Source organism: Plantactinospora sp. CA-294935 (assembly GCF_050936445.1).
In the GTDB taxonomy this organism is placed as follows: domain Bacteria; phylum Actinomycetota; class Actinomycetes; order Mycobacteriales; family Micromonosporaceae; genus Plantactinospora.
The window spans coordinates 4,173,050-4,399,643 of record NZ_JBNJMU010000001.1; the positions used below are offsets into that span (position 1 = coordinate 4,173,050).

Annotated in this window: 204 protein-coding genes, 1 tRNA gene, 1 other RNA gene and 2 pseudogenes (2 of these 208 cut by a window edge); 114 read left to right on the forward strand and 94 right to left on the reverse strand. The window is 73.1% G+C overall.

Going from position 1 to position 226,594, the window contains the following annotated elements:
- Positions 1-419: the 3' portion of a hypothetical protein gene (locus ACQEVC_RS18660; protein WP_432879074.1), read on the forward strand. Its footprint begins 121 nt before the window's first position; the window shows 419 of its 540 coding nt (coding positions 122-540); its start codon lies off the left edge, out of view; it ends in the stop codon at positions 417-419.
- Between the two features lie 230 nt (positions 420-649).
- Positions 650-1,312, forward strand: a complete 663-nt coding sequence (locus tag ACQEVC_RS18665; RefSeq protein ID WP_432879077.1) for a hypothetical protein — start codon at positions 650-652, stop codon at positions 1,310-1,312.
- Between the two features lie 83 nt (positions 1,313-1,395).
- On the opposite strand, the gene ACQEVC_RS18670 is transcribed toward ACQEVC_RS18665, so the two are convergent.
- A complete protein-coding gene (locus tag ACQEVC_RS18670; protein WP_432879079.1) occupies positions 1,396-2,052 on the reverse strand; it encodes a hypothetical protein in 657 nt (218 codons plus the stop codon).
- Positions 2,053-2,288: 236 nt separating this feature from the next.
- On the opposite strand from ACQEVC_RS18670, the gene ACQEVC_RS18675 reads away from it, so the two are divergent.
- A complete protein-coding gene (locus ACQEVC_RS18675) occupies positions 2,289-2,900 on the forward strand; it encodes a copper resistance CopC family protein (protein WP_432879082.1) in 612 nt (203 codons plus the stop codon).
- Between the two features lie 197 nt (positions 2,901-3,097).
- On the opposite strand, the gene gltX is transcribed toward ACQEVC_RS18675, so the two are convergent.
- The gene (gltX, locus tag ACQEVC_RS18680) at positions 3,098-4,507 is read right to left on the reverse strand and encodes a glutamate--tRNA ligase (RefSeq protein WP_432879085.1); all 1,410 of its coding nucleotides are present in this window, start codon (positions 4,505-4,507) and stop codon (positions 3,098-3,100) included.
- Between the two features lie 229 nt (positions 4,508-4,736).
- On the opposite strand from gltX, the gene ACQEVC_RS18685 reads away from it, so the two are divergent.
- Positions 4,737-5,174, forward strand: a complete 438-nt coding sequence (locus ACQEVC_RS18685; protein ID WP_101367363.1) for an SRPBCC family protein — start codon at positions 4,737-4,739, stop codon at positions 5,172-5,174.
- 60 nt (positions 5,175-5,234) lie between these two features.
- Here the strand turns inward: ACQEVC_RS18685 and aceE are convergent, their stop codons facing one another.
- Positions 5,235-7,991: a pyruvate dehydrogenase (acetyl-transferring), homodimeric type gene (aceE, locus tag ACQEVC_RS18690; RefSeq protein WP_432879088.1), complete on the reverse strand. Its 2,757-nt coding sequence runs from the start codon at positions 7,989-7,991 to the stop codon at positions 5,235-5,237.
- A 188-nt stretch (positions 7,992-8,179) separates the two neighbouring features.
- Between aceE and ACQEVC_RS18695 the strand changes: the two genes are divergently transcribed.
- On the forward strand, positions 8,180-8,584 hold the full coding sequence (locus ACQEVC_RS18695) for a YjbQ family protein (RefSeq protein WP_432879090.1): 405 nt from the start codon (positions 8,180-8,182) through the stop codon (positions 8,582-8,584).
- A 116-nt stretch (positions 8,585-8,700) separates the two neighbouring features.
- Positions 8,701-10,353 carry a mucoidy inhibitor MuiA family protein gene (locus tag ACQEVC_RS18700; RefSeq protein ID WP_432879093.1) on the forward strand — a complete coding sequence of 551 codons (1,653 nt, stop codon included), beginning with the start codon at positions 8,701-8,703 and terminating at the stop codon, positions 10,351-10,353.
- 186 nt (positions 10,354-10,539) lie between these two features.
- Here the strand turns inward: ACQEVC_RS18700 and ACQEVC_RS18705 are convergent, their stop codons facing one another.
- A complete protein-coding gene (locus tag ACQEVC_RS18705; protein WP_432879095.1) occupies positions 10,540-12,192 on the reverse strand; it encodes an alkaline phosphatase D family protein in 1,653 nt (550 codons plus the stop codon).
- A 357-nt stretch (positions 12,193-12,549) separates the two neighbouring features.
- Between ACQEVC_RS18705 and ACQEVC_RS18710 the strand changes: the two genes are divergently transcribed.
- The 5 genes from ACQEVC_RS18710 (at position 12,550) to ACQEVC_RS18730 (ending at position 17,416) form a co-directional block, all read left to right on the forward strand.
- On the forward strand, positions 12,550-14,967 hold the full coding sequence (locus tag ACQEVC_RS18710) for a transketolase C-terminal domain-containing protein (RefSeq protein ID WP_432891526.1): 2,418 nt from the start codon (positions 12,550-12,552) through the stop codon (positions 14,965-14,967).
- A gap of 111 nt (positions 14,968-15,078) precedes the next feature.
- A complete protein-coding gene (locus ACQEVC_RS18715) occupies positions 15,079-15,516 on the forward strand; it encodes a DUF3052 domain-containing protein (protein ID WP_432879097.1) in 438 nt (145 codons plus the stop codon).
- Positions 15,517-15,667: 151 nt separating this feature from the next.
- On the forward strand, positions 15,668-16,132 hold the full coding sequence (locus ACQEVC_RS18720) for a peroxiredoxin (RefSeq protein ID WP_432879099.1): 465 nt from the start codon (positions 15,668-15,670) through the stop codon (positions 16,130-16,132).
- A gap of 122 nt (positions 16,133-16,254) precedes the next feature.
- Positions 16,255-16,329 (forward strand) — tRNA-Val (locus ACQEVC_RS18725).
- 388 nt (positions 16,330-16,717) lie between these two features.
- Positions 16,718-17,416 carry a DUF4142 domain-containing protein gene (locus tag ACQEVC_RS18730; protein ID WP_318394229.1) on the forward strand — a complete coding sequence of 233 codons (699 nt, stop codon included), beginning with the start codon at positions 16,718-16,720 and terminating at the stop codon, positions 17,414-17,416.
- Positions 17,417-17,470: 54 nt separating this feature from the next.
- Here the strand turns inward: ACQEVC_RS18730 and ACQEVC_RS18735 are convergent, their stop codons facing one another.
- Both ACQEVC_RS18735 and ACQEVC_RS18740 read right to left on the reverse strand, forming a co-directional pair.
- Positions 17,471-17,680, reverse strand: coding sequence for a hypothetical protein (locus ACQEVC_RS18735; protein WP_346261138.1), 210 nt, complete (start codon positions 17,678-17,680; stop codon positions 17,471-17,473).
- 56 nt (positions 17,681-17,736) lie between these two features.
- Positions 17,737-18,060, reverse strand: a complete 324-nt coding sequence (locus tag ACQEVC_RS18740) for a zinc ribbon domain-containing protein (protein ID WP_432879104.1) — start codon at positions 18,058-18,060, stop codon at positions 17,737-17,739.
- 184 nt (positions 18,061-18,244) lie between these two features.
- Between ACQEVC_RS18740 and ACQEVC_RS18745 the strand changes: the two genes are divergently transcribed.
- From ACQEVC_RS18745 to ACQEVC_RS18755, 3 genes are all read left to right on the forward strand, one after another.
- On the forward strand, positions 18,245-18,763 hold the full coding sequence (locus ACQEVC_RS18745) for a GAF domain-containing protein (RefSeq protein ID WP_432879106.1): 519 nt from the start codon (positions 18,245-18,247) through the stop codon (positions 18,761-18,763).
- A gap of 136 nt (positions 18,764-18,899) precedes the next feature.
- Positions 18,900-22,424, forward strand: a complete 3,525-nt coding sequence (locus ACQEVC_RS18750; protein ID WP_432891529.1) for an SNF2-related protein — start codon at positions 18,900-18,902, stop codon at positions 22,422-22,424.
- 67 nt (positions 22,425-22,491) lie between these two features.
- A complete protein-coding gene (locus ACQEVC_RS18755) occupies positions 22,492-23,460 on the forward strand; it encodes an SWIM zinc finger family protein (RefSeq protein WP_432879109.1) in 969 nt (322 codons plus the stop codon).
- Positions 23,461-23,578: 118 nt separating this feature from the next.
- Here the strand turns inward: ACQEVC_RS18755 and ACQEVC_RS18760 are convergent, their stop codons facing one another.
- Together ACQEVC_RS18760 and ACQEVC_RS18765 are read right to left on the reverse strand one after the other, a co-directional pair.
- On the reverse strand, positions 23,579-23,833 hold the full coding sequence (locus ACQEVC_RS18760; RefSeq protein WP_346261133.1) for a DUF3040 domain-containing protein: 255 nt from the start codon (positions 23,831-23,833) through the stop codon (positions 23,579-23,581).
- A 318-nt stretch (positions 23,834-24,151) separates the two neighbouring features.
- Positions 24,152-24,832, reverse strand: coding sequence for a bifunctional DNA primase/polymerase (locus ACQEVC_RS18765; RefSeq protein WP_432879114.1), 681 nt, complete (start codon positions 24,830-24,832; stop codon positions 24,152-24,154).
- Positions 24,833-25,070: 238 nt separating this feature from the next.
- Between ACQEVC_RS18765 and ACQEVC_RS18770 the strand changes: the two genes are divergently transcribed.
- The 5 genes from ACQEVC_RS18770 to ACQEVC_RS18790 all read left to right on the forward strand — a co-directional run bounded on the left by ACQEVC_RS18770 (position 25,071) and on the right by ACQEVC_RS18790 (position 29,866).
- Positions 25,071-26,303, forward strand: coding sequence for a helix-turn-helix domain-containing protein (locus tag ACQEVC_RS18770; RefSeq protein ID WP_318394237.1), 1,233 nt, complete (start codon positions 25,071-25,073; stop codon positions 26,301-26,303).
- 22 nt (positions 26,304-26,325) lie between these two features.
- Positions 26,326-26,895, forward strand: coding sequence for a flavoprotein (locus ACQEVC_RS18775; protein WP_432879116.1), 570 nt, complete (start codon positions 26,326-26,328; stop codon positions 26,893-26,895).
- Between the two features lie 128 nt (positions 26,896-27,023).
- On the forward strand, positions 27,024-27,917 hold the full coding sequence (locus tag ACQEVC_RS18780) for a Nif3-like dinuclear metal center hexameric protein (protein ID WP_432879118.1): 894 nt from the start codon (positions 27,024-27,026) through the stop codon (positions 27,915-27,917).
- Positions 27,914-28,654, forward strand: a complete 741-nt coding sequence (locus ACQEVC_RS18785; RefSeq protein ID WP_432879121.1) for a zinc ribbon domain-containing protein — start codon at positions 27,914-27,916, stop codon at positions 28,652-28,654. Before ACQEVC_RS18780 ends, ACQEVC_RS18785 begins: the two co-directional genes overlap by 4 nt.
- A 54-nt stretch (positions 28,655-28,708) precedes the next feature.
- The gene (locus ACQEVC_RS18790; protein WP_432891531.1) at positions 28,709-29,866 is read left to right on the forward strand and encodes a bifunctional RNase H/acid phosphatase; all 1,158 of its coding nucleotides are present in this window, start codon (positions 28,709-28,711) and stop codon (positions 29,864-29,866) included.
- A 76-nt stretch (positions 29,867-29,942) separates the two neighbouring features.
- Here the strand turns inward: ACQEVC_RS18790 and ACQEVC_RS18795 are convergent, their stop codons facing one another.
- Complete coding sequence (locus ACQEVC_RS18795; protein ID WP_318394242.1) at positions 29,943-30,827, reverse strand: alpha/beta fold hydrolase; 885 nt, start codon at positions 30,825-30,827, stop codon at positions 29,943-29,945.
- A 386-nt stretch (positions 30,828-31,213) separates the two neighbouring features.
- Between ACQEVC_RS18795 and ACQEVC_RS18800 the strand changes: the two genes are divergently transcribed.
- Both ACQEVC_RS18800 and mctP read left to right on the forward strand, forming a co-directional pair.
- A complete protein-coding gene (locus ACQEVC_RS18800; protein WP_432891534.1) occupies positions 31,214-31,447 on the forward strand; it encodes a DUF3311 domain-containing protein in 234 nt (77 codons plus the stop codon).
- A gap of 6 nt (positions 31,448-31,453) precedes the next feature.
- The gene (mctP, locus tag ACQEVC_RS18805) at positions 31,454-33,127 is read left to right on the forward strand and encodes a monocarboxylate uptake permease MctP (RefSeq protein ID WP_432879124.1); all 1,674 of its coding nucleotides are present in this window, start codon (positions 31,454-31,456) and stop codon (positions 33,125-33,127) included.
- A gap of 379 nt (positions 33,128-33,506) precedes the next feature.
- On the opposite strand, the gene ACQEVC_RS18810 is transcribed toward mctP, so the two are convergent.
- Both ACQEVC_RS18810 and ACQEVC_RS18815 read right to left on the reverse strand, forming a co-directional pair.
- Positions 33,507-34,319: a sulfite exporter TauE/SafE family protein gene (locus tag ACQEVC_RS18810; RefSeq protein WP_432879127.1), complete on the reverse strand. Its 813-nt coding sequence runs from the start codon at positions 34,317-34,319 to the stop codon at positions 33,507-33,509.
- Positions 34,320-34,474: 155 nt separating this feature from the next.
- The gene (locus tag ACQEVC_RS18815; protein WP_432879130.1) at positions 34,475-35,230 is read right to left on the reverse strand and encodes an SDR family NAD(P)-dependent oxidoreductase; all 756 of its coding nucleotides are present in this window, start codon (positions 35,228-35,230) and stop codon (positions 34,475-34,477) included.
- Between the two features lie 98 nt (positions 35,231-35,328).
- Here ACQEVC_RS18815 and ACQEVC_RS18820 point away from each other — a divergent pair, with 98 nt between their 5' ends.
- The 4 genes from ACQEVC_RS18820 to ACQEVC_RS18835 all read left to right on the forward strand — a co-directional run bounded on the left by ACQEVC_RS18820 (position 35,329) and on the right by ACQEVC_RS18835 (position 37,750).
- On the forward strand, positions 35,329-35,946 hold the full coding sequence (locus tag ACQEVC_RS18820; RefSeq protein WP_432879133.1) for a TetR/AcrR family transcriptional regulator: 618 nt from the start codon (positions 35,329-35,331) through the stop codon (positions 35,944-35,946).
- A 59-nt stretch (positions 35,947-36,005) separates the two neighbouring features.
- Positions 36,006-36,446: RNase P RNA component class A (gene rnpB / locus ACQEVC_RS18825), an RNA gene on the forward strand.
- Positions 36,447-36,777: 331 nt separating this feature from the next.
- Positions 36,778-37,521, forward strand: coding sequence for a hypothetical protein (locus tag ACQEVC_RS18830; protein WP_432879136.1), 744 nt, complete (start codon positions 36,778-36,780; stop codon positions 37,519-37,521).
- 58 nt (positions 37,522-37,579) lie between these two features.
- On the forward strand, positions 37,580-37,750 hold the full coding sequence (locus ACQEVC_RS18835) for a hypothetical protein (protein WP_432879139.1): 171 nt from the start codon (positions 37,580-37,582) through the stop codon (positions 37,748-37,750).
- An 89-nt stretch (positions 37,751-37,839) separates the two neighbouring features.
- Here ACQEVC_RS18835 and ACQEVC_RS18840 read toward each other — a convergent pair whose 3' ends face one another.
- Entirely contained in the window at positions 37,840-39,204 is a 1,365-nt protein-coding gene (locus ACQEVC_RS18840; RefSeq protein WP_432879141.1) for an acyltransferase family protein, read from the reverse strand.
- Positions 39,205-39,434: 230 nt separating this feature from the next.
- Between ACQEVC_RS18840 and ACQEVC_RS18845 the strand changes: the two genes are divergently transcribed.
- Positions 39,435-39,977: a GNAT family N-acetyltransferase gene (locus ACQEVC_RS18845; RefSeq protein WP_432879143.1), complete on the forward strand. Its 543-nt coding sequence runs from the start codon at positions 39,435-39,437 to the stop codon at positions 39,975-39,977.
- A 57-nt stretch (positions 39,978-40,034) separates the two neighbouring features.
- On the opposite strand, the gene ACQEVC_RS18850 is transcribed toward ACQEVC_RS18845, so the two are convergent.
- On the reverse strand, positions 40,035-40,838 hold the full coding sequence (locus ACQEVC_RS18850) for an aminoglycoside phosphotransferase family protein (protein ID WP_432879146.1): 804 nt from the start codon (positions 40,836-40,838) through the stop codon (positions 40,035-40,037).
- Between the two features lie 393 nt (positions 40,839-41,231).
- On the opposite strand from ACQEVC_RS18850, the gene ACQEVC_RS18855 reads away from it, so the two are divergent.
- Both ACQEVC_RS18855 and ACQEVC_RS18860 read left to right on the forward strand, forming a co-directional pair.
- Positions 41,232-41,495 (forward strand): hypothetical protein, encoded by a 264-nt coding sequence (locus ACQEVC_RS18855; protein ID WP_432879148.1) that lies wholly within the window; start codon positions 41,232-41,234, stop codon positions 41,493-41,495.
- Positions 41,492-42,244, forward strand: a complete 753-nt coding sequence (locus ACQEVC_RS18860; protein ID WP_432879149.1) for an alpha/beta fold hydrolase — start codon at positions 41,492-41,494, stop codon at positions 42,242-42,244. The genes ACQEVC_RS18855 and ACQEVC_RS18860 overlap by 4 nt, the downstream gene beginning before the upstream one ends.
- 202 nt (positions 42,245-42,446) lie before the next feature.
- Here ACQEVC_RS18860 and ACQEVC_RS18865 read toward each other — a convergent pair whose 3' ends face one another.
- Both ACQEVC_RS18865 and ACQEVC_RS18870 read right to left on the reverse strand, forming a co-directional pair.
- Positions 42,447-42,950, reverse strand: a complete 504-nt coding sequence (locus ACQEVC_RS18865) for an NUDIX hydrolase (protein WP_432879151.1) — start codon at positions 42,948-42,950, stop codon at positions 42,447-42,449.
- A gap of 109 nt (positions 42,951-43,059) precedes the next feature.
- Entirely contained in the window at positions 43,060-43,578 is a 519-nt protein-coding gene (locus ACQEVC_RS18870) for a hypothetical protein (protein ID WP_432879154.1), read from the reverse strand.
- Between the two features lie 354 nt (positions 43,579-43,932).
- Here ACQEVC_RS18870 and ACQEVC_RS18875 point away from each other — a divergent pair, with 354 nt between their 5' ends.
- From ACQEVC_RS18875 to npdG, 3 genes are all read left to right on the forward strand, one after another.
- A complete protein-coding gene (locus ACQEVC_RS18875; RefSeq protein ID WP_432879156.1) occupies positions 43,933-44,136 on the forward strand; it encodes a hypothetical protein in 204 nt (67 codons plus the stop codon).
- An 86-nt stretch (positions 44,137-44,222) separates the two neighbouring features.
- Positions 44,223-44,888: a hypothetical protein gene (locus ACQEVC_RS18880; protein ID WP_432879158.1), complete on the forward strand. Its 666-nt coding sequence runs from the start codon at positions 44,223-44,225 to the stop codon at positions 44,886-44,888.
- 112 nt (positions 44,889-45,000) lie between these two features.
- On the forward strand, positions 45,001-45,699 hold the full coding sequence (gene npdG, locus ACQEVC_RS18885; protein ID WP_432879161.1) for an NADPH-dependent F420 reductase: 699 nt from the start codon (positions 45,001-45,003) through the stop codon (positions 45,697-45,699).
- 176 nt (positions 45,700-45,875) lie between these two features.
- On the opposite strand, the gene panB is transcribed toward npdG, so the two are convergent.
- Together panB and ACQEVC_RS18895 are read right to left on the reverse strand one after the other, a co-directional pair.
- Entirely contained in the window at positions 45,876-46,733 is an 858-nt protein-coding gene (gene panB / locus ACQEVC_RS18890) for a 3-methyl-2-oxobutanoate hydroxymethyltransferase (RefSeq protein WP_432879163.1), read from the reverse strand.
- Positions 46,734-46,950: 217 nt separating this feature from the next.
- Positions 46,951-48,981, reverse strand: coding sequence for an NAD+ synthase (locus ACQEVC_RS18895; protein ID WP_432879166.1), 2,031 nt, complete (start codon positions 48,979-48,981; stop codon positions 46,951-46,953).
- A gap of 109 nt (positions 48,982-49,090) precedes the next feature.
- Between ACQEVC_RS18895 and glnA (ACQEVC_RS18900) the strand changes: the two genes are divergently transcribed.
- Both glnA (ACQEVC_RS18900) and ACQEVC_RS18905 read left to right on the forward strand, forming a co-directional pair.
- Positions 49,091-50,443, forward strand: coding sequence for a type I glutamate--ammonia ligase (glnA, locus tag ACQEVC_RS18900; RefSeq protein ID WP_432879169.1), 1,353 nt, complete (start codon positions 49,091-49,093; stop codon positions 50,441-50,443).
- Between the two features lie 110 nt (positions 50,444-50,553).
- Complete coding sequence (locus tag ACQEVC_RS18905; protein ID WP_432879172.1) at positions 50,554-50,979, forward strand: DUF350 domain-containing protein; 426 nt, start codon at positions 50,554-50,556, stop codon at positions 50,977-50,979.
- Between the two features lie 356 nt (positions 50,980-51,335).
- Here ACQEVC_RS18905 and ACQEVC_RS18910 read toward each other — a convergent pair whose 3' ends face one another.
- Positions 51,336-51,884 carry a hypothetical protein gene (locus ACQEVC_RS18910; protein WP_432879174.1) on the reverse strand — a complete coding sequence of 183 codons (549 nt, stop codon included), beginning with the start codon at positions 51,882-51,884 and terminating at the stop codon, positions 51,336-51,338.
- A gap of 270 nt (positions 51,885-52,154) precedes the next feature.
- Here ACQEVC_RS18910 and ACQEVC_RS18915 point away from each other — a divergent pair, with 270 nt between their 5' ends.
- Positions 52,155-55,460: an NACHT domain-containing protein gene (locus ACQEVC_RS18915; protein WP_432879177.1), complete on the forward strand. Its 3,306-nt coding sequence runs from the start codon at positions 52,155-52,157 to the stop codon at positions 55,458-55,460.
- Between the two features lie 81 nt (positions 55,461-55,541).
- On the opposite strand, the gene ACQEVC_RS18920 is transcribed toward ACQEVC_RS18915, so the two are convergent.
- Positions 55,542-56,471: a S66 peptidase family protein gene (locus tag ACQEVC_RS18920; protein WP_432879179.1), complete on the reverse strand. Its 930-nt coding sequence runs from the start codon at positions 56,469-56,471 to the stop codon at positions 55,542-55,544.
- Positions 56,472-56,542: 71 nt separating this feature from the next.
- On the opposite strand from ACQEVC_RS18920, the gene ACQEVC_RS18925 reads away from it, so the two are divergent.
- The 3 genes from ACQEVC_RS18925 (at position 56,543) to ACQEVC_RS18935 (ending at position 62,645) form a co-directional block, all read left to right on the forward strand.
- Positions 56,543-57,358, forward strand: coding sequence for a type 1 glutamine amidotransferase (locus ACQEVC_RS18925; protein ID WP_432879181.1), 816 nt, complete (start codon positions 56,543-56,545; stop codon positions 57,356-57,358).
- Between the two features lie 90 nt (positions 57,359-57,448).
- Positions 57,449-60,712 carry a bifunctional [glutamine synthetase] adenylyltransferase/[glutamine synthetase]-adenylyl-L-tyrosine phosphorylase gene (locus ACQEVC_RS18930; protein ID WP_432879183.1) on the forward strand — a complete coding sequence of 1,088 codons (3,264 nt, stop codon included), beginning with the start codon at positions 57,449-57,451 and terminating at the stop codon, positions 60,710-60,712.
- Positions 60,705-62,645, forward strand: a complete 1,941-nt coding sequence (locus tag ACQEVC_RS18935; protein WP_432879186.1) for a hypothetical protein — start codon at positions 60,705-60,707, stop codon at positions 62,643-62,645. The genes ACQEVC_RS18930 and ACQEVC_RS18935 overlap by 8 nt, the downstream gene beginning before the upstream one ends.
- A gap of 15 nt (positions 62,646-62,660) precedes the next feature.
- Here ACQEVC_RS18935 and ACQEVC_RS18940 read toward each other — a convergent pair whose 3' ends face one another.
- On the reverse strand, positions 62,661-62,795 hold the full coding sequence (locus tag ACQEVC_RS18940; protein ID WP_432879189.1) for a hypothetical protein: 135 nt from the start codon (positions 62,793-62,795) through the stop codon (positions 62,661-62,663).
- A 154-nt stretch (positions 62,796-62,949) separates the two neighbouring features.
- On the opposite strand from ACQEVC_RS18940, the gene ACQEVC_RS18945 reads away from it, so the two are divergent.
- On the forward strand, positions 62,950-64,431 hold the full coding sequence (locus ACQEVC_RS18945) for a pyridoxal phosphate-dependent decarboxylase family protein (RefSeq protein ID WP_432879191.1): 1,482 nt from the start codon (positions 62,950-62,952) through the stop codon (positions 64,429-64,431).
- A gap of 74 nt (positions 64,432-64,505) precedes the next feature.
- Here ACQEVC_RS18945 and ACQEVC_RS18950 read toward each other — a convergent pair whose 3' ends face one another.
- From ACQEVC_RS18950 to glnA (ACQEVC_RS18960), 3 genes are all read right to left on the reverse strand, one after another.
- Positions 64,506-65,645, reverse strand: coding sequence for a GlsB/YeaQ/YmgE family stress response membrane protein (locus ACQEVC_RS18950; protein ID WP_432879193.1), 1,140 nt, complete (start codon positions 65,643-65,645; stop codon positions 64,506-64,508).
- Entirely contained in the window at positions 65,642-66,046 is a 405-nt protein-coding gene (locus ACQEVC_RS18955) for a PadR family transcriptional regulator (RefSeq protein ID WP_432879196.1), read from the reverse strand. The genes ACQEVC_RS18950 and ACQEVC_RS18955 overlap by 4 nt, the downstream gene beginning before the upstream one ends.
- Positions 66,047-66,317: 271 nt before the next feature.
- Complete coding sequence (gene glnA / locus ACQEVC_RS18960) at positions 66,318-67,742, reverse strand: type I glutamate--ammonia ligase (protein ID WP_432879198.1); 1,425 nt, start codon at positions 67,740-67,742, stop codon at positions 66,318-66,320.
- A 346-nt stretch (positions 67,743-68,088) separates the two neighbouring features.
- Here glnA (ACQEVC_RS18960) and ACQEVC_RS18965 point away from each other — a divergent pair, with 346 nt between their 5' ends.
- From ACQEVC_RS18965 to ACQEVC_RS18975, 3 genes are all read left to right on the forward strand, one after another.
- Complete coding sequence (locus ACQEVC_RS18965; protein ID WP_432879201.1) at positions 68,089-68,529, forward strand: RDD family protein; 441 nt, start codon at positions 68,089-68,091, stop codon at positions 68,527-68,529.
- Positions 68,530-68,930: 401 nt separating this feature from the next.
- The gene (locus tag ACQEVC_RS18970; protein ID WP_432879203.1) at positions 68,931-69,998 is read left to right on the forward strand and encodes a LacI family DNA-binding transcriptional regulator; all 1,068 of its coding nucleotides are present in this window, start codon (positions 68,931-68,933) and stop codon (positions 69,996-69,998) included.
- A 2-nt stretch (positions 69,999-70,000) separates the two neighbouring features.
- Positions 70,001-70,222 carry a hypothetical protein gene (locus tag ACQEVC_RS18975; RefSeq protein ID WP_432879206.1) on the forward strand — a complete coding sequence of 74 codons (222 nt, stop codon included), beginning with the start codon at positions 70,001-70,003 and terminating at the stop codon, positions 70,220-70,222.
- Positions 70,223-70,228: 6 nt separating this feature from the next.
- Here ACQEVC_RS18975 and ACQEVC_RS18980 read toward each other — a convergent pair whose 3' ends face one another.
- Positions 70,229-70,921 (reverse strand): DUF4191 domain-containing protein, encoded by a 693-nt coding sequence (locus ACQEVC_RS18980; RefSeq protein ID WP_318394291.1) that lies wholly within the window; start codon positions 70,919-70,921, stop codon positions 70,229-70,231.
- A gap of 262 nt (positions 70,922-71,183) precedes the next feature.
- Between ACQEVC_RS18980 and ACQEVC_RS18985 the strand changes: the two genes are divergently transcribed.
- Positions 71,184-71,369, forward strand: coding sequence for a hypothetical protein (locus ACQEVC_RS18985; RefSeq protein ID WP_432879209.1), 186 nt, complete (start codon positions 71,184-71,186; stop codon positions 71,367-71,369).
- A gap of 155 nt (positions 71,370-71,524) precedes the next feature.
- On the forward strand, positions 71,525-74,455 hold the full coding sequence (locus ACQEVC_RS18990) for a helix-turn-helix transcriptional regulator (protein ID WP_432879212.1): 2,931 nt from the start codon (positions 71,525-71,527) through the stop codon (positions 74,453-74,455).
- Positions 74,456-74,480: 25 nt separating this feature from the next.
- Here the strand turns inward: ACQEVC_RS18990 and ACQEVC_RS18995 are convergent, their stop codons facing one another.
- Entirely contained in the window at positions 74,481-75,956 is a 1,476-nt protein-coding gene (locus tag ACQEVC_RS18995; protein WP_432879214.1) for an NAD(P)/FAD-dependent oxidoreductase, read from the reverse strand.
- Positions 75,957-76,130: 174 nt separating this feature from the next.
- Positions 76,131-77,159 carry a lipoyl synthase gene (gene lipA / locus ACQEVC_RS19000; RefSeq protein ID WP_432891536.1) on the reverse strand — a complete coding sequence of 343 codons (1,029 nt, stop codon included), beginning with the start codon at positions 77,157-77,159 and terminating at the stop codon, positions 76,131-76,133.
- Positions 77,160-77,717: 558 nt separating this feature from the next.
- Between lipA and aspS the strand changes: the two genes are divergently transcribed.
- The gene (gene aspS / locus ACQEVC_RS19005; protein ID WP_432879217.1) at positions 77,718-79,010 is read left to right on the forward strand and encodes an aspartate--tRNA(Asn) ligase; all 1,293 of its coding nucleotides are present in this window, start codon (positions 77,718-77,720) and stop codon (positions 79,008-79,010) included.
- A gap of 25 nt (positions 79,011-79,035) precedes the next feature.
- Here the strand turns inward: aspS and lipB are convergent, their stop codons facing one another.
- A complete protein-coding gene (gene lipB, locus ACQEVC_RS19010; protein ID WP_318394296.1) occupies positions 79,036-79,692 on the reverse strand; it encodes a lipoyl(octanoyl) transferase LipB in 657 nt (218 codons plus the stop codon).
- Between the two features lie 138 nt (positions 79,693-79,830).
- On the opposite strand from lipB, the gene ACQEVC_RS19015 reads away from it, so the two are divergent.
- Positions 79,831-80,298 carry a hypothetical protein gene (locus ACQEVC_RS19015; RefSeq protein ID WP_432879219.1) on the forward strand — a complete coding sequence of 156 codons (468 nt, stop codon included), beginning with the start codon at positions 79,831-79,833 and terminating at the stop codon, positions 80,296-80,298.
- Between the two features lie 79 nt (positions 80,299-80,377).
- Here ACQEVC_RS19015 and ACQEVC_RS19020 read toward each other — a convergent pair whose 3' ends face one another.
- On the reverse strand, positions 80,378-82,207 hold the full coding sequence (locus ACQEVC_RS19020; protein ID WP_432879222.1) for a DUF2079 domain-containing protein: 1,830 nt from the start codon (positions 82,205-82,207) through the stop codon (positions 80,378-80,380).
- A gap of 374 nt (positions 82,208-82,581) precedes the next feature.
- On the opposite strand from ACQEVC_RS19020, the gene ACQEVC_RS19025 reads away from it, so the two are divergent.
- The gene (locus tag ACQEVC_RS19025; RefSeq protein WP_432891538.1) at positions 82,582-82,974 is read left to right on the forward strand and encodes an SCO5389 family protein; all 393 of its coding nucleotides are present in this window, start codon (positions 82,582-82,584) and stop codon (positions 82,972-82,974) included.
- Between the two features lie 25 nt (positions 82,975-82,999).
- Here the strand turns inward: ACQEVC_RS19025 and ACQEVC_RS19030 are convergent, their stop codons facing one another.
- The 4 genes from ACQEVC_RS19030 to lpdA all read right to left on the reverse strand — a co-directional run bounded on the left by ACQEVC_RS19030 (position 83,000) and on the right by lpdA (position 87,900).
- A complete protein-coding gene (locus ACQEVC_RS19030) occupies positions 83,000-83,410 on the reverse strand; it encodes a hypothetical protein (RefSeq protein WP_432879225.1) in 411 nt (136 codons plus the stop codon).
- A 164-nt stretch (positions 83,411-83,574) separates the two neighbouring features.
- Entirely contained in the window at positions 83,575-84,477 is a 903-nt protein-coding gene (locus ACQEVC_RS19035; RefSeq protein ID WP_432879228.1) for a TIGR01777 family oxidoreductase, read from the reverse strand.
- A gap of 148 nt (positions 84,478-84,625) precedes the next feature.
- Positions 84,626-86,440, reverse strand: a complete 1,815-nt coding sequence (gene sucB / locus ACQEVC_RS19040; protein ID WP_432879231.1) for a 2-oxoglutarate dehydrogenase, E2 component, dihydrolipoamide succinyltransferase — start codon at positions 86,438-86,440, stop codon at positions 84,626-84,628.
- Positions 86,441-86,511: 71 nt separating this feature from the next.
- Complete coding sequence (gene lpdA, locus ACQEVC_RS19045; RefSeq protein ID WP_432879233.1) at positions 86,512-87,900, reverse strand: dihydrolipoyl dehydrogenase; 1,389 nt, start codon at positions 87,898-87,900, stop codon at positions 86,512-86,514.
- Between the two features lie 267 nt (positions 87,901-88,167).
- Between lpdA and ACQEVC_RS19050 the strand changes: the two genes are divergently transcribed.
- The gene (locus tag ACQEVC_RS19050; RefSeq protein WP_432879236.1) at positions 88,168-88,491 is read left to right on the forward strand and encodes a hypothetical protein; all 324 of its coding nucleotides are present in this window, start codon (positions 88,168-88,170) and stop codon (positions 88,489-88,491) included.
- A 129-nt stretch (positions 88,492-88,620) separates the two neighbouring features.
- Here ACQEVC_RS19050 and ACQEVC_RS19055 read toward each other — a convergent pair whose 3' ends face one another.
- Positions 88,621-90,195: a leucyl aminopeptidase gene (locus ACQEVC_RS19055; protein ID WP_432879239.1), complete on the reverse strand. Its 1,575-nt coding sequence runs from the start codon at positions 90,193-90,195 to the stop codon at positions 88,621-88,623.
- Between the two features lie 162 nt (positions 90,196-90,357).
- Between ACQEVC_RS19055 and gcvT the strand changes: the two genes are divergently transcribed.
- On the forward strand, positions 90,358-91,545 hold the full coding sequence (gene gcvT / locus ACQEVC_RS19060; RefSeq protein WP_432879242.1) for a glycine cleavage system aminomethyltransferase GcvT: 1,188 nt from the start codon (positions 90,358-90,360) through the stop codon (positions 91,543-91,545).
- A 205-nt stretch (positions 91,546-91,750) separates the two neighbouring features.
- Here the strand turns inward: gcvT and ACQEVC_RS19065 are convergent, their stop codons facing one another.
- From ACQEVC_RS19065 to ACQEVC_RS19075, 3 genes are all read right to left on the reverse strand, one after another.
- Positions 91,751-93,043 (reverse strand): DUF2314 domain-containing protein, encoded by a 1,293-nt coding sequence (locus ACQEVC_RS19065; protein WP_432879244.1) that lies wholly within the window; start codon positions 93,041-93,043, stop codon positions 91,751-91,753.
- A gap of 83 nt (positions 93,044-93,126) precedes the next feature.
- Entirely contained in the window at positions 93,127-93,897 is a 771-nt protein-coding gene (locus ACQEVC_RS19070) for an adenosylcobinamide-GDP ribazoletransferase (RefSeq protein WP_432879247.1), read from the reverse strand.
- Positions 93,890-96,181 (reverse strand): bifunctional adenosylcobinamide kinase/adenosylcobinamide-phosphate guanylyltransferase, encoded by a 2,292-nt coding sequence (locus ACQEVC_RS19075; protein ID WP_432879249.1) that lies wholly within the window; start codon positions 96,179-96,181, stop codon positions 93,890-93,892. Before ACQEVC_RS19075 ends, ACQEVC_RS19070 begins: the two co-directional genes overlap by 8 nt.
- Before the next feature lie 150 nt (positions 96,182-96,331).
- On the opposite strand from ACQEVC_RS19075, the gene ACQEVC_RS19080 reads away from it, so the two are divergent.
- Positions 96,332-96,532: a hypothetical protein gene (locus tag ACQEVC_RS19080; protein WP_318394310.1), complete on the forward strand. Its 201-nt coding sequence runs from the start codon at positions 96,332-96,334 to the stop codon at positions 96,530-96,532.
- 5 nt (positions 96,533-96,537) lie between these two features.
- Positions 96,538-97,335: a site-2 protease family protein gene (locus tag ACQEVC_RS19085; protein ID WP_432879253.1), complete on the forward strand. Its 798-nt coding sequence runs from the start codon at positions 96,538-96,540 to the stop codon at positions 97,333-97,335.
- Positions 97,336-97,437: 102 nt separating this feature from the next.
- On the opposite strand, the gene ACQEVC_RS19090 is transcribed toward ACQEVC_RS19085, so the two are convergent.
- Together ACQEVC_RS19090 and ACQEVC_RS19095 are read right to left on the reverse strand one after the other, a co-directional pair.
- Complete coding sequence (locus tag ACQEVC_RS19090) at positions 97,438-98,436, reverse strand: aldo/keto reductase family protein (RefSeq protein ID WP_432879255.1); 999 nt, start codon at positions 98,434-98,436, stop codon at positions 97,438-97,440.
- Between the two features lie 64 nt (positions 98,437-98,500).
- Positions 98,501-102,979 (reverse strand): WG repeat-containing protein, encoded by a 4,479-nt coding sequence (locus ACQEVC_RS19095; protein WP_432879258.1) that lies wholly within the window; start codon positions 102,977-102,979, stop codon positions 98,501-98,503.
- 214 nt (positions 102,980-103,193) lie between these two features.
- Between ACQEVC_RS19095 and ACQEVC_RS19100 the strand changes: the two genes are divergently transcribed.
- The 3 genes from ACQEVC_RS19100 to ACQEVC_RS19110 are packed head-to-tail and all read left to right on the forward strand — an operon-like array spanning position 103,194 to position 105,860.
- Positions 103,194-104,048 carry an ABC transporter permease gene (locus tag ACQEVC_RS19100; RefSeq protein WP_432879260.1) on the forward strand — a complete coding sequence of 285 codons (855 nt, stop codon included), beginning with the start codon at positions 103,194-103,196 and terminating at the stop codon, positions 104,046-104,048.
- Positions 104,041-104,862: an ABC transporter permease gene (locus ACQEVC_RS19105; protein WP_432879263.1), complete on the forward strand. Its 822-nt coding sequence runs from the start codon at positions 104,041-104,043 to the stop codon at positions 104,860-104,862. Before ACQEVC_RS19100 ends, ACQEVC_RS19105 begins: the two co-directional genes overlap by 8 nt.
- Entirely contained in the window at positions 104,859-105,860 is a 1,002-nt protein-coding gene (locus tag ACQEVC_RS19110) for an ABC transporter ATP-binding protein (RefSeq protein WP_432879266.1), read from the forward strand. The genes ACQEVC_RS19105 and ACQEVC_RS19110 overlap by 4 nt, the downstream gene beginning before the upstream one ends.
- Positions 105,861-105,893: 33 nt before the next feature.
- On the opposite strand, the gene ACQEVC_RS19115 is transcribed toward ACQEVC_RS19110, so the two are convergent.
- Entirely contained in the window at positions 105,894-106,466 is a 573-nt protein-coding gene (locus tag ACQEVC_RS19115; RefSeq protein WP_432879268.1) for a helix-turn-helix domain-containing protein, read from the reverse strand.
- Positions 106,467-106,520: 54 nt separating this feature from the next.
- On the opposite strand from ACQEVC_RS19115, the gene ACQEVC_RS19120 reads away from it, so the two are divergent.
- Both ACQEVC_RS19120 and ACQEVC_RS19125 read left to right on the forward strand, forming a co-directional pair.
- Positions 106,521-107,225: an AzlC family ABC transporter permease gene (locus ACQEVC_RS19120; RefSeq protein WP_432879271.1), complete on the forward strand. Its 705-nt coding sequence runs from the start codon at positions 106,521-106,523 to the stop codon at positions 107,223-107,225.
- 94 nt (positions 107,226-107,319) lie between these two features.
- Positions 107,320-107,628, forward strand: a complete 309-nt coding sequence (locus ACQEVC_RS19125; protein WP_432879274.1) for an AzlD domain-containing protein — start codon at positions 107,320-107,322, stop codon at positions 107,626-107,628.
- Between the two features lie 242 nt (positions 107,629-107,870).
- Here ACQEVC_RS19125 and ACQEVC_RS19130 read toward each other — a convergent pair whose 3' ends face one another.
- The 3 genes from ACQEVC_RS19130 to nadA all read right to left on the reverse strand — a co-directional run bounded on the left by ACQEVC_RS19130 (position 107,871) and on the right by nadA (position 111,444).
- Entirely contained in the window at positions 107,871-108,479 is a 609-nt protein-coding gene (locus ACQEVC_RS19130; protein ID WP_318394320.1) for a DUF3043 domain-containing protein, read from the reverse strand.
- Positions 108,480-108,659: 180 nt separating this feature from the next.
- Complete coding sequence (murA, locus tag ACQEVC_RS19135; protein WP_432879278.1) at positions 108,660-110,015, reverse strand: UDP-N-acetylglucosamine 1-carboxyvinyltransferase; 1,356 nt, start codon at positions 110,013-110,015, stop codon at positions 108,660-108,662.
- Between the two features lie 259 nt (positions 110,016-110,274).
- Positions 110,275-111,444, reverse strand: coding sequence for a quinolinate synthase NadA (gene nadA / locus ACQEVC_RS19140; protein WP_432879281.1), 1,170 nt, complete (start codon positions 111,442-111,444; stop codon positions 110,275-110,277).
- A 69-nt stretch (positions 111,445-111,513) separates the two neighbouring features.
- Between nadA and ACQEVC_RS19145 the strand changes: the two genes are divergently transcribed.
- The 3 genes from ACQEVC_RS19145 to ACQEVC_RS19155 all read left to right on the forward strand — a co-directional run bounded on the left by ACQEVC_RS19145 (position 111,514) and on the right by ACQEVC_RS19155 (position 114,713).
- Positions 111,514-112,653 carry a glycerate kinase family protein gene (locus tag ACQEVC_RS19145; RefSeq protein ID WP_432879284.1) on the forward strand — a complete coding sequence of 380 codons (1,140 nt, stop codon included), beginning with the start codon at positions 111,514-111,516 and terminating at the stop codon, positions 112,651-112,653.
- Positions 112,654-112,924: 271 nt separating this feature from the next.
- Complete coding sequence (gene erpA / locus ACQEVC_RS19150; RefSeq protein ID WP_318394324.1) at positions 112,925-113,293, forward strand: iron-sulfur cluster insertion protein ErpA; 369 nt, start codon at positions 112,925-112,927, stop codon at positions 113,291-113,293.
- A 445-nt stretch (positions 113,294-113,738) separates the two neighbouring features.
- Entirely contained in the window at positions 113,739-114,713 is a 975-nt protein-coding gene (locus tag ACQEVC_RS19155; RefSeq protein WP_432879288.1) for a carbohydrate kinase family protein, read from the forward strand.
- 65 nt (positions 114,714-114,778) lie between these two features.
- On the opposite strand, the gene ACQEVC_RS19160 is transcribed toward ACQEVC_RS19155, so the two are convergent.
- Both ACQEVC_RS19160 and ACQEVC_RS19165 read right to left on the reverse strand, forming a co-directional pair.
- The gene (locus ACQEVC_RS19160) at positions 114,779-115,012 is read right to left on the reverse strand and encodes a sulfurtransferase TusA family protein (RefSeq protein ID WP_432879291.1); all 234 of its coding nucleotides are present in this window, start codon (positions 115,010-115,012) and stop codon (positions 114,779-114,781) included.
- 170 nt (positions 115,013-115,182) lie between these two features.
- Entirely contained in the window at positions 115,183-116,334 is a 1,152-nt protein-coding gene (locus ACQEVC_RS19165) for a cysteine desulfurase family protein (RefSeq protein ID WP_432879293.1), read from the reverse strand.
- A gap of 172 nt (positions 116,335-116,506) precedes the next feature.
- On the opposite strand from ACQEVC_RS19165, the gene ctaC reads away from it, so the two are divergent.
- Both ctaC and ACQEVC_RS19175 read left to right on the forward strand, forming a co-directional pair.
- Positions 116,507-117,469: an aa3-type cytochrome oxidase subunit II gene (gene ctaC / locus ACQEVC_RS19170; protein WP_432879296.1), complete on the forward strand. Its 963-nt coding sequence runs from the start codon at positions 116,507-116,509 to the stop codon at positions 117,467-117,469.
- 10 nt (positions 117,470-117,479) lie between these two features.
- Positions 117,480-117,905: a cytochrome c oxidase subunit 4 gene (locus ACQEVC_RS19175; protein WP_432879298.1), complete on the forward strand. Its 426-nt coding sequence runs from the start codon at positions 117,480-117,482 to the stop codon at positions 117,903-117,905.
- 649 nt (positions 117,906-118,554) lie between these two features.
- Here the strand turns inward: ACQEVC_RS19175 and qcrB are convergent.
- The 4 genes from qcrB to ctaE all read right to left on the reverse strand — a co-directional run bounded on the left by qcrB (position 118,555) and on the right by ctaE (position 122,954).
- Complete coding sequence (gene qcrB, locus ACQEVC_RS19180; protein ID WP_432879301.1) at positions 118,555-120,189, reverse strand: cytochrome bc1 complex cytochrome b subunit; 1,635 nt, start codon at positions 120,187-120,189, stop codon at positions 118,555-118,557.
- A complete protein-coding gene (gene qcrA / locus ACQEVC_RS19185; protein ID WP_432879304.1) occupies positions 120,186-121,274 on the reverse strand; it encodes a cytochrome bc1 complex Rieske iron-sulfur subunit in 1,089 nt (362 codons plus the stop codon). The genes qcrB and qcrA overlap by 4 nt, the downstream gene beginning before the upstream one ends.
- A gap of 156 nt (positions 121,275-121,430) precedes the next feature.
- On the reverse strand, positions 121,431-122,279 hold the full coding sequence (gene qcrC / locus ACQEVC_RS19190; RefSeq protein WP_432879306.1) for a cytochrome bc1 complex diheme cytochrome c subunit: 849 nt from the start codon (positions 122,277-122,279) through the stop codon (positions 121,431-121,433).
- 75 nt (positions 122,280-122,354) lie between these two features.
- Entirely contained in the window at positions 122,355-122,954 is a 600-nt protein-coding gene (gene ctaE / locus ACQEVC_RS19195) for an aa3-type cytochrome oxidase subunit III (RefSeq protein ID WP_432879309.1), read from the reverse strand.
- A 109-nt stretch (positions 122,955-123,063) separates the two neighbouring features.
- On the opposite strand from ctaE, the gene ACQEVC_RS19200 reads away from it, so the two are divergent.
- The 4 genes from ACQEVC_RS19200 to ACQEVC_RS19215 all read left to right on the forward strand — a co-directional run bounded on the left by ACQEVC_RS19200 (position 123,064) and on the right by ACQEVC_RS19215 (position 126,594).
- Positions 123,064-124,017 carry a cytochrome c oxidase assembly protein gene (locus tag ACQEVC_RS19200; RefSeq protein ID WP_432879312.1) on the forward strand — a complete coding sequence of 318 codons (954 nt, stop codon included), beginning with the start codon at positions 123,064-123,066 and terminating at the stop codon, positions 124,015-124,017.
- 144 nt (positions 124,018-124,161) lie between these two features.
- Complete coding sequence (locus ACQEVC_RS19205) at positions 124,162-124,572, forward strand: hypothetical protein (protein ID WP_432879315.1); 411 nt, start codon at positions 124,162-124,164, stop codon at positions 124,570-124,572.
- A gap of 60 nt (positions 124,573-124,632) precedes the next feature.
- Complete coding sequence (gene trpD / locus ACQEVC_RS19210; protein WP_432879318.1) at positions 124,633-125,694, forward strand: anthranilate phosphoribosyltransferase; 1,062 nt, start codon at positions 124,633-124,635, stop codon at positions 125,692-125,694.
- Between the two features lie 240 nt (positions 125,695-125,934).
- Positions 125,935-126,594 (forward strand): DUF4142 domain-containing protein, encoded by a 660-nt coding sequence (locus ACQEVC_RS19215; RefSeq protein ID WP_432879321.1) that lies wholly within the window; start codon positions 125,935-125,937, stop codon positions 126,592-126,594.
- A gap of 152 nt (positions 126,595-126,746) precedes the next feature.
- Here ACQEVC_RS19215 and ACQEVC_RS19220 read toward each other — a convergent pair whose 3' ends face one another.
- The 6 genes from ACQEVC_RS19220 to ACQEVC_RS19245 form a co-directional block, all read right to left on the reverse strand.
- Positions 126,747-127,628 (reverse strand): alpha/beta hydrolase family protein, encoded by an 882-nt coding sequence (locus tag ACQEVC_RS19220; RefSeq protein ID WP_432879324.1) that lies wholly within the window; start codon positions 127,626-127,628, stop codon positions 126,747-126,749.
- A gap of 194 nt (positions 127,629-127,822) precedes the next feature.
- Positions 127,823-128,110, reverse strand: a complete 288-nt coding sequence (locus ACQEVC_RS19225; protein ID WP_318394338.1) for an Lrp/AsnC family transcriptional regulator — start codon at positions 128,108-128,110, stop codon at positions 127,823-127,825.
- 111 nt (positions 128,111-128,221) lie between these two features.
- A complete protein-coding gene (locus tag ACQEVC_RS19230; protein WP_432891541.1) occupies positions 128,222-129,064 on the reverse strand; it encodes a nucleotidyltransferase family protein in 843 nt (280 codons plus the stop codon).
- Positions 129,065-129,147: 83 nt separating this feature from the next.
- Entirely contained in the window at positions 129,148-129,681 is a 534-nt protein-coding gene (locus ACQEVC_RS19235; RefSeq protein ID WP_432891543.1) for an NUDIX hydrolase, read from the reverse strand.
- A 56-nt stretch (positions 129,682-129,737) separates the two neighbouring features.
- A complete protein-coding gene (locus ACQEVC_RS19240) occupies positions 129,738-131,519 on the reverse strand; it encodes a RelA/SpoT family protein (RefSeq protein WP_432879328.1) in 1,782 nt (593 codons plus the stop codon).
- A gap of 142 nt (positions 131,520-131,661) precedes the next feature.
- Positions 131,662-133,428 (reverse strand): DEDD exonuclease domain-containing protein, encoded by a 1,767-nt coding sequence (locus tag ACQEVC_RS19245; RefSeq protein ID WP_432879331.1) that lies wholly within the window; start codon positions 133,426-133,428, stop codon positions 131,662-131,664.
- 589 nt (positions 133,429-134,017) lie between these two features.
- Here ACQEVC_RS19245 and ACQEVC_RS19250 point away from each other — a divergent pair.
- The 6 genes from ACQEVC_RS19250 (at position 134,018) to ACQEVC_RS19275 (ending at position 140,159) form a co-directional block, all read left to right on the forward strand.
- Complete coding sequence (locus ACQEVC_RS19250; RefSeq protein ID WP_432891546.1) at positions 134,018-135,508, forward strand: NYN domain-containing protein; 1,491 nt, start codon at positions 134,018-134,020, stop codon at positions 135,506-135,508.
- Positions 135,509-135,687: 179 nt separating this feature from the next.
- A complete protein-coding gene (locus ACQEVC_RS19255) occupies positions 135,688-135,912 on the forward strand; it encodes a hypothetical protein (protein ID WP_318394341.1) in 225 nt (74 codons plus the stop codon).
- A gap of 354 nt (positions 135,913-136,266) precedes the next feature.
- A complete protein-coding gene (locus tag ACQEVC_RS19260; RefSeq protein ID WP_432879334.1) occupies positions 136,267-137,526 on the forward strand; it encodes a M48 family metallopeptidase in 1,260 nt (419 codons plus the stop codon).
- The gene (locus ACQEVC_RS19265) at positions 137,523-138,683 is read left to right on the forward strand and encodes a glycosyltransferase family 4 protein (RefSeq protein ID WP_432879337.1); all 1,161 of its coding nucleotides are present in this window, start codon (positions 137,523-137,525) and stop codon (positions 138,681-138,683) included. The genes ACQEVC_RS19260 and ACQEVC_RS19265 overlap by 4 nt, the downstream gene beginning before the upstream one ends.
- A 263-nt stretch (positions 138,684-138,946) precedes the next feature.
- Entirely contained in the window at positions 138,947-139,534 is a 588-nt protein-coding gene (locus tag ACQEVC_RS19270; protein WP_432879340.1) for a TlpA family protein disulfide reductase, read from the forward strand.
- A gap of 184 nt (positions 139,535-139,718) precedes the next feature.
- On the forward strand, positions 139,719-140,159 hold the full coding sequence (locus ACQEVC_RS19275) for a DUF4395 domain-containing protein (RefSeq protein WP_432879343.1): 441 nt from the start codon (positions 139,719-139,721) through the stop codon (positions 140,157-140,159).
- Positions 140,160-140,400: 241 nt separating this feature from the next.
- Here the strand turns inward: ACQEVC_RS19275 and ACQEVC_RS19280 are convergent, their stop codons facing one another.
- The 3 genes from ACQEVC_RS19280 to ACQEVC_RS19290 are packed head-to-tail and all read right to left on the reverse strand — an operon-like array spanning position 140,401 to position 144,600.
- Positions 140,401-141,069 carry a response regulator transcription factor gene (locus tag ACQEVC_RS19280; protein WP_130460771.1) on the reverse strand — a complete coding sequence of 223 codons (669 nt, stop codon included), beginning with the start codon at positions 141,067-141,069 and terminating at the stop codon, positions 140,401-140,403.
- Positions 141,070-141,076: 7 nt separating this feature from the next.
- On the reverse strand, positions 141,077-142,771 hold the full coding sequence (locus tag ACQEVC_RS19285) for a GAF domain-containing sensor histidine kinase (RefSeq protein WP_432879347.1): 1,695 nt from the start codon (positions 142,769-142,771) through the stop codon (positions 141,077-141,079).
- 14 nt (positions 142,772-142,785) lie between these two features.
- Positions 142,786-144,600, reverse strand: coding sequence for an AMP-dependent synthetase/ligase (locus tag ACQEVC_RS19290; protein WP_432879350.1), 1,815 nt, complete (start codon positions 144,598-144,600; stop codon positions 142,786-142,788).
- A gap of 163 nt (positions 144,601-144,763) precedes the next feature.
- On the opposite strand from ACQEVC_RS19290, the gene ACQEVC_RS19295 reads away from it, so the two are divergent.
- From ACQEVC_RS19295 to ACQEVC_RS19310, 4 genes are all read left to right on the forward strand, one after another.
- Positions 144,764-145,207, forward strand: coding sequence for an SRPBCC family protein (locus ACQEVC_RS19295; protein WP_432879353.1), 444 nt, complete (start codon positions 144,764-144,766; stop codon positions 145,205-145,207).
- A 106-nt stretch (positions 145,208-145,313) separates the two neighbouring features.
- Positions 145,314-146,594: a hypothetical protein gene (locus ACQEVC_RS19300; protein ID WP_432879356.1), complete on the forward strand. Its 1,281-nt coding sequence runs from the start codon at positions 145,314-145,316 to the stop codon at positions 146,592-146,594.
- A gap of 103 nt (positions 146,595-146,697) precedes the next feature.
- Entirely contained in the window at positions 146,698-147,648 is a 951-nt protein-coding gene (locus ACQEVC_RS19305) for an ROK family glucokinase (RefSeq protein ID WP_432879359.1), read from the forward strand.
- 10 nt (positions 147,649-147,658) lie between these two features.
- The gene (locus ACQEVC_RS19310; RefSeq protein WP_432879361.1) at positions 147,659-148,420 is read left to right on the forward strand and encodes an endonuclease/exonuclease/phosphatase family protein; all 762 of its coding nucleotides are present in this window, start codon (positions 147,659-147,661) and stop codon (positions 148,418-148,420) included.
- A gap of 66 nt (positions 148,421-148,486) precedes the next feature.
- Here the strand turns inward: ACQEVC_RS19310 and ACQEVC_RS19315 are convergent.
- Positions 148,487-148,696, reverse strand: a pseudogene (locus tag ACQEVC_RS19315) (hypothetical protein); the annotation flags it as partial.
- On the reverse strand, positions 148,651-150,534 hold the full coding sequence (locus ACQEVC_RS19320) for a PDR/VanB family oxidoreductase (RefSeq protein WP_432879364.1): 1,884 nt from the start codon (positions 150,532-150,534) through the stop codon (positions 148,651-148,653). The gene ACQEVC_RS19320 and the pseudogene ACQEVC_RS19315, both read right to left, overlap by 46 nt.
- Before the next feature lie 210 nt (positions 150,535-150,744).
- Between ACQEVC_RS19320 and ACQEVC_RS19325 the strand changes: the two genes are divergently transcribed.
- From ACQEVC_RS19325 to ACQEVC_RS19340, 4 genes are all read left to right on the forward strand, one after another.
- The gene (locus tag ACQEVC_RS19325; RefSeq protein WP_432879366.1) at positions 150,745-152,055 is read left to right on the forward strand and encodes a sensor histidine kinase; all 1,311 of its coding nucleotides are present in this window, start codon (positions 150,745-150,747) and stop codon (positions 152,053-152,055) included.
- The gene (locus ACQEVC_RS19330; protein WP_432879369.1) at positions 152,043-152,711 is read left to right on the forward strand and encodes a response regulator; all 669 of its coding nucleotides are present in this window, start codon (positions 152,043-152,045) and stop codon (positions 152,709-152,711) included. The genes ACQEVC_RS19325 and ACQEVC_RS19330 overlap by 13 nt, the downstream gene beginning before the upstream one ends.
- 214 nt (positions 152,712-152,925) lie before the next feature.
- The gene (locus ACQEVC_RS19335) at positions 152,926-154,326 is read left to right on the forward strand and encodes a flavin-containing monooxygenase (RefSeq protein WP_432879371.1); all 1,401 of its coding nucleotides are present in this window, start codon (positions 152,926-152,928) and stop codon (positions 154,324-154,326) included.
- The gene (locus ACQEVC_RS19340; RefSeq protein WP_432879373.1) at positions 154,323-155,129 is read left to right on the forward strand and encodes an alpha/beta hydrolase; all 807 of its coding nucleotides are present in this window, start codon (positions 154,323-154,325) and stop codon (positions 155,127-155,129) included. Before ACQEVC_RS19335 ends, ACQEVC_RS19340 begins: the two co-directional genes overlap by 4 nt.
- 89 nt (positions 155,130-155,218) lie before the next feature.
- On the opposite strand, the gene ACQEVC_RS19345 is transcribed toward ACQEVC_RS19340, so the two are convergent.
- A complete protein-coding gene (locus ACQEVC_RS19345; protein WP_432879376.1) occupies positions 155,219-156,634 on the reverse strand; it encodes an alpha,alpha-trehalose-phosphate synthase (UDP-forming) in 1,416 nt (471 codons plus the stop codon).
- A 163-nt stretch (positions 156,635-156,797) separates the two neighbouring features.
- On the reverse strand, positions 156,798-157,649 hold the full coding sequence (locus ACQEVC_RS19350; RefSeq protein ID WP_432879379.1) for a DUF308 domain-containing protein: 852 nt from the start codon (positions 157,647-157,649) through the stop codon (positions 156,798-156,800).
- A 257-nt stretch (positions 157,650-157,906) separates the two neighbouring features.
- On the opposite strand from ACQEVC_RS19350, the gene ACQEVC_RS19355 reads away from it, so the two are divergent.
- Positions 157,907-158,638: a lysophospholipid acyltransferase family protein gene (locus ACQEVC_RS19355; RefSeq protein WP_432879381.1), complete on the forward strand. Its 732-nt coding sequence runs from the start codon at positions 157,907-157,909 to the stop codon at positions 158,636-158,638.
- A gap of 30 nt (positions 158,639-158,668) precedes the next feature.
- Here the strand turns inward: ACQEVC_RS19355 and ACQEVC_RS19360 are convergent, their stop codons facing one another.
- On the reverse strand, positions 158,669-162,223 hold the full coding sequence (locus ACQEVC_RS19360) for an adenylate/guanylate cyclase domain-containing protein (RefSeq protein ID WP_432891549.1): 3,555 nt from the start codon (positions 162,221-162,223) through the stop codon (positions 158,669-158,671).
- A 246-nt stretch (positions 162,224-162,469) separates the two neighbouring features.
- On the opposite strand from ACQEVC_RS19360, the gene ACQEVC_RS19365 reads away from it, so the two are divergent.
- Entirely contained in the window at positions 162,470-162,667 is a 198-nt protein-coding gene (locus ACQEVC_RS19365) for a hypothetical protein (protein ID WP_318394356.1), read from the forward strand.
- Positions 162,668-163,057: 390 nt separating this feature from the next.
- Here the strand turns inward: ACQEVC_RS19365 and ACQEVC_RS19370 are convergent, their stop codons facing one another.
- Positions 163,058-163,750 carry a Crp/Fnr family transcriptional regulator gene (locus ACQEVC_RS19370; RefSeq protein WP_101367233.1) on the reverse strand — a complete coding sequence of 231 codons (693 nt, stop codon included), beginning with the start codon at positions 163,748-163,750 and terminating at the stop codon, positions 163,058-163,060.
- A 490-nt stretch (positions 163,751-164,240) separates the two neighbouring features.
- Between ACQEVC_RS19370 and ACQEVC_RS19375 the strand changes: the two genes are divergently transcribed.
- The 4 genes from ACQEVC_RS19375 to ACQEVC_RS19390 all read left to right on the forward strand — a co-directional run bounded on the left by ACQEVC_RS19375 (position 164,241) and on the right by ACQEVC_RS19390 (position 167,575).
- Positions 164,241-164,759, forward strand: a complete 519-nt coding sequence (locus tag ACQEVC_RS19375) for a polyadenylate-specific 3'-exoribonuclease AS (RefSeq protein WP_432891552.1) — start codon at positions 164,241-164,243, stop codon at positions 164,757-164,759.
- Between the two features lie 387 nt (positions 164,760-165,146).
- Positions 165,147-166,175, forward strand: coding sequence for a 6-phosphofructokinase (locus tag ACQEVC_RS19380; protein WP_318394357.1), 1,029 nt, complete (start codon positions 165,147-165,149; stop codon positions 166,173-166,175).
- 182 nt (positions 166,176-166,357) lie between these two features.
- Positions 166,358-167,176: a pyrroline-5-carboxylate reductase gene (gene proC / locus ACQEVC_RS19385; protein WP_432879385.1), complete on the forward strand. Its 819-nt coding sequence runs from the start codon at positions 166,358-166,360 to the stop codon at positions 167,174-167,176.
- A gap of 48 nt (positions 167,177-167,224) precedes the next feature.
- The gene (locus tag ACQEVC_RS19390; protein ID WP_432879388.1) at positions 167,225-167,575 is read left to right on the forward strand and encodes a DUF2203 domain-containing protein; all 351 of its coding nucleotides are present in this window, start codon (positions 167,225-167,227) and stop codon (positions 167,573-167,575) included.
- A 108-nt stretch (positions 167,576-167,683) separates the two neighbouring features.
- Here the strand turns inward: ACQEVC_RS19390 and ACQEVC_RS19395 are convergent, their stop codons facing one another.
- The 4 genes from ACQEVC_RS19395 to ACQEVC_RS19410 all read right to left on the reverse strand — a co-directional run bounded on the left by ACQEVC_RS19395 (position 167,684) and on the right by ACQEVC_RS19410 (position 174,254).
- Positions 167,684-168,382: a class F sortase gene (locus ACQEVC_RS19395; protein ID WP_432879390.1), complete on the reverse strand. Its 699-nt coding sequence runs from the start codon at positions 168,380-168,382 to the stop codon at positions 167,684-167,686.
- Between the two features lie 14 nt (positions 168,383-168,396).
- Complete coding sequence (locus ACQEVC_RS19400) at positions 168,397-169,272, reverse strand: DUF4397 domain-containing protein (RefSeq protein WP_432879392.1); 876 nt, start codon at positions 169,270-169,272, stop codon at positions 168,397-168,399.
- A 220-nt stretch (positions 169,273-169,492) separates the two neighbouring features.
- A complete protein-coding gene (locus tag ACQEVC_RS19405; RefSeq protein ID WP_432879395.1) occupies positions 169,493-170,386 on the reverse strand; it encodes a hypothetical protein in 894 nt (297 codons plus the stop codon).
- A gap of 25 nt (positions 170,387-170,411) precedes the next feature.
- On the reverse strand, positions 170,412-174,254 hold the full coding sequence (locus ACQEVC_RS19410; RefSeq protein ID WP_432879398.1) for a S8 family serine peptidase: 3,843 nt from the start codon (positions 174,252-174,254) through the stop codon (positions 170,412-170,414).
- A gap of 120 nt (positions 174,255-174,374) precedes the next feature.
- Here ACQEVC_RS19410 and ACQEVC_RS19415 point away from each other — a divergent pair, with 120 nt between their 5' ends.
- Entirely contained in the window at positions 174,375-175,343 is a 969-nt protein-coding gene (locus ACQEVC_RS19415) for a TrmB family transcriptional regulator (RefSeq protein WP_432879400.1), read from the forward strand.
- 172 nt (positions 175,344-175,515) lie between these two features.
- Here the strand turns inward: ACQEVC_RS19415 and ACQEVC_RS19420 are convergent, their stop codons facing one another.
- Positions 175,516-176,007 (reverse strand): glutathione peroxidase, encoded by a 492-nt coding sequence (locus tag ACQEVC_RS19420; RefSeq protein WP_318394365.1) that lies wholly within the window; start codon positions 176,005-176,007, stop codon positions 175,516-175,518.
- Between the two features lie 419 nt (positions 176,008-176,426).
- Here ACQEVC_RS19420 and ACQEVC_RS19425 point away from each other — a divergent pair, with 419 nt between their 5' ends.
- The 3 genes from ACQEVC_RS19425 to ACQEVC_RS19435 all read left to right on the forward strand — a co-directional run bounded on the left by ACQEVC_RS19425 (position 176,427) and on the right by ACQEVC_RS19435 (position 179,386).
- The gene (locus tag ACQEVC_RS19425; protein WP_432879403.1) at positions 176,427-178,046 is read left to right on the forward strand and encodes a glycosyl hydrolase family 18 protein; all 1,620 of its coding nucleotides are present in this window, start codon (positions 176,427-176,429) and stop codon (positions 178,044-178,046) included.
- 342 nt (positions 178,047-178,388) lie between these two features.
- Positions 178,389-178,832 carry a hypothetical protein gene (locus tag ACQEVC_RS19430; protein ID WP_432879406.1) on the forward strand — a complete coding sequence of 148 codons (444 nt, stop codon included), beginning with the start codon at positions 178,389-178,391 and terminating at the stop codon, positions 178,830-178,832.
- 38 nt (positions 178,833-178,870) lie between these two features.
- Positions 178,871-179,386, forward strand: a complete 516-nt coding sequence (locus tag ACQEVC_RS19435) for a 2'-5' RNA ligase family protein (protein WP_318394368.1) — start codon at positions 178,871-178,873, stop codon at positions 179,384-179,386.
- 20 nt (positions 179,387-179,406) lie between these two features.
- Here the strand turns inward: ACQEVC_RS19435 and ACQEVC_RS19440 are convergent, their stop codons facing one another.
- Positions 179,407-180,225: a response regulator gene (locus ACQEVC_RS19440; protein ID WP_432879410.1), complete on the reverse strand. Its 819-nt coding sequence runs from the start codon at positions 180,223-180,225 to the stop codon at positions 179,407-179,409.
- Positions 180,222-181,148 carry a sensor histidine kinase gene (locus ACQEVC_RS19445; protein WP_432891555.1) on the reverse strand — a complete coding sequence of 309 codons (927 nt, stop codon included), beginning with the start codon at positions 181,146-181,148 and terminating at the stop codon, positions 180,222-180,224. Before ACQEVC_RS19445 ends, ACQEVC_RS19440 begins: the two co-directional genes overlap by 4 nt.
- Positions 181,149-181,309: 161 nt before the next feature.
- Here ACQEVC_RS19445 and ACQEVC_RS19450 point away from each other — a divergent pair, with 161 nt between their 5' ends.
- The 3 genes from ACQEVC_RS19450 to ACQEVC_RS19460 all read left to right on the forward strand — a co-directional run bounded on the left by ACQEVC_RS19450 (position 181,310) and on the right by ACQEVC_RS19460 (position 185,661).
- Positions 181,310-182,017, forward strand: a complete 708-nt coding sequence (locus ACQEVC_RS19450) for an ABC transporter ATP-binding protein (RefSeq protein ID WP_432879412.1) — start codon at positions 181,310-181,312, stop codon at positions 182,015-182,017.
- Positions 182,014-184,410, forward strand: a complete 2,397-nt coding sequence (locus ACQEVC_RS19455; protein WP_432879415.1) for an FtsX-like permease family protein — start codon at positions 182,014-182,016, stop codon at positions 184,408-184,410. The genes ACQEVC_RS19450 and ACQEVC_RS19455 overlap by 4 nt, the downstream gene beginning before the upstream one ends.
- A gap of 192 nt (positions 184,411-184,602) precedes the next feature.
- Positions 184,603-185,661, forward strand: a complete 1,059-nt coding sequence (locus tag ACQEVC_RS19460) for a hypothetical protein (protein ID WP_432879417.1) — start codon at positions 184,603-184,605, stop codon at positions 185,659-185,661.
- A gap of 181 nt (positions 185,662-185,842) precedes the next feature.
- Here the strand turns inward: ACQEVC_RS19460 and ACQEVC_RS19465 are convergent, their stop codons facing one another.
- From ACQEVC_RS19465 to ACQEVC_RS19480, 4 genes are all read right to left on the reverse strand, one after another.
- Complete coding sequence (locus ACQEVC_RS19465; RefSeq protein ID WP_432879419.1) at positions 185,843-186,577, reverse strand: RICIN domain-containing protein; 735 nt, start codon at positions 186,575-186,577, stop codon at positions 185,843-185,845.
- Positions 186,578-186,758: 181 nt separating this feature from the next.
- Positions 186,759-187,166, reverse strand: a complete 408-nt coding sequence (locus tag ACQEVC_RS19470) for a DoxX family protein (protein ID WP_432879420.1) — start codon at positions 187,164-187,166, stop codon at positions 186,759-186,761.
- A gap of 400 nt (positions 187,167-187,566) precedes the next feature.
- Positions 187,567-187,761 (reverse strand): DUF397 domain-containing protein, encoded by a 195-nt coding sequence (locus ACQEVC_RS19475; RefSeq protein WP_432879423.1) that lies wholly within the window; start codon positions 187,759-187,761, stop codon positions 187,567-187,569.
- Entirely contained in the window at positions 187,758-188,555 is a 798-nt protein-coding gene (locus ACQEVC_RS19480; RefSeq protein WP_432879425.1) for a helix-turn-helix domain-containing protein, read from the reverse strand. Before ACQEVC_RS19480 ends, ACQEVC_RS19475 begins: the two co-directional genes overlap by 4 nt.
- A 238-nt stretch (positions 188,556-188,793) precedes the next feature.
- Here ACQEVC_RS19480 and ACQEVC_RS19485 point away from each other — a divergent pair, with 238 nt between their 5' ends.
- The 4 genes from ACQEVC_RS19485 to ACQEVC_RS19500 all read left to right on the forward strand — a co-directional run bounded on the left by ACQEVC_RS19485 (position 188,794) and on the right by ACQEVC_RS19500 (position 190,668).
- Positions 188,794-189,162: a hypothetical protein gene (locus ACQEVC_RS19485; protein ID WP_432879427.1), complete on the forward strand. Its 369-nt coding sequence runs from the start codon at positions 188,794-188,796 to the stop codon at positions 189,160-189,162.
- A complete protein-coding gene (locus ACQEVC_RS19490) occupies positions 189,159-189,431 on the forward strand; it encodes a hypothetical protein (RefSeq protein WP_432879429.1) in 273 nt (90 codons plus the stop codon). The genes ACQEVC_RS19485 and ACQEVC_RS19490 overlap by 4 nt, the downstream gene beginning before the upstream one ends.
- A gap of 111 nt (positions 189,432-189,542) precedes the next feature.
- A complete protein-coding gene (locus ACQEVC_RS19495) occupies positions 189,543-190,187 on the forward strand; it encodes a hypothetical protein (RefSeq protein WP_432879431.1) in 645 nt (214 codons plus the stop codon).
- 28 nt (positions 190,188-190,215) lie between these two features.
- Positions 190,216-190,668, forward strand: coding sequence for an HIT family protein (locus tag ACQEVC_RS19500; protein ID WP_432879434.1), 453 nt, complete (start codon positions 190,216-190,218; stop codon positions 190,666-190,668).
- A gap of 18 nt (positions 190,669-190,686) precedes the next feature.
- On the opposite strand, the gene ACQEVC_RS19505 is transcribed toward ACQEVC_RS19500, so the two are convergent.
- The gene (locus tag ACQEVC_RS19505) at positions 190,687-191,229 is read right to left on the reverse strand and encodes an adenylate kinase (RefSeq protein WP_432879437.1); all 543 of its coding nucleotides are present in this window, start codon (positions 191,227-191,229) and stop codon (positions 190,687-190,689) included.
- Positions 191,230-191,425: 196 nt separating this feature from the next.
- On the opposite strand from ACQEVC_RS19505, the gene ACQEVC_RS19510 reads away from it, so the two are divergent.
- The 4 genes from ACQEVC_RS19510 (at position 191,426) to ACQEVC_RS19525 (ending at position 193,666) form a co-directional block, all read left to right on the forward strand.
- Entirely contained in the window at positions 191,426-191,971 is a 546-nt protein-coding gene (locus ACQEVC_RS19510) for a hypothetical protein (RefSeq protein WP_432879440.1), read from the forward strand.
- A gap of 177 nt (positions 191,972-192,148) precedes the next feature.
- Complete coding sequence (locus ACQEVC_RS19515; protein ID WP_432879442.1) at positions 192,149-192,997, forward strand: glucose 1-dehydrogenase; 849 nt, start codon at positions 192,149-192,151, stop codon at positions 192,995-192,997.
- Between the two features lie 28 nt (positions 192,998-193,025).
- Positions 193,026-193,349: a plasmid stabilization protein gene (locus tag ACQEVC_RS19520; protein WP_432879444.1), complete on the forward strand. Its 324-nt coding sequence runs from the start codon at positions 193,026-193,028 to the stop codon at positions 193,347-193,349.
- A 152-nt stretch (positions 193,350-193,501) separates the two neighbouring features.
- A complete protein-coding gene (locus ACQEVC_RS19525) occupies positions 193,502-193,666 on the forward strand; it encodes a hypothetical protein (protein ID WP_432879447.1) in 165 nt (54 codons plus the stop codon).
- Between the two features lie 32 nt (positions 193,667-193,698).
- Here ACQEVC_RS19525 and ACQEVC_RS19530 read toward each other — a convergent pair whose 3' ends face one another.
- Entirely contained in the window at positions 193,699-195,012 is a 1,314-nt protein-coding gene (locus tag ACQEVC_RS19530) for an MFS transporter (protein ID WP_432879450.1), read from the reverse strand.
- A 171-nt stretch (positions 195,013-195,183) separates the two neighbouring features.
- Between ACQEVC_RS19530 and ACQEVC_RS19535 the strand changes: the two genes are divergently transcribed.
- Positions 195,184-195,378 carry a hypothetical protein gene (locus ACQEVC_RS19535; protein WP_432879452.1) on the forward strand — a complete coding sequence of 65 codons (195 nt, stop codon included), beginning with the start codon at positions 195,184-195,186 and terminating at the stop codon, positions 195,376-195,378.
- A gap of 167 nt (positions 195,379-195,545) precedes the next feature.
- Entirely contained in the window at positions 195,546-196,733 is a 1,188-nt protein-coding gene (tuf, locus tag ACQEVC_RS19540; RefSeq protein ID WP_346257866.1) for an elongation factor Tu, read from the forward strand.
- A gap of 34 nt (positions 196,734-196,767) precedes the next feature.
- On the opposite strand, the gene ACQEVC_RS19545 is transcribed toward tuf, so the two are convergent.
- Complete coding sequence (locus tag ACQEVC_RS19545; protein ID WP_432879455.1) at positions 196,768-197,772, reverse strand: ArsR/SmtB family transcription factor; 1,005 nt, start codon at positions 197,770-197,772, stop codon at positions 196,768-196,770.
- Positions 197,773-197,842: 70 nt separating this feature from the next.
- On the opposite strand from ACQEVC_RS19545, the gene ACQEVC_RS19550 reads away from it, so the two are divergent.
- From ACQEVC_RS19550 to ACQEVC_RS19565, 4 genes are all read left to right on the forward strand, one after another.
- Positions 197,843-199,033 carry an MFS transporter gene (locus ACQEVC_RS19550; protein ID WP_432879458.1) on the forward strand — a complete coding sequence of 397 codons (1,191 nt, stop codon included), beginning with the start codon at positions 197,843-197,845 and terminating at the stop codon, positions 199,031-199,033.
- A gap of 283 nt (positions 199,034-199,316) precedes the next feature.
- Entirely contained in the window at positions 199,317-199,811 is a 495-nt protein-coding gene (locus tag ACQEVC_RS19555; RefSeq protein ID WP_318394386.1) for an Rv0361 family membrane protein, read from the forward strand.
- A gap of 216 nt (positions 199,812-200,027) precedes the next feature.
- The gene (locus ACQEVC_RS19560; RefSeq protein ID WP_432879461.1) at positions 200,028-201,434 is read left to right on the forward strand and encodes a class II 3-deoxy-7-phosphoheptulonate synthase; all 1,407 of its coding nucleotides are present in this window, start codon (positions 200,028-200,030) and stop codon (positions 201,432-201,434) included.
- A 22-nt stretch (positions 201,435-201,456) separates the two neighbouring features.
- Entirely contained in the window at positions 201,457-202,476 is a 1,020-nt protein-coding gene (locus ACQEVC_RS19565; protein WP_432891557.1) for a threonine aldolase family protein, read from the forward strand.
- Between the two features lie 215 nt (positions 202,477-202,691).
- Here the strand turns inward: ACQEVC_RS19565 and ACQEVC_RS19570 are convergent, their stop codons facing one another.
- The 3 genes from ACQEVC_RS19570 to pknB form a co-directional block, all read right to left on the reverse strand.
- Positions 202,692-203,441, reverse strand: coding sequence for a M15 family metallopeptidase (locus ACQEVC_RS19570; RefSeq protein ID WP_432879463.1), 750 nt, complete (start codon positions 203,439-203,441; stop codon positions 202,692-202,694).
- 193 nt (positions 203,442-203,634) lie between these two features.
- Positions 203,635-204,537 carry a deoxyribonuclease IV gene (locus tag ACQEVC_RS19575; protein WP_432879466.1) on the reverse strand — a complete coding sequence of 301 codons (903 nt, stop codon included), beginning with the start codon at positions 204,535-204,537 and terminating at the stop codon, positions 203,635-203,637.
- 52 nt (positions 204,538-204,589) lie between these two features.
- Positions 204,590-206,587: a Stk1 family PASTA domain-containing Ser/Thr kinase gene (gene pknB / locus ACQEVC_RS19580; RefSeq protein WP_432879469.1), complete on the reverse strand. Its 1,998-nt coding sequence runs from the start codon at positions 206,585-206,587 to the stop codon at positions 204,590-204,592.
- A gap of 349 nt (positions 206,588-206,936) precedes the next feature.
- Between pknB and ACQEVC_RS19585 the strand changes: the two genes are divergently transcribed.
- From ACQEVC_RS19585 to ACQEVC_RS19595, 3 genes are read left to right on the forward strand one after another with little or no spacing between them, the layout of a single operon-like run.
- Positions 206,937-207,302, forward strand: a complete 366-nt coding sequence (locus ACQEVC_RS19585; RefSeq protein WP_432879471.1) for an Rv2175c family DNA-binding protein — start codon at positions 206,937-206,939, stop codon at positions 207,300-207,302.
- Positions 207,303-207,317: 15 nt separating this feature from the next.
- Complete coding sequence (locus ACQEVC_RS19590; protein ID WP_432879473.1) at positions 207,318-207,650, forward strand: lycopene cyclase domain-containing protein; 333 nt, start codon at positions 207,318-207,320, stop codon at positions 207,648-207,650.
- Entirely contained in the window at positions 207,647-208,042 is a 396-nt protein-coding gene (locus ACQEVC_RS19595; protein ID WP_432879475.1) for a lycopene cyclase domain-containing protein, read from the forward strand. Before ACQEVC_RS19590 ends, ACQEVC_RS19595 begins: the two co-directional genes overlap by 4 nt.
- A 234-nt stretch (positions 208,043-208,276) precedes the next feature.
- On the opposite strand, the gene mptB is transcribed toward ACQEVC_RS19595, so the two are convergent.
- The 4 genes from mptB to ACQEVC_RS19615 form a co-directional block, all read right to left on the reverse strand.
- Positions 208,277-209,857, reverse strand: coding sequence for a polyprenol phosphomannose-dependent alpha 1,6 mannosyltransferase MptB (gene mptB / locus ACQEVC_RS19600; RefSeq protein WP_432879477.1), 1,581 nt, complete (start codon positions 209,855-209,857; stop codon positions 208,277-208,279).
- A 139-nt stretch (positions 209,858-209,996) separates the two neighbouring features.
- Entirely contained in the window at positions 209,997-211,079 is a 1,083-nt protein-coding gene (locus ACQEVC_RS19605; protein ID WP_432879480.1) for a polyprenyl synthetase family protein, read from the reverse strand.
- 359 nt (positions 211,080-211,438) lie between these two features.
- Complete coding sequence (locus ACQEVC_RS19610; protein ID WP_432879482.1) at positions 211,439-212,827, reverse strand: helix-turn-helix domain-containing protein; 1,389 nt, start codon at positions 212,825-212,827, stop codon at positions 211,439-211,441.
- A 256-nt stretch (positions 212,828-213,083) separates the two neighbouring features.
- Positions 213,084-213,275 (reverse strand): hypothetical protein, encoded by a 192-nt coding sequence (locus tag ACQEVC_RS19615; protein ID WP_318394396.1) that lies wholly within the window; start codon positions 213,273-213,275, stop codon positions 213,084-213,086.
- A gap of 184 nt (positions 213,276-213,459) precedes the next feature.
- Between ACQEVC_RS19615 and ACQEVC_RS19620 the strand changes: the two genes are divergently transcribed.
- The 5 genes and pseudogenes from ACQEVC_RS19620 to ACQEVC_RS19640 form a co-directional block, all read left to right on the forward strand.
- A complete protein-coding gene (locus ACQEVC_RS19620) occupies positions 213,460-213,654 on the forward strand; it encodes a hypothetical protein (protein ID WP_318394624.1) in 195 nt (64 codons plus the stop codon).
- A gap of 165 nt (positions 213,655-213,819) precedes the next feature.
- The gene (locus tag ACQEVC_RS19625; RefSeq protein WP_432879484.1) at positions 213,820-214,269 is read left to right on the forward strand and encodes a hypothetical protein; all 450 of its coding nucleotides are present in this window, start codon (positions 213,820-213,822) and stop codon (positions 214,267-214,269) included.
- A 214-nt stretch (positions 214,270-214,483) separates the two neighbouring features.
- Positions 214,484-214,744, forward strand: a complete 261-nt coding sequence (locus ACQEVC_RS19630) for a hypothetical protein (protein WP_432879487.1) — start codon at positions 214,484-214,486, stop codon at positions 214,742-214,744.
- Positions 214,745-214,832: 88 nt separating this feature from the next.
- Positions 214,833-215,750 (forward strand): methylenetetrahydrofolate reductase [NAD(P)H], encoded by a 918-nt coding sequence (metF, locus tag ACQEVC_RS19635; protein ID WP_432879489.1) that lies wholly within the window; start codon positions 214,833-214,835, stop codon positions 215,748-215,750.
- Between the two features lie 124 nt (positions 215,751-215,874).
- A pseudogene (locus ACQEVC_RS19640) lies at positions 215,875-216,555 on the forward strand (CDP-alcohol phosphatidyltransferase family protein); the annotation flags it as partial.
- 251 nt (positions 216,556-216,806) lie between these two features.
- On the opposite strand, the gene ACQEVC_RS19645 reads toward ACQEVC_RS19640, so the two are convergent.
- From ACQEVC_RS19645 to ACQEVC_RS19670, 6 genes are all read right to left on the reverse strand, one after another.
- Complete coding sequence (locus ACQEVC_RS19645; protein WP_432879492.1) at positions 216,807-218,354, reverse strand: phytoene desaturase family protein; 1,548 nt, start codon at positions 218,352-218,354, stop codon at positions 216,807-216,809.
- A 107-nt stretch (positions 218,355-218,461) separates the two neighbouring features.
- A complete protein-coding gene (locus ACQEVC_RS19650; protein WP_432879495.1) occupies positions 218,462-219,598 on the reverse strand; it encodes a glycosyltransferase family 2 protein in 1,137 nt (378 codons plus the stop codon).
- A gap of 49 nt (positions 219,599-219,647) precedes the next feature.
- The gene (locus ACQEVC_RS19655) at positions 219,648-220,466 is read right to left on the reverse strand and encodes a carotenoid biosynthesis protein (RefSeq protein ID WP_432879497.1); all 819 of its coding nucleotides are present in this window, start codon (positions 220,464-220,466) and stop codon (positions 219,648-219,650) included.
- Positions 220,463-221,014 (reverse strand): GNAT family N-acetyltransferase, encoded by a 552-nt coding sequence (locus ACQEVC_RS19660; RefSeq protein ID WP_318394403.1) that lies wholly within the window; start codon positions 221,012-221,014, stop codon positions 220,463-220,465. Before ACQEVC_RS19660 ends, ACQEVC_RS19655 begins: the two co-directional genes overlap by 4 nt.
- Positions 221,011-221,910, reverse strand: a complete 900-nt coding sequence (locus ACQEVC_RS19665) for a monooxygenase (RefSeq protein ID WP_432879501.1) — start codon at positions 221,908-221,910, stop codon at positions 221,011-221,013. The genes ACQEVC_RS19660 and ACQEVC_RS19665 overlap by 4 nt, the downstream gene beginning before the upstream one ends.
- Positions 221,907-222,395 (reverse strand): YbaK/EbsC family protein, encoded by a 489-nt coding sequence (locus tag ACQEVC_RS19670; RefSeq protein ID WP_432879504.1) that lies wholly within the window; start codon positions 222,393-222,395, stop codon positions 221,907-221,909. The genes ACQEVC_RS19665 and ACQEVC_RS19670 overlap by 4 nt, the downstream gene beginning before the upstream one ends.
- A 215-nt stretch (positions 222,396-222,610) precedes the next feature.
- Between ACQEVC_RS19670 and ACQEVC_RS19675 the strand changes: the two genes are divergently transcribed.
- The gene (locus tag ACQEVC_RS19675; RefSeq protein WP_432879506.1) at positions 222,611-223,264 is read left to right on the forward strand and encodes a phosphatase PAP2 family protein; all 654 of its coding nucleotides are present in this window, start codon (positions 222,611-222,613) and stop codon (positions 223,262-223,264) included.
- A gap of 39 nt (positions 223,265-223,303) precedes the next feature.
- On the opposite strand, the gene ACQEVC_RS19680 is transcribed toward ACQEVC_RS19675, so the two are convergent.
- The 4 genes from ACQEVC_RS19680 to ACQEVC_RS19695 form a co-directional block, all read right to left on the reverse strand.
- Positions 223,304-224,287, reverse strand: coding sequence for an ABC transporter permease (locus ACQEVC_RS19680; protein ID WP_432879509.1), 984 nt, complete (start codon positions 224,285-224,287; stop codon positions 223,304-223,306).
- Positions 224,284-225,174 (reverse strand): ABC transporter ATP-binding protein, encoded by an 891-nt coding sequence (locus ACQEVC_RS19685; protein WP_432879512.1) that lies wholly within the window; start codon positions 225,172-225,174, stop codon positions 224,284-224,286. The genes ACQEVC_RS19680 and ACQEVC_RS19685 overlap by 4 nt, the downstream gene beginning before the upstream one ends.
- A gap of 21 nt (positions 225,175-225,195) precedes the next feature.
- Entirely contained in the window at positions 225,196-225,603 is a 408-nt protein-coding gene (locus ACQEVC_RS19690) for a GntR family transcriptional regulator (protein WP_432879515.1), read from the reverse strand.
- 127 nt (positions 225,604-225,730) lie between these two features.
- Positions 225,731-226,594, reverse strand: the 3' portion of a protein-coding gene (locus tag ACQEVC_RS19695) for an EamA family transporter (RefSeq protein WP_432879518.1). 108 nt of this gene lie beyond the right edge of the window; 864 of the gene's 972 nt are visible here — the last part of the coding sequence; its start codon lies beyond the right edge, outside the window — the gene reads right to left on this strand; the stop codon is at positions 225,731-225,733.

Below are 226,594 nucleotides of genomic sequence, written 5' to 3' on the forward strand. Positions count from 1 at the left end.
TGATCGATCTTGTGATCCTGGTCGCCACCGTACTCGACCTGCGTCGGGGTGCCACCGCCGACTTCACGCACGGGCTGGCAGCGGCGTACCTCGGCTTCTCGGTCGCCTTCGGGCACAGCATGATCCGCTGGGCCGACCAGCGGTTCGCGTACCGGTTCGCGGGCGGGCCGCCACCCACCAGACCGCCCAGCGGCGGCTGGGCCCGGGCCCGGTACGAGTGGCGGGAGTGGGCAAAGGGGCTGCTGGGCTGGTTCGTCGCCTGCGGGCTGCTCGGCCTCGGCGTCCTCATGGTCGGCGACCCGGACCGCACCGCCGAACTGCTGGCCTGGATCGTGCGGTTGACCGTGGCGATCGTAATCTGGCTCGTCGCCTTCCCGCTCTGGGCGACCGTCTTTCCGAAGCCCGCCGGGCAGGAGTGACCACCGGCCGTGTCCCGCCGGCCGGAGGTTGACCAGTTCGTGACCTGGATCTTCCGCACTGCGGAATGCTGCAGTTTCTCGCCACGGCGGCGTCGAACTCGTCGTCGGAGACCAGTACGGTGACATGGTCCCGGTGATGCGCTTTCCCGCACTGGCTCACCGTCAACCGTGTGGGTGCCACCGCACGCCGGGGCGACCGCCCACCCGGCGGCGAGTGTGAGGAGGCCTGGATGGCGCATGACGCCGAGCGTGGCTGTTCGGAGGACGAGCCGGACTCGTTGCTTGGCGATCGTGGGCCGCTGCCCCCGCTCGGCCCGGTCGGACGGTTCCGCTGGGTCTGCGGCGCCAGTGCGGGGCTTCCGGCAGGTCCGCTCGACGGCCCGGCGCCCGGCCGCCCCGGCGCCGAACCGGTGGTCGCCGGGCTCCCGGACGGCCTCGACGATCCGCGATCGGCCGCGGATCCGGTCGACCCGTCCGGTGTGTCCCGCCCGGCGGCGAGGACAGCGGCCCGGCCAGCCGGGCCGGCGGCAGCGGACGACCAGGCCGGGATGTGCCGGCCCACGGATCCGGGGGAGGGCGCCGTGCTGGCGTCCGACCCGGGCGGTGCGGAGCACTCCCTGACCGACCCGGGGCGGGTGGGCGACCGGTCGAGGCTGGTTCCTCGGCCCCGCCCGGGCGAGCCGGACGGCGAGGTCCAGGACCGGCCCGCCCACGCCAGCACCTCGACGGGCAGCCCGGACGGGTCGGCGGAGACGCCGATCGAGCCGGTCGGCCGGCGTACCCCGGGTTGCCAGACCGATCTGCCGGGCTGGGCCGGGGCGCACCGGCACGGCGCGGTACGCCCGTCGCGGCGTTCCGTCCGGCGCGACCGCCCGCCGCGCCGCTGGTGCTGACCGCTGCCCGTCGGGCCCTGCCCCGTGGTCGGGGCCGGCCGGTCCGGACCGGATGCTTCCCGGGCGCTGGCTGGCCGGTCGGGTCAGCGGGTGCGGCGCCGGACCAGCAGTGCGATGCCGGCGAGCCCCAGGGTGATGGCGAGCAGCACGGCACCGTTGAGCAGCATCAACTGCCGCAGATCGCCGAGCAGCCGGTCGACGTCCTTGCCGGTGCCGATCGCGTCGTCCGGGATCACCCGTTCGCCACCGCCGACCCCGCCGCCGTGCAGGCTGCTGACGTTCTGCTCGGGCAGCGGCACGCCGGCCGCCATCAGGGTTTCGGCCATGGTCAGCCGGCCGAAGAACCAAGCCGCGCCGGGCCGGCTCTTGTCCGGCTGCCGGGCCGGTCGATAGACCCGCGGCCCGCCCTTGGCCAGCGGGTACAGGTCGTACGACTGCTGGGCGGCGTTGCCGACGTGCACCACGACGGTGTATTTCGGACCCAGGTCGGCGGCCTTCAACCCACGGGTGTTGCCGCCGCCGGTCTTCAGGAAGCCCACCTGGTCGACGAGCGCGGCGAAGAGTTCCGGCTTGTCCTGGGCCTGGACGGTCAGCGGGGCCGACAGGTCCTTGCCGCTGATCACGACCGACGTCGGCTTGGCCGGCTTCGCCTGGGCGGCGCCCGCGATCCCGAGCCAACTCGCCGCAGCGATCAACAGCGTCGCCACGCCGACAAGTCGACGACTCACCTCTCCGGCCATCGCCGACCTCCTCGCCCCGTCTCAATGGTGGCCATGATGCAGGTCACGCGCTGGTTGGTCGGTGGAGCGCACGGCACTGTCCGGGATGGACCTGCCGTACTCACTACAAAGACTCCGCAGAACGCCGCTCGGTTGCACCTGGACGAGCAGTTATTGGAACTATCTGCGATCTAGGGTCGACTAAGGTGGCGAGCCATTGATCAGTTGGGCGAAATCGTAGCGGGACGGAGGCGATCATGGGGGCCCGGGTCACCCGTGTCGGAACACTGGTGCTGAGCGTCGTGCTGGTGGCGCTGAGCGTACTGCTGCCGGCCGGTCCCGCCGCCGCGCACAACTCGCTGACCAGCAGCGATCCCCGTAACGGCGCCCGGCTCGGCAAGGCGCCGGCCAGCGTACGGCTGACCTTCCTGAACAAGCTCGACCCGCGTACCACGCGGGTCACGGTAACCGGCCCGGACAACGTCGACGCGGCGGCGGGTAAGCCCGCCTTCGCCGGCTCCCGGGTGACCGTGCCGGTCCGGCCGGGCGCCGCCGGGCTCTACATCGTCCAGTACCAGGTCGCGTCCGGCGACGGGCACCCGGTGAAGGGGGAGGTCCGGTTCACCCTCACCGTGGGGACCATCCCGACCGCCTCGCCGTCGGCCGCCGCGCCGACCCCGGTCGCCCCGGCCAGCTCGGCGCCGGCCACCGCGCCGCCGGCCGCGGCCGGACCACTGACCCCGGCCGCCGACCCGGGTGGACCGGCGTGGTGGCCGTGGGTCCTCGGTGCCGTACTGGTGCTGGCCGCGCTGGCCGGCGGACTGCTGCTCCGGCGCCGCAGTTCGAGCCGATCCGGTTCCGCGAACTGACCGTTGCGCCACTGCACCGGGCCGGTGGTCCGGACGGCGTCGACAGGGCGGCGGGCGGACCCGATGCCGAACGGCCGACGGAACCGTCCGCTCGGCCGGGACCGCCGCGCCGAAGGCCGGACCGACGGCCGGCCAGGTGCGGCCGGACCGACGGCCGGCCAGGTGCGGCCGGACAGGTGCGGCCGGACAGGTGCCGGTCAGACCAGTCGGAGCCGGGCCGCGCGGAGTCGGGTGAGGGTACGCTCCCGGCCGAGTACGGCCAGCGACTCGAAGAGCGGCAGCCCGACGCTGCGCCCCGTCACGGCCACCCGGACCGGCGCCTGTGCCTTGCCGAGCTTCAGCCCCCGGCGGGCACCGACCTCCTCCAGGGTCGCCTTCAGCGGCTCCGCCGCCCACTCCGGCAGGGCCTCGAAGGCGGCGATCGTCTCGTCCAGCAGGTCGGCGGAGCCCTCCTTCATGCTCTTCGCCCAGGCCGCCTCGTCGACCAGCGGCGAGTCCAGGAAGAGGAAGTCGACGTTCGGCACGATCTCGCTGAGTACCGCGATCCGGGTCTGGGCCAGCGGCGCCACCGCGGCGAACGCGGCCGGGTCGAACTCGGCCGGCTGCCAGGGCGGCGGGGCGATGGTCTCGGTACCGGTCAGCCAGGGCTGGCAGGCCGCGACGAACTCGTCGACCGGCAGCGCCCGGATGTACTCGCCGTTGAACGCCCGCAGCTTCTTCTCGTCGAAGAACGCCGGTGACGGGTTCACCTCGGCCAGCCGGAACTCGGACTCGATCACCGACCACGGCACGATCTCCCGGTCGCCGGAGGGCGCCCAGCCGAGCAGCATCAGGTAGTTGCGCATCGCGTCGGCGAGGTAGCCCTCGTCCCGGTACGCCTCCAGGGCCACCTTGTCGCGCCGCTTGGAGAGCTTCTGCCGCTTCTCGTTGACCACCACCGGCACGTGGGCCCAGATCGGCGGCTTGACCCCGAGCGCGTCCCAGAGGAGCTGCTGCTTGGGCGTGTTCGGCAGGTGCTCCTCGGCCCGGATCACGTGCGTGATGCCCATCGTGAGGTCGTCCACGACGTTGGCCAGCAGGAAGACCGCCGAGCCGTCGCCCCGGGCGATCACGAAATCCTCGATCAGCTTGTTCTCGAAGGTGGGCTCGCCGCGGACCAGGTCGACCACCACGGTCTCGCCCTCGTCCGGGGTACGGAACCGCAGCGCCCGCCCCGGCCCCGGCTCCAGGCCGCGGTCCCGGCAGAAGCCGTCGTAGCCCTGGTACTGCGAGCCGGTGCGGGCCTGGATCGCCTCCCGGGTGCAGTCGCAGTAGTACGCCCGGCCGGCGGTGTGGAGCCGGGTCGCGGCGTTGCGGTGCTCGCCCGCGTTCGCGGACTGGAAGTGCGGTCCCTCGTAGCTGCCCCGGGCGATCCCGATCCAGTCCAGTGCGGAGAGGATCCCCTCGGTCCATTCCGGCCGGTTGCGGGCCGCGTCGGTGTCCTCGATCCGCAGCACGAAAACGCCGCCCTGCTGCTTCGCGAAGATCCAGTTCTGTAGGGCCGAGCGGGCGCCGCCGACGTGGAACATTCCAGTCGGGGAAGGGGCGAAGCGTACGCGTACCGTCACGGTCTCCAGCCTACGCACGCCCCCGGGGCGCTCCGCCACCAGGTTTCCCGGCTGTCCGTTCCGGTGCGGCGATCGCGGCGAGTCGCCCCTACGGGCCGGGCGCCCCGGGTCGGCGAATTCCACCGGGGTAGTTTCTTCCGGCGTGTCGATAGCCAATCGTCCGGTTTCGTCCTTAATCGTGAATAAGCTGCCAATGGTCACGGGTTGTCCGCAATGGAGGCGACTGAGGATGATGCTCATCGAACGCAGCACGCGGGTCTCCGCACCGATCGAGGCGGTGTGGGACCTGGTCCAGCGGGCTGAACACCTGCCGGGCTGGCTGGCCGGGGTACGCCAGGCGGAGGTGCTCTCCGGGGAGGGGATCGGCCGCCGTCAGCGGGTACACGCGGCGGGCCGGGCGCTGGACGCCGAGGTGATCGCGTATCAGGAGCCGACCCTGATCGCGTGGCGCGAGCGGGCCGAGGGCTCGGGCGCGCGGGCCGAGGCACGCACCGAGGTCTACGTCGAACTCGCACCGGAGGAGGACGGCACCTCGGTACGCCTGATCATGGTCCGCTGGCCCGCCGGCCCGGTCAGCGGGGCGCTGCTGCGCTGGGGGATGCGTCGGGTGGGTGCCGACCTCGAGGGCTCGCTCGCCCGGCTCACCGGGTTGGCCACGGTCGGCTGAGGGGCGGGTCGTCGCGGTGGCGACGTCCCGCCCCTCAGGTCGCGGATCAGCGGTGGACGGTCAGGAGTCCCCGCCGGTCTCGCCCACCGGGGCCGCCGCGATGTCGTCGATCGAGTACTTCTTCGCGGCCTCGGCCGGCACCGACGGCGGCACCACGCCGCGCCGCGCCAACTGGCGCAGCGCCGCGACGGTCACCGACTCGGCGTCGACGTGGAAGTGCCGGCGCAGCGCGTGCCGGGTGTCCGAGAGCCCGAAACCGTCGGTGCCGAGCGAGGTGTAGTCGCCGGGGATCCACCGCGAGATCAGGTCGGGTACCGCGCGCATCCAGTCGCTGACCGCCACCACCGGTCCGTCGGCGTCGGCCAGCTTGCGCTGGATGTACGGCACCCGCGGCTCGTCGCCCGGGTGCAGGAGGTTGTACTCCTCGCACTCCACCGCGTCCCGGCGCAGCTCGGTCCAGGAGGTGACCGACCAGACGTCCGCCGCCACGCCCCAGTCCTGGGCCAGCAGGTGCTGGGCCTTCAGCGCCCACTGCATGCCGGTGCCGGAGGCGAGGATGTTGGCCCGGGGCGCGTCGCCGCCGTCCGCGCCGCTGACCGGGGGAGCCGGCGAGTACCGGTAGATCCCCTTGAGCAGCCCCTCCACGTCGACGTTCTCCGGCTCGGCCGGCTGGAGGATCGGCTCGTTGTAGACGGTCAGGTAGTAGAAGACGTTCTCCGGCCGCTCGCCGTACATCCGGTGCAGGCCGTTCTCGAAGATGTACGCGATCTCGAACGCGAACGCCGGGTCGTACGCCACCACGGCCGGGTTGGTCGCGGCGATCAGGTGCGAGTGGCCGTCCTCGTGTTGCAGGCCCTCACCGTTCAGCGTGGTCCGGCCGGCGGTGGCGCCGAGCACGAAGCCCCGGGCCATCTGGTCGGCGGCCGCCCAGAACGCGTCGCCGGTGCGCTGGAAGCCGAACATCGAGTAGAAGATGTACAGCGGGATCATCGGCTCGCCGTGCGTGGCGTACGCCGAACCGGCGGCGGTGAACGAGGCCACCGAACCCGCCTCGTTGATCCCCTCGTGCAGGATCTGCCCGGTGATCGCCTCCTTGTACGACAGGAACAGCTCCCGGTCCACCGAGGTGTACTTCTGGCCGTGCGGCGAGTAGATCTTCTGGGTCGGGAAGAGCGAGTCCATCCCGAAGGTCCGCGCCTCGTCCGGGATGATCGGCACGAACCGCTTGCCGAACTCCCGGTCCTTCATCACGTCCTTGAGCAGCCGGACGAACGCCATGGTGGTGGCGATCTTCTGCTTGCCGGAGCCCTTCTTGACGTCGGCGAACCGCTCCTTGCCCGGCACGGGCAGCGGTGCCCACTCGGTACGCCGGCTCGGCAGGTAGCCGCCGAGCTGCTGCCGGCGCTCGCGAAGGTACTCCATCTCCTCGGACTTCTCGCCCGGGTGGTAGTACGGCGGCAGGTAGGGGTTGCTCTCCAGCGCCTCGTCCGGGATGTCCAGGTAGAGGCGGTCCCGGAAGCTCTTCAGGTCGTCCAGGGTGAGCTTCTTCATCTGGTGCGTGGCGTTGCGGGCCTCGAAGCTCGACCCCAGCGTCCAACCCTTGATCGTCTTGGCCAGGATCACCGTCGGCTGGCCGGTGTGCTCGACCGCCGCCTTGTACGCCGCGTAGAGCTTGCGGTAGTCGTGCCCGCCCCGCTTGAGGTTCCAGATCTCGTCGTCGGAGAGCCCCTCGACCATCTTGCGGGTACGCGGGTCACGGCCGAAGAAGTGCTCCCGGACGTACGCCCCGGACTCCGCCTTGTAGGTCTGGTAGTCGCCGTCCGGCGTGGTGTTCATCAGGTTGACCAGCGCACCGTCGGTGTCCGCGGCGAGCAGCGGGTCCCACTCCCGGCCCCAGACCACCTTGATCACGTTCCAGCCGGCGCCCCGGAAGAACGCCTCCAGCTCCTGGATCACCTTGCCGTTGCCCCGCACCGGCCCGTCCAGGCGCTGCAGGTTGCAGTTGATCACGAAGGTGAGGTTGTCCAGCTCCTCGCGGGCGGCCGCGCCGATCGCGCCGAGCGACTCCACCTCGTCCATCTCGCCGTCGCCGAGGAACGCCCATACGTGCTGGTCGGAGGTGTCCTTGATGCCCCGGTGCTGCAGGTAGCGGTTGAACCGGGCCTGGTAGATCGCGTTGATCCCGCCGAGCCCCATCGAGACGGTGGGGAACTCCCAGAAGTCCGGCATCAGCCGCGGGTGCGGGTACGACGGCAGCCCGCCGCCCGGGTGCGACAGCTCCTGCCGGAAGCCGTCGAGCTGGTCCTCGGTCAGCCGCCCCTCCATGAACGCCCGGGCGTACATGCCGGGGGAGCCGTGGCCCTGGTAGAAGATCTGGTCGCCGCCGCCCGGGTGGTTCTTGCCCCGGAAGAAGTGGTTGAACCCGACCTCGTAGAGCGACGCCGAGCTGGCGTAGGTGGAGATGTGCCCACCGACGCCGATCTCCGGCCGCTGCGCCCGGTGCACCAGCATCGCGGCGTTCCACCGGATGTACGCCCGGATCCGCCGCTCGATGTGTTCGTCCCCCGGGAACCAGGGTTCCTGCTCCGGCGGGATGGTGTTGATGTAGTCGGTGGTGGTCAGGGGCGGCACCCCGACCTGGCGCTCCCTGGCCCGCTCCAGCAGGCGCAGCATGACGTACCGGGCGCGTTTGGCGCCGCGCTCGTCGATGACACCGTCGAGTGACTCGACCCACTCGCTGGTTTCTTCGGGGTCGATGTCCGGAAGCTGGCTCGGCAGGCCGTCGCTGATCACCGGGCGCTTGCGTTCCGTGGCCACAGGCGTTCCCTAGGTTGTGTGTGGGATAGGTCTCTAGCGCCATCCTGCCCCCTCATGCCTGGCTCCGTCACGTCTAGACCCGGCAGAGGCGATGCGCGACACAGGTACCAGGCGGTAACTTTCCGGCAACGCGGCGTTCTTCGCCCCCGAAATTCAAGATCGGCTCGGCGGTCCGGAAGACTGGGGGAATGCAGAGCGAGGTGATCACCATCCGGACCGGATCCCGCCCCGTGGTCCGGGACATCACCCGGGAGGCCGAGCGGTTCCTCTCCGGTCGGGGCGACGGGCTGCTGCACGTCTTCGTGCCGCACGCCACCGCCGGCCTGGCGATCATCGAGACCGGAGCCGGTTCCGACGACGACCTGCTGACCGCGCTGGACGAGCTGCTCCCGACCGACGACCGCTGGCGGCACCGGCACGGTTCACCGGGGCACGGCCGGGACCACGTCCTCCCCGCCTTCCTGCCGCCGTACGCCACGCTGCCGGTGCTGGACGGCCGGCTCGCGCTCGGCACCTGGCAGTCGATCTGCCTGGTCGACCCGAACGGCGACAACAGCACCCGCCAGGTCCGGTTCTCCTTCCTGCCCGGCTGACCAGGGTTTCCTGCGCGTCGGTGAGGCCCCTTCGGCGGCAGCCCGGGCGCGATCGGGTCGGGGCGGCTGGCGGCCGAGGGAGCCCGGTGTGGCGGCGGATCGGTAGCCTCGCGCGAATGACGCCATCCCGAATCGACGCGCCGATCGTCGCCGTAACGGTCTATCCGGACCGGGCCCGGGTGACCCGCCGGACGGATCTCCGGCTGCCGCCCGGGGAACACCGGATCCGGATCGGGCCACTGCCGCTCGGCCTGCTCCGCGACTCGCTGCGGGTCGGCGGGCGCGGCCCGGCGACCGTACTCGGAGTGGACGTGTCGACCGAGGTGCTGCCCCGGGCCACCGAGGGGACCGCCGCCGAACTGACCGAGCGGCGTCGCGGGATCACCGCCGAACTGGCCGAACTGGCCGACGCCGAAGCCGTCGAGGGGCAGCGCGCCGACTTCCTGGCGCTGCTCACCCAGCGGGCCGGTGCCAGCTACGCCCGGGCGCTCGCCGCCGGCGAGGCCACCCCGGGTGACGTCGCCGGCTTCACCGACTCGGTGGCCGAGCAGACCGCCGCCGGCCAGGCCCGGCGGCGGGAGCTGGCCCGCCGCCAGGAGGAGGCCCGGGAACGGCTGGCCGCGGTCGAGCGGGAGATCGCCGCGCTGTCCGGCCGACGGTCCCCGGACCGGCTGGCCGCCGAGGTGACCCTGCGGATCGAGCCGGACGGGCAGGCCGAGCCGACTGCACCGGAGCCGTCCGCCGAGGTCCAGCTCGAGCTGTCGTACGTGGTGGAGGGCGCGGGCTGGACCTCCTCGTACGACCTGCGGCTGGTCGACGAGACCCTGACGCTCACCTGGTTCGGGCTGGTCAGCCAGCGGACCGGCGAGGACTGGCCGGAGTGTGCGCTGCTGCTCTCCACCGCCCGCCCGGCGACCGGCACCGAGCTGCCGGAGCTGGAACCGTGGTACCTGCGCCAGGCGGAGCCGACGGTCTGGATGGAGCAGGAGGGCGGCTGGGGCGGCGGGCCGGTCCGGGCGAGGGCGGCCGGCGGGCCGCTGCCGCCCGGCGGGATGCCGGCAGCGGGCGCCGCCGGTCAGACGCAGTCGTTCGGCGCCGCCCCCCGCCCACCCGCGCCGGTGGCGCAGCCCACCGCCACCCTCACCCAGGGGGCGCAGGCCGCCACCTACGAGCCGGCCCGCCCGGTGGCCGTACCGGCGGACGGGGGCGCACACCGGGCCGTCGTCGCCGTACTGGAACTGGCGGCCCGGCTCGACCACGTCACCGCGCCGGTGCGTACCCCCGGGGTGCACCTGCGGGCCACCGCCGTCAACGGCTCCGAACACACCCTGCTCCCCGGGCCGGCGTCGGTGTTCCACGGCGGCGACTTCGTCGGCGGTACGACGCTGCCGACCTGGGCGCCGGGCGAGGAGGTCGAGGTGGCGCTCGGGCTCGACGACCGGATTCGGGTGAAGCGGGAGCTGGTGCGGCGCAGCGACACCAAGGCCACCCTGGGCTCGACCCGGCGCCGGGAGGTCGAGTACCGGATCACCCTGGCCAACCACACGCCCCGACCGGCCCGGCTGACGGTGCGCGACCAGCTCCCGGTCTCGCAGAGCGACGGGATCACGGTCCGGGAGCTGCGGCTCGACCCGCCGCCGGACGAGCGGGCCGCGCTCGGCGAGCTGATCTGGCGGGTGGAGCTGCCGCCGGGCGGGTCCCGGGAGATCGTCACCGGGCTCCGGGTGGAGCTGGCCAAGGGGGTCGAACTGCTCGGCTGGCGCGATTAGCGCGTCGTCCTGCCCGCCCCGTCGGGTCCGAGCAAGGCGAAGACGCTGCCCACCGGATCGGGAGTAGCGCCGGCAAACGCGCGGGCGGCCGGCGGCGGGCGGTCCTGGCCGGCCCGGACCCGAACCGGGCCGGCCAGGAACCTGGTCGACCCGGCGGGACCATCTCGGGTCGATGCGGTGCGGGTCTCAGGGCCGCAGGTTCTCCCGGGCCGCGGTCTCGGCCGCCTGGTCGGCCAGGGACCGGGCGGTGGCGGTGGCCGGGTCGACCGGCCGGTCGTACGTCTGGTGCAGCCCCGGCACCCGGTCCTCGACCACGAACGACGCCCGGGTGTAGGCCGGCGCGCCCGCCGTGGTGACGTGCGGCAGCACCTTGAAGTCGGCCCGCATCTCCCGCTCGGTGAACCGGGTCAGCACGTAGCCGCGCTGGTTGTTGTGGAACTTCAGGTGCGGGTTGTGCGGGAAGTACGGGTGGCTGCCGGTCACCGAGTCGGCGCCGTTGCCGCCCGAGGTGATCGACGAGCAGACCAGCTCGCTGCCGACCGTCCGCGAGGTCGGGTCGTCGTAGTCGAGCTTGAGGTCGGTGGCCCAGTGCGCGTGCACGTCGCCGGTCAACACGATGGTGTTGCGGACCTTCGCCTCCACCCAGCCCCGGGTGATCCGGTCCCGGGAGCCGACGTACCCGTCCCAGCTGTCCATCGAGGCGAACCTGGCCGGGCCGGCGTCGGTGTCCCGCTGGCCGAAGAAGACCTGCTGGCCGAGGACGTCCCAGCGGGCGTCGGAGCGGCGGAACCCGTCGATCAGCCAGCGCTCCTGCTCGGCACCGGTGATCGAGCGGGCCGGGTCGAGCGCTGCCGGGCAGTCCTTCGTGCCGTCGCCGCAGGCCTGGTCGTCGCGGTACTGCCGGGTGTCGAGCATGTGGAAGTTGGCCAGCCGACCCCAGCGGATCCGCCGGTAGAGCTGCAGGTCGATGCCGTTCGGGATCGAGGTGCGGCGCAGCGGCATGTTCTCGTAGTACGCCTGGAACGCCGCCGCCCGGCGGGCCAGGAAGTCCGGCTGCGGGATGTCCGGCCGCTCGTGGACCTCGTCGGCCCAGTTGTTGTCCAGCTCGTGGTCGTCCCAGACCACCACCCAGGGCGCGACCTGGTGTGCGGCCTGCAGGTCCGGGTCGGTCTTGTACTGCGCGTGCCGCTGCCGGTAGTTCGCCAGCGTGACCGTCTCCGGCCCCTCGTGGTCGCGCGGGTTGCCGCCCGGGATGGTGTAGCTGTCCTTGGTGTACTCGTACTGGTAGTCGCCGAGGTGCAGGACCAGGTCCGGGTGCTCCTCGGCGAGCCGCCGGTACGCGGTGAAGTAGCCGTGCTCGAACTGCGAGCAGGAGGCGAAGGCCATCAGCAGCTTCCCGCCACTGGCCCAGGCCGCCGGGGCGGTACGGGTCCGGCCGACCGGCGAGGTGTGCCGCTCGGCGTGGAACCGGTAGAAGTACTCGCGCCCCGGTTGCAGCCCGTTCAGCTCGACGTGCACGGTGTGCCCGGACTGCGGGCGGGCCACCGCCGTGCCCCGGCGTACCACGTGCCGGAACCGCTCGTCGGCGGCGAGTTCCCAGCGCACCGGCACGGTCCGATTCGGCATGCCGCCCAGACCGTCGGAGGCCAGCGGGGTCGGTGCGAGCCGGGTCCAGAGCACGAAGCCGTCGGAGTCCGGGTCGCCGGAGGCGACGCCGAGGGTGAAGGGGTCGGCGGCCAGCGGTCGGGCGGCAGCGGCCGCGCTGGGCAGGCCGGTCACCGCGCCGGCGGCCCCGACCGCGGCGCCGGTGAGCAGGAGGGTACGGCGGGACAGAGCCATCGAGATCTCCCAAGATCCGGCGGACAGGCTCTGAGCAGCCTGGCGAGCACCGGTTCATCGGGCCGATCGTCCCGATAACGCCCTGTCGAACAAGAAGTGAAGCGAAGGGGGCGGCTTGCCCGGTTCAGACCGTGAGGTGAGTTCCGCCCTTTCGGTCGAGACCGTTGTCCCGGGTACCGGAAAGGGGATGTGCCCGGGCGTGGTTGCGCCCGGCCGACCTGCGGGTCGTCCTGGACGCCACCGGCGGTTGTGACGTGTCTGAGTGGTCAGGGGTGGCCGGCGTCGGTAATGCTGTCGGACGTGACCACCCCCCAAGATCTCGACGAACGGTTCCGGGAGGCGGTCGGCGCCATCGAGGTGTCGGCGTCCGGGCGCACGGCCGAGGATCCGGTCCGGGACGGCGGCACGCTCGACGGCCGGACGGCCCTGGAGCTGTTCGACGCCCAACTGGTCAGCCGGCATCTTGATCTCGCGGCTCGCTGGCTGCGCAGCTTCGGCGAGGGGTTCTACACCATCGGCTCCTCCGGGCACGAGGGCAACGCCGCGGTGGCGCTCGCGGTCCGGCCGACCGATCCGGCCCTGCTGCACTACCGGTCCGGCGCGTTCTACTGTGCCCGGGTCGCCCAGGCCGAGGCCGAGGGCTCCGCTGCCCGGGCCGAGCCCCCCGACGGTGCGGCGCACCGGGTCGGGGTCGCCGAACGGGTGGCCGAGGCGATGCGCGGTCAGGACGGCAACGGCAACTCCGGCGACCGTGGGGACGACGACGCCGACGACGGGGCCGTCGCACCGGAGGCGGTCCTCGACGCCGCCCGGGACGTGCTGCGCGGGGTGGTGGCCTCCGCCGACGAGCCGATCGCCGGTGGCCGGCACAAGGTCTTCGGCAACGCGGACGTCGCCGTCGTACCGACCACCTCCACCATCGCCTCGCACCTGCCCCGGGCGGTCGGGATCGGCTTCGCCATCGAACGGCTGCGCCGGCTCGGCGACGGCCGGGGGCGGCCGACCGGTCGACGGGCGGCCGGCGGTGCGGCCTGGCAGCGCGGCGAGGCCGAGTCGGCCTGGCCGAGCGACGCCATCGTGGTCTGCTCGTTCGGCGACGCCTCGGTCAACCACGCCACCGCCGTCGCCGCGTTCAACACCGCCGGCTGGTGCGACCACACCGGACTGCGTATCCCGGTGCTCTTCGTCTGCGAGGACAACGGGCTCGGCATCAGCGTGAAGTCGCCGGACGGCTGGGTGGCGCAGACCCTGCGGGCCAAGCCGGGGATCCGGTACTTCTCGGCGGACGGCTGCGACCTGGTCGAGACGTACGACGTGGCGGTCGAGGCGGCCGCCTGGGTGCGCCGGTACCGCCGGCCCGCCGTACTGCACCTGTCCACGGTGCGGCTGATGGGGCACGCCGGGGCGGACGCCGAGATCGGGTACCGCAGCGCCGCCGAGATCGCCCGGGACGTGGCCCGGGATCCGGTGGTGGCCACCGCCCGGTTGCTCGCCGAGGCGGGCCTGGGCACCCCCGAGGAGCTGATCGCCCGCTACGACGAGGTCGGCTGGCAGGTCCGCAAGGTCGCCGAGGAGGTGCTCGGCGAGCGCAAGCTGGACAGCGCGGCGGACATCGTGGCGCCGCTGGCGCCGAGGCGCCCGGTCCGGGTCGCCCGGGCGATCACCGACGCCGCCGGCCGGGCCGCCGGGCCGGGCGCCGCCGCCCGCGGCGCCGCCTTCGACGGCAAGCTGCCGGAGCAGGCCGGCCCGCTCACCCTGGCCCAGACCATCAACGCCGCGCTCGCCGACGGGCTGCTCGACTATCCGAGCATGACCGTCTTCGGCGAGGACGTGGCGGCCAAGGGCGGGGTGTACGGGGTCACCAAGGGCCTGCGGGAGCGGTTCGGCGCCCCCCGGGTCTTCGACACGCTGCTGGACGAGACCTCGATCCTCGGGCTCGGTCTCGGCGCCGGGCTGAGCGGGATGCTGCCGGTGCCCGAGATCCAGTACCTGGCGTACCTGCACAACGCCGAGGACCAGCTCCGGGGCGAGGCGGCGACGATGCAGTACTTCTCCCGGGGCGCCTACCGCAACCCGATGGTGGCCCGGATCGCCGGGCTGGCCTACCAGGACGGGTTCGGCGGGCACTTCCACAACGACAACTCGCTGGCCGTACTCCGGGACGTTCCGGGGCTGGTGCTCGCGGTGCCGGCCCGGGCCGACGACGCCGCCCCGATGCTGCGCTCCTGCCTGGCCAGCGCGGCGGTCGACGGCAGCGTCTGCGTCTTCCTGGAGCCGATCGCGCTCTACCACACCCGGGACCTGCACGCCGAGGGCGACGGGGAGTGGCTCGCGCCCTACCTCGGGCCGGGTGGCTGGACGGCCAGCCACGTCCCGATCGGCCGGGGCCGGGTGTACGGCGTCGGCTCGGCGGAGGACGTCACGATCATCACGTTCGGTAATGGTGTTCGGATGTCCCTGCGGGCCGCCGCCAAGCTGGCCGAGGAGGACGTCGGCGTCCGGGTGCTGGATCTGCGCTGGCTGGCTCCGCTGCCGGTGGCGGACATCATCCGGGAGGCCCAGGCGACCGGCCGGGTGCTGGTCGTGGACGAGACACGCCGGTCCGGCGGGGTCGGTGAGGGAGTGGTGGCGGCGTTGGTCGATGCCGGTTTTGTCGGATCTGCCCGTAGGGTAGCTTCTATCGATACCTTTGTCCCGTTGGGTCCGGCCGCACGTCACGTACTGGTCTCCGAAGAGGCCATTACCCAGGGTGCCCGAACGCTGCTGGCACGGTAAATTCCCTTCGACTCGGTGCGCCACTTGCGCGCGACGGGACAACTGTGTGGACTTTGCGTCATCGGCGTCGCACGGATGCCGCTGGCAGTGGAGATGAGGAGGCACGTGACAGTGAGCGCGACCGCTGGTCAGGCCGCCGACGGCGTACGGAGTCTGGCGGACCGGTTCGGCATCGAGCCGGGGATGGTCGTCATGGAGATGGGCTACGACGACGACGTCGACCAGGATCTCCGGGACGCCCTGACCGATCGCTGCGGAGAGCTGGTGGACGAGGACACCGACGAGGTCGTGGACTCGGTGCTGCTCTGGTACCGGGACGGCGACGGTGACCTGTTCGAGATGCTCGTCGACGCCCTCGGCCCGCTGGCTGACAACGGTGTGGTGTGGCTGTTGACGCCCAAGGCCGGGCGGGAGGGCCACGTCGAGCCGAGCGAGATCAGCGAGACGGCGGTCACCGCCGGCCTCCAGCAGACGTCGACCGTCAACGCCGGCAAGGACTGGAGCGGCGCGCGACTGGTCCTCCGCCGTGGTGCCAAGGCGAAGAAGTAGCCCCGGGCCGCGACACGGGTGCCGTCCCGCCCCGGACGGTGCTCGTGGCCAGACCCGCCCCGGACGGTGCTCCCGGTGGGCACCCGTACCAGACGTACCGGCCGATCCCGCATGATCAGCCGGTCGGTGCCGCACGACCAGGGAGGACCGCATGCCGATCGACGTCGGCGCCCAGGCGCCGGACTTCGTGCTGAAGGACCAGAACAACCAGCGGGTGCGCCTGACCGACCTGCGGGGTCGGCGGGTGGTGCTGCTCGTCTTCTATCCGCTGGCGTTCACCGGCACCTGTCAGGGTGAGCTGGCCGAGCTGCGGGACAACCTCGACGAATACCAGAACGACGACGTGCAGGTGCTGACGGTCAGCGTCGACTCGGTGTACGCGCACAAGGTCTGGGCCGACCGGGAGGGCTACCAGTTCCCGATGCTGGCCGACTTCTGGCCGCACGGGGCGGTGGCGAAGGCGTACGGCGTCTTCAACGAGACGGCGGGGTTCGCCGACCGGGGCACCTTCGTGATCGACAAAACCGGTACGGTGCGCTTCGCCGAGTGCAACGGGCCCGGTGAGCGGCGCGACCAGGCGGGTTGGCGCAAGGCCCTGGCCGCGGCGCGAGCCTGAGCCCGGCACCGGAGCCGAGCGGGGCGCCCGCCGTCGCGGACATCCGGATCGGCGAACTGGGTGGAGCGGGTGCCGGGGCGGCAGGGTAAGCTTGCCGCCGCCGGTAGGCCGTCAGGCGCTCCGGGCGCGTAGCTCAGTGGGAGAGCACTCGCCTTACAAGCGAGGGGTCGCAGGTTCGAAACCTGCCGCGCCCACCACCGATCCGTCTCCACCTCGCCCGAGGTCTCACCTGCTGTCAACGCCGGGTTGCCGATCGTGGTCGACCGGCCCGAATCCCGGTGTGCCGCGGATCGGCCGGAATCCCAGTGCGCTGCCGATCGGCGAGCGCACCGACGGGCGTCCCGAACCCCCGAACCAGAACCGCAGGTCTTCCCGTACCCGTGGCTCCGCCGCCACCGGGGTCGCCGCTACCCGCCGGTATAGGTTTCCTTTAAATGTGGCCTAAGCTTCGCTCTCCTCGGGCATCCGAGATTGACTCATAAGCGCGCACCGCAATACCGTCCTGGCCGACAACTCCATTGCCACTCTGGCGCCGCTTTCTGGGAGGTTGAGTACGTGGCCACGGCCCGATCTGCGGTAAAGGCAATGCGCCGGACGGCTGCTCTGCTGGCTGGCCTGGTCGTCGGACTGCTCGTGCTGCCTGGGGCGGCGATCGCCGCCCCGGCCGGGCCGACCCAGCTCGGCGCCGCCGACATAGCCCTGTTCAACGGGGTACGGCTGGCCGGGCTCTGGGAGATGCCGGCCGGGAAGATGGCGGCCGAGAAGGGTGACAGTGCCCGGGTCCGGGAGATCGGGGCCGAGATCGCCAACCAGCACGTGGAACTGGACCAGCTCACCGTCGAGGCGGCGAACAAGCTCGGCGTCCAGTTGCCCACCGACCCGACAGCCCAGCAGAAGGGCTGGCTCGACGAGATGACGAACGCCTCCGGGGCGCGGTTCGACCGGATCTTCGTGGACCGGCTGCGGGCGGCGCACGGCGCGATCTTCCCGGTCATCGGGGCGGTCCGGGCCGGGACCCGGAACGAGACCGTACGCAAGCTCGCCGAGCAGGCCAACGGCTTCGTGCAGACCCACATGACCCTGCTGGAGAGCACCGGCCTGGTGCGCTACGCCGAACTTCCCCCGGTAGTGGTGCCCGTCCCGCAGGACAACTCGCTGGCCGCCAACGCCAAGGCGAACGCGGAGTTCGGCACCGGCCTGAACACCACGGTCATCTGGGCGGTACTGCTCGGTGCGCTGGCCCTGGGCGGCATCGCCACGGTCCGGGTGTTCCGGGGCAAGTAGCGGACCGGTCGGCGCGGGGTCGGGACCGTCCTCGGCCGCCGGGCCGGAAGCGGCTCAGGACGGGGCCGGCCCGCGCCACCGGTACAGCCAGGGCGGCCCCTCGCCGACTACCGCCTCCAGCTCGTAGATCTCGGCCCGGGCGAGTCCGCCGTCGATCAGGTGGTGGTGGGTGAGCGGCGGACGGCCGTGCACGTCGAGGTCGACGATCACGCTGCCGCCGTCACCCACGCCGCCGACCAGCGGGATCTCCGTGGTGGCCTCCATGTGGTCATCCTGCCGCCGGAGCCGGCCCGGCGCAGCGGATCGGCGTACCCGGCCGGTCACCGCCACTGGTAGTGCAGATCGGCGATTCGCACCCCGATACTGACCCGGGCCAGTACGGCGGTCAGCAGCGCCTGTCGCCGGTCCTGCGGCACGTCCCGGGCCGCGTCCCCGTACCTCGCCGCGACGTGCGCCCAGACGGCCTGCTCGGCCTGCTCGGCCGGGATCCAGGGGCGGGGGCACTGCCGCCGGGGGCAGCCGTAGTAGCGGCGCCCGCTCGACGAGAAGGACGGGATCAGCAGTTCGTCGCAGGGCCCGCAGGAGATCAGCCCGCGTAGCAGGTAGCGCCCTGGCGTGGCCCGCTTCACGATGGGGAAGTCCATGGTCACCGCCTCGCTCGTGATGCCGACGCATCCATGCCTGTCGTCATCTTCTCCGTTAGTACGGCTCGCGGGGCGGAACTGTTCGATTCGTGACTGGGGTAAGGCCGAAAATCACCAGGAACTCCCGCCCGGGCGGTCGCGGATATTCGCTCTGCCAGGGCGGTCGAGCCCATACTCTGCCGGAATGACGCCAGACGAACTGATCGCGGTCGTCGGCTCCCTCGCCGACGGAGATGGCGGCACCGGTGCGGGTGGACCCGACAGGATCACCGGTACGGCGGTCGCCGACGACGACACAGGGCGCCGGAGTGCCCAGATCGCCGCCGCTCTCCGGAGCCAGACGGGGCACCGGTGGGTCGGGGTCTACCGGGTGACCGGGACCGAGGTGCGGATCCTCGGCTACTCCGGACCGGGTGAGCCGGCGTACCCGACGTTTCCCCCGGCCAGCGGGCTGACCGGCACGGCCGTGGCGACCGGCCGCAGCGTGCTGGTCGACGACGTGACCGCCGACCCGCGCTACCTCACCGTGTTCGGCACCACCCGCTCCGAGCTGGTCGTGCCGGTGCTGCACCCACGGACCGGTGTCGTACTCGGCACGCTCGACCTGGAGAGCGAGCACCTCGCCGCGTTCGGCGAGGCCGAGCGGGAACTCCTGGAGCGGTGCGCGGCGGCCATCACCCCGCTGTACGGCGTCGACCGCTAGCCGGATGCCGGCGCGGGCCCGCCCGCCGTGCCGGGCGGGGTGCTAGAAAGGGATCCGCCCGCTGACCCCACGGCCGAGAAGGGACCTGTGCGTGCTGGTCGTCCACGCCCTGTGGCTGGCCGGTGGTCGGCTCGCGGTGTGGGGGGAGGACTCCACACTGCCTGTCCGGCCGCCGCGCCGGCCCGGCCGCCCGCCCCGGCACCGGCCGCACCCGTTCGCGGCGGGACATGCCGGGCTGGCCGGTACGCTCGGCGAACTCGCCGCGAAGGCGACCACCGGCAGTGCCCTGCTCGCCCTGCCCACCCGGGCCGGCGCACCCGTCGACTCGGCCGAGCTGGTCCGGACCGAGCCGGTCGAGTCGGGCCGCGGCCCGGTCGACCTGGCGCCGTGGCGGGTGCCGGTGCTGGAGTACGACGCCGACCACGCGCTGCCGGTGCTGCTCGCCTTCGGTGAGGGCGAGCCGCTCGGCGGTCGGGAGGCGCCCGCCGGCCGGGCGCGGCCCACCCGCCGGCGCGCGCCCGCCGGCCCAACCACCGCCCCAGCGCAGTCTGCCGGCCAGGAACCGTCTGTCGGCCAGGAGCCCGACGGATCGGGCCCGGCGGTCCGGGGCGCGTCGCTGCGCCACCTCGCCGGGCTGGCCGAGTTCGCGGTCGAGCTGGTGCGGCGGGGCCGGACCCTGCCCGGCCTCTCTATGCCGACCACGCCCGGAGGTGCTGCCACCCGCGCGGATGACAGCTCGGCCCGCCCCGGCACGGCGGCCAGCCCCCGCAGTCCACGCGGCTCCGATCGCCCCGGCCGCTCCGATCGCTCGGCCGGCTCGGCCCGGGCGGTGTGGCGGCCGCTGCTGACCGGGGCCGATGCCGGCTGGGCCCGCGCGTTGACCATGGCACTGCCGCCGGCGGCCCGCGCCGCGCTCGACCCGCCCGCGCCCGGGGCCACCGCACCGGACGACACCAGCGGGCCGGCAACCACCCGACCGGAGGGCGGCACCGGATCGGGAGCGGTCCCGCCCGGCGACGCTCCCGGTCCGAGCGGCTCGGCGGCGGCCACCGTCGTGGATGCCCTGGACGCGCTCACCGACGCCGCCGCCCGGACGGCCCTGGAGGGGGTACGGCTGATCGGGGCCGGTCGGGCCGGCGCCGCCGGCGCCGCCGTACGGGCCTGGCTCCGGGCGCTGACCGGGCGGCAGCGGGATTTCACCGCGGCTCCGGAGGCACTGGCCGGACTGGACGGCGAACTGCGCGCCTGGCAGCGGGATGCCGCCGGTAGCCCGGTACGGGCCTGCTTCCGGCTCGTCGAGCCGCCCGCGCCGGTCGAAATCGACGTGGCACCGACCGAGGCGGACGAGCCGACCGGGCTGACCGAGGCGGGCGAGCACACCGAGGCGGCCGGAATGACCGGGCTGACCGAGGCGGGCGAGCGCACCGAGGCCGCCGGGCTGACCGAGGCGGAGGGGCTGACGGGGCTGGCCGGGGCGGACGGGGCGGCGCAGCGCTGGCGGGTGGAGTTCGCGCTCCAGGCGGCCGACGAGCCGAGCCTGGTGGTCGGGGCGGACCGGATCTGGTCGGCCCGGGGCGACCTGCGGGCGCTGGCCCGGCACCTGGCCGCCCCGCAGGAGACCCTGCTGACCGAGCTGGGCCGGGCGAGCCGGCTCTGGCCGGAGTTGAACGACGCGCTGCGTACGGCCGCGCCGGAGGCGTTGGAGCTGGACACCGGGGGAGCACACCGGTTCCTCCGGGACGGCGCGCCGGTGCTGCACGCCGCCGGGTTCGGGGTGCTGCTTCCCTCCTGGTGGCAGCGGCCGGGTGCCCGGCTCGGTGCCCGGTTGCAGGCCAAGACCCGTACCGCGCCGGGGACGGTCGCCTCGCGCAGCGCGCTGGGCATGGAGGCGCTGGTCGACTACCGGTGGGAGCTGGCCCTCGGCGACCAGCCGCTTTCCGCCGCCGAGCTGCGGGCGCTGGCCAAACTGAAGACACCGCTGGTCCGGCTGCGTGGCCAGTGGGTGGAACTGGACGCGAAGCGGCTCGCCGCCGGGCTCAAGCTGCTCCGCGCGGGTGGCGAGCTGACCGTCGGGGACCTGCTCCGGCTGGGACTGGCCGCGCAGGACGATCCGGAGGCGCTGCCGGTGCTCGGGGTCAGCGCCGACGGCCCGCTCGGGGACCTGCTCGCCGGGCAGGCCGAGCGGCACCTCACGCTCCGGGACGCGCCGGAGTCGTTCCGGGGCACGCTGCGGCCGTACCAGCAGCGCGGGCTGGCCTGGTTGGCCTTTCTCCAGTCGCTCGGCCTCGGCGGCATCCTCGCCGACGACATGGGGCTGGGCAAGACCATCATGATGCTCGCGCTGCTCGCCGGTGACCCGCCGGAAGCCGGTCCGACCCTGCTGGTCTGCCCGATGTCGCTGGTCGGCAACTGGCAGCGCGAGGCGGCCCGGTTCGCCCCGGAGCTGCGGGTACACGTACACCATGGCGCGGAACGGCCGCGCGGGGCGAAGTTCGCCGCGGCAGTGCGGGAGGCGGATCTGGTGCTCACCACCTACTCGCTGGCGGCCCGGGACGCCGCCGCGCTGGCCGAGGTGGACTGGCACCGGGTCGTGGTGGACGAGGCGCAGTCGATCAAGAATGCCGCGACCCGGCAGGCCGCCGCGGTCCGGTCGCTGCCCGCCCGGCACCGGGTGGCGGTCACCGGTACGCCGGTGGAGAACCGCCTCGCCGACCTCTGGTCGATCATGGAGTTCGCCAACCCCGGCCTGCTCGGCGCCGCGACCGCCTTCAAGAAGCGGTACGCCGAACCGATCGAGCGGCACGGCGACGACGACGCGGCGGCCCGGCTGCGCCGGATCACCGGCCCCTTCGTGCTGCGCCGGGTGAAGACCGACCGGTCGATCATCACCGACCTGCCGGAGAAGCTGGAGATGGAGGTGCTCTGCAACCTCACCCGGGAGCAGGCGTCGCTCTACCAGGCGGTGGTCGACGACATGATGGCCAAGATCGAGTCGAGCGACGGCATCGAGCGGCGCGGGCTGGTGCTGGCCACCATGACCCGGCTCAAACAGGTCTGCAACCACCCCGCCCAGGTGCTCCGGGACGGCTCGGCGCTGCCCGGCCGCTCCGGCAAGCTCGCCCGGCTCGAGGAGATCCTGGACGAGGTACTCGCGGCCGGCGAGAAGGCACTGATCTTCAGCCAGTACGCCGAGTTCGGCGGGATGCTCCGGGCCCACCTCGCCGCCCGGTTCGGCCGCGAGGTGCTCTATCTGCACGGCGGCGTCGACAAGGCGGACCGGGACGCGATGGTGGCCCGGTTCCAGGATTCCGCCGGGGACGGGGCGGCCGGCCCGGCCCTCTTCGTCCTCTCCCTCAAGGCCGGCGGGACCGGGCTGACCCTGACCGCCGCCAACCACGTCATCCACGTCGACCGGTGGTGGAACCCGGCGGTCGAGGACCAGGCCACCGACCGGGCGTTCCGGATCGGTCAACGCCGCGCCGTGCAGGTACGCAAGTTCGTCTGCGCCGGCACCGTGGAGGAGAAGGTGGCCGCGATGATCGCCGAGAAGCGAGGGCTGGCCGCGCGGATCGTCGGCAGCGGCGAGCAGTGGCTCACCGAGCTGTCCACCTCGGAACTGCGCCAGCTCTTCGCCCTGGAGAGCGGGGCGGTGGTGGAATGAGCGGGCGAATCAGCACGCTCGGCGTGCCCGAGCCCCGGGGCGGCGCGGAGCGGGGCGGGATGCCGGCATGACCGACTTCCGCGAGTACAGCCGTCCGCGAAAGGTCGACGGCGGGCTGCGGGCGCGTACCGCCCGGGGGGCGATCGGGCGGTCGTGGTGGTCCCGCCGCTTCCTCGACGTACTCGAGTCCTTCGCGCTGGGTACCCGGCTCACCCGGGGCCGCTCGTACGCCCGCGCCGGGCAGGTGGTCTCGCTCGACGTGGCACCGGGCAGGGTGACCGCCGTGGTGCAGGGCTCCCGGCCGGAGCCGTACCAGGTGTCGATCCGGTTCCGGCCGTTGGCCGAGCGGGTCTGGACCAGGCTGGAGACGCTGCTCGCCGCGCAGGCGCTGTTCAGCGCGCGGCTGCTGGCCGGCGACGTACCGCCGGAGCTGGAGGCGGTCTTCGCCGAGGCGGGTGCGCCGCTCTTCCCGGCCGGCGTCGGCGAGCTGACGCAGCGCTGCGACTGCCCCGACTTCGCCGTGCCGTGCAAACACCTGGCCGCGACCTTCTACCTGCTCGCCGAGGCGTTCGACGCGGATCCGTTCCAACTGCTGCACTGGCGGGGGCGGGACCGCGAACGGTTACTCGCCCGGCTGCGGGCGCTGCGCGGCGCCGACGCCGGTGGCGGGGGCGCCGGGCGGGACGCCGGCCCGGGACGTGGCCGCCGGTCGGCCGGTCGGCGACGGGCGCGTACCGGTGCGTCCGACTCCGACGATGCCGTGCTGCCGGTGCCGGTCGGCCCCGACCCGGTCGATCCGCCGCCGGTCGGTGCCGGGCTGGCCCTCGCCGACCTGCCCGCCGAACCGCTGACCGGAATGCTCGACCGGTTCTGGGTCGCCCCGGTGCCGCTGCCGGCCCGCGCACCCACCCTGGCGACCGAACCGGAGCTGGTGCTGCGCCAGCTCGGTCCGCCGGGTGCGGCGATCGGCGGCCCCGGTCTGACCGAGCGGCTCCGCCGCGCCTACACGCGGTTCGGCGACGGCGACCCGGACTGAACGAGCCGCACACCGCACCGGGCCGACCACACCGGCCCGGGCCCGTGCCGCCCGACCGCCTGTCGACCGGCTGTTCACCTCGGCCGGCCACCGCCGGAGACGCCCCGCCGTCGCCGGGTCACCGGGTCCGCCGGGCCTGCCACATCAACAGCGTGGCCGCGACCAGGACCGCCGGGGCGATCGCGACGGCCAGCCAGCCGCCGAGTACGACCAGGGCCGGCACGGTGGCCCAGAGTACGAAGGTCAACACGAGTATCAGCCGAGCGCGCCGCAGTTTGCCCCGGTCGCCCAGCCGGGCGACGAACTCGGGATCGGTTATCCGGAGCTGGTGCGTGATCTCGTCAAACCGGCGCTGATCCTCTTTGCTGAGCATGGCGTGGGCCCTTTCCTCAGGCGTCAACCAGTCCGGCGCCGGATTACCCGGTCCGGGGCCGCTCTCACGCTGCTCGTGCCCCTGCTACCGGCCCCGCGCGTCGCTCCGGACCGCCAACGCGGTTGCCGTCCGGCTCGGTCCCGTGCTGAGCCGGACGCGGGCTTTCGACCTGTCGACACGCCGGCGTCCCTCGCGGCCGGATTCGCCCGGCGGATGCCTTCTGGTGTCTCCGGGGCGGCCCGTCGCCCGGTGGGCGGTCCGGACGGCGGGACGGGTGTTCCGGGTTCAGGTGCGGTCGGGAACCCGACGACCCGGGCGTCAGTAACCCCGGCGCGGGGTGGGCAGGCGTGCCGGGAAGAGCGGCTCGGGCAGGGCCGGTGCGACGGCCTCCAGCGCCTCGACGATCAGCTCCTGGACGCCGTACGGGTCGGCCAGGCGCCAGCGGGTCTCCTCCGGGGACACCACCCAGCGCACCGTTCCCTCCGGCAGCCGGGTCGGCGGGGCCGGAATCCACGAGCCGCCGCCGTGCCGGACCACGTAGAGGCTGTGCTCCAGTTCGGGCCGGAGCGGCTCGCCGGGGCGTACCAGGAACATCCACCGGCCGCCCGGCGTGACCGCGACCGGCCCGCGGACCTGGCCGGAGACGCTGCCGAACAGCCGGGGCCGGGCCTGTTCCAGCGCGTACCGCCCGAGGTAGGCCGGGACCTCCAGCACGTCGAAGGCGCGGCCGGTGGCCAGCAGGATCGAGTGCGGGCGGAGCCGCCACCAGGTGGCGACCCGGGCCGGGTCGGCGGTGGCGCTCTGCTCCCACTGCTCCAGCGCCGGGTGGCAGCCGGTGGTCGGGCAGCCGGCCCGGCCACAGACGAACCGGTGCCGGGCCAGACAGGCGCCGGGGGTGACCTGCCAGCCGTGCGCGGCGTAGCGGACCGCGATCCGGCGCAGCCGGACCCGGTCGAGCTGGGCGAAACGGACCGAACGTGGACGGACTTTCTCCCACATTTCTGCGAACCCCCTACATTTATCGATCTCGGCCAGCTACGCAGGTCGAAGCCCGTCACTGGCGTCTGACGCGGTCGTTTGTCCGGGCAGACAGCCGCAAGTTGCATCGAAAGCTACGAGCGGCCGTCTCCGGAGTGACGTACATGCTGTGCGACCAGCACAGACGTGAGTCGCACCCCGTTTTCGCACCGGCGCGGGCCCCCTGACCGGACCGCCGACGCAGAAAGGAGGGCCGGACGTGGACGAACTGCCGATCGGGCGTCGCGTCGCCTACTGGCGCGGTCGCCGCAAAATGTCGCAGCAGGTCTTCGCCGATCGGCTCGGAAAGTCGAAGAGCTGGGTGGACAAGGTCGAGCGGGGCGTACGCCGACTGGACAAGTTCTCGGTGCTGTACGAGATCGCCGACGTACTCCAGCTCGATGCCCAACTTCTGCTCGGCAAGGCGCCGGAGCGCCGGGCCGACGGGCTCACCTGTATCGACGAGGTGGAGGTCGAGGAGATCCGCTCCGCCCTGGAGCGGTACGACTCGATGAGTTCGTTCTTCACCACCACGCCGCAGCCGCCCTCGCTGGCCGAGATGACCAAGTCGGTGAACCACGCCTGGCTGACGTACCAGTACGCCCGGTACGGCGTGCTGACCCGGGCGCTGCCGAAACTGCTCCGGGACGCCCAGGCGCTGGACAGCGTGACCGGCGGTGACGACGCCGGCAAGGCGGCCCACCTGCTCGGGCAGGTCTACCAGATCGCTTCGTCGGCGCTGCGCAAACTCGGCGAGTACGAGCTGGCCTGGCTCGCCGCGGACCGGTCGATGGCGGTCTCCCAGCGGGCCGACGACCCGCTGCTGGCCGGGGTGGCCACCTACCGGGTCGGCAATGCCCTGCTGGCGCTCGGCCGGGCCCGGCCGGCGCTGGAGGTGAACGTGAGCGTCGCCAACCGCCTCGCGCCGGGCGGCAGCAACGAGGCCGGGCCGGACCGGCTCTCCGTCTACGGGATGCTGCTGTTGCAGGGGGCGATGGCGGCTGCCCGGATGGGCGACAACAACACGGTCAAGGACCTGGTCAACGAGGCCGAGGGGGCGGCCGACCGGCTCGGCAGCGACCAGAACCACTACTGGACCAGCTTCGGCCCGACCAACCTGGAGCTGCACCGCGCGGCGGCGGCGGTGGAGTTGGGCGAGGGTGGGAACGCGGTGCACACCCACGAGCGGCGGATCATGCGGCGGGAGGGGTTCAACGCGCTGCTGCCGGAGCGGCGGGCGCACCACATGCTGGACCTGGCCCGCGGGTTCGCCCAGATCGGCGACCTGGACCGGGCGGGCGAGGCGCTGGTCGACGGCGACCGGCTGGCCCCGTCCGAGATCCGCTGCCGGCCGATCGCGCACGAGGTGATGTCGAACGTGTTGCGTCGCACACGGGGTGCGCCGCCCGCGCCGATTGCGGAGTTGGCTGAGCAGATGGGAGTAGCCGTATGACGGCGGTACAGGGGAGCGTCCGGTGACGGAGTCGACCGGCTCACGGGTGCTGTACGTGCTCGCCTGCGGTTCGCCGCTGGCCCGGCACGTCGGCCGGCTGGTGACCTGCGCGCAGCGCGACGGCTGGGACGTCTGCGTGGTGCTGACCCCGGACGGGACGAAGTTCGTCGACGTACCGGCGTTGAGCCGGCAGACCGGGCATCCGGTGCGGTCGACGTACAAGAACCCCGGTGATCCGGACGTGCTGCCCGACGCGGATGCCATGATCGTCGCTCCGGCAACGGTGAACACGATCAACAAGTGGGCTGCCGGGATAGCCGACACCCTCGCCCTCGGGTTGCTGGTCGAGGGACTCGGCAAGGGACTGCCGATCGTGGCGATGCCGTTCACCAACGCCGCGATGGCGGCCCACCCGGCCTTCCTGACCAGCCTCGCCCGGCTGCGGGACTGGGACGTCACGGTGCTCTTCGGCGACCACGTCGTGCCACTGCACCCGCCGGGCACCGGGGAGCGCTACCTGGAGAGGTTCCCCTGGGAGATGGCAGTGACCGCGCTGCGAGCCAGGCTCTCGGTCAGCGGCCAGCTCGGCTGAGCCCGGCAGGGTCCGGCCCGGCCTCCACCCGACCGGTGGGGGTGGGAGGCGGTGCCGTGGCATGTCCGGCGGTGCCGGGAGCGACGGTCGGCGCCGCGGCCGGCCGGACGCCGGTAAGCTGGGCCGCCGTGGGTGCATCCGGATCTCCGGCCGTCAGCGTGGCCGACGTCGTGGCAGCGCTGGACCAGCGTTATCCGCCGGTTTGGGCCGAAGGGTGGGACCCGGTGGGCCTGGTGGTCGGTGAGTCGTCCGCACCGGTACGCCGGGTCTGCTGCGTCGTGGACGTGGTGCCGGAGACCGTCGCCGAGGCGCTCGGGTACGGCGCCGACCTGATCGTCGCGCACCATCCGCTGCTGCTGCGCGGGGTCTCGTCGGTGGCCGCGACGACGTACAAGGGCCGGATCGTGCACCAGTTGATCAAGAACGACGTGGCCCTGTACGTGGCGCACACCAATGCCGATGTCGCCAACCCGGGGGTCTCCGACGCGCTCGCCGCCCGGCTCGGCCTGACCGACCTGCGCCCGCTGCGCCCGGCCGACCCCTCTGGTCCGGCAGCCGGCCAGGGGCGGGGCTTCGGGCGGATCGGCCGGCTGCCGGAGCCGACGACGCTGGCCGAGTTCACCGGGTACGCGGCCCGGGCGCTCCCGCCGACCGCCTGGGGCGTACGCGCCGCCGGCGACCCCGGGCGGACGATCTCGACCGTCGCGGTCAGCGGCGGTGCCGGCGACTCCTTCCTCGGCGACGCCCTCCGGGCCGGTGTCGACGCCTTCCTCACCGCCGACCTGCGGCACCATCCGGTCAGCGAATATCTCGCCGAGCAGGGGCCGGCGCTGCTGGACGCCGCGCACTGGGCGACCGAGCGGCCCTGGCTCGACGAACTCGCCGCACACCTGCGCGAGCAGTTGGGCGTCGAGACCCTGGTGTCCGATCTGGACACCGATCCGTGGACGGTGCAGGCGGCGTCTCCGGTACCACCCGTGCTAACCCCCGCATCCTCCGTGGACAAGGAGTCCCTCCGATGAAGGCCGACCCGAAAGACCAGCGTCGCCTGCTCGACCTGCAGGCGATCGACACCGGGCTCGCCCAGCTCGCCCACCGGCGCCGTACGCTGCCGGAGCACGCCGAGCTGGAGGCGCTGGCCCGGGAGCTGTCCGCGCTGGAGGACGAGCGGGTCCGGGCCCAGGTGGCGGTGGACGACCTGGACCGGGACATCGCCCGGCTGGAGCGGGACGTCGAGCAGGTGCGGATCCGCAAGGACCGTGACCAGGCCCGGTTGACCGTCGGCTCGGGGCCGGCCCGCGAGCTGGAGGCGTTGCAGCACGAACTGGCCTCGCTCAACCGCCGGCAGACCGAGCTGGAGGACGCCGAGCTGGAGCTGATGGAGCAGCGGGAGACCGCACAGGGCGTACTCGACGGGATCGAGCAGCGGTTGGCGGCGGCCCGGGAGCGGCGCGCGCAGACCGAGCAGCGGCGGGACCAGGCCCTTGCCGAGATCGGCAAGGAGGAGGAGTTCAAGGCCGGCTCGCGGCAGCCACTCGCGGCCGACCTCCCGGCCGACCTGCTGGCGCTCTACGACAAGATCCGGGAGACGTCGGGCGGGCTCGGCGCGGCCCTGGTCGCGGGTGGGCGCTGCGGCGGCTGCCGGCTGGAGCTCTACGGTGCGGACCGGGCCCGGATCAAGGCCGCCGCCCCGGACGAGGTGGTGCGCTGCGAGGAGTGCCGCCGCATCATGGTGCGTACCGCCGAGTCCGGGCTGTGACCCGGGTCGGTGGCGGGATCGGGGGGTGGACCCGTGCCGGGTCGTAAGGTCGTGATGGAGGCGGACGGCGGCGCCCGGGGCAATCCCGGCCCGGCCGGTTACGGCGCGGTGGTCCGGGACGCCGGCAGCGGCGAGGTGCTGGCCGAGCGTTCCGAGTCGATCGGCGTCGCCACCAACAACGTCGCGGAATACCGTGGCCTGATCGCCGGGCTGGAGGCCGCCCGCGAGGTGGGCGCCTCCGGGGTCGAGGTGCGGATGGACTCCAAGCTGGTGGTCGAGCAGATGGCGGGCCGCTGGCAGATCAAGAACCCGGGGCTGCGTCCGCTCGCCGCGCAGGCGGCCGGGCTGGTCCGGAAGTTCGACTCGGTGGCGTACACCTGGATTCCCCGGGAGCGCAACCGGCATGCGGACGCGCTGGCGAACGCGGCGATGGACCTGGCCGCCGGCAAGGTGCCGGAGGCCGCCCGGAACAGCGCGGCCGAGCCGGCGGCCGCGCCGCCATCCGGCGCGACGGGGCGGGCGGAGGCGCACGAGGTCGCCGCGCAGGGGTCGACGGCGAAGAGTTCCTGGGAGCCGCGCCCGGCGGAGACCGCCACCCGGCTGCTGCTGCTCCGGCACGGCGAGACGGAGTACACCGCGCGTGGCCGCTACTCGGGCCGGGGTGACGTGTCGCTCTCCGACCGGGGCCTGGCCCAGGCCGGCGCGACGGCCCGGCGGGTGGCCGGGCTGGTCGACTCGGTCGCGGCCGTGGTCAGCTCGCCCCTGTCCCGGTGTACGTCGATGGCCGGCATCGTCGCCGGTGGGCTCGGCGGGGTTCCGGTGGTGGTCGAGCCGGATCTGATCGAGTGCGACTTCGGCGAGTGGGAGGGACGCACCTTCGCCGAGGTGCGCGAACGCTGGCCCGCCGAGCTGGACGCCTGGCTGGCATCGCCGGCCGTGGCTCCGCCCGGCGGGGAGTCCTTCGTCGAGGTCGGCACCAGGGTCAGCCGGGCGATGGCCAAGTTGTTGGCCGGTTACCCGGGGGAGACCGTGGTGGTGGTCTCGCACGTCTCGCCGGTGAAGATCGCGCTCCGCGACGCGCTCGCCGCGACCGACGCCTTCCTGCACCGGCTCTATCTCGACCCGGCCGGCCTGTCCCTGTTGGACATCTGGCCGGACGGCGGCATGGCGGTACGGACCGTCAACGACACCGCCCACCTGACCGGCATCTGACCGTGATCCGGCCCGGTCCGACCGCAGTCGGCCCGAACCGGGCCGGGAAGTCGCGTCGTGCCGGGCCGAAGCCCGGTCAGTGCGGGTCGGCGAGGGTCCGGGGTTCGTCGGTGAGGAAGGTGAGCACGGTCTTGACGAACCGGGCCGGGTCGTCGAGCCAGGGGAAGTGGCTGGCACCGTCCTGCACCACGGTCTCGGCGTTCGGGAAGAGCGCGGCGAGCGCCCGGGCCGCCTCCGGGGTGGGTGCCGGGTCCAGTTCGCCGGCGACGACCAGCACCGGGGCGTCGAGTCCGGCCAGTGCGGCGCGGACCGCGGCGGTGTCCGGGGCGAAGCCGTCGTAGAAGCCGGTGGACGGCGCGTCCGGCCGTTCCTCCGGCTCGGCCTCGGCATGTGCCCGGGCCCGCTCGTCCCACCGGCCGTACGCGAACGGCGCGGCGCCGCTGCGCAACGGGTTCACCTCGTCCGGCCCGGCGCCCCGGCCCGCCGCCTCCTGCCAGGCGTCCATCGCCGCCTTCGCCTCCGGGTACCACCACTGGGTGGCGCGGGCGGCCACCGCCTCGGCGAAGCCGACCGTCTCCACCCCGACCGAGCGCAGGCCCGGGGTGACGAGTACCAGCCGGGACAGCCGGTGCGGGTGCCGGGCCGCGTAGAGTTCCGCGAGGTTGCCGGCGGCCGAGTGGGCGAGCAGGTCCATCCGGTCCAGTCCGAGGTGGACCCGGAACGCCTCGACGTCGTCGACCAGCCGTTCGCACCGGTAGCTCGCCGGGTCCTCGGGGACGGCCGACTCGCCGCTGCCCCGGAGGTCGAGCCTGAGCAGGGTGCGGTCCCGGGTCAGTCCACCGAGGTCGCCGAGGTAGCTCGACGCCCGGGCCGGCCCGCCGGGCAGGCAGACGATCGGCGGCCCGGATCCCAGCACGTGGTAGGCGAGTGCGGTGCTGTCGTACGAGGGGAATCGCGGCACCCGGCCAGCATGGCAACCGGCCGACCCCCGATCAAGAGCAATCGTTGTACTTCGATGTATTATTTGCCCTGATAGGACCGTTTGGCGCGACCTTATTTTGGTCGTTGATCACCATTCGGCGCACCGTGCTTGCCGTTGGGCGCACCAGTCCGGTTCCGTCGAGGTGACCGCCGTCACTCTGCCCTAACCTCCGGCGTCACACGTAGGTCAACGACGACACGTCACACGAAGTTCAATCACGGCCGAGCGCAACCAGGCGGGTCACCAGGCCGAGCGCAGCGAGGAGACGGCATGAGCGAGCGCAGCGAGCGAATCATCGGACTCAGCGCGGATGTGCCTCATGGCGGTACGGAGCGGAGCGGAGTGCCGGCATGAGCGAATCTGAGATGTCGGCGGCGCCAGCCGGCGAGGTGGTGTCGAGAGCGCGGGCGAAGGACCACAGCCCGTGGAACTGGCTGCTCTTCCTGCCGATCGTGGTGCCGTTGATCACGCCGCTGTTCAACGCCGACTCACCCCGGCTGTTCGGCTTTCCGGTCTTCTACTGGCTCCAGTTGGCCTTCATCCTGCTCGGGGTCGGCACCACGACCGTGGTGTACCAGATGACGAAGAAGCGGGGGTGACCGACGGTGTGGCAGGACCATCTCACTGAGATCATCATCTTCACGCTGCTGTTCCTGCTGGTCAGCGGGATGGGCTTCGTCGCGGCCCGATGGCGGGCGCCGAGCGACATGGCGCACCTCGACGAGTGGGGCCTCGGCGGGCGCAGCTTCGGCGGCTGGATCACCTGGTTCCTGGTCGGCGGCGACCTCTACACGGCGTACACCTTCGTGGCCGTACCGGCGCTGCTGTTCGGGGCCGGGGCGGCCGGGTTCTTCGCGGTGCCGTACACGATCATCATCTATCCGCTGGTCTTCCTGGTGCTGGTCCGGCTCTGGTCGGTCTCGCACCGGCACGGCTTCGTCACCCCGGCCGACTTCGTCCGGAAGCGGTTCGACTCGCCGACCCTGGCGCTGATCATCGCGATCACCGGCATCGTCGCCACCATGCCCTACATCGCGCTCCAGTTGATCGGCATCGAGGCGGTGCTCAAGACGATGGGGGTCAGCGGGGAGAGCGCGATCGCCCGGCACCTGCCGATCATCATCGCCTTCGCCATCCTGGCCGCCTACACCTACCAGTCCGGGCTGCGGGCACCGGCGCTTATCGCGTTCGTCAAGGACTCGCTGATCTACATCGTGATCCTGGTGGCGATCATCTACCTGCCGTACAAGCTCGGTGGCTGGGGGAGCATCTTCGACGCGGCGGACGCGAAGTTCGACGCGAGCCCGTCACCGAACGACGGCATCACGCTCAACGCCAACAACCAGTTGCAGTACATCACCCTGGCCCTCGGCTCGGCGCTGGCGCTCTTCCTCTACCCGCACAGCCTCACCGGCGTACTGGCCAGCCGGAGCCGGGACGTGATCAAGCGGAACATGTCGGCGCTGCCGGCGTACAGCCTGCTGCTGGGCCTGATCGCCCTGCTCGGGTACGCCGCCATCGCCGCCGGGGTGACCCCGTTGCCGGGCGCGACCGAGGGCACCGTGGACAACAACACGGTGGTGCCGCTGCTCTTCGAGCAGCAGTTCCCGAGCTGGTTCGCCGGGATCGCGTTCGCCGCGATCGGGATCGGCGCGCTGGTGCCGGCCGCCATCATGTCGATCGCGGCAGCCAATCTGTTCACCCGGAACATCTACAAGGAGTACCTGCGCAAAAACGCCACCGCGGCCCAGGAGGCGAACGTCTCCAAGATCACGTCGCTGGTGGTGAAGATCGGTGCGGTCGCCTGCATCGTCTTCCTCGACCCGCAGTTCTCGATTGACCTTCAGCTCATCGGCGGGGTCATCATCCTGCAGACGCTGCCGGCCGTCGCCCTCGGCCTCTACACCCGGTGGTTCCACCGGGGCGCGCTGGTCGCCGGCTGGGTTGCCGGCATGGGCCTGGGAATGTGGATGCTCTACCAGATCCCCAACCCGGCGACCAAGCGGGCGCACTTCGGCGGGTCCGCGTTCCCGCTGGACAAGCTCGGCTTCGACGGCTCGACCAAGACCATCTACGTTGGCCTGGTCGCGGTCGGGGTCAACCTGCTGGTCGCGGCGATCGTCACGCTGATCCTCCGGGCCGCCAAGGTCGCCGACGGGGTCGACGGGACCGAGCAGGACGACTACTTCGCCGACGAGGGCGACCCTCGGCTCGTACCCAGCCCGAGGGAGTCGGCCGAGGTGGCCGGCGAGCCGGTCGAACCCGCCCCGAAGGTCTGACCGGGCCGACACACCCCGGCACCAACCACCCCGTCCCCGGGGATCCCCGTGGCCAGGGCAGGCAACCCGAGATTCGGGTACGCCGACCTGGTCACGGGGATCTCTTGTCCGGCGCCGATCGGCGGGTGTTGATAGCGTGGAGGAGCGACGACGAGCCGACCCGGACCGGAGGTGTGGCAGATGGTCGAGATGCTGCTGGTCGGCGCTTTCGGCCTGCTGGAGGTGGCGTTCTTCGGCTGGATGCTGACCGAGGTCCGACGGCGCTATCCCGCCCGGCGCGGGCGCTGAGCCGCCGTCCCGCCGGAGGCCGGGGTCCAGCGAGCCGCCGTCCCGCCGGAGGCCGGGGTCCAGCGAGCCGCCGTCCCGCCGGAGGCCGGGGTCAGCTCCAGGAGCGGTAGAGCAGCAGCAGGCCGATAGCCGTACCGAAGAGCACGATCACGGTCTTGAGTACCTCGGGCGCCAGCCGGCGAACGAGCCGCGCGCCCGCGTACCCCCCGATGATGGTCGCGGGGGCGACCACCGCGACGGCGGTCCAGTTCACCGGGCCGAACGCGGCGAAGGCGACGATCGTGGTCAGCCCGACCACCGCGGAGAGCAGGTTCTTGATCGCGCTGATCCGGGTCAGCGTCTCGTCCAGCACCAGCGCCAGCCCGGCCACCAGCATGACCCCGAGCGCGGCGCCGAAATATCCGCCGTAGACCGCGCCGACCACGACCATGGTGTGCAGCCCGAGGCTCTGCCGGGAGGCGTTCCGCACCGCCGTCCGGCCGGAGGCGGCGAAGCCGGAACCGGTCGGGGCGGGTTGGCCGCCGCTCTGTCCGATGAGACGGCGAAGCTGGTCCTGGAACGCCAGCACGGCGGTCGCGCCCAGCACCAGGAACGGTACGGCCAGTTCGAACGCCCGGGCCGGGGTGGAGAGCAGCAGCGCGCAACCGGCGGCGGTGCCCAGCACGGTGCCCGGGACCAGCCGGCGTAGCCACCGCCGGTCCGGCAGGTCGGCCCGGCTGCCCCACACGCTGGCCAGGTAGCCGGGGCAGACCGACATCGAGTTGCTCACGTTGGCCGAGATCGGCGGTAGCCCGATCGCGATCATGGCCGGAAAGGTGATGAGCGAGCCACCGCCGGCCACCGCGTTGACTGTGCCCGCGGCGAGCCCGGCAGCGAGCAGCAGCAGCGCCTCGGGAAAATCCATAGCCTGTCGAGGCTAATCGGCGACGTTCCCGACCTCTCGGTGGCCTGCCGGTCCGTCCCGCCGCCAGCTACTTCCGGGAAAGGCCGCCAGGCCACCACGGCCGGGGGGAGCAGGGCCGGGATGCCCTGCTCCGTCCCCCGTCACGGCAGGATCACCTATGGACGCAGACCGCCCGCGGCGAGCAGTACCTCTCCGGTCACCCATCCGGCGGCGGGCGAGGCCAGGAAGGTCACCACCGGGGCGACGTCCCCGACCTGCCCCAGCCGACCGAGCGGGGTCGCCGCGACCAGTTCGTCGAGGTACGAGCTGCCGATCAGGCCGTGCGAGTGGCCTCCCTCGGTCTCCGTGCCGCCCGGGCCGACGGCGTTGACCCGGATGTGGCGGGGGCCGAGCTCCTTCGCCAGTACCCGGGTGATCGCCTCCACCGCACTCTTGGTGGCCGTGTAGATCATTTGGTGGGGCTGGGACAACTGGACGGCGGTCGAGCTGATGTTGACCACGCTTCCACCGTCCGGGCCGAATCGTTTCACCGCTTCCCGGGTCGCCAGGATCACGCCCAGCACGTTGGTGTCGAACTGGTGGTGGAAGTCGTGCTCGGTCACCGCTTCGAGCGGGCCGAACTCGTACACGCCCGCGTTGTTCACCAGGATGTCGAGCCTGCCGAACTGGTTGACGGCCCGATCGAACATTGCCGCCAGGTCGTCCGGCTTCCGTACGTCCGCGGCCACCGCGACCGCCGTACCGCCCAGGGCGGCGATCTCTGTCACGACCCGGTCAGCCCGCTCGGCGTCACCGGGGTAGTAGTTGACCACCACCGTCGCTCCGGCGGCCGCGAGGTCCTTCGCTATGCCGGCCCCGATGCCTTGCGCCGCTCCCGTGACGACAGCTACCTGCCCGGAGAGTGTGCCCATGACATGTCCTTCCCGATAGAAGCGGACTCCGGTCCGCTTTTCATCTTTCGAAACGGACTGTGGTCCGGTTCTGTTCCCGCTCTGGCTAGGCTGCGACTGTGACGTCACCCGCAACCGACCCTGACCCCGGACTCCCGCTCGCCGGCCGGCCCGCGACGGAGCGTGTCGACGCGGCCCGCAACCGCGTACGCCTGCTGGACGCCGCCGCCAGGCTGGTGCGGGAGCGAGGGGCCGAGCACGTCACCATGGAGGCGGTGGCGAACGCGGCCGGCGTGGGCAAGGGCACCGTCTATCGCCGGTTCGGTGACCGCGCCGGCCTCATGTTCGCCCTGCTTGACCACGCCGAACGCACCTTCCAAGAGGACTTCCTGTCCGGCCCGCCGCCACTGGGTCCGGGGGCGCCGCCCCGGGAACGTCTGGCGGCCTTCGGGGTCGCCGCGATCCGGCACCAGATTCGCTATCTCGACCTCTATCTCCAGGCCGAACCGAAACCGGCCCGCCAGTACAGCCCGCATCCGCCGTACGAGGTGCGGACCCTTCACCTGGCGAGCCTGCTACGGGCGGCGGGCGTACCGGGCGACCTCGACCTGATCGCCGAGCTGCTCAGCAGCTATCTCGGTACGCCGTTCCTCAACCGGCTGCACAGCCACCGGCGCGTCCCGGCGGAGCGGATCGAGGCGGGCTGGCTGGATCTGGTCGATCGCCTGGTGGGCTGAGCGGCGGCGGCCCGGTGGATCGCTCCTCGGGATCATCGCTACCATTGGTACGCGACGGACGAGTCGACCGGGCGGTCGCGTCGGCGAGCGCGAGCCCGCCGCCGAGGAACGTCCGGACTCCACAGGGCAGGGTGGTTGCTAACGGCAACCCGGGGTGACCCGCGGGAAAGTGCCACAGAAAACAGACCGCCAACCGGGGTGGTTTACACGGAAACGCGTGGATCGACCGGTTCGGTAAGGGTGAAACGGTGGGGTAAGAGCCCACCAGCATCCCGGGTGACCGGGGTGGCTCGGTAAACCCCACCTGGAGCAAGGCCAAGAGAGGGCCATCGCCGAAAGGCAACGGCCCGCGCAGGCGTTCGAGGGCTGCCCGCCCGATGCCTGCGGGTAGGCCGCTGGAGCCTGCCGGCAACGGTAGGCCGAGATGGATGACCGCCGCCGGCGCCACCGGGAACGGTGCGTGCCGGGCACAAAATCCGGCGTACAGGTCGACTCGTCCGTCGTTCACCAGGTCAGAGCCCCGATCAAGGCTCTGGCCTGGTCCGATGTTTGGGCGTCTCTTGGCGTTGATGGTCAACATTGGGCGACGTATGACGCCCTGGAGAGCCCTGACGCCCTGATCTTGGAGGCGGACTGTCAAGCTTGGGACCTCGTTGGGGCGGTGATCCCTGCCAAGGTCGACAAGCTGCGCTCCTAGTCACGGTGCCCTGGTTACCTGCTGTTCCCCGTGGTTACCGCCGGTTCGGGAACAGGGGGCACGCGCCAAGGCAGCCGTCGAGCCCAGTCAGGCCGGACCAGCGCAAGCGGCTACGGGTCTGCGAGGATCGGCAGATGCCCGTTCCCGGCTACCTCAATCGCTTCCACCCGCCGGTTGATGCATCCGTGCTCGTCGACGCGACGCCGTGGCTTGCTGACCCCTTGTTCTGGCCGGCGTTTCTGCTCTCCGTGGGCGGCTCATACACGGCTGCGTTGGCGTTCGACCTCGATCCGGCGGATGTCGAGGTCTACGCGGAGGAGATGCACCAGCACCACAGCTGGCCCGTCATCTCCCTGGACCTCAGCCAAGGCCACCGCATGCACATCCTCTTCCGCAACTACGAGGGCGATTCGGGCTGGGACTATCTGCTTCAGCAAGCGGGATCCGACGAGGTGATCACCGCCGCAGCGCTGGAGGGCGGCTTCCACGGGCCGGCGCTCTCGTGGCCGGAGCTGGTCAGGACGGCCAGTCAACCGGACCCGAAGCACAGCCAGGCGGAACGCCTCCTCCTGCTCCTTCCTGCTGTCGGTGACGCGGCTACTCCGCGCGGAGCCAACCAGGTGGTAGCGGCGGCCGTCACCGCTGTGGGTGGCCAATGCCGACAGAAGGACGTTGCCGGGGAGCTGCTGGCTGCGAGCAATCGATTCTGGGGCTACTGCGATTGGACAGAGCAGAAGGGGCTGTCCGTCTGCCTCGGGCACCACAGCCCTCGTCACCTGGAAGCGCCGGCTGACCGCCTGGCCGTGCTGGCCGAGGCCTTCGGCGGCGCCCTGCTCGACGAGCAAGCGGCGAAGTCCGGTGGCGACGGTTGGGGCTGAGTAGCCCGCGAAGGTACTGCACACTGGTCCCGTCGAAGTCGAGCAGGATGACGCGGGCGTGGTCGACGACGGCAAGGTCGGTGGGGCTCACGAGGCGTACTCGCGGGCGATGGCTCCCTACAGGCTGTCGAACCACATGTTCACGACCATGCTGTCGAACCACATGTTCACGGCGGAGTGGGCGTTGATCGCGTCGGCCGAGGCGAACGGTTTCGAGTTTGACGACTGATTCCTCACGTCATTCGTGGGTATCCAGCAGCGCGATCGACGACATGTTCCGCCCCGGCGTACAGGTCGACTCGTCCGTCGTACCCTGGGTCAGGGCTGTGACCATGGCTCTGACCTGGCCGTAACGCCCCCCGCCTCGATCGGGTCGGGCGTTGCGCCATTCTCCGGGAGACCCTCGGACACTTGTGGCGCTCGCCCCGGCCAAGGCGGCTGAACGCGGCGTGCCAGCTTACGGCCCCATGTCTGGCTCGGCGCTTCGATGTAGCGGTACGTCAGTACGCACAGCGGGATCAGGACGGCGTAGAACGCCACTTCGAGCACGAGATGGTTCTGTTGCCACCGGCCGATCGTGCCGTCGGTCACCGCCAGCAGCACCGGATGCACCAGGTAGACCGAATAGCTGATCGTTCCCAATCCGATCAACCAGCCTGGTATCAGTCGGCGGCGCAATGCCAGACCGACGCCGAAGGTAAGCACGGCCAGCAGAAAAGCCGTGATCCAGCCGCGCCGCGTGAAATGCCCCCCATTGCCGAACGCGTACGCACTTCCCACGGCGCAGGTGAGCACCACGGCGGCCGTCCAGGCCGCGACCCGCCAGGTGCTCTGACCGCTCTCGGCCCGGTAGACGGCGGTGCCGAGGAACATGACGGCGAGGATCACCAGGCCCTCCCACATCGGTACCGTGCCGTTGAAAGGGACCAGGACGAGCGCCAGCACCCCGCCCAACAGGCCACCGAACAGCCGAAACGCGGGTGGCCCGGCGCTTGCACAAAAAACGGCGATCACCATGGCGATCAGGGCAACCGCGATCGGCGGGCCGGTGCCGAACTTGGCGGAGAGGGCCGAGGCCGGCAGCGTGACGCCGGCCGCCACGCTCACGGCGGCCAGTACGGCCAAGGTGACGGCGACCGCCGTCGACCGCTGGTTCAGGCGGACGGTGAAGAGGGCCACGACCAGCAGGTAGAAGGCCATCTCGTACGACAGTGTCCACAGCACGAGGAGGAGATTGGGCGTACCCAGCAGCTCTTGGAGCATCGTGAGGTGGGCGAGGGCCACCGTGGCCGTGCTCTGCTGGCCGAAGTCGCGGATGTTCGCGACGCCCAGCAGACCGGTCACGAGGAGCGCAGCGACGACAGCCACCCACAGCGGGTAGATGCGGAACACCCGTCCGATCCAGAACGTCCTGATGCAACCCTTGCGTTCCAGCGACGCGGGGATGATGTAGCCGCTGACGAGGAAGAACACCATGATGCCGTACCGGCTGGTGTTGAACTGGGCCATCAGCTCCGGTCGCAGTTCCGCCATGAAGGCGTACGACGAGTGGTCGAACACGACGACGAGTGCGGCGATGCCGCGCAACGCGTCCAACCAGCCCAATCGCGATGTGTGGGTGCGCGTGCCGGACGCGGCTGGTGCTCTCCCCGGCGGCGGGCGGACAGGGTGGGTGGTGTCCATACTCATCCTCAAAATCGATCCTCGCCGGTGTTCGACGACACCCATCCTCCACCGACCTGCCTCGATTCCCCGTCCGACGGGGCATGGGACCGAGGCTGATGGGATACCTGCCCCGCACGACCCCGGGTCGGATCCGACGATCAGCCAGGCCGACGGTGCCCGGGTGAACCGTGCTGCGCAAAGCGGGGCTGATTGAATGACGACCTGACGGGTCACCTGCGAGGAGGGCCATGACGCTGACCAGCCGACTCGCCCGGCGTACCGACGTACCGGAGTTGCTGCCGCTGATCGACGCCGCGATCGTCGAGTTGCAGAAGGGCTTCCTCGACGAGGCGCAGATCGGGTCCAGTCGCTCGATCATGGGCATCGACACCCAGTTGATCGACGACGGCACCTACTTCGTGGTCGAGTCGGCCGGCAGGCTCGCCGGCTGCGGCGGGTGGAGTCGCCGGGCCACCCTCTACGGCGGTGACCACTCGCAGGGCCGGGACCCCGCGGTGCTCGACCCGGCCCGGAACCCGGCCAAGGTCCGCGCGATGTACACCCACCCCGACTTCATCCGTCGGGGCGTCGGCCGGCTGATCCTCGCCCGCTGCGAGGCGGCTGCCGCTGCCGAGGGCTTCCGGACGCTCGAACTGATGTCGACGCTCGCCGGCCGGCCACTCTACGAGGCGGCGGGGTTCGTACCGGTCGAGCAGGTCGAGGACCCGGCCGGCGGCGTACCCGTGCGACTGGTCCGGATGCGCAAGCCGATCGCGGTCCCGGCACGCTGACGTCCGGGCGGCCGGAGACCGCCGCCGCCCGGAACGCGGCGACGGCCTCCGGGTCGCTCAGCCGCCGGAGACGGCGCGTTCGAGCAGGGTACGGTGCCGGACCATCCATCCGGCGGCCCGCGCCCGCCAGGCGAGCGCCCACAGCGGCGCCGGGTCGGTCGACTCCGGCGTGATCCGGGCCCGGGTCGCCTCGGCGGCACAGTCCCGAATCGCGAGCTCGATCATCCGGCCGACCAGGCCGGCCCGGTCTGCCGCCGGCAGCTCGTAGCCGTCCAGGAACAGCCGTAGCTGGCGGGCCCGGCCTGCGGGGTCCGCCAGGTGGTGGCGTTCGGCGATGTCGTCGTCGTGCAACTGGGCGTTCCACCACCCGGTGGTGACCACCTCGTCGAGCCGGTCGACCGGCCCGGCCAGGGTCCAGTCGATGAACGCCACCGGCCGACCGGCCCGGGCGACAATGTGCCACGGACCGGCGTCGCAGTGCCCGATCACCGAGTCGGGCCCCTCCCGGTGCATCCACCACGGCTGCCAGCACGCGTCCGGCGGTGGCCGGAAGCTCGCGGTGGCGGTGTGCAGCTCGCGCAGTAACCTGCCGACCTGCCAGATCCCCTCGTCCGTCCAGGCCCGGGGGTGCATGATGTCGCCCTCGACGTACGTCAGCATCTCGTTGCCGTTGCCGTCGATGCCCGTACCGACCACCCAGGGGGAGCCGGGAAACCCGACCTCTTCCAGGTGGTGCAGCAGGCTGTGCACGGTACCGGTCCAGGGCTTGGCGGCGCGCCGCACGATCTGGCCGGTACGGATGACCTGACTCGGTCCGCCCTCGGCCGCCGTCAACGGCTCGAAGGATGTCGCGGAATCCACGGATACTCCTCGGTTCAGCGCAATGAGCGGTGAGAGACAGCGCCGGATCACCGGCGCCAACGGCTGGCGGCGCGGAGGGTTTGCGCGGCCAGCGGACCGCTACGACGCGAGGAGTCGGCGGCTCAGCCGGCGGTGGAGGCCGGCGGGAGCCGCTGGGGGCGAGTGCCCGGAGGTCAGCTCGCGGCGCGACCGCGCGTCGTCGCGGTGATGGCTATCGCGCCAATGACGGTGAACACCATGTCGTCGACCTCCTCGAAGAGTCGGGCGCCGCGAGACTACGACTCCGCCCCGCCATCCGCCACCGAATTTCCCGGCCGATCGATCCCGCCGACTCCGGTCGCTCCGGGAACGAGGCGGTCCCCGGTGTCGGTGGTACCCCCTAGACTCCGTGCAGTGGAGCAGATCGTTCCGTTCGTGATGCTGGCCGGCGCGCTCACCGTGGTCTTGTGCGGGCTCGGCTGGCTGGTCGCCCGGGCGCGTCGCCGCGGCGTCGGCCGGGCGGTGATGGGTCCGCTCGACGAGATCTACAACCCGGCCGCGCACAGGTCGCACATCGAGATCCAGGCGTTGGTCGAACGCCGCGCACCGGTCTCGACACCGGGCGACGGGTTGCGCCCGGGCGGAGCCGATCGGCCGGGCCTGGCAGGCAGCCGGTGACCGGAGCGGCCGGGGTGGCCGGGACGACCCCGCCGACCTACGTGCTGATCCACGGCGCCGCGGCCGACTCGTGGTGCTGGCACCTGCTGGTCGCCGAGTTGCGTGCCCGGGGCCACGACGTGGTGGCGGTCGACCTACCCTGCGACGACGACTCCGCCGGCCTGTCCGAGTACGCAGACGCGGTGCTGGCCGCCGTCCGCGACCGGACCGGGTCGGTGGACCGGCGCGGGCTGGCGGTGGTCGCGCACTCGTTCGGCGCCTTCACCGCTCCGGTGGTCTGCGAGCGGATACCGGTGGAACTGCTGGTGCTGTTGGGGCCGCAGATACCACTGCCCGGCGAGGCGCCGGGAGACTGGTGGGCCAACACCGGCTACGCGCAGGCCCGGCAGGAGCAGGACCGCCGTGACGGCCGGGCCGAGGACGACATGGTGGGGCTGTTCGCCAACGACCTACCGCCGGCCCTGGTGACCGAGGTCTTCCGCCGTGCCCGACACCAGGCCGACAAGCCGTTCGGTGACCCGGTGCCGGTGGCGACCTGGCCCGACGTACCCACCCGGGTGCTGCTGCACCGCGACGACCGCTTCCTCCCGGCCGACTTCGTCCGGCGCGTCGCCCGGGAGCGGCTCGGCAGCGAGCCGGACGAGATGTCCGGTGACCACCTCGGGATGCTCGGTCACCCGATCGAGTTGGCCGACCGCCTCGACGCCTACTGGGCGGGACGGCCCGGAACGGTCGCCGGGCGGAACTGACCCGGACGGCGACGACCCGGCCGGACCGGTCCCACCTGTGGCGCCCGGGTCAGCGTCCGACGGCGGCAGGCGTATTCCGGTGGTCGCGGGTCCGGAGTGGACCCGTGGGCGGCGGGCCCGGCTCTGCCAGAGCCGGAACGGGGACGGCTGCCAGAGCCGGAACGGGGACGGCTGCCAGGGCCGGAACGGGGGGCCGGTCGGGTCACGGCCGGGCGCCCCAGGAGAAGGCGGACGAGTCCGGGGCGAACCAGCTCGCGGCGGTAGCCGGGGTGAGCGCGTGCGCGATCGTGGTCCTGGCGTGCTCGTCGAGCGGCGGCAACCGGTCGGGGGCGAACCAGCCGACCGCGACCGACTCGTCGTCGTTGACCCGGGCGACGCCGTCGAGCAGCCGGCAACGGAAGCCGATGTTGAGGAACTGGCACCGGTCGCCGTTGGGATAGGTGTGCGGGTGCGCCAGTACGCTCGTCACCCGCTCCGGCAGCACCCGTACGCCGGTCTCCTCGAAGACCTCCCGGACCAGCGCCTCGGCGGGTTGCTCGTCGGGCTCGACGAAGCCGCTGACGACCGACCAGCGCCCGTCGTCGGAGCGCTGACCGAGGAGCAGCTCTCCGGCGTCGTTGCCGACCACGGCGCTCACGCTGGGCAGCCAGAGCAGGTCGTGCCCGACGAGTTTGCGGATCCGTGCGACGTACTCCGGGACGGCCATGCCGAGGACGATAACCAGCGGCCAACCGGGTGGACCGACCGCCCCGGGCGCCGCGACGCGGTCCACCAGAGCCCCGGTCTCCGCCGCTCCGGCTTCCGACGGGCCGGTGTCAGCCGCCCGGTCCGGCGGCCGGGCTGGGCGCGTCGGCAGAGTGGGGGGCGCCGGCCGGGTCGGTGCCGGGTGTCGGCGCGGGGTGGCCGGCAGGGCGGGTCGGCGCCGCAGTCGGCGTCATCCCGGGCAGCAGGCTGTCCGGGCAGGGCACCTCGGTCCGGGAGAAGTCCGCCCGCTCCTGGTCGACGACCTGACGGAAACAGATCCGCACCTCGGCCTGCTTCCGTCCGGCCATCGCGGGCCGGGACATCGCCACATGCACCCGGAACACCATCCGTACGCCGGGGGAGCGGCGCCGGTCGGTGCCGTCGACGCGCAGTACGTCGACCCGCCCGCTCCGCGCGGCGGTCTGCCCGAGTTCGGCGGCGCTGTCGCCGACGCCGTGCACGAGTGCGTCACCGATCAGAGCGGCCTGACGTACCGCTTCCAGTCGGGCCCGTTCCTCGATCGAGGGCTCGGTCGCGATACCCATAATGGTGTGCGCGGCGCTGCCGACGAGCAGCAGCAGAATGGTCAACGCGACGATTGACAGGACCCGGCCGAGCCGTCCTGTCCCACCCGAGGGTCGCATGCCGCCCACACCGCGAATTGTGCTCCATTCCGCGCCGCGAAGTGGCAGGTCAGGGCGATGAGGTAGGAGTTGGGTCCCACCGGCGGGGGAAATTTTTCCCGCGCTCGGGTAGCCCGTCCGCGCCGCCTTCCCGGGCCGCTGACAGCGGTGAATCCCTTGCCGCAGAATGCCTTTCCCTCGTACGACGGCACTTTGCCGTTTACCGGGCGACGGGAATCCGATGCGGTCTACTGTGGAAGTCGCTCTGTCATTTTGCGCGAAACGGTAGCGCTTGGGCGGTTTGCCGTGCACAGTTACCCCATGAGCGACAGCGGGAGTGATGTGCGGTACTTCTGGTGCATCCGTCATCACCGGGTCGAGACCGGTGCCGACGTCTGCCCGGCGAGGTACGTGCTCGGTCCGTACGCCTCGGGAGCCGACGCGGAGCAGGCGCTGCAGCGGGTGCAGCAGCGCAACGAAGCGTGGGACGCCGAGGACGCCCGCTGGGCCGGGGAGGAGCGCTAGACCGGCGCGGCGACAGCCCGCGTCGAAAACTCCGTGGTGCTCCGCGAGGAGACCCCCGAGAGCATGTCCCGCAAGGAGGAACACAGATGGCCGAAGCAACCAGGGCCACCCGCTCGGTAGCGAGAAGCGCTGCCGGCAAGAAGACCGCGGCGCGCAGCCGGACCGTGGGTGCCAGCAAGGGCACCCCGGCCCGCAAGGCCGCCAGTTCGTCGGTGGCCAAGAAGGCACCCGCGAAGAAGGCCCCGGCCAAGCGCGCGACGGCGGCGAAGAAGGCGCCAGCGAAGAAGGCACCGGCAAAGCGGGCACCGGCGAAGAAGGCCACCGCGAAGACCACCACGCGGGCGGCGGCAGGCCGCGCCGGCACGGCGAAGCGCACGACCGCGGCGGGCAGGACGACCGCCACCGCGGCGAAGCGGACCACGGCCGGCAAGAAGACCACCGCCGCGGCGCGGAAGACGACCGCGGCGGCGAAGCGGACCACCGCGGCGGCGAAGAAGGCCCCGGCCAAGCGGGTGACCGCGAAGAAGGCGCCGGCCAAGCGGACGACCGCGACCAAGGCCCCGGCGAAGCGGGCGACGGCCAAGAAGGCTCCGGCGAAGCGGGCGACCGCGGCGACGAAGCGGACCGGCACGGTGGCGAAGAAGGTCACCGCCCGGAAGGCACCCGGCAAGCAGGCCGCGGCGCGGAAGGCTCCGGCCAAGGCACCGGCGCGGAAGGCCACCAGGGCGACCGCGCGGAAGATGATGGGTTGAGTTCCCACCGGAACGCCCCACGGGGCGTTCCGGTGCGGTGACCACCCCCCGGGGGTACGCCACGCCGCCCGGCCCGACGTCAACGGGCCGGGCGGTCTGCGAGGATTCCGGCATGGCATATGACGCGAGCGTGCTGCCGGACGTCACCGGACTCACCGTCGGCATCATCGGCGGCACGGGCGACCAGGGACGGGGACTGGCCTACCGGCTGGCCCGGGCGGGTCAGCCGGTACTCATCGGCTCCCGCTCGGTGGCCCGGGCCGAGCAGGCGGCGGCGGAACTCCGTACCCTGCCCGGGATGCCGGCCGACGCGACGATCTCCGGCGGCGACAACGTCGGGGTGGCCAGCCGGTCCGACGTGGTCGTCATCGCGGTGCCGTGGGACGGGCACCGGGACACCGTCGCCGGACTGCGCGAGCCGCTGGCCGGCAAGGTGGTCGTCGACTGCGTCAACCCGCTCGGCTTCGACAAGCAGGGGCCGTACCCGCTGCGGGTCGAGGAGGGCAGCGCCGTGCAGCAGGCGGCGGCACTGTTGCCGGACTCCCGGGTCTGCGCGGCCTTCAACCATGTCAGCGCGCCCCTGCTGGCTGACCCGGAGGTCGACCGGATCGAGCTGGACGTGCTGATCTGCACCGAGGAGCGCGAACTGGTCGGGCTGGTCGGCGCGCTCGCCGCGCGGATCCCCGGAATGCGCGGTGTCTACGCCGGGCGGCTGCGCAACGCGCACCAGATCGAGGCGTTCACCGCCAACCTGATCGCGATCAACAAGCGCTACAAGGCGCACGCCGGAATCCGGGTCACCGACATCTGAGAGCGGCGGCGGCCGGTCCCGACCGCCGGGAGGACCGCTGGGAGGGCCATCGGAAGCACCGCTGGGAGGGCCATCGGAAGCACCGCTGGGAGGGCCATCGGAAGCACCGCTGGGAGGGCCATCGGAAGCACCGCCGGGAGGGCCACCGGGGTGGCGCCCTCCCGGGCGGTCGGGGATCAGAAGGTGTGTTCGGGGGTGGGGAACTCGCCGTCCCGGACCTCGGCGGCAAACTGCCGGGTCGCCTCGGTGAGGGTGCCGTGCAGGTCGGCGTAGCGCTTCACGAACCGGGGCATCCGGCCGGACCGCAGCCCGGCCATGTCCTGCCAGACCAGCACCTGGGCGTCGGTGTCCGGGCCGGCCCCGATCCCGATGGTGGGTATCGCCAGCTCGTGCGTGATCCGCTTGGCCACCTCGCCCGGCACCATCTCCAGGACGACCGAGAAGGCTCCGGCCTCGGCGATCGCGAGCGCGTCGGCCACCACCTCGTCGGCGGCGTCGCCCCGGCCCTGCACCCGGTAGCCGCCGATGGCGTGCTCCCGCTGCGGCGTGAACCCGATGTGCGCCATCACCGGGATGCCGGCCCCGGTGATCGCCCGGATCTGCTCCGCCACCTGCCGGCCGCCCTCCAGCTTCACCGCGTGGCAGCCGCCCTCCTTCATGAACCGTACGGCGGTGCGCAGCGCCTGGGCCGGCCCCTCCTCGTACGAGCCGAACGGCAGGTCGCCGACGACCAGCGGGTAGCTGGTGGCGCGTACCACCGCACGGACCAGGGGGAGCAGGTCGTCGACGGTGACCGGCACGGTCGTCTCGTAGCCGAAGACGTTGTTCGCCGCCGAGTCGCCGACCAGCAGCACCGGTATTCCGGCCTGGTCGAAGATCGCGGCAGTGTACTGGTCGTACGAGGTGAGCATCGGCCACCGCTCGCCGCGCTCCTTGGCGGCGACCAGGTCGCGGGCGCGTACCCGCCGGGTCGCCGGACCGCCGTACAGCGTCGCCACCTCGGCCGGGGCGGACGCCATCTGGTGCTCGGACATCACTGTCTCCTCTCGCCTCGAGGCCGCGTTCGCGGTCCCCGGGTCACCGAACCTTTCCACCTCCCCTTGCGGTCCGTCGGACCGTAAGGTCGGACGCGGTGTGTGAGCGCCGCGCGGTTCAGGTGGAGAAGGTTCGCTCCCGATCGTCCCACCGGGCGGTGCGGCTACGGCAGGGAAGAGTGCAGGTTTTCACACCGCGCGGAGACCTCCGGACCGGTCAGGGACGCTCGCGCCACCGGTTGGTGATCGGCAGTCGGCGGTCCCGACCGAACGCCTTGATCGAGATCTTCGGACCGGGTGCGGACTGCCGGCGCTTGTATTCGGCGATGTCGACCATCCGCAGCACCCTGTCCACCACCTCCGGGTCGTGCCCGGCCCCGACCAGGTCGTCCCGGCCCTGGTCGCCGTCGACGTAACCGACCAGGATCGCGTCGAGTACCGAATAGTCCGGCAGGGTGTCGCTGTCGAGCTGGCCGGGGCTCAGCTCGGCGCTCGGCGGCTTGCGGATCGAGTTCTCCGGGATCGGCGGTGTCTCGCCGCGCCGGACCGCCTCCGCGTTGCGCCAGTTGGCCAGCTTCCAGACCAGGCTCTTCCAGACGTCCTTGAGCGGGTTGAACCCGCCGACCGAGTCGCCGTAGAGGGTGGAGTAGCCGACCGCGAGTTCACTCTTGTTACCGGTGGTGAGCACGAGGTGGCCCTCCTGGTTCGACAGCGCCATCAGTAGCACCCCGCGTACCCGGGCCTGGAGGTTTTCCACCGACATTCCGGAGAGCGACAGGTTGGCCAGGAAGCCGTCGACCATCGGCTGGATCGGCTCGACCCGGTAGTCCAGGCCGATCCGCTTGGCCAGCTCGGCGGCGTCGTCCCGGGAGTGCTCCGACGAGTGCTGGCTCGGCATCGAGACCCCGACCACCCGCTCCGGGCCGAGCGCGTCCACCGCGATCGCGGCGACCAGCGAGGAGTCGATGCCGCCGGAGAGGCCGAGCACCACCGAGCGGAAGCCGTTCTTGTCGACGTAGTCGCGCAGCCCCAGCTCCAGGGCCTGCCACACCTCGCCCTCGTCGACCACCGGCTCGGTGACGCCGCCGGTGACCCGGGGACCGGCCGGGGCGGGCAGGCCGTCGCTGACCCGGACCCGGGTGATGGCCATCTCCTCCGGGGCGCCGGCCGGCACCGGCTGCGCCGGCTCGGTGCCGGTGGAGGCGTCGGCGCGGCCGGCGGGCAGGTCGAGGTCGTGCAGCAGCAGGTGCTCGACGAACTGCGGGGCGCGGGCCAGCAGGGTGCCGTCGGCGGCGACGATCATCGAGTCGCCGTCGAAGACCAGCTCGTCCTGGCCGCCGACCATGTTGACGTACGCGATCGTCGCCTCGGCCTCGGCGGCCCGCCGGCGGACCAGCGGCAGGCGTACGTCGTCCTTGTTCAGCTCGTACGGCGAGCCGTTGATGTTGACGACCAGCCCGACCCCGGCGCGGCGGGCGACGGTGAACGGGCCGCCGGCCTGCCACAGGTCCTCGCAGATGGTCAGCGCGACGTCGACCCCGCCGATCCGGACCACCGTCAGGGTGTCGCCCGGGACGAAGTAGCGGTCCTCGTCGAAGACGCCGTAGTTGGGCAGGTGGTGCTTGAAGTAGCGGGCCACTACCCGCCCGTCGTGCAGGACCGCGAGCGCGTTGCGCGGACCCCGGGTCGGGGTGGCCTCGGCGTTGGCGCTGGCCGGGCCGTCGGCGTCGAGGTAGCCGACCAGCACCGGCAGCCCGCCGAGCCCGTCGGTGGCGAGGTCGGCGGCGAGCCGGTCGAGGGTGGCCCGGGAGGCGGCGACGAAGGAGTCCCGGAAGACCAGGTCCTCGACGGGGTATCCGGTCAGCATCATCTCCGGGAAGACCGCCAGGTGCGCGCCGGCTCCGGCGGCCTGCCGGGACCGTTCCCGGATCAGGGCCGCGTTCCCGGCTATGTCGCCGACGGTGGGGTTGACCTGGGCCAGGGCGATGCGCAAGGTCGGCATGACTCCATCTTGCCGCAGCCGGTCCGGTCCGGCTCGGTGCACCGGGTGGCGCCGGCCGTGGTGGCGCTCACCCCGTGCCGCGTGGAGGCCGACCCGCTGCCGACCGGTCGCGGATCCGGGCGATGCCGGTACCACCGGTGCTCCGCCGGCGGTCGGTCCGCGGTACCGGTGAGCGCCGGAGCCGGTCCCGGGGCTATCTTTGGGACGAACGCCCAGCAAGTACGCAGGCCGGGCCACCCCGCGCATCGGTTCCGGTCTAGTTCACGTAACGTCTGCGTAACGGAACCGGTGAAGACTGGACCGCTAGGCCGTGCGCCGGCTGGGCCGGTCCGAACAGAGTGTGCGAGGGGTTGAGGTGGACCGTCAGCAGGAGTTCGTGCTCCGCACCCTGGAAGAGCGTGACATCCGGTTCGTCCGGTTGTGGTTCACCGACGTGCTCGGCACGCTGAAGAGCGTCTCGGTGGCCCCCGCCGAACTGGAGGCGGCCTTCGACGAGGGGATCGGCTTCGACGGCTCCGCCATCGAGGGCTTCGCCCGGGTCTTCGAGTCCGACATGGTGGCGATGCCCGACCCCACCACCTTCCAGGTCTTCCCGTTCGAGGGCGGGGTCTCCGGCGAGAGCGCCCGGATGTTCTGCGACATCCTGCTGCCCGACGGCAGCCCGTCCTGGGCCGACCCGCGGCACGTGCTGCGCCGGGCGCTGTCCCGGGCCGCCGAGAAGGGTTTCACCTTCTACACCCACCCCGAGATCGAGTTCTTCCTGCTGGAGAACGGCCCCAACGACGGCTCGCTGCCGGTCCCGGTCGACGACGGCGGCTACTTCGAGCACACCACCCACGCGGTGGCCCGGGACTTCCGCCGGCAGGCGGTGCTGGCGCTGGAGCGGATCGGCATCTCGGTGGAGTTCAGCCACCACGAGGTCGCGCCCGGCCAGCAGGAGATCGACCTGCGCTACGCGGACGCGCTCACCACGGCCGACAACATCATGACCTTCCGGCACATGGTCAAGGAGGTCGCGCTCTCCACCGGGGTACGGGCCAGCTTCATGCCCAAGCCCTTCACCGACCAGCCGGGCAGCGGCATGCACACCCACCTGTCGCTGTTCGAGGGGGAGCGCAACGCGTTCCACGACGCCGGTGACCCGATGAAGCTCTCCAAGGTCGGCCGCGCCTTCATCGCCGGGCTGCTGGTGCACGCCCGGGAATACACGGCGGTGACCAACCAGTGGGTCAACTCCTACAAGCGGCTCTTCCCGCAGGCGCTGCCGGACCGGATCACCGAGTCCCCGGCGTACGTCTGCTGGGGTCACCTGAACCGCTCCGCGCTGGTCCGGGTGCCGGCGTACGGCAAGCCGAACTCGGCCCGGGTCGAGGTCCGCTCGCCGGACTCGGCGACCAACCCCTACCTCGCCTTCGCGGTGCTGCTCGGCGCCGGGCTCAAGGGCATCGAGGAGGGCTACGAGCTGCCGCCGGGTGCCGAGGACGACGTCTGGTCGCTCTCCAACGCCGAGCGCAAGGCGATGGGGTACGAGTCGCTGCCGGAGAACCTGGCCGAGGCGATCGACGTGATGGCCGGCTCCGAACTGGTCGCCGAGGTGCTCGGCGAGCACGTCTTCGACTTCTTCCTGCGCAACAAGCGCGCCGAGTGGGAGCAGTACCGCCGCGAGGTCACCCCGTACGAGCGACAGCGCTACCTGGGCCTGCTCTAGCCGGGAGGTGCTCCCCGGGGCACGGGTCAGCCACGGTTGTCGGGCCGCGTTATCGTCCGTGACGACGCGGCCCCCTCGTTCGGCCGCCCACACCCGATGGGAGACAGTCGGTGGTCGAGGACCTGCTCGTGGGAGCCTGGCAGAGCATCGTGTTCGGCGTGGTCGGCATCGCCCTGATGGCCGCGGGTTTCGGGCTGGTCGACCTCCTCACCCCGGGCCGGCTGCGCGAGCTGATCTGGGTACGCCGCAACGCCAACGCCGCGTTGCTGCTGCTCGCCAACCAACTCGGCATCGCGGCCATCGTCTTCACCGCGATCCTGACCAGCTACACCGACTTCACCAAGGGTCTCGCCTCCACCGTCCTGTTCGGACTGATCGGGCTCGGCGTCATGGCGCTCGGCTTCCTGGTGCTCGACTGGCTGACGCCCGGCAAGCTCGGCGAGGTGATCTGCGCCGACGAGCCGCATCCCGCCGCCCGGGTCAGCGCCGCCACGCACTTCGGGGCCGCGCTCATCGTCTGCGCCTGCATCGCCTGACCCGATCGGTCCGGCCACGACGCCTGGCCCGATCGGTCCGGCCACGACGCCTGGCCCGATCGGTCCGGCCACGACGCCTGGCCCGATCGGTCCGGCCACGACGCCTGGCCCGATCGGTCCGGCCACGACGCCTGGCCCGATCGGTCCGGCCACGACGCCTGGCCCGATCGGTCCGGCCACGACGCCTGGCCCGATCGGTCCGGCCACGACGCCTGGCCCCCGGACCGCTACGGCGCGGGGGACTCAACGGGCGCCATGACCCGAAGCCACCCGATCTGCGCCCGACTCGACCGGCGGTTCCGGGTCGCGCGCCGGACGGGACGCGCGACCCGGTGCTCGGGGGTACTACTCCGTGACTACTTCGTGGCCGGGGTGTCCGACTCGCCGCCGTCCGCCGGGGCGCCGGCCGGGCCGCCGTGCTTCGGGCCACCCCAGTGTCCGCCGCCGAACGCGGGGAAGACGCCGGACCTGACCGCCGCGAGGATGGCGTCGGCCTGCTCCTGGGTCAGCTTGCCGTCCGAGACCGCCTTGTCGAGCCGCTCCTTCAGCATGGCCTCCCGATCGGCCTTCGACTGCGCGTCGGGCTTGCCCTGGCCGCGCTGTTCGGCCCGGTCCTTCCACCCGGCCCGGTGCTGCTCCTTGATCTTCGCCAGCGCCGCCTCGACCTTGTCCTGCGGTACGCCCAGCTCCTTGGCGAGCTGCTCGGCCAGCTTGCCGCGCTGCTCCACCCAGCGTTTGCCGTGCTCCGGTGCGGTCGTGCCGCCGTCCGACGAGGCCGACGGGGTCGGCGCCGGCGTGGCTCCGTCCTCGGCGAACGCCACGGCCGGAGCCGCGAGACCCACCGTGAGTACTCCGGCGGCCACCAGGCCACCGACGACCCGCTTCCGCGAAAACAGACTGCTCATGCTGATGTCCCCTCCCTGGGTACGCCGCTACGGCGCGTGCTGCTCGTCGGTCCGCCCCACCATGCGGCACCACGCTGGGCGGTAGTTCGGAAGCGGCTGTCAGCCGGCTGGGAATCGCCGGGCCGGCTGGCAGTCGGCTGAAAGGCTTGCTCGCGACCGACCCAGTTTCGTGCCGGTTCGCGCCCGCTTCCGGCGGACACCGCCCACTACCGCCGGTTGCCCGGTAGGGCGAAGCTTGTACCGCACGTCCCGACGGACAGGAGTCGCCGCATGCCCCGGACGCTGAGTTACGCCGACGCCGCCCGGCTGCTCGGGGGAGCACGTAGCCCGGTGGTGACCGCGCTGGACAACGTCACCGGGGGAGCGCTGCTCGGCGCGGCGGTGGCGGCTCCGGCCGTACTGGCACTCTTCGACGCCAAGGCTGAGTTCATCCGGCTCAGCCACGAACTCGTCGGCAGGCTCTCCGAGGCGCGGTCCGGGTTGTCGCGGTACGGCCGGACCGCGCGGCTGGCCGCCGCACACCGGGTACTGGTGGTCACCGCCTTCTTCGAGGCGTTCGCGGAGTCGGACCCGCCGTTCCGGTTCCAGGACCTGCAACTGACGAAGTGGGAGCAGAAGGCGATCGTCGGGGCGGGCCGGACGGACGAGTCCCTGCTGGGCAGTCTCTTCGCGGACGGGGTGCCGGTGCCCGGACCGCACCAGCCGTACGAGCTGTTCCAGACGGTGCTCGCCGAGTACTACGCCACCGCCGCGGACGGGATGCGGAGGTTCGTCGCCGGACTTGCCGCGTGGGATCGGCTCACCTGGTCAAAGCGGGCGGCGTTCGAGGAGGTGCTGCACGCGCTGCCGGGCCGGGCGCAGGAACGGCACCAGGAACTGTTCGGCCGGCTCGCCGCCGAGTTTCCGGAGGTGGGGTTCTGGGCCGTACTGCGCGAGCACGCCGGCACCCGGGCCGAGGTACGGGAGGTGGCCGCCGCGTTGGCCGACCTGGAACGGCTGCTCGCGGAGGCTACCGTCGGCCGGCTGCCGTCCGAGCGGCGCGCCGGACTGACCCGGGCGTACGCGGCCGAGCTGGCCCGCCCGGTCGTCGAGTCCGGCGACGTGCCGGCGGGAATCCGGGTACCGACCCTCGGTGCGGGTTACGTGCCCCCGCTGTACCGGATCGCCGAACTCGGTCCGGCGGCTCGGCCCAGCGAGGAGTCCTGGTGGGCCGAGCAGCCCGTGCGGGACCACTTGTCCGAGTTCCTCACCGGCTATCTCACCAATCCCAGGGCGGTCGAGGCGCCGCTGCTGGTGCTCGGTCAGCCCGGCTCCGGCAAGTCCGTCCTCACCCGGGTGCTGGCCGCCCGGCTGCCGGCCGCCGACTTCCTGCCGGTCCGGCTGGTGGTCCGTGACATGCCGGCCACCGCCGACCTACAGGACCAGATCGAGTACGCGGTCCGCAAGGCCACCGGCGAGCGGCTGGACTGGCCCGCGCTGGTCCGCTCGGCCGGCGACGCCCTGCCGGTGATCCTGCTCGACGGCTTCGACGAACTGCTCCAGGCGACCGGGGTCGCCCAGACCGACTACCTCGTCAAGGTCGCGGCGTTCCAGCGCCGGGAGGCCGACCAGGACCGGCCGCTGGCGGTCGTGGTGACGAGCCGGACCAGCGTCGCCGATCGGGCCCGTGCGCCCGAGGGTACCGTCGCGCTCCGGCTGGAGCCGTTCGACGAGCCCCGGGTGGCCGTCTGGCTGGCCAACTGGAACAAGGTCAACGCGCAGGAGTTCGCCGCCCGGGGCGTCGCCCCGTTGGACCTGCCGACCGTGCTCGCCCACGGTGAACTGGCCGAGCAACCGTTGCTGCTGCTGATGCTCGCGCTCTACGACGCGGACGACAACGCCCTGCGCTCGGCGGGCGTGTTGCGGCAGGACGAACTCTACGAGCGGCTGTTGCGCAGGTTCGCCCGCCGTGAGGTGGTCAAGCACCGCCAGGGGCTGCCCGAGTACGAGCTGGAGCATGCCGTCGAGGCGGAGTTGCGCCGGCTGTCGGTCGTCGCCTTCGCGATGTTCAACCGGAATGCCCTGTGGATCAGCGAAATCCAACTGGAGAACGACCTGCTGGCCCTCTTCGGGCCCGTCCCCACCCCGGGCGCCGACGCCGGGCTGCGAGCCCCGCTGCGGCATGCCGAGATCGTGCTAGGCCGGTTCTTCTTCGTACACCGGTCGCGTGCACTCCGCGACGACGAGCAACTGGAGACGTACGAGTTCCTGCACGCCACCTTCGGCGAATTCCTGGTCGCCCGGTTCACCTGGCAGGTGTTGACCGACATCGCTTCCCGGGAGGCCGCCACGATGATGCCGATGCGGGGCGGGCCGGCCGACGACGACCTGCTGCACGCGCTGCTCTCCTACGCGGCGCTGAGCGGGCGGGCGCCGACCCTCGGCTTTCTCCGTGGCCTCATGTCGACGGTCGCCGCGCAGCGCCGGGAGGCCCTGGTGGACCTGCTGGTCCGGCTGTTCCGGGCCGCCCACCACACCCGCCTGGCCCGGCGGTTCGACTCGTACCAGCCGCGCGGGCTGCCGGTGCCGGCGCGGCATGCCGCGTACAGCGCCAACCTGTTGCTGCTGGCGGTCTGCGCTGCCGGCACGTTGCGGGTCAGCCGCCTCTATCCGGACCGGCACGTGGTGCCGGTCTGGCATCGCGAGACCCTGCTCTGGCAGTCGCAGCTCGGCTCCGAGGACTGGAGCAGTCTGGTGGACGCGCTGGCGCTCGACCGGGTCCGGGCCGAGGACGGCAGCCGGGACATCTCGCTGCACCTGGTAGCCGATCCGGCCGAGGCGGGCGTACCGTCCGTCGATCCGCTCTGGACGTACGACATCGTGCTGCCCGAGGAGGCGGACTTGGCGACGTTCAACCGGGGCGGACAGTCCTGGGAGCTGGTGGCGCGGCGGGCGTACTTCCGGTGCGGGATCGACGACGACGTGTTGGTGCACGCGCTCGAGCCGTCGTCGTCGCTGGGCCACGGGATCAACGGCTTCCTGGTGGGGCCCACCGCAGCGGCCACCTCGCTGGTGTACGAGCTGCTGACCTTCCTCGCCGCACCGGTCGCGGTCGGCGAGGCGACGGAGCGCCGGGACGGCTACCTCCGGCTCGCCAGACTGCTCGACGCGATCGACGAGCAGCACCGGGGCTGGGTCTTCGGGCTCCTGCTCGACCGGCTGGCCGGCGAGGTGGAACTGCCGCCGCACCTGGCCGTGCAGGTGCTCGAGGAGATGGTGGGCAGGGGCGTGCACCGCGAACACCGCGATCGGCTGCTGCGGTGCGGTCTTACGCTGCTGGCCGCATCCAGGGGAGTGGACCGGCGACTCGGCGGGCTGCTCGCGAAGGCACTGCGGACGTACGGCAGCGGCGACGAGAAGCTCGCGGCCGAGGTGCTCGTACGGCTCGTCGAGGCGGGGATGACGCGCGAGGTGCGGACCGCGCTGACGCCGCTGGAGACCGCCGTGCTGCTCGCCGACTGGCCGGCGCTACGCGTCCGGTTCGAACGGGCGCTGACGCCGACCGGCGAGTCGCCCAAGCGCGAGCGCGTGGAATAGCCCGTGGCCCGGCGCGGCCGGAGAGGGCGCCGAGCCGTGCGCCGGAGTCACGGCACGGCCGGGAGCGGGCGGAGGTGCGGATCAGCGTACGGCCGGCGAGACGGTCAGGGTGCCGGCGTCCGCGTCCAGCGTCGCCGGTACCCCGACCGGCACGGTGAGCTGCCCGACGCCGTGCCCGATCGGCAGCCCGCCGAGCACCGGCACTCCCAGGTCGCCGAGCCGCTCGGCCAGCACCTCGGCCACCCCGACCGCCCAGCCGTCGGCGCAGTCGGTGAACTGGCCGACGGCCACCCCGGCCACCCCGGTCAACACGCCGGACCGGCGCAGGTGGGTGAGCATCCGGTCGACCTTGTACGGCGGCTCCCCGATGTCCTCGACCAGCAGGACCGCGCCGGTCAGGTCCGGCATGTCCGGGGTACCCAGGGAGTGCGTGAGCAGGCAGAGGTTGCCGCCGATCAGCGGGCCGGTGGCCACCCCGGGGACCAGCACGCTCGCGGTCTCCTCGGTCGGCAGCCGGTGCACCACCACCGGCTCGGGGCACATCAGTGCGGCCCGCAGCGACTCGGCCGAGACCGGCGGGGTGCGCTCGTCGAGCCAGGCCGCTCCCGGGCCGTGCACGGTGGCCAGCCGGGCGCCCCGCCAGAGCGCGAGTTGCAGCGCGGTGATGTCGGAGAATCCGGCCACCACCTTCGGGTCGCGGCGCACCACCGACATGTCGATCGCGTCGACCACCCGCTGCGCGCCGTAGCCGCCCCGGGTGCAGAGCACGCCGCGTATGGCCGGGTCGGCGAAGGCCGCGTTGAGGTCGGCGGCGCGCAGCGCGTCGTCTCCGGCCAGGTAGCCGCGCCGGGCGTACGCGTTCGGGGCGAGTACGGGACGAAGGCCCCAACCGGTGAGCAGTTCCACCCCACGGGCGACCCGTTCCGGCCGGGTCGGGCCGGACGGCGACACCAGCAGCACCGTGTCGCCGGGCCGCAGCGCCGGTGGTCGCACCGCCTGATCGTCGGACACCCCGCCTCCTCACTCCGTTCGGCCCCCGAGCCTATCGGTGGGCGTCCGGCGCACCGGATAGCCTCGACACCGTGGCAACCGAGACCGGAACCGAGAGCGACACCGGCAGCGCGGGCGGCGCCGCGACCGCACTGGTGATCGAGAACGACCCGACGGACGACGCCCGTCGGCTGGGTGAGTGGCTCACCGAGGCCGGCCTCGACCTGGCGGTGCTCCGGCCGTACGCCGGGGATGCGCTGCCCGACGACCTGACCGGGTACGCCGCCCTGGTGGTGCTCGGCGGCCCCCAGCATCCGTACCCGGCACCCGACGGCACCCTCGGGGCGCCCTGGTTCCCGGCCCTGGAGGGGCTGCTCCGCAAGGCGGTCCGGCACCGGGTGCCGACCCTGGCGATCTGCCTCGGCGCCCAACTGCTGGCCACCGCGCACGCCGGGACGGTCGAGCGGAGCGCGGCCGGGCCGGAGGTCGGCCCCAGCGTCGTCGGCAAGCGGGACGCCGCCGAGCACGACCCGCTGTTCCGGTACGTGCCGATGATCCCGGACGTGCTCCAGTGGCACGTCGACGAGATCACCGAGCTGCCGCAGGGCGCGACCCTGCTGGCCGCCTCGACCCGCTATCCGCACCAGGCGTTCCGGCTCGGTGACCGGGCCTGGGGGCTCCAGTTCCACATCGAGTGCGACGTCGCGATGATCGCCGACTGGACGACCGACTCGGCGACGCTGGCCGCGCTGGACTACGACCCCGAGCTGGTGGTGGCCGCCTGCGCCGAGGTGCTGGCCGACGTGGAAGAGGTGTGGCAGCCGTTCGCGGCCCGGTTCGCGGCCCTGGCCCAGGGGCGGCTCGACGGCGTCCCGCCCCGGCCGACGCTGCCGCTGCTCGGGCAGTAGGAGCCGCCGCCGATGACGGAGACCGGGAGCTGCTGCCGATGACAGGGAGCGGGAGCTGCCGCCGATGAGGGAGACCGGGGGCCGCCGTCGATGAGCAGACCGACCAGCGCGGCCGGCCGGCTCGCCCGGTACGGCTTCGGCGTGGGCGACGGGGAGCGGGCCGGCGGCAACGGGGTCGGCCGGGCCGCCGACCTGCTCGGGCCGGACGGGCTCGGGCTGTGGGACACCGACGCCCAGGAGCCGGTCGACGGACCGGCCGGCGAACTGCTCACCGCGCTCTCCCGGGCCGCCGACCCGGACCTCGCGCTGCGCCAACTGCACCGAATCGTCGAGGCGGAACGGCGCGTTACCGCCCCGGCCGGCTCGACGGCGGCGGGTGCCGCCCCGGCCGGCTCGTCAGGCGGGGCGGCCGGCTCGACGGGGGCGGGTGCCGCCCCGGCCGGCTCGTCAGGCGGGGCGGCCGGCTCGACGGGTGCGGGTGCCGCCCCGGCGACGGAGGACGGCGGCGAGACGCTGCTCGCCGCCCTGCACACCGATCCGGGGCTGTGTCGACGGGTGGTCGCCATCCTGGGTGCCTCGTCCGCGCTCGGCGACCACCTGGTGGCCAACCCCGAGCAGTGGCGGGCACTGCGTACCGGAGCCGACGGGCTGCCGCCGAACGCCGAGGGGCTGCTGCACCCGGACTCCACCGGGGCGGGTGACGGATCCGGACCGGACGGCGGATCCGGGCCGCTGCCCGTGGTGGCGGCGCTGCGCCAGGCGTACCGGCTGGCCCTGCTGCGGATCGCGGCGGCCGACCTGACCGGCGGGCGCGGCCTGGAGCAGACCATGGCGGCGCTGTCGGCGCTGGCCGACGCCACCCTGGCCGACGCGTACGGTATCGCGGTCGGCGAGCTGCCGGAGGGGACCCCGGTGCCCCGGCTGGCGGTGGTGGCGATGGGCAAGTGCGGCGGCAACGAGCTGAACTACGTCTCCGACGTCGACGTCATCTTCGTGGCCGCCGCCGACGAGGACCTGCCGGCCGCCACCCGGGTGGCGACCCGCCTGATCCAGATCTGCGGACTGGTGGCCTGGCCGGTGGACGCGGCGCTGCGGCCCGAGGGCAACCGGGGGCCGCTGGTGCGTACCCTCGCCAGCCACCTCGCCTACTACCGCCGCTGGGCCCGGACCTGGGAGTTCCAGGCGCTGCTCAAGGCCCGCCCGGCCGCCGGTGACGCCGCGCTGGCCCAGGAGTGGATCGACGCGCTCGCCCCGCTGGTCTGGCGGGCGGCCGAACGGCCGGAGGCGGTCGAGGACGTCCGGGCGATGCGTCGCAAGATCATTGACAACATCCCGCCGCGCGAGCTGGAGCGGGAGATCAAGCGCGGGCCGGGCGGGCTGCGGGACATCGAGTTCGCGGTGCAGCTCCTCCAGCTCGTGCACGGCCGGGTCGACGAGTCGCTGCGGGCCCCGGGCACGATTCCGGCGCTGCGGGCCCTGGTCGCCGGCGGCTACGTCGGGCGGGCCGACGGCGAGGCGCTGCTGCGCGGGTACCGGTTCCTCCGGGGGGTCGAGCACCGGCTCCAGTTGCAGGGACTGCGGCGTACCCACACCGTGCCGGCGGACCGGCCGGCGCTGCGCTGGCTCGCCCACGCGCTCGGCTACACCGCGCTGCCCGGCCGGGACGCCGTCGAGGCGTTCCGGGCCGACTGGGTCGGCCACGCCACCGAGGTACGCCGACTGCACGCCAAACTGCTCTACCGGCCGCTGCTGGAGGCGGTCGCCCGGGTGCCGGCGGACGGGCTGCGGCTCACCCCGGAGGCGGCCCGGAACCGGCTGGAGATTCTCGGCTTCGCCGACCCGACCCGCGCGCTGCGGCACCTGGAGGCGCTGACCGGCGGGGTGACCCGGACGTCGGCGATCCAGCGCACCCTGCTGCCGGTGCTGCTCCAGGAATTCGCCGACGCGCCCGAACCGGACCGGGGGCTGCTCAACTACCGGCAGGTCTCCGACAAGCTCGGCGGCACCCCGTGGTATCTGCGGCTGCTTCGCGACGAGGGGCCGGTGGCCCGCCGCCTGGCCCGTACCCTGGCGGTCTCCCGCTACGTCGCCGACCTGCTGGCCCGGGATCCGGAGGCGCTCCGGCTGCTCGCCGACGACGCCGAGCTGACTCCCCGGGACACCGAGGTGCTCCGGGACGGTTTCGCCGCCGCCGCCGACCGCTATCTCGTCGGCCGGGGGCCGCGACCGGCCGACCCGACCGAGGCGATCCGGTCGGTCCGGGCGCTGCGCGGTCGGGAACTGGTCCGGATCGCCTGCGCCGACGTGCTGTACCGGGCGGGGTCGCTGGCCCCGGTCGGTCCGACCGGGGTGGCCGGGACGGTCGGCCCGGAACCGGCCCCGGCCGGCGTCGTCGGCGACTCCGACGTGCTCACCGTCGGAGCGGCGCTCTCCGCCGTCACCGACGCCACCCTGGGGGCGGCGCTGCGGGTGGCCCAGGCGACCCAGCCGGCGATGCCCGGACTGCGGTTCGCGGTGATCGGCGTGGGCCGGCTCGGCGGGTACGAGATGAACTACCTCTCCGACGCCGACGTGCTCTTCGTCTACGACCCGCCGCCCGGGGTGGCCGAGGACGCGGCCAGTGCGGCGGCCCGGGCGATCGCCGAGGAGATGCGCCGGCTGCTCGGCATGCCCGCCGCCGACCCGCCACTCGGGGTCGACGCCGACCTGCGCCCCGAGGGGCGGCAGGGACCGCTGGTCCGCAGCCTCGGCGCGTACGCGCAGTACTACGCCCGCTGGTCGAAGGTCTGGGAGGCGCAGGCGCTGCTGCGGGCCCGGTACGTCTGCGGCGATGCCGATCTCGGCCGCGAGTTCGAGGCGGTCGCCGATCCGGTGCGCTATCCGGAGCGGGGACTGAGCCGGGAACAGGTGGTGGAGATCCGCCGGATCAAGGCCCGGGTGGAGACCGAACGGCTGCCCCGGGGCGCCGACCCCGCCACGCACACCAAACTGGGCCGGGGCGGGCTGGCCGACGTGGAGTGGGCGGTGCAGCTCAGCCAGCTCCGGCACGCCGGTCGGCTCCCCGAGCTGCGCTGCACGCGTACCCTCGACGCGCTGGCCGCGGCCCGGGAGGCCGGGGTGATCGACGGTGCCGACGCCGCCGCGATGGCCACCGGGTGGAGCATGGCCGCCCAGGTACGCAACGCGCTGATGCTGGTACGCGGCCGGGCCGGCGACCAGTTGCCCCGGCACGGCGTGGAGCTGGCCGGCGTGGTACGCCTGCTCGGCGGCCACGACCCGGGCGAGTTCCTGGACCAGTACCTCCGTACGGCGCGGCGGTGCCGGGCCGCCGCGGAGCGCGTACTCGATGCCTGACCGCCGCCGGGTCACCCGGGTCCTGTTCGGCGCGGTCGGCCTGGCCGGCGTGCTGGCGGTCGCCTTCCTGCTCGCCCCGCCGCTCGGCACCGACCTGTCCGCGCAGGTCGCCCGGGCCAACTTCTTCGGCCGGCACGGATCCGCCCCGCTCGACCTCGGCTGGTACGCGGGCATCTCCCCGTACGGCTACAGCCTGTTCACGCCGCCGCTGATGCACTGGCTCGGCGCCGACGCGTTCGGCCCCCGGCTGGCGGGTGCGCTCGCGCTGCTCGGCTCGGCGGCGGCGCTGGCGCTGCTGATGGTGCGGACCGGTGCCCGCCGGCCGCTGCTCGGCGGGCTTCTCGGTGCCGCCTGCGTCGCCGGCAACCTGGTCTCCGGCCGGATCACCTACGCGATCGGCGTCGCCTTCGGGCTGCTCGCCCTGCTGGCCCTGACCAGCTCGGCCCGGCCGGCGGTGCGGTGGGTAGCGGCCGGGTTGGCGGCCGCGCTGGCTGGGGCGGCGAGCCCGGTGGCCGGCCTCTTCGTCGGGCTTGCCGGAGTGGCGCTGGCCCTGGCAGCCCGGCTTCCGGCGCGATCGGCTCCACCTCCGGCGCGATCGGCTTCACCTCCGGAGCCGTCGACTCCGCTTCCGACGCCGTCGGCTTCACCTCCGGCACCGTCGACTCCGCTTCCCGCGCCGTCCGCCGCGCCCTCCACCCCGTCGGCCGTGCCTTCCACCCCGTCGGCCGTGCCTCCCGCGCCGTCGGCCGCGCTCCCGATCTCGTCGTCCGGCGGCGTGCCGAGCGAGGAGGGTGCGGATCGGGGCCGGCGTCGGTGGCGGCCGGGGGTGGCCGACGGGGCGGTGCTGGCGGTGGCGGCCGGGGTGCCGGTTGCCGGGCTGGGTCTCGGCTTCGGCGCGGGCGGCTGGATGAACATCAGCCTCGTCGACACGGTCACGGCGGCAGCGGCGAGCCTGCTGGTCGCGCTGCTGGTGCCGGGCCGGCGTGTGCTGCGGATCGGTGCCGTGCTGGCCACCCTCGGGGTGCTGGCGGCGTTCGCGCTCCGGACCCCGGTCGGGTTGAACGCCACCCGGCTGGCCGCGATGTTCGCGCTCCCGGTGCTGGTGGGCTACGGGACGCTGCCGGCCGGACTCGCCCGGGGCTGGTCCCGGCGGGCGGCCGGACTCGCGTTGGCCGCGATCGTGGCGCTGGTCGCGGTGGTGGAGCCGCCGGTGTCCGTGGCCGACCTGCGGGCGGCCGGCGACCCGACGGCGTCCCGGAGCTACTTCCAGCCGCTGCTGGCCGAGCTGGCCCGCCGGCCGCCCGGCCGGATCGAGGTGGTGCCGACGGCGAACTACTGGGAGGCGGCGTACGTGCCGGAGGCCGCGCCGCTGGCCCGGGGCTGGCTGCGCCAGGCCGACCAGGCACACAACCGGCTCTTCCTGGACGGCAGCGTCGACGCCGAGTCGTACGGCCACTGGCTGCGGGACAACGGAGTGCGATACGTCGCGCTGGCCGGGGCGGAGCCGTCCTGGGTCGGCCGCCGGGAGGCGGAACTGATCCGGGGCGGGCTGTCGTACCTGACACCCATCTGGCAGCACCCGGACTGGACGCTGTACGCGGTGACCGACTCGCCGTCCATGGTCGAGGCGATCGGGTCGGGCGCGGCGGTGGACGGGAGTGATCTGCCGGACGGTGCCGAGGGACCGGGACCGGGACCGGGCACCCCGGGTGCGGAACTGGTGCGGACGACGTCGGCGGAGCTGACGGTCGACGTACCGGCCGCCGGGGAGACCCTGGTCCGGCTGCGCTGGTCGAGGTGGCTCCGGGTCGACGGCGAGGTTGGCGCCTGCCTCGCCCCGTACGGCGACTGGACGGTGCTCCGGGTGACGCGGCCCGGCCGGTACGCGATCACGGGAAGCCTGACCGGCGCCGGCCCGCGCTGTCCGGGCTGATCGTCGCTGCCCGGCTCAATGCCATCGGACCTGCACTCCGTCGGCGTTGCGGAACGACTGGCCGGTCCTTGCCCAGACCGTGAGCCGACGGTTTCCGGGCAGCGGCCCGAGGTCCAGTTGCGGGACGTCGTGCAGGTAGATATCGGTCAACTCCCGGAGGCTGGCCGGTGCTGTGCTGTTTGGCACAGCGCCGTTCCACGCCATTCCGTACGGCCACCGCGTGCAGATTGGCTGTGCCGGCCCGGGTACGCCGATGGCAGGCTGGCCCGTGGCACGGATGGCAAGATCGGTTCCGGAGGTTGGGATGGCTGATCCACTGCACGAGCGGGATCCAATGGCGGCGCTGGAACACGTCTGGGCCGCCGCTGCCCCGTACCTGGACTCGTTGGCCGACCGTCCGGTCCGTGACCCGGCCACCGAGACCCTGTTGCCGCAGCTCGTCGAGGTGGGAGGCGTCGACGGCGGGCTGCCCGAGCGGGGCGTCGGTTCGGCCGCCGCCCTGGACCGGCTGCTCCGGATCGGCACCGCCGCCGCGATCCACTCCTCCGGGCCACGGTTCTTCCACTTCGTCGTCGGCGGTGCCACCCCGGCCGCGCTCGCCGGTGACTGGACCGCCGCGCTGCTGGACCAGAACGCCGCCTTCCGGGCCTCCTCCCCGCTCGCCGCCGAACTGGAGGCGGTCGCGCTGCGCTGGCTGCGCGAGCTGTTCGGGCTGCCCGACCGGTACGGCGGGGCGCTGGTCGCCAGCGCCACCTTCGCGAACTTCACCTCGCTGGCCGTCGCCACGCACTGGTGGGCCGAGCAGCACGGCGTCGACGTGGCGGCGGACGGACTGGTCACGCTGCCCCGGATGCCGGTGCTCTCCGGCGGCTACCTGCACGCCAGCGCCCGCAAGGCGTTGCAGATGCTCGGCCACGGCCGGGACACCGTCGAGGTGTACGCGCGGGACCGGGTGGGCCGGGTCGACCTGCCGGCGATCGAGCGGCGCCTCGCCGAGCTGGACGGGCCGGCGGTGCTGATCGCCAACGCCGGTGAGGTGAACGCGGGCGACTTCGACCCGCTCGACGCGCTCGCCGACCTCGCCGAGCGGTACGGCGCCTGGTTGCACGTGGACGCCGCGTTCGGGATCTTCGCCGCGCTCTCGCCCCGGACCGCCGGGCTGTTGCGCGGGATCCAGCGGGCCGACTCGATCGCCTGTGACGGGCACAAGTGGCTCAACGTGCCGTACGAGAGCGGGTTCGCGTTCCTCCGCGAGCCGGCCCGGTTACCGGTCGCCTTCGGGATGCCCGGTACGACGTACCTGCCGGGGCCGGGAAGTCCACTGTGGTCCGGGCAGCCCGGTCCGGTGGACTACGCCCTGCACGGGCCGGAGTCGTCCCGCCGGGCGCGGTCGATGCCGATCTGGGCGACCCTGGCCGCGTACGGGAGGGAGGGCCACCGGGCGATGGTGGAGCGGCAGCTCGACCTGGCCCAGCGCCTCGCCCGGCTGGCGGACGAGGCGCCCGACCTGGAACGGCTGGCCGAGGTGCCGCTCTGCATCGTCTGCTTCCGGGCCGCCCCCGGGCACGTGCCGCCGGAGGAACTCGACGACCTCAACCGACGGCTCGGTGCGGCTCTGCTCGACGACGGCCGGGTCTTCGCCGGCACCACCGTCTACGACGGCAGGGTCGCGCTCCGCCCGGCGATCGTGAACTGGCGGACCACCGAGGCGGAGATCGACCTGCTGGTCGAGGTGGTACGCGAACTGCTCGCCCGACTGGCTCCGCCACCCCGACCTGTCGGGTGATGAGGCAGGTCAGCAGTGGCGAGGGCCTGCCTGCACCCCGGACTCCTCGCCAACTCGCTCCCGCGCCGGGATGATCAGGGCGCTGCCCGACCTCTCTCGGCGTCGGCCCGCCGTGCGGCATCGGAGACGTGTCCGCAGGTCGGGCACGGGTTGTCGGCCGAGCGTGCCCGGATCGCCCGGTACCGGGCGCCGTGCCAGGAGACCACGGCCACTAGCAGGCCCGCGCCGACCAGCGGGAGCACGACGGTGGTGGCGGCGAGTTCGCGCCAGGTCGAGGCGCCGCCCCAGTACCAGTCGGCGATCGGTCGGATCCCGAGCAGACCGGCGGGGGTCACCAGCAGGACGACCGACCACAGTGCACTGCTGTCACCGGTGACCGCCCGACCGAGACCGAAGGCCAGAGCCAGCCCGACCAACCCCACACCCGCCGTTCCCAGGACCTCGACCGTGGAGTTGTAGCTGGTGAACCAGTTCCCGCCGCCCTCGGCGACCTCGAACAGCGCGGCTGCGGCCGTACCGGTCAGCACCCCGAGCAGCGGCGGGATCCGGCCCGCCCAGCCAGGACGGTCGGGCAGCGCCAGCGCCGTCAGGCCGAACGCCAACACCGGGACGAGCACGTAGAGCGGGGGCCGGGGCAGCCCGGACAGCGGTGAGGCCGGGATCACGGTCAGCGTCAGCAGGATGGCGGCGGCGACGGCCCGGCGCGCCCAGCGCGCCGGCAGCACCGTCGTGGTGAGCGCGGCCAACAGCCAGCCGACCCAGAGGAACACGCCGAGAGTCTGCGCCGGGGCGACGTCCGAAGGCAGCATGTGGGCCGGCAGGTTCGTGAACTCGACCTGGACGAGCAGGAACGCCGCGAGCGCCGCCAGTGTGCTCACAGCGACCGTCGCGGCGATCGGCAGGCCGGCGGCGAGCCCGAGGGCGCCCTGCTCGCGCAGCCGTTGCCGCAGCCCGCCACGTAGCACGTCGACGGCGTCGTGCCGGGAGGGCCAGCGCCGATCCTGTTCCACCAGATCGAGGTACGTCCCGACCAGTTCGTCCCCCCGGTCGGACCGGTAGCGACGCGGGTACGCGTACAGCAGTCGCCGGTAGCGCTGTTCCAGCCGACTCACCTCGGCGGTCGGACCGCCCTGCCCGGTCCCGTCGGGCTGCTCGGTCATGCCTGGCTGCTCGGTCATGCCGGGCTGCTCGGTCCCGTCGGGCTGCTCGGTCATGCCGGGCCTCCAGCGAGCCGGATGGCGGGGCGGACTGCCGGCGTCGGACGGGCGGCTGAGCCGTCCGATGCTCGGGCAGTACGGGCCCGCAGGCGTTGGCTGGCCGCCTCGACGTTGCGGCGCAGCCGCTCGGTCTCGGCGGCGAGCACGGCGGTTCCGGTGTCGGTCAGCCGGTAGTAGCGGCGGAGCCGCCCGCCGACGATCTCCTCCCGGTCCGGCTCGACCAGGCCCTCGTCGGTGAGCCGGTCGAGAGCGCCGTAGAGGGTGCCGGGCCGCAGCGTCAGCCGGCCGTCGGAGAGCGCGGCGACCTCGGTGACGATGCCGTAGCCGTGCATCGGTTCCCGGGCGAGAGCGGTGAGGATCAGGAACGTCGGTTCCCGCAACGGAACGGGTGTGGTCATGCGGGGGAGTATATCGGCTACCGAGCTATAACGGTGACGAAGTCATCGAAGGATGGTGCCCGGCCGGGCCGGTCGCCGTTGACCTGGATCGCCGGAGCCGCCGCAGCGGTCGTCCTGCTCGGCGTGGGAATCGGCATCCCCGGCCCGGGAGACAGTGCGGCGCGCCGCCGACCGAGCCCCTGACGGGGTTGGTCGACGGCGCGCCCAACGTGCCTGTGTCGGCTGTGCCCTGGGCCGCGCGGGTGGCGCGATCCCGGGGCAGCGGTTGGTCCTAGACGTCGAAGTACATCGCGAACTCGTGCGGGGTCGGCCGCAGTCGGACCGGGTCCACCTCGTTGGTGCGCTTCCACTCGACCCAGGTGGAGATCAGGTCGGGGGTGAAGACGCCACCCTCCAGCAGGAAGTCGTGGTCGGCCTCCAGCGAGTCGAGCACCTCGGGCAGCGAGCCGGGCACCTGCTTGACCGAGCCCCACTCCTCCGGCGGGAGGTCGTAGAGGTCCTTGTCGATCGGCTCCGGCGGCTCGATCTTGCTCTTGATGCCGTCCAGGCCGGCCATCATCATCGCCGAGAACGCCAGGTAGACGTTGGCCGACGGGTCCGGCACCCGGAACTCGACCCGCTTCGCCTTGGCGTTGCTGCCGGTGACCGGGATGCGGGTGCAGGCGGACCGGTTCCGCTGCGAGTAGACCAGGTTGACCGGGGCCTCGAAGCCCGGGACCAGCCGGCGGTACGAGTTGACCGTCGGGTTGGTGAAGGCCAGCAGCGACGGGGCGTGGTGCAGCAGACCGCCGATGTACCAGCGGGCGGTGTCGGAGAGGCCGGCGTAGCCGGTCTCGTCGTAGAACAGCGGCTCACCGTTCAGCCAGAGGCTCTGGTGGGTGTGCATGCCGGAGCCGTTGTCGCCGAAGAGCGGCTTGGGCATGAAGGTCGCGGTCTTGCCGTTCGCCCAGGCGGTGTTCTTCACGATGTACTTGAAGAGCTGGAGCTGGTCGCCTGCGTGCAGCAGGGTGGAGAACCTGTAGTTGATCTCAGCCTGGCCGGCGGTGCCCACCTCGTGGTGCGAGCGCTCGACGGTGAAGCCGGCGCCGAGCAGCCGCTGGACGATCTGGTCGCGCAGGTCGGCGTAGTGGTCGACCGGCGGTACCGGGAAGTAGCCACCCTTGTAGGGGGTCTTGTAGCCCCGGTTGCCGCCCTCCTCCTCGCGACCGGTGTTCCAGGCGCCCTCGATCGAGTCGATGTAGTAGAAGGCCTGGTGTGCCGAGGTCTCGTGCCGGACGGAGTCGAAGATGTAGAACTCGGCCTCCGGGCCGAAGTACGCGGTGTCGGCGATGCCGCTGGCCGCCAGGTAGGCCTCCGCCTTCTTCGCCACGTTGCGCGGGTCCCGGGAGTACGCCTCGCGGGTGAACGGGTCGTGGATGAAGAAGTTCAGCGCCAGCGTCTTGTTCGTCCGGAAGGGGTCGATGAAGGCGGTGGCGACGTCGGGGAGCAGCAGCATGTCCGACTCGTGGATCGCCTGGAAGCCACGGATCGACGATCCGTCGAAGGCGAGACCGTCGGTGAAGACCGATTCGTCGAACGACTCGACCGGCAGGTTGAAGTGCTGCATCACGCCGGGCAGGTCACAAAAACGAACATCGACGAACCGTACGTCCTCGTTTTTGAGGTATCGCAGGAGTTCCTCGGGGTTGGCGAACACACGTCCTCCTGGCACGTCCACTGATGGCTAGGCTGGTGGCGACGCTATGGCCATGCGATTGCCCGAGCATGTCTCTGATGTTTCTGCCGTGTTACGTCGTCTGCGGAGCGTGATCCCCGCAGGTGGTCGGCTCGGGTCTACTCCGGGATGATACTCCGGTTTGGCCGGTTGGCCGAGTTTGCCGCGTTTCATCTGTCGAGATGGCCGGCGTGCGGCTGCCGGCGAGCCGGGCGTACCGGTCGCCGGAGGCGTCGGTGGGAGGTGCCGCCGGGCCGGCGTCCGGAGTGACCGGCGTCCCGGTCGACGGAGCCCGGCGGAGGGTGATCGCCACCGGCCGATACCCTGGTTGACCGTGGCAGCACAGCAGCACAGCGGCGCTCCGCCCGCGCCGGCGGCCGACCCGACCAGCCCGCCGCCGAGCCTGGCGCGCAGGTTCGGCGCGTTGAGCATCGACTGGATCCTCTGCCTGCTCGTCACCAACCTCTACGCCGACCCGATCGCCGACAGTTGGGCTCCGGTGCTCACGCTGGTCGTCGTCTACGGCTTCTTCATCGGTCTCTTCGCGCAGACCCCGGGCATGCGGGTGTGCCGGCTCAGATGTGTCGGGTACGCCGACGGCGGCCGGATCGGCGTCCTCCGCGCGCTGCTCCGGGGTGCCCTGCTCGGGCTGGTGATCCCGGCCGTGATCATGGACGACCGCAAGCGTGGCCTGCACGACCGGGCGGCCGGCTCGATCATGGTGCCGATGCCGCCGACCCGTCCCGCTGGCGCCGACCCGGCCCGCTGAGGCGCCGAGCCGACCAACCGACGTCGCCCGGCGGCCGCCGGTGTGCACCCCGAGCACCTGACTTCGCCCCGGCGCAGCCCGGGCGACCGACTCTGCCCCGGGCGACCGACTCTGCCCCGGGCGACCGACTCTGCCCCGGGCGACCGACTCTGCCCCGGGCGGCATCAACGGGCCGCCCGTAGGCTGCCCCAACGGGCCGCCCGTAGAGAGCCCTGGAACGACCACCGGTGCACCCGGCAGTCCGGGCGACCGACTTCGCGCCGGCCCGCGCCGGGCCACCGGCTCCGTCCGGCGCACTCCGAGCTCCTCGGGCAAATCATCGGGATCCCTGGCGCGTCGCGCCCGACGGGGGTACTGTATCGATTCAGAAGGTCTACTGGATCGATACAGAAGGCGGACTGGTGAAGCCGACACTGCAGACCGTGGCCGACGCCGTGGGGGTGTCCCGCAGCACGGTCTCCAACGCGTACAGCCGGCCGGACCAGTTGTCACCGGCGCTGCGGGAGAAGATCCACGAGGCGGCCCGCCGGTTGGGCTACCCGGGACCGGACCCGACGGCACGATCGCTGCGCCGGGGCCGGGTCGGTGCGATCGGCGTGCTCTTCACCTCGGCACTCTCGTACGCCTTCACCGACCCGTACGCGGTGCAGTTCCTCCGGGGCATCGCCGAGACCGCCGAGCGGCACGGCAGCGGCCTGCTGCTGGTCCCGCTCTCCGAGTCGGAGGAGGAGGCCGGCATCCAGGCGGTCCGGAACGCGGCGGTCGACGGCTTCTGCGTCTACTGCGTACCGGCCTGGCACGGAGCGCTGGACGTGACCCGGTCCCGTGGCCTGCCGACCGTCGCCGCCGAACGCCCGGCGGGGGCGGGGCCGGACAGCATGTACGTGGGGATCGACGAGGCCGCCGCCGCCCGTACCGTCGGCAGTCACCTCGCCCGGCTGGGGCACCGCCGGGTCGCGGTGGTCTCCGACTTCCTGGTCGCGCAGCGCCGGACCGGCCCGGTCAGCGTCGCCGACCCGGCCGAGATCCGCTACGACGTCACCCGCGAGCGGCTGCGGGGCTTCGCCGAGGGGCTGGCCGAGGGCGGTGTCGGCTGGCAGGACCTGCTGCTCTGCAACGCCGGCGCGAACAGCCGGGCCGATGGGGCGGGCGCGGCGGCGTACGCGCTGGATCGCGCGGACCGGCCCACGGCGGTGCTGGCCGTGACCGACCTGCTGGCACTCGGGGTGCTCGACGCGCTCGCCGCCCGGGGCCTGCGCCCCGGCCGGGACGTCTCGGTCACCGGCTTCGACGACATCCCGGAGGCCGCCGCCGCCGGGCTCACCACGATCCGGCAACCGGCCGTGGAGAAGGGCGCGATCGCCGGTCGGCTGCTGCTGGATCCGCCCGAGGACCCCGCCGCCCGTCAGGTGCTACTCCCCACCGACCTGGTCGTCCGCGCCTCGACCGGTCCCGTCGAAAGGAAGTGACCATGGACCCCGTCGGCTACCACCTCGCGCTCGGTGCGACCGAGCGGCACGTCATGTCCGCCCGGCCGGACGCACCGGTCCGGCCGGACCGGAAGTCGATCCCGGGCAGCGACCCGGGCCGGTTCCGGCGGAGCACGGCGGCGATGCTGCGGCAGGTCGCCGACCGGCTCGCCCCGGCTCAGCCGGTGTTGCCGTCCTCGACCAGCCGGGCCTGCACGTCGTGACCCGGACTACCGGCCGCGCATCTGCCGGAAGGCCCCCTTGGGCGGGCGCATGTTCTTCGGGATCGCGCCCTTCGGTAGCTGCGGCCGGGCCGCGGAGAGCGCCTTGAGCCGCTTGTCGAGGGCGTTCACGTCCTTGCCCTTGAGGTTCGGCGGTAGCCGCAACAGGGTCGTACGCAGCTTGCGGATCGACAGTTCGTCGTCGCCCTGGCCGATCAGGTAGTCGTAGAGCGGGGCGGTGCCGATCACCTTGGCGAGCCGCCGCTTCTCCTGGCCGAGCAGGCTGCGGGTCCGCTGCGGGTTGCCCTCGCCGAGCAGGATCACCCCGGGCTTGCCGACGACCAGGTGCACCATGTCCATCTGGGTGGTGGAGCTGACCGCCGGGGTGACCCGCCAGTCGCCCCGCATGCTCTCCAGGATCGAGGCCGCCGCCCCCGGCTGCCCCTCGGCCGCGTTCATCATCGCCCGGTTGGAGCGCAGGTTGAGCACGATCAGCAGGGCGAGCAGCGCGAGCAGGATGCCGATCGGCAGCCACAGCCAGCCCCAGGCCATGACCGCGACCACGGTGAGCGCGAGCGGGACCAGCACCGCGACGGCGCCGAGCGGCACGAACCACTTGTCGCGTTTGGCGGTGAACGAGAACACCATCCCGATCTGCTTCAGCCGCTGGCCGAACGACACCTTCTCCTGCGCCTTTGCCATGCAACGGAGTCTAGTGGGCCGGGGCCGCCCACCCGATCCCCGGCCGGGCCCCGGCCCCGAGCCCACCGCCGGGCGACATCGCCTTCGAGGGGGCGGGCGCCGGACCGGCCGGGTAAGGACCTTACGGGGGTGCGGCGTCGTGACGGGGCGGAACTAAGGAGGCCGGCACAGCAGACATGAGGCGGCGCACCAATGTGCCCGGGGTGCCTTCCGGCGAAGAGTGGACATCAGCGACGAGAACCGGACCGAATGGAGCTCAGCGATGTTCAGCACCGACGCCCACTTCCTGCTCACCCTGCACCGTACCCACGCCGACGAGCTGCGGGCCGAGGCCGACTCGGCACGGCTGGCCCGCTCGGTGGTCCGAGGTCTCCGGCGGGACCCGACCCGGGCCGCGCGGAGACGCCGGCTCGACACCGCCGCGCCCCAGGCACCGGACGCCGAGTGAACCTTTTCCCACCTGGACCGCCCGGCGTTCAGGTCGGGCCCACCGGACCGCCCGGGCGGCCGGCGCCGCCCACCGGGCGGCCAGGCCCGCCGGGCGGCACCGGGGCGGGACCTCGGATCTTCGGGGATCCCGCCCGCCGTGGCATTCTCGACTCCGTGACCACTCGTGCCGCCAGCAGCGTTCTCGTCGGCCGTCAGTCCGAACTCGCCGTCCTGCGCGACGCGCTCAAGCGGGTCCGGGCCGACGAGCCGGCCGCGCTGCTGGTGGGCGGTGAGGCCGGCGTCGGCAAGAGCCGGCTGATCGAGGAGTTCGGCCGGGGCGCCGTCGCCGGCGGCAACCAGATCCTCGTCGGCCAGTGCCTGGAACTCGGTGAGCAGGGCCTGCCGTTCGCGCCGTTCGCCGCCGCGCTCCGCCAGGTGCTGCGCCGCGACGGGGCGGCGGCCTTCCAGGGGTACGAGCGGGAGTTCGCCCGGCTGCTGCCGGAGCTGGACCGCCTCGCGCCGGCACCGGCCGGCGCCGACACCCGGACCGCCTCGGACGGGCCGGGGCTCTCCCTGGACCCGCACCGGGGCTACCTCTTCGAGTTGGTCGCCGGGCTCTTCACCCGGCTCGCCGCCGAACGCCCGCTGGTGCTGGTGATCGAGGACCTGCACTGGGCCGACCGGTCGACCCGGGACCTGATCGCCTTCCTGGCCCGCGCGGTCCGGCCGGCCCGGGTACTGCTGATCTGCACCTACCGCTCGGACGAGCTGCACCGGGGGCATCCGCTCCGCCCGTTTCTGGCCGAACTGGACCGGGCCCGGGGCGTCGAGCGGCTGGAACTGGACCGGCTCGACCGGGAGGGTACCGGCCAGGTGCTGGCGGACCTGTTCGGCTTCGAGCCCAGCGACCGGGCCATCGACACCATCCACGACCGGACCCAGGGCAATCCGTTCTTCGTCGAGGAACTCGCGGCGGCCAGCGACCCGAGCGGCTGTGCCGACCTGCCGGACACCCTGCGCGACCTGCTGCTGGCCCGGGTCGACCGGCTGCCGGAGCCGGCCCAGCGGGTGCTCCGGATCGCCGGGGCCGGCGGCACCCGGATCGCCCACGAACTGCTCGCCGAGGTGGCCGGGGTGCCGGAGACCGAGCTGGAGGAGGCGCTCCGGGCTGCCGTCGCCGCCCAGCTCGTGGTCGCCGACCCGGACGGCGGCTACGAGTTCCGGCACGCGCTGGTCCGGGAGGCCGTACACGAGGACCTGCTGCCCGGCGAGCACGCCCGGCTGCACGCCCGGTACGCGGCCGCGATCGAGGCACAGCCGCAGCTCGTCGCCGACGGCCGGGTCCCGGCCGAGCTGGCCCACCACTGGTACGCGGCACACGACTACCCCCGGGCGCTGACCGCGGCCTGGGCCGCCGCCGAGGCGGCCGGGGGTCGGTACGCGTACGCCGAGCAGGGGCGGCTGCTGGAGCGGGTACTCGAACTCTGGGAGCAGGTGCCGGACGCGGAGCAGCGGCTCGGCCGCAACCACCTGGCGGTGCTGGAGGCGACCCTCTCGGCGACTTCGACCGCCGGTGACTACAGCCGGGCGCTCGCGCTGAGCCGTGCCATGCTGACCGAACTGGACGGTGCGGCCGAGCCGGTCCGGACCGCCAGGGTGCGGCTGCTGCGCGGCCGGCTGCTCCGGATTCTCGGCAAGTCCGACGGTGCCGAGGACCTGCGCGCGGCGTACTCGCTGGCAGCCGACGCGGGCGGCGATCCGCAGCGGGCGCGGCTGCTCGCCGACATCGCCTTCCAGGTCGCCCGGGTGGACCGCGACGAGGGAGGCCGGATGGCCGCCGAGGCGGTGGCCGCCGCGACCGCACTCGCCGACGAGGACGCCGTGCTGAGCGCGACGCTCGCCGCCGGCTGGGTGTGCAGCCGCCAGGTCTCGGCCGACGTCGGGCTGGCCGACCTGCGCCGCGCGGTCGACCTGGCCCGGACTGCGGGTGACCCGTCCGCCCTGGTGACCGCGCTGGTGGTCAGCTCCGACGCGCTCTGCGAGGTCGGCCGGTACGCGGAGTCCGCCGAGGCGGCCGCCGCCGGGTACGCCGAGGCGAGGCGGGTCGGGATCAGTCGGTCCACCGGCGCCTTCCTGCTCTCCAACCAGGCCGAGGCGCTGATCGCGCTCGGTCGCTGGGACGAGGCCGACGAGTTGTGCGGGCAGGCGGCCCGGCTCGACCTGCCCGGCATCACCGGCTACCACTGGTTGCAGTTGCGGGCCGGGCTGCGGCTGGCCCGTGGCCAGGCGGGTGCCGACGAGCTGGTCGCCCGGGCGTTGGGCTTCCTCCGCCGCCCGTTTCTGCCGCTGGAGCTGCCGCTGTACGAGCTGCGGGTCGAGGCGGCACTTGCCGCCGGGGACGTCACGGTGGCGGTGGAGGCCGCCCGGGCCCTGCTCGGCCGGCGGCTCGACACCGACCCCCGGTACGCCTGGCCGGCGCTGGCCGCCGCCGCCCGGGCCGCCGTCGCGGCCGGGAACCGGGAACTCGCCGAACGGGTACGGTCGGCCGCCGACGGGATCGCCGTCCGCTATCCGGCCGAGCGGGCGTACGCGGCCCAGGTGGCGGCGACGCTCGCCGACTCGGCCGGGGCGGTGCCGTGCTGGCAGGAGACGGTGGCGGCGTGGCGGGTGGACGGCCAGCGGTATCCGCTCGGCAGGGCACTGCTCCGGCTGGCCGAGGCGGCGGCCGCGGCCGGGGACCGGACGCTGGCGGCGAGCGCGGTCGAGGAGGCGGCGGCGATCGCGGGTGAGCTGGCGGCCGTACCGCTGGGGGAGCAGGCGGCGACGCTGGCCCGGCGGCTCGGGCTGCGGGCCGGGCCCGGCGCGGCGCCCGGCACCGACCTGCTCACCGCCCGGGAGCGGGAGGTGCTGCGGCTCGTCGCGGAGGGGCACAGCAACAGCCGGATCGCCGAGCGGCTCTACATCTCGCCGAAGACGGCGAGCGTGCACGTGTCGCGGATCATCGCCAAGCTGGACGTGGCGAACCGGATCGAGGCGGCGGCGGTCGCGCACCGGCTCGGGCTGCTCGACCCGCAGACCCGGGACGGCGGCGTCCCCACCGGCTGACGGCGGGTCGGCCGGGGTCGGCTAGTCAGCTCGGGACGGGGTCGCGGGGCAGCACCGGGGCGGCCCGGCCGGTGCCGTGCTCGCCCGGGCCCTTCTCCTCGTGGTATTCCTCTTCCACGTTGACCGTCCACACGTCGTGGTCGGTGCCGTCCAGGATGTTCGACACCGAGAGCAGCGCGGTCATCATCGAGTGGTCCGCGTTGTTGTAGCGGTGCATCCCGTTGCGGCCGACCGGGTGCACGTTCGGCACCTCGGCGGCGAGCCAGCCACGGATCGTCGCGACGTTCTCCTTGTAGGCGAAGTCGTAGAACGGGTACGCGCGGGGCATCCGGACGACGTAGCCGGCCTCGACCGAGCCGGGGCGGATCAGGCCGAGCCGTTCCAGTTCGGCGGTGCCCAGGGCGACCAGGTCGGCGTCCGGGCTGTTCCACAGCTCGTCGCCGATGCTGAGGAAGTATTCCAGCCCGAGGCAGGTCCGACCGTCCTTGACCAGGTACGGCGACCAGGAGCCGAAGTTCTGGATCCGGCCGACCTTCACCTCCGGGGCGTGGATGTAGATCCAGTTGTCCGGAAAGCTGAACTCGGCCGGTACCACCAGCGCGACGGTCAGGAAATCGCGGTAGAACAGCTCCTTCGCGGCGGCGCGTACCGCCGGTGGGGCCGGCGGGTCCATCGCCAGCACCAGGTGCGAGATCGGCATCGACGACACCACGTGGTCGGCGTCGACCCGGCGCGCCCCGGCCGGCCCGTCGACGGTGACCGCGACCGCCCGGCCGCCGGCCCGGTGCACGGCGGTGACCCCGGTGTTCAGGGTGACCCGGCCGCCGCGCTTCTCGACGTGCTCGGCGCAGCGTTCCCACATCATCCCCGGGCCGTGCTTGGGATAGTTGAACTCCTCGATCAGGCTGGTGATGTCCTTCTGGTTGCGTTTCGGCAGCAGCGCGTTGAGTACCGCGCGGGAGAGCGACAGGTTCTTGATCCGCTGCGCCGCCCAGTCGGCGGAGAGTTCGGTCGCCGGTACGCCCCAGAGCTTCTCGTTGTACGTCTTGAAGAAGTGCGTGAAGAGCCGCCGGCCGAACCGGGCGGTGACCCAGCCGGCGAGGTGTGACTGGTCCTTCGGCGGCGCGATCCTGGCCCAGAGGTACGAGCCGACGCAGCGCAGCGCCTCGACGATGCCGAGGTTGCGCAGCGCGTTGCCGGCCTTGAGCGGATAGTCGTACAGCTTCCCCCGGTAGTAGATCCGGCTCATCCGGGGCCGGAGCAGGAAGTCCTCGGCGGGCAGGATCTCGTGCCAGAGCGCCTCGACCTGGGGGACCTTGGTGAAGAAGCGATGCCCGCCGATGTCGAACCGCCAGCCGTCCCGTTCGACGGTACGGCTGATTCCGCCCACCACGTCGTCGGCCTCGAACACCTCGACGGTGGCGTTCCGCTTGGTCAGCTCGTACGCCGCGGTCAGTCCGGCGGGGCCGGCGCCGATGATCACGGTGTGGGGTGCTGTCATGCTTCTATTCATCACCTTCGACGTGTTGCCGGCAAGCACCTCCCGGCTGACGGCCGGAATCTAACACGGTGCGACGGCTCGGCCCCGGTTCGCCACCGGGAGTGGGCGAGCCGGGTCGAAGGTGGAAAGAGCTGGCGGGGACCCCTGCCGGAGGTGCCGGCCGCTGGCGGCGGGCTACCGGGCGGTGGTGTCGGCCGGTAGCGTCCGGGCCTCGACGGCCTGCTGGTAGAGCCGGCCGGCCCGGTACGACGAGCGCACCAGCGGCCCGCTCAGCACCCCGGCGAAGCCGATCTCCTCGGCCTCCTCGCGCAGCTCGACGAACTCCTCCGGCCGGACCCACCGCTCGACGGGGTGGTGCCGGGGGGTCGGACGGAGGTATTGCGTGATGGTGACCAGCTCGCAGCCGGCCGCGTGCAGGTCACGCAGTGCCTGGGAGATCTCGGCGCGCTCCTCGCCCAGCCCGAGGATCAGGTTGGACTTGGTCACCAGCCCGGCCGCCCGGGCCTGGCTGAGTACGTCGAGCGAGCGCTCGTAGCGGAACGCCGGCCGGATCCGCTTGAAGATCCGGGGCACCGTCTCGACGTTGTGCGCGAGCACCTCCGGTCGGGCGCCGAAGACCTCGGCGAGCTGCTCCGGGTTGCCGTTGAAGTCGGGGATAAGCAGCTCCACCCCGCAGTGCGGCAGCGCGTCCAGGGCGCCGTCGGCGCCGGCCGGCCGCTCCCGCCGGGTCAGCCCGTGGATCTGCCGGACCGTCTCGGCGTAGAGCCAGGCGCCGCCGTCCGGCAGGTCGTCCCGGGCCACCCCGGTGACGGTGGCGTACCGCAGGCCCATCGCGACCACCGACTCGGCGACCCGGCGCGGCTCGTCCGCGTCGAAGTCGGCCGGCTTGCCGGTGTCGATCTGGCAGAAGTCGCACCGGCGGGTGCACTGGTCGCCGCCGATCAGGAAGGTCGCCTCCCGGTCTTCCCAGCACTCGTAGATGTTGGGGCAGCCGGCCTCCTGGCAGACGGTGTGCAGACCCTCCCGGGAGACCAGCCCACGGAGCTGGGTGTACTCGGGACCCATCTTCGCCTTGACCTTGATCCACGGCGGCTTGCGCTCGATCGGCGTCGCCGCGTTGCGGGCCTCGACCCGCAGCAGCCGGCGCCCCTCCGGCGCGACGGGATGGCCGGTACGGGTCTCCGGTGCGGTCACGACGCTCATCCCTCCGGCTTCGGCGGCGGTGGATGGCGCGGCTTGCTCGATGGTCACGAATCCGAGCCTACGCGCCAAGGGGTCGGCCGATCGACCGGAGGCGACCGGACTCACGTGCCGGACCAGGTGATGCCACTCACGCAGGATGCGGGTATTGAAACCTCTTTCAACCTGGACAGCGCGGTGCATGGCCCCCACGGCGGACCGCAGGGGAGGTTGACGGAGGTTCAATTCGGTGTCGGAACGGCGGCCGGTCCGGCTAGCCTCCGGGCAGAGCGTTGACGGAGCCGAGTACCACCCGACAACCGGAGTCCAGAGAGTCACCGTCGCTGGAAGGTGATCTCCGGCCGGGTTGGGAAGACCCTCCCGAGCTGCGGGAAGAAGGGCGTCCCGGCGTCTGGTAGAACCCGCCGTCCGGCCCGCGTCACGGGCTACGAACGAGGCCGCCGGCCGTGCGCCGGCGGTGAAGGTGTGGTGGCACCGCGAGTTCCCGCTCGCCCACACTCCCCGGGGCCTTCGGCGCGTTCGGGGTCGAGCGCGTCGCGACCACTTCGAGGAGTACCGCAGGTGTCCCGTGTCCTCTCCACGTCCCTGTCCGCGCACGTCGGCGCGACCGTGACGGCCGCCGGCTGGGTGCACCGGCGCCGGCAGCTCAAGTCGGTGACGTTCCTGATCCTGCGGGACGCCGCCGGGCTCGCCCAGGTGGTGGTGACCGCCGCCGACCTGCGGGCCCGGCTGGCCGACCTGCCGGAGGAGTCGGTGGTGGAGGTGACCGGCCGGGTGGTCGGCAACCCCGCCGCGCCCGCCGGGGTCGAGCTGGTCGACCCGACGGTACGACCGCTCGGCGACCCGGCCGTGCCGCCGCCGTTCGACGTGTACCGCCCGGAGCTGACCGCGGCGCTGCGCACCCAGCTCGACCACGCGGCGGTGGCGTTGCGCCACCCCGGCCGGGCCGCCGCGCTGCGCATCTCGGCTGCCCTGGTGGCCGGGTTCCGGGCCGCCCTCGACCGGCTCGGCTTCGTCGAGGTGCACACCCCGAAGATCGTCGCTGCGGCCACCGAGAGCGGCGCGAACGTCTTCGCCCTCGACTACTTCGGCCGGCCCGGCTACCTGGCCCAGTCGCCGCAGTTCTACAAGCAGATGCTGGTCGGGGTGCTGGAGCGGGTCTACGAGGTGGGGCCGGTGTTCCGGGCCGAGCCGCACGACACCACCCGGCACCTGGCCCAGTACACCTCGCTGGATGTCGAGTTCGGCTTCGTCACCGACCACCGGGACGTGATGCGGCTGCTCCGCGAGGTGCTGGCCGGGATGCTCGGCCGGCTCGCGGACCTCCCGACGCCACCGGTGGAGATCCCTGCGGTGCCGCCGGAGATCCCGGCGCTGCACTTCACCGAGGCGCTGGCCGTCGCCGGGGCGCCGCCGGACGAGCCCGACCTCGCCCCGGCGCACGAGCGGGCGCTCGGCGAGTGGGCCCGGGCCGAGTACGGGTCGGACTTCCTCTTCGTCACCGGCTATCCGCTGGCCAAGCGCCCCTTCTACACCCATCCGGCGACCGAGGACGCTCCGTCGGGCGGCCCGGCAGCGGCGTACTCGAACGGGTTCGACCTGCTGTTCCGGGGCGTGGAGCTGGTCACCGGCGGGCAGCGGCTGCACCGGTACGCCGACTACCTGGCCGCGCTCGCGCAGCGGGGCGAGCCGGTCGAGCCGTACGCCGGATATCTGGACGCGTTCCGGCACGGCATGCCACCGCACGGCGGTTTCGCGATCGGGTTGGAGCGGATGGTGGCCCGGCTGCTCGGGGTGGCGAACGTCCGCGAGGTGACCGCGTTCCCGCGCGACCTGCACCGGCTGACCCCGTGAGCGGCGGAGTTCTGGATGTCGGGGGTCAGGGGAGCAGGGTCGGCAGGTGGCGTTCGACCACCGGCAGCACCTCGGCGACGGTGACCGGGCGGCCCAGTTCGGCGGTGAGCGAGGTGACCCCGACGTCGCGCAGCCCGCAGGCGACGATCCGGTCGTACGCGCCGAGGTCGCAGTCGCAGTTGATCGAGAAGCCGTGCTGGGTCACGCCCCGGGCCACCCGGATGCCGATCGCGGCCACCTTGCGTTCCGGCCCGCGCTCGTCGGCCGGCACCCAGACCCCGCTGCGCCCCTCCACCAGCATGACCGTGCCGAGTCCCAGTTCGGTGCAGACGTCGAGCAGCAACTGCTCGGTACGCCGGACGAAGGCGACGACGTCCACCGGCAGCCCGGTGTCCGCTCCGGGGAGCGTGAGGATCGGGTAGCCGACGAGCTGACCCGGGCCGTGCCAGGTGATCTTGCCGCCCCGGTCCACGTCGATCACCGGGGTACCGTCCATCGGCCGGTCCCAGGGCTCGGTGCGCTTGCCGGCCGTGTAGACGCTCGGGTGTTCGAGCAGCAGTACGGTGTCCGGGCGCTCCCCGGCGACCACCGCCTCGTGCACCCGACGCTGTTCGTCCCAGGCCGCCAGATAGTCCAGGGTCCCGAGCCGGACGCTGGTCAACGCGGCAACAGTGCTGCTCACCGCTCCAGCTTAGTTGGCTACCGGCGGGTCGCTCCGGTTCGTGGCCGGAGTCACCGGCCCTCGGCGACCGCTGCTGCCGGTACCGGTCCCCGGAGCCACGGGTCGGACCCGGCGGGCCGGTTCAGGCATGATGCCCGGGTGGATGCGCTGCTGATCGGGATCGTTCTGGTGCACGCCGGGGTCGCGGCCCTCTGGCTGGGTTCGATGGCATACAGCCTCTTCGTGGTGCAGCCGAAGCTGTCCCGGATGGTCGACGACCCGGAGCGGGTGGAGGACGCGCAACGGGTGCTGGCGCACGGCAACCGGTGGCCGGTGGTGGGGCTGGTCGGGGTGCTCTGGGCGACCGGGCTCGCCCTGGTGCTGCTGGCTCCCGAGCGGTCGGCCGGGTGGTGGGCGGCGGTCGCCGGCCAGGCGGTGCTGCTGGCCGCCGCGACCGGGCTGTTCTGGTGGGTCTCCTGGCGGGGCTGGCCGCGCCGGGTCTTCGCCCTGCCGGCCGAACTGCCGGGGTTGGTCCGCCGGTTCCGCCGGGTCGCGGTGCTGATGCTCGCCCTGGTCGCCACCGCCTACGCCCTCGGCATCCTCACCGCGCACAACGGTCCGACATGATCCCGTGGCGCCATCCCGTGGCGTCCGGCGGGCCAGATCGCGGCCGGGTCGAGCCGGACACCACGGGATCATGGCGGCGTCACGGCGTGAGGCGCCAGAGCCAGACGTCGGCTACCCGTTCCGGAGGACCCAGCAGTGCGGTGGTGACGTCGCGCAGCGCGTCGGTGTGGATCGGGAACTTCGCCCCGTGCACCCGGTCGGCCAGCACCACCGCCTCGACCCGCCAGTAGCGCAGGTCGGCCCGGGCGGCGGCCCGGTCGGTGTCGGTGATCACCGGCCGCTCGCCGGTCTCGGCCACCCGCATCAGCAGTGCGTCGGTGGCCCGGGGCACCGGCCCGATCCGGCCGCGGCCGTCCGGCCCGCCGGGGCCGAGGAAGAAGCCGGACGGGATGCGGAACTCGCCCTGCCGGTGACTCAGCGCGTACGCCTGCCAGCGTTGCCCGTCCGGGGCCAGGTCGAGGGTGAGCGGCAGTGGGGTGAGCACCCCGCCGGGCGAGACGTACTGCCGCCAGGTGCCGGCGGTGACGAACTCCGGGATCGGTTCCCGGGGGGTGCTGAGCAGCGGAACCGGCACCAGCGGCAGGAGTGCCACGGCGAACCCGGCCACCCAGCCGGCTCTTGCCCGCCGGGAAACCGGGCCGGCCCGGAGCAGGTCGACGGTGTGTGCCAGCAGCAGCCCGACCAGCGGCGCCACCACCAGGGCCAACCGGGACGGCAGGGCGGCGTTGAACACCGGCAGGTGGCCGAGCAGGGCGTACGGCAGCGGGACGTCGGTGTGCGCACCGAAGATCTTCACCCGAGGGCCCCAGGAGAGTACGGCGAAGACCAGCGCGGTCACCCCGATCGCCCGTACGGTGGTCCGGCGCTGCGGGGCCGCGCGCCGCCACAGCACGACGAAGCAGAGTACGGCCAGCGCCAGCAGCGGCAGCCCGAGGAAGGAGTTCTCCTCGGTCGGATTCGGTGCCAGCGAGGTGTCCAGCCCGGCCGCCCCGGCCAGGGTCCGCTGCGGGTACGCCCCGTACGCGGCGATGTCCTCGGCATGGATGACCGGGTCGAAACCGGTGCCGTGGAACCGCTGCGGGCCGAGGAAGTGCAGCCACAGCGGGTACGCCAGCAGCACGAAGGCCACCAGGGCGGTGACACCGAGCCCGCGCAGGAAGTCCGGCAGCGCGGCCCGCACCTCGGCCCGGCGGCCCCGGTCCAGTGCCCAGGTGCCGAAGAAGACGCCGCAGGCCAGCGCGGTGAAGAAGAGCCCTTCGGCGGCGATCGAGAAGGCGATGGCGACCAGCACCCCGAGCAGCAGCCCGCCGGGCAGCCACCGGCCGGGCCGGCGCAGCCGGAGTACCCCCCAGAGCAGCATCGGGACCACCCAGCCGGCGCTCCAGTTCAGGTGGGCGTTGGCGTGCGCGACGATGCCGGGCGCGAAGCCGATGAAGAGCCCGCCGAGGACCGCGGCCGGGGTGCTCCGGACGAGTGTCCGGGAGAGCAGCCAGTACCAGCCGAACGCCGTGCCGGCGACGTTGCCGGTGAGGATCACCAGGAAGGTGGCCGGGGCGCCGACCAGGTAGGTGAGCGGGGCGAAGACGACGGCGTACACCGTGACCGAGGTGTTGACCGCCAGGTTGACCCCGTCCGGCACGTTCAGCAGGTCGGTGAAGAACGGGTTCTGCCAGTGGGTGAGCGCGTGTGCGCCGTACGCGAGCAGCCACTCGAAGAGTGCCTGGTCGCTGGAGTTCACGGTGATCGCCCGCCCGCTCGGGTCGGGCCAGAGTCCGCTGGTGACCCAGCCCGCTCCGACGATCGCGACCAGCGCGACGAGCAGGTCGGTCCGGCGACTCCGCCGGGCGCCCGGGGGCGCGGGCGACGGGGGTGAGGTCGGCCCGGCGAGCGCGGGCGGGGAGAGCGGCACGGGCCGGAGGTTACCAACCCCGATCCGACACGCCGAGGATGCGGGCAACCTTGACGGACCTTATGGAAATGATTTCCAATTGGATTAACGCCGCAGAACGCGCCGGAGGACCCGTACCGTGAAAATCTCGTTCGTCGGCAAGGGCGGCAGTGGCGGACATGGCCGCCGGGGCCGACTCGTTCGCCTCCGGGCTGTTCACCCGGTCCGACGCGACCTTCCCGGTCTGCGAGCCGACCCTGCGCAGCGACGGCGTCTACCGGCGCCGGTCCGCTGACCACCGCGCCGGCCGGCGCCGCGACCGCTGCCGGCCGAGATGTGCCGCCGCCCCGGGCCAGCCGGCCCGGGGCGGGTCGAACCCACGACAGGAGGAAGAGATGTCCCTGGACGTACCCGCCGCACTGCTGGAGCGGGCCGAGGCCGGCCAGGTCGACGACGAGGAGTTCGTCGACTGTGTCCGGCGGTCCCTGCCGTACGCCTGGGCGGTGGTCTCCGAGGTCTCGGCCCGGGTCCACACGACCACGGCCGACTACGCCGACCACGCCGTACCGCCGCCGAGCGAGGCGGAGCGGGGCCAACTGCTCCGGGCACTGGCCAGTGACGCCATCCGGGGCGGGCTGGAACGCCACTTCGCGGTTCGCCTCGCGTTCCAGAACTGCCACCGGGTGGCCGCGTTCCGGCCGGCGGCGGTGGGCGGCACGACGTACCAGTGGTTCGTCTCGCCGCTCGCCCAGGTCCGCAACCAGTCCCCGGAGCTGCGCGACTGCTGACCGGGAGGGCGTGGGACCCGTCCGGCTACCCGGCGGGTCCCGCGCCGCCGGGACGGCGGGTTCGGCGGGCGACCAGCACGACCAGGGCGCCGGTGAGCACCAGCAGGGCGCCGAGGGCCGGCAGCCACCCCGGGGGTGCGGCACCGCCGCCGGTGACCGGAAGGTGGCCCGAGGGCGGGGGCCCGGGGACGGGCGCCGTCGGTTGGGGCGTCGGTGGCGCGGTCGTCGGCACGGGTACCACCCGGAAGGTGACGGTGCCGGGTCCCGGCGGCTCCTCGGCGGCCACGGCGAAGCCGGTCCGGCCGTCCGGCCAACTGACCGCCACGACCGTCGTACCGCCGATGGCCAGGCCGGCGGAGAGCGCGAGCGCGGCGGCGACGGCCCGGTGCGGTCTGGTCGGGACGGCCGGTCGGCGGGTCCGGTCCTGGGTGGTCATCGAGCCTCCAGCGTCGCGGCGCGGATCGCCTTCCTGACCGGACCGCCGCGAGGCGGCCCGGGGCCGGAGGTTTTGTCCGGTACAGAAGGTGAAACCACCTTTGCACACCGTTCACTTCTGTTGGCTGTTTCGGGCCAAGTGCCCGACCTGCTCAGCCCTCCAGCTCAGCGGCTGGTCAGCGCCGCTTGCAGTGCGCTGGGCAGGTCGGGATGCCGATACTCGAAACCGGCCCGGTTCAGCACCCCGGGCAGCACCCGGAGGCTGCGCAGCGGCTCGACCGACAGCTCGCCGAGCAGGATCCGCAGCGCGATCGCCGGCACCGGCATCACGGTCGGCCGGCGCAGCGCCCGGCCGAGCGCCTTGGTGAACTCGGCGTTGGTCACCGGTGCCGGGCCGACCACGTTGACCGGCCCGGCGATGTCCTCGCGGTCCAGCAGGAAGGTCATCGCGGCCAGCCAGTCGACCATCGAGATCCACGGAATCCACTGCCGGCCACTGCCGAACTTGCCCCCGATACCGAGCCGGTACGGCAGCAACTGCGGCTTCAGCATCCCGCCGGTGTGCTCCAGCGGCAGGCCGATGCGCAGCCGTACCACCCGTACCCCGGCCTGCTCGGCCGGTGCGGTCGCCGCCTCCCAGACCCGGCACAGGTCGGCCATGAAGCCGTCGCCGGCCGGCTCGTCCTCCTCGACCGGACGGTCACCGGTGTCGCCGTACCAGCCGATCGCCGAGCTGTTCAGCAGCGCCCGGGGACGCTGCTCGGCCGGCAGCGCGGCGATCGCCCGGGCCAGCGTCGCGGTGCTGTCCACCCGGCTGGCCCGGAGCACCTCCTTGAAACCGCTGGTCCAGCGCCGGTCGCCGACGTTGGCGCCGGCCAGGTTGACCACCGCGTCGGCGCCGGAGAGCGTCGCCGGGTCGAGTTGGCCGGCGGCCGGATCCCAGCGCACCTCGTCCGGGCCTTGAGCGGGGCGCCGGACCAGCCGGACGATGTCGTGCTCCGCCGCCCGGAGCCGATCGGTCAGCCGGGTGCCGAGCCAGCCGGACGCGCCGGCCATCAGGATTCGCATCTCCGTATCTTCGCCCACTCCGCCCGGGGCGGCCCGGATCGGCACCGTCGATCCGCACCAACCCGCCGGGTGGCGGTGTCGGCGTGCGGCCGAAACGGCGCGGGGCGCCCGGCCGACGGCCGGGCGCCCCGCACGGGCGTGGGTGCGATCAGGCCAGCCCGAGTTCGGCCTCGAACTGGCCGGCCTCCAGCCGCTCCTTGATCGCGGTCAGGAACCGGGCGGCGTCCGCACCGTCGACCAGCCGGTGGTCGTAGGAGAGCGCCAGGTAGACCATCGAGCGCGGCGCGATCACCTCGCCGAGCTGCGGGTCGGTGATCACCATCGGCCGCTTGACCACCGCGCCGGTGCCGAGCATCGCCGACTGCGGCGCCGGGACGATCGGGGTGTCGAAGAGCGCGCCCCGGCTGCCGGTGTTGGTCAGCGTGAAGGTCGCACCGGCGATCTCGTCCGGGCTGATCTTGTTGGTGCGGGTCCGCTCGGCGAGGTCCGCGACCCGGCGGGCGATCCCGGCCAGGTTCAGGTCACCGGCGTTGTGGATCACCGGCACCATCAGGCCGCGCTCGGTGTCCACGGCGATGCCCAGGTGCTCCGCCTCCGGATAGGTGATCGTGCCGGCCTCCAGGTCCATCCGGGCGTTGACCACCGGGTAGGTCTGCAACGCCTCGACGGCGGCCAGCGCGAAGAACGGCAGGAACGACAGCTTGACCCCGTGCCGCTGGAGGAACGTGTCCTTGGCCTTGGCCCGCAGCCGGGCCACCTTGGTGACGTCCACCTCGACGACCGTGGTGAGCTGCGCCATCTCGTGCAGCGACTCCTGCATCCGCTTGGCGATAACCGCGCGGATCCGGGGCAGCTTCTGGGTGCTGCCCCGCAGCGGGCTCGGTGCCGCCTTCGGCGCCGGTGCGGCCGGAGCGGCGGCCTCCGCGGCCGGCTGGGCGGCCGGGGCCTGCGCGGCCGCCCGGGCCCGCTCGGCCGCATCGAGTACGTCCTGCTTGCGGATCCGGCCACCGACCCCGGTACCGCTGACCGTGGAGAGGTCGACGCCCTGGTCGCTGGCGAGCTTGCGGACCAGCGGGGTGACGTACCCGGCACCGTTCTCGCCGGACGGCGCGGGCGCCGGGGCCGGGGTACGGGCCGGCGCCGGCTGGGCCGCCTGCTCGGTCCGAACCGGCTGCTCGGAACGCTCGGTCTCCGGTGCCGGAGTCTGGTACGACGCACCGGCAGCCGGTGCCGACGGCCGGGCCGGCTCCGCCGCCGGCTTGGCGGGCTCGGGAGCCGGCTTCGCGGCCTCCGGGGCGGGCTTTGCCGGCTCGGCGGCCGGGGCGGCGCCTCCGGCGGCGCCGATCACCGCCAGGTCGGCGCCGACCGGTGCGGTCTCGTCCTGGCTGACCCGGATCTCCAGCAGGGTGCCGGCGACCGGGGAGGGGATCTCGGTGTCCACCTTGTCGGTGGAGACCTCGACCAGCGGCTCGTCGGCCTCGACGGTGTCGCCGACCTCCTTCAGCCAGCGGGTCACGGTGCCCTCGGTGACGCTCTCGCCCAGCGCCGGCATCTTGAGGACGGTGCCCGAGTCGCCGGCCGGCGCGGTCTGCGCCGGTACCGTCTCCGGCTCGGGCTGCTCGGCCTGCTCCTGCTGGCCGGCCGGCTCCGCCGCCTCGGCCGACGGGGTGGCCGGGGCCGGCTCGGCCTCGGCCGGCTCCGGCTGGGCCTCGCCGCCCGCCTCGCCGTCGCCGTCGATCACCGCCAGCTCGCTGCCGACCTCGGCGGTCTCGTCCTCGCTCACCACGATCCGGGCCAGCACGCCGGCCGCCGGGGAGGGGATCTCGGTGTCGACCTTGTCGGTGGAAACCTCGAGCAGGGGCTCGTCGACCTCGACGCGGTCGCCCTCCTGCTTCAGCCACCGGGTGACGGTGCCCTCAGTGACGCTCTCGCCCAGCCGGGGCATGGTGACCGATACCGGCATCTTTCAAGACTCCTTCGTGGCCTGTGCGATCCTGGCCCGGTTGGTGCCGGGCGGGCGCGGAGATTCTGTGGTCAGGCGTGTGCGTGCAGCGGCTTGCCGGCCAGGGCCAGGTGGGCCTCGCCGAGCGCCTCGCTCTGGGTGGGGTGGGCGTGGATGAGCTGCGCCACCTCGGCCGGGTACGCCTCCCAGTTGAAGATGAGCTGCGCCTCGCCGACCAGCTCGCCGACCCGGGCTCCCACCATGTGCAGGCCGACCACGGGACCGTCGTCGACCCGGACCAGCTTGACGAAGCCGGCGGTCTTGAGGATCTGGCTCTTGCCGTTGCCACCGAGGTTGTAGTTGTAGGTCTTCACCTTGTCGGCGCCGTACTGCTCCTTGGCCCGGGCCTCGGTGAGCCCGACCGAGGCCAGCTCCGGGTCGGAGTAGGTGACCCGGGGGATGCCGTTCTCGTCGATCACCGCGGGGTTGCGGCCGGCGATCTCCTCGGCCACGAAGATGCCCTGCTGGAAACCGCGGTGCGCGAGCTGGAGACCGGGCACGATGTCGCCGACCGCGTAGACGTTCGGTACGCCCGTGCGCAGCCGCTCGTCGGTGAGTACGAAGCCCCGGTCGAGCTTGACGCCCTGCTCCTCGTAACCGAGGTTGGCGGTGGTCGGGCCACGGCCGACCGCGACCAGCAGCAGTTCGGCCTCGACGGTCTCGCCGCCCTCGACGGTGACCTTGACGCCCTTCTCGGTGTGCTCCACCTTCTCGAACCGCTTGCCGGTCTTGAACCCGATGCCGCGCTTGCGGAACGCCCGCTCCAGTGCCTTGGACGACTCCTCGTCCTCGGCCGCCACCAGCCGGGGCAGCGCCTCGATGATGGTGACGTCGACCCCGAAGGACTTCCAGACGCTGGCGAACTCGACGCCGATCACGCCGCCGCCGAGCACGATCGCCGAGGTCGGTACCCGGTCCAGGGTCAGCGCGTGGTCGCTGGTGATCACCCGCTCGCCGTCGATCTCCAGACCGGGCAGGGACCGGGCGTACGAGCCGGTGGCCAGGATGACGTTGCGGCCGGTGTAGCGGGCCCCGTTCACCTCGACGGTGTCGGCGGAGACGAGCTTGCCCGCACCCTCGACCACAGTGATCTTGGCGCCCTTGATCAGCCCCTGCAGGCCCTTGTAGAGCCGCGAGATCACGCCGTCCTTGTACGAGTTGACGCCGGCCATGTCGATGCCGACCAGCTCGGCCTTGACGCCGAACTGCTCGGACTCGCGGGTCTGGTCGGCGATCTCGGCCGCGTGCAGCAGCGCCTTCGTGGGGATGCAGCCGTTGTGCAGGCAGGTGCCGCCGACCTTGCCCTTCTCGATCATCGCGACCGAGAGGTCCAGTTGGGCGGCGCGTAGCGCCGCCGCGTACCCGCCGCTGCCACCCCCGAGGATGACGACATCGAACGTTCCGCCGTTCGGCTCGCTCACAGTTAACTCCCAGGTCGCGTCGCTGCTACGAGGGTGATGCCGGTCAACCGGGCATACCGCCACCCCCGGTCGGGGTTCTCCGGCCGGCGGGGCGTGGACTTTCTCCGGACTGCCAGTTGGGACCGGGGAGCGCCCACCTCGGTCATCTTGTCACTAGTGGAAGCGGGCCGCGTACCGAGGTGCCCAAGGACACGTCGTCGGGACGTACGCTTGCCGGAAGTCGCCACTTTCGCCGCGGGGCGGCATGCCGGGGAGGAGAGGGTCGGGTTGGCCTGGTTTCGCCGACGCAAGAAGGCGGTTGTCACGGCGGGTGATCGTCCTGCCAGCCGTGCGGATCTTGACCACCTTGAACAGTTTGTCCGGTCGAGGCGTGGCGTCGAGGCGTTCATCGAGCCCCGGACCACCGTGACCGAGACCACCGTCATGCTGATCGCGCACGACGGTGAATGGACCCGGCGCCGGATCGACGGCCCGGACGGCGCCCGGCGGTTCGCCCACAAGCTGGCGATCCCGGTCTACGACGTCCGGCTGGTCGGCTATCCCCAGCGGATGCGGGACTTCAACGAGCGCCGCAAACGGACCACCGGCTGACCGGCCGGCCACCGGCCCCGCCCAGCGGGGCCGGTGGCGGTCCCGGATCAGCAACCTCCCCCTGCGGTCCGACGAACCGCAGGATCGGACGCAGTGCGTGAGCGCCGCGCGATCCAGGTTGAGAAAGGTTCAGTCGTTGGCGGCGATGTCGTCGACCAGCTCCAGCAGGGTACGCACCGGCACCCCGGTGCCGCCCTTGGTCCAGTACCCGGTCGGCTCGCCCGCGTGGTAGCTCGGCCCGGCGATGTCGATGTGCGCCCACGGCACCTCGTCGGCGACGAACTCGCGCAGGAAGACCCCGCCCTGGAGCATGTGGCCGGCCCGGTCCATCGTCGCGTTGACCTGGGAGATGTCCGCGACCTCGGAGTCCATTCCCTTCCGGACGTCGTCCGGCAGCGGCATCGGCCAGGTCGGCTCGCCAGCCGCGTCACCGGCCTGCTGGACCCGCTGGCACAGCTCGGTGCTGCCCATCACCCCGGCCACCCGCTTGCCGAGCGCCACCACCTGGCCGCCGGTCAGCGTGGAGGTCTCGACCAGGTAGTCGCAGCCGTCCTCGCAGGCCCGGGCCATCGCGTCGCCGAGCACCATCCGGCCCTCGGCGTCGGTGTTCAGCACCTCGACCCGCTTGCCGTTGTACATCGTCACCACGTCGCCCGGCCGGTACGCGGTCGCCGACGGCATGTTCTCGGCCATCGGCAGGTAGGCGGTCACCGCGACCGCCGGCTTCAGTTCGGCGATCGCCAGCATGGTGGCGGCGACCGCCGCCGCGCCGGCCATGTCGGACTTCATCTCCCACATGCCCTGGGCCGGCTTGATCGAGACGCCGCCGGTGTCGAAGGTGATGCCCTTGCCGACCAGCGCGAGCCGCGTCGCCGGGCCGTCGCCGGCCGGGTCGTAGCTGAGCTTTACCAGCCGGGGCGGCGCCGCCGAGCCGAGCCCGACGGCCAGGATGCCGCCGTAGCCGCCGGCGGCCAGCGCCTGCTCGTCGAGGACCTCCACGCCGAGCCCCGCCTCCCGGGCGGCCGCGGCCACCGAGTCGGCGAAGGACGGCGGGCGCAGCTCGTTCGGCGCCGTGTTCACCCAGTCCCGGGTCCGGGTCACCGCCCGGGCCACCACAGCGGCCCGGGTGATCTCCGCCCGGGCCCGGTCGTCAGCGGCGTCCGGCACGTGCACCGCGATCGCGGCCACCGCCGGGCGGCGGGTCGGCTGCGGCCGGGTCTTGTAGCCGGCGAACCGGTACGCGCCGAGCAGCGCACCCTCGGCGGTGGCGCGCAGCGCGGCCGGGCCGTCCTCGTCGTCGGGCAGCGGAAGGGTCAGCGCGACCCGCTCGGCGCCGGCCAGCGCCCGGACCGCCGCGGCGGCCGCCCGGCGCAGGATCTCCGGTGCCGGGGCCGCCCCGGTCGGCTCCGGGCCGAGCCCGACGGCGGCGACCAGCGGCGCCGTGACGGTGCCCAGGGTGGCCAGCTTGATCACCTCGCCCGGGCTGCCGGTGGCGCCCAGCAGCGCCAGGGTCTCCGTCAGCCGGCCGTCGAACGCCGCAGCGATGCTCTCCGCTCCGGTCGCGAGGAGCAGGGTCCCGGCGAAGCCCGCGGCGGGACCCGGTTCGTCCACCGTCTGGCTGTGCAACCCGATGACGATGGCGTCGACGGCGAGTTCGGCGGGGTCGGTGTCGACCAGGCTGAGGCTGGTGCTGGGCGATGTCACTGCGCGGCTCCGGACGGGCGTGGCCGGCCGCCTGGTTGCGGCCGGGCGTTGTGGTCTCCGGCGCAACCTACCCGCCGGACGAATGGGCTGTCCCGCCGACGGTCCGCCGGACGGGTCCCGCCGATGCTAACCATCAGCCGGATCGCAGGTAGGTTGCGACCCATGACCGACCCGACGCAGGTGACCGGCGAGACCCCGGAACCTCCCGCCGACGCACTCCGCCAGTCGCCGCTGCACGAGCGGCACGCCGCGCTCGGCGCCAAGTTCGCCGCCTTCGGCGGCTGGTCCATGCCGCTGGAGTACGCCAGCGGCGGAGTCCTCCGGGAGCACACCGCGGTGCGTACCGGTGTGGGTGTGTTCGACGTCTCCCACCTGGGCAAGGCCCGGATCACCGGCCCGGGGGCGGCCGACTTCGTCAACGCCTGCCTCAGCAACGACCTGGGTCGGATCGGGCCGGGACGGGCGCAGTACACGCTCTGCTGCGACGAGGCGACCGGCGGCGTGGTGGACGACATCATCGCCTACCTGCACGGTCCCGAGCACGTCTTCCTGATCCCGAACGCCGCCAACACCGCCGAGGTGGTACGCCGGCTCCGCGCCGCCGCCCCGGCCGGGATCACCGTGACGAACGAGCACGAGGCGTACGCGGTGCTGGCGGTGCAGGGGCCGCGCTCGGCCGAACTGCTCGGCACCCTCGGACTGCCGACCGGACACGGCTACATGAGTTTCTCCACCGCCGAACTCGGCTTCTCCACCGCCGGGGCGGCCACCCCGGACGGCGACCTGGTGTCGCTGGTGGTCTGCCGGACCGGTTACACCGGCGAGCACGGGTACGAGCTGGTGGTCCCGGCCGAGGCGGCGACCACGGTCTGGGACGCGCTGCTGGCGGCCGGCGAGCCGTACGGGATCCGCGCCTGCGGGCTCGGTGCCCGGGACACCCTGCGGACCGAGATGGGCTACCCGCTGCACGGCCAGGACCTCTCCCCGGAGATCACCCCGGTGCAGGCCCGGGCGGGCTGGGCGGTCGGCTGGGACAAGCCGGCGTTCTGGGGGCGGGACGCGCTGCTCGCCGAGAAGGCGGCCGGGCCGCGTCGCACCCTGTGGGGGCTGCTGGCGCTGGACCGGGGCATCCCCCGGCCGGGCATGACGGTGCTCTCCGCCGACGGTACGGCCGTCGGCACGGTCACCAGCGGCACCTTCTCGCCGACCCGGAAGGCCGGCATCGCCCTCGCCCTGCTGGACAGCGCCGCCGGGCTGGGCCAGGACGACGAGGTCGAGGTCGACGTCCGGGGCCGCCGCGCCACCATGCGGGTGGTCCGGCCCCCCTTCGTCGCGCCGTCCGTGAAGTAGACCGGCGGGTATCGGGGAGTCTCAGCGGGGCGGAGACTCCGCCGGGACTCCCCGGTCCGGGACTCCCCGGTCCGGGACTCCCCGGTCCGGGACTCCCCGGTCCGGGACTCCCCGGTCCGGGACTCCCCGGTCCGGGACTCCCCGGTCCGGGACTCCCCGGTCCGGGACTCCCCGGTCCGGGGCGAAGCGGGCGGGGGCGGGCCGGTCAGCGTTGGGAGCGGTCGCCGGCGTCCAGGACGGCCTGGGTCCAGCCGCCCTCGATCACCCCGCTGCCGTCCAGCAGGGCCCAGTCGACCACGTCGACGGCGTCCACCACGACGGGCTGGCCGACCCGGACCGCCGGATCCGCCGTGGCGTCGCTGGCGCTGGCCCCGACGATCCGTTCCGGGGTCGCCCACGAGGTGACCCCGGCCCAGACGAACTCCGGCCCCTCGTCATTCGGCAGGGCGTACTTGACCAGCAACTGCACCCCGTCCGGCAGGGTGCCGGCGAGGAACCGCTCCCGGATGCCGGGCAGCCCGTCCCGGGCGGTGGCGATCGCCCGGGCCATCGCGTCGTCCGGCCGGGCGTACCGGACGTCGGACTGGGCGGCGGCACCGAACAGGGCGGCGCAGACCGCCGCGAAGTACCGCCCGGCCGGGCCGGGATGGCCGGACGGGGGCAGCAGGGTCAGGAACGAGTCGGCGTCCGGGTCGGTGGCCGGGTCGAGTTCCAGCCGCAGCGCCGCCGGGCCGGTGGTGTCGTGCTGCTGCGGGTTGCCGTACGCCACCGCGATGTCGTGCCCGGTGACCGAGGTGACCACCGGCAACTGGACGAAGGCCGGCACCTCGCTGTCGGTGAGCCCGTCGGTCCAGGCCCGGAGCAGTCGCCGGGCCACCCCGGTCATCACCGCGCCCCAGGCCCGGGTCAGGTGCGTCGGCACACCCTGCGCCTGCAACTCCAGCAGCCCGAACCGGCGCAGTCCCTTGGTGGTGAACCAGAGCCCGCCGTCGTCCGACGAGTACGGCACCAGGACCCAGTCGATCAGGCGTACCCGGCCCTCGGCGTCCGGCAGCGAGCGCAGCGCGGTGGCCGGGTCGAGGAACTGCAACGCGAAGACGTCGACCACGTCGGTGCCGAGGGACTCGGCGATGGCGCAGGCGACCGTACGGGCGGCCCACTCGTGCGCGGGCGGCCAGCCGGGCCGGTAGCTGGCCTGCACCACCACCAGGTCGGTGGCGGCGTCCAGCCGGGCGAGCTGGGTGTCGGTGGCCCCGAACGCGGTGAGCAGGTCCGGCGGCAGGTGCGGGAACTCGGCGATCGGCCGGGTGTCGACCGTCATGAGCGGGCTGTCCAGCATCTGCCGGGCGAGGTCGTGCACCGGCCCGGAGAGCCGGCCGCCGAGCGCCGCCACCGCCTCGGCCGGGGCCGGGTCGACCTGGCCGGTGGTGGGCACCAGGTAGGTCGCGGTCAACGACTCCGGGACCGGCACGGGCAGGAAATCGTCCGTGATGAGCATTACGTCCCCCGCTCGACCGCCTGTTGGCCTGGTACTCGTGCTGGTGTCCTTTTCGCGAACGCTACCCGCGAACGCCTGCCCGGTCAGCCGGTCAGCACGACACCGAGGTAGAACAGCGTGCTGCCGAGTTCGACGCCTGCGCCGAGCACGTCGCCGGTGATGCCGCCGAGCCGGCGTACCACGTGCCGGACCAGCAGCAGCGTGCCGGCCAGCGCCACGGCGACCGCGAGCGGGCCCTGCCAGGGGCGGTCCGGCACCGCCGGTACGGCGAGCAGCGCCACCCCGGCCGAGAGCCCGACCAGCGCGGCCGGGCCGACTGTGCCGGCGACCAGCGCGCCGAGCCCTTCCGGGCGGGCCGCCGGGACACCGCGCCGGCAGGCCCAGCTAACCGCCAGCCGACCGGTCGCGGCACCGGCGGCCAGCGTCGCGAGCAGCGCGGTCCACGGCCGGGCCGCCAGCGCCGCGAACGAGGCGGCCTGGAGCAGGAGTACGAGTAGCAGCGCGGTCACCCCGAACGGGCCGACGTCCGGCTGCCGCATGATCCGCAGCGCGGCTTCCCCGGAGCGGTACGAGCCGAGCGCGTCCACGGTGTCGGCCAGCCCGTCCAGGTGCAGCCCCCGGGTCAGCAGCGCCGCCACCGCCACGGTCACCACACCGGCGACCAGCGGCGGGGCGAGCGCGCCCAGCCCGCCGAGCACCCCGGCGAGGAGTACCCCGAGCAGCGCGCCGACCAGCGGGGCCAGGGTCATCGCGGTACCGGCGGTGGCGCGGTCGACCCGACCGGCCCGCAGCGGTGCGACGGTGAAGGTGGTCAGCGCCAGCCGGCCGCCGGCCGCGAACCGGCCCTCAGGCACCCGGTGGCACGGTGGCGCCGTCCCGACGCCCGCCGTCCCGGTCGTCGGTCGCCCCGATGCCGGTGGCCGGCTGCCCCGGCAGCGGCGCCTCCGTCGATGCCTGTTCCGGCAGCGGCGTGTCCGTCGCCGGTTGCCCGGTGGTGTCGTCCGGCACCGCGGTCGGGCCGGGGCCGGCCGGTGGCGGCTCGATGAACTCCTGGTCGTCGTCCGGGGTGTCGTCGTCGGGCCCGGGACGGTCGGCCGGCGGGCCCGGTGCCCACGGTTCGGCCGGGTCCGGCATCGGCGGGTGGGAGTCGTCGTCCGGCTCGGGGCGGTCGGCCGCCGGTTCCGGGGTCCAGGGTTCGGCCGGGTCCGGGTGCGCCGGGTCGGAGTCGTCGGCCGGTCCGGGGCGGTCGGCCGCCGGTTCCGGTGCCCACGGTTCGGCCGGGTCCGGCACCGGCGGGAGCGAGCCGTCGCGCGCCGGATCGGTCCGGTCGGTGCCCGCCGGCTCGGCTGGCTCGCCGCCCGCCAGGCTCGGATGCACCGGGAGGGTACCGGCGAGGGTCAGCGCGGCGCGCAGCAGCGGCAGCGCGGCCAGCGCGGCGCCACCCTCGCCGAGACCGAGCCGCAGGTCCAGCAACGGGCTCAGGTCGAGCACGTCGGCGCCGAGCTTCACCGCCGGGTGGTCGCCGTGGTCCGGTAGCAGGCACCAGTGCCGGGCCTGGCCGGCGAGATCCCGGCTGACCAGGCCCGCCGCCACCCCGACCGGCCCGTCCAGCAGCACCGGGGTACGCCGGGCCGTCGCGCCGAGCAGGACGCCGGTGGCGATCGCCAGGTCGCCGCCACCCAGTTCGGCGAGTACGTCCTTGGCGTCCCGGGGGCTGCGCCGGGTCCGGTGCATCGCGTCCCGGACCGCCGCGCAGCGCTGCATCCACGCCTCGTCGTCCACCCGCCCGCCGAGCGTCACCACCCGGCCGAGTATCGCCGCGGGTTCGGCGCCGGCCGTGGCGGCCAGTACGGCTGCCGCGGCCGCCTCGGTACCTGCACCCGAGGCGGCGAGGACCAGCAGGTCCACCCCCGCGTCCACCGCCTCCTCGGCGAGCCGCCAGCCGTAGCGCAGGGCCGCCTCGACCTCGTCGGCGGTCAGCGCCGGGCCCTCCTCGATCGGCCGGGACAGCGGTGCCTCGACCACCTGGAGGGTGGCGCCGGCCTCGGCGGCCAGCCGGGCGATCGGCCCGGTGCCCTGCCGGGCCTGCTCGGCGCGGCGGGCGGACTCGCCAGGGACCGCGCCCGCGGCGGCACCGCCGGAGTGGTCGCCGTGCAGCAGCAGCACCCGGACCGAGCGCCAGGGCTGCGGCGTCGACGTCCCCTGGGTGGCGGCGGCGAACGAGACCACCCGGTCCAGGTGGCCGAGGCCGCTGCCGGGCAGGTCGAGCGTGCCGAGCCGGTCGACGGCGGCGGGGCCGGCGTACTCGTCCGGCATCGGCAGGTCCATCCCGGGCTGGATGACCAGACCGGTGGCGACCATCGGCAGTGCCATGGTCGGCGCGGTCCAGCCCGTCCCGGTCCCGGTCGGTGTCGACGGCGCGGGTTCGGCCGCCGGTGCCGGGATCACGGTCGGGCGGAGTACCTGCGGCACCGCGCCCAGCACGTCGGTCCAGGCCGAGGTGGCCGGGGCGGTCCGGTCGGCGCCGGCCCGGTCGAGCTGCGCCGGTACGCCGGGCTGGCCGGCGCCGGCCGGGACCGCCGGCGACCGGTCCGCGCCGGCCTTCAACCAGGCCGGTTGCCCGGCGATCACCAGCACCACCGCGTCGCAGGCGTCCGCGACCGCCTGGTTGGTGGTGCCGAGCGCGTCGGCGAAGGCCCGCCCGAGCGGGGTGACCGGCACCGTCGAGAGCCCCACCTCGGGGCTGACCAGCACCAGCCGGGCCGGGCAGTTCCGGATCGCGGTGCCGAGTTCGCCGATGGTGGCGACGTCGTCGGCGGGCTGGTGCGCCGGGTCGAGCAGCACGGTCACCCAGCCGCCGAGGTCGTCGACGAGCAGCGTGTCGTTCGGACCGGCGCCGGCGATCACTTCGGCCAGCCGGGACGGGTCGGCGTTGGCCTCCTCGGTCGTCCAGCCCGCCGGCCGGCGGATCCGGTGGGCGTCGATCCGGGCCGTCCAGTCCGGGTCGTCCGGGTCGGTCGCGGCGGTGGCGACATAACGGACAACCGGTACGTCCTTCAGCAGCGACTCGGCGAACTCGGACTTGCCGGAGCGGATCCCGCCCAGCACCAGGAGCCTGCTCCACCCGTCTACGGACATGCCCGTACCTTAGAGCGCTTGGCTGGACAGCTCGCGGCGAGGTGCGGGGGTGCGGAATCGCTCCGGACCGCTCTGGCTGGCTGGCACCGGCCGGCCGACTAGGCTGGCGGGGGTTTGTCGGCGCGGAAGATCGGCGAGGGGAGACGCGACATGCCGTGGAGCTGGCGGTACGAGGGCGCGGACGGCGATCCGGTGAACGGACCGGCCGAGGCGTTCAGCAGCCAGGCCGACGCCGAGTCCTGGATCGGCCAGACCTGGCGTGAACTCGCCGCCGCGGGTGTCGCCTCGGTGCTGCTGGTCGAGGACGACCGGGTGGAGTACCGGATGAGCCTGCTGCCCGCGGCCGAGTGACCGGGATGAACTTCGACCAACGCGGCCGGGACCGGCTGGTCCTCGGCGTGCCTCCGGAGGCGTTCCGGCCCAGCCCGATCTTCCTGGCCCTGGTCGCGCTCTTCGTGACCAGCGGCGCGATGGCGTGGAACGGGTTCGGCAACGTCCGGCTCGACGTCTTCCTCTTCGTCGTCTCGGGCTGGCTGGTCTCGCTCTGCCTGCACGAGTACGCGCACGCCGTGGTGGCGTACCGGGCCGGTGACCGGGGAGTGGCGCACCGCGGCTACCTGACCCTGAACCCGCTGAAATACAGCCACCCGCTGCTGTCGATCATCCTGCCCGTGGTGGTCGTGCTGCTCGGCGGCATCGGCCTGCCGGGCGGGGCCGTCTGGGTGGACCGGCACGAGATTCCCGGCCGGCTCCGGCACTCGCTGGTCAGCCTGGCCGGCCCGGCCACCAACGTGCTGTTCGCGCTGCTGCTGGTCGTGCCGTTCGCGATCGGGGTGGACGTCAACGCCGCGCCGGAGTTCTGGTCCGGGGTCGCGCTGCTCGCCTTCCTCCAGCTCACCGCGAGCATCCTCAACCTGCTGCCGGTGCCGGGTCTGGACGGCGGCAACGTCCTCCAGCCGTGGTTGAACCCGCAGTGGCGGCGCGGCTACGACCTGATGGCGCCGTACGGCTTCATCCTGCTCTTCGCCCTGCTCTGGAACCCGCGGGTCGGCGGCTGGTTCTTCGGCGGGGTCTTCGCGGTCGGCGACCTGATCGGCCTGCCCGACTACCTCTACGCCGAGGGCCTGCGCCTGATCCGCTTCTGGCAGGGCTGACCCCGGACGGTACCCGGAAGGCCCCCGCCCGGCGCGTGCCAGGTCGGCGCGTGTCGGGCGGGGGCCTTCGCCGCACCTGCCGGGGTCAGGACCGCCGCACGGTCACGGCCGCTGGGCCGGGCTCTGCGTCTTGGCCGGGTCCCGCTCGGTGATCGGTTCGACGATCTCGTCGATCGCCTTGAGCAGCTCGGCGTCGAGCTTCACGCCGGCCGCCTTGACGTTGTCCTGCACCTGCTCCGGGCGGGAGGCGCCGATGATCGCCGAGGAGACGTTCGGGTTCTGCAGCACCCAGGCGACCGCGAGCTGGGCCATGCTGAGGCCGGCCTGCTCGGCGAGCGGCTTGAGCCGCTGCACCCGGGTCAGTACCTCGTCGGACATGAACCGGGCGATGAAGGTCGCCCCGCCGGAGGTGTCGGTCGCGCGGGAACCGGCCGGCGGCTCCTGGCCGGGCAGGTACTTGCCGGTCAGCACGCCCTGGGCGATCGGCGAGAAGACGATCTGGCTGACGCCGAGTTCCTGGCTGGTCGGTACGACATCGCCCTCGATGACCCGCCACAGCATCGAGTACTGCGGCTGGTTCGAGACGAGCTGGATCTTCAGCTCCCGGGCCAGCTCGTGCGCGGCCCGGATCTCGGACGCCTTCCACTCCGAGACGCCGATGTAGTGCGCCTTGCCGGAGTGCACGACGTCGGCGAACGCCTCCATCGTCTCCTCCAGCGGCGTGGAGTAGTCGTACCGGTGCGCCTGGTAGAGGTCGACGTAGTCGGTCTGGAGCCGGCGCAGCGAGCCGTTGATCGACTCCATGATGTGCTTGCGGGACAGGCCCCGGTCGTTCCGACCCGGACCGGTCGGCCAGTAGACCTTGGTGAGGATCTCCAGACCCTCCCGGCGCTCGCCCTTCAGGGCCCGGCCCAGCACCGACTCCGCCTTGGTGCCGGCGTACACGTCGGCGGTGTCGAAGGTGGTGATGCCGACGTCCAGAGCCGCGCGTACGCAGTCCAGCGCGGCCTCCTCCTCGATCTGGGAGCCGTGGGTGATCCAGTTTCCGTACGCGATCTCGCTGATCAGCAGGCCCGAGCGGCCAAGGTGTCGGAATTCCATACCTCTGACCCTAGTCCTCGTACCCCGAGTGGATCAGGTTGGGCGACCGGGCGAGGTACCCAGATCACAGCACGGGCTTGGTGTCGGCGAGCAGCCGGTCGATCTCCTCCATCACGTCGTTCCGGCTCGGGTGCACCGCGTCGATCAGCGGCTCGCCCCGGCGGTCCAGCGCACCCCACTGCCCGGCGCCGTTGCCGATCAGGAACGCGACCGGATGGATCACCAGCGCCGGGTGGGCCGGCGCGACCAGTACCTGCCCGGACCGGTCCACCACGCCCTTGCGCCCGCCCGCGTCGACGATCGCCAGCCCCTCGTCGGTGAACCCGTCGACGTACCGGCCGTCGGTGAGCGCGGTGGTGAAGCCGGTGTAGCGGGTCGGCAGCACCACCTTGCCGTTCCGGTCGACCGCGCCCCAGCCGCCCCGCCGGACGGCGGCGACACCGCGCCGGAACGGGCGTACGTCCTCGAAGCCGGCCGGGATGACCACCTTGTTGGACTTGTCGATCGCGATCCAGCCGCCGGTGCCGTCCCGGGACACCCAGGCCAGCCCGTCGGAGAAGGATCCGACGCCGAGATATCCGGTCGACGCCTCGATCAGCAGCTCACCGGTTTCGTCGATCAGCTCCCAGGTGCGGGTCTCAGGCCGGCGTACCCAGGCCACCCCGTCCCGGAACGGCTGCACGTCGGCGTAGCTCGGCGCGATCGCGAGCTGGCCGTCGGGGTCGGCGTACCCCCAGCGCTGCACCTTCTCGCTGAACTTCGGCACCGGTGGCCGGTGCACCTGGAGGATCTCGTCCCGGTCGCGCGGGTACGGGCCCCAGCCGTTCTGTGCGACCTTGTTGAAGACGGCGTCGAGCGCGAGTTCGGTCCGGGCGATCAGGTCCGGGTCCTCGACCTTGCGCAACTCCAGCGCCTTCTCGAAGTGGTTGCAGGCTTCCATGTAGCGGCCCTGGTCGTAGCAGGACCGTCCGGCGTGCTCGTGCATGGTGGCCCGCAGCCGGTCCGGCAGCTCGGAGGAGTTCGCCTCCTCGAAGAGCCGGTCCGCTTCGGCGAAGTCCCCCCGCCACTGGAGTACGTGCGCCAGCCGGGCCTGCGCGATCGCGATCCGCCGCAACTGGCCGGTCGCCTCCGCGTGTGCCAGCGCCAGCTTGCCGTCGGAGAGCGCCTTGCCGAGGTCGCCGAGGATGCGGGAGACCACCGCCCGCAGGCTCAGCAGCCGGGCCCGGGTGCCGTTGTCCTTCGCCGGTTCGAGCTTCTCCGTCAACCGGTCCCGGATCGCCCGCAGCGACTCGGGATCCTCGACCAGCTCCCGCAGGGTCTCGTGGTGGAACCGCCACTCGTACGACGCCAGCACCTGTTCCGGGTCGGTGGCCGCGGGCTCCGCCGGGACGTCGGCGGGTTCCGGCTCGGCCGGCCCTCGTTTTCCGCCCGGTCGGATGATCGGGGTGAGCATGGTGGGCGCGCTCAGCGCGGTCGCCGCCCCGGCCGCCGGCCCGGTCGGCAGCACGGTGTCGGGGCTGGCCTCGACGACCGGCGAGCCCGGCGGCGAGGTGGCCAGTGGGGGTCCGGAGGTGGGCGCGCTGGCCGGCGGCCCGGAGGTGGGTGCGGCGGCGGGCGCTCCGGACGCCGAGGCGGCCACCGGGGGTCCGGAGGTCGGTGCGGCCGGCGGGCCGGAGCTGGGTGCCGCGTCCGGCGGGTCGGCGGCGGCCGCCGGGACCGGCGGCGCGGTCTCCGCCGGCCCGTCCGCCGGGGCGTCGTCCGGGGGCGGCGCGCCGTCGGGTGCCGGGTCGTCCGCCGGTGCCCCGGCGTCGACCGTCAGCTCCGGGTCGCCGTCGCGCGGCTGGTCCGCTGTGCCGGCGCTGTCGTCGGCGGCCGAGGCCGCGTCGGTGCCCGGCTCGGTGGGGGAGGGGGCCGCCAGGGCGGCATCGGTGAGCGGTCCGACTGTGGTGTGGTCCGCGACAGGTCCGGTCTTTGGCATGGAGGGTACGGAAGTCTCACTCGGATCGGTGGCCCGCCCGGTCTCCGGCACGGGCCCGGCGTCGGCCGGTTCGATCGGAGGACCGGACGAGGGGACGGGCGAGGCGGGTTCGATGACGGTACCCGCCACCGGGGTGGCGGCGGCTGGTTCGACCGGCCCGCCGGTGTCCGTCCCGACCGCTGACCCCGGGGGCGGGCTGGCGGGCGTGGTCGACTCGGCGGGCGTGGTCGGGGACGGGGTGCCGGCGGGCGTCGGTGCGGGCAGGAACTCCAGCCGCAGGCCCGTGGTCGGGGGTGGCGTGACCGGCGGGCGCTGGCCGGTCTCGTCGGCGGACGGCTGTCGGGGCGGCCGGGGAGCCGGATCCGACGGTGCGGCCGGGGTCAGCCAGCCCGCGGCCCGTTCGCGCGGTGGCTCCGCAGAGGCCGCCGGCTCGGCCGGGGGCGGTGTGAGCCACGGCCCCGGCTCGACCTGCCGGGGCGGTTCGACCTGCCGGTTCGGTTCGGCGCTTCGGGGCGGCTCGACCGTACGGCCCGCCTCGGCTGGCCGGGTCGGGTCGGCGGGCCGGGCTGGCTCCACGGGTCGGGGCGGCCCGACCGGGCGCGGTGCCTCGGCGGCCCGGGCCACCTCCACCGGACGGGGTGGCTCGACGGGGCGCTGCGGCTCGACCGGCCGGGGTCGTTCGGCCGGTCGGGTTGCCTCGACGGGTCGGGGTGGTTCGACGGGTCGGGGTGGTTCGACCGGCCGGGTCGACTCGACCGGGCGCGGTGGTTCGACGGGACGGGGTGGTTCGGCCGGGCGGGTCGACTCGACCGGGCGCGGTGGCTCCACCGGCCGGGTCGACCCAACGGGGCGCGGTGGCTCGACGGGACGGGGTGGCTCCACCGGGCGGCCGGCGTCGATCGGGCGGGGCTCGATCGGCCGGGACTGCTCGACCCGGCGTACCGGCTCGACCGGGTGAGCGGGCTCGATCCGCCGGGCGGGCTCGACCGGGCGAGGCTGTTCGGCGGCCCGGGCCGGTTCTCCGGTCCTGGGCGGTTCCCCGGTCCTGGGCGGTTCTCCGGTCCTGGGCGGTTCTCCGGTCCTGGGCGGTTCTCCGGTCCTGGGCGGTGCGGTCGGGCCGACCCGGTCGGTCGGGCTGGCCGGTCGGGCGGCGACGGCGGGGTACTCGGCGACCCGGTCCGGGCGGACCGGTGCGTCGTCCGGCCGGCCGGTGCGCGGTGGGACCCGGTCGGCACCCGAGACCGGCGTCCGGTCCGGTCGCCCGTATCCCGGTGCCAGCTCGGCGGCGGGCCGGTCGACGCCGGGCGGAGTCGGCCCGACCCGGTCACCCCGGGGCACCGGGCCCGGCCGGGTGGCCGGATCGGTGCCGCGCGGGTCGCGTACCGGTGGACGGCCGGAACCCAGATCGGGGAAGCGCCGGCCCTCGCGCGGCTCCTGGCCCGGGCCGCGCTGGGCTGGCCAACTGGGTGCACCGGACGGTCCGGCGGCGGGGCGCCGGACCGGAGGCTCGGAGCCGGGGCGGTCGGGCCGGGCCCGGGGCGGGGTGCGGCCCGGGGGTGCCTCGCGGCTCCCCGGATGCGGCTGGCCGCCGGACCGGGCCGCCCAACCGTCGGTTCGGTCCTGTCCGGGAGCACCCCGCTCGGGGCCGGGGGAGCCGTCGAACGCCGCCGGCATCGCCGGACGTCCGCCCGGCCCGACCCGGCCCCGGCCGTCCCGAGGTCCGGGCCGGCCGTCGGTGGGCGTCGGGCGCCGGTCCGGCAGCGGCTGGGTCTCCTCGGACGCCGGCCCGGTGAGCCACCGTCCGCGCCGCTCCGGTGCACCGGCCGAGCGACCCGGCCGGTCGTCGCCGGAGCGGTGCGGATCGTGCTGCGACGCGGCCCGGCCACCGGCGAACCCGCTCTCGCCGCGACCTCCGCGCGGTCCGGGCTCGCCGGCACCGGGCGGCCGCCGGTCGTCCCGGCCGACCGGCACCGAACCGCCGGTGCGGTGCTCGACCGGTGGCCGGCCACGTCCGTTCGACGGTTGGTCCCAGGAGTCGGGGCCGGTGTCCCGGGAGCCGGGCGGCGGGTTCCAGCCGGGGGATCGGCTGTCCCAGCGGTCGAGCCGTCCGGTACGCGTCTCGCGCGGCGGCCCGTCCGCCCGGGCCGACGGATGCGCACCGGCGGGTTGCCCGGTACGCCCGCTCGGCAGAGTCTCGCGTCGGCTGCCCGGCGGCGCCTCTGGACGGCTGCCCGGCGGCGCCTCTGGACGGCTGCCCGGCGGCGCCTCTGGACGGCTGCCCGGCGGCGCGTCGGGGCGCCCGTTCGACGGTGCGTCGGGGCGGCCGTTGGAGACCGGCTCGGGACGGCCGAACGGCTCCGGCTCGCCGGGGCGGCTACCCGGCGGCGGTACCTTGGCCCGGCCGGTCGGCACCGGTGCCCGGCCGGCCGGCCGGCGTCGCCGCTGGTGGCCGATGTCTCCGGGATAACGCTGGCCGGGGAACTGCGGCTCCCACTCCGCCGTCGGTTCGACCACCCAGGACGGTTCGGCGGCCTCTCCCCAGCGGCCGGAGTATCGACCGCTCATACCGGCACTCCGAGCCGTACGCCGCTGCCTCGACCGTCTCGGGACCCGATGCCGCGAGCGGTACGCCGAACCGCGCGCGACGCGGCCGGGAAAGCCGGCTCGCGTCGCTCACTCACGGGGTGTCACCTCGTCGAAAAATCTCGCTGGGCAGCCGGGCGTTCCGGGTAAAGTCACCCGGCTCGGTGCAGCGTGGTCGCGGAAGGAGGGTAACGGCGTGGGCTCGGTCACCGCCACTGTGGCACCACCCATCAGCCGAAACATCATCCCATGGTTCCGGACATTTGCTGCGATAACCGGATCAGGGTTTCGTCGGTACTCTACCTACCGGCAAGCTACTCTTGCCGGCGCCTTCACCAACACCGTCTTCGGCTTCCTGCGTTGCTACGTCCTGCTTGCCGTCGCCACCGGCGCCGGTGGCGTCGCGGGCGGCTACAGCCGGGCCCAGTTGGCCACCTTCGTCTGGGTCGGACAGGGCCTGCTCGCCGTGGTACTGCTCTGGCGATGGACCGAACTCGCCGACCGGATCCGCACCGGCGAGGTCGCCAGCGACCTGCTCCGCCCGGTGCATCCGGTGGTCAGCTACCTCGCCACCGACCTCGGCCGGGCCGGGTACGCCCTGCTGACCCGCTTCCTCCCGCCGGTCGTCACCGGGCTGCTCTTCTTCGACCTGGCGTTGCCGACCCGTTGGCAGACGGTGCCGCTCTTCCTGTTCTCCGTCGGGCTGGCGGTGGTGATCTGCTTCGGCTGCCGGTTCCTGGTGAACGCGACCGCGTACTGGCTGCACGACGCGCGCGGCGCGATGATCCTCTGGACCCTCGGCTCCGGCGTACTGGCCGGGCTCTACTTCCCGCTGCGGTTCCTGCCGGACTGGGTCGCCGTGCCGCTCTGGCTGGCCACCCCGTTCCCGAGCCTGTTGCAGACCCCGCTGGACGTACTCGTCGAGCGGGACGGTGCGGCGATCCAGGCCGGGATGGTGGCCGTACAACTGCTCTGGGCCGCTCTGGTCCTGCTGATCTGCCGTACGGTTCAGCGCCGGGCCGAGCACCGGCTGGTGGTGCAGGGTGGCTGAGTGGACGTACCGGCTGCGGCGTGCGCCGGCCTATCTGGCGCTGTTGCGCGGGCAGGCCCGGTCGCAGGCGTCGTACCGCACCTCGTTCGTGGTCGACCTGGTCAGCAACGTCGGCGCCACCGCGCTCGACGTGCTCACCGTGCTGGTGCTGTTCCGGGTCACCCGGGAACTGGGTGGCTTCGACCGGACCGAGGCGATGGTGATGGTGGGCCTCTCGTCGGCCGCCTTCGCCACCGCCGATCTCGCGGTCGGCAACGTGGAGGCGCTGCGCCAGTACGTCCGGACCGGGCTGCTGGACGCGGTACTGGTCCGCCCGCTCGGGGCGCTGCCCCAACTGCTGCTGATGGACCTGCCGCTGCGCAAGGCGTCCCGGGCCGTCTTCGGGGCGGGCGTACTGGTGGTGGCGCTGGCCACCGCCGACCTGGCGTGGACGCCGGGGCGGGTGGCGCTGGCCGTGCTGGCCCCGCTGGCCGGGGCGGTCTTCTTCGCCGCGATCTTCGTGGCCACCGCGTCGCTGTCGTTCTGGTGGATCGACTCCGGCGAGGTCGGCTCGGCCTTCACCTACGGCGGCCGCGACTTCACCACGTACCCGATGACTGTCTACAGTGGCTGGTTCCGAGCGGCCTTCGCGTACGGCATGGGGTTCGGTTTCGTGGCCTACTACCCGGCACTGGCGCTGCTCGGCCGGGCCGACCCGCTCGGCCTGCCGGCCTGGGTGGGGTGGGCCGCGCCGGGCGTGGCGCTGCCGGCGGCCGCGCTCGCCGCCGCGGCCTGGCGGGTCGGGGTACGCCACTACCGGAGCACCGGCTCGTGACCGCGACCCCGCCGGACGCTCCGGTCATCGAGGCCCGCGAACTGCGCAAGGAGTTCGTGGTACGCGTCCGGGCCGGCCGGTTCCGCCGGGCGAAGCGGGTGGTGGGCGCGGTCGACGGGATAGACCTCACGGTCCGGCGCGGCGAGATGGTCGGCTACATCGGGCCGAACGGCGCCGGCAAGTCGACCACGCTCAAGATGCTGACCGGGGTGCTGAGCCCCTCGTCCGGCCAGGTACGCGTCTGCGGCCTGCTGCCGGTGGCCCAGCGCACCCGGTTGGCGCTGCGCATCGGGGTGGTCTTCGGGCAGCGCTCGCAGCTCTGGTGGGACCTGCCGCTGCGGGACTCCTTCGACCTGCTCCGGCACGTCTACCGGGTGCCGGCGGCCGAGCACGCCGCCCGGCTGCGCCGCTGCCGGGCGGAACTCGACCTGGACGGGTTCCTGGACGTCCCGGTGCGGCAGCTCTCGCTCGGGCAGCGGATGCGGGGCGAGTTGACCGCCGCGCTGCTGCACGGACCGGAGGTGCTCTTCCTGGACGAGCCGACGATCGGGCTCGACGTGGTGAGCCGGCAGGCGGTCCGGTCCTTCCTGGCCGAACTCGGCGCGGCCGGCGACACCACCCTGGTGCTGACCACACACGACCTGGCCGACATCGAGCGGCTCTGCCGGCGGCTGGTGGTGATCGACCACGGCCGGGTGGTGCACGACGGGTCGATCGAGGCGCTGCACTCGCGGTACGGCTCGCGCCGGCAGGTGGTCGCCGACCTCGACGAGCCACTGGCCGAGCCGCCGGTGCTGCCCGGTGCGCCGCTGCTGCGCGCCGAGGCCGACGGACGGCGGCTGGTCTTCGCCTGCGAGTCGGCGACCGCCTCCGACGTGGTGGCCGGGCTGGCCCGGGTCGCCGCGCTGCGGGACATCGCCATCGTGGAGCCGGACATCGAGGACGTCGTCGCCCGGCTCTACCGGGCGCCCGCCCCGGTCGACACCGGCGGGCACTGACCCGGTCTCAGGGGTGCTCCGTCACGCCTGGTGTCAGGGGTGCTCCATCACGAGTACGGCGAAGGTGCCGGGGGCGAGCGCCTCGTAGCGGTGCGGGACGTCGCCCGGAAACGTGACGTAGTCGCCCGGACCGAGTTCGACCGGGTCGGCCGCCGGTCCGGTACGCAGCCGGCCGGCGGCCACCACCAGATGCTCCACGCTGCCCGGGATGTGCGGCTCGGCGTCGCGTACCTGGCCCGGTTCGAGTTCGATCAGGTAGATGTCCCGGCGTACCTGCGGTGCGCCGGCGGCCAGCAGCGTGCCGGTGAACTCGGCCTGCTGCGAGCGCAGCCCGGGCCCGTGCCCGGCCCGGATCACCCGTACCGCCGGCGGGGGCTGCTCGACCAGCCGGCTGAACGGTACGCCGAGGGCGACCCCGAGTGCCCAGACCGTCTCGACGCTGGGGTTTCCGTTGCCGGCCTCGAGCTGGGACAGGGTCGACTTGGCGATCCCGGCCCGGCGGGCCAGTTCCGCCAGCGAGATGCCCGCGCGTTCCCGTTCCCGGCGCAGCGCGGCGGCGATGGCGGGCACCGGGGAGCCGTCGGAACGGGATTGCGTTCGGTCCATCGGTCCATCCGTTCGGGTTGACGAACGTGTCGTAGGTGTTCATTATTCTGAACCATGCGTACGGCAAACCGAACACCGACACCCGATCCGGTGCCGGTCCGGGCCCTACTCCGCGACATCGGCGCGATCGCCGTCGCGATGGTGGCGATCGGCGCCTCCTTCGGCGCCGTGGCACTCGCGGCCGGCCTCCCGGTCCCGGCGATCGTCGCGATGTCCACGCTGCTGTACGCCGGCGGTGCCCAGTTCATCGCGGTCGGGCTGATCGCGGCCGGCAGCCCCGTCGCGGCGGTCTTCGCCGGACTGCTGCTCAACGCCCGGCACCTGCCGTTCGGGCTGGCCCTCGGGGACGTCCTCGGGCGGCGCTGGCGGCACCGGCTGGTCGGCAGCCACCTGATGACCGACGAGGTCACCGCGTTCGCGCTGGCCCAACCCGACCGGGCCGGCCGGCGCCGGGCGTTCTGGCTGGCCGGGACCCTGCTCTTCCTGGCCTGGAACGCCGGTACCCTGCTCGGGGTGCTACTGGCCAGCCGGGTCGGCGACCCGCTCCGGTTGGGGCTGGACGCCGCGTTTCCGGCCGGGCTGCTCGCCCTGCTGCTGCCCGCGCTGCGCGACCCGCAGACCCGTCGGGTGGCCCTGGCCGGCGCGGCGATCGCGCTGCTGGTCACCCCCGTGCTGCCGGCCGGCCTGCCGGTGCTGCTGGCCCTGGCCGGCCTGGCCGTACTGCTACTGCCCCGGCGACCTCGGGAGCGGCCGTGCTGACCGGCCCGGCCGCGCACGGGTCGCCGCCGCCACCGGACCGTCGACCCGGTCCCGTGCAGCAGGAGGCACCGGACCGTCGACCCGGGGAGCGCGGATGCTGATCGCGGTGATCCTGGCCCTGGCCGTCGGCACGTACGCCCTGCGGCTCTCCGGAGTGGTGCTGCGGGACCGGCTGGCCCTGCCCGACGGGGTGAGCCGGCTGCTGCCGATCGCGGCCGCGGCCCTGCTCGCGGCGCTGGCGGTGACGGCGGCGCTGACCGAGGCCGGCGCGTTCGCCGGCTTCGCCCGACCGGCCGGGGTACTCGTCGGTGCCGTGCTGGCCTGGCGCCGTGCCCCGTTCGTCGCGGTGGTGGTCGCGGCGGCCGGTACGGCGGCCCTGCTCCGCCTGCTCGGCGTCCCGTGACCGGTCGGGCCGAGGCGGATGCTCCGGCTGGCCGGCGACGACCGCGAGAGAGGGCTCCAGACCCGGCCGCGGCAGGTCGCGTCCACAGATCGCCCGTCCGCAGATCGCCCGTCCGCAGATCTGGCGCACGCAGATCGCCCGTCCACAGATCTGGCGCCCGCAGATCGCATGTCCGCCGATCTGGGCGTCCGCAGATCGCCCGTACGCAGGGCGCCGACGTCGTGCCGAAGTGGGGCCGAGACTCAGATCGCGTCGCCGAGGTTGACCCGGGGGACCGGGGCACGCATCCGGCGGAAGGTGATGGAGCGCATGATCGCGTAGACGTAGAGCGAGCCCATCCGCTGGTCGGTCTTGGGGAACCGCTGCCGGACCAGCTTCTTGATCTTCCGCGAGATCAACACCGAGTCCACCACCAGGGCGATGGCCAGCAGGCCCCAGAGCAGGTTGGAGGCGAACCGCACCTCCGGAGGCATGGTGTTGGCCGAACCGATCAGCACCACCAGGGCGCCGCCGAAGAACCAGGTCCCGACCGTACGCCGGGAGTCCACCACGTCGCGGGCCAGCCCGCGCTCGGGAGCCCGGTCCCGGGGACCGCCCTCCCGGCGGAACTCGGCCGCCGACTCGGCCCGCAACTGCCGGCGCCGCTCCCGGGCCTCCTGCTTGGTGAGCGGCTTCGCGTCGCCGGCCACCCGCCGACCGGCGCTCGGGCGCTTCGGAGTCTCCTTGCCCAACTCCTTCTTGCTCGGGGTGTAGCCCCGGGGGCGGGCGGGCGCGGACTCCTCGTCGGGGGTCACCTGAGCGGTGGCGTCCTCGACGAGGTCGGTGGGCTTGCGGCGAAACAGCGACGGCACGGGGCAAGGGTAGCCAACCCGCGACCCGCCCCGCACCTCGCGGTACGCCTACCGCCGGCCGCTGCCGCCCGGACGCCGGGTGAGCAGGGTCTCACCTGGCATCCGGTCCGCTGGCTACCGGCGCCCGCGTCCACCCCCACGGGTCTCCGCGTCCACCCCCACGGGTCTCCCGTGCGCCGGTTACGGGCGCTCGACGTGCGCGCCGAGGTCGGCGAGTTTGGCCTCGAAGTCCTCGTAGCCCCGGTTGATCAAATCCACCCCGTAGACCCGCGAGGTGCCCTCGGCCGCCAGCGCGGCGATCAGGTGGCTGAACCCGGCCCGCAGGTCGGGGATCACCAGGTCGGCGGCGTGCAGCTTCGACGGCCCGGCGATCACCGCGGAGTGCTTGAAGTTGCGGCGGCCGAACCGGCAGGGCGTACCGCCGAGGCAGTCCCGGTAGACCTGGATGGTGGCGCCCATCTTGTTCAGCGCCTCGGTGTAGCCGAGCCGCTGCTCGTACACGGTCTCGTGCACGATCGACAGGCCCCGGGCCTGGGTGAGTGCCACCACCAGCGGCTGCTGCCAGTCGGTCATGAACCCCGGGTGCACGTCGGTCTCCAGCGCCACCGCCCGCAGCTCGCCGCCGGGGTGCCAGAACCGGATCCCGCCCTCCTGGCCCGGCTGACCGGCCCGGGGCGGCCGGGTGTCGGTGACCTCGTACGCCCCGCCGACCGAGCGGAACACGTTGAGGAAGGTCATCATGTCGGCCTGCTCGGCGCCGAGCACCTCCACCCGGCCACCGGTGGCCAGCGCGGCGGCGGCCCAGCTCGCCGCCTCGATCCGGTCCGGGATCGGCCGGTGGGTGTAACCGCCCAGCCGGGCCACGCCCTGCACCTCGATCACCCGGTCGGTGTGCACCTTGATGATCGCGCCCATCTTCTGGAGTACGCAGATCAGGTCGATGATCTCCGGCTCGACGGCCGCGTTGCGCAGCTCGGTGACGCCCTCGGCGAGCACCGCGGTCAGCAGCACCTGCTCGGTGGCGCCCACGCTCGGGTACGGCAGCTCGAACTTGGTGCCGTGCAGGCCGGACGGGGCGGTCAGGTGCATCCCCTCCGGCGTCTTGTCCACCACCGCGCCGAACTGCCGCAGTGCCTGGATGTGGAAGTCGATCGGCCGGGGGCCGATGTGGCAGCCGCCCAGATCGGGGATGAAAGCGTGGCCGAGCCGGTGCAGCAGCGGACCGCAGAACAGGATCGGGATCCGGCTCGATCCGGCGTGCACGTTGATCTCGTCCGTGCTGGCGCTCTCGACGTTGGCCGGGTCGAAGACCAGTTCGCCGTCGTCGGCGCCGTCGGTGACCTTCACGCCGTGCAGTTCGAGCAGGCCACGGACCACCTCGACGTCGCGGATCCGCGGCACGTCGAAGAGCCGGCTCGGCTCGTCGCCGAGCAGGGCGGCGACCATCGCCTTGGAGACGAGATTCTTCGCGCCGCGCACTCGGATCTGCCCGGAAAGGGGCGTACCTCCGTGTACGACCAGGACGTCGTCGGTCAACGCAACCTCCAGCGGGTCGATGCTGCTCTACGTCGATGCTGTCCGCGAGGGTGAACCATCCGGTCCACACAGCCGTCGCCCCGTGGCCCGGCCGGCACGGCGCGGGTCGCGCCCTCCGGCCCGGACTCTGTCACGGCCCCGGGCAGCATAGCGCTCGGTTACGGAAAAGGAGCGGTCACAGTGCGACGGATGGCACGAAACGGGGACAGCGGCAGGAATTCGTACCCCGGCGATTACCCTCGGTAGTCGTCTGCGTCCGCTACGGCAGGGCCAGCATCTGGTCCAGCGCCACCCGGGCGTGGTGCGCCGTGTCCCGGTCCACGGTGATCTGGTTCGGCACCCGGCCGGCGACCAGCTCCTCCAGCGACCAGACCAGGTGCGGCAGGTCGATCCGGTTCATCGTGGAGCAGTAGCAGACGGTCCGGTCCAGGAACATGACCTGCTTGTCCGGGTGGGCGTTGGCCAGCCGGCGGACCAGGTTCAGCTCGGTGCCGACCGCCCAGGCCGAACCGGCCGGCGCCGCCTCGATGGCGTTGATGATGTACTCCGTCGAGCCGACGTGGTCGGCCGCGGTCACCACGTCGTACCGGCACTCGGGATGGACCAGCACGTTCACCCCGGGCACCCGCATCCGGACCTCGTCCACGCTGCTCCTGGTGAACCGGCCGTGCACCGAGCAGTGCCCCCGCCACAGGATCATCTTGGCTTCCCGGAGTTGCTTGGCGGTCAGTCCACCGCCCGGCTTGTGCGGGTCGTAGAGCACGCAGTCGTCGGCGTCCAGGCCCATCTTCAGCACCGCCGTGTTCCGGCCCAGGTGCTGGTCGGGGAGGAAGAGCACCCGCTGCCCGCGCTCGAACGCCCAGCGCAGCGCCCGCTCCGCGTTGGACGAGGTGCAGACCACCCCGCCGTTGCGCCCGACGAAGCCCTTGATGTCGGCGGACGAGTTCATGTAGGTCACCGGCACTGTCGAGCCGGCGACACCCAGCTCCTCCAGCGCCTCCCAGGCGGCCTCGACCTGCGGCAGCGCCGCCATGTCCGCCATCGAGCAGCCGGCGGCCAGGTCGGGCAGCACCACCCGCTGGGCGTCGGTGGTGAGGATGTCCGCGCTCTCGGCCATGAAGTGCACGCCGCAGAAGACGATGTACTCCGCGTCCGGCCGGGCCGCCGCCTCGCGGGCGAGCTTGAACGAGTCGCCGGTCACGTCGGCGAACTGGATGACCTCGTCGCGCTGGTAGTGGTGGCCGAGCACGAACACCCGGTCACCGAGCGCCGCCTTCGCCGCCCTGGCCCGGGCGACCAGGTTCGGGTCGCTCGGCGGCGGCAGCTCACCGGGACAGTCCACCCCGCGCTCGCTGGCCGGGTCGGCGCCCCGGCCGAGCAGCAGCAGGGCGGTTGCGGTGCTGGACGGCTCTACCCACGTCGAAGTCACGTACCCCATGTTTTCACAGCGGGGGCCGCTTTCCGGCCGCACCGATGTGGCCTGCCACACTCGTGATCCATGCGGATCCTGATCTGTCCGGACAAGTTCGCCGGGACCCTCTCCGCGTCCGAGGTGGCCGAGGCGGTCCGGGACGGGTGGCGGGAGGTGGCTCCCGGCGACGACCTGGTGCTGCGGCCACTCTCCGACGGCGGGCCGGGCTTCGTCGAGGTGCTCGCCGCCGCCCTGCCCGGTCGCCGGGTGCCGGTGTCGACCGTCGACCCGCTGGGCCGGCCGGTCGACGGGGAGATCCTGCTCACCGCCGACGGCGGTACGGCGTACGTGGAGAGCGCCCAGGCGTGCGGGCTGCACCTGCTCGCCCCGCACGAGCGTGACCCGAGGCGGGCCACCTCGTACGGCCTCGGCGCGCTGCTCGGCACCGCCGCCGAGGCCGGGGCCCGGCGCGCCGTCGTCGGGCTGGGCGGCTCGGCCGTGAACGACGCTGGCGCGGGGCTGCTGGCAGCGCTGAACGCCGTACCGGTGGACGCCGCAGGGCGGGCCCTCCCGTACGGCGGAGCCGCGCTGCTCGCCGTTGCCGGGCTGACCGGACGGCCCCAGACGCGCGGGATGGACCTGGTCGCGGCGACCGACGTCGACAACCCGCTGACCGGGCTGACCGGCGCGTCGAACGTCTTCGGCCCACAGAAGGGTGCGACCAGGGAGGACGTACTCCTGCTCGACGACGCGTTGCGGCGGTTCGCCGAGGTGCTGGAGCGCGACCTGCCCGGCTGCCCACCCGGGCTGGCCGGGCTGCCCGGTGCCGGCGCGGCCGGCGGTCTCGGCGCGGCGCTGCTCGCCCTGGGCGGCCGGTGCGAGTCCGGCATCGACCTGGTCACCCGGATGACCGGGCTGGACGCCGCCTACGACGAGGCCGACCTGGTGATCACCGGGGAGGGTTCCTTCGACCACCAGTCGCTGCGCGGCAAGGTGGTTGCCGGGGTGGCTGGGGCGGCCCGGGACCGGGGGGTGCCCTGCGTGGTGCTGGCCGGTCGGGTCAGCGCCGGGCGGCGGGAGTCGGCGGCGGCCGGGGTGACCGAGACGCACAGCCTGGTCGACCACTTCGGCGGGGAGCCGCACGGTGGCGCCGAGCGGGCGATGAGCCGGCCGGCGGAGGGCCTGCGGGCGCTGGCGGCCCGGCTGGCCGGGCAGTGGAGCCGCTGATCGGGCGGTCGCCGGTCCCGATCAGGCCCCGCCCCGGCGGGACCGGGCCGGTGACGGGGACCGGACCGGCGGGACGCATCGGGGTGTTCGTCACACTCGTCGGGGCGGCCGAGACGATCCGGCATACCGGGGCAGGTTCCACCCGAGCCTGGGTGACCTGCGTCGCATCCGCCTAGAATCGATTTTGTACCCGCATTGGGAATCACCGGCCAGCCGGCTAGCGTTGGCCAGTACGGATAAACATCGCACCGGCGCAGGGGAGACTTTCATCGTGACAACGCCAGCGCAGACTGAGTCGACCGCGGCAACCGCTCCGAGCACCGTCGTCCTGACCGACGTCGCGGCGCAGAAGGTGAAGGCCCTGATCGAGCAGGAGGGCCGCGACGACCTGCGGCTGCGGGTCGCAGTGCAGCCGGGCGGCTGCTCGGGCCTGCGCTACCAGCTCTTCTTCGACGAGCGCTCGCTCGACGGTGACGTGGTCAGCGGCTTCGGCGGCGTCGAGGTCGTCGTCGACCGGATGAGCGCGCCGTACCTCACCGGCGCCACCATCGACTTCGCCGACCGGATCGACGCCCAGGGCTTCACCATCGACAACCCGAACGCGCAGAACTCGTGCGCGTGCGGAGATTCGTTCCACTGATCGGTGCTTTGTCCCGGTTTAACCGGTACGACCCGATCTGCCGTTAGATACTGAATGCCTGAGCGGGTCGCCCCGTGCGGGCGGCGTGACGTTTACCCGGAGAGTCCGTCACGCCGCCGCGCCGGAGCGGCCCGTTCGGCGTCTCCGGTCGTCCCGGCGACATCGACGCGGTCGGGCCGGACACGTTGCCAGAGCACTTAGCCGTCTTTGTCGTCTCCGGCGTCCCCAAGGGCGTCCGGTCGGGGCGGCCGGGACCCGGGCGCCGGTGGAGGAATCCGAGACGGCCTCGCGGCCAGCCCGGCCCGCGGCCCGGCGGCCCGAGGTTGCCGGGCGGCGAGCTGCGGATGGCGCCCAGTTTGCTGGTACCCGGTCGATCGGGGACGTGGCGGACGACGGACCGGTAGGCTGACCCGGCCGCATTTCCGTCTCAACTCCGAGGGCCGACATGAAGATCGCCGTCACCGGCTCGATCGCCACCGACCATCTGATGCACTTCCCGGGCCGGTTCGCCGATCAGTTCATCGCCGACCAGCTGCACAAGGTCTCGCTCTCTTTCCTCGTCGACGAGTTGGTGCTCCGGCGGGGCGGGGTCGCCGCCAACATCGCCTTCGGGATGGCGCAGCTCGGCCTGCGGCCGGTGCTGCTCGGCGCGGTCGGCGCCGACTTCGACGACTACCGGTCCTGGCTGGAGCGGCACGGCGTCGACTGCGCCTCCGTGCACATCAGCGAGGTGGCCCACACGGCGCGGTTCGTCTGCACCACCGACACCGAGATGTGCCAGATCGCGTCCTTCTACGCCGGGGCGATGAGCGAGGCCCGCAACATCGAGCTGGCCCCGGTCGCCGACCGGGTCGGCGGGCTCGACCTGGTGCTGGTCAGCGCCAACGACCCGGACGCGATGCTGCGGCACTCCGAGGAGTGCCGCCAGCGGGGGTACGCCTTCGCCGCCGACCCGTCGCAGCAGCTCGCCCGGATGGACGGCTCCGACGTGCTCGGTCTGATCGACGGCGCCGACTACCTGCTGACCAACGACTACGAGAAGTCGCTGCTGCAGAGCAAGGCCGGGCTGACCGACGACCAGTTGCTGGACCGGGTCAAGATCCGGGTTACCACGCTGGGCAAGGAGGGCGTGGAGATCGACGGCCGGGAGATCGACCGGATCCACGTGCCGATCGCCCGTGAGTTGCAGGCCGCCGACCCGACCGGGGTGGGCGACGGCTTCCGGGCCGGATTCTTCGCCGGCCTCTCCTGGGGCCTGAGCCTGGAACGGTCCGCCCAGATCGGCTCGCTCCTCGCCACGTTGGTGCTGGAGACCGTCGGCACCCAGGAATACGAGGTCCGGGGCGACCTCTTCGTCAAGCGCCTCGCCGAGTCGTACGGCGACCAGGCCGCCGAAGAGGTCCGGCAGTACCTGGGCTGAGACGTCGCCGGGTCACCCGGCCGGTACGGCGGCGCGGGGCGGTCACCCGCGCCGCCGGTCTCCGGTCAGTGTGCGCGGCGGATGTCGTACGCGGGGGAGCCGTCGACGGTCGGGGTGTCGACCAGTTCCTGCCCCCGCATCCGGCACCAGGCCGGAATGTCGATCGCCGCGGCCGGGTCGTCGGCGAGTACCCGGAGCACGCCGCCGACCGGCAGGTGGGGCAGTCGCCGGGCCGCCGCGATGACCGGCAACGGGCAGCGCTGGCCGAGACAGTCGACGACCTCGTCCGGCCCGTTCACCGCTGACCTCCCGGCACTTGAGGCTGACCTCCCGGCACTTGAGTACGTCCCTTCCGATCTCTCGGCCTACCCGGCGACGTCGCCCGAACTGTCGGCGACCGCCGCCGTCGGCCTTCCGGCGATTGTCCGACGCCGGGCCGAGCCGGGCCAACCGGCCCGCCGGAGCGGTCTCAGAGTCCGACCACGCCGGCCTCGGCGCGCAGCCTGGCCACGATCCCCGGCAGTTCGGCGAGGAACCGGTCGACCTCCGCCTCGGTGCTCTCCCGGTGCAGCGAGATCCGCACGTTGCCGTGCGACAGCACTCCCATCGCCTCCAGCACGTGCGACGGGCGCAGCGTGGACGAGGTGCAGGACGATCCCGACGAGACCGCGAAGCCGCGCCGGTCCAGGGCGTGCAGCAGCGCCTCGCCGTCCAGGTAGAGGCAGGAGAAGGTGACCAGGTGCGGCAGCCGGCGTACCGGGTCGCCGACCACCTCCACGTCGGGCACCGTCGCCGCCACGGTGGCGCGGATCCGGTCGACCAGCGGGCCGAGCCGGGCGGCCTCGGCCGCCGCCTCCGCGTGCACCGCCCGCAGCGCGGCCGCCGCCGCCACGATCGCCGGCAGGTTTCCCACCCCGGGGGTACGACCTGCTTCCCGCTCGTCGGCCGGAAACGGCGACTCCCAGCGGGTGCCCTTGCGGACCACCAGCAGCCCCACCCCGGGCGGGCCGCCCCACTTGTGCGCGCTGGCCGAGAGCATCGACCAGCCCTCCGGCACCGGCAGCCGGCCCACCGACTGGGCGGCGTCGACGTGCAGCGGTACCCCGGCCGCCGCACAGGCCCGCGCCGCCTCGGCCACCGGCTGCACCGTACCCACCTCGTGGCTGGCGCTGATCAGCGTGCCGAGCGCCACTCCGGGGCCGGCCACCGCCGACGACCAGGCGTCGAGATCGAGCCGCCCGGCCCGGTCCACCGGTACCGGGGTGGCGGTACCGCCGGCGGCCACGTGCCGTTCCGCCGCGTGCAGCACCGCGGAGTGCTCGATCGCCGAGTGCACCAGCGTGCCGCCCGCCCGGCGCCGCCCGGCCAGCCCGCCGAGCACCGCGGCGTGCGCCGCCGCCGTACCGCTGGGGGTGAAGGAGAGCTCGTCGGGGCGTACCCCGAGCACCTCGGCGGTGGCCGCCCGGGCCGCGTCGAGGAGTTGGCGGGCCCGACGGGCCGGCGCGTAGAGCCGGGCCGGATCGGCCCAGCCGTCCTCCAGCGCGGCGAGCATCGCCTGCCGGGCTACCGGGTGTAACGGTGCCGCGGAGGCCGCGTCGAAGTACGCCGGAGGCTCGCTCACCAGGAAACCGTAGCGCGGCGGGGGATCGGGCAAGATCCCCCGGCAGAGTGGGGACGCGGACCCCAAGGCCGTCCAGCCTACGCAGGTCGAGTAATCTGCGACCGTCGGTGACGCCTTTGCCGCCGGTGTCGACGAACGCCGACGCCGCGGCGCGCTAGGGAGGCAGGACCAGGTGGTCGCAAGGGGTTCGGAGGTACGGTCGTCGGCCGTACGGCAGAACAGTCTCCGGGACGCCCGAGGGCGCGGCCCGCGCCCGTCGGTGGGCCGGCTGGCCGGGCTCGGAGCCGGTGGCACCGCGCTGCTCGCCCTGCTGACCGGTTGTGACGTCGGCCGGACGTTCGACGGGTTCGGCTGGCCGCAGGGTGGCATCAGCCCCGAGTCCCACCGCATGTACGACCTCTGGATCGGCTCGACGATCGCGGCCCTGGCGGTCGGCATCTTCGTCTGGGGCCTGATCTTCTGGTGCGTCATCCGCTACCGCAAGCGGGGCGAGGCGCTGCCGGTGCAGACCCGGTTCAACATGCCGATGGAGTTCCTCTACACCATCGCGCCGATCCTGGTCGTCGCCGTGCTCTTCTACTACACGGCGATCGTGCAGACCGGGGTGAACAAGGTCACCAGCAACCCGGACGTGACCGTCGAGGTGGTCGCGTTCAAGTGGAACTGGCAGTTCAACTACCGGGACAAGCCGGGCGAGGACGCCAACACGGTGGCCTCGACCCTGGGCACCACCGAGGTGATCCCGATCCTGGTGCTGCCGACCGGCCGGAGCATCCGGTTCGAGGAGACCAGCAGGGACGTCATCCACTCGTTCTGGGTGCCGGAGCTGCTGTTCAAGCGGGACGTCTTCCCCGGCAACGTACGCAACGTCTTCGAGGTCACCAGCCTCGACACCGAGGGGGCGTACGTCGGCCGCTGCGCCGAGCTGTGCGGCACGTACCACTCGATGATGAACTTCGAGCTTCGGGTGGTTTCGCCGGACGAGTACGACCGGTTCATCGAGGCGAAGCGGGCTGGCCAGTCGACCCAGGACGCCCTGGTCGCCATCGGCGAGGCGCCGCTCGCCCAGACCACCCGGCCGTTCGAGACGCGGCGGGACGTCAACAACTTCGGTAACGCGAGCGCGGGAAGCTGAGGAGCGCCAAATGAAGACCGAGTGGAAGCTCTTCGGCATCGTCTCGATCTTCCTCGCCCTCGCGGCGGTCGTCTACGGGCTGTGGACGTCCGGCGTCGACGGGCGGGTGGAGTGGATCGGCACGGTCGCGCTGGCGCTGTCGTTCCTGCTCACCGCGATGTGCGGCGGCTTCTTCTGGTTCGTGTCGCGGCGGATCGACCCGCGCCCCGAGGACCGGCCGGACGCCGAGATCTCGGACGGCGCGGGCGAGGTCGGCTTCTTCAGCCCGGGCAGCTACTGGCCGTTCGGGCTGGCCCTCGCCGCCACCATCGCCGGCCTGGGCCTGGTGTTCTGGCAGTGGTGGCTGATCGCCACCGGCATGGTCGCGGTGATCTTCGGCGCCTGCGGGCTGCTCTTCGAGTACTACTCCGGCACCCGGCGTACCGCGGAGCACTGACCGGCGCCGTCAGCCTCTCCGGCGACCCGTGGCCCTCCGGGGCTGCGGGTCGCCGTCGTTTGGTGCCCGTCAGCCGCGCTGAGCGGGCCGTGTGGCGAAGATCTGGTCCAGGTGATACCGAAGAGCAGGGGCCAGGGTGGCCGACGCGCTGCGCAGGCCCGCCATGACGCGTCGGCGAGACCGGTGGCGAGGGCGAGTAGATTGCCGGCCTCCGCCTCCGGGTTCCGGCCCGGCGCCAGCTCGTCGGCCGGGTCTGCTCGGCCTGTGTGCGGTCTGCTCGGCCTGCCCGGTCTGCTCGGCCTACCCGGCCTACCCGGTCGAGCCGGTCGGCCACGGCCAGCTCCAGGCCGCCGCCGGAGGTGCGGCCGCAGGGCGACGGTCCGCTCCAGGCCGTCAGGTGGCGGAGGGCGCGGCCGGCGGCGGGTCGGTCAGCGCTCGCGGGGGTGGCGGGCGGCGGAGACCGGGTACCGCCCGCTGGCCGTCGTCGGCGGAGGATGGGCTGGCCCAGCCCCAGCCGTCGAGCAGGGCCCGGACCGTCCGGGCCCTCGGTGAGACCCGGTCCCGGCTACGGGCGTGGCGATCGATCGTCCCGGAAACGAGGATGGCGCCCGCCGGAGAACTCCGGCGGGCGCCACCTGGTGCGTTTCGCTCAGCGGCTGCTACTGCCGCCGCTGCCGCTGCCGATCTCCTGGCGCTCGGGGCGCGGCTCGACCGGCGGGTGCCCGGGCGAGACCGGCGCCTCGGCCGGCTTCTCGATCGGGTAGAAGAAGCCCCGGATCGCCGGGCCCAGCGCGCCCAGCCGGTTCATCTTCTTCGGTACGACCCAGCCGACGTACTCCAGCTCGCCGTGGCCGTGCTCGTCGGTCTGGCCGAGCGGCTGGTGCACCTCCACGAACTGCCCGTTCGGGAGCCGGCGGATGATGCCGGTCTCGACGCCGTGCGCCAACACCTCCCGGTCGTGCTGCTGAAGCCCGAGGCAGATCCGGTAGGTGACGTAGTACGCCAGCGGCGGTATGACGATCAACCCGATCCGGCCCGCCCAGGTCATCGCGTTCAGGCTGATCCAGAACTTCTCCGCGATCACGTCGTTGGCGCCGGAGAGCGTCAGCACCAGGAAGAACGACACCGCCATCGCACCGAGGGCGGTCCGGCCGGGCACGTCACGCGGGCGCTGGAGCAGGTTGTGAGTCTCCCGGTCCTTGTTCAGCCGTGCCTCGATGAACGGATAGAACAGCGGCACCATGGTCAGGATGCCGGGTAGCACCACGGTGGGCCAGAACAGCGGTGGGATGACGTACCCGTCGCCGATCGGGATGTTGATCTCCCATGGCGGCATCAGCCGGGTCGACCCGTCCAGGAACATCACGTACCAGTCGGGCTGGCTGGCCGCCGAGACCACCGCCGCCTCGTACGGGCCGAAGAGCCAGATCGGGTTGATCTGGACGAGCCCGCCGAGCAGCGCGATCACCCCGAAGACGACCATGAAGAAGCCGCCCTGCTTGAGCGCGTAGCGCGGGAAGAACCGCTCGCCGACCACGTTCGAGTTGGTCCGGCCGGGGCCGGGCCACTGGGTGTGCTTCTGCTTGAAGACCAGTGCGAGGTGCGCGGTGATCAGGCCCACCAGCAGGGCCGGGATCAGCAGCACATGGGCGATGAAGAACCGGCTGATGATGATCTCGCCCGGGAACTCACCGGCGAAGATCGCCGTGGTGACCCAGCTACCGATCACCGGGATCGACAGCATGATGGCGGAGGCGATCCGCAGGCCGGTGCCGGAGAGCCCGTCGTCCGGCAGCGAGTAGCCGGTGAAGCCGGCCAGGAAGCCGACCCAGAAGAGCAGGTAGCCGATCATCCAGTTCAGCTCGCGCGGCTTGCGGAACGCTCCGGTGAAGAAGATCCGCATCATGTGCACGATGATCGACGCCATGAACAGCAGCGCCGCCCAGTGGTGCATCTGCCGCATGATCAGGCCGCCGCGTACGTCGAACGAGATGGTCAGCGACGACTCGTACGCGGCCGACATGTGGGTGCCCTGATACGGCCGGTAGCTGCCGTCGTAGGTCACCTCGCGCAGCGACGGCTCGAAGAACAGCGTCAGGTAGACGCCGGTGAGCAGCAGCACGATGAACGAGAAGAGCGCGATCTCGCCCAGCAGGAACGACCAGTGGTCCGGGAAGACCTTGTTGAGCATGGCCCGCAGCGGGGTGTTCACCTGGAGCCGGTCGTCGACCTCCCGGGCCGCCTTGCCCGGCACCGCCGCCAGATCGAACCTACGACGCTTCATGGCCGCTCCCAGAAGTCGGGCCCGACCGTCTCGGTGAAGTCGGACTGCGCGACGAAGAAGCCTTCCTCAACGGCCAGGGGAAGCTGAGGAAGCCGCCGGCTCGCGGGTCCGAAGATGGGGCGGGCGTTGTCGGTGATCAGGAACTGGGACTGGTGGCAGGGGCAGAGCAGCCGGTTGGTCTGCTGCTCGTAGAGGCTGGCCGGGCAGCCGGCGTGGGTGCAGATCTTCGAGTAGGCGATGTAGTTGCCCCACATGAAGTCCTGCTTGCCGTCCCGGTCGTTCGCCGCCTTCGCCTCGCTCGCGTCGCCCTCCCGGAGATGGATCAGCAGGACCGGGGAGTCGGCGTGCTTGTTGGTGGCGCCGCCCTCGATGCCCGGGAAGACGGTGATCTGACCGCCGGGGCTGACGTCCTCCGGGCGTACCGGCGTGCCGTCCTGGTGGGTCAGGTGGATCCGCTTGCCGTCCTGCGGCTTCCAGCCGGTGATGAAGTACTGGTTGTTCTTGTGCGGCTGCTCGATCAGGCCGCCGATCAACGGTGCCGCGGCGACCGCGCCCACCGGGGCCAGGCCGGCGAGCAGCGAGATGCCCAGCAGCGGGCGACGACGTACGCCCAGCTCGTCGGCCATGTAGACCAGCGTGTTACCGGTGATCTTGCGGTCCTCGTCGCTGGCCGGCTCGATGTGCCGATCCTGGATCGACACCTCCTTCGGCATCAGCTTCTTGCCCCAGGCCAGGATGCCGAAACCGACCAGCAGCAGGGCCAGGCCCAGGGTCAGCCCGAGGACCGGGGTGTAGAGCTTGCCGGCACCGGTACCGGGCTTGTACTGCCACGGCCACCAGATGTACGCCACCACGAACGCCGTGGCGAAGAGGCCGACCAGCAGGAACATCCCGGTGATGGTCCGGGTGATCCGGCGCTCGGCCTTGGTGCCGGGGACCGGGAACTGCGCCTCGTAGTGGACGATCTCGATGTCGTCGCGCCGGGCGCCCTCCCGGACGATGTCGAAGCGGGAGACCTGCGGGTCGTTCACGTCGATCGCGTCACTCGTGCTGCCGGGCGCGTGTCCGTCGGTGCGGGTGCTCATGCCGACCCTCCGCTTCGCTCCGGCCCGCCATGAGGCTCATCCGCGCTGAACTTGCTGATTCGCTCGCTGCGGGTGCTCATGCCGACCCTCCGCTTCGCTCCGGCCCGCCATGAGGCTCATCCGCGCTGAACTTGCTGATTCGCTCGCTGCGCTCGCTCATGACTTCCCCGCAATCCACAGCGCGGCGAAGACCAGCGCGACCATGCCGACCAGGAAGATCGCCACACCCTCGGTGGCCGGACCGAGCCGGCCCAGGTTCAGCCCACCCGGGTCGCGGTCCTCGGCCAGCGTCTGCTGGACGTACGCGATGATGTCGGCCTTCTGCTCCGGCCGTAGCTGGTTGTCACCGAAGACCGGCATGTTCTGCGGCCCGGTCAGCATCGCGGCGTAGATCTGCCGGTCGCTGGCGTCCCGCAGGTTCGGGGCGAACTTTCCGGAGGAGAGCGCGCCGCCGCCACCGCCGAAGGTGTGGCAGGAGGAACAGTTGATCCGGAACAGCCGGCCGCCCTCGGCCACGTCCCCGTCGCGGTGCAGGTTGTTCCCCTCGGGCAGCTGCGGCCCGCCGCCGAGTTCCTGCACGTACTGCGCGAGCTGGGTGGTCTGCTCGTCGTTGAAGACCGGCGGCTTCTCCTCGGCCTGGGCCTCCTGCCGGGCCAGCGGCATCCGGCCGGTGCTCACCTGGAACTCCACCGAGGCGGCGCCGACGCCGATCAGGCTCGGCCCGCGTCCCTCGACGCCCTGCGCGTTGCGGCCGTGGCAGCTCACGCAGCTCGTGTCGAAGAGCGCCTTGCCCTCCTGTGCCGCCGAGGTGAGCTGCGGGGTGTCCTGCGCCGAGAGGCCCGGAGCGAAGACGGTGTAGGCGCCGCCGGCCAGGGTGAGTGCGGCCAGCAGCCGGACCGCGGCGCCCAGTCGACGGCGGGCCTTGCCGCGCGGCCTCGACCGCGCGCGGCGAAGCCGCGAGAGCAGCCCGCGGGAGCGGTCGCCGCCGGGGGTGTCAGAAGTCATGGCCTGTGTCCTTAACGGTTTTCTCGACCTTGTCTCAGGGACGGGGCAACGGGGCGGAACGTGACAGCTCCAAGATCACTGAAGCCAGTAGATCATGCCGTAGAGCGCGATCCAGACCACGTCGACGAAGTGCCAGTAGTAGGAGACGACGATCGCCGAGGTCGCCTGCGCCGGGGTGAACCGGCCCATGGTTGTCCGGATCATGAAGATGACGAAGGCGACCAGACCGCCGGTCACGTGCAGCGCGTGGAAGCCGGTGGTCAGGTAGAAGACCGAGCCGTACCCGTCCGCGTTGATCTTCACGCCCTCGTGCACCAGGTTGCGGTACTCGTTGAGCTGGCCGAGGACGAAGACCAGGCCCATCAGGAACGTGATCGTGAACCAGCGGCGCAGCGCGTGCACGTCACCCCGCTCGGCCGCGAAGACGCCGATCTGGCAGGTGACCGAGGAGAGCACCAGGATCACCGTGAACGTCGTCGCGTACGGGATTTGCAGCACCTCGGTGTGCTTCTCCCACTGCTCGGGCGCCGCCGCCCGGATGGAGAAGTACATCGCGAACAACGCCGCGAAGAACATGAGTTCGCTCGAGAGCCACACGATCGTCCCGACGCTGACCATGTTGGGTCGGGTCAGCGAGTGGATCCGGCTCTTGTCAATGGCTGAGGCCGCAGTCACGCGGTCATTATTGCCCCTGATCGGCATCGGCCATCGTCGGGGTGGCCTAACTGCCTCGTCGGACGGGGTGACATGCCTCGCCCGGTTCGTCTGGCCTAGCCTGAAAAACGTGCTGCACCTCGATCCCGGTACCGCCTCGGCCGTGCCCCCGGCACCGGCCGTTCTCGCCGGTGGGGGCGCCGAGACGGCGCCGTTCACCGTCTCCACCGTCTTCACCGAGGCCACGCTGAACAACTGGCTCGCCGTCGGCCTGGTGCTGGCCGCCGCCTGCTACCTGTACGGCGTACACCGGCTGCGGGTGCGCGGGCACACCTGGCCGGTGCTGCGTACCGTGCTCTTCCTCGGGCCGGGGCTGGGCGGGATCGCCGCGGTCACGCTCAGCGGGCTGGGCGCGTACGACACCACCCTGCTGTCGGTGCACATGGTCCAGCACATGGTGCTGTCGATGGTCGCGCCGATCTTCCTCGCCCTCGGCGCCCCGGTGACGCTGGCGCTGCGTACCCTCGGCAAGGCGCCCCGGCGGCGACTCCTGGCGGTGCTGCACAGCCGGGTGGCGAAGGTGCTCTCCTTCCCGCTCTTCGCGTACGCGATCTTCGTGGTCAACCCGTTCGTGCTGTACTTCTCCGGGCTCTACCGGTGGACCCTGGAGAACTCGTTCGGCCACGAGCTGGTGCACGCGCACTTCATCCTCACCGGCTGCCTCTTCTTCTGGCCGCTGGTCGGGCTCGACCCGCTGCCGGGCCGCTGGCCCTACCCGGCCCGGGCGCTGCTGATGGTGCTCTCGGTGCCGTTCCACACCGTGCTCGGGCTCACGGTGATGCAGAGCACCACCCTGTTCGGCGGCGACTGGTACCCGTCGCTCGGGCTGGCCTGGTCCGATCCGTGGAACGACCAGAAGGTCGCCGGCGGGGTCCTCTGGGCCGGCGGCGAGTTCGTCAGCGTCACCATGCTCGCCGTACTGGTGGTGCAGTGGGTGCGGCAGTCCGAGCGGGAGGCCCGCCGGGTGGACCGGGAACTGGACCGCCAGGAGGCCCGGGAACGGGCCGCCGGCAGCGCGGTGTAACGGGCCGGGGCGGGTGCGGCGCCCGGCGTACCCGATGTCCCGGGATTCGGGCGGTGCCGGCCCCGGGAGCCGGGCGGGCCGGTCGGGCCCCGGAGCCGACCGGTACGATCGGCGGGCAGCTACGAGGTGGGAGCCCAGCGAGCGATGAGCGATCGTCAGTACACCGTCCTGCTCTACAGCGACGACCCGGAGGTCCGGGACCGGATGCGGCTCGCCGTCGGCACCCGGCCGGCGGCCGACCTGACCGTCGAGTTCGTCGACGCGGCCAGCTACGACGAGTGCATCCGGCTGGTCGACGACTACGAGATCGACCTGCTGCTGCTCGACGGCGAGGCGACCCCGTCCGGTGGGCTCGGCATCGCCCGGCAGATCAAGGACGACCGGGACGACGCCCCGCCGACCTGCGTGGTGATCGCCCGGGCGGCCGACCGCTGGCTCGCGGCGTACGCCCAGGTCGACGCCACCCTGGTGCACCCGCTCGACCCGGTGACCACCGGCCAGACCGTGGCCGCCCTGCTCCGCGCCCGCGCCAGCGGGGCGAGCGCGCGCTCCTAGGGCTCCGGGGAACCGCACCACCACACACCGCCAACCACCCGCCCCGCCCGGGAGGCCCGCATGGGGGAACGGACCTGGCCCAACCTGCTCGCCGCGCTGCTGCGCGCCGAGGAACTCTCCACCGCCGACACCGCGTGGGCGATGGGGGAGATCATGTCGGGGTCGGCGACCCCGGTCCAGATCGCCGGGTTCGCCACGGCGCTGCGGGCCAAGGGGGAGACCCCGGCCGAACTGGCCGGCCTGGTCGAGGCGATGCTGGGCCGGGCGACCCTGGTGGAGCTGCCGGAACCGCTCCGGGCCGACGCCGTGGACGTGGTCGGCACCGGCGGAGACCGCGCGCACACCGTCAACATCTCCACCATGACCGCGATGGTGGTGGCCGGCGCCGGGGTACGCGTCGTCAAGCACGGCAACCGGGCCGCCTCCTCCTCGTGCGGCGCCGCCGACCTGCTCGAATTCCTCGGGGTGCCGCTCGACCTGGGGCCGGCCGGGGTGGCCCGGTGCGTGACCGAGGTCGGCATCGGGTTCTGCTTCGCCGCCCGGTTCCACCCCGGGATGCGGCACACCGCGGTGCCCCGCCGCGAGATGGGCGTCCCGACGGTCTTCAACTTCCTCGGCCCGCTGACCAACCCGGCCCGGCCCCGGTCCGGCGCGGTGGGGTGTTTCGACCCCCGGATGGCTCCGGTGGTGGCCGAGGTCTTCGCCCGGCGCGGTGACTCGGTCCTGGTGATGCGCGGCGAGGACGGGCTCGACGAGTTCAGCATCGGCGCGCCGACCCGGCTGTGGATCGCGGACCAGGGCCGGGTCACCGAGACCGTGGCCGACGCCGCCGACCTCGACCTGCCTCGCTCGGCCCCCGGCGACCTGCGCGGCGGTGACGCCGCCTTCAACGCCGACGTGACCCGCCGGCTGCTGGCCGGCGAGCGTGGCCCGGTCCGGGACGCGGTACTGGTCAACGCTGCCGCCGCCCTCGCGGCCAACGGCGGGTTCGCCGGTGGGCTGCTACCGGCGATGCGGGACGGGCTGGTTCGGGCAGCCGAGTCGATCGACTCCGGCGCCGCCGCCCGCACCCTCGACGCCTGGGTCGACGTCGCCAAGGCCGCCAGGGCCGAGGAGTCGTAGCCGCCGTGGCGTGATTCTCGCCGGGTCCGGCGGTCGCGGATACCGCCCTGTCCGGCGGTCGCGGATACCGCCGGGTGCGGGGTACCCGGCTGGGCGATGGGCAAACGGGAGCCCGGGTCGGGTGGCTGCGTCCGTCGGGCGGGATCGTGCCGGACCCGGCCGATTCCGGCTGCCATCGGTCCGCGTGTGCTCGGGTCAACCGGGTATCCCCGAAGTTCAACGACGGAGGGGGGAACAAACATGTTGGTCGTCAAACGCTTGGGCGTGCTCGTCTCGATGGCGGTGCTCGGCCTCGTACCGGCGGGTGCCGCGTACGGCGCCGCCGCCGCACCGACGGGGACGCCGTCGGCCACGCCGTCCGCTTCGCTGTCGGCGCAGGACAGGCAGTTCCTGCAGTCGATCCACCAGGTGAACCTCGCGGAGATCGCGACCGGCAACCTGGCCAAGCAGAAGGGGGCGAGCCAGGAGGTCAAGGACCTCGGCGGTCGGTTCGTGACGGATCACACCCAGCTCGACCAGAGGGTGCAGAGCGTCGCCTCGGCGGCTCACCTGACGCTGCCGAACAAGGTGACGAGCGAACAGCAGGCAGTGATCAATCAGTTGCAAAACGTCACTGGCGCGGACTTCGACACGCAGTGGGTCACTGCCCAGCTCACCGCGCACACCCAGGCGATGCAGCTTGTGCAGGCCGAGTTGACCCAGGGTTCCGACCCGTCGGCCAAGCAGGTGGCGCAGCAGGCGGCTCCGGTGCTCCAGGCGCACCACAACGCGTTGGTGGCGGTGGCGCAGAGTCTGGGCATCCCGATCCCGGGTGGCACCACGGTGGCACCGAGTCCGGGAATCAGCTCCGGCGCTCCGACGCCGGGCGGCACGGTAACGCCGAGCCCGACCATCAGCTAGTCCGCCGCCACGACGCGGCGGCATGACGGGTCCTCCGGTCACTGACGCCCGGGGGACCCGTCGGCACACCCGGCGTCTTTCCGGCCCCGCGGGCGGGGGAACCTACCGGGGCGGCAGCTCCGCGGCGAACGCCGCCACCCGGGCGGGGGAACCTACCGGGGCGGCAGCTCCGCGGCGAACGCCGCCACCCGGGCGGCGATCGGCGCCGACGCGCGTACCCAGGTGAAGTGGTCGAGTCGGGTGCCGCTCTCGGCGACCGTGTAACGGGTACGCCGGATCGGCGCGGCGACCAGCTTGTCGCAGAGGTAGTCGAGGGTCTCGTGCGGCGAGTACTGGTCGTGGTCGACGCTGACCGCCAGCACCGGGGTACGCACCTCCCGCACGGCTGCCTCGGCGTCCACCCCGTCGAGCCGGGGAAACCGCCCCGTCCGGGCGGTGTACGCCCAGTCCCGGATCACCCCGCGCGCCTGCCGGCCGCCGAAGCCCCAGCCGGGCCAGCGGCCGAGGGCGACCGCGCAGCCGTGGATGAACTGGGTGCCGGCGAGGATGCCGAGGCGACGGCGGCCCGGATAGGCCCGCCAGTACGGCAGCCCGACCGCGACCAGGGCCAACCCGTCGACCTGCGCCGCGGGATCGAGCGCCAGGTGCAGCAGTGCGGCCTGCCCGCCGAGCGAGTGGCCGAGCAGGATCCTGATCCGGCCGTCGAGCCGCGGCTTCAGGCTCTCCAGCACCGCGCCGACGTCACCGGCCAGGTCCCCGTAGCCGTACCGGGAGGCGCGGCTCGGTGCCGGGGTGCTGGCGCCGGTACCCCGCAGGTCGGCCACGACCACGGCGAATCCGGCGGTCCGGAGCGCGGCGGCGAACGGCGCGTAGTAGCTGGCCCGTACCCCCATCGCCGGCCAGACCAGCACCACCGGCGCGTCCGGCGCGCCGACCGGGTCCGGATAGCTGCGCAGGGCGATCCGGTCGTCGCCGCGGTCGACGAAGGACTCCTCGTGGTCCGGAGTCGGGTGCTGGTCCCACGTGGCGGTCATCCGGCGAGCGTAACGGCTTACATTACCGGCAGGTAGCCGCCGTTCAGCCCAGCGCGTCGTCCAGGGCCGCGCGCGGGGCGGGCGGCACCCGGGCGCCGGACCAGGTCCGAGGATGCGGGGTCAGTCCGGGTCGGGAAGGCCCTCGGAGGGTGCGGGGTCAGTCCGGGTCGGGAAGGCCCTCGGAGGGTGCGGGGTCAGTCCGGGTCGGGAAGGCCGATCGCGAACGCCTCCTCCAGGTCGTGCTGGGAGTACGCCCGGAAGGCGATGTGCGACTCGGTGCCGACCACGCCCGGGACCTTCGAGATCCGTCCGGCGATCACCTCGGCGATCTGCTCGAACTCGCGTACCCGGACGATCGCGATCAGGTCGACGTGACCGGCGACCGAGTAGACCTCGCTGACGCCGGGCACCGCGGCCAGCGTCTCGGCCACCTCGGGGATCGAGTCGGTGGCGCAGTCGATCAGGACGATCGCGGTGATCACCGGGGGACTCCTCTCGTCGACGTGCTCGCTGGCGCAGCCCGCGCCGGGCGGCGACCGGGTGCCGTGGCACGGCTGCCCGCCCATGCTAGAGCTTCGCCCGACGGGCGGCGGCTACCGGCCCGACGCGGGGACGGCCGGCGCCGGGACGGTCAGGCCGGCGCCGACCCGTACCGCGTCGGTCAGGTGCTCGTCGGCCCGGACCAGGCCGCCGGGCCAGACCACGCAACGGTGCAGGGTGCCCCGGACCACGGCACCGGCGCCGACCACCGCCGCCCGGAGTTCGCCGGTCACCTCGGCGGTCGGGTCGACCAGGCTGCCGCCGCCGGCCGCGTGCAGGTTCGCCGCCAGGTAGTCGGCCGGCGTGCCGGTGTCGAGGTACCGGCCGGAGAACTCGACCACCTCCAGTTCGCCGGCCGCCTCGGCGGGGCGCCACACGGTGCGTACCAGTTCCGCCGGCTCGACCGGCAGATCCCGGACCCGGGCCCAGGGCAGCAGCGAGAAGCCCGCGAACCGGTACCGGCCGAAGTCGCCGGGGCGGGGCGGCCCGTCGACCGGCTGGCCGAGCAGCCGTACCGTCGTGCCGTCCCAGCCGGCGAGCAGCGCGGCGATGTCCGGCCCGGGTGGCGCGCCGGGAGCGGCCAGATAGGCGTCGGCGTTCCCGACGAGTACGCCCCGGCCGTCGATCCAGTTGCGCAGGTTGGCCACCCCGCCGGAGGTGCCGAGCGGGTCACCGGGCTCGACCGAGAGCGCGGCCCGGCCGCCCACGTGCCGTACCACCTGGTCACCGAGGTAGCAGGCGTTCACCGCCACCGTCGCCGGGGTGTCGAAGCCGAGCGCCGACACCCGGTCGAGCGCCCGGTCCAGCAGCGGCACGTTCCCCACCGGACAGAGCGCCTTCGGCAGGTGTGCGGTGAGCGGGCGCAGCCGGCGGCCCTCCCCGGCGGCCAGCACCACGGCGCAGACCTCGACGCCGACCGGTGGCGCGCCGGCGACGACCCGCGCCGGACCGGGCCGCGGCGCCGGGCCGGAAGCCGTGGTCACGACGGTGGCGGGGCGCCGGCCGGGTCGGTCTCGGCGAGAGGGCCGATCCCGTAGTGGGCGAGCAGCCGGGCGGTCGCGGTGCTGAGCGGGGGCAAACCGTCGAGTCGGTGCCAGGCGGCCTCGAACACCTCGGCGCCGTCGACCACCAGTTCGGTGGTCGAGGCCGGGACGCGTGCCTCGAAGACCATGTCGACCCAGCCCTTGAGGTGTACCACCGCGTTCGGCACGGCCGGCTGGAGCTCCGTCAACGGCAGCTCGATGCCGGTCTCCTCGTGCAGTTCCCGGGCGGCGCCGACCAGCGGGGTCTCGCGGCGCTGGAGCAGCCCGGCCGGCAGGGTCCACTTCCGGCCCGGCGGCTGGCGCAGCAGCAGGATCCGGCCCGGCGCCGCCGCCTCGGCGTCGTAGACCAGGGTGACCGCGCCGACGATGTACTTCGGCACCGCCAGTCGGACCAACCTGCGGCGCACCCCGAGGGGCAGACGGTAGAAGACCTTGTAGCCGACGGCGCGCGTCGACGAGCGGCGGGGGATCACCGGACCAGGCTAGATGGCGTACGGGCCCGGCGGGTGACCCGGGGCACACCGGTTCACTCCTGGTGGTCCACCATCGCGATCAGTTGCTCGACCACGGCGTCCGGCTCGACCGTCCGGTCGACCACCGCGACCAGCAGGGTTTCCAGGTCGGGATAGCCCTGCTCCTCGGCCAGCCGGCGCAGCGGCAGGTCGTTGGCGAGCCCCCGGTCGTGCTTGCGCAGGGTCAGCCCGATGGTGGCCCGGCCCAGCCGGACCTTGTCGGAGATCGAGATCGCCGGCTCCTGGTGGTCGGCGAACCAGCGGTTGATCTGCATCTGCGCCTGTGGCGACTTGACGAAGCCGAGCCACTCCTTGCGCGGCCCCGGCGGGGCGACCGCCAGGTCGAACTCGCCCTGCGCGTCGGTCTCGCTGAAGATCTCGACCACGTCGCCCTCGTCCAGTTCCGACGAGAGCGGGGCGAGCCGGCCGTTGATCTTCGCGGCGAGGCAGTGGTCGCCCCGGTGCGGACCCAGCTCGTACGCCAGGTCGACCGGGGTGGAACCGGCCGGCAGGACGATCTGCCGGCCCTCGGCGAAAACCTGGATCTGGGCCTCGGCGAGGTCGCAGCGCAGCGACTCGAGGAACTGCGCCGGGTCGGCGGTGTCCCGTTCCCAGTTGAGCACCCGCTGCAACCAGTCGAGCTGTTCGGCGTTGCCCGCGGCGTCCACTCCCGGTTTGGGGAAGCGGAAGTCGGCGGCGATGCCGTACTCGGCGGACTGGTCCATGATGCTGGTCCGGATCAGCACCTCGACGGTCCGCTCGTTCGGCCCGATCACGGTGGTGTGCAGGGACTTGTAGAGGTTGTTCTTCGGCGCGGCGATGTAGTCCTTGAACCGCCCGGCGACCGGCCGCCAGAGCCCGTGGATCGAGCCGAGCGCGGCGTAGCAGTCGGTGTCCGGCCCGTCCACCACGATCGCGATCCGGGGCAGGTCGAACGGGGTGGTCTGGTCCCGGGCGACGGTGTCCTTCCAGATCGAGTAGTAGTGCCGGTCCCGGCGCCGGACGGTGGAGACGATCTTGTCACGCCGGAGCACCACCTTGGCCTGGCCCACCACGTCGTCGAGATAACCGGCCCAGTCCGGCCGGCTCTTGACGTACTCGTCGATCCGGGCGTACGCCTCGGGTTCGAGGTGGCGCAGCACCACGTCGTCCAGGTCACGCTTGAGCGCCTGGATGCCGAGCCGGTCGCAGAGCGGGATCAGCACCTCCTGGGTGGCCCGGGCGATCCGGGCCCGGGAGGCGAGCGAGCGGGCGTCGAGGGTACGCATGTTGTGCAGCCGGTCCGCGAGCTTGATGATCAGCACTCGGACGTCCTTGCCCGCCGCGATGATCATTTTGCGGATCGTCTCGGCCTCGGCGGCCTTGCCGTAGAACGCCTTGTCGAACTTGGTCACCCCGTCGACCAGGTGTGCCACCTCGCGTCCGAAGTCACCGGTGAGCGCCTGGAGGGTGTAGCGGGTGTCCTCCACGGTGTCGTGCAACAGCGCGGCGACCAGGGTGACAGTGTCCATCCCCAACTCGGCGCAGATCTGCGCCACCGCCAGCGGATGGGTGATGTACGGCTCGCCGCTCTTGCGGAACTGCCCCCGGTGCATGCTCTCGGCAATGGCGTAGCTGCGGCGCAGCACTCCGACGTCGGCGCTGGGGTGCACACTGCGGTGCGCCCGGACCAGTTGGGTCACCGGGTCGTCCTCAGCGGACGGCCAGGACAGCAACGAGCGCAGCCGTCTGCTCAGCGTGATCTCTGTCGGGCGGGCGCTTCCGAAGGCAGCGCCGTGACCGGCTTCGAGGTTCACGCGGAGCCACCCCCTCACTCACCGCCGCGCCCGGTGCCGGCGGGCGCGCCGGATGCCGGTGCGAACGCAAGCCCCGAAATCGGGCAGGACTGCACTTCTCTAACAGCCTAAAGGAGTGAAGGTCGTCCGATCGGTCACTTGCTTATGTGCGTTCGGTCGGGAGTTGTCGCGACGCCGCCGCCTCGGCCCGGACCAGCAGGTCACGGAACCGCCCTGCACCCCTGGCCGGAGAGGCCCAACCGGTGGACGTCTCGACCAGCCGCGTGTCGGGTCGCTCCAACCAGGACAAGATGCGTTCGGACTCCTCGGCCGAGGCGTTCGGAACCGGACCGTGCCCGGGCAGCACCGTCTCGGCGGTGGCCCGGACCAGGTCGAGCACCCCCCGGGGCGGCACGCCCGGCGCGGCGGTGCCGGCCCCGGCCAGCCGGCCGTGCCGGACCACCGCGATCTCCCAACCGCCGTCGGCGGTCCGCCGGGCGGCGGCCAGCTCGCCGATCCGGGTCAGCCCGACCAGCCGTTGCATCCGGACGGTTGCCCGGAGCACCGCTGCCAGCCGGCTCCGCACCACCGCCGCCTCCTCGTAGCGCCGGGCGTCGGAGAGCACCCCGATCCGGGACAGCAGCGCGTCGACCAGGACCTGCGGGTCGTCGGTCAGGGCGGAACGGACCGGCTCGACCGCCCGGTGCGCGTACTCGTCGACCGAGATCCGGTGCTCGCACGGTGCCGGGCAGCGACCCAGCTCGGCCAGGGCGCAGGCCGGGCTGGTGGTCCGGACCGAGAGCCGGGGGGTGCACTGGCGCAGCGGCACCGCGTCGTGCACCCCGGCCGCGGCCAACTCGGCCGAGCGGCGGGAGCTGAACGGGCCGAGATAGGCCGCGTCGTCCGGCCCCAGCGACCGGACCAGGGACAGGCGCGGGTACGGCTCAGAGGTCAACTTGAGCCAGACCACCCGCTCCGGAAACTTCGACCGGCGATTGTACGGCGGGGCGTGCGCCGCGATCAGCCGCAGCTCGCGCACCTCGGCCTCCAGCGGATGGGCGCACTCGACCGCCTCCACCCGCTCGGCGGCGGCCAGCATCTCCGAGATCCGGGCCCGCTTCTCGGCGGCGGTGAAGTAGCTGCGCACCCGGGTGGCGATGTCGCCGGAGGTGCCGACGTAGAGCGGCCGGTCGTCGGCGGCCCGGAAGATGTAGACCCCGGGCACCCTGGGCAGCCCCTCGGCCAGGTGCCGCTTGCGGCGCTGGGTCGGGGTGACCGCCTTGGCGAACTCGATCGCCTCGCCGAGGGTCTCCACCCGGTGCCCGCCGAGCCGGGCGATCAGCCCGTGCAGCACGTCCACGGTGGCGTGCGCGTCGGCCAGCGCCCGGTGTGTCGGCTGGTGCGGGGTGCGGAAGTAGGCCGCCAGGGTGCCGAGCTTGCGGTTGGGCACCTCGTCCCGGGTGAGCACCCGACGGGCCAGCGCCGCCGTGTCCAGCACCCGGGGGTTCGGCCAGGTGTAGCCGTGCCGGGCGCAGGCGGCTTTGAGGAAACCCACGTCGTACGGGGCGTTGTGCGCGACCAGCACCGCACCCCGGAGGAACTCCAGCAGGCTGGGCAGCACCTCCTCGACCGGCGGGGCCGGCAGCAGCATCGCCTGGGTGATCCCGGTCAGCACGGTGATGAACGGCGGGATCGGTTCACCCGGGTTGACCAGGGTGGCCAGCACGCCCAGCTCCTCGCCGCCGCGCACCTTGACCGCGCCGATCTCGGTGATCCCGCCGCCGTCCGGGGCGCCCCCGGTGGTCTCCAGGTCGAGCACCACGAAGGTGGTCTGGCGCAGCGACGTCGCCTCGTCGGGCCAGCCGTCCGCGCCGGGAGTGCCGTCCGGCAGACCGTCCAGCGTGCCCTGGACATATTGAGGTGGGACCACGGCGGGCAGGGTAGGCGGCACGTACGACACTTCCGCATCATCCGTACCACTCGTTACCGGGGGCCGACGGGGCGAGATCATCTGAGGTGTTGGGCGATCGGTAGGGTGTCGGTGGGAGACTTGCGGCATGCCCCGCGCCGAACCACCCGACGACCGCCTCCGCGAGGAGACGGCGCAGCCCGCGCGCTCCGAGCGTGCTGGCGATCCCGGGCGGGACGGCGGCACCGACGAGCCGCGTCCGGCCTTAGCCGGTGCCGACGAGCCGGAGGGCATGCCCACGCTACGCACCGACACCCCGCCCGGCTCCACCGGCGGCGAAACCGGACCGCCCGACGACCGACTGACGGAGCCGGCCGGCCCGTACCCGATCGGCGGCGACCCGGCCGGCATCGACCTGACCGACGGCGGCCTGACCGACCGCGACTCGGCTGGCATCGACCCGGCCGACGGCGGCCTGACCGACCGCGACTCGGCTGGCATCGACCCGGCCGGCGCCGATCTGACCGGTATCGACCCGGCTGACGGCGGCTCGGCCGACCGTGAGGCGGCGGACGCCGATCCGACCGGGAGCGGGCCGGTCGGCGGTGCGGTGGACGACGGGGGACCGGGTGATCGGGAGCCGGCCGATCGGGAGCCGGCCGACGGGGAGCCGGGTGATCGGGAGCCGGCCGACGGGGAGCCGGGTGATCGGGAGCCGGCCGACGGGGAGCCGGGTGATCGGGAGCCGGCCGATCGGGAGCCGGCCGACGGGGAGCCGGGTGATCGGGAGCCGGCCGATCGGGAGCCGGAGCCGACGCTGCCGGAGCCGGTCCGGGCCCGGATCGTCAGCCTGGCCGCCGCCGCGCTGCCGACGCTGCCCACCGACGAACTTCCGCCGCCGCTGCGCCGGGTCGCCAAGTTCGCGCCGAACCGGCGGGCCCGGCTCGGCGGCGGACCGATCGCCACCCAGCTCGCCGCCGATCCGCTGTTCCGGCAGCGGGTGGCCAGCCGGGTGCTCTCCGAGGCCGGCGAACTCGGCTCCGTGGTGGTCTCCGGGGGTAGTCCAGCCGCCGCCGACCCGGTGGAGGTCGCCGCGCTCGCCTACCTGACCCGGCCGCCGGGCTGGCGCCACCTGGTCGAGGACGCCGGTGCGGCGGTCCGGGCCGAGGCGGACAGCGCGGTCGTCGCCGAACTCGTCCGCGAGGCCGAACAGCGGGCCACCCGGGCCGAGCACGACCGTGCGGTGGCGAAGGTGGAGGCCGACAAGCTGCGCGACGAGGTGGCCCGGCTCCGGGAGGAGTTGGGCCAGCTCCGCGAGGAGAACCGGGTGCTGGGCCGGACACTGCGGGAGACCCAGGCCGGGCAGCGGCGGGCGGCCGAGCTGCTGGCCACCGAGAAGGGCCGGGCCAGCCGGGCGGCGGCCGACCACGAGGCGGAGCTGCGCCGGGTACGGGCCCGGCTGGCCGAGGCCGAGGCGGCCGCGGGTGCGGTCCGGCAGACCGCCAAGGAGGCCCGCTCGGTCGACGACGCCCGGCTCTGGCTGCTGCTGGAGACGATCGGCCGGGCCGCCGTCGGGCTGCGCCGGGAACTCGCCCTCGATCCCGCCGACCGGTTGCCGGCCGACTACGTCGCCGACGCGTTCGCCGAGCGTCCGGCCGCGGCCAACTCGGCCCGGGCGTTGGACGCCGACGATCCGGCCCGGCTGGACGAGCTGCTGGCCCTGCCCCGGGCGCACCTGGTGGTCGACGGCTACAACGTCACCAAGCGCGGCTTCGGCGAGATGTCCCTGGAGCAGCAGCGCAAGCGTCTGATCACGGGGCTGGGCGGCATCGCGGCACAGACCGGTGACGAGGTGACGGTCGTCTTCGACGGCGCCGAGCGGATGCACGGGCTGCCGCCCGCGCCGCGCGGCGTACGGGTGCTGTTCTCCCGGAAGGGTGAGACCGCCGACGACCTGATCCGCCGGCTGGTCCGGGCCGAGCCGACCGGCCGGCCCATCGTGGTGGTCTCCTCCGACCGCGAGGTCGCCGACGGGGTACGCCGGCACGGCGCCTATCCGCTCGGCGCGGATTCCCTGCTCCGCAGGCTCGCCCGCTCCTGATCAGCCCCTTGCGGCACAGCGTGCCCGACGACCCGGCCGCCCCTTTGTCCGTTGATCATCCGGATGGGGGCGTTGGGCGGCAACGGAGGTTTTGTCGTACCCCTGTTCTAGCGTCGATGTCACGGACGGTGGCCACGTCACGACAACCGCCGTCTCCCGCTGCTTTGAGGAGTGAGCAGATGCTCATCGACTGCGACAGTTGCACGCTCCGGGGTGCGGCCTGTTCCGGGTGCCTGGTGAGTGCCCTGCTGGACCAGCCACCGGGGCAGGCCGCACTGACCGCCGACGAGATGCACGCGATCGAGGTCTTCACCCGAGCCGGCTTCGACGTCGAGATCCTGGACGCACCGGTCTCGGCGCCGACGCGGCTCGCCAACCGGCGCCGACGCCGACGGGTCGCGTAAACCGACCGACCCCCAACCCGACGCCGGCCTCGAGCCCGACGGGTCGGGTGGCGCCGACCCCGACCCCGGCCCGACCCCGGCCCGGCCCCGGCCCAACCCCGACCCGGCCCAACCCCGACCCGGCCCAACCCCGACCCGGCCCAACCCCGACCCGGCCCAACCCCGACGGGGCGGGTAGCGCTGACGCCGACCCGACGCAGATGCAGACGGTGGTGTAGTCCGAACCGGCGTTGGCGCAGACGGGTCGGGTATTCCGGCCACCAGAGGATCCGCCGGGCGGCCCGGCATAGGATTGGCCGCGCGATCGGGCTGGCGAAGGGCGGATCGGATGACCGAGCGGGTACGGACGACGGCATGACGCCGCGTGCCTGGGCCGGGTTGACCCTCGTCGCACTCGTGGTGCTGCTCGTCGCCACCACCGCCCTGCTGGTGCCGTGGCACCGCCCGCCCGCGCCCCGCGCCGACCAGCTCGCCGCGCTGGACGAGTTGGATCCGGCCGACGTGGCCCGGGGGCGGGCCTTCGCCGCGGCGCTGCGCCCGGGGGGCTACGGCGCGCTGGCCGTCGGGCTGGTGGTCGCCCTGCTGCTCGGTCTCACCCCGCTCGGCGCGAAGCTGATCGCACTGGTCGGGCGCCCCTTCGGCGACAACTGGATCGCCCAGGCCGTGCTCGGCGGCTTGGCCGTGGTACTGGTGGCCGACCTGGTGACCCTGCCGTTCGCCGCCTGGCGGCACGCGGTGGTGGCCCGCTACGGGCTCTCCACCCAGGGCTGGGGCGGGTGGACGGTCGATCTGCTCAAGTCGTACGCGGTCAGCGCCGTGATCGGCGCGGTGGCGCTGCTCGGCTTCTACGCGGTGACCCGACTGGCCCCGAGCTGGTGGTGGGCGTTCGGGGCGGCCGGCGCGGCGGTGCTGGTCACGCTCCTCTCCTTCATACTGCCGGTGCTGGTGGAGCCGATCTTCAACCGGTTCACCCCGATGGAGCCGGGACCGCTGCGCGCGGAGTTGACGGCGCTGGCCGACGCCGACGGCGTACCGGTGAAGGACGTGCTGGTCGCGGACGCCTCGCGGCGGACCCGGGCGGTCAACGCGTACGTCTCCGGGTTCGGTCCGACCCGGCGGATCGTCGTCTACGACACCCTGCTGCGCGAGGCGCCGCCCGCCGAGGTGGCCAGCGTGGTCGCGCACGAGTTGGGCCATGCCAAGGACCGGGACGTGCTGACCGGCACCCTCACCGGTGCGCTCGGCGCGGCGGCGGCGGTCGTCGCGCTCTATCTGCTCGGCTCGTCCGGTGCGCTGCTGCGGGCCGCCGGAGTCGACTCGGTGGCCGAGCCACGGGCGTTTCCGCTGCTGCTCGCCCTGGTGACGGTGGCCGGTCTGGTGGCGGCGCCGGCGCAGGCATGGGTCTCCCGGCAGGTCGAGGCGCGGGCCGACGCGCACGCCCTGGCCCTGACCGGTGACCCGGCCTCCTTCGAGGCGATGCAGCGGCGGTTGTCCAGCGTCAACCTCGCCGACCCCGATCCGCCCCGGTGGGAGTACCTCTTCCGGGCCAGCCATCCATCCACCGTGGAGCGCATGGCCGCGGCCCGCGCGTACGCCCGAGGAGCCGGCGGTTGACCAGGACCCTGCTCGTGACCAACGACTTTCCGCCGCGTCCCGGTGGGATCCAGTCCTTCGTGCACGGCCTTGCGGTCCGGCAACCGGCCGGATCGGTCGTGGTCTACGCCTCCACCTGGCAGGGTGCCGAGAAGTTCGACGCCGACCAGCCGTTCGAGGTGGTCCGCGAACCGACCGGGGTGTTGCTGCCGACCCGGCACGTCGCGCGGCGGGCGGCGGAGCTGGCCCGGGCGTACGACTGCGACACCGTCTGGTTCGGCGCGGCGGCCCCGCTGGGGCTGCTCGCCGCCGGGCTGCGCCGCCGGGCCGGGATCGGCCGGGCGGTGGCCCAGACGCACGGTCACGAGGTCGGCTGGGCGGCGCTGCCGGGTGCCCGCGCGGCGCTGCGCCGGATCGGTGACGGCGTCGACGTCACCACCTACCTGGGGGAATACACGCGGGTCCGGCTGGACCGGGTGCTGCGCGGTCGCACCGAGCTGCGCCGGCTGGCTCCCGGGGTGGACGTGGACGTCTACCACCCGGACGTGGACGGGTCCGAGGTCCGCGCCCGGCACGGCCTGGCCGGCCGGCCGGTGGTGGTCTGCGTCTCCCGGCTGGTGCCGCGTAAGGGCCAGGACGCGCTGATCCGGGCGCTGCCGGAGATCCGTCGCCGGGTGCCGGGAGCGGCGCTGCTGGTGGTCGGCGGCGGGCCGTACCGGGCGGCGCTGGAGAGGCTCGCCCGCCGGGCCGGAGTCGCCGACGACGTCGTCTTCACCGGCTCGGTGCCGACCGCCGAACTGCCGGCCCACTACGCGGCCGGGGACGTCTACGCGATGCCGTGCCGGACCCGCAACGCCGGGCTGGACGTGGAGGGCCTGGGCATCGTCTACCTGGAGGCGTCCGCGACCGGGCTGCCGGTGGTGGCCGGCAACTCCGGCGGCGCACCGGACGCCGTCCGGGAGGGCGAGACCGGGTACGTCGTCGACGGCCGGGATGTCGGCCAGCTCGCCGACCGGGTGGCGACGCTGCTCGCCGACCCCGAGCTGGCCCGCCGGATGGGTGCTGCCGGCCGCGCCTGGGTGGAGCGGGAGTGGCGCTGGGAGCGGCAGGCGCGGCGGATGACGGAGCTGCTGACCGGCCGGCCGGGATCCGGCCCCGGCCAGCCAGCTCCGGGGTGAGCCGGTCGGCGCCCCGCCGCCCCGTCTGCGATTCCGTGCTCACCTCGACGCTCGACCCTCCGCAGGAGGCGTCGGTCCGCACCTAGCGTGGGACGTCGATCACGTGGACGGGGGACGACCGGCCGCAGGAGGCGTCGGTCCGCACCTAGCGTGGGACGTCGATCACGTGGACGGGGGACGACCGGCGGGGCGGGCGGCGAGGTCGGCCCGGGCGGCGGCACCCTCGGCGGTGGACCTGGCCGGGAACAGGTGACATCACAACGATGGTCATCGACGCCTCGGCGTGGCAGTCTGTAGTCGTGCAGAACGCCGCACTGAGCGGTTCCGTCGCGGTGGTGGCCACCTTGCTGCTGGCCACCGGCTTCGGCCTGTGGCGCCGCCGCCGCGACGGGCGACTCCGGCGGCAGTCGCCGGCCAGCCGGCCGGATCGGGCCGGCTCCGCGCGCCGGTCGGGCGCCCTTCTCGACGGTGCCCCGCCAGTGGGTCCTGCCGGTCGCGACGGCTCCGGCCTCGTCGGTGGGTTGCCGGTCGACCCCGGACTGCTGGCCGCGCTCGGGGTCCGGCCGGGCGCTCCCGCCACCCTGCTCCAGTTCTCGTCGGCGTTCTGCGCGCCGTGTCGGGCCACCCGGCGGGTCCTGGCCGACGTCACCGGCACCCTCGACGGGGTACGGCACGTGGAGGTCGACGCGGCGAGCCAGTTGCCGGCGGTGCGGGCCCTGGGCATCTGGCGTACCCCCACCGTGCTGGTGGTCGATGCCGACGGGCGGATCGTCCAGCGTGCCGCCGGAGTGCCGGCGAGGGCCCAGGTCCTCGCGGCGGTGGTGCCACTGCTCGACCGGGGACCGTCATGACCCGGCGGGCCGCCGGGAGGGCTCGGCCAGCCCTACCGGACCGGCGCCGGGCCCTCGGCTCCGGCCGCCCGCCCGCGTACCTTCGGCACTGACCAGCCCCACGATCCAGCGGCAACCCCGCGTCCACGTCCGACGAGCGCCGTGAACCGACGACCAGGCGCCGTCCCTGCCCACCGAGGTGAACATGTTGCTCGACCCCCGCGGACCGCGCTTCGCCGCGGTCGTCACCACGCTCGTCCTGGTCGTCGTCCTGCTCACCGGCTCCGGTTGGCTGGCCCTGGCCCAGGCGGTGGTGTTCGCGATCGCCGCCGTCGACCCGCGCCGCAGCCCGTACGGCCTGTTGTTCCGGGCCGTCGTGGCGCCCCGGTTGGCCCGTCCCGCCGAGCTGGAACCCGTGGCGCCGGTACGCTTCGCCCAACTCCTCGGGTTGGGCTTCATGCTGGTGGCCGCCGCCGGCTATCTCTCCGGCGCCACCTGGCTCGGGTTGGTCGTGTCGTGCCTGGCCCTGGCCGCAGCCTTCCTCAACGGGGCGTTCGGGCTCTGCCTGGGCTGCGAGATCTATCTGGCGTTCCGCCGGATGACCGGCCGGGCGATCCCGGCCCGGGTACCCAACCCGTCGAACTGATCCTGGTCCACGGGCATCCCCGCCGGTTGCCCGTGCTGCGATGTGGCCTGAGAAGCCAGGAGCGCGTTTGCGGCGAACGCGCACTTATGGGCCGGCTGTGGCGTGGATTCGGGGTCGATGGCGGCAGGCGGGTCGCTCCGTCACGCAGCCGTCGCCCGGGGGCAGCGGGCGGGTCGCCGGCTACCGGGACACCGGCGACCACGGCGCTGGTGTCCGGCCCGGCGACCCCACCGGCCGAGGGTCAGAACTTCGGGGCGTCCGGCGCTTCGAGCAGGCCCAGCCGGAGCGCGGTCATCAGGGCCTGGGCCCGGTTGGCCGCGCCGAGCTTCTCGTAGAGCTTGGAGATGTGCGTCTTGGCCGTCGACTCGCTGACGAAGAGCTGCTTGGCGATGCCGGCGACGCTCATCCCGTCGGCCAGCAGGCGCAGCACCTGCCCCTCCCGGGGCGAGAGCTGCGGGCCGGACGGGGCGAGCCGGCGCTTCATCGCCTCGGCCAGATCGGCGGCGGTGAACGCGCTCGGTGAGGAGGCCGCGTGCCGGGCGGCGGCGACGACCTCGTCGGCGGGGGCGGTCTTGGGTACGAAGGCGCTCGCACCGGCTTCGAGGGCGCCGAAGAGCTGGTCGTCGCCCGCGTACATGGTGAGCACCACGATTCCCATGGTGGCGCTGGACTTGCGCAGCGCCCGGGTCGCCTCCAGTCCGCTGCCGTCGGGAAGGCGGAGATCCATGATCACTACATCGGGTTGCAGGGCGCCGGCCTGGCGTACCCCCTCGGCGGCGGTGGCGGCCTCGCCGACGACCTCGAACTGCCGATCCCGCTCGAACGCGTGCCGCAGGCCCTTACGGATCAGGTCGTGATCGTCGACGAGCAGGACCTTGGTCCGAGTGGTCGGCGTGGGGCTGGTGGTCATGCTCGGGTTACTCCCCTTCTGATGCGGTGACGCTATCGCGCACGTTATCGCGCCGGGGCGAGGTTCCGAGCACCACTGCCACCGTCGTGCCGCTGGGGTGTCGCGGACTGATCTCTAGCCGGCCCCGGATACGTTCCGCCCTCTCCGCCATGATCGCAAGACCATACCTGCCATCGGGCCGCTGGTCAGCGATGCCCTGACCATCATCCGACACTTCAATTTGGGCGAATGGGGGGTCCACGGCACAGGTGACCCAAAGATTCGACGCTCCGGCGTGCTTGCGGGCGTTGGTGATCGCCTCCTGCGCGATGCGCAGCAACTCCGCCTCGGTGGCCGCCGGCAACCGCGCGGTGGACTCGTCGAGCGTGTAGTGCACCCGCAGACCGGCGGAGGCACCGACGGTGCGGGCGTACTCGGCGATGGCGGCGGCGAGCCCGCCGTGCCGGTCAACCTCGCTGCGCAGCTCGAACAGGCTCAGTCGCAACTCGGTGATGACCCGGGTCACCTCGCCGCGCAGCGTACGCAGTTCCTCGCTGGTCTCCTTGGCCTCCTCCGGGAGGCTGGCCAGGGCGTTGTCGATGCCGTAGCCGACCATCACCAGTTCCTGGGCCACCCCGTCGTGGATCTCCCGGGCCAGTCGCTGCCGCTCCTCGTTGGTGGCCAGCGACCGTACCTCGTCGAAGAGCAGCGCCGCCTCCAGCCGGAGCGCCGCCGGCCGGGTGAGCGCGGTCACCCGGGCCACCACCGGTGGCGGGTAGGCGCCCGCGACGTCGGCCTCCAGGGTGACCAGGCCGACCGTCCGGACCCCGGCGACCAGCGGTACGACCAGCGCCGACACCTCACCGCCGGAGTGCGAGCGGGCCTGTGACCGGTGTGCCGTCTGGGGCTGCTGACTGGCCCAGGCGTCGGCGATCGCCGAGTCGGCGTCCAGCGTCGTCTCCCAGTCGACCCGGTCCACCCCGGCCTGGGCGAGTACGACCAGCCGGCCGCCGCCGCTGGCCGAGAGCACCGCCGCCCGGTCCGCCCGGGTGACCCCGCGCAACTCCTCGATCAGGTGCTCGGAGATGCTGCCCGGATCAAGGGTGGCTCCGGGTAGTTGTCGAGCGACGCTGCGCAACTGGGTCAGCAGCCGGGTCGCCTCGGTGTACGGCTGCGGCCGGGGCTCGCCGCGGGCCTGGATGATCCGTTGCAGCGAACCCGCCGCGAAGAGCCCGAGCGCGGCCAGGATCACCCACTGGGCTGCCACGGTCAGGTAGCCGACCTGGCTGATCTGCGGCCCGCCGTCGCCGGCGGTGAAGGCGCCGCTGACCACCAGCGTCAGCGCGGCGACCACGATCAGCCAGATGCCCTCCCGGATTCGCCGTTGCAGGGCCGCCACGGTGAGTGGTACGGCGAGGTAGGGCAGGATCGCCGACGCTCCGACCCCGGGCATCGGGGTACCGATGTTCGCCGCCGCGGCGACCTGGCCGGCGGCCAGCCCCACCAGGACGACCTCGGCGAACCGGCCCAGCGGGGCCAGCACCCGGTGCCGGGGGGCGACCACCGCCGGGATGCCGGCGACGGCGAGCAGGGCGACCCAGCGGAGTTGTCCCGGCTCCCGGGTGGCGATCAGCGTGAGGACCGCGACGAGCGCGAGCATGACGACCCGCGCCGCCGCCGCGAGCGGGTGCGGGCGGGGAAGGCCGGAGGTCGAGGCGGGCACCTGACGGATGGTAGTCAGTTGCCGTATATCTCGGCGATTTCCGCCGAGTATGTCTGCTCCACGACGCTCCGCTTGACCTTCATCGACGGGGTCAACTCGCCGGTCGCCTCCGTGAAGTCCCGGGGCAGGATCCGGAACTGCCTGATCGACTCGGCCCGGGAGACCGCCTGGTTCGCCTCGTCCACGGCGGTCTGGATCTCGGCGCGCAGTCCCGGGTCGTCCCGGAGTTCCCCGATCGGAGTGCCGTCCGGGCGGCCGTGCTCACGCAGCCAGCCCGGCAGCGCCTCCTCGTCCACCGTGACCAGCGCGGCGACGAAGGGCCGTCGGTCGCCGACCACCATGCACTGGCTGACCAGCCGGTGCGCCCGGATCCGGTCCTCCAGCACGGCCGGGGCGACGTTCTTGCCGTTCGCCGTGACGATGATCTCCTTCTTCCGCCCGGTGATGCAGAGGTAGCCGTCGTTGTCGAGTTCGCCCAGGTCGCCGCTGTGGAACCAGCCGTCGGGGGTGAGCACCTCGGCGGTCGCCTCGGGGTTGTTCCAGTAGCCCTGGAAGACCACGTCACCCTTGATCAGGATCTCGCTGTCGTCGGCGATCCGGATCGTCACCCCGGGCAGGGGCCGGCCGACGGTGCCGATCCGGATGGCGCCGGGCAGGTTCACCGCCACCGCCGGGGAGGTCTCGGTCAGGCCGTACCCCTCGTAGACCAGCACCCCGACGCCCCGGAAGAAGTGCCCGAGCCGGGCGCCGAGCGGGGCTCCGCCGGAGATCGCGTTCTGGCAGCGCCCGCCGAGCGCGGCCCGGAGCTTGCGGTAGACCAGCCGGTCGAAGACCCGGTGCCGCAGCCGCAGGCCCAGGCCCGGTCCGGACGGGGTGTCCAGGGCCTGGCTGTACGCGATCGCCACCTGTTCGGCGCTGGCGAAGATCTTTCCCTTGCCCTCGTCGGTCGCCTTCTGCACCGCGCCGGTGTAGACCTTCTCGAAGACCCGGGGCACCGAGAGCACGAAGCTGGGCTTGAACTCCTTCAGCTCGTCGACCAGGTTCTTCACGTCGGCGCTGTGCGCCACGGTGGCCCGGGCCCGGACCGTGCCGATCTGGATCAGCCGGGCGAACGAGTGGGCAAGCGGCAGGAAGAGCAGTGTCGAGGCGCCCTCGTTGAAGAGGTTCGGCAGGACCGGGATGGCGTTGCAGATGTCGGAGAGCAGGTTCCGGTGGGTCAGTACGCACCCCTTGGGGCGTCCGGTGGTGCCACTGGTGTAGATGATGGTGGCGAGGTCGGCCGCGTTGACCGCCTGACGCCGCACGTCCACCTCGGCCGGGTCGATCCGCTCGCCGAGCGCCACCAGCTCGTCGATGCCGCCGACCTCGATCTGCCAGACCTGCTCCAGCTTCGGCAGTTGGTCCCGGACCCCGGCCAGCGCCATCGCGTGCCCGTTGGTCTCCAGCACGCAGGCCACCGCTCCGGAGTCGGAGAGGATCCAGGCGACCTGCTCCGGGCTGGAGGTGTCGTAGATCGGCACGGTCACCCCGCCGGCCGCCCAGATCGCGTAGTCGATCAGGGTCCACTCGTACCGGGTGCGGCTCATCAGGCCGACCCGGTCGCCCGGGTTGATCCCGGCGGCGATCAGGCCGCGGGCCACCGTGACCACCTCGTCGCGGAACTGTCGGCAGGTCACGTCGGTCCAGCCGTCCTGCCGGCCGGCGGCGTCGACGGCCCGCCGGACGAACTGCACGCTGTCCGGGGTCTCCTCGGCGTTGTCCCAGACCGGGTCGGTGAGGTTGGCCGCGTCCCCGACCGTGACCGCTGGGGGAACCGAGAACTCGCGCACGTGCACTCCCTCGTGCTCGTATCGACCCGGCCAGCTCGGCCGGTCGGACTACCCGCAACCTACCTTCGACCGAACGGGACCGCCCGGCCAGGTGGGTCGAGTGGGCATGAATGGGTCGAGGTGCTCAGCCGGGGTCACCCCGCTGCGAGGTAGCCTGCCGGGCATGGCGGATTCCTCCACCCAGTCCATCGTCATCGCCGCGCCGCCGTCTGAGGTGACAGCGGTGATCTGCGACTTTCCGCGATATCCGGAGTGGGCCGACGCGGTCAAGCGGGTCGAGGTGGTCGAGGAGTACGAGGACGGCTACCCGGCCCGGGTCCGGTTCGTACTGGACGCCTCGGTGATGACCGACGAGTACACCCTGGCGTACGAGTACGCCGAGGACATCTCGCGGATCGAGTGGCACCTGGTGGAGCCCTCGCGGATGCAGAAGGTCCAGAACGGGTCGTACGACATCGAGGACAACGGGGACGGCACCTCGACGGTGACCTACACCCTGGAGGTCGAGCTGTCGGTCGGCATGCTGGGGATGTTCCGGCGCAAGGCCGAGAAGATGATCATGGATGCCGCGCTGACGCAGCTCAAGCGGCGGGTGGAAAACTCTTGACGGAACGCGGTGACGGTCCGGGCGGGACGGCCGTCCGGGGTGCGGTGACCGCACCGGGCGGGATGCCGGCCTCACCCGGAGCGGGGCGGGCGTAGAGGAGCCGATCATGGGAGACAGTGGTTCGTACGGGAGAGCGCCCGATCCGGGTTCCGCCCGGGAGGAGGCCGAGCGGCTGGTCGCCGCCGCGCTCGCGATGGCCCGGTCGGCCGCGTCGGAGGCCCGGGACCGGGCGGGCGCCTTCGGCCCGCTCGGCCAGGTGATCTCCGACGTACTGGATCAGACCGGGGTGGTGCCCCGACCGAGCCGGCCGGGAGCGGCCACCCCCGGTACGCCGCCGACGGACGGTCCAGCGCCGACCCCTGCCGACCCGCCCCGGACGGCCCGACCGCACGGCGCGACGGCGGAACCCGGGCCGGTAGCCGGCGCGCCACCTGCCGACGGCACGGCGCCGGCCACCGAGCATCGGCCGGCTACCGAGCATCGGCCGCCGGCCACCGAGCATCGGCCGGCTACTGAGCATCGGCCGCCGGCTACCGAGCATCGGCCGGCCACCGAGCATCGGCCGCCGGCTACCGAGCATCGGCCGGCCACCGAGCATCAGCCGCCGGCTACCGACGACACGGGTCCGCGTGTCGAGGACCGCCCGCCACCTACCCGCGACGCGGCGTTATCTGACGAGGACGGATCGCCGCGTACCGACCACCCCGGGCCGCCGGTTGGCGAGGTGCCGCCGCAGCCGGACCGAGCCGGGGCCGGGACGTCGTTCGGGGCCGGGACGTCGTTCGGGGTCGGGTTCGCCACCGGTGATCCCGAGTGCTGTGTCTGCCCGGTCTGCCGGTCGATCGCCGCACTCCGCGATCCGAGTCCGGAACTCGCCGAGCGGCTGGCCACCGGCGCCGGTGACTTCGCGGCCGGCGTGGCCAGTCTGCTGCGCGCCCTCTCCTCGGTCACCGGCCCCACCGGGCGCCGCACCGGTGCGGCCCGTACCGCCGGCCCGGCGACCGGCGACGGCATGGCCGGGGACAACTGGGCAGCCGCCACCCGCACCACTTCCACCGCCCCCTCCGAGCCGCCCGGGACCCGGTCGGCCGACGTACCGGGCCCGTGGCGCGACACCGTGTGGCGCGAAGCGACCAGTACCAGGCATGATTCGTGGCCGGCGGACGAGCCGGACGACGTCTGGGCGGCCGCCACCCGTGCCGAGGCCGGAACCCGGGAGACCGGGACGACCGCCGGTCCGGACCGGGCGATCCCGGCCGGGGCGGAGCAGGCCCGGCCCGCCGCGTCACCGGCCACCGGACGACCACCGGTACCCGCGTCGCGGACCCCGGAGGGACCGGTCGCCACCGGTTCCGGCGAGCACGCCGCGCCCGGCGAGGACGGCTGACCGCCGGGACGGGTCCGCCGGTCGCCGGGTGGGAACGGCACGGTACGGCGGCAGTGGCGGGACAGTGACCGCGAGGTGCGGTGTGGCAGAGGGGAGCGGCTCGGTGACGCTGACCATCGGAGTCGACGTCGGGGGTACCAAGGTGGCCGCCGGGGTCGTCGACGTCGACGGTGAGGTGCGGGCGCGGATACGCCGGGACACTCCCGCGGAGGACGTAGCCGGGACCCGCGACGTGATCGTCGAGGTCGTCAAGGAGTTGGCGGCCGAGCACGACGACGTGGACGCCGTCGGGATCGGCGCCGCCGGCTGGATCGACGCCGACCGGTCGACGGTGCTGTTCGCCCCGAACATCGCCTGGCGGGACGAACCGCTGCGCGACTTCGTCGGCAACGCCGTCGGGCTGCCGGTGATCGTGGAGAACGACGCCAACGTCGCCGCCTGGGCCGAGTTCCGGTACGGTGCGGCCCGGGACGCCGACGACTCGATGGTGCTGTTCACCATTGGTACCGGCGTGGGCGGCGGCATCGTGCTCGGCGGAGAGTTGCTGCGCGGCGCGCACGGCATCGCCGCCGAACTCGGGCACATGCTCTCGGTGCCGGACGGTCACGTCTGCGGCTGCGGCCGGCTCGGCTGCATCGAGCAGTACGCCAGCGGCAACGCCCTGGTCAGGTTCGCCCGGGCCGGTGCCCGGCAGGAGCCGGCCCGGGCCACCATCCTGCTCGACCTGGCCGGCGGCGACGTCGACGCGATCAGCGGCCCGATGGTGACCGCCGCCGCCCGCTCCGGCGACCCGGTCTCCGGTACCGCCTTCGCGCAGATCGGGCACTGGCTCGGCATCGGGCTGGCCGACATGGCGCAGATCCTCGATCCTCAGGTGCTGGTGGTCGGGGGCGGTGTGGTGGAGGCCGGTGACCTGCTGATGGGTCCGACCCGTCGGTCCTTCATGGACGCTCTCGCCGCGCGTGCCAAGATTCCGGTGGCTGAGATCCGCCCCGCCGAGCTGGGCAACTCGGCCGGCATGGTCGGCGCCGCCGACCTGGCCCGGCGCCGCTAGCCTGGCCGGCATGCGGCCCGGGCAACAGCAGAGCAAGGGGTACGGCGTGGGTCAGCAGCAGTCCTCCGGCGCGGAGGCGTCACCGGTGCGCCTTCGGGTGCTCTCCTACAACGTGCACGGCCAGCGCGACGACGTCGACGCGCTGGCCGAGGCGGTCCGGGCGATGGAGCCGGACGTGGTGATCGTGCAGGAGGCGCCACGCCGGTTCCGCTGGCGGCACAAGTGCGCGGCCCTGGCCGACCGGCTCGATCTGGTGGTCGCGGGCGGCGGCCTGCCGGCCCTGGGCAACCTGCTGCTGACCAGCCTCCGGGTCCGGGTCTACCAGAGCTGGTGCCGGCAGTTTCCGCTGACGCCGGGCCGGCACATGCGCGGCGCGGTCTTCGCCGAGTGCGGGATCGGCGCCTCCCGGTTCACCCTGGCCGGCTCGCACCTCTCCACCGACCCGACCGAGCGCCCCGGCCAGGCGTACCTCTTCAAGCAGGAGTTGGCCGCGACGCGGCTGCCGGTGGTGGTCGGGGCGGACCTCAACGAGAACTCGGGCGGCGGCGCCTGGCGTACCGTCGCCGACGGGCTGACCGACGCGGCCGTGGTGGCCGGCGGCGGGTCCCGGTTCACCTACCCCTGCCGGCAACCGCGCGACCGGATCGACGCGCTCTTCGTCGACCCCCGGATCAGCGTGCTCGGCTACGACGTGGTGGACACCGAGCAGACCCGGCGGGCCAGCGACCACTTCCCGATCCGCGCCGACCTGCTGCTGCCGGCCGCCGGCTGAGCCGGTCCCGAGATCGACCAGAGCAGGCTGAGGCATCAGGCGGGCACTGGCTTCGCCAACCTGACCGACGACAGCGCCCCCGGTGGCCTCGAAGTCCGTTCCCAGCCGTTCGACGTCACTCGCATCGATAACGACGTCAACCCAGGTTCTCCATTGACCTGTGCCGTCTGCGTTCTGGATCCGCGAGCCCGTGACCGCACGCGGTGGACACCTGTCGCCACTCCGCGAGGTCAGAGGTCCAGAACCAGCCGCGGCGTGTGTGACCGGGAAACACACGGATAGATGAGGTTCCGGCCGTCGCGGTGCCGCGCTGTCGGGATGTCGTCGCGGTGGTCGGGGAGCCCATCGAGTACGACGATTCCGCAACTGCCGCACAGCCCGTTCTCGCAGGAGGCCGGTGCCTCGGGCCTGACCTCGCGGATGGAGTCGAGCAGGCTGCGGCTCGCCGGCACCCGGAGCAGTTGCCCGGTGCGGGCCAGCTCAGCTTCGAACGGCTGGTTGTCGGCGTCGTCGCGGGGCGTGGCGGTGAACCGTTCGACGTGCCGCCGCTCGGTCGGGATGAGCCGCTCGACCGCCGCGATCAGTCCGGTCGGCCCGCAGCAGTAGACCTCCGCGTCAGGGGGTGCGGTGCGCAGCAGCCGAGGCAGGTCGGGTCGGCCGCCGATGTCCGTGGCGAAGATGTCCACCCGGTTGCTGTCGAGCGTGCCCACCTCGTCCAGGAAGGGCATCCGTGTCGTCGAGCGTCCCAGGTAGACCAACCGCCATGGGCGGCCTTCGGCCGTCGCCTGTCGCACCATCGGCAGGATCGGGGTGATGCCGATCCCGCCGGCGATGAACAGGTACCCGCGCGCGGGGACCAGCGGGAAGTGGTTCCGCGGGCCGCGTAGCCGGACCCGCTGGCCGTACCGGAGCTGGTGCACCTCGGCAGAGCCACCGCGACCGGCGGGATCCCGCCGTACCGCGATCCGGTAGCCGCTGCGGTCGGCCGGATCGCCACAGAGCGAGTACTGGCGGACCAGGCCGGAGGGGAGTACCAGGTCGACGTGCGCGCCCGGGGTCCAGGCCGGCAGCAGACTACCCGGCTCGGCGGCCAGCGTCACCGCGACCACGTCACGGGCGACCGGCCGGATGTCGCGTACCACGGCCACCGTGCCGGCCGCCGGGCTGACCTGGGCCCCGCCCTCCGAGCCCGTGGCGGCGCGGCTCCGGCGGCGGCCGTACCGGGTCGGGCCGCCGGGCTTGTAGACCGACAGCAGCGTCGCCGCCACCCCGACCAGCGGCCCCAGCGGCGTCAGCAGCGCCAGCAGCAGCCCGGCCTCGGCCCGAATCTCGGCCACCGGCCGACCCGCCTCGGTCAGTTCGTGCGCACGCACCGCCAGGTCCTGAAGGATCGCGCTGCCGATCAGCATGATCCCGAGCATCAGCACGAGCTTTGTCGCCACCCACCGGCGCCGCCACAGCCCCCACGGGGTGCCGGCGGCCAGCGCGATCCCGGTCAACAGCGCGAGTTGGTGGGCCGGACCGAGGAACGTCTCGTCGACCAGCAGCATCATCGTGTACGCCGAGCGTAGGTAATCCAGGTCATCAGCACCGGCGGCGGCGATGGCCATCGTCGCCATCACGCCGATCACGCCCATCCAGCCGACAGCGCTCGTGATGTGCGTGGCCAGCAGCGCCCTGCGCACCCGGGGCGAGACGAGCCGCCGCCGGTCCCGGGTCACCCGCAGGTAGGCGTTGGCCGCCGGCAGGAAGATCAGGACCGCGGCGACCGCGAGCGCGGCCAGGCTCATCCAGTCGAACACCATCGCCAGCGGCTGCCGGTCACCCGGACTGCCGATCATGCCGGGCAGCCGGAACACCAGGGTGTTCGCGACCAGCGCGGTCAGGGTGACCCGACCCCACTGCCGGCCCTGCCGGGTCATGGCGGCGAGGAACAGCAGCATCGCGGTCATTTCGACCGGCCAGAAGATCCGGTACGCCGGAGCGCCACTGCTCAGTTCGACAATCAGGTTGAGCAGCATCAACCCGGCCGCCACGGCGGTGGCGACATGAGCGGCGACGATGACGCGGGGTGCCGCTAGCTCTGGTTCCAGGGATACCGCTGATCGGCTCATCACAAGATCTCCGTGCGGGAGGGTTGGACGGGACAGGGCGGGAAACCGCCTCCGGACAAGCGTGTCGAGAACGACCCGTCCCGACTGCCAAGCCACCATGCGAGATGACGGTGGTGGTAGCACCCCCCGGCACCGGCCGGTTGCCTTCATGTCGGCCACGCCCGGCCCGCCGTACGCTGGCCCATCGACCACGGCGGCCGGAGGAGGGTGATGACGGAGCAGGTGACGACGTGGCGACCACGGCTGCGCCGGGAATTGACGTCGCTCATCTCCACCGACACCTGGCGACGCACGCTGCATCTGGTGGTGGTGACGCCGTGGGCGGTGGCGATGGCTGTGCTCACCGTCGTCGGACTCGTGTTTTCCATGGCGCTGCTGCCCGTCCTGCTGTCCGGTGTGCCGGTCTTTCTCGGCTACGCGACGCTGCTCCGCTGGTGCGCCCGGCTGGAGGCGCGCTGGTGCCGCCTGGTGCTCGGCGAACGGGTGCCGGTCGCCCTGCAAGCCCCGCCCGGGATCAGTTGGGCGAAGCGGGCCGGGAACCTGCTGCTCGACCCGACTCTGTGGCGGGTCCTGGCGTACCAGCTCCTCCGCTTGCCGCTGGCCCTCAGCACGGTGCTGCTGACGGTGATCACCTGGGGCGGCGGGGGTTGGCTACTGATCGCCGCCACCTACCCGCCGGCCTGGCCGTTCGCCGATACCCCGCTCCCCGACGGCAGCCTCGGGCATGCCCTGCTGTACGGGCCGTTGCAGCCCGTCACCGCCGCGCTGCTGGTCACCGGCGGGCTGGCGTTGCTGATCGCCGCCCCGACCGTGGTACGGATCCTCACCCTGGTGCACCTCTCCCTCGCCAAGGCTCTGCTCGGGTGGGCGTCAACCCGCCAACTCCGGGCGCAGGTGATCGAGGTCGAGCGCCGCCGCTCCGAGGTCATCCGGGCCGCCGAGGCCGAACGCCAGCGCATAGAACGCGACCTGCACGACGGCGCGCAGCAACGACTCATCCACCTGGTCATGACCCTCGGCATGGTCCGCCACCAGTTCGCCGACGACCCGGCCGGCGCCGCGCCCCTGCTCGCCGCCGCCCATCAGGAGGCCAAACAGGCGATTGTCGAGTTGCGCGACCTTACCCGGGGGCTGCACCCGCCGGTGCTCGTCGACCGGGGCCTGGACGCCGCACTGTCCGCCCTGGCCGCTCGATCACCGGTCCCGGTCAGCATCGTGGTACGCCTCGACCGCCGCCCACCGCGGCTCATCGAATCCATCGCCTACTTCATGGTCGCTGAGGCACTGTCCAACACGGCCAAGCACGCCCGGGCGAACCGGGCCCAGGTCGAACTGTCGGCGCGTCACGACGCGCTCCTGATCCGGATCACCGACGACGGGATCGGCGGTGCGGAGATGTCGAGCGGATCCGGCTTGGCCGGACTCGCCGACCGGGCGCGCGGTGTCGACGGCGACCTCACCGTGCACAGCCCACCCGGTGGACCGACCGTACTCACCGTGGAACTGCCATGCGGGTGGTGATCGCCGAGGACGCGGCGCTGCTGCGCCAGGGCCTCAGCCTGCTGCTCGGCAGCAACGGACACGAGGTCGTCGAGGCGGTGGCCGACGCGGAACAACTGCTGCGGGCAGTCGCCGAGCACCGCCCCGACCTCGCGCTGCTCGACGTACGGATGCCGCCCACCCACACCGACGAGGGACTCCGGGCCGCGCTTGTCATCCGGCGCCAGCATCCCGACACCGCGGTCCTGGTGCTGTCCCAGTACGTCGAGGAGCGCTACGCCGGCGACCTGCTCAGCGGCAACCTCGACGGGGTCGGCTACCTGCTGAAGGACCGGGTCGGCGAGGTCGGCGAGTTCCTCGACGCGCTGGCCCGGGTCGGTGCCGGCGGTACCGTCTTCGACCCCGAGGTCGTCCGCCAGATCCTCTCCCGCACCCGCCAGGGCACCCCGCTCCGCAGGCTCGCCCCACGCGAGTTGGAAGTACTTCAACTCATGGCCGAGGGCAGGTCCAACGCCGGTATCGGCAAGGAACTGGTGATCACCGAACGGTCGGTGGAAAAACACATCAACAGCATCTTCAGTAAGCTGGACCTGCCGGTCACGACAGGCGACAACCGGCGCGTGATCGCCGTGCTGCGCTATCTCGACAGCGGCATCCGCCGGCCTCATCCAGCGTGAGCCCGCCAGGCAGCGGGTCGAAGGTCAGGGCCGGGGCCGGTCGGGTCCTTGCTGTCCCGGACCCCGACGAACTGTCGAACGAGGCCACCGCGCTCAGCAGCGGATCCAGCGGCGCTTGCGCGGTACGGCGCGCGTTGGGCTGGACAAGGGCGACGGCAGCCGAGAGGATTCCCCCGCACGTCGGCACTCGTGCCGGACAAAAGGAGATTTCTCGGTGTCCACCTTCAGTGACCAGGAGAGCAACGACCCGGGCGCGACCCTCTGGCGGGACGGACGCCCGGTCTACGACCGGGACGGCACCGTCTGCGTGATCGGCGCCGGGGCCAGCGGCCTCACCGCGATAAAAAACCTGAAGGAGTACGGCTTCGGCGTCGACTGCTACGAACGGGAGACCGGGGTCGGCGGGGCCTGGAACTGGCGGCACGACCGCAGCCCGGTCTACGCCAGCACCCACCTCATCTCGTCCCGTCCGCTGACCGAATATCCCGACTTCCCGATGCCGGACAGTTGGCCGGACTATCCGCACCACAGCCAGCTACTGTCCTATCTGGAGCACTACGCCGACCACTTCGACCTGCGGCCGCACATCTGGTTCGGCACCGAGGTCGTCCGGGTCGAGCCGGCCGACGGGGACCGGTGGGACGTCACCACCCGCAGCACCGGCGGCTACGGCGCCGAGCGCACCTCCCGGTACGCCGCCGTGGTGGTGGCCAACGGGCACAACTGGGCACCGAAGATGCCGGCGTACGAGGGGCTGGACGAGTTCCGGGGCAAGGTGATCCACGCGTCGGCGTACAAGGACGCCACCCAGGTACGCGGCAAGCGGGTGCTGGTGGTCGGGGCCGGCAACACCGGCTGCGACATCGCGGTCGAGGCCGGCCAGCAGGCGGCCAAGTGCTGGCACTCCACCCGGCGCGGCTACTGGTACGCCCCGAAGTACGCCTTCGGTCGCCCGGCCGACCAGGTCAACGACTCACTGGCGCCATACCGGCTGCCGCTGCGGCTGCGGCAGTGGCTGTTCCACCGGGTGCTGAAGCTGACCGTCGGCGACCTGACCCGGTTCGGGCTGCCCCGCCCCGACCACCGGGTCTTCGAGACCCATCCGATCGTCAACAGCCACCTCGTCTACCAGCTCGGGCACGGCTCGATCACGCCGGTGCCGGACGTCGGCCGGTTCCGCCGCAACAGCGTGACCCTGGTCGACGGGCAGGAGATCGAGCCGGACCTGGTGGTCTTCGCCACCGGTTACCTGCCGCGCTTCGAGTTCCTGGCGCCGGAGCTGCTCGGCACCGACGCGTCGGGCCGACCCTCCCTCTACCTCAACGCCTTCCCCCGGCGGCATCCGACGCTGGCCGTGGCCGGCCTGCTCCAGCCGGACTCCGGCCTGCTGCCGCTGGTGCACTGGCAGGCCGTGGTGATCGCCCGCCGGCTCCGGCTGCGCGAGACCGCGCCGGAACGGGCCCGCTCCTTCGCCGCCCGGGTCGACGCCGAGGCCGGCACCCGGTGGCACTCCGCCAAGGTGAAGGAGAGCACCCGGCACTGGTTCGAGATCGGGCACATCGACTATCTGCGCGTGTTGCAGCGCACCCTGGACGAACTGGAGGTGGCGGCGTGAAGACCCGGGTCGTACGGGTGCGGGACTGGACCCGTCCGGTGCCGGCGGTGTTCCGGGAGGTACGCGCCGCCACGCCGGAGGCGCCGGAGGGCAAGCCGCCGCTGCTGTTCGTACCCGGGTTCGGGCACGGGGCGTGGGCGTTCGCCGAGCACTGGCTCGAACACGCCGCGTCGAGGGCGTTCCCGGCGCACGCGGTCAGCCTGCGCGGGCACGGCGGCAGCGGCCCGGCGCCGAAGGCGACGCTGCGGGCGTACGCGCACGACGTGGTCCAGGTGGCCACCGGCCTGGACCGGCAGGCGGTGCTGGTCGGGCACGGCGCCGGCGCGCTCGTGGTGGCACACGCGCTGGCCCGCTATCCGGCCCGGGCCGGCGTGCTGGTCGCGCCGGTCTTCGGCGGCTGGGGCACGCTGGGCACCGCGCTGCGCCGCAACCCCGCCGGTACGCTGCCGGCGGTCTTCGGCGGGCGGCTGCGGCTGCACCACCGCCAGTTGTTCAGCCGGGAGCTGCCGGACGCGGCGGCCCGGGAATACGCCGCGCGACTCGGCCGGGCCTCGGCCCGGGCGCAGTGGCAGTTGCTCCGGCAGCGGCCGGTCGAGCCGGCGGTGGGCAGGCCGCCGATGCTGGTGGTCGGCAGCCCGGACGACCGGGTGGTGCCGCCGGCGGCGCTGACCCGGGCGGCCGGCCGGTACGGCGTCGCCCCGCTGCTCTTTCCCGGCATGGGGCACGACATGATGCTGGACGCCCGGTGGCGGGAGCCGATCGACGCGATCCTCGACTGGCTCGACAAGGACCCCGCCGGCTGAACCCCACCGCTGCGCGGCTGACCCACGCATGATCCGGGAGCGTCGAGCTCGCCATGGCGGGCCGAACGCTCCCGGATCATCATCGCCGGTCAGGTGGGAGTGAGCCGTTGGACGAGGTGCCCGGTCTGGTCGAGCGCGGTCAGGTAGGAGCGGGCCCAGGCCTGGATGTCGTTCACCCGGAGCTGCTCGCGCATCGCCGTCATCCGGGCGGTCAGCTCGGCCGGGATGGCCTGGAGCGCGTGCATCAGGGTCAGCTTGAGACCCTCCAGGTCGTGCGGGTTGACCAGGAACGCCTCCGGGAACTCCGCGGCGGCACCGGCGAACTCGCTGAGCAGCAGCGCACCGCCGTTGTCGACCCGGGCCGCGACATATTCCTTGGCGACCAGGTTCATCCCGTCCCGCAGCGGGGTCACCGCCATGATGTCCGCGGCCCGGTAGAGCGCGGCGAGTTCCGCCCGGTCGAACGGCTGGGTGAGGTAGTGGATCGCCGGCTCACCGACCCGGCCGAACTCGCCGTTGATCCGGCCGACCTCGCGCTCGACCCGATCCCGGAGGATCTGGTACTGCTCGACCCGCTCCCGGCTCGGCACCGCGACCTGCACCATCACCGTGTCCCGCACCTTGACGTGCCCGGTGGCGAGCAGTTCGCTGTATGCCTTCAACCGCTGCTCGATGCCCTTGGTGTAGTCCATCCGGTCGACGCTGAGCAGCACGTGCTGGGGATCGCCGAGGTCCCGCCGGATCCGGGCGGCCCGGGCGACCACGTCCGGGCGGCCGGCCAGCGCCTCCATCTCGGCCATGTCGATGGAGACCGGGAACGCGCCGATCCGCACCACCCGGTCGTCGACGGCGATCCGCCGGTCGGTGGCGGCCAGCCCGAGGACCTTCGTGGCGAGCTGGGCGAAGTTGTGCGCCGCCTGCGGGCGCTGGAAGCCGACCAGGTCGGCGCCGAGCATCCCGAGCAGCAGTTCGGCGCGGCGGGGGAGCTGCATGAACAGCTCCGGCGGCGGGAACGGCACGTGCATGAAGAAGCCGATCCGCAGGTCGGGGCGGATGGCCCGGAGCAGGCCGGGTACGAGTTGCAGGTGGTAGTCCTGCACCCAGACCACGGCGCCCGGCTCGGCGGCCTCCGCGGCGGCCTCGGCGAACCGCTGGTTGACCCGCTGGTACGCCTCCCACCAGCGGCGGTGGTAGACCGGCTGCTCCACCGCGTCGTGGTAGAGCGGCCAGAGCGTCGAGTTCGCGAAGCCCTCGTAGTGGTCCCGTACGTCGTTGCCGGCGAGCGGCACCGTGTGCATGCGTACGCCGTCGATGTCGGCGAGCAGGGGGGCGGGGCCGGTGCCACCGGCCCAGCCCACCCAGGTCGCCGGGGTGTGTTGGAGCAGGGGGTGCAGCGCGCTGACCAGCCCACCGGGGCTGCGGCGCCATTCACAGGCGCCGTCCGGCGCCACGCTGTCGTCGACGGGCAGCCGGTTGGCCACCACCACGAGGGAACTCTGTCGCAATCGGGCACCTCGTTCCGGGCGAGGCGACCACCGCGAATAGGAGCGATCGGGGTAGTCGTGAGGGGAAGGTAACTTACAGCAGTATTCCTACTGACGCGAAATTACGCGAGTGTTACGCCTCGCCTCCACGGGGTGATGAATCTCGCGATCTGGACGGCAGGGCTCAGACCACCGCTCCGTCGTCGGGGTCGTCGTCCTCCTCGTTGCCGGGCCGGAGCCGCCAGATCAGCGTCACGAAACCGGTGAGGATGCCGGCGAAGCCGAGCATGGTGACCAGGCCCCGGTCGATCGGGAGCAGGTGCGGGAAGAGGAAGAGCGCGAAGCCGGCGACGATGGCCAGCACCCCGACGACCGCGTATTTCGAGAGCCGGGGCAGCGGCGGCGGTGGTGGCGGGACGTAGCGTTCCTCCGGGTCGTCCGGCAGGTCCGCGCCGAAGGTGTCCAGCCCGTCCAGCAGCGAGGGGTCGTCGGCCCGGCCGCCGACCGAGATCCCGGAGATGTCGGTGGCGGACGGCAGCCGGCGTACGCCCGGATCGGCCGGCCCCGGCAGTTCGGCTCCCGGGCGGGTGGTCGTCGTCCCGGCGGCCCGGTCGGTCGGCTCGCCGACCGCGAGGTCCTCGGCGGCCGGCCAGGACCGGCCCTCCGCCGCGACCTCGGTGTGGTAGCCGGCGACGATCCGGGCCCACTCCGCCTCCACGTCCGGGTCAGGGTCGGGGCGGGGTGCCGGGGGCTGGCCCGGCGGGTCCTCGTCGGCGAGCTGGGTCAGGTAGTCCCGGGCGGTGGCCAGGAAACTGCGGTCGACATAGAGCCGGTCCACCGGGCGGGGCGGCACGGTGGTGGTCCGGGTCACCGGATTGAGGTCGGCCGAGGGTTGCAGGTAGGCGGCGATGCCGCCCGCCGCCAGCACGTCGAGCAGATGCTCGCCCAGCCGCGGGTCGACGTCGCCGGCGACGGCGTATTCCGTCGCCTCCAGCCCGTTGTCCCGCCGTCCCCGGCGGGCGCCACCCGCTGACACCCCGACACCCTCCCTACCGGCCCGTGGCGCGCGCGGCCGTGTTGCCGACCGCCGCTGCGCCGCATGTGCCGTGCAATGAATCGTGACACGGCGGGCACGGGTTGCGGGAGTGCGTTGTGGCGCGGCGTACCCGCTTCGTAGGCTTCTTGCCGACAGTTCCCGCCCGCGGCCATCGACGCCCGGCTCGACGCGTACCCGTGTCGGTGCCCGGTCGGCGGCCGACGTGGGGACGCGCGGGACTCTCGGGAAGGACACTGGTGCTGTACGGGCTGATGAAGTACCTCATCCTCGGGCCCTGGCTGAAGTTGATCTTTCGGCCACAGGTCGAGGGGAGAGAGAACGTACCCGACTCCGGTCCGGCGATCATCGCCAGCAACCACCTGTCGTTCTCCGATTCGATCTTCATGCCGCTGATGGTCAAGCGAAAAGTGACGTTCGTGGCGAAGGCCGAATACTTCACCGGCAAGGGGCTGAAGGGCTGGCTGGTGAAGATGTTCTTCGTGGGTACCGGCACCATCCCGGTGGACCGCTCCGGCGGGCGGGCCGCGCAGGCCGCGCTGGACACCCAGCTCAAGGTGCTGCGGGACGGCAACCTCGCCGGGATCTACCCGGAGGGCACCCGGTCGCCGGACGGTCGGCTCTATCGCGGTAAGACCGGGGTGGCCCGGCTCGCGCTGGACAGCGGCGCCCCGGTCGTCCCGGTGGTGATGCTCAACGCCGACGAGATCCAGCCGCCCGGGAAGCTGCTGCCGAAGATCAAGCGGGTGAAGATCAGGTTCGGCCGTCCGCTCGACTTCTCCCGCTACGCCGGGATGTCCGGCGACCGGTTCGTCGAGCGGGCGATCACCGACGAGATCATGTACGAGCTGATGGAACTCTCCGGCCGGGAGTACGTCGACATCTACGCTCAGAAGATCAAGAACCAGCAGCTCAAGGCGACGGCCGGCGCGGTGGCCGCCGAGTCGCCCACCGACTCGCTGGCCGCCTGAGCCCGGCCCGGGGCAGCGGCGGCCGGCAGCTCAGGAGGCGAGCATCGGGGTACTGGCGCTCTGGGCCGGTGGACCGTGGCCGACCCGGAGCAGGCCGGGCACCCGGTTGCGCAGCGCGAAGGCGCGTACCTCGGCCAGCGCCACCTCGGCGGCCGAGTCGTCTCCGGCCAGCGCCAGCTCACCGGCGGCGAGCGCCAGCCCGACCATCCGGTCGGTGAGGTCCGGGATCCGCGCGTAGCTCTCGGCCGCCGCGACGTAGAGCTGCCCGGCCCGGGCATGGTCGCCGTCCGCGCCGGCCAGTGCGGCTGTCACGGTACGCACCGCCGCCTCCACCCAGAGCGTGGAGTGGGTGACCGCGTCCAGCATTTCCCGGACGCGTACCGCCGAGTCCCGGCCGGTGAGCGCGGCGGCGTACGAGGCGGCCGGAATCCACTCCCCGCTGGCCAGGGCCGGCACGGTCGCCCACGACTCGGCCAGCTCGTCGAGCAGCTCCGCTGCCTCCCCGGTACGCCCCTGCAGGGCCCGGCACAGCGCGCCCAGGCCCAGCATGTTCCAGTGCAACCGGTGGAAGCCGCTGCGCCGGGCGGTCTCCAGCGCGTCCGTCACGTCGTCCGGGGCGGCCACCCCGGGACGGCCGGTGGGCGTCCCGCCCGGCACCGGCTCGTCGCGCAGCACCCGTAGGTACGCCCGCATCCCGCGGACCTGCATGTCCCAGCGGCCGGCCGGGGTGTCCACGAAACCGTCGGCGACGGTCAGCAGCCGCCCGACGTCACCCTCGTAGTACGCGCGCACCGCCTCCGCCGAGCCGCCGGTCGACAGCGCCTCGGCCTCGGCCAGCGCCGGGCAGGACGCGACCAGCTCGTCGGCGCGGATCCAGTCGCCCTCCTCCCGCATCACGTGCGAGAGGTTGCGCACCACCCGGGGCAGCACGACGAGCTGGTGGTCCTGGCAGAACCGCAGGATGGTGTGCAACTCGTCGAGCCCGGCCCGGTCGCCGGACTGGTAACGGGCGGTCGCCACGGTGATCCGGGCGTCGGTCTGGGTCTCGACCAGGCCGAGCCGCTCGGCGATGTCGGCCGCCGCGCCCGCCGCGGCCACCGCCGGGTCGCGTTCGTAGTTGAGCATGTGCAGCCGGCCCAGCTCGGCGTAGGCGTCCGCCTTCTGCGCGGTGTCCGGCAGCGCGTCGAACAGCTCGACGGCCCGGTCCAGACAGGACAGTGCCTCGGCCCGGTCGGCCCGCAGCCAGGCCGCCTTGCCGAGCAGCGTCCAGGCCCGGGCCGCGCCGCCGGGTTCGTCGTACGCGTAGAGCCGGTCCGCGAGGGCGTGCAGTTGGTCGGTGCCGCCGCCGGCCAGGAAGGCGGTGCCGTCCCGGAAGTAGGAGATCTCGGTGAGCAGCAGCTCCAGTTGCAGCCGGCCGACCGGGTCGCTGTCGTCGGCCAGCCCGAGCGCCCGGCCGGCGTGGTTGGCCGCCGCGTCCAGCGCGTGCAGCGCGTACGCCCGGCGGGCCGCCCGGTGCAGGGCCTCCCGGGCCGGCGGAGCGTACCGCTCGGTGTCCACCCCGAGGGTGTGCGCGATCTCGTGCGCCGCCCAGCGGTGGTGGGCCAGCACCTCGGCCAGGTCGGTGTCCCGGCCCCGGGACATGCCGTCCAGCCAGTCCGCCGTCCGGTCGTGCCGGGCGACCCGCTCGGTCCGGGGCAGCCGCTGATAGCAGACGTCCCGGACCAGCACGTGCCGGAACCGGAACTCCGGCTGGCCGGCCATCGCCGAGGTGGCCTGCTCGTGCACGAAGTCCCGCTGCTCCAGCCGGCGCAGCGCCCGCTCCACCGACTCGACCGGCTGGCCGAGCGCCGCCGCGACCGCGCCCGGCCAGAACTGCATGCCGACCACCGAGGCGGCCAGCAGCACCATCCGGTCGGGACCGTCCAGCAGGTCCACCCGGTTGGCGATCACCGAGTGCACGCTGTCCGGCATCGCCAGGTCGTGCTGCTTCTCCAGCGACCAGCCCCGGCCGGACTGGCGCAGCGCGCCCTGCTCGATGAGCATCCGGACGTACTCGTGTGCGTAGAGCGGGTTGCCGTCGGCGACCTCGACCAGCGGGCTGAGCATGTCGGTCGAGAAGGCCGCCTGGCCGAAGATGTGCCCGTAGAGCGAGGCGATGCCGGTGTCCCGCAACGGCGGCAGGGTCACACTCATCGAGCCGGTGATGGTGCCGGCCCAGCTCGGCTCCCGGTTGACCAGCTCGGGGCGGGCGGTGCAGAGCAGCAGCAGCGGCACGTTCTGCGCGTACGCCCCGAGCAGCTCGACGAAGTTCAGCATCGCCTCGTCGGCCCAGTGCAGGTCCTCGAAGACGAGTACGGTCGGCTGGCGGGCGGCGAGCGCGACCAGGAACCGCCGCCAGGCCGACTCGGACTCCTCGGCCGGCAGCGTCGGCCCCGGCAGCCCGACCACCGGGCGCAGCGCGTCCATCAACCGGTCCGCCGGCCCCTGACCGACCAGCTCGACCAGCGCCGACTCCAGTCGACGGGTGGCGACCGGCGCCGGATCGGTGTCCAGGATCCCGGCCTCGGCCTTGACGATGTCGGCCAGTGCGGCGAACGTGACGTTCTCGCCGAACGGCCGGCAGCGGCCGACCCGCCAGGTCAACGGCTCGTCGGTCAACCGCTCGGTGTGCCGGAACAGCTCCCGCACCAGCCGGCTCTTGCCGATGCCGGCGTGCCCGAGCACCGTCACCATCTGCGGCAGACGGTCCCGAATGGACCGGTGCAGCGCGTTGACCAGCAGCCCCAGCTCGTGCTCCCGGTCGATCAGCGGGGTGGTGTCCGGCTCCTGGTCCGGTGGCTGCCGGTCCACCGGAGCCAGCGCCAACCACACCTCGGTCGGCGAGGAGCGCCCCCGCAAAGTCACCGGCGCCTGCTCCGAGTAGCGGATCGCGTCCCGGGTCAGTGCGTAGGTGGTGCCGCAGACCAGCACCCCGCCCGGTGGCGCCACCGACTGCATCCGGGACGCCGTGTTCACCACGTCACCGGCCACGATGGCCTGACCGCCGTCCCGGGCAGCGGCCACGTCCACCAGCGCCTCACCGGTCGCCACCCCCACCCGGAACCGCAGGTGGTCGGCGCCGGTCGGGGTGAACCGGGTCAGCACCCGCTGCAACTCCAGACCCGCCCGCACGCAGCGCAGCGGGTCGGTCTCGGTCGCCACCGGCGCCCCGAACAGCGCCATCACGGCGTCGCCGATGTACTTCTCCACCACCCCGCCGTACTGGCCGATGACCCGGCGGGCCGCCGAGAAGAAGGCGGTCTGCATCCCCCGGACCAGTTCCGGATCGGCCCGCTCGACGTACGGGGTGAAGTCGATGAGGTCGACGAAGAGCACGCTGACCCGCCGCCGGTCCTCCTGGGACATCGGGGCCGGCCGGCCGGGCTGGCTGGGCCGGGCCTTGCCGCAGGCCGTGCAGAACGCGGCATCGGCGGCGAGTGGCTGGTCACACTGCGGACAGGTTGGAGTCAGCTCGGTGCCGCAGCCGCCGCAGTAACGGTCGCCGGCGGCGGCGATCCGGCCGCATCTGGTGCAGGTAGCGGAGATGCCGTCCTCCTACGGTGTCGAAGGGACGTGCTGGCCACCTCCGGTGGTACCGCCCGGCCGTGGCCGCCGGCCGGAGGCTCCGGCGAGCCGCTGGCGGTCGCGCGGGCGGGAGTTCGCCACCGCCGAGTATCAGCGTCCGGCCCGGTGTCGGGAACCGGGCTGTTAGCTAGCGGACAGTCCCACCCATAGTGATCCAAGATACAGTCATTGGCGCCTACCGATCGACGATTATCAGGGAGATGGGCAATGGTGTACGTCCGACTGGAAAAGGAATGGACCGACGGTGACGGCGTCGGCCACTCCTCGGGGGACATGATCGACGTGGACGCCGCCACCCTGGCGAAGCTCCAGGCCGCCGGGATCGTCGGCGGAGAGAATCCCGACTGGCCGGGGGCGACCCGCAGTGGCAGCCGGGACACGACCAACTGGCCCGGGGCGACCTGATCGGCGCGGAGCCCAGCACCTTACCGGGCGTTCCGGAAACCGTTGTCGGTCTCCGGAACGCCCGCCGTCGCTCTCCGGCCCGGAACGCTGGCCGTCGCTCTCCGGCCCGGAACGCTGGCCGTCGCTCTCCGGCCCGGAACGCTGGCCGTCGCTCTCGGGCCCGGAACGCCGGCCGCTCCTGCCGACCGGACACCGAACGTTTCAACTGGACAGCGCGGCGCGGCCACCCCGACCAATACCCGCGGCCACGTCGGACCGCCAGGGGAGGCCGGAAAGCTTCATCGCCGGGGGAGGCCGGGAGGGTTCACTGTCGACGGTGCCGCCGCGCGGCGACGACGGTGCTGCCGGTGGCTGCCGGGGCTTGCCCGGTGCCACCGGCCGGCGGACGGGTCAGCGCTCGGCCATGCCGGCGCGGCGGCGCAGTGCCGCGACGTCGGTCACCACGATCCGCCGCCCCTCGGTACGCAGCCAGCCCCGGCTGGCGAACGACCCGATGGCCTGGTTGACGCTCTGCCGCGAGCCGCCGGCCATCTCGGCGAGCTGGCTCTGGTTGAGCTCGATGGTGATCATGGGAGCCTGGCTCTCGCCGGCCAGCCGGACCAGCGTCTTGGCGACCCGACCCGGCAGGTCGAGGAAGACGTGGTCGGCGTTCTGCTCGGTCAGCCGGCGGATCAGTCCGCCCAGCGACCGCATCACCGCGTCGAGGATGCGCGGATTGGAGTGCACCAGCTCCATGAACGCGCCACGGGACAGCGCCAGGGCGGTGCAGTCCTCGATGGCCTCGGCGGACGCCGACCGGGTGGAGGCGTCCAGCAGGGACACCTCGCCGAGTACGTCCGGCGGGCGGATGACGTTGAGCACCGCGCGCTCGCCGGTCGGTGCGGTGCGGAACACCGCGACCGCTCCCCGACGCAGCACGATCAGGGACTCGCCGGGATCGTTCTCGACGAACAGCAGTTGTCCCTTGCGGTAGGTGCGGGGCACCGCCGCGGCGATCACCCGTTGGCGCACCTCGGGCTCCAGGCCGGCGAACATGTCGACGCCGGTGAGGGCGTCGCCCGGCTCAGGCAGGCGAACCTCCACGGCTCAACCCCTCCCCGGTAAATATCCCAGTTTGCTCTCGGCCGACCCGCAACCGACCGCGAAGCAAGGTGAAACTGATACCGGTAGGGTCCGGTAGCGGTACACATCAGATCATGACGGTCGTGTCGCTTGCTGTACACCCCTCAAATCACTTCTGTGACAGTTCTGCCGCTGACCAGCGGGCATTCTGACTTCAGATCCGCTACTGGGTGGGGACCGTACGGGGGCGTGGCGGATACGTGGGGGCGGGGGAGCCGCGACCGGCCGGAGGGCGAGCCAGTCCCGCTGGTCGGCCGCGGCGGACCCGGGTGCCGACCGGCGTGGGGGCGCCGGCCGGGCCGGCAGGGAGGGCGTGGTGATCCGCCGACACCTCGGGATCACCACGCCGACCCGCCCCGCCTGGTCGCCCCACCGGGCGCGTCGGCGCCGAATGGTGGAAATTCCACCCCCGATTCCCGTACGGCGGGACGGATGGGCGAGGATGGCGGCGATGGTCTACCGCTATTTCTACGACTGCGAGTTCATCGAGGACGGCCGGCTCGTCGACCTCGTGTCAATCGGTGTCGTCGACGAGTACGGTCGCGAGTTCTACGCGGTCTCCACCGAGTTCGACGACTCCCGGGCGGTGCCGTGGGTACGCCGGCACGTCCTGGACAAGCTGCCCTCGCCCGGCGACGGGGCGTGGCGTTCCCGGGAGCGGATCCGGGACGATCTCTACGAGTTCCTGATCGAGCCGGTCCGGGACCGGCCGGGGGAGAAGTTGGAGCTCTGGGCCTGGTACGCGGCGTACGACCACGTGGCGCTCGCCCAGCTCTGGGGAGCCATGCCGGCGCTGCCCCGGGAGATCCCCCGGTTCACCAAGGAGCTGCGCCAGCGCTGGGAGGACCGGGGTAGCCCGCCGCTGCCGGACGCCGCGTCCGACCGGCACGACGCGCTGGTCGACGCCCGGCACAACCTCGCCCGCTGGCAGGCGATGCACGCCCGGCCGGCGCAGTCCGGAACCGGCTAGTGATCATCATTCGCGTCCGCGGCTGACGCCTCCCGGACCTTGGCCAACGGCGGAACCGCCGACCGGGGTGACCGGAGTCGGCGGACCGACCGAACGCCGCTCATGACCGTTTCTGGCCGGACCGGTGCCCCCGGCGGGTGATCATGGAGGTCCTTCCACCCCGAGGCCATGTCGAGGTGCCGCGCGGGCGAGCCCCCGTTCACCCCGGAGACATCGTCGGTTCAGCCACGCCGACGCTGCCCGGGGCGCGGTGGTCCGGCCCCGGGCGGGCGACTACAGTGCGCAATGACGGCCCGCCCCGGGCCGGCAACGACGCCGACGGTCTGACCTGACTTTCACCCTGGGGCTTGACGGGCTCACTCGAAGCTCCTGGAGGAGAAGCAGATCATGCGTATCGGCGTGCTCACCGGTGGTGGTGACTGCCCGGGTCTGAACGCGGTGATCCGAGCGGTGGTGCGTAAGGGTGTCGCCAGCTACGACCACGAATTCGTCGGGTTCCGTGACGGTTGGCGCGGCCCCCTGGAGGGGCTGACCAAGCCGCTCGGCATCGCGGAGGTACGGGGCATCCTGCCGCGCGGTGGCACCATCCTCGGCTCCTCCCGGACCAACCCCTTCAAGATCGAGGGCGGGGTCGAGCAGATCAAGACCAACCTGGCGCAGCAGGGCGTGGACGCGCTGGTGGCGATCGGCGGCGAGGACACCCTCGGCGTCGCCACCAAGCTGCACGAGCTCGGCGTCCAGGTGGTCGGCGTGCCGAAGACGATCGACAACGACCTGGGGGCCACCGACTACACCTTCGGGTTCGACACCGCGGTGAACATCGCGATGGAGGCGATCGACCGGCTGCACACCACCGCCGAGAGCCACCACCGCACCCTGGTCGTCGAGGTGATGGGCCGGCACGCCGGCTGGATCGCCCTGCACGCCGGTCTGGCCGGTGGCGCGAACGTGATCCTGCTGCCCGAGCGGCAGTTCGACGTCGACCAGGTCGCGACCTACGTCGAGAAGCGCTTCCAGAAGCAGTACGCCCCGATCGTGGTGGTCGCCGAGGGCGCCCAGCCGCTCGACGGTCAGATGGTGCTGCACAACCAGGAACTGGACGCCTTCGGGCACGTCCGGCTCGGCGGCATCGGGCAGTGGCTCGCCGAGCAGTTGGAGGCGAAGACCGGCAAGGAGGCCCGGACGGTCGTACTCGGGCACATCCAGCGCGGCGGCACCCCGACCGCGTTCGACCGGGTGCTCGCGACCCGGCTGGGCCTGCAGGCGATCGACGCCGTCAACGAGGGCGACTGGGGCAAGATGGTCGCCATGCAGGGCACGGACATCGTCCGGGTTCCACTGGCCGAGGCGACCCGGGAGCTGAAGACCGTGCCGCTGGACCGCTACACCGAGGCCGAGGTCTTCTTCGGTAGCTGACGACTCGTGGTGGTGGGGTGGCCGCCGCACCCGGCTCCGGGAGGCCGGGCTCGATCTCTCCGCCGGGCGCGGCCGGCCACCCCCAGCCCGAGCGGCCGCCTGCCCGCGATGGCCTGACGGCTGCCCGCGATGGCCTGACGGCCGCCTGCGATGGCCTGACGGCTTCCACCTGAGGAGGAGCGATGGCGCCGGGAGCGCACACCGTTGCCGTGATCGGCACCGGCAAGATCGGTGAACTGATGCTCTCCGGGCTGCTCCGGGCGGGCTGGCCGGTCGACCGGCTGCTGGCGACCACCCGGCGGCAGAGCCGCGCCGAGGAGATCGCCACCCGGTACGGCGTACGGGTGGTGGACAACCCGACGGCGGTCGCCGAGGCGGACGTCCTCGCGGTGTCGGTCAAGCCGCAGGACGCCGACGCGCTGCTCGACGAGATCGGCCCGAAGGTGCCGGCCGACAAGCTCGTCGTGTCGCTCTGCGCGGGGCTGCCGACGAACTTCTTCGCCCGGCGGCTGCCCGAGGGCACCCCGGTGATCCGGGTGATGACCAACACACCCGCCCTGGTCGACCAGGCGATGACGGCGATCTCCGCCGGGGTGCACGCCACCGCCACGCACCTGGCACTCGCCGAGGAGATGTTCCGGCCGCTGGGCGCGACCATCCGGGTGCCGGAATCCCAGCAGGACGCGGTGACCGCGCTCTCCGGCTCCGGCCCGGCCTACTTCTACCTGCTGGTCGAGGCGATGGTCGACGCCGGCATCCTGCTGGGGCTGCCCCGCCAGGTGGCGCACGAGCTGATCGTGCAGACCGCCATCGGCTCGGCGGTGATGCTGCGCGACTCCGGCGAGCACCCGGTGAAGCTGCGCGAGGCGGTCACCTCGCCGGCCGGTACCACCATCTCGGCGATCCGGGAGCTGGAGAACCACGGCGTACGCGCGGCGCTGCTGGCCGCGCTGGAGGCGGCCCGGGACCGGGCGCGGGAGATCGCGGCGCAGAACGACTGAGCCGTACGTCCGGTCCGATCCGGGTCCGGAGTGCCCCATACTGTGCGCGTGTTCACCCTTGCCCAGGCACGTCACCTGATCGCGACGCTGCGCCCACGGATCGACGAGCTGATCGTGCTCCGCGCCGACCTGGCCGAGATGCGGGCCGACCTGACCGACCGGGGAACGAGCCCGCTCGGCGGGCTGGCCGAGGTCAAGGGGCTGGAGGCGCGGATCTTCGGCATCCTGGAGGAGCTGACCGGGCACGACATCCAGGTCAAGGGCTTCGCCCCGGTGCTGCTCGACTTTCCCGGCGAGCGGGACGGCCGGCCGGTGCTCTGGTGCTGGCTGGAGGGGGACAGCGACCTGAGGTGGTACCACCGGGTGGAGTGCGGCTTCTCGGGCCGGCGCCCGGTCTGACCTCCCACCGGCCTCAGCCTTCGGCCGTAGGGCGGGTCAGCCGGTGGTCGTGGCCCGGGCTCAGCCGGTGGTCGTGGCCCGGGCTCAGCCGGTGGTCGTGGCCCGGGCTCAGCCGGCGGCCGACTCGGGGATCACCACCGGCGCTTCGGCGACGGCGAAGACCACCAGGTTGTCCCGGTAGTGCCGGCTGGGCCGGTCGAAGGCGCCGCCACAGGTGATCAGCCGCAGTTCCGGGCCGGGGGTGGGTCCGTAGACGGCGTCGGTCGGAAACGCCTCCTTGGCGTGCCGGCTGGTCCCGGTCACCCGGAACGGGATCCACCGGTCGCCGCGCCGCACCTCGACCCGGTCGCCCGGGCGCAGCTCGGAGAGCCGGGCGAAGACCGCCGGTCCGGTGGTCGAGTCGACGTGCCCGGCCAGCACCGCCGGCCCGACGTCCCCGGGTGCGGTGCCGGCGGCGTACCAGCCGGCCTCGGCGAAGTCGCGGGGGGTGCCGAGCCGGCCGGACCGGTCCAGCCGGAGCCGGGTCAGGGCGGCGTCGACCCGGATCCGCGGGATGCGTACCCGGGTCGGCGCTCCGCTGGGTGCCCGGCGGGTGGCGCCGGCCGGGGCGCCGGGGCAGCCGTCCGGGCAGTCCGGCCCCCCGAGCGGCCCCGGCAGTGCGACCGTCCCGGGCGGCAGGACCGGTCCCGGCAGCTCGACCGGTCCCGGCAGCGCCGTCGGGAGCGGTGCCGGCGCGTCGGCGGTCAGTGCGACGCCGAGGCTCGCCCCGAGGACCGCGCAGAGCAGCAGATTGACGCCGCCGGGCACGGCCCGGACCGCCGTCACGGGTGGCGGCGGCGTCGCAGCGCGGACCTGGCGGCCGCCGCGACGACGACCGCGCCGAGCGCGCCGACCGAGGCCAGCCCGAGCGGGTACGCCGGATCGTCCGGCCCGGCCGTGCCACCGGCCCCGGTGTCCACCCCGCCGTTCGGCACCACCACTCCGCCGCGCGCGTCGACGCGCAGTTCGGTGGTCAACCCGCCCGCCTTCGCGTCCAGCACCAGCAGCGAGTAGACCGTCCCGTCCCGCAGCGACACGTCGGCCGTGGTCGCCTTCGCTCCGGTCGCCGACAGCCGCAGCGTCGACCGACCCGGCTCGACCTGGTGGTACGGCGTGGTGGTGGCGAAGGGTACGGCGTCGGCGATGCTCGGCCCGTCGGCCACCGCGACGTCGATCACGGGTGCACGTACCGACGCCTGCACCACCCGTACCTTGGCCCGGCCCTCGGCGGGTGCCCGCAGGTCGTCGTCGAGCACCTTCAGGCCGAGTTCGGCGTACCGGCCGACCCCGGCGACCGTGTACGCCTCGCCGGACTTCACCGAGACGCTGGTGGTGAGTACCGGCGCGTCGCTGGCCGGCGCGCCGGCCCGGCGCATCGCGACGGCGTACGACCCGGTCGGCAGCGGCAGGTACGGCGACAGCACGCCGTACCCGACCGCCTTGAACACCTGCGGTTCGGTCGAGCCGCTGGCCGGGCCGAGGTAGACGTCGACGGCGGGCGTGTCCGGCGACAGGTGGGCCAGCCGGACGTATCCGACTGTGGCCGTGCCGCCGGCCGGACTGGCGGCCGCGGCGGACAGGCCGAGGCCGAGGCCGAGGGCGGCGGCCGCCGCGACGATCCGCCGCACGGTCTGGACAGGTCGATCGAGGTGCTCCATCACGCCTCCTGGGATGTGGCGGGCAGGGTATCGGCCCGCTGGCCCGGAATGTCGCACTCACGGTCCGTCCGTCCGGCGGTGCTCGCGAGTGGATGTTCGGCGGGGCCGGGCGCGCCGGGGACAGGGTCCCGAGCGCCCGGGGGAGGAGCAAGCGCGCCACGCTAAGTGATCTAATCGTTACGCGCTGCCAAGACGGCCGTCCGGGCCTGGTCGGATCGGGTCAATGCCCCGGACGGGTGAGCTGCCGCTCGGCGAGGCGGCGGCGGAGCAGCGCCGCGCCGAGCCGGTAGCCGAACGCGGCATAGCCGAGGCCGCCGGCCAGGGCGGCGACGGCGGCCAGTTCGGGATACCCGGTCGGCACGCCGCCGCTGCCGACCGGGGACGCGGCGACGGCGCCCCAGCCGATGGCGACGTGGCCGCTGATCGGCAACGCCGCCAGCAACAGCCCGAACACCAGGGCCGGCGGGCGCGGGGCGGAGAGGCTGACCGCGCCACCGACCACGATCGACGCCAGCCCCCAGAGCACCAGTACGGCGAAGAGCCTCGACCAGGTGCCGACCAGCGCGCCCAGCCCCACCCCGACCGCGGCGAGCAGCGGAAACATCGCGAGCCCGACCGCGATGGTCAGGCGTACCCCGGGATCGGCCAGCAGGTCGGGGTCGAAGGAGAGCCCGGCCGCCTCGACCCGGGTCCGGCTCGGCGGCGGGCCGAGGTCGGAGGCGGCCAGCGGGATACTCACCGCCGCGTTGAGCAGGGCCAGTAGCAGACCCGCACCGACGGCCACGGTCAGCTTGCCGGGCAGTACCCGCCGAGGGTCGGGCACCGGACCGGCAAGTCGGGCCGGCGCGTAGTCGGCCAGCACCAGCGCGGCACCGAGCAGCAGCGCCAGCAGGTGCCCGACCAGGAACCCGGAGGTCGCGGTCTGCACACCGTCGGTGTGGTAGCGGGCCAGGATCTGGTCGTCGCCCTGCGGGTCGTAGTTGACCCAGAAGTCGTGGTAGCCCGCGTTGACCCGCATCAGCAGCACGGCGGCGGCGACCAGCAGCAGCGGGCCGCACCACAGCACGGGGCTGTGCACCAGAACCCGGCACTCCCGGCCGACCGCCGCTCGCATCCATCCAGCGTCGCAGATCCGCGCCTCAGGTCAGATCGGTCACCCGCCAGGCCCGGACGACGGTCTGTTCGACAGCGTTGCCGTCCCGGTCGACCGCGGTCACCCGGAGGGTGCCGAACTGCGCCCCGGCGGGGGCGGCCGGCAGGGTCGCCAGTACCTCCCGGCCGCCCCGGATGGTCGCGTCCCGCCACTGCGCCCCGTCGTCGTACGAGACCGCGACGCGCACCGCGAACCGACCGGGTCCGGTCGCCCCGGGCTGGTAGCCGGGGCGCAGCACCAGCCGGTACGGCCGGTCGGCCCGGACGGTGTTGGCCAGGTCGGTCTCGATGTCGTAGCCGAGCTGGGGCAGCGGCAGCACCACCGGCCGGTCGCCGTGCGGTCGCCCGGAGCGGAACGTCCAGGTCGTCGAGGTGGCGGTGGAGGTGGTCCACCAGGGACGGCCGGCGAACGAGTCCCGGGCGACGTCGAGCCGGAGCTGGTAGCGACCGGTGCCGCCCGGCACGGTGAACTGGGCGGACGATGCGCTGCTCCGGCCGAGTACCCTGCCGTCCCGGCTCAGGGTCAGCTCGCTGCGGTCGGAGCGGCCGTCGACCCAGCCGTACGCGCTGGCGGCGCCGTCGGCGTACTGCGGGACGGCGACCCGGATCGCGTCGTACGCCCGGTTCACCGGCAGCCCGTACGCGTGGTCCGGAGTCACCGTCGCCGGCACGGCGGGCCGGGTCAGGGCCGGGAACCACACCTCCCGGACCCGCTCGCCGGCCCGGTACGCCCGCAGCGGCCCCCACATCTGCCCCTGCGGGTTGCCGACCTGGTACGCCTCCAGGATTCCGCTGCTCCGCCAGGTGACGCCGCGGGTGCTGACGTGGTCGGTACGCCGGTGCGCGGCGGTGATGGTCCGGCTGAAACCGAACCCGGTCGACACCCCGTCCGGATAGCCGGCCCGGGTCTCCCGGGCCACCATTTCCGGCGCGTGCTGGTGGAACTCGGACTCCACCGTGGCCAGCGCGAGTTCGGCGGTGCGGTAGTGCAGGTCCTCCGGCACCCGGCCCGGCTCCGTCAGCAGCAGGTCGTAGCGGTACGGCGACCGGGCGACGGCGTCGAGTGCGATCGTCGCCGGCCCGGCCGCCAGCCGTTCCCGGAGCCGTTGCGCCACGCCCGCGTCCACCCGGTATGCCGGCACCGTGGAGCCATACCCGTTGGCGTAGTGGTAGCCCGGCGTCGGCCCGGCCAGCAGGACCGCCCGGGCACCGGCCGCACCGGCCGCCCGCAACTGTGCGACGCCGGGATCCTCCGCGCCGCCCTGGTCGAGCCGGATCAGCACCACCGCGTCCCGGGCACCGGCCTTCGCCAGCTCGGCGGGGGTACCGTCGCCGCCGTCGACCAGCCGGGCGTCGCTCCGGCCGTCCAGCAGCGGTGCCCCGTCGACCTCCCGCGGCTCCGGCACCGGGAAGCCGCCCGGGCCGGTCACCGCGGCGGTGAGCGTCGGCGCGGCCAGGTCCCACCGGCTGAAGAACCGGAAGGTACCGGTCGACACCGGTCGGGTCGGCGCCGCGTACACCCGGCGGATGGTGTCCAGGTTGAACGACTCCCCGGAGAGCAGGGTCGCCGCCGGCGTACCCCGCTGCCAGACCAGCGCGGCCCGGGCGGCGGTGGTCCGGTCCGGGGTGTCGATGAGGATCTCCCGGCCGTTTCGGGCGTCCTGCCGCAGCGTCCGGTCCGCCTCGACGGTCAGCTCCGGCTCGGCGAGCATCGTGGCGTCCTCCGGGAAGCCCGACTCCGACACACCGAACACCCAGGTCGTCAGGGCGTACCGGCCGGCCGGCACTTCGATGGTGCCGGGCCCGCCGCCGAAGTGCGCCCAGTGCTCCTCGCCGGTGTCCAGGTTGAAAAGCTGGGACCGGCTGTAGAAGTCGGCCGGCGGCCGACCCTGGCGGTCCACCGCCTCGATGGTCAGCGTCCGGGTCGGCGGCACGACGTGGAACCCGATCGGGGTACGCAGCTCGGTGCCGCCGCCCCGGGCGGTCAGTACCCCGGCGTACAGGTTCGGGGCGGTACGGGTCGGGTCGAGCCGGACGACCGCGCTGGCCCGCCCGCCGGCCGGTACGGTCAGCCGGGCCGGCGAGACGCCGACGACCGCCCGCCGCTGGTCGGCGCCGAGGTCGCGGACCTCGGCGGAGAGGGTGAGGGCGACCGGCCGGCGACCGGGGTTCGTGAAGCCGACGGTGGCGCTCCGGGCCGGCGTACCGGCCGGGACCCGGCCCAGGGCGAGCGTCGCGGTGTCGACGGTGACCGGCTGGTCCAGGGCCTCGGCGACGTCCACCCGGCCGGCGCCCTGGGCCCAGACCGGCGTGTCCCGGTTCTCGACGGCGCTGCTGACCAGGGCCGCCTTGAGCTGGTCGGCCCGCCAGTCCGGGTGCCGCTGGGCGAGCAGTGCCGCCGCCCCGGCGACGTGCGGGGCGGCCATCGAGGTGCCGGACATCGAGGTGTGGCCCGCGTCGACCACCTCGCCGAGGGTGGTCCCGGCGGCGCGGGCCGCCACGATGCCGACCCCGGGGGCGGTGATCTCCGGCTTGACCGCACCGTCGCCGAGTCGCGGGCCACGGCTGGAGAAGTCGGCGATCCGGTCCCGGCCGTCGACCGCGCCCACGGTCAGCGCCCGGTCCGCCGTGCCCGGCGTGCTGACCGTGCGCCGGCCGGGGCCGGCGTTGCCGGCGCTGACCACGAAGAGCGCGCCGGAGCTGGCGGTGAGTGCGTCGAGCGCCTCGGTGACCGGGTCCGGTCCCTCGGCGGCCGGGCCGCCGAGGCTGAGGTTGACCACCCGGGCGCCCTGGCGCACCGCCCACTCCATGCCGGCGATCACCCCGGAGAGGTCTCCGGACCCGTGGTCGTCGAGCACCTTGCCGATCAGCAGCCGGGCCCCGGGCGCGACTCCCTTGCCGCCCGGTCCGCTTCCGCCGGCACCCTTGCCGTCCCGCCGGTCGCCGGTGCGACCGGTGGTGCCGGCGCCCGCGATGGTGGCGGCGACGTGGGTGCCGTGCCCGACCCGGTCGGTGGTGTCGGGCGTACCGGTGAAGCTGGCCGCCGCGTCGACCCGGCCGGCGAGGTCGGGATGGCTGGGGTCGTAGCCGCTGTCCAGGACGGCGACCTTCACGCCCCGGCCGTCGTACCCGGACCGCCACGCCTGCGGGGCGCCGATCTGCGGCACGCTCTCGGCCAGGTCGGCGCTGACCCGCCGGTCCAGCCACAGCCTGCCGAACCCGCTCGCCAGGGTGCCGGCCCCGGTCGCCGTCGGGCCGGCCGTCGACCGGTTGCCGGCACCTCCGGTCACGGCGGACCAGAAGTCGGCGGCCCGGGACTTCTCCGTGCCGACCGCGATCGCCCCGATGCTGGGCAGTTCGCGGTGCCGGGTGGCGCCGGCCGGGGTCGCCGGTGCGGCGGCCCGCAGCCCCGGTCCGGCGGGGGCGCCGGTGAGCAGCAGCGGCAGGGTGGACCGGGCCGCGTCGGAGTAGCCCTCGGCCACCAGGTCGGTGACGTTGAACAGGGCCGGGTCCACCCGCCCGGCGGTGACCAGCGGGAGTGCCTCGTACGGCGTGACGTGCAGGTCACCGTCCCGTTCGGAGAGCTGGAAGCCGAGCCCCTTCCGGGGGCCCCGGTCGTCCACCTCGGCGACCTGCCGACCGTCCGAAAAGGTGCTGAGCCGGACGACGTCTCCGGTGACCAGGGTGACGGTGTGCGCCGCCGCCGGTCCGGAGGGGACCGCTGGCGCGACTGCGCCACCGTACGGCCCGGCGGCGGCCGGCGGGGCTGCGGCGGCCAGGATGGCGACGGTGACCGCGAACGCGACGACCGTACGTGGTGGCTTGACCACGAAAGCTCCCTTGACGTGCTGCTAGATCATCGGGCAGCGTCACACTTCGTTACCAGGCCGGTAAAGGATCCGGAGTGAGCGCAACTGCGCCATGACCTAGATGCGCCAGGAGGTTCGGCCGTGCTGAAGTTCGCCGGGCTGAGCGCGGTGGAGGAGTCGGCGTATCTGGCGCTGATCCGGCAGGGCGGCGCCCGGCTGGTCGATCTCGCGGACCGGCTCGGGCTGTCGGAGACACGGGTACGCCGGGTGGTCGGCGTACTCGAACGCGAGGGCTTCGTGCACCGCACCCCGCCACCCGCCGACCGGGTCGTACCCGTGCCGCCCGATCTCGCCGTCGAGCAACTGATCCGGCGCCGGTACGCGGAACTGGAACTGACCCGGGAGGCGGCGCACCGGCTCGCCGCCGAGGCGCAGGGGCGGGCGAGCAACCGGCGTACCGAAGAGCTGATCGAGATCGTCTCGGGGCGGGCGGCGGTCGGCCGGGCCTTCGAACGGGTGCAGCGCAGCGCGCGGCAGGAGATGCGGGTACTGGTGGCGCCTCCGTACGCGATCCCGACATCGGTGAACACCACCCAACTGGACCGGGAGGCCGCCGGGGTGACCTACCGGGCGGTCTACGACAGCAGCGCGCTGGACGACCCCGAGTTCGCGGCCAGCGTGGCCGCGCACATCCGCGCGGGTGAGCTGGCCCGGCTCGCCGTCGGGCTCCCCACCAAGCTTGCGGTCGCGGACCGCACCCTGGCGCTGCTGCCGCTGGCCTGGACCGCGTCGGCGCACAACGCCGCGCTGCTGGTGCACCCGTGCGGCCTGCTGGACGCCCTGGTCGCGCTCTTCGAGACGCTGTGGACCCAGGCGACACCGCTGTCGGCGGCCGGGCCGGAGCAGGTGTCGACGGCGGTGGGCATCTCCGCCGAGGACCGGCACCTGCTGTCGCTGCTGGTGGCGGGCCTGACCGACGAGGCGGCCGGCGTCCGGCTCGGGATCAGCCGCCGCACCGTCGTACGCCGGGTGCAGGTGCTGATGGAGCGCACCAACTCCCGCTCCCGACTCCAACTCGGCTGGCAGGCCCACGAACGCGGCTGGCTCTGACGGCGACGCGCGGCTCGCTTCGACGGCGACGCGCGGCTCGCTTCGATGGCGACGAGGCGGCTTGCTTCGACGGCGACGCGCGGCTCGGTTCGACGGTGACGAGGCAGCTCGGTTCGACGGTGACGCCGGCCGCCGAGCGCCCGCCCAGCCCGGCCCGGGCGCTCGGCCGGCGCTACCTCGGCAGTATCCGTTCGATGGCGGCGGTGATTTCCGGCGACTCCGGCTCGACCTGCGGCGCGAACCGGGCGACCGCGGTGCCGTCCGGGCCGACCAGGAACTTCTCGAAGTTCCACCGGATGTCGCCGGAGTGTCCACCGGGATCCGCCGTGTCGACCAGCGCGGCGTAGAGCGGGTGCCGGCCGGGGCCGTTCACGTCGATCTTCTCGGTCATCGGGAAGGTCGCCCCGAAGGTGGAGCGGGCGAATTCGGCGATCTCGGCCGGGGTGCCCGGCTCCTGGTCGGCGAACTGGTTGCTGGGTACGCCGAGCACGGTCAACCCGCGGTCCGCGTACCTCTGGTGCAGGGTCTGTAGCCCGACGTACTGCGGGGTCAGCCCGCACTTGGAGGCGAGGTTGACCACCAGCATGGCGTTGCCCCGGAACTGCTCCAGGCCGACGAACCCGTCGTCGGTCAGCGCTCCGATCTGGACGTCGAAGACGCTCACCGGATGTCCCCGCGCCCTTCGTCGCCGCGTCCCGCTCGCCGTGCCCGACTGGCATTCACTTTCCGCTCGGTCATGGCCCAGAGGCTACCGGGCGCCGACGTCCTCAGGATCGACTTCCCGCCCACTTGCCCGTGGCCGCCCCGTCGACCGTCGGGCCGACCGCGCGTCGATGGTCGGGCCGAGCGCGCGTCGATGGTCGGGCCGAGCGCGCGTCGATGGTCGGGCCGAGCGCGCGTGGACCGTCGGGCCGAGCGCGCGTCGGCCGTCGCGCGGTCACCGGTCGCCCAACCCGTTCCCCTGGCGGCGCCCCCGTCCCCGCGCACCGAATCGAAACATGGACATCTTGACGAAGCGGTGAACCGCTGAGTAGCGTCGCCTCACTATCTGGAAAGTTTCCTATCAATAAGGGAGACGCCACCATGAGGAGATCCATCCGCCGGGCGCTGTGGGCCGGCGTCGCGGCCACGGTGGCCGTCGCCGTGGTCCCGATCACCGCGGCCCTCGGCGCCGGCAGCCTGACCACCAGCTTCGCCGCCACCTCCGACTGGGGCTCCGGCCACGAGGTCAGGGTCACCGTCACCAACGGCACCGACGCGCCGGTCGCCACCTGGCGGGTCGAGTTCGACCTGCCGGCCGGTACCACCATCAGCAGTTCCTGGGACGCCGACGTCACGCGCAGCGGCAACCGCTACGTGGCGGTACAGAAGAGCTGGGCCGGTGCCCTGGCTCCGGGCGCCTCGGCGACCTGGGGTTACATCGGCAGCGGCGGCTACCAGGCCCCGGCGAACTGCACCGTCAACGGCGGTGCCTGCGGCGGTGGCGGCACTCCCAACCCGACCCCCACCACGCCCCGGCCGACCGTGAGCCCGACCCCCACCCCGACCACCCCGCCGCCGACCACCACCCCGCCGCCGAACCCGGGCGCGCAGAAGGTGGTCGGCTACTTCGCCCAGTGGGGCGTCTACCAGCGGGCGTACCACGTCAAGAACATCCACACCAGCGGCTCGGCCGCCAAGCTGACCCACATCCTGTACGCCTTCGGCAACACCACCGGCGGCCGGTGCACCATCGGCGACAGCTACGCCGACTACGACCGGGCGTACTCGGCGGCGGAGAGCGTGGACGGGGTCGCCGACACCTGGGACGCGGGCGCGCTGCGCGGAAGCTTCAACCAGCTCCGCAAGCTCAAGCGGATGTACCCGCACCTGAAGGTGATCTGGTCGTTCGGCGGCTGGACCTGGTCCGGCGGCTTCACCCAGGCCGCGCAGAACCCGGCCGCGTTCGCCGAGTCCTGCTACAACCTGGTCGAGGACCCGCGCTGGGCGGACGTCTTCGACGGCATCGACATCGACTGGGAGTACCCGAACGCCTGCGGCCTGACCTGTGACGCCAGCGGCCCGAACGCGTTCAAGAACCTGATCTCCGCGCTGCGTGGCCGGTTCGGCTCGTCGAACCTGGTCACCGCCGCGATCACCGCGGACGGCAGCAACGGCGGCAAGATCGACGCGGCCGACTACGCCGGTGCGATCAACAACCTCAACTGGCTGATGCCGATGACGTACGACTACTTCGGCGCCTTCGCCGCGCAGGGCCCCACGGCCCCGCACTCGCCGCTGACCTCGTACGCCGGGATTCCGCAGCAGGGCTTCTGGTCCGACGCGGCGATCCAGAAGCTCAAGAGCAAGGGCATCCCGGCCAGCAAGCTGCTGCTCGGGATCGGCTTCTACGGCCGGGGCTGGACCGGGGTCACCCAGACCACCCCGGGCGGCACGGCCACCGGGGCGGCACCGGGCAGCTACGAGGCGGGCATCGAGGACTACAAGGTACTCAAGAACACCTGCCCGGCCACCGGCACCATCGCCGGCACGGCGTACGCGAAGTGCGGCAGCAACTGGTGGAGCTACGACACCCCGGCCACCATCGGCGGCAAGATGTCGTACGCCAAGGGCCAGGGGCTGGGCGGCGCGTTCTTCTGGGAACTCTCCGGCGACACCAGCAACGGAGAACTCATCACGGCGGTCGCCAACGGTCTGCGGTAGCCAGCCGGACCCGCCGGACGACCTTTCCGGGGGCGGGTGGCGGGGGCCGACTCCGGCGGGACACGGAGTCAGCCCCCGCTCGCCCGGAACGCTCGACCGGAGACCGGAGTGCTCCGGTACCGCAACGGCGACGACACCACCAGGACCGAATCCTTTTCACATGGTGCCAAGGGGACCAGGCTGGTGGTTCTCCCGTTGTCCTGGCGGGCACGGTGGTGAGACGCGACACCGTTGTCCCGCCGGGCACGGTGCTGAGGCGCGACACCGCGCGTGACGGGCGGAGGGGCGATGCCGACGGGGCCGAACACTGGCGAGTGGGGAAATTCGGGGCCCACGGGTTGGGTGACGCGCTGGGTGCTGGGCACCGCGGTCGGGCAGGTCGTCTTCACCGGGACCGTACGCCTCGTGCTGGCGGTGCTGATGGGCGCCGCACTCGGCGGCCTGGTGGTCTGGTTCGTGCTGCGTCGCCGGCAAGCCCCACAGTCGTACGCCGGCACTCCGGCCGCCAGCGCCGCTGGCCGCCCCGAGCGGCGAGTACGGGCCGCCGCCGACCTGCCGAACCCGGGGCGTCCGTCCCGGGCGGCCGGCGCTGCCGTCCGGCGGCCCGCACCGGCCGTCGAACGTACGCGGCCACGCTTCTCGCCCCGGGCCAACCGCCCAGCCCGGCCGGCTCCGGAGCATCCGGCTCCGGGGCGGTCGGCTCCCGGCCGCGACACCGGGGCGCGGTCCACGGTCGGCGGCGACGCCGGTGCTCCCGCCGCTCGCCCGGCACCGGTCCGGAGATAGCTGCGGGTGGGCGAACGCCCGGCCCCTAGGGTGTTCGGGTGGTCGCCGCCCTGGAGTTGTATCTCGACACCGATGCCACCCGCCGGATCCGGGTGCTCTGGGACGCCCTGGAATCCGAGGGTGTGCAGAGCCTCCGCTCGTTGCTCGGTCAGCGGCACCGTCCACACGTCTCCCTCGCCGTCGCTGCCCGGCTCGATCCGGAACAGGTCGCCGAGGCGATGGCCGGGACGGTGGTGGCCGCGCCGCTGCGGCTCTCCTTCCAGTACGCCGGCCAGTTCGTCGGCCGGGTGCTCTGGCTCGGCCCGACTCCCACCCCGGAACTGCTGGCCCACCAGGCGATGGTGCACGAGCGGCTGACCTGGGCCGACGTGCCGGTCAGCGAGCTGTACCGCCCCGGCCGCTGGGTGCCGCACTGCACCCTTTCGATGCGGGTGCCGAACACCCTGATGGCGGCGGCGGTGCGGCGCTGCCTGGAGGTGCTGCCGGTCGAGGCGACCGTGGTCGGCGCGGCGGTCGTCGACCACGCCCGGGACATCGTCCGCCCGCTGTCCTGACCGGCGGGCGAGTGCGCCGGTCAGCCGGTCGGGTCGCCGGGCGTAACGAGCCCGGTCTCGTAAGCCAGCACCACGGCCTGGGCGCGGTCCCGGAGGCCGAGCTTGGCGAAGATCCGGGCGACGTGGGTCTTCACCGTCGCCTCGCTCAGGGTCAGCCGGTGCGCCAGCTCGGTGTTGGACAGCCCGCGACCCAGCAGGGCCAGCACCTCCCGTTCCCGGGGCGTCAACGCCGCGAGTTCCCGCTGCCCGGCTGCCCGCCCGCCCCAGCCGGGGTCGGCGGCACCTCGGCCGGGATCGGTGGCGCCTCGGCCGGGATTGCCAGCGCCTTGGCCGGGATCGGTGGCACCTCGGCCGGGATTGCCAGCGCCTTGACCGGGATCGGCGACGACGCGTGCCGGGTCGGTGGTGGCGAACCGTTCCACCAGGCGCCGGGTGATCGACGGAGCCAGCAGGGCGTCGCCGGTGTTGACCAGCCGGACGGCGGCGGCTAGGTGTTCCGGGGTGACGTCCTTGAGCAGGAAGCCGCTGGCTCCGGCGGCCAGCGCGGCGTAGACGTACCGGTCCAGGTCGAAGGTGGTCAGCATGATCACCCGACAGTCCGGGGACCGCGCCAGGATCCGCCGGGCCGCCTGGAGGCCGTCCATGTTCGGCATCCGGATATCCAGCAGTACGACGTCCGGCCGCAGCTCGTGTGCCGCCGCCACCGCCTCGATCCCGTCGGCGGCCTCGCCCACCACGTCCAGGCCGCGTGCGGTCAGGATCATCCGGAACCCGGTCCGGACCAGCGCCTGGTCGTCGACGATCAGTACCCGGGGCGCCGGCTCCCCGGCCGCCGTCACGGCCGGTCCAGCGGGATGCGGGCGCGGACCCGGTAACCGCCGCCGAGCCGGCGCCGGGCGTCCAGGTCGCCGCCGTAGACCGCGACCCGCTGGCGCAGCCCCAGCAGGCCGCGCCCCGCGCCGGCCTCCCCGCCCGGCACGGAGCCGCCGGACCCCGATCCCTCGGCTGCGGACCGCGCCCCCTCGGCTGTGGACCGCACACCCGTGGACCGTTCGCCGGAGGAGGAGGCACCCGTGGACCGTTTGCCGGAGGAGGTACCCGTGGACCGCCCGCCGGAGAGCACGCTCGGGCCGCTGTTGAGCACCTCCACCCGCAGGTAGTTGTGCGCGTACCTGATGGTCACCTCGGCCTTCTCCCCGTCGCCGTGCCGCAGCGCGTTGGTCAGCGCCTCCTGCACGATCCGGTACGCGGTCAGGTCGATCCCGGCCGGCAGCGGGCGCGGCTGCCCGGAGATGCGTACCTCGACGGGCAGCCCGGCGAAGGCGATCCGGTCGACCAGCGGGCCGAGCCGACCCAGCCCGGGTTGCGGGTCCAACCCCGACCGGTCGGCGACGGTGTCCGCCCCGTCCTGGGCCGGTGCCAGCAGGCCGAGCAGGTGCCGCAGCTCCGTCATCGCGTCCCGGCCGGCGGTCTCGACCGCGCGCAGCGCGGCGGCGGCCTCGTCCGGCATGCTGGCCAGCACCTCCCGGGCCGCCCCGGCCTGCACCACCATCAGGCTCACGTTGTGGCTGACGATGTCGTGCAGCTCCCGGGCGATCCGGGCCCGCTCCGCCTCGACCGCGACCCGGGCGGCACCCTCCCGTTCCCGCTCCAGCAGCCAGCCCCGCTCGCCGAGCGCCCGGTGGTGCCGCCGACGGGCCCGGACCAGCGCCACCGCCAGCCACCCGACGGTGGCGCCGGCCGCCGCGAGCGCGGCGAGCAGCCAGACCGTCCAGGTTCCCCCCACGCGACCACCTTCGCAGTACCCGGCACGATCCGCGTCATCCCCGGGCAGCACCGGCGTACATCCCCAGGATGACCCGGCCGGACGTTACCTCCCCGGGCTGATGCCCGCCCCGGCCCGCGCTGCCTAGGTTGGTCGCCATGACCAGCGCAGACAGCACACCGGACGTCGTGGTGCGACTGACCGACGTGCGCAAGGAGTACGGCGACACCACCGCCCTGGCCGGGGTGTCGCTGCAGATCCGGGCCGGCGAGGCGGTCGCCGTGATGGGGCCGTCCGGCTGCGGCAAGTCGACCATGCTGAACATGGTCGCCGGGCTCGACCGGCCCACCTCCGGGGACGTCGTCGTGCACGGCGAGGACCTGGGGCGGCTCGACGAGACCGGCCGGGCGCTGTTCCGGCGCCGCCGGATCGGCATGATCTTCCAGTTCTTCAATCTGCTCGACGACCTGCCGGCGCTGGACAACGTCGCGCTGGCCGCGCAGCTCGTCGGGGTACCGGCCCGGCAGGCGCGCAGGCGGGCGCTGGAACTCCTCGACGAACTCGGCATCGCCGACCGGCGCAACGTCTATCCGGCCGCGCTCAGCGGCGGGGAGCGACAGCGGGTGGCGGTGGCCCGGGCGCTGATGAACCGGCCCGCCCTGCTGCTCGCCGACGAGCCGACCGGCGCACTGGACAGCTCGGCCGGCGAGCAGGTGATGGACCTGCTGCTCGACCTCAACCAGATCGGCCAGACGCTGCTGCTGGTCACCCATGACGAGCGGCTGGCGACCCGGTGCGCCAGCCGGCTGGTCGAGCTGGCCGACGGCCGGGTGGCCGGCGAACGCAGCCTGGAGGGGGCGGCGTGACCGGGTCGGGGCAGCCGTACCGGGGGCGCGGTACCGGCGCGGTGTGGCGGGCCGCCCGGGCCGCCGTACGGCGCCGCAAGCTCCAGACCGTCGTGATCGGGCTGGTACTGCTCTTCTCCGCCGCCACCACCGTGATGGCGCTGGGCCTGCTGGTCGCCTCCACCGCCCCGTTCGACGACGCCTTCGCCCGGCAGCGCGGCGCGCACGTCGTGGCGACGTACGACTCCGCGCGGGTCTCCGGGGCGCAGCTCGAACAGGCGGCCCGGCGGCCCGGTGTGGAGGCGGTCGCCGGCCCCTTCGCGCAGGCCGTCCTGGAGGTACCGCTGAAGGGTCCCGGACTGCCCGGCGGGCCGCTCAACGTGGTGGGTCGGGCGGACCCGGCCGGTCCGGTGGACCGGGTGGACCTCTGGGCGGGGCGGTGGCCGAGCGCGCCCGGGGAGATCGTGCTGAACGACACGCCGCCGCCGGCGGACCTGGCGGGCTTCGGGCCGGCCGGCGGGGAACCGCCGATCGTCGGCAGCACCGCCGAGGTACCCGGCGGGCCGACGCTGACCGTCGTCGGCATGGCGTACAGCCTGGGCCGGACCGCCGACGCCTGGGTCACCCCGGAGCAGGTCCAGGCGTTCCGGCCGTCCTCGACCCAGATGCTCTACCGGTTCTCCTCGGCCGGCAGCGACGACGAGATCGAGGCCGAGCTGGCCGCGGTCACCGAGAGACTGCCGGCGGACGCCCTGCTCGCCGCCCAGTCGTACCTGCTGGTCAAGCAGTCGGTCGCGGCCGAGCCGGGGGTGTTCGTGCCGTTCCTGATGGTCTTCGGGATCCTCGGGCTGGTGGCGGCGGTGCTGATCGTCGCGAACGTGGTCAGCGGGGCGGTGGTCTCCGGCTTCCGGCACATCGGGATCCTCAAGGCGCTGGGCTTCACCCCGGGGCAGGTGCTCGCGGTCTATCTGGTGACGGTCAGCGTGCCGGCGGTGGTCGGGTGTGCGCTCGGCACCGTGCTCGGCAACGTCGGGGCGCGACCGCTGCTGGACATCGCGTTCCAGGGCATGGGCTTCGGACCGGTCGGGATCAGTCCACTGGTGAGCGTGGCGACGCTGCTCGGGATGCCGGTTGTGGTGGTGCTCGCCGCGCTCGTCCCGGCGTCGCGGGCCCGCCGGCTCTCTGCGGTCGAGGCGATCAGCGCCGGCAGCGCACCCCGGGTCGGGCGCGGGCTGCGGGTGCAGCGCTGGCTCGGTGGTACCCGGTTGCCCCGGGCCGTCAGCCTCGGCCTCGGCCTGCCGTTCGCCCGGCCGGGCCGGACCGTGCTGACCATGTCGGCGGTGCTGCTCGGGGTGACCACGGTGACCTTCGCGACCGGCCTGACCAGCACGGTCACCCGGTACGCCGACGCCACCGACGGAAACGACCACGTCGGGGTACGCGCGACCGACCCCGAACGGAGCAGCCTCCGCCCGGTGTCGTCGCTGACCGACCCGCAGATCGAGGCGCTGCTCCGAACGCTGCCCGGCACCAACCGGGTGACCGTCAACCTGACCCTCGACTTCGCGTTGGTCGGCTCCGCCCAGCCGGTCGGGGTCAACTTCCTGCGCGGAGACGTGCAGACCCAGGGCTATCGGGAACAGGTGGTCGAGGGGCGCTGGCTGGCCGGCCCGGACGAGGTGGTCGCCCCGTCGGAGTGGCTGGGGGAGCGCGGCCTGGCCGTCGGCGACCGGATCACGCTGGAGGCAGACGGCCGGCGGAGCACGGCCACCATCGTCGGCGAGACGATGGGCGGCGCACCCGGGCCGCCCGGGCCGCTCGCCGACTGGTCGGCGGTCGCCCGGCTCGCCCCGGCGCACCAGCTCGGCAACCACGAGCTGCTCTATCAGATCCAGCTCGCGCCCGGCACCGACGTACCGGCGTACACCGCGGCGGTGCAGGCGGCCGACCCGGGTCTGGACGCCTGGGACAACGGCGGTACCGACAGCTTCACCGTGGCGGCGGTCAGCCTCGCGGTGGTGGTCACCCTGATGCTGGGGATCGTCACGGCGCTCGCCGTGTTCAACACGGTGGTGCTGAACACCCGGGAACGCCGCCGCGACCTCGGGATGCTCAAGTCGATCGGGATGACCCCGAGGCAGGTGACGGCGATGATGGTGACCTCGATGGCGGTGCTGGGAACGCTCGGCGGACTGCTCGGTATCCCGGTCGGGATCATCGCGCACCGCCTGGTCGTGCCGATCGCGTCCGGCGCGGCGCAGATCCGGGTACCGGACTCGTTGATCAACGTCTGGGAGGCGCCGCTGCTCGGCGTACTGGCGCTGGCCGGGGCGGCGATCGCGATGCTGGGGGCGCTGCTGCCGGCCCGCTCCGCGGCCCGACTGCCGATCGCCGAGGTGCTGCACAACGAGTGACGCCGGTCGGCCGGGCACTTCGCCGGGCGGGCGTGCCGGCGGCCCGGCGACGGCTCGGCCGCCGGTCGGCGCTGCGGTGCAGCCAATCCGTCGACTGCGCTCAAATCGTTCGTCTCCAGTTGGACATGTGCCGGCCGACGTCGATCACGTAGATTGCCCGCGGTCTATCCAAACTCGACCGTGGGAGGACACATGCCTGATCGGTTCAGGACCGCCGGGAGATCCCTGGCGGCGGCCGTACTGGTGCCGGCGCTGGCGGCCGTGGGGCTGGCGGCGCCGGCACCGGCCAGCGCGGCGGTGAGCCGGGCGGAACTGGCGCTGCGTTGGGCCCCGATCCACTACCAGGACGTCGACGCGACCGGCAGCCACGCGCTCGGCGGCCGGTCCGACTACATCACCGGGGTCGACTTCGACGGTGACCTGAGCGGGCGGAACAACTGGGACAGCGCGGGGCAGTCCGGCGTTTCGTTCGCCGCCCAGGCGTACTACTCGGTGCTGGAGACCAGCACGCACTGGTACATCACGTACCTGTTCTTCCACCCCCGGGACTGGACCGACCACCCCTTCTTCGAGACCGAGCACGAGAACGACGGCGAGGGCATCATGTTCGCCGTCGAGCGGGACGGCTCGGACTACGGGGTGCTGCGCGGGGCGGTGAGCGTGGCGCACAGTGACTTCTACTCCTACACCCCGGCCGGGAGCACCTGGACCGGCGGGCGGGAGAACGTTGATGGCACGTTGCAGATGCAGTCGTCGCCGCACGACTCGTTCCCGCATCCGGTGACCGCGCAGGAGGCACAGGGGCACGGGCTGAAGGCGTACCCGCAGTACAACATCAACGGGGACGGCATCGTCTACTACCCGTCGACGGTGGCCGAGACGCCGAGCAACGGCAACGACCGGGACGTCCGCTACAAGCTCGTGGACATCTTCGCCTCCGGTGGGCTCTGGGCGCAGCGGGCCAACGCCAGCCTCTTCGCCAACCTCGGCACCTTCGCCGGGGACAACTCCGGTGACTGTGGCGTCGGCACCTATTCCTGCTCGACCAACTCGGCGAACGCGCCGTGGGGCTGGGACGACGGCAACGACCTGCCGGGCCGGGGCGAGATCGCCACCGACTCGGCGAAGCTGGTCGCCGAGTACTTCACGATCCCGGGCAGCCTGTCCCGGTCGTACACCTACAACCCGTACGCCAGCGCGGCGGCGGCGCTGCGGGAGGCGGCGAAGACCGCGCCACCGGTCGTCGACTGAGAAGGGCGGGTGGGGCAGCCGGGCTCCGGCTGCCCCACCGTCGGTGCCGATCGGCTGATCGGCCCGGTCGCCGCCGCTCCCGGTCGGTCGCCGCCGCTCCCGGTCGGTCGCCGCCGCTCCCGGTCGGTCGCCGCCGCTCCCGGTCGGTCGCCGCCGCTCCCGGTCGGTCGCCGCCGCCGTGCTAGCCGATGATCACTGGAGTGGGATCGTAGATCTTCCACATCTGGTTGAAGGCGTTCCAGTCGGTGGTGGCCGAGATGCAGTCCCACTGCTGCAACACCGCCTGCTCGGCGGGCCGGCCGGACGGCGCGGCGGCATCCAGGCACATGCCGGTCTCGCGGTTCTTGATGAGCACGAACCAGGAGCCGAAGCACTGCCCCGTACAGGGCTTGTGGAAGACCTCCTGGGTGAACCACTCGCCCGGGGTGTAGCCGGCGGAACAGTGCGGGTACTGGATGATCGGCGTGCCGTTGGCGTAGAACCCGGCACGCCAGTCGAGCATCAGGCACTGGCCGGAGTGCCGAGCCCTGATCCGGAAGAAACCGCCCCCGCTGTCGAGCAGGTCGAACTCCTGCGAGGTGCTGGCGTTGTCCGGCCAGAGGAAGACACCCTGATGCGTCGCAGTGGAGGCCCACATCACGTCGGCGCGAAGGCTGCCGTAGCCACTCACGAGTTCTCTGCGGTTGGTGTCCGCGTACGCGGGGGTGGGCGCGGTCATCACGATCGACGCGACCACCAGGGCCATCGCGACGGCGAGGCCCCGCAGGACGCTGTTCGTCCCGTGCCCCCCGCGCCGCACGGGTCGCGACCGGTGCAGCAGATCTCCGAGCCCGCCGGGCCGGCTGACCGTCCTGCCGAGGCGTGGTCTGGCGGGGTCGTCGTCCGAGTCGAACGAGGGTAGTCCAGCGCTGAGCATGCTTCCTCCAACCGGGAACGCGAAAGTGGGACGCGGCGGTGCCACCGGCATGGGCGGCGGCCCGCCTGCGCCCCACTGTCCGGCGCCGGCCGGTTGTCCGGCGGGATCCCGACCGGATCCGAACAGGACCCGACCGGCAGCCGACGACGGTTGTTCCCGCCAGATCAGACCGGCCGGCGTCTCAACCGCGGGCTCGACCCGTGCCCCTCAGGACGGCCAGGTCACGACGGCGGAACCAGGCGATGAGCGCGGCCACCACCAGATGCCCGATCGCAGTCAGTGGGCTTGCGTCGAGCACGACCGCGCTGGTGAAGGCGGCGCCGACGAGCAGGCCCGCCAGGCAGAACGCCGCCAGGGCGGCGAGCCGGGGAACGAGCAGGCCGATCCCGCCGGCAAGCTCGAGCGCGCCGACGACGTACCGGAACCACTGCCCCGCGCCGATGTCGTCGAACATGGTCACCATCGACGGATGGCCGGCGAGCTTGCTGAGACCGCCCCCGGCGATGCTCAGTCCGAGCAGGATCTGCGGAACCCACAGCAAGCTGCGAGGCGTGATCCGGGTACGGGTGTTGCTGGTGATGGTGCTCATCGGAGCCTCCTGGACGTGTCGGTGTCGATACGTCGAGACTGCCGCCGGGGACCGGACACGAGCATCCGTGGTGGCCACCACATCCACCACGGATCGGTGACTCCGTGGCCCGCCCGTGGCACGGTCGTCGAGCAAGAGCACCACCTGATGTACTCAGTGCGCTTGCCGCACTAGAAACTCGGCAAGTTCCGTCGGACGAGGGCAGTCCAGCACCACACACTCCAGGTCAGCGATCATGGGCCGATCCTGGGCGGCGGGCAGTGATCGGGTCGGTGCACCGCCGGCACCGGCAACAGGAGTTCCGGCACGCCAAGGGCGGGACGAGTTGCGGAAACCGCGCCAGTGGTCCCGAAACACCACCAGGCCCCGGCATCGTCGCCGGGGCCTGGTCCGGGCGTGGTCAGGCAGTCGGGCCGAGCTGCTTGGCGAGGCTGACGAAGGCGCGCCAGTGAGCCGGTCCGAAGGTGAGGGTGCCGCCGTCGCGGTCTTTGGTGTCGCGTACGAGCACGATGCCGGGCAGGTTGTCCGCCACTTCCACGCAGGACCCGCCGTTCGTACCCGAGCGGGTCGACTTGCGCCAGTTGGCGCCGGTCATGTCCATTCCTTCGCCGCCTCCCTGATCAGTTCGAGCGATTGCACCATTGGAAGAGCCTCGCTGCGGATGGCCTCCCAGGTCCCCTGGAGCGTGGCGAGGTCCTCCGCCCGGTCGACGATCTGCGCCCGCACTTGGTGATCGAGATGCGCCACCACGGACTGGTCCGGCAGCGTCGCCAGGATGAACCCTCCCTGGAGGCCAGCGTAGACCCCGACTTCCTGAGGAACCACGAGGATCTGCACGTTTGGCAGCTCCGTGCACTTCACCAGATGGTCAAGCTGCTCGGCCATCACGCTCGGGTGCCCGCGCACCGGCCGTCGGAGGACCATCGCATCGATTACGAAGATGCACTGGGGTGGATTGTCGACTGTGAGCACGGCCTGCCGGTCCAGTCGACTGCGGACTCGCTGCTCGACCTGCTCCGGCGGGAGGTGTACGCCCGTCAGCAGCGCTCGGGCGTACGACTCGGTCTGGAGCAGGCCGGGGACGAAGGCCGGCTCGTACCAGCGGAGCAGGCGGGCGAGGCGCTCGAACTCGATCCAGTCGCGGAGCCAGGCCGGGGTGCTGTCCAGCTTGGCGAGCTTCTTGAGCATCCGGCTGAACGTGCCGCCGGTCTGGAAAGCCTGGTCGATCTTTTCCACGTATTCGTCGGTCGGTGGACGCTGGCCGGTTTCCACCGAGCTGACGTGTGATCCGGAATAGCCGATCTTGCGCCCGAACTCCTCCTGACTGAGTCGCTGCTCAGCGCGAAACAGCCTAAGCTCGGCGAGGACGTATTCCGTGACGAGTCCCATCGATAATCCCACCTCTGCTCACTGCTGAAGTTGCGTTCCACAAAATCGCTCGCCTGTCGCTCTGACCTGCACAGATGCCGCGAGCACGTATCGACCGTAGTGCACTCCACAGCAGACTGTCACTAGCGGAACCGCTCGGAATTAAAATGGCATGGTGACCGGCCGGGCGGAACCTGCGGGGGCCATCTCACTTCCCCCCGTATTGAGATGGCCCCCTTCCAACTCGGAAGGAGACACGATGCGGAAATCACGTCCGATCCGGCCCGTCCCACTCGTTTTCCGGCACCGACCCGACTGGCGCCGACTGTGGCTGTGGTGCCGGTGCGGGCGGCGGTGGTCGTCCTGCCCGTACCGGGGACTCTCGATCCTGCTGCCGCAGAGGGTCCCGGCACCGGACCTGCCGCCCCAACTCGCGATGCCGACCGTCCCGCCGACACTCGACCCGCCACCGTCCCGGCCGTCGACACCGCCGCGCGGGCGCAACCAGCACCCCCGCTGGAACGCGGAGTACCCGACCCACCGGACGCTGCCGGCGCTGATCGACGGCAGCCGCAGCACGCTGGGGGAGCGGCGGCGAAGCCGCGCCGGCACCGGGGCGTGGAGATGACGGACCCGGAGTCGCCGGTCGGCCCCCACACGCCGCTGCGGCCACTCTGGCTGTGTCGCACCGACGGGCAGCCCTGGCCGTGCGCCGCCGCCCGGCTCAGCCTGGTCCGGGAGTACCCGGACACCCGGGTCGCGCTCTGCGTCCGTCTCGGCTCGTCGCTCGCCGAGGCGTACCGCGATCTGCACGCGCTCAACCCGGGCGGCGCTCCGGCGGCGATGGTGCTCAGCGAGCGCTTCCTCGGCTGGCTACCCGGTCGGTCCCGCCACTGACCCGCGTCGCCCACGGCGACGGTCCGGCACGGCCCCTACCCTCAGTTGACCAGGGCGGATATCCAAATACAAGACTGGAATTCGGCCCGTGACGCGCTCACGATTCTGGGCATGCCATGGGACCCTTTCAGCACCCTGCGCCGGGCGCTCTGGATCGGCGGCGGTCAGTGGGCCGGCAAGTCGACGGTGGCCGGAATCCTCGCCGAGCGGTACGGCCTGACGCACTACCACTACGACTACCACGACGCGCGCGGCCACAACGACCGCCGGGTCGTACGCCGGATCCGGCGCGGCGAGCCGGCCGAACCCGACTGCGAGACGATCTGGGTCCACACGGCGCCGGAGGAAATGGCCCGGCAGGTGCTGGTGGAGTTCGCCGAGCGCTTCGAGTGGGTGCAGGACGACCTGCGGGCGCTCACCTCGCCCCGGCCGATCCTGGCCGAGGGCTGGGGGCTGCGCCCCGACCTGGTCGCCCCGGTCGCCGGCTCGACCCGGCGGATGGTGGTGATGGTGCCGACCGAGGAGTTCCGGCAGCGGCAGCTCGCCGAGCTGCCCCGGGCCGGTCGGCTCGGCCACCAGGTCAGCGACCCCGAACTCGGGCAGCGCAACCGGATCCAGCGGGACCGGCTGCTCGCCGACGACGCCGTACGCGGCGCCCGCCGGCTCGACATCCGGGTGATCGAGGTCGACGGCAGCCGGGATGCAGCAGGGGTCGCCGACCTGGTGGCCGCGCACTTCGCTCCGTTCCTGCCGTGACCTCGCCGCCGGAGTGCAGGATGGAGCGATGACCGGCGACTGCTACTCCTGCCGCGAGGAGGGCAACCTCACCACCGCCTCGCTCGCCGAACGGCTGCACCTGACCGACCACTGGCGTACGGCGCACGCGTTCAACTCCAGCCTGCCCGGCTGGCTGGTCGTGATACCACGGCGGCACGTCACCTCGATCGCCGAGTTGACCCCTGCCGAGGCCGCCGAGCTGGGCCCGCTGGTCCACCGGCTCAGCACCGCCCTGCACGAGGTCGTACGCTGTGAAAAGACCTACGTGATGCAGTTCGCCGAGGCGGAGGGCTTCGGGCACGTGCACTTCCACCTCGTACCCCGGATGCCGGACCTTCCGCCGGAACACCGCGGGCCACGGGTCTTCCACTACCTTACCCGGCCGGAGAGCGAGTGGCTGACGACCGACCAGCGCGAGGAGGTCGCCGGCGCCATCGCCGACCGGCTGCGGACGGATTGATCCCGGGCGCCGGCCCTTTCAGTACTCCGGCCCGGTCGCCTCGGCGAGCAGTCGGCGGGCGGCGGTGCGGGACCTGATCCGGACGAACGTCAGATGGCGCCAGGCCGGGTCGGCGGAGGCCGCGAGATAGCGCGCCCGGTAGACCGAATGCCGCTGCCAGGCCCACACGATCACCGACTCGTCCGGGGTGGTGGCGAAGAAGTTGCCCCAGCGTTCCCGGTTGCCGTTCCACAGCTCGGCCCGGAGTGCCGCCCGGCGCAGGGTGCGCCAGACGACCTGACGCATCACCGTGTGCCGGTCCGGATCGACCCAGACGACGGTGTCGGCGCGGCGCCACACGAGGTTGCGGACCGCCGAGTAGTTGCCGTCCACCACCCAGCCGCCGTTCGCGGTCACCGTGTCGACCCGGGCCCGGAACTCGGTGGCGGGCAGCGGTTGCCAGTTCGGCTGGTGGTGGATGGAGTCAAGCTCGACGTACGGCACCCGGAGCCGGGCCGCCAGTGCCCGGGCCAGGGTGCTCTTGCCCGAGCCCGAGTTTCCGACCACCGACACTCGCAGCACAATCTCCGACGGTAACCCGGCGACGGTCCGCCGGACTGTCCCGTTGCCGACCGCTGCCCTGCCGGGCCGAGCCGGTCGCCCTTCGCAGGCCGGTCCGTCGGGAGGCCGGTCGTCCGTTGCGGGCCGGTCGATTTCGCGGGGCTGGGGCCGGGTTGGCGGGCGGCGTCCACAATGAGGACCGATCATCGGAGGCAACATGGACAGCGAGCTGGACCTGCTGGTCGTACCGGATCTGCCGCCGGTCTGGCTGCTGGACGTCGACGGTGTGATCAACGCCCGCCGTCCGGGGTGGGGCCGGGCGGCCCGCCGAGCCGACGTCTGGTCCCAGGCCGACCGGTGCGAGTACCCGCTGCGCTGGGCCGGTGCGCTCGTCGACCGGATCCGTACCCTGCACGAGTCCGGGGCGGTGGAGGTGCGCTGGTGCAGCACCTGGTGCCCGGAGGCGGACGTGCTGGAGCGGCTGTGGCGGCTGCCGGTGCTGGACCGGGCCCTCGTCTGCGATCCGGTGCCGACCGGTGAGCTGGGCTGGCCGGTCAAGCTGGCCGCCGCACACGCGGTGCTGGCGGCCGGCCGTACCCTCGTCTGGACCGACGACGAGGCGATCCCGGCCGGCGACAGGACCCTGGACCGGGCGGTCGCCCGGGGTGTCGCCCTGCTGATCGCGCCTGACCCCGGGCGGGGACTCCGCCCCGCCGACCTGGACGCGATCGAGGCGTTCGCGCGGCGGCACGCCACCACCTGACCGACGCCAGAGGCCGACGTGACGGGCGGCGGAGGCCGACCGGTCTGGCCAGGCCAGGTCCACGGGTTTACCACCTGCCGGGTATGGGGACATTTGCCACCGACGGCCGGGAAAGGCTCCGTCCCTCCCGGCCCGCGTCCCTGAACCTGAGGAGCGACGAACCCGAGGAGCGACCCGATGCCCGAGGACCAGCAGTCCGAACCGCAGCAGCAGCCACCCGGCACCCTCCAGGAGATGCATTCCAAGCCCGACCACGGCGAGGACTCCTACCGGGGCTCCGGCCGACTGGCGGGCAAGAAGACGGTGATCACCGGCGCGGACAGCGGCATCGGCCGGGCGGTCGCCCTCGCGTACGCCCGGGAGGGCGCCGACGTGCTGATCTCGTACCTGAGCGAGCACGAGGACGCGCGGGAGACCGCGAAGCTGGTCGAGGACGAGGGCCGGCAGGCGGTACTCGTCGCCGGGGACGTCGGCGAGCCGGCAGTGTGCCGCGCGGTGGTGGACCGGGCGGTCGAGGAGTTCGGCCGGATCGACGTACTGGTGAACAACGCCGCCTACCAGATGACGCACGAGAGCCTCGAAGAGGTCACCGACGAGGAGTGGCAGCACACCTTCGACGTCAACATCACGGCGATGTTCCGGCTGGTCCAGGCGGCGCTGCCGCACCTCGGTGAGAAGGCGTCGATCATCAACACCAGCTCGATCAACTACGACACGCCGCGCCCGACGCTGCTGCCGTACGCGACCACCAAGGGCGCGATCGCGAACTTCACCGCTGGGCTCGCCCAGATGCTCGGGGAGCGGGGAATCCGGGTGAACGGTGTCGCCCCCGGCCCGATCTGGACCCCGTTGATCCCGTCCACCATGCCGCCCGAGCAGGTCGAGAAGTTCGGCAAGAACACCCCACTGGGCCGCCCCGGCCAGCCGAAGGAGGTCGCCCCGGCGTACGTGCTGCTCGCCTCGGACGAGGCCAGCTACATCTCCGGCGCGATCATCCCGGTCACCGGTGGCAAGCCCATCCTCTGACCGTCGTCCCCCCGAAAGGAGTCCCGTCATGCCCGCAGGGTCGAGTCCGAAGCGGGAACGCCAGTACAAGCACATCAAGGAGAGCGCGCGCAAGCGCGGCGAGTCGACCGGCCGCGCCGAGGAGATCGCCGCCCGGACGGTCAACAAGGAACGCGCCCGGGCCGGCGAGTCGAAGACCGCCAGCCGCTCCTCGGTCAAGGACGTCTCCTCCGGGCACCGGGGCGGCAAGCGGTCGCACACCGGCGCGCAGGGGCGTACCAAGGAACAGCTCTACAACGAGGCGAAGAAGCGCAACATCAAGGGCCGGTCGAGCATGTCCAAGGCCCAGTTGGAGAAGGCGCTCGCGCGCTGAGCACCGGAGGAGGTACGGCTGCCCGACGCGCTCGGTATCGCGCTGAGCAGCCGTACCGTTGCGGGTCAGCGCCGGGACGAGTCGACCGCGACCGGGTACTGGAGAACGGCCTCGCCCGGCACGCGGACGCGGCACCCGCGCAGCGGATTCCCGTGCTGGTCTACCTGGCCGAGCTGTGCTGGCGCACCGGCGATCCCGAGGCGGCGGCCCTGCTGCTCGCCGAGGTCGACGCGGTGGAACTCCCCGCCACCGAGCGCACGGCGCTCGCCACCGACCTGGCCACCGCCGCCGAGATCAGCGCCGAACTGGGTCGCTGACCTCGCCACCGACCTGGCCACCGCCGCCGAGATCAGCGCCGAACTGGGTCGCTGACCACGGCGGGTGAAGCGGCGACGCGGGCCACCCGGCGTTCCCGGGGCGGGCCGGCGAGGAGATGGCCGGCGACCGCGAGCAGGCCGAGCGCGGCGACCGCCAGCCAGTGACCGTCGCCGAGATACTGAAGGCTCGCCCCGCCGACCGCCGGGGCGACGAAGGCCGCGGCCGGGAAGGTGAGGAAGAAGACCGCCTGGTAGCGGCCACGCAGCCGGGGTGGGGCCAACTCGGCGTTGATCTCCGCATTCGGCGGTGCGGCGAGCATCGCGCCGACGGTCCAGACCAACGCCGCCAGCAGGTACCCGGGCAGCCCGTCGGCGATCGCCAGGCCGGCGTACCCGACGGCGGCCAGGCCCAGCGCGGTGGCCAGCACCCGGTGCTTGCGGCGACCGTCGATCAGCCGGGGCACGAAGAGCTGACCGATCACGATGAACAGCCCGCCGAGCGCCACCACCAGCCCGTACGCCGAGGAGCTGAGGCCGTCGGCGCGCATCGCCAGCGGCATCACCGTCGAGTTCTGCGCGGTGATCACGGCGTGCGCGAAGGTCAGCGCGACGAAGGCCAGGAAGATCCGGTCGGTCAGCGGGGTACGCAGCCCGACCCGGCGGGGCGGTGCCGCTCCCAGGTCGCCTGGTGAGGCTCCCGGAGCCGTCCGGACCAGGGTCTCCGGCGCGGTCCCGCCCCCGGTCTCCGGTACGGTCCGGACCAGGGTCTCCGGCACCTTCCAGGCGATGATGACCGTGGTGGTGAGGGTGGCCGCCGCGTCGACCAGGAACAGTGCCAGATAGCTTGCCTCGGCGAGCAGCCCGGCCAGCGCCGACGCGCCCGCCATGCCGAGGTTGAACGCCCAGAACTGGAGGTTGAACGCGCGGGAGCGGCGGGGCGCCGGCACCACGTCGACGATCGCGGCGACGAAGGCCGGGCCCGGCATCGAGTGGGCGATCCCGACAAGGGCGGCGAGCAGTGCGATCGCCGACAGGCTGGTCACCACGGCCATGCTCGCCATCAGCGCCGACGCCGCCAGGTGCGACCAGACCAGGGTGCGGCGCCGTCCCCAGCGGTCGGCGAGTACCCCGCCGAGCAGGACTCCGGCCACCCCACCGAGCCCGTACGCCCCGACCACCAGTCCGGCGAGTGCGTCGCTGGCCCCGCGCGCGTCGGTGAGGTAGAGCGGCAGGAACAGCATCGCGAACGCGCCGACCCGGTTGATCAGCAGTCCTGACCAGAGGAACCAGAAAACCGCCGGAAGTCCGCCGGCCGTGTCGCGCAGCCACGCCCCTAGCGCCCGCACCCGTCCTCCGGTAAGGATTGTTTCCAGTAGTACGCCGCAGTCGACCGTAGAGAAGCCGGCCGCAGGTCGCCAGGGTGTCGCTTGTCACCTGCGCGCCCACGCCGGAGTGCGCCGCGATGGTGGCCGGGAATTCGGTCGCGGTCGGGGGCGTTCCGATCTAGCGTGATCGCCATGTTCGGCACGGCCGGCTTCGTGTGGCCCGCAGGGTTCTTCCTGCTGGGCCCCGCCGCCGTGTGTGTGGCGTCGACCCGGTCGCAGGTCTCGCCCGACCAGCCGAACCGGCTGGCTGCGCTGTCGATCCAGCCGAACCGGCTGGCTGCGCTGTCGATCCAGCCGAACCGGCTGGATAGCGGCGCGCGAGGCTGACCCTCCTCCCGCACCAGCAGAACCCACGGAGGAGGGTGGCCCGGATTCCCGGTGCCGCCCTTTCTGGGCGCATCGGATGCGCGGTTCTGGCGCGGTTTCCCTCTCGCGGTCTGGCACCCGCCCGCGCTCGTCGCCCGCCAACCCGTCTCTCTATTGGGGACAGTCTCATGGCCAAGAGCCAGTTCGTACGCACCAAGCCGCACCTCAACATCGGCACGATGGGGCACGTCGACCACGGCAAGACCACGCTGACCGCCGCGATCACCAAGGTGCTCGCCGACCGGGACCCGGCGGTCAACCGGTTCGTCGCCTTCGACGGCATCGACCGGGCGCCGGAGGAGGTCGCCCGGGGCATCACCATCACCATCGCGCACGTCGAGTACGAGACCGCCACCCGGCACTACGCGCACGTCGACATGCCGGGCCACGCCGACTACGTGAAGAACATGATCACGGGGGCGGCGCAGGTGGACGGGGCGATCCTGGTCGTCTCGGCGCTCGACGGCGCGATGCCGCAGACCCGGGAGCACGTCCTGCTCGCCCAGCGGGTGGGGGTGCCGTACCTGGTGGTGGCGCTGAACAAGGCGGACGCGGTGACCGACCCCGAACTGCTCGACCTGGTCGAGCTGGAGGTGCGGGAACTGGTCAGCGAGTACGGCTTCCCCGGTGACGAGGTGCCGGTGGTGCGGGTCTCCGCACTGCGGGCGCTGGAGGGCGACCCGGCCTGGGTCAGGTCCATCGCGGACCTGCTCGACGCGGTCGACCGGTACGTCCCGGTGCCGCCGCGCGAACTCGACCGGCCGTTCCTGATGCCGATCGAGAACGTGCTCACCATCTCCGGCCGGGGGACCGTGGTGACCGGAGCCGTCGAGCGGGGCTCGCTGCGCGCCGGTGACCCGGTCGAGGTGGTCGGGCTCGCCCCGACCCTGTCGACCGTGGCGATCGGGCTGGAGACCTTCGGCCGCTCGCTGGAGTCGGCACAGGCCGGGGACAACGCGGCCGTACTGCTGCGCGGGGTCAAGCGCGACCAGGTGCAGCGGGGACAGGTGGTGGCCCTGCCGGGCAGCGTCACGCCGCACCGCCGGTTCACCGCACAGCTCTACGCGCTGACCACCGCCGAGGGCGGTCGGCGTACGCCGTTCCACGCCAACTACCGGCCGCAGTTCTACTTCCGGACCACGGACGTGGTCGGCGCGGTGGACCTGGGCGAACTGCCCCAGGTGGCTCCCGGTGACACCGTGGCGATCACGGTGGAGCTGGGCAAGCCGATCGCGATGGACGTCGGGCTCGGCTTCGCCGTCCGGGAGGGCGGCCGGACGGTCGCCGCCGGCACGGTGACCGCCCTGCTCGACTGAGGACCGGCGCCCAGCGCGCCGGTCGACCGGCAACTCAGCCGGCGGTCCGCTCGTCGGACCGCCGGCTGAGCCGGACCAGCCGGTCACCGTCGGCGGTGCGGAAGTAGAGCACGTACCGGCCCGAGCGGCGCCGCCGCACGAGCTGGGCGTCGAGGAGTACCCGCAGGTGCCCGCCGACGGAGCCGAGCCCGTGGCCGGTCGCGGCGACCAGCCCGGTGGTGCTGGTCGGCGACTCCAGCCGGGCCAGGATCTCCGCCCGGACCGGACCGAGTAGCCGGCTCAGTGCGGCCGGCGGGGCACTCCGGGCCGGATCGGCCAGGATCCCCCGGCACGGGTAGACCACGGTGTGCCGGTCCGGACGGTCGGAGCCGACCCAGCCCCGGGACGACGTACTCGGGACGAAGAGCAGCCCGGTGTCGCCGAGGTCCAGCGGCGGAAGGTCGTACGTGTTGATCTGGAGCCGGCCGTGCCCCAACCAGCGCATCCCCGGGCGCATCCCGTCCAGGGTGGCCGCCCAGCCGCCCGAACTGAGCAGGTGGGTCCGGGACACGATGTCGGCCTCGAAGAGCCGCTGGCGGCGCGGCCAGTCCGGGCGCAGGGTGCGGGTCCAGACCCACTCCAGCAGCTCGGCAGCCCGTTCCGGCAGGTCGGCGCCGCGCAGCTCGGCGGGAAGCGGCCCGCCCAGCCCGGCCAGCAGGTCGGCCCGGGCCACCCCGGCCGGTGTCTCGCGGATCCGCCGCAGTTCACCGGCGAACGTCGCCTCGGCGTCCCCGGCCGAGGCGCCGAGGAAGTCGGCCGGTGTGGCGAGGAAGTCGGGCAGCCAGCGCGGCGGGAAGGCGGCCCGGACGAACGCCGCGCTGAACGGGTCGCCGGCCAGCCGGGACCGGTACGCGGGGGAGTGCGCGTCGAGCCAGGCCCGCTGACCGGGGAGCGTCGGGTGCCCGTCCAGCGCCTTGAGCGCCGCGACGGTCTCGACCAGCGGGGAGACGGCGAACCGGCTGCGGGCCAGCACGTCCGCGTCGAGCAGCCAGAGCCCCACGACCACCTCCGGTTTCGTCTCCAGGTGAAAAGGTATCTGCTCGCCGAGCGGCCCACCCAGACTGCTGGCCGTGCGTACCTATCGGCAGTTGTTCCGGGTCCCCGAATTCCGTCCCCTCTTCCTGGCGATCTCCGCCCAGATGGCGGCGACCACCGTCAACGGGCTCGCCCTCGGCACCCTGGTGTACTCCGCCACCGGGTCACCGCTGCTCGCCGCGCTCAGCCTCTTCGGCCCCTCCTTCGCCCAGGTGGTCGGCGCCACCACCCTGCTCTCGGTGGCCGACCGGGTGCCGCCGCGCGCCGCGCTGGTGGGCATCAAGCTGTTCCTCGGCGCCAGCACGCTGGTGATGGCCCTGCCGGGCATGCCGATCTGGGCCATGTTCGTGGTGATCGGGTTCATGGGTCTGGCCGGCTCGATGGGCGGCGGGGTCCGCTGGGGGCTGCTCGGCGAGATCCTGCCCGACGGCGGCTACCTGCTCGGCCGGTCGGTGATGAACATGTCGGTCGGGGCCATGCAGGTCAGCGGCTTCGCGCTCGGCGGCGCCCTGCTCACCGTGGCCACCCCACGGCAGGTGCTGCTGATCGGCGCCGGCCTGTATTTCAGCGCCGCGCTGGTCGCCCGGTTCGGTCTCACCCGCCGTCCGCCGAGGGCGGTCGGCCGGCCGTCGGTCCGCCGGACCTGGCAGGTCAACGCCCGGCTCTGGGCGACACCCGCCCGCCGGTACGTCTACCTCGCGCTGTGGCTGCCGAACGGGCTCGTCGTCGGCTGCGAGGCGCTGTTCATCCCGTACGCCCCGGAATCCGCCGCGGTACTCTTCGCCGCCGGTGCCCTCGGGATGCTCGCCGGGGACACGGTCGTCGGCCGGTTCGTCCCGGCCCGGTGGCGGCAGCGCCTCGTCACGCCGCTGCAACTGTCGCTCGGGGTGCCGTACCTGCTCTTCGCCCTGCCGATCCCGCTGCCGGTGGCCGCGCTCGCCGTCGCCGCCGCCTCGGCCGGATTCGGCGGCGGGGTGCTGCTCCAGCAGCGCCTCGTGGACCTGACCCCGGCACAGATGCGCGGCCAGGCGCTCGGGCTGCACTCCTCGGGAATGCTGACCATGCAGGCGGTGGCGGCGACGCTGGCCGGCACCGTCGCCCAGTACCTGCCGACCGGTGCCGCCATGACCGTGATGGCGACGCTCTCCCTCCTGGTCACCCTCCTGCTCCGCCCCGGGCTGCGCGCCCCGGCCGACGCTCGTACCCCGGAACCGGCGCCGGTCTGACCCGGTTGCCCGTGCCGGTTGCCCGTGCCGGCGGGCCGTGCCGGCGGGCCGTGCCGGTTGCCCGTGCCGGTTGCCCGTGCCGGTTGCCCGTGCCGGCGGGCCGTGCCGGTTGCCCGTGCCGGCGGGCCGTGCCGGCGGGCCGTGCCGGCGGGGCGTCGGGGCGGGCCGGTTCGGCGGGCCGTGCCGGCGGGGCGTCGGGGCGGGCCGGTTCGGCGGGGCGTCGGGGCGGGCCGGTCGGGGGTGGCTCGACTAGGGTGGGAAGCCCCTCGGTGGAAGGAGCGCGATGGTCGGCGTACGGCGGCGGGTGGTCGGCGTGGTTGCGGTGCTGGTGATGGTGCCGCTCGGCCTGGCCGGCTGCGGTCCGCTCGACGGGCTCGTCGGGCAGGGCGCCGAGCCCACCCCCACTCCCGACGAGGGCCCGGCACGGGCGCGGGAGCGGGTGCAGGCATATCTGGACGCGATGAGGGCGAAGAGCGTCGCGGACGGCCGCGAACAGCTCTGCGAACCACTGCGGGAGTCCTTCGACCAGGCGGCCACCGGCCCGAACGGCGACTTCGCCAAGCACTTCTCGGTCTCGGCGGCGAAGATCACCGACGTTCGGGCCAACGGTGCCGACCAGGACGTCAGCACGTCGATCACGGTGAAGGTCGGCAGCAAGGCCACCCCGACCAAGGTCCTCTTCACGGTCGCCCGGGCCGACGGGCAGTGGTGCATCGCCAAGGAGACGATCGGCGGCCACACCCCGGCCCCGTCCGGCTCCCCGACCGAGCCGACCTGATCGTCCCCGGGCGTCCCGGACGCGGCCGAGCCGACCTGATCGTCTCCGGGCGTCCCGGACGCGGCCGAGCCGACCTGATCGTCTCCGGGCGTCCCGGGCCCGGCCGAGCCGACCTGATCGCCCCCGGGGTGCCGGCCGCCTCACGCCGGCTCCCACGAAGCGGACGGGCGTACCTCGCTCCCGGTACTGTGCGGGTCCCGCCGTACGCTTTCTGACATGCGCCATGAGTGGCACCAGTTGACCTACCCCGCGGTGGGCAACACCGCGTTGCAGACCAGTCGGCCGACCGAGGACTCCGCCGAGGACGAGGCGCTCGGCCTGGACCGGTGGCGGGAACTGCCCCGGGCCCAGACACCGCCGTGGCCGGACCAGGCGGTGGTGGACGGGGTCTGCAAGATCCTCCAGAACGTGCCCTCGATCGTCGCGCCCTACGAGGTCGACCAGCTCCGGCAGCGGTTGGCGCTGGTCTGCGAGGGCCGGGCGTTCCTGCTCCAGGGCGGCGACTGCGCCGAGACCTTCACCGACAACACCGAGAGCCACCTGCTGGCCAACGCCCGGACCCTGCTCCAGATGGCGGTGGTGCTGACCTACGGGGCGTCGCTGCCGGTGGTGAAGGTGGCCCGGGTGGCCGGGCAGTACACCAAGCCGCGCTCCCAGCCGACCGACGCGCTGGGGCTGCCGGCGTACCGGGGCGACATGATCAACTCGCTGGAGGCGGTGCCGGAGGCGCGGGTCGCCGACCCGCAGCGCATGATCCGGGCGTACGCGAACTCGGCCGCCGCGATGAACATGCTCCGGGCGTACCTCGCCGGTGGGCTGGCCGACCTGCACGCCGTGCACGACTGGAACAAGGGCTTCGTCAAGAACTCCCCGGCCGGCGAGCGCTACGAGGCGATCGCCCGGGAGATCGACCGGGCGCTCGCCTTCATCCGGGCCTGCGGGATGACCGAGGACGAGGCGCTGCGCACGGTCACCCTCTACTGTTCGCACGAGGCGCTGGCCCTGGAGTACGACCGGGCGTTGACCCGGGTCTCCGACGGCCGGGCGTACGGCCTCTCCGGGCACTTCCTCTGGGTCGGCGAGCGCACCCGGCAGCTCGACGGGGCCCACCTGGACTTTATCTCCCGGATCGCCAACCCGATCGGCGTCAAGCTCGGCCCGACCACCAGCCCCGACCAGGCGATCGAGCTGTGCGAGAAGCTGAACCCGGAGAACATCCCGGGCCGGCTCACCCTGATCAGCCGGATGGGCAACGGCCGGGTCCGCGAGGTCCTGCCGCCGATCGTGGCCAAGGTCACCGCCGCCGGTGCGAAGGTCGTCTGGCAGTGCGATCCGATGCACGGCAACACCCACGAGTCGTCCAACGGCTACAAGACCCGGCACTTCGACCGGATCGTCGACGAGGTGCTCGGCTACTTCGAGGTGCACCGGTCGCTGGAGACCCACCCGGGCGGCCTGCACGTCGAGCTGACCGGCGAGGACGTCACCGAGTGCCTCGGCGGCGCGCAGGCGATCGAGGACATCCACCTGCCGGACCGCTACGAGACCGCCTGCGACCCCCGGCTCAACACCCAGCAGTCGCTGGAGCTCGCCTTCCTGGTAGCGGAGATGCTTCGTGGCTGACCATCCCACCTCCACCCCGGCCCTGGTCGACCTCCGGTCGGACACCGTCACCCGACCCACCCCGGGAATGCGCGCCGAGATGGCCGCGGCCGAGGTCGGCGACGACGTGTACGGCGAGGACCCGACCGTCAACGCCCTCGAAGCCGAGGTCGCCGCGCTCTTCGGGCACGAGGCGGCCCTCTTCGCCCCGACCGGGTCGATGGCCAACCAGATCGCCATCCAGGTGCTGGTTCCCCCGGGTGAGGAACTGCTCTGCGACGCCGACGCGCACGTGGTGACGTACGAGATCGGCGCCGCGGCCGCGATCGGTGGCGTCTCCACCCGGACCTGGTCGCCGGTCGGCGCCGATGTCGACCCGGAGGTGGTCGCGGCGATGATCCGGCCGGACGGCTACCACGCGGTGCCGACCCGGGCGATCGCCGTCGAGCAGACCCACAACCGGGGCGGTGGCGGAGTGATCCCGCTGGCCGCCCTCGGTGAGCTGCGCCGGGTCGCCGACGACGCCGGGATCGGGCTGCACTGCGACGGCGCCCGGATCTGGCACGCGCACGTCGCCGACGGGGTGCCGCTGGCCGGCTACGGCGAGCTGTTCGACACCCTGTCGGTCTGCCTCTCCAAGGGGCTCGGCGCGCCGGCCGGTTCGCTGGTGGTCGGCAGCGCGGAACGGATCGCCCGGGCCCGGGTGATCCGCAAGCGGATGGGTGGCGGGATGCGCCAGGCGGGGATCCTCGCCGCCGCCGGCCGGTACGCGCTGCGGCACCACGTCGAGCGGCTCGCCTCCGACCACGTCCGGGCGGCCCGGCTTGCCGACGCGCTCGCCCCGTTCGGGGTACTGGCCGGTCCGGTACGCACCAACATCGTTCCGCTGGACCTGAGCAAGTGCGGGTTCGACGCTCCCGAGCTGGGTGCGGCGGCCCGGGACCGGGGCGTACTCGTCTCGGTGCTCGGTCCGCGCATCGCCCGGCTGGTGACCCACCATGACCTGGACGACGCCGGAGTGGACCGGGCGGTCGAGGTGCTCACCGAGATCTTCCGCCGCTGACCGGAGCTGCTCTGCCGGTGTCGCCGGGGGCCGGGTCGCTGTTCCGGTCTTGTCGGCCGGGGGCCGGGTCGCTGTTCCGGTCTTGTCGGCCGGGGGCCGGGTCGCTCTTCCGGTCTTGTCGGCCGGGGGCCGGGTCGCTCTTCCGGTCTTGTCGGCCGGGGCCGGTGGCCGGTGGCCGGTGTCGCGGGGGCCGGATCGGGCGCGGGGTCGGCGGGTCAGCCGCCGGTGCGGGTGAAGTGCTGGTAGTCGGGGGAGCGCCAACCGCCGCCCCACTGCCAGCCGGCCGCGGCGAACGCCTCGACCAGTACGCCAGCCGGGATCGCCATCCCCGGTCGGTAACCGGAGCGGTCCCGGTACACCGCCCCGGCGGGTGGCAGCACGCGGCCGTCGATCAGGTACGGGTTCTCCACCGGGTTGACGTCGATCGCCTGCCCGTACGCGTGCACGGACCACTTCGCCGCGCCGGTGGAGACCGCTCTGCGGCAGTTGAAGCCGGAGGTGTTGTCGTCGGCCATCGACCGATCGTCGCTACCGCCGTACGCGTCGACCGGCTGTAGCCGACGGATCGGGAAGCGTTCCCGGTAGAGGGTGGCGAAGATCTCGACCACCTGGGCGGTGACCGACCGGTGTACGACGATCGTGCCGACCTGGGGACGGCCGTCGAAGTCCCAGTAGCCGAGCCGGATCCGCCGGAGCTGGTCCGGGCCGACCGGGCAGCCGGGTCGCCAGCTCTCGCCGAGGTCGGCGGCGGTGACCGTGGAGACGCCGTGCACGAACGCGGGGGCCGTGCTCGGCGGGTCGCCGAACCGGCTCGTCGTCGGCCCGGTCGAGGTGGCCGACGGTCCGGACCCGGTGGTCGACGCGCCCGCGCCGCCGGTCGGATCGGTCGGCGGGCCGCCGCAGCCGGCCGCCGCGAGCGCGGTCAGCAGCCCGACCAGCAGCACACCCCGCACACGCCGTCCCACCGCCGCCACGCTACGCCGCCCCGACCCGCCACCCAAACCCTGCCGCCCCGCCCCTGCCCGCCCCGCGACTGCCCGCCACCGCCTGCCTCACCAGGGACGTTTCGGAATGGGGAACATCATCGGGGCCCTGACCCCGACGGGTCTTCCGTTGCCTGTTGACCTTGGGGGCGGTGGGTGGGGGGAGGGGAGGGGGTCAGGGGCGGAAGCGTTTGAGGGTGGCGATGTCGTCGGCGTGTCCCTGGTTCTCGCTCGGCGTCTCGACGACCACCGGGATTCCGGCGGTGGCCGGATGGGTCATCAGCTCGGCGAAGGCGGGCTCGCCGATGCTGCCCTTGCCGATGGTCTCGTGCCGGTCCCGGGTCGAGCCGCAGAGATCCCGCGAGTCGTTGGCGTGCACCAGCCACAGCCGCTCCGCGCCGATCGCCCCGACCAGCGTGTCCAGCGTCTCGCGCATGCCGCCCTCCCGGGCCAGGTCGTGCCCGGCCGCCCAGGCGTGGCAGGTGTCGAAGCAGGCGCCGAGCCACGGGTGCCAGTCGACGGCGGCGAGGTACGGCTCCAGGTGCTCGACCCGGGAGGCCAGCGAGCGACCGCCACCGGCACTCGGCTCCACCAGCAGCTTCGGCCCGCCGCTGGCCGCGGCCGAGTCGAGCAGCGGGAGCAGCGCCTCGCGTACCTGTCGCATCGCCGCCTCGGCGTGCCCGGCGTCGACCGCGCTGCCGGCGTGGAAGACCACCCCGGAGGCACCGATCGCGGCGCCCCGGTCCAGCGCGTGCGCCAGGGTCGCCACCGACTTCTCCACGGTCGCCGGGGTGGGTGAGCCGAGGTTCACCAGCAACGACGCGTGGATGTACGCCACCAGCCCGCGTTCGGAGCAGCCGGCCCGGAACGCCGCGTCCTGCCCGGGATCGCCCGGCGGCAACGCCCAGCCCCGCGAATTGCCGACGTAGACCTGCACCACCTCCGAGCCGATCGCGTCGGCGTACGGCAGAGCGGCCTTGGCCAGCCCGCCCGAGGTGGGCGTGTGCGAGCCGACGGGTCGGCTCGGCGCCGGCAGGTCGCCGCCGCTGCCGGACCGGCCGCCCGGTGAACCGGACATGCCGGTGCTGCCCGGAGCAGTGCTGCTCGGGCCGGCGGTACCGGCGGCGTGATCAGAAGCAGGTGATGACAACCTGGGTCCCTGCCGGCACCGGAGTATTCTCGTTCGGGTTCTGGATCCGGACCGTCCCGTTCGGGTTGAACTGCACCGCGACGGCCAGACCCTGGCCCTCCAGGAGCTGCTTCGCCTGCTGGCAGGGCAGGTCGACCACCCGGGGCATGTTGACGGCCGGCGGGCCGTTGCTGACGTCGACCTTGATCTGCGCGTTCTTCTCCACCCCGGCGCCGTCCTGCGGCGTCTGCGCGATCACCTGGTCCTTGGGCTTGTCGGAGTCCTTGTACGACTCGGTCAGCTCGAGGCCGAGGTCCTTGACGATGTTGCGTACCTCTTTGATGTCCTTGCCGACCAGGACCGGGACGCTGATCGGCGCCTTGCCCTTGCTGACGATGACCGTGATCTTGTCACCGGGCTTGACCTCGGTGCCGACCTTCGGGCTGGTGGCGATCACCACACCCTCCGGCAGGTTGTCGTTGTAGCGGTCGGTGCCGCGGACCAGGACCAGGTTCGCGTTTTCCAGGTCGAGCTGGGCCAGGTCGAGCGTCTTGCCGACCACGTCCGGCACCGGGAAGCGCTCCGGACCGAGGGACAGGGTGAGGGTGATCGTGCCGCCCCGCCGGATCCGGCTCGTCGACTCGGGATCCTGGGCGAGCACCTTGTCCTTGGCGATGTCCTCGCTGTAGCGGGGGTCCGCGTACTTGACCACGAAGCCCGACCGTTCGGCCTGGGCCTGCGCCTCCGTCCCGGCCAGCCCGGCCAGGCTCGGCGCCTCGGTGTAGCGGCCGAACGCGAACCACCAGCCGGCCATCCCGGCGACCAGGGCGAGCGCGACCACGGTCACCACGACCGAGGCCCGACCGGCGAAGAGCCGCCCGCCGACCTCGCGGACCCGGTCGAGGAGATCGGAACCGGGGCTGGCCGCCGCGCGGCGGCGGTGCGGGGTGGTGCGTTCCCGAGGCTGCTCGGGCAGGCGGGCCCAGGAGGGGCGGTCGGTGGGGCGTACCGACGAGACGACCATGGTGGGCTGCTGCACCGCCATGGTCGGCTGGTCGACGGCGGGGATCTGCCGCAGTACCGCCGTGTTGGCGTTGGCGACGGTGCCGAGGTCGTCCCGGACCACCTGGACCTCGGCCTGGAACGCGCCCGCGTCCGTGGGCCGGGCACCCGGGTCACGCCGGGTCGCCCGGCGGACCAGCTCGTCGAGGACCGGCGGCAGGCCGGGGACCAGCCCGGAGGGCGGCGGTACGTCCCGGTCGACGTGCTGCCAGGCGACGTCCACGGCCCGGTCACCGTCGTACGGGACCCGGCCGGTGAGCATCTCGAAGAGCACGATTCCGGCGGCGTAGACGTCGGTACGCGGGTCGGCGCGGCCCTCGGTGACCAGCTCCGGTGCCACGTAGGCGACCGTCGCCATCAACTGGTTGCCGCCCTCGGTGTCGGAGCTCGCCTCGACCGCCCGGGCGAGCCCGAAGTCGGCGACCTTCACCACACTGTCGACGAGGTTGGCCGGGCCACCGCTTGGCGCCTCGGCGACCAGCACGTTCTCGGGTTTCACGTCCCGGTGCACCAGGCCGGCCCGGTGCGCGGCACCGATCGCGGCGAGCATCTGCTCCAGGATCGCGAGCGCCTCGCTCGGGTTGAGCCGCTTGCGCTCGGCCAGGATCTCGCGCAGGGTCCGGCCCCGGACGTACTCCATGACCAGGTACGGCAGGCCGCCATGGGTGCCCTGGTCGTAGACGGCCACCACGTTCGGGTGGGTCAACCGGGCGATGGTCTTGGCCTCGTCGGTGAACCGCTCCAGGAATCCGGCGATCTGCACCTGCGCGGCCTGCGCCTGGTTCGGATGAATGATCTTGATCGCGACCGTACGGTCCAGCCGCTCGTCGATGGCGGTGTAGACGGTTGCCATCCCACCACGGGCCACGCGACCGCGGATGCGGTAGCGTCCGTCGATCAGCGAGTTCAGCAGCGTGTCGGCGACCTGTATGTCCATCGGCAGGCAGTCTATGTCTCCAGGGGGCGGCGGCAGAACAGGATGCCACAGCCGACGCCGAAGCGAAAAGTTCGTGTCGCGCGTTCCGCGCTTGGCGGAGATCGCTTCGGCCGGATTTGCCGGTGTCGTCCCGCTCATCCTGGCCGAGTCGTCCTGCTCATCCTGGCCGAGTCGTTTCGCTCATCCTGGCCGAGTCTCCCACTCATCCTGGCCGTGTCGTCCTGCTCATCCTGACCGGGTCGTTTCGCTCATCCTGGCCGAGTCGTCCGGTTCTGCCCAGCCGAGTCGGCCGGTAGCCTCGCGGGGAGCCGTTCGTCCGGTCCCGGGGGCGGCGTGGCAAGGTGAGCGGGTGACCGAATCCTCACCCGTCGACCCGCAGCCGACCGAGCCGGCCGGCTGGCTGAGCCTCCCGGACGTCGCCGAACACCTCGAGGTGTCGATCAGCAAGGTGCACCAGATGATCCGGGACCGGGAGTTGCTGGCGGTCCGTCGGGACGGAACCCGGGTGATTCCGGTTGAGCTGGTGGCGAACCGGACCGTACGCAAGCACCTGCCGGGCATCCTCACCCTGCTGCACGACGCCGGGTACGACGACGAGGCGGCGCTGCGCTGGCTCTACCTGCCCGACGACACCCTGCCGGGCATTCCGGCGGCGGCACTCGGTGACGACCGGGCCCGCGAGGTCAAGCGCCGGGCCCAGGCCACCGGCTTCTGAGGCGGATCTCGCCGGATGGAGCGATTCGCCTACCTCGCGGTGCTCGCCGGGTGCGTCGGCGCCGCGCTGTGGCTGGAACCGGTCCTGCGGGTCAACGTGTTGCGGCGGTGGCGGCGGTTGCTGCTCACCCTGCTACCCGTGGTGGTGCTCTTCGCGCTCTGGGACCTGGCCGCGATAGCCGCCGGACACTGGACCTTCGACCCGGAGCAGACCACCGGGGTACTGCTCCCCGGCGGCCTGCCGTTGGACGAACTGCTCTTCTTCGTCGTCGTACCCTGCTGTGCCATCCTCGGCTTCGAGGCGGTTCGCGCGGTGCTGCGCTGGCCGGCCGGCGACGAGTCGCCGTGAGCTACACGGTGGCCACCCTGCTGGGGGTGGCCGGCGCTGTACTGGCCGACCTCTTCGTGCTGCGTACCCGGCTGCTGCTCCGGCCGGTGTTCTGGGCCACGTACCCGATCATCGTGTTCTTCCAGTTGATCTCCAACGGCATCCTGACCGGCCGGGGCATCGTCCGGTACGCCCCGGACGAGATCATCGGCTGGCGCCTGGCGTACGCGCCGGTGGAGGACCTGCTGTTCGGCTTCGCCCTGGTGCTGCTGACCCTGGCCGTCTGGGTCCGGCTGGGCCGGGCCGGCGTGCAGCGAACCCCGGCCGCCGGTGAGGGCTCCCCGCTGCTCCGGCTGGTCGACCGCAAACGATCGGACCGCCAGGCCCCGCCACCGCTGGAGCGGGAGGGCTAACGGTCCCGGCACCGCTGGAGCGAGAGCGTTAACGGTCCGGCACCGCTGGAGCGGGAGGGCTAACGGTCCCGGCACCGCTGGAGCGAGAGCGTTAACGGTCCGGCACCGCTGGAGCGGGAGCGCTAACGGTCCCGGCACCGCTGGAGCGGGAGCGCTAACGGTCCCGCCGCCCCTGGAGCGAGAGCGTCAACACGTCCGCCTCGGCTTGACCGAGACCGTCGACGGGGTCGACCGTCAGCCCCGTCGCCGGAACCGCCGGTTCCGGTACGCCACCCCGGCCAGGACCAGCAGCAGGGCCACGTCGAAGAGGGCACCGGGCAGCTTGGTGAGCACGGCCAGCCCGAGCCCGCTGGGCAGCACCAGGAAGCTGAGCACGACCACCGCGACGGCCACCCGGTGGACCCGGCGCCGGACGGACAGGCCCGCCGCGAGCACGGTGACGGCGATCAGCCCGTACCAGGGGTAGAAGATCGGGGAGAGCAGGGCGAGGGCGGTGAAGGCCAGGCCGGTGATGGTCACCAGTCGACGGCGGGCGCGGGTCGGGTCGGGTGCCGAGCCGGCCAGCCCGGCCCGGACCAGCAGGATCGCGAGCGTCCCGGCCAGCGCGACGACGCCGAGGAGTCGGGCCGCCGCCACCGCGCCGTCGACCGCCTCCGGGCGTCCGGCGAGCCGCAGCAAGTATCCGACCGCCATGCCCAGCCCGGTGGGTACCGAGGTCCACTGCACCAGCCGGCCGGTGTCGGAGAGGGCGGAGATCCAGCCGAGGTCGAGGCCGGTGGCCAGAGTCACCCCGGCGAACGCCAGGACCGCACCGGCCAGCCCTCCGGCGGCCGACAGCGCCAGCAGCCGGCGATCGAGGAGTACGCCCGGCGAGCGTGCCCGCCAGGCGGGCGGTCGCCTTCCGGCCCCGCCGGCCCGCTCGTCGTGCGTCAGGCAGGCGGTGCCGGCGGCGCTGGCAGAGCCCGGGGCGGGACCGGGCCGGACGGTGGCGAGGAGCAGGGCGAACGGCAGCGCCACGATCGCGGTGACCTTGATCGCGACCGCCAGCCCGAGTAGTGCGCCGGTGACGAGGCCGGCCCGCCCGGCGCCGAAGGCCGACGGCCCGCCGGCTGCCAGGGACAACGCGGCCAGGACCAGCCCCAGCACCAGGGCGTCGTTGTGCGCCCCGCCGAGCGCGTGGACCAGGACGAGCGGGGAGACCAGACCGAGCCAGGTGGCGTGGACCGGATCGACGCCAGCCGCCCGGGCCAGCCGGGGCAGGCAGCCGGCGACGAGTACGACGCCGGCCAGCGCCTCGGCGCGGAGCAGTGCGATCGCGACCAGCAGTTGGCCGTCGGTGGACGTGGTGACCGCCCGGGCGACCGCGACCGCCCCGCCGGCCAGGGCCACCGCCAGCGGCCCGTACGGGGTCGGGGTGTCCCGCCACAGCGCGGGTACGGCGTCCGACCAGACACACCCGCCCGGCAGGACGCCGACCGAGTACGGGTCGACACCGTCGAGCCAGAGTGCACCCTGGCAGGCGTAGGCGTACGCGTCCCGGCTGCCGACGGGGGGCGCGACCAGCAGCGGAGCCGCCCAGAGCAGCCCGGTACCCAGCAGCCAGCCCAGCGGTACGCTCGCCGGCTCGCGCCGCACCCGTACGCCGAGCCGCCACCAGATGCCCGCCAGCGCCGCCAGCCCGGTGACCCAACCGGCCAGGCCGAGCCAGTATCCCCAGGTGTGCGGCACCGGCGCCGCCTCGGCGGCACCCGCCGGCAGTGCTCCCGCCGCATAGGCGCTGGCCGCCAGCGTCGCACTGGCGGCGAGCCCTGCCATCCGGAGCCGGCTGGGCCGATCCGGGGCGGGCGCTGCGACGGGTCGCACGAGACCAGCATCTCCAGTCGCCGGTACGCCGGACGGCCGGTTTCGCCCGGGAGGCCGGAAAGACGGGCGGTCAAGAGCGGGCCCTGTCGGCTCAGTCCTTGCGGCGGGTGGCCACGACGGCGAGGTCCACCAGTACCTCTCGGGCCTCGGCCTCCAGATCGACGCCGACCAGCGCGGCCAGCGCGGTGTCGGTGAGCGTGGCTATCCGCCGCTCGGTGCGGTCGAGTGCCCCGCTGCTGGTGATGATCTCGCGCAGGACCTCGATGCCGGCCCGGTCGAGCCCGGGGTCACCGAGCCGGCGGTTCAGCAGTTCCCGTCCGGCCGGGCTGGTCGCCTCCAGGGCTGCCGCCACCAGGTAGGTACGTTTGCCTTCCCGCAGGTCGTCCCCGGCCGGCTTACCGGTCTGGCCGGGATCGCCGAATACGCCGAGTACGTCGTCCCGGAGTTGGAACGCCTCGCCCAGCGGCAGCCCGTACCCCGAATACGCGGCCCGCAGTTCGGCGGGCGCGTCGGCGAGCGCGGCGCCGAACAGCAGCGGTCGCTCGACGGTGTATTTCGCGGACTTGTACCGGGCGACCTTGCTCGCCCGGTCGACCGAGGCGTCCCGGGTCGCCTGGGCGAGCACGTCCAGGTACTGCCCGATGGTGACCTCGGCACGCATCTCGTCGAAGACCGGCCGGGCCCGGCTGACCACGATCGGGTCGAGGCCGCTGTCGTGCAGCAGCTCGTCGGACCAGACCAGGCACAGGTCGCCGAGCAGGATGGCGCTGGACTCGCCGAACCCGTCCGGTTCGCCGCCCCAGCCGGCCGCCCGGTGTTGAGCGGCGAAGCGGCGGTGGATCGACGGCTCGCCGCGCCGCGTGTCGGACCGGTCCATCAGGTCGTCGTGAATCAGGGCGCTCGCCTGCACGAACTCCAGTGCGGCCAGGCCGCTGACGATCTCGTCGGAGTCGAGCCCGCCCGCCCCCCGGTAGCCCCAGTAGCCGAACGCCGGCCGCAGTCGCTTGCCGCCACCGAGCACGAACGCCTCCAGCGCGTCGGCGACCGTGGCGAGCCCGTCGTCGACGCCGGTCATCCAGGCGCGTTGTCTGACGAGGAACCGGGCCAACGAGTTGTCGACCCGCTGGCGCAGGCCAGCGCGGTCGACCGGTGGGACGGGGGCGGATGCGGTCACGCCATGACGCTAGTGGATCGACCATCCGAGTGTGTGGTGCGGCTACGCCACCAGCTTCGGGCCGTGGCCGGCGTCACCTGACTCATCCGACTGTCCGCCCTGCTCACAGGCATGATCGATTCGCTCGCCGCCGGTGCGGCCCACCCCTTCCGGCAGAGAGATTGATCGATGAGTGCCGCCGGCGGAGCCGCCGACGATCAGCCGGCGTGCCCCCGCCACGCCGGCTGAAAGATCGGCTCATTGCCGTCCGGCACCGGCTCATGGTCAGCGGCTCGGGGGCATCCGGCGTGCCTCGGTCGACGCCGGGACCGGCTCATCGCCGTCCGACCCGCCCCGGTCGACTGGACGGGCGTGTGGGGTCATCCGGCCAGAGCTGCCGGCGGTGTCGCGGGCAGGTAGCGACGGGCGGCTGCCGCCAGCGCCGCGTGCCGTCGGCCGGCAGACTCCGTCCGGTACACCGCGAGCCGCCGGCCGACACCGGCCAGTTCGGCCGCCGCCCGCGCCGACCCGGACCGTACGGTGTCGAGTAGCGCCGCGTCCGCCACCTCGGCGGCCCGTTCCCACTCGCCGAGGTCGAGATAGGCGCGGGCCAGCCAGGCGCCGTAAACCGCCGCCGTCCTCGGCTGTCCAGGCCGGGTCAGCGCGGCGCGGAGCAGCGGCTCGGCGCGCAGCGGGCGGCGTAGTGCGGCAAGGCAGCGGCCGGTCATCGCGGCGAATTCGCCCTCGTCCAGCCAGTAGAGCCAGGCCGGTTCCCGGGGCGGCTCGCGTCGTCCGGCCGCCCGCTCGGCGGCGCGCAGCGCGGCGTACGCGGTCCGGCGCCGCCCGCACCGCGCCGCGCCGAAGGCGATCCGGTGCAGCAGCAGCGCACGCAGTCCCGCCGGGGCGGTACGCCGGGCGCCGAGATATCCGGTACGGGCGAGCAGCAGGCCGCCCCGGGCGTCGCCGAAGGCGCTGAGCAGGTGGCTCGCCGAGCCGAGTACGTGCGCGCCGAGGCTCCGGTCACCGGCACCGGCGGCAGCGGCCAGCGCCAGCCGGTAGGCGCGGAGTGCGGCACCGACCTTGCCCGCGTCGGTGTGCAGCCAGCCGGCGAGCTGCGCCGCCTCGGCGACCAGCGGCAGTGCCCGCCGCCCGGGGCGGCCGGTCGCGCACCGCGCCGTGGCGAGGGTGAGCCGGCCGGCCGGGGACGACAGGAGGTCATCTCCGCCCACCAGGTCGTCGAGCCGCCGCACCCCGGCGAGCCCGGCCGCGTCGAGCGGCAACTCGGGTGCCTGCTCGCCAGCCGTTCCCGACCGGCCCGAATCCATCCACGCCGGCCCACCGGAGACCACTCCGGCCGATTCGACCGAGACCACTCCGGCCGATTCGACCGAGACCACTCCGGCCGGTTCGACCGAGGTCGCTCGGATCGGTTCGACCGGGATGGTGATCGTCGGTCCGACCGGCCCGTCCGGATCGGTGAGCCAGGTGTGCGCGGAGGTCAGCAACTCCTGCCGGGCCCGGGCCACGCCCGGATTTCCACCGTCTCTGCCCTCTCCGCCGTCGGCCGTCGTGGGCCGGCTCGCGGCGGCGGCGACCGCCAGCTCTTCGACGGGCACTTCGAGTACGGCCGCCAGCCAGTTCAGCCAGAACTCGCCGGGCACCCGCTGCTGCCGCTCCCACCGGGACACCTCGTGCCGGCTGACCGTCGGTACGCCGGAGGCGGCGCAGAGCTGCTCGGCCACCCGGAGCTGGCTCCAGCCTCTGGCCAAGCGCAATTCTGTCAGCAAGGTGCCGAGTGAAGCCGGCCCGGCGCGGCGGCGGGACGCGGAGTCATGCGGGTGGTGTTCGGGTCGGGGCATGGGCGGTCCTTCGACGGGTGACGATCTGACGAACCTGCTGCTGACCCCCGCGCACGACCCCAGACCGGCGAACCGCCCTCCCTGCGCGGCTCAATTCCTACCGGCTGGGTACGACGTTCTACCCCCGACATCTCATCAACTCGGGTCGTAGCGTGGTCGTGACTTCTCACCGTGTCGGGGACTGCGGACCTCGGTCGGTCCAGGCAACGAATCTCGCGAACATCTCGGCCAGATTGGGATCCCTACTCGGATTCAGCGCGTTCAGATCGGTCATCGCCTCGTGGAGCACGGCCACCATGAGGATCGACAGGGCAGCCGGCGCGAGTTCGAATTCGCCCCGGAGGAGCAGGCGTGCCATCGGACATGGCCACGGTGCGGCGCAGGTGCGGCAGAGCCAGAGCGGCCGAGTCGGTGGATGTGGATGGATTCGAGGTGGCAGGCGGTCGAAGACGGGCGAGTGGTTGGCCGGAGTCATACCTCTAAGGTGCCCTCTGTCGTTGACCTTAGTCAAGGCGTAGGGTCAACGATCTAGCGTCCTTGGTGTGGAGCCTGAGCTTGTCGGAGCACACGAGATCCGTGTCATGCTCGGCGGCATCAGCAAACAGCGAGTGCACGTGATTACCAGCCACCGCAACTTTCCCGAGCCGTACCAAGAACTGGTGATGGGGAAGGTCTGGCGCAAGTCAGATGTCGAGGCGTGGATCCGGCAGCACCGCCCTGACCTGGTCACGGACTGAACGCCCGCCTGTAGTCCGGTTCGGGGTGCGGTTCAGGGACGGATGGGGATCATCCCCGATCACGCCACCCGTGCCACCGACCTAGCGTCGGAGGGCATGTCCGCTTCCGTACGTCAGACCGATGATCCTCGGGGCAGCCGGATACCGACTCGGTGGACCCGACCGGTGCAGAACCTGACCCTCGTCTGCTCGCTTCTCTTCCTGGTCGGCACGACGCTACAGAACTTCGTGATCATCGACCTTCGGGCGATGGAGGAGATGATGCGGCTGGCCGGCTCGACCGAGGCGCAGGCCCACGCCGACGCGCCCGGCTTCCTGACCGGGTTCCGGATCGTCGGCTGCGTCTACCTGGTCGGCAATGCCGTCGGCCTGCTCGCCAGGACCGGATGGGCCTGGGTCTTCTGGACGGTGCTGGCCGTGAACGCGACCCAGGCGGCCGGACTGGTGATGATCCCGCCGGAGGTCTTCGAGGCCACCCGGGACCGGTTCGGCGTGCCGGGGTTGCTGCCGTCGTACGTCACGGACGGCGGTGCGGCGGTGCTCACCGTCGTACTGCTGGCGGCCCTGGTGCGGTACCGGCGGCCGTGGGCGTACGCGAGGACTCCGGCACGGTAGCTCCCCGCCCCGCAGCCGGTACGCGTGCTGGCCCCGGGGGCCAAAGTGCTGGCCCCGGGGGCCAGTGGGCTGGCCCCTCCCCGCCGGCTCCTCCCCGTCGGCCCGATCCGCCGTTCGATCGGAGGCGACGGCCACCGTCGACCGGTACGCCTCCCCGAGGCACCGGCCGGCACCGGTGACCGTCGATTTCGATCGACCGCCGAGGAGTGCCGCCATGCCCACCGAGTTGCCGTTCGACCCGGAGAACCCGCCCGACGAGCCGCCGCCGGAGGTGGTGCAGCCGATGGCCTGGCGGCTGGCGGTACGCCTGCACCGGGAGCACAGTCCGCTGCCGGCCGGGCCGGCGCCCCCGGTCTCCGGCCCGGCCGGGCCGAACGTCTGCCGTGCCTGCGCCGACCCCTGGCCCTGCCACGGCCGGCAGATCGCCGTACGCGGACTGCTCGCCGCCTGTCGGGCTCCCGACGCCCATGGGTGACCCTTAGATGGGATCGAAAAGCGGACTCCGCACCCGAACGGGACCGAATGGTGCAAGGCCGAGCCGGTCCGACCGGTAGAGTCGCGGCGTGGCGCTCGGTCTTCCCTCTGTCCTCCCCGACTCGCGGCCGTCGATCGGGGACCTCGTCCGTGGTCCCGCGCCGACCTTCTCCTTCGAGTTCTTCCCGCCGAAGACGGAGAAGGGCGAGCGGCTGCTCTGGCAGGCGATCCGCGAGCTGGAGTCGCTGCGCCCGTCGTTCGTCTCGATCACCTATGGTGCCGGCGGGACGACCCGGGACACCACCGTCGCGGTGACCGAGCGGGTCGCGACCGAGACCACCCTGCTGCCGATGGCGCATCTGACCGCGGTCAACCACTCGGTCGCCGAGCTGCGCAACGTGATCGGCCGGCTGGCCGGCGCCGGGGTGCGGAACGTGCTCGCGGTGCGCGGCGACCCGCCGGGCAACCCGATGGGCGAGTGGGTACAGCACCCGGCCGGTGTCCTCTATGCCGAGGAACTGGTCCGACTGGTCCGCGAGGCGGGCGACTTCAGCGTCGGGGTGGCGGCGTTCCCGTACAAACACCCTCGGTCGCCGGACATCGCCACCGACACGCGGTACTTCATCCAGAAGTGCCGGGCCGGAGCCGACTTCGCGATCACCCAGATGTTCTTCGACGCCGACGACTATCTCCGGTTGCGCGACCGGGTGGCGGCGGCCGGCTGCGACACGCCGATCCTGCCCGGCGTCATGCCGGTCACCCAGCTCAGCACGATCGAGCGCTCCCAGCAGCTCTCCGGGGCGCCGTTCCCGCCCGCGCTGGCCGCGCAGTTCGAGCGGGTCGCCGACGATCCGGAGGCGGTCCGCCGGCTCGGCGTCCAGCAGGCCAGCGAGATGTGTCGCCGACTGCTCGACGAGGGTGTGCCCGGCATCCACTTCATCACCCTCAACCGGTCGACCGCGACCCGCGAGGTATGGCAGAGCCTCCAGGCCGGCGTCGGAGTCTGAACGGATGCGGCCCGAGCCGGTGCCGGGCCCGTGCGGCGGCATCCGACGCCACGCCGGCCCCGCCGTCGACCCGGATCCGGGCCCGCAGGCGCGACCTGGGCCGCCGTCCGACGGTTGAGCCAGCGTGGGCAACCGGTTGACGTGGGACGAGTACGCCAACAAATGGGCGCGGCTGCACGGCGGCTTCGACCCCCGGATGGCCACCACCTCGGTGCGCCGCTGGCTGCGGATGTCGTACGTCCTGGGCTGTTTCCTCGCCCGGCTGCACGTGTCGCCGACCGCGGTGACGGTGTTCGGGGTGCTGCTCTGCATCGGCGTACCGGTGGCGGTCGGCCAGTCCCGGCCGGGGCCGGTCGGGCCGCTCCTGGCGGCGGGGTTCGTGCTGCTCGCCGCCGTGGCGGACAGCATCGACGGCGCGGTCGCCGTGGTCACCGGCCGGACGACCCGGCTCGGGTACGTCTACGACTCGCTGGCCGACCGGGTCGGCGAGGTCCTCTGGTTGATCGCCTTCTGGCTGGTGGGCGCCCCCGGCGTGCTGGTGGTGGCGGCCGGAGCGCTCTCCTGGTTGCACGAGTACACCCGGGCCCGTTCGGTCTCGGCGGGGATGAAGGAGATCGGCACCGTCACCGTGGGGGAGCGGCCGAGCCGGGTCAGCGTCGCCGTGGTGGGACTGCTGGTCGCCGGGGTGGCACATCTGATCATGCCGGAGCTGGCGGCCGGCACGATCACCGTGGCCACCGCGATCTGGGTGTTGCTCGGCTTCTTCGGCATGGTCCAGTTGCTCTCGGCGGTGCGCCGGTCGCTGGACACCGGCAAGGAGCCGACCGGCCGAGGGCCGGGCGGTAGTGCGCCGGTTGGGCAACCGTCGGCCGCCGGTCGGCCGGTCGGGGTGGAGTCCTCCGGTCGCCAGCCGATCGGGGAGGAGTCGACCGGCACCGATGTCCCCGGCAAGGAGTTGGCCCGCCGCGAGCCGACCGGAGTCGAACTGAGCCGCCGCGAACCACCCGAGTGACGGCGGCGAGCCACCTGGATGATGGCCGCGAGTGACGGCCGCGATCAGGCCGGGCCGATCTCGCCCGCGACGATCTGCGCGGAGAGTGCTACCAGCGGCAGTCCGCCGCCCGGGTGGGTGGAGCCACCGACCAGGAACAGACCACGGGCCGGACCCCGGTTGGCGGGCCGCAGCAGCCCGCCGACGCTGCCGTGGATCGCCCCGCCCGGGGCGCCGGCCGTGCTGGCCAGGTCGTCCGGGGTACGCGTCTCGCGGAAGACCAGCCGGTCCCGCACGTCCACACCACGGTCGGCGAGGACTTCGAGGACCCGGTCGGCGTAGGCGTCCGCCAGCCCCGGCCGGCGCCAGTCGACCCCGCCCAGCGTCCGTCCCTGCCGGGGCGCGTTGACCAGTACGAACCATGCCTCGTGCCCGGCCGGCCGGACCAGTGGATCGTCGGGCACGCTGACGAACACCGTCGGGTCGGCCACCGGGCGGGCCGGTACGCCCCGGCCGGGGTCGCCGAAGACCGCGTCGAACTCGGCGTCGTAGTCGGCCGGAAAGAAGACGTTGTGGTGGGCCAGCCCGGATTCACCGCGTACTCCGAGCAGCAGTACGAAGCCGGCCAGGCTGCGGTCGGTCAGCCGGGCCAGCCGGTCCGGGGTCGGCAGCAGATCCCGGTAGAGGGTCAGCGCGTCGGTGTTCGCCACCACGACGTCCGCCGGTACCGGGTTGACGGCGCCGGCCAGCCGTACCCCGTGCACCCGACCGCCGGCCGCGTCGATGCCGGTGACGGTGCTGCCGGTCGCCACCACCACACCCAGGTCGAGGCAGCGGGAGAGCAGCGCGTCGGCGAGGGCGCCGAGCCCGCCGCGCGGGTACCAGCCGCCGAAGGTCAGTTCGGCGTACGGGATGGCGGCGAGCGCGGCCGGTGCCCGGCGCGGATCGGCGCCGGTGTAGGTGGCGTACCGGTCCAACAGCATCCGGAGCCGGGGATCGCGCAGGTGGCGCCGGCCCAGGTCGCGTAGGGTCCGACCGGGGGCGATCGCGGCCAAATCACCGAGCCGCCAGGAGAGCTTCGCCAGGTCCCGGGGGGAGTCGACGGGCCGGCGCAGCACGTCCCGCCAGGAGGCCGTCCAGACCCGCTCGGCGCGGCGCCACAGCCGTCGCCAGTCGTCGGCGGACTCCGCGCCGAACCGCTCGGCGATCCGGGCCGCGAAGACCTCGGGATCGGCGCACGAGTCGAGCACCGTCCCCGGGCCCGCCCGGCCCGGCGCCGGCCTGTCCACCGCCGGCCCGTGCAGCGGTGGTTCGATCGACGACAGTGGGAAAACGTGCCGGACGATGGGGTCCAGCGGGATCAGGTCGAGGTACTCGTCCAGTTTGGCGCCGGTCGCCTCGAACAGGTCGGCGAAGACCTGCGGCAGGGTGAGCAGGCTGGGACCGGTGTCGAACCGGAACGTCCCGACCGGCGTCTCCCGGACGTACCGGCCGAGTTTGCCACCGACCACATCGGACCGCTCGTAGACGGCGACCTCGTGGCCGAGTGCCGCTAATCGGGCTGCGGCGGCCAAACCGCCCACGCCCGCGCCGATGACGACCACCCGACTCACGTACGCCCCCTCGTCACGGTCAACCGCCGTCGCCGTACCGGTGGCCGGAGCGGCGCGCGGGTGCGTACCCGTCGCCGGCTCGGCGCGCCGACCGTCCCCTCCACGGATCAGCGCACCGGTCGGCCCCGCCAGGTGAGCCGCCCCCGCCTTCGCAGATGGTACGACCGGAAGGTGAGCCAACCGAGGACCGCGACCGACAACGGATGTGTCAATGCGTCCGGCCAGCCCCGGCCGCCGGTCGCCCGGGCGCTGACCAGGCGTCCGAGCACCCCGAGCAGATAGCCGAGCAGCGCCGCCAGGGCAGCCGTCGGCGCGCCGGCCAGTGCCGCGCCGACGGCGAGCAGCGGCGGCACGGCGTACAGCAGGAGCAGCAGGAGCACGACGGCGGTGGCGCCGGCCGGCGACCCGAACGCGGCCCAGAGCGACTTGGTGTAGCCGTCCCGCAGCTCCGGCCAGGAGCCGTACATCCGGCACTCGGCCAGCCGGGAGCCGTCGGCCAGCGCGATCCGCCCGCCGGACCGCTTCACCGCCCGGGCCAGCTCGATGTCCTCCAGCACCCGGTCCCGGACCGCCGCGTGCCCACCGGCCCGCCGGTAGCCGGCCCGGTCCAGCACCAGGAACTGGCCACCGGCGGCGGCCAGGCTCGGCCGGGGCGAGCGCTCCATCGCCGCCAGCGGCAGGAAGGTCAGCCAGAGCCACTGCAACAGCGGCTGGACCAGCCGCTCACCCGGCGAGCCGGCCACGATCCGGGGGTACGGGGAGAGCAGCACCGCCGAGGCCGACCGGAGCGTGTGCACGGCGGCGGCGACCGCGTACGGGCCGAGCGTCACGTCGGCGTCCACGAAGACCAACACCTGCGCCCTCGCGTCGGCCCGGTCGGCGAGCTGCTGGCAGGCGTACGGCTTGCCGAGCCAGCCGGGCGGCGGCGGTGCACCGCCGAGCAGGCGTACCCGGGGATCTCCGGCCGCGACCGCCCGGACCACCTCGGCGGTGCCGTCGGTCGACCCGTCGTCGAGCACCACGATCTCCCACTCGGGTACGCCCCGCTGGGCGAGCAGCGCCCGCAGGCACGGCCCGACCCGGGTCGCCTCGTCGCGTACCGGCAGCAGCACCGCGACCGGCTCGTCGGTGCGGGCGGCGCCGGGCGGGGGACGGCGCAGCCAGCGGGTGGCGTTGAGCCAGGCGTGCCCGGTCAGCAGCCCGACCACGGCGGTCAGCGCCCAGCCCAGCAGCGTGCCGGTCATGCCGGCGGTCCGACGGCGGTGCCCGGTGTCCAGCCGGGCAGCGTGCCGGTCATGCCGGTGCGGTGGCGCCGCTGCGGGACCGCCGTCGCCGTCGGGCCAGCCGCACCGCGAGCGGGCCGGCGACGACCGCCATGGCCAGCCCACCCCAGCCGGCCGAGGCGGGCAGGCCGAGGAAGACCGCGTGCGCGAGGACACTGCCGGCGTAGGTCCAGAGGTAGAGGGCGTACATCGGGGCGTCCCGGACGGCGGCGAGCCCGGCGGTCCGGCCGGCGACCGGCCCGAGCAGCGCCATCAGGAGTACGGCGAAGAGCAGCCAGCCGAGGTAGTTGCTGACCGGGACGTCCGGCACCCCCGGCAGGGCCGGATCCGGGTCCCGCCAGCTCCAGTAGCCCTCGGCGACCATCTGCGGATCGAGGAACAGGTCCCAGCCGGCCAGCCCCACCGCGGCCAGCCCGATCCGGGCCGCCCCGGGCCGGGTCAGCCGGACCGCGGCGAGCCAGGCCGGCCAGGCCATCCAGGTCCAGGCCAGCGGGATCACCAGTGGTACCCCGGTCAGCTTCGGGCCCAGCACGCCGGAGTAGGCGTACCCGCCGAACGGCACGCCGGTGGCCACGCCGAGCGCCTCGACCGCCAGCCCGCCGCCGGTGGTGACCAGTACCAGCCCGACGGCCACCCGGAGACCCCGGGTGAGCAGGGCGTGGCTCACCGACAGCAGCCAGCCGAGACAGACCGTGGCGACGGTCAGCCGGGCCCGCTCGGCGCCCCCGGTCAGCGGATAGCCGATCTGGGCCAGCACCAGTACGCCGAGCAGCAGCCAGCTCAGCCGGCCGGCAGGAGGTCCTCCGGCGGTCGTCGCTCCGGCGGTCATCGCTCCGGCGGGGGCAGCGGCAGGTCCCGGCCCAGCACCGCGAAGGCCCGCTCGTCGCCGGGGAAGCGGAAGTCCCGCAACACGTCGACGAAGCCGAACCGTCGGTAGAGCCGCCAGGCCCGGGAGGTCCGCTCGTCAGCCTCCGGGGTGGAGAGCAGCGTGGTGCTGCCCTCGGCCATCCCGAGCAGGGCCCGGAGCTGGCGGGCACCGAGCTGGTGCCCCTGGGCGGCGGTCCGGACGTGCAGCTCGACCACCTCGAAGCAGTCCTCGAACCACGTCTTGCGGGCGTCGCCGGAGAGCGCGTTGTAGACCTGGTCGTGCCACCACTGTCCGGGCGCGGAGAGATATCCGTAGCCGAAGCCGACCAGGTGACCGGTGGTGCTGAGGGTGGCGACGGCGCGGAACCCCGGCCGGCGTACGTGGGTCGCGATGTAGCCGCGACGGGCCTCCAGCAACTCGGCCCGGTATCCCATCGCCTCGCCGTAGACCGACACCACCTCGTCGAGCCGCCGGGCGAGATCGTCCGGTTTCCACGGCACCAGCCTCATGGTCGTCCGCTCCTCACTACCTGGCCGGTGTCGGGTTCCGGGGCACCGCCGGACCCGACCCAGCCGAGCACCGCCGGGTCACCGGCGAGATTCCCTACCTCGAACCGCGCGAACAGTTCCTCGGCGTACCAGCGTTGGCTGGTCGTACGAGCGATGGCCGCGCGGTGCTCCGGGGAACGGTACGCGAACTGACGCAGGTACGTCGCGTTCCGCCACACGCTGACCGTGCCCTGCCAGCCGAGCGGCGCCTCGCCGATGCCGAACCGGGCCAGCAGGCCGGGAGCGTCCCGCAGCGCGGCGGCGACGGGCGGGACGGCCCGCCAGAAGGTGCCGGCGCGCAGCGGTCGCAACCGGGCCCGGGTGAGCGCCAGTACCGGCCGGTCCGGTGCGGCGCCCGCCGCTGCACTGTCCGGCCCGGACCGGGGTACGCCGACGAACGGCTCGGCTCCGGGTCGGGGTACGCCGAACGGCTCGGCTCCGGGTCGGGATACGCCGCCGAACGGCTCGGCTCCGGACCACCGGCCCCGGCTGGCCAGTGGTCGCAGGTCGAGCCGGGCGCCGGCCAGGGCCACGCGTCGCCAGGCCCGGCCCACCGGGGTCTCGTCGAATGCGGCGGCCCGCTCCGGGTCGGCCCAGACGACCAGCGCGGCCCAACGGGTCAGGTCGGCGTCGGAGGGGCCGAACCCGGTGCCCGTCCCGGTGCCGAGCAGCTTGCCGAACCGTACGCCGGGAAGCGCCCGCAGCCGGTGCCGGTCGACGGCCATCCGGGTCAGCGCCCGGGGCAGGGCGCGCGAAGGCACCCGCCAGACGTGCAGGGTGACCAGCCGTACCGGGGTCGGGTCGCCGGGCGGCCCGGGCGTGCCGCGCCCGGTCGAGTCGCGGTCGGGCCCGCTCACGCCACCCCGGCAGGGCTGCCGGCGGTGATCCGCAGCAGCTCGGCGAAGGTGGTCGGGAAGACCGCCCGGGGCACGCCGCCGGCTGCCCAGATCTCCGGAAAGTCGGCGAGCGCGGTGTCGACCAGGGTACGGATCGGCTTCGGGTGCCCGAGCGGGGCGACGCCACCGATCGGCTGGCCGGTGTGTTCCCGGACGAACTCCGGGCTGGCCCGGCGCAACGCGGGCAGCCCGAGGTCGGCGGCGACCCGGGCAGTGTCCACCCGGTGCGCCCCCGAGGTGAGCACCAGCAGGGGATCGCCGCCCGCGTCGAAGATCAGCGAGTTGGCGATCTGGCCCACCTCGACACCGAGGGCCGCCGCCGCGGCGGCCGCGGTGTGCACCGCCTCCGGCAGGATCCGGACCTGGCTCGGCCCGCCGGAGCCGTCGCGGCCGCCCGCGTTGTCCAGCGCGTCCTGCACCGCCCGCACGTTCGGATGTGGCTGCATGGGTTCTATCTTGCCTGCCAGGCCGGCGGTGTCGTGCCTGCCTCCCGGCGTCGGCGACGTCCCGCCGGCCAGGTCGCCGGTGTCGGGTCGCCCTCGGCGGGGCCGACCGCCCGCCGGTAACGCCGCGACCGGTCGGTCGACCTGACGAAGGTCGTACGGACGAATGACCTTCGACCGGAGACGTCGGGGGAAACGAGCGACTACGTTGATCCGCTATGAGTGTGTTGCGGCGGATTCTGCTGGTGGTGCCGTTGCTCCTGCTCGGCGGGGCGGTGGTGGCCCTGCTGGCTCCGGGCGGACTGGGCGATCCGCGGCCGCGGGTGGTGACCGACGGGCCGTCCGCCGAGGCGTACCGGGGGATGGTCGGACACGCCGGTGAGCTGCCCGGCTGGCTGCACGGCCTGGGGGAGTACGCCGCCGCTGGTGGCCTGCTGGTCCTCGCCGGGCTGCTGACCCGGGTCGGCTGGCTCGGCTGGCGGCGCAGGCGTACCCCCGACGCGCTCGGCGCGCTCCTGGTCGGCCTCGGCACGGTGCTGGCGTACCTGGTCAGCGAGGCGGTGAAGCTGGTCGTCGACCAGGAGCGGCCGTGCCGCGCGTTCGCCGACGTGGTGACCTGGGTGTCCTGCCCGCCGGTCGGGGACTGGTCGTTCCCGAGCAACCACTCGACCCTGGCCGGTGGGCTGGCGACCGGGCTGGTCCTGCTGGCTCCCCGGCTCGGCTACGTGGCGGTGCCGGTGGCCGCGGCGGTGGCGGCGCTGAGGGTGGCGGCCGGAGTGCACTATCCGCACGACGTGGTCGCCGGGCTGCTGCTCGGCGCGGCGGCCAGCGCCGCACTGCTGATCGCGCTCCGCCCCGCCTCCCGCCGTTGACCGCCGGCCCGGACGCTCCGGCGGTCGACGGCGGGCCGGTCAGGCGATCCGGCGGATCCGGCGGACGGCGAGATAGACCAGGAGTACGGCGAGAGCGACGAAGATCCCCGTCTCGATGCCCTGGAACAGCCAGAACCGGTCGGCGGGCTGATAGAGCTGCCAGTTGTACGCCCCGGGCCCGACACCGAGCCCTTCGCCGCAGCCGGCGCCCGGCCCGGTGGGGTTCGGCGGGCACTGGATCGAGCCGCCGCTCACCACCAGCTCGCCGTCGGCGTTCCGTACACCGCTGGTGAGGATCCAGTCGCCGGCCATCTCGTTCGGCGCGACGGCGGTGTCCAGGACCGGGAAGGTGAGCGTCTCGGCGGGCAGGTAGCGGGGTCTGCCCAGGGTGGCCAGGACGACGCGCAGGCCGATGAACCCGACCAGGGTGCCGGCCATCGCCGGGAGCATCCGGTGCCAGCAGGTGCCGACGAAGATGCCCAGCGCGACGGCGAACAGCGTGTACCCGATCGGTGCCACGCCCTGCATGTCAAAGAAGAACTGGTCGAACCGGACCTGCCGGCCGGCCTGGTTCAGCGGAGCCAGCCACCAGCCGACGCCCAGCCCGTAGCCGACCGCCAGGACCAGGGTGACGGCGCCGACGAGCCCGAACTTGACCAGGGCCCAGTGCCGGCGGCTGATGCCCTGGGTCCAGACCAGCCGGTGGGTGCCCTGCTCGACCTCACGGGCCACCAGCGGGGCGCCCCAGAACAGGCCGACCAGCAGGGGCAGCACGAGGAACAGGATGGCGACCAGCAGCAGGGTGCTGTACTTCTCGTTGAACTGGTTGAACGCCTCGTGGCAGGACTCGTTGCCGCCCGGGCCGGCCTTGCCCAGCGTACGGACGCACTCCGGCAGCCCGAGGTCGGCGTAGCTGCTCCGCATGGCCAGGCCGGTCGGGACCATCAGCGCGGCGAGGGCGGCGAGCGCGGCCAGTGCGAACAGGGCCTGCCTGCGGTGCTGCCGCCAGGTCAGCCAGATCATGCCGGCACCCCCCACGCCGCGTTGCTGGTCGGCCGGTCGCCGTCGGCCAGATAGCCGAGGATGACGTCCTCCAGGGTCACCTCGTGTGCGGTCCAGGAGGGGTCGCCGATCGGCCCGTCGGTGCGGACCAGCAGTGTGGACTGCCGGTCGGTGTGGCTGGTCCGGACCACCGACGCGACACCGGGGATCGGCTCGCCATCGTGCCGGGGACCGACCAGTTGCCGGTGCTCGGCGACCAGGTCCTCGACCGGGCCGACGAGCTTGACCTGGGCGCCGTGCAGCACGACGAGGTAGTCGCAGACCCGTTCGAGGTCGGCCAGCAGGTGCGAGGAGAGCAGCACGGTGGTGCCGGACTCGGCGACGCTGCCCATCAGGACCTGGAGGAACTCGCGCCGGGCGAGCGGGTCGAGGCTGGCGACCGGCTCGTCGAGCAGCAGCAGCCGGGGCTGTTTCGCCAGGGCCAGTGCGAGCGCCACCTGGGCGCGCTGGCCACCGGAGAGTTTGCCGACCGGCTTGTCCGGCGGGATGCCGAGCTGGGCCAGCCGGGTCCGGGCCAGGGTACCGTCCCAGCGACGGTTCAGCTTGCTGCCCATCGTGACCAGTTCACCGGCGGTGAAGTCCCGGTAGAGCGGGGTGTCCTGGGCGACGAACCCGATCTCGGCCAGTGCCGTCGTGTTGTCGTACGGCGTCTCGCCGAAGACGCGTACCGTTCCGGCGTCGGGCCGGAGCAGCCCGACCGCCAGGTGCAGCAGGGTGCTCTTGCCGGCACCGTTCGGGCCGACCAGCGCGGCGATCCGTCCGGCCGGCAGGCGCAGCGAGCAGTCCCGCAGTGCCCAGGTGGTGCCGTATCGCTTGCCGAGCTGGTCGGTCTCCAGCGCTGTCTCCATCTTCGGTGTCCTCTCGTTGCCTCACGCGGATAGCTGCGCCGCCGGATCGACCGGGAGGGTGGCCCGGATCGTCGTCTCCACCAGCGCGGTCACGTCCTCGGTGGTCAGCCCGGCGGCCTGGGCCCGGTGCAGCCAGGCCACCAGGTCGGCCCGTAGTTCGGCCTGGTTGGGCAGGGACGCCCCGGCGAGCGTGCGGGTGACGAACGTGCCGACCCCCGGCCGTCCCTCCGCCAGCCCCTCGATCTCCAGCTCGCGGTACGCCTTCAGCACCGTGTTCGGGTTGATCGCCAGTGCCTGCGCGACGTCACGGACCTTCGGCAACTGGTCGCCGGGGCTCAGCAGGCCCACCCGGAGGGCCTGTTTCACCTGCTGCACCAGTTGCACGTAGGTGTTCACCTTCGACCGGCCGTCCAGTACGAACTCGATCACCCGGAACGATCCCTTCTTATTGTCCTACGACAGTAGGACTATAGGACAGACAGCATCCTGCCCGGACGGATGGCTGTCAAGACTCGCTTCCGGTCCCGCACGCAGGTCGGCGGGTGCCGCGCACGGGTCAGCGGGGTGCCGCGACCACGTCGGGGGCGGCAACGGGCAGGGCGTCGGCCGGCGTCCCGGCGATCCGGGCCGTCTCGGCGAGGGCGACGCCGGCCAGCACCAGCAGGCCGCCGCCGAGCTGGGCGGCGTTGAGCGCCTCGCCGGCACCGAGCACGATCCAGGCGACCGTGGCGGCGATCACCGGCTCGACCATGCCGAGGATGCCGACGCTGGTCGCCGGCAGGTGCCGCAACGCGCCGGCCACCAGCAGGAAGGGCAGGATGGAGCCGAGCAGGACGACGTACCCGCAGAGCAGCGCGACCGGCACGCCGCCGCTGGTCCCGCCCAGCGGTGCCCAGCCACCGGTGCCGTCGGTGACCGCCCGGGTGAGCAGCCCGGCCACGGCCGAGGCGCCGAACGCCCAGGTGGTCAGGGAGAGCGTGTCGTGCCGCTGTACGCCCCGGGCGCCGAGCAGGTAGTAGCCGGCCAGCAGTACGGCGGCACCGAGGCCGGCGAGTACCCCGAGCCCGTCCAGTTTGAGTTCTCCCCAGACCTCGGCCACGCAGGCCAGGCCGGCGAGGCTCGCCGCCAGCCCGACCCAGAGCCGGGGGCGTACCCGCTGGTGCTGTCCGAACCGGGCCCAGAGCGCGACCAGCAGCGGAGCGGTGTACTCGAACAGCAGCGCGATGCCGACCGGCATCCGGGAGATGGCGACGAAGTAGAGCATCGGGGTCAGGAAGAACCCGGCCAGGCCGTAGACGACCAGCAGCGGCAGTTGCCCCGGGGTGATTCGGAGGCGGCGGGCGCCGGGCCGGAGCAGCAGGCTCAGCGCGAGCAGCCCGGCGAACGCTCCGGCGGCCCGGATCAGGGTGAGCTGCGCGGC

What these genes read in the sequence shown, in the direction of transcription:
- ACQEVC_RS18935 (WP_432879186.1), top strand. Translation starts at nt 60,705, where the DNA reads ATGCCTGACCGCCGCCGGGTCACCCGGGTCCTGTTCGGCGCGGTCGGC.
- ACQEVC_RS18875 (WP_432879156.1), top strand. Translation starts at nt 43,933, where the DNA reads ATGAGCGACAGCGGGAGTGATGTGCGGTACTTCTGGTGCATCCGTCAT.
- ACQEVC_RS19380 (WP_318394357.1), top strand. Translation starts at nt 165,147, where the DNA reads ATGCGTATCGGCGTGCTCACCGGTGGTGGTGACTGCCCGGGTCTGAAC.
- ACQEVC_RS19520 (WP_432879444.1), top strand. Translation starts at nt 193,026, where the DNA reads ATGCCCGCAGGGTCGAGTCCGAAGCGGGAACGCCAGTACAAGCACATC.
- ACQEVC_RS19495 (WP_432879431.1), top strand. Translation starts at nt 189,543, where the DNA reads ATGCCATGGGACCCTTTCAGCACCCTGCGCCGGGCGCTCTGGATCGGC.
- ACQEVC_RS19300 (WP_432879356.1), top strand. Translation starts at nt 145,314, where the DNA reads ATGGGAGACAGTGGTTCGTACGGGAGAGCGCCCGATCCGGGTTCCGCC.
- ACQEVC_RS18740 (WP_432879104.1), bottom strand. Translation starts at nt 18,060, where the DNA reads ATGGACTTCCCCATCGTGAAGCGGGCCACGCCAGGGCGCTACCTGCTA.
- ACQEVC_RS18700 (WP_432879093.1), top strand. Translation starts at nt 8,701, where the DNA reads ATGACGCCATCCCGAATCGACGCGCCGATCGTCGCCGTAACGGTCTAT.
- ACQEVC_RS18785 (WP_432879121.1), top strand. Translation starts at nt 27,914, where the DNA reads ATGAAGGCCGACCCGAAAGACCAGCGTCGCCTGCTCGACCTGCAGGCG.
- ACQEVC_RS19425 (WP_432879403.1), top strand. Translation starts at nt 176,427, where the DNA reads ATGAGGAGATCCATCCGCCGGGCGCTGTGGGCCGGCGTCGCGGCCACG.
- ACQEVC_RS18665 (WP_432879077.1), top strand. Translation starts at nt 650, where the DNA reads ATGGCGCATGACGCCGAGCGTGGCTGTTCGGAGGACGAGCCGGACTCG.
- ACQEVC_RS19375 (WP_432891552.1), top strand. Translation starts at nt 164,241, where the DNA reads ATGGTCTACCGCTATTTCTACGACTGCGAGTTCATCGAGGACGGCCGG.
- ACQEVC_RS19535 (WP_432879452.1), top strand. Translation starts at nt 195,184, where the DNA reads ATGTTCGGCACGGCCGGCTTCGTGTGGCCCGCAGGGTTCTTCCTGCTG.
- qcrC (WP_432879306.1), bottom strand. Translation starts at nt 122,279, where the DNA reads ATGACTTCTGACACCCCCGGCGGCGACCGCTCCCGCGGGCTGCTCTCG.
- ACQEVC_RS19630 (WP_432879487.1), top strand. Translation starts at nt 214,484, where the DNA reads ATGCCCACCGAGTTGCCGTTCGACCCGGAGAACCCGCCCGACGAGCCG.
- ACQEVC_RS19095 (WP_432879258.1), bottom strand. Translation starts at nt 102,979, where the DNA reads ATGAGCGGTCGATACTCCGGCCGCTGGGGAGAGGCCGCCGAACCGTCC.
- trpD (WP_432879318.1), top strand. Translation starts at nt 124,633, where the DNA reads ATGGGGGAACGGACCTGGCCCAACCTGCTCGCCGCGCTGCTGCGCGCC.
- ACQEVC_RS18755 (WP_432879109.1), top strand. Translation starts at nt 22,492, where the DNA reads ATGACCGACTTCCGCGAGTACAGCCGTCCGCGAAAGGTCGACGGCGGG.
- ACQEVC_RS18830 (WP_432879136.1), top strand. Translation starts at nt 36,778, where the DNA reads ATGCCCGTTCCCGGCTACCTCAATCGCTTCCACCCGCCGGTTGATGCA.
- ACQEVC_RS18845 (WP_432879143.1), top strand. Translation starts at nt 39,435, where the DNA reads ATGACGCTGACCAGCCGACTCGCCCGGCGTACCGACGTACCGGAGTTG.
- ACQEVC_RS18910 (WP_432879174.1), bottom strand. Translation starts at nt 51,884, where the DNA reads ATGAGCAGTCTGTTTTCGCGGAAGCGGGTCGTCGGTGGCCTGGTGGCC.
- gcvT (WP_432879242.1), top strand. Translation starts at nt 90,358, where the DNA reads ATGACCGACCCGACGCAGGTGACCGGCGAGACCCCGGAACCTCCCGCC.
- ACQEVC_RS19405 (WP_432879395.1), bottom strand. Translation starts at nt 170,386, where the DNA reads ATGCGAGCGGCGGTCGGCCGGGAGTGCCGGGTTCTGGTGCACAGCCCC.
- ACQEVC_RS19400 (WP_432879392.1), bottom strand. Translation starts at nt 169,272, where the DNA reads ATGGAGCACCTCGATCGACCTGTCCAGACCGTGCGGCGGATCGTCGCG.
- ACQEVC_RS19145 (WP_432879284.1), top strand. Translation starts at nt 111,514, where the DNA reads ATGCGGATCCTGATCTGTCCGGACAAGTTCGCCGGGACCCTCTCCGCG.
- ACQEVC_RS19685 (WP_432879512.1), bottom strand. Translation starts at nt 225,174, where the DNA reads ATGGAGACAGCGCTGGAGACCGACCAGCTCGGCAAGCGATACGGCACC.
- ACQEVC_RS19510 (WP_432879440.1), top strand. Translation starts at nt 191,426, where the DNA reads ATGGACAGCGAGCTGGACCTGCTGGTCGTACCGGATCTGCCGCCGGTC.
- ACQEVC_RS19035 (WP_432879228.1), bottom strand. Translation starts at nt 84,477, where the DNA reads ATGCGAATCCTGATGGCCGGCGCGTCCGGCTGGCTCGGCACCCGGCTG.
- ACQEVC_RS18735 (WP_346261138.1), bottom strand. Translation starts at nt 17,680, where the DNA reads ATGGAGGCCACCACGGAGATCCCGCTGGTCGGCGGCGTGGGTGACGGC.
- ACQEVC_RS19125 (WP_432879274.1), top strand. Translation starts at nt 107,320, where the DNA reads ATGCTGATCGCGGTGATCCTGGCCCTGGCCGTCGGCACGTACGCCCTG.
- ACQEVC_RS19560 (WP_432879461.1), top strand. Translation starts at nt 200,028, where the DNA reads ATGCGCCATGAGTGGCACCAGTTGACCTACCCCGCGGTGGGCAACACC.
- mptB (WP_432879477.1), bottom strand. Translation starts at nt 209,857, where the DNA reads ATGGCAGGGCTCGCCGCCAGTGCGACGCTGGCGGCCAGCGCCTATGCG.
- panB (WP_432879163.1), bottom strand. Translation starts at nt 46,733, where the DNA reads ATGTCCGAGCACCAGATGGCGTCCGCCCCGGCCGAGGTGGCGACGCTG.
- ACQEVC_RS18810 (WP_432879127.1), bottom strand. Translation starts at nt 34,319, where the DNA reads ATGGATTTTCCCGAGGCGCTGCTGCTGCTCGCTGCCGGGCTCGCCGCG.
- ACQEVC_RS18790 (WP_432891531.1), top strand. Translation starts at nt 28,709, where the DNA reads ATGGAGGCGGACGGCGGCGCCCGGGGCAATCCCGGCCCGGCCGGTTAC.
- ACQEVC_RS19465 (WP_432879419.1), bottom strand. Translation starts at nt 186,577, where the DNA reads ATGCTCAGCGCTGGACTACCCTCGTTCGACTCGGACGACGACCCCGCC.
- tuf (WP_346257866.1), top strand. Translation starts at nt 195,546, where the DNA reads ATGGCCAAGAGCCAGTTCGTACGCACCAAGCCGCACCTCAACATCGGC.
- ACQEVC_RS18670 (WP_432879079.1), bottom strand. Translation starts at nt 2,052, where the DNA reads ATGGCCGGAGAGGTGAGTCGTCGACTTGTCGGCGTGGCGACGCTGTTG.
- ACQEVC_RS19030 (WP_432879225.1), bottom strand. Translation starts at nt 83,410, where the DNA reads ATGACCACCCAGGACCGGACCCGCCGACCGGCCGTCCCGACCAGACCG.
- ACQEVC_RS19660 (WP_318394403.1), bottom strand. Translation starts at nt 221,014, where the DNA reads ATGAGGCTGGTGCCGTGGAAACCGGACGATCTCGCCCGGCGGCTCGAC.
- pknB (WP_432879469.1), bottom strand. Translation starts at nt 206,587, where the DNA reads ATGGACATACAGGTCGCCGACACGCTGCTGAACTCGCTGATCGACGGA.
- ACQEVC_RS18975 (WP_432879206.1), top strand. Translation starts at nt 70,001, where the DNA reads ATGGACCCCGTCGGCTACCACCTCGCGCTCGGTGCGACCGAGCGGCAC.
- ACQEVC_RS19655 (WP_432879497.1), bottom strand. Translation starts at nt 220,466, where the DNA reads ATGACCGCCGGAGCGACGACCGCCGGAGGACCTCCTGCCGGCCGGCTG.
- ACQEVC_RS18895 (WP_432879166.1), bottom strand. Translation starts at nt 48,981, where the DNA reads ATGCGCGGGGTGGCCCGGCCTGCGTACTTGCTGGGCGTTCGTCCCAAA.
- ACQEVC_RS19325 (WP_432879366.1), top strand. Translation starts at nt 150,745, where the DNA reads ATGACGGAGCAGGTGACGACGTGGCGACCACGGCTGCGCCGGGAATTG.
- ACQEVC_RS19080 (WP_318394310.1), top strand. Translation starts at nt 96,332, where the DNA reads ATGCCGTGGAGCTGGCGGTACGAGGGCGCGGACGGCGATCCGGTGAAC.
- ACQEVC_RS19155 (WP_432879288.1), top strand. Translation starts at nt 113,739, where the DNA reads ATGAAGATCGCCGTCACCGGCTCGATCGCCACCGACCATCTGATGCAC.
- ACQEVC_RS19085 (WP_432879253.1), top strand. Translation starts at nt 96,538, where the DNA reads ATGAACTTCGACCAACGCGGCCGGGACCGGCTGGTCCTCGGCGTGCCT.
- ACQEVC_RS18815 (WP_432879130.1), bottom strand. Translation starts at nt 35,230, where the DNA reads ATGGGCACACTCTCCGGGCAGGTAGCTGTCGTCACGGGAGCGGCGCAA.
- ACQEVC_RS19450 (WP_432879412.1), top strand. Translation starts at nt 181,310, where the DNA reads ATGACCAGCGCAGACAGCACACCGGACGTCGTGGTGCGACTGACCGAC.
- ACQEVC_RS19650 (WP_432879495.1), bottom strand. Translation starts at nt 219,598, where the DNA reads ATGACCGGCACGCTGCTGGGCTGGGCGCTGACCGCCGTGGTCGGGCTG.
- ACQEVC_RS19090 (WP_432879255.1), bottom strand. Translation starts at nt 98,436, where the DNA reads ATGGAATTCCGACACCTTGGCCGCTCGGGCCTGCTGATCAGCGAGATC.
- ACQEVC_RS19485 (WP_432879427.1), top strand. Translation starts at nt 188,794, where the DNA reads ATGCGGAAATCACGTCCGATCCGGCCCGTCCCACTCGTTTTCCGGCAC.
- ACQEVC_RS19075 (WP_432879249.1), bottom strand. Translation starts at nt 96,181, where the DNA reads ATGTCCGTAGACGGGTGGAGCAGGCTCCTGGTGCTGGGCGGGATCCGC.
- ACQEVC_RS19260 (WP_432879334.1), top strand. Translation starts at nt 136,267, where the DNA reads ATGACGCCGCGTGCCTGGGCCGGGTTGACCCTCGTCGCACTCGTGGTG.
- ACQEVC_RS18730 (WP_318394229.1), top strand. Translation starts at nt 16,718, where the DNA reads ATGCGCCGGACGGCTGCTCTGCTGGCTGGCCTGGTCGTCGGACTGCTC.
- ACQEVC_RS18945 (WP_432879191.1), top strand. Translation starts at nt 62,950, where the DNA reads ATGGCTGATCCACTGCACGAGCGGGATCCAATGGCGGCGCTGGAACAC.
- ACQEVC_RS19460 (WP_432879417.1), top strand. Translation starts at nt 184,603, where the DNA reads ATGCCTGATCGGTTCAGGACCGCCGGGAGATCCCTGGCGGCGGCCGTA.
- ACQEVC_RS18685 (WP_101367363.1), top strand. Translation starts at nt 4,737, where the DNA reads ATGATGCTCATCGAACGCAGCACGCGGGTCTCCGCACCGATCGAGGCG.
- ACQEVC_RS19365 (WP_318394356.1), top strand. Translation starts at nt 162,470, where the DNA reads ATGGTGTACGTCCGACTGGAAAAGGAATGGACCGACGGTGACGGCGTC.
- sucB (WP_432879231.1), bottom strand. Translation starts at nt 86,440, where the DNA reads ATGCCGGTATCGGTCACCATGCCCCGGCTGGGCGAGAGCGTCACTGAG.
- ACQEVC_RS19490 (WP_432879429.1), top strand. Translation starts at nt 189,159, where the DNA reads ATGACGGACCCGGAGTCGCCGGTCGGCCCCCACACGCCGCTGCGGCCA.
- lipA (WP_432891536.1), bottom strand. Translation starts at nt 77,159, where the DNA reads ATGAGCGTCGTGACCGCACCGGAGACCCGTACCGGCCATCCCGTCGCG.
- ACQEVC_RS19270 (WP_432879340.1), top strand. Translation starts at nt 138,947, where the DNA reads ATGGTCATCGACGCCTCGGCGTGGCAGTCTGTAGTCGTGCAGAACGCC.
- ACQEVC_RS19310 (WP_432879361.1), top strand. Translation starts at nt 147,659, where the DNA reads ATGCGGCCCGGGCAACAGCAGAGCAAGGGGTACGGCGTGGGTCAGCAG.
- ACQEVC_RS19575 (WP_432879466.1), bottom strand. Translation starts at nt 204,537, where the DNA reads ATGTCCGGTTCACCGGGCGGCCGGTCCGGCAGCGGCGGCGACCTGCCG.
- ACQEVC_RS18765 (WP_432879114.1), bottom strand. Translation starts at nt 24,832, where the DNA reads ATGTGGGAGAAAGTCCGTCCACGTTCGGTCCGTTTCGCCCAGCTCGAC.
- ACQEVC_RS18840 (WP_432879141.1), bottom strand. Translation starts at nt 39,204, where the DNA reads ATGGACACCACCCACCCTGTCCGCCCGCCGCCGGGGAGAGCACCAGCC.
- ACQEVC_RS18950 (WP_432879193.1), bottom strand. Translation starts at nt 65,645, where the DNA reads ATGACCGAGCAGCCCGACGGGACCGAGCAGCCCGGCATGACCGAGCAG.
- ACQEVC_RS19475 (WP_432879423.1), bottom strand. Translation starts at nt 187,761, where the DNA reads ATGACCGGCGCCAACTGGCGCAAGTCGACCCGCTCGGGTACGAACGGC.
- ACQEVC_RS19500 (WP_432879434.1), top strand. Translation starts at nt 190,216, where the DNA reads ATGACCGGCGACTGCTACTCCTGCCGCGAGGAGGGCAACCTCACCACC.
- ACQEVC_RS18995 (WP_432879214.1), bottom strand. Translation starts at nt 75,956, where the DNA reads ATGACAGCACCCCACACCGTGATCATCGGCGCCGGCCCCGCCGGACTG.
- ACQEVC_RS19220 (WP_432879324.1), bottom strand. Translation starts at nt 127,628, where the DNA reads ATGACCGCCACGTGGGACCAGCACCCGACTCCGGACCACGAGGAGTCC.
- ACQEVC_RS19590 (WP_432879473.1), top strand. Translation starts at nt 207,318, where the DNA reads ATGGAGCGATTCGCCTACCTCGCGGTGCTCGCCGGGTGCGTCGGCGCC.
- ACQEVC_RS19470 (WP_432879420.1), bottom strand. Translation starts at nt 187,166, where the DNA reads ATGAGCACCATCACCAGCAACACCCGTACCCGGATCACGCCTCGCAGC.
- ACQEVC_RS18930 (WP_432879183.1), top strand. Translation starts at nt 57,449, where the DNA reads ATGAGCAGACCGACCAGCGCGGCCGGCCGGCTCGCCCGGTACGGCTTC.
- ACQEVC_RS19205 (WP_432879315.1), top strand. Translation starts at nt 124,162, where the DNA reads ATGAGCGATCGTCAGTACACCGTCCTGCTCTACAGCGACGACCCGGAG.
- ACQEVC_RS19615 (WP_318394396.1), bottom strand. Translation starts at nt 213,275, where the DNA reads ATGGCACGCCTGCTCCTCCGGGGCGAATTCGAACTCGCGCCGGCTGCC.
- qcrA (WP_432879304.1), bottom strand. Translation starts at nt 121,274, where the DNA reads ATGAGCACCCGCACCGACGGACACGCGCCCGGCAGCACGAGTGACGCG.
- ACQEVC_RS19295 (WP_432879353.1), top strand. Translation starts at nt 144,764, where the DNA reads ATGGCGGATTCCTCCACCCAGTCCATCGTCATCGCCGCGCCGCCGTCT.
- proC (WP_432879385.1), top strand. Translation starts at nt 166,358, where the DNA reads ATGGCGCCGGGAGCGCACACCGTTGCCGTGATCGGCACCGGCAAGATC.
- ACQEVC_RS18915 (WP_432879177.1), top strand. Translation starts at nt 52,155, where the DNA reads ATGCCCCGGACGCTGAGTTACGCCGACGCCGCCCGGCTGCTCGGGGGA.
- ACQEVC_RS19555 (WP_318394386.1), top strand. Translation starts at nt 199,317, where the DNA reads ATGGTCGGCGTACGGCGGCGGGTGGTCGGCGTGGTTGCGGTGCTGGTG.
- ACQEVC_RS18800 (WP_432891534.1), top strand. Translation starts at nt 31,214, where the DNA reads ATGTCGGCGGCGCCAGCCGGCGAGGTGGTGTCGAGAGCGCGGGCGAAG.
- ACQEVC_RS18745 (WP_432879106.1), top strand. Translation starts at nt 18,245, where the DNA reads ATGACGCCAGACGAACTGATCGCGGTCGTCGGCTCCCTCGCCGACGGA.
- ACQEVC_RS19480 (WP_432879425.1), bottom strand. Translation starts at nt 188,555, where the DNA reads ATGGGACTCGTCACGGAATACGTCCTCGCCGAGCTTAGGCTGTTTCGC.
- ACQEVC_RS19680 (WP_432879509.1), bottom strand. Translation starts at nt 224,287, where the DNA reads ATGATCTGGCTGACCTGGCGGCAGCACCGCAGGCAGGCCCTGTTCGCA.
- ACQEVC_RS18955 (WP_432879196.1), bottom strand. Translation starts at nt 66,046, where the DNA reads ATGACCACACCCGTTCCGTTGCGGGAACCGACGTTCCTGATCCTCACC.
- ACQEVC_RS19025 (WP_432891538.1), top strand. Translation starts at nt 82,582, where the DNA reads ATGTCCCTGGACGTACCCGCCGCACTGCTGGAGCGGGCCGAGGCCGGC.
- npdG (WP_432879161.1), top strand. Translation starts at nt 45,001, where the DNA reads ATGGCATATGACGCGAGCGTGCTGCCGGACGTCACCGGACTCACCGTC.
- ACQEVC_RS19515 (WP_432879442.1), top strand. Translation starts at nt 192,149, where the DNA reads ATGCCCGAGGACCAGCAGTCCGAACCGCAGCAGCAGCCACCCGGCACC.
- ACQEVC_RS18695 (WP_432879090.1), top strand. Translation starts at nt 8,180, where the DNA reads ATGCAGAGCGAGGTGATCACCATCCGGACCGGATCCCGCCCCGTGGTC.
- ACQEVC_RS19065 (WP_432879244.1), bottom strand. Translation starts at nt 93,043, where the DNA reads ATGCTCATCACGGACGATTTCCTGCCCGTGCCGGTCCCGGAGTCGTTG.
- ACQEVC_RS19675 (WP_432879506.1), top strand. Translation starts at nt 222,611, where the DNA reads ATGAGTGTGTTGCGGCGGATTCTGCTGGTGGTGCCGTTGCTCCTGCTC.
- ACQEVC_RS19120 (WP_432879271.1), top strand. Translation starts at nt 106,521, where the DNA reads ATGCGTACGGCAAACCGAACACCGACACCCGATCCGGTGCCGGTCCGG.
- ACQEVC_RS18760 (WP_346261133.1), bottom strand. Translation starts at nt 23,833, where the DNA reads ATGCTCAGCAAAGAGGATCAGCGCCGGTTTGACGAGATCACGCACCAG.
- ACQEVC_RS18980 (WP_318394291.1), bottom strand. Translation starts at nt 70,921, where the DNA reads ATGGCAAAGGCGCAGGAGAAGGTGTCGTTCGGCCAGCGGCTGAAGCAG.
- ACQEVC_RS18865 (WP_432879151.1), bottom strand. Translation starts at nt 42,950, where the DNA reads ATGGCCGTCCCGGAGTACGTCGCACGGATCCGCAAACTCGTCGGGCAC.
- ACQEVC_RS18705 (WP_432879095.1), bottom strand. Translation starts at nt 12,192, where the DNA reads ATGGCTCTGTCCCGCCGTACCCTCCTGCTCACCGGCGCCGCGGTCGGG.
- ACQEVC_RS18880 (WP_432879158.1), top strand. Translation starts at nt 44,223, where the DNA reads ATGGCCGAAGCAACCAGGGCCACCCGCTCGGTAGCGAGAAGCGCTGCC.
- ACQEVC_RS19215 (WP_432879321.1), top strand. Translation starts at nt 125,935, where the DNA reads ATGTTGGTCGTCAAACGCTTGGGCGTGCTCGTCTCGATGGCGGTGCTC.
- ACQEVC_RS18675 (WP_432879082.1), top strand. Translation starts at nt 2,289, where the DNA reads ATGGGGGCCCGGGTCACCCGTGTCGGAACACTGGTGCTGAGCGTCGTG.
- ACQEVC_RS19175 (WP_432879298.1), top strand. Translation starts at nt 117,480, where the DNA reads ATGAAGACCGAGTGGAAGCTCTTCGGCATCGTCTCGATCTTCCTCGCC.
- ACQEVC_RS19670 (WP_432879504.1), bottom strand. Translation starts at nt 222,395, where the DNA reads ATGCAGCCACATCCGAACGTGCGGGCGGTGCAGGACGCGCTGGACAAC.
- ACQEVC_RS19280 (WP_130460771.1), bottom strand. Translation starts at nt 141,069, where the DNA reads ATGACCACCAGCCCCACGCCGACCACTCGGACCAAGGTCCTGCTCGTC.
- ACQEVC_RS19115 (WP_432879268.1), bottom strand. Translation starts at nt 106,466, where the DNA reads ATGGACCGAACGCAATCCCGTTCCGACGGCTCCCCGGTGCCCGCCATC.
- qcrB (WP_432879301.1), bottom strand. Translation starts at nt 120,189, where the DNA reads ATGAAGCGTCGTAGGTTCGATCTGGCGGCGGTGCCGGGCAAGGCGGCC.
- ACQEVC_RS18720 (WP_432879099.1), top strand. Translation starts at nt 15,668, where the DNA reads ATGCCGATCGACGTCGGCGCCCAGGCGCCGGACTTCGTGCTGAAGGAC.
- ACQEVC_RS19275 (WP_432879343.1), top strand. Translation starts at nt 139,719, where the DNA reads ATGTTGCTCGACCCCCGCGGACCGCGCTTCGCCGCGGTCGTCACCACG.
- ACQEVC_RS19320 (WP_432879364.1), bottom strand. Translation starts at nt 150,534, where the DNA reads ATGAGCCGATCAGCGGTATCCCTGGAACCAGAGCTAGCGGCACCCCGC.
- ACQEVC_RS19330 (WP_432879369.1), top strand. Translation starts at nt 152,043, where the DNA reads ATGCGGGTGGTGATCGCCGAGGACGCGGCGCTGCTGCGCCAGGGCCTC.
- ACQEVC_RS18985 (WP_432879209.1), top strand. Translation starts at nt 71,184, where the DNA reads ATGTTCAGCACCGACGCCCACTTCCTGCTCACCCTGCACCGTACCCAC.
- ACQEVC_RS19255 (WP_318394341.1), top strand. Translation starts at nt 135,688, where the DNA reads ATGCTCATCGACTGCGACAGTTGCACGCTCCGGGGTGCGGCCTGTTCC.